This window comes from Herbaspirillum hiltneri N3, assembly GCF_001267925.1.
In the GTDB taxonomy this organism is placed as follows: domain Bacteria; phylum Pseudomonadota; class Gammaproteobacteria; order Burkholderiales; family Burkholderiaceae_D; genus Herbaspirillum; species Herbaspirillum hiltneri.
This window is the reverse complement of record NZ_CP011409.1, coordinates 2,692,977-2,923,662: the sequence shown is the minus strand read 5'-3', so window position 1 is coordinate 2,923,662 and position 230,686 is coordinate 2,692,977. Positions and strand designations below refer to the sequence as shown.

Below are 230,686 nucleotides of genomic sequence, written 5' to 3'. Positions count from 1 at the left end.
GCCAGCACGACGCCGCCCAATGCCAGGTGGTGCCGCCGACCGTGCGCAGATAGCCTTGCTGGAACCCGTTGCCGTCCGGACCGGACAGCGCGATGTAGTCGTTCTTCGGGAAGTACAGCGGCGCCGGTGCGTTGGGCGCTTGCGGATAGAGGCCCTGATAGTCGGAACCGACACGGTTTTCGAACGGCATGTTGCGCCAGTTCTCGACCGCTTGTGCACGTTCGATGCGCAAGCCGGCTTCCAGCATCAGTACCGAATAGCCCTGGGTCACGAGCTGATCGGCGATCATTGCGCCGACCACGCCGGATCCGACGATGACGACATCGGCCGTGGCGTCGCCATCGGCAGTAAATAGTGGTTGTTTCATGTTTTTGCTTTGGGTTCGGGAGTGCCGGTAGTGGCGGGGGCCGGGGCAGCGGAGGGCGCAACGGGGGCGGAGACGCGGATCGCCGGCGGCGCCTTGGTCCACCACAGCGGGCCGTAGTTGCAATAGGTCGGCACGGTCTGGCCGTCCGACACCGGCTGGTACATCAGCGCTTCGGCGTACGACACCACCACGGCTTGCTTGCCTTTGCCGACGGTGCCGGTGTACCACGCGGCGACGATGGCCAGCGCCAGGTCCCGCAGCCCGGCCTCGGTGGCGGCAGCCAGCAAGGCCTTCGGTTCCTGGCCGTCTTGCAGCAGCGCGCCGAGGCGGGACGACTGCGCCGCGAAATCGGGATAAGTCTTGCGCATCGCTGCTTCGATCCTGACGCTGGTCCCGGTCTTCAGGTCGGCGTGGCCGGTGATGCGTCTGGAAAAATTCAGGAAGGCGATCGCCTCAGGACTCGGTGGCGGCGGTGCTGCAGCGGGAGCGGCGGGCGTCTGCGCATTGCTGAACAGCGGGTTGCTCCAGAAGCCGGCTTCGGCCACCAGCGCCGCAAGTCCGATCAGGATATGGCGCCGGCTGATGCCGCCGGTCAGTTTGACTTTGCCGACGGTCGCGGAGGATTTGTCGGGAGCCGGCGAAGGTGAAGAAGTAGGCTTCATGAAGCGGCTCTTTTGCTGGGTGGTGTGACCTGGCGCATGGGAATTCCTGCGATTTCTTGTTGGCGGGGATGCGGCAATGATATCAATGTTAGCGCTAACATGCTTGAGGCATCCAAGAACATGTCTTTATTGCAAACTATGCGATTGGCCGGAACCGGGCGCAGCAGTGGAAAACAAGCGTCGCTACGCCTGCTGACAACTTAGCAGGAATATTGATGACGGGGGCGGAAAACGTGGAGCAGCTGCAACAAGCTCAGCCGTCACTCTGCGGTGCGTCGCCGTCGAAAACGCGGAAGGCTTCGTCTTCATGCGCCGGTGGCGCAGCCGGAGCGGTACCCTTGACGGGACGCGCCTGCGGCGTCTTGCCGGGATGATCGTCTTCCAGTTCGGCATGCCGTTGAGCGCGGCGCGCCTGTTCGTGCAATTGATGGGAGGTATGGGACATGGCTGCTCCTGTTGGGCTGGCTATCAGATATGGATCAGCTGGACATCAGATCGGACTGATACCGGAAAAAGCAATGGCGGCCGTTGAGGCCGCCATCGTCATTGTTCTCAAGGCATGACTGGTTTCGATACCGGCATCGATGCTGCCGATGGGAATCAGGAGGCCGGGCCTGCTTCTGCCTCCTCGGCCACGTCGGCAAAGCCGTCAACGCCTTCGATGCCGGCAATCCGCAAGGCGGTGCGATGGCGGACCTGTTCCTGCTTGAGGTCGCCGTCGCCGCCGTCATTCCTGGCGGCGGTCTGCTGGACATCCTTGGCGTCCGGAGCGGTTTTGTTCGGTTGGGATTTCAACATGGCGGTTCTCCTCAAAGGGGACAGTGAAAGCGGGGACAGCGGCGCATGGAACGCAATTCGCGACCCCAATGCTGCCAGCTTCTGATTAGCCCCAAGTTTAGTTTTGCCGCCTTCGCATCACCATCGGCGTGCGCCGCATCCCGCTGTAAGACGACCGGCAGCGACAGCTTCTCCTACAAGTCTTTCAGGCGAGCGCTTATAGGCCTGCCGCCTCCATCCGTCCAACACTCATTCCTGATCGGCTTCCTTCCATCTGTCTCAGGAGATTCCATGAACACGTCCGCCGCCGCAGGAAACCATAGCTACAAAGTCGTCGAAGTCGTCGGCAGTTCGGACAAGGGCAGCGACGAGGCCGTGCGCAACGCCATCGCCGATGCGTCCGACTCCTTGCATCACCTGGCGTGGTTCGAGGTAGTCAGCCAGCGCGGCCATATCGAGGACGGCAAGGTGGCGCATTTCCAGGTCACGCTCAAGATCGGTTTTCGCATCGGAAAGTAGGGCCGGCGCAATCAGTTTGCCGCGTTGCGCATCCAATGGCGACACGACGGTAGGACGCCTCCTACAGTGATATGCGCTGCTGTCCGATGGTTCACTGCAACATGATTGGCTTAAGGTAAGAACCATGCCGGGACTCAGAAGTGCGAGGAGTGCGAAGAGTGCGCGTCCGAACCAACAAGAAAAAGAAGAAGGTCGACGCACCTCGCCATCCCGAGCTTTCCGATGCAGCGTTTTCCGGTTGCATCTTCCGGTCCAAATTTTCTCCATGCCTTTGCCATGAACGGGGTGATCAATTGCAAGCTCGCGTCCTTTTAGTCAGTTCCGAAGCCGTACCGCTCGTCAAGACCGGCGGCCTCGCAGATGTCATTACCGCGCTGGCCGTCAGCCTGCGCAAACTCAACATTGATGCCAGCATCCTCATGCCTGGCTACGGCGTCGCCATCGACCATGCACGTGCCGCGGCCGGCGACGCCGGGGATAGTACCGATAGCGCTGCAGCCTCATTGCAACCGCTGGCCTTGCCGCGCGATCTGCCGGGCGGTCCGGCGCGCCTGTTGCGTGGCGTGATGCCGGGTACCGACGTGCCGGTTCTGCTGCTCGATACCGAGCGGTTCCGCCGGCGCAGCGCCAATCCCTACATCGACCAGAGCGGCAACGAGTTCTGCGACAACGCCGTCTGCTTCGCCGATCTGGCGCACGCCGCCGTGGCGATCTGTGCCGGCGAAACCGCCGTGCCGGCGCCCCACGTGGTGCACGCCAACGACTGGCATGCCGGACTGATTCCGTTCCTGCTCAAGACCGCCGGCCTGAATCATGTCGCCTCCATGCTGACCATCCACAACCTGGCCTTCCAGGGCAACTACGACTGGACGCTGGCCGGACAACTGGGCCTCGCCCACGATGCGCAAGCCATGAGCAGCCTCGAATACTGGGGCAAGATCAGCTTTCTCAAGGCCGGTCTGCAACACGCCGACTGCATCACCACCGTCAGCAAGACCTACGCGGAAGAAATCCTCACGCCGCGTTTCGGCTATGGCATGGAGGGCGTGCTCAACGAACGCCGCGCCGCCTTGCGGGCGATCCCCAACGGCATCGACAGCGCGGTCTGGAATCCTGAACACGATCCGCTGCTGCGCCACTCCTTCAGCGTCGACGACATGCGCGGCAAGACGCTGTCCAAGTGCGACCTGCAAGACATGTTCGGCCTGCTGCCGGTCGACCCGTTCGCACCCATCATCGGCATCGGCAGCCGCATGTCGCATCAGAAGATGGCCGACGTCGTGTTGCAGACATTGCCGCAGGTCCTCGATCGCCGCGAGCGCATGCAAGTGGTGGTGCTCGGCTGCGGTGACCGCAGCTACGAAGAAGGCTTCCTCGATCTGGCGCACCGCTATCCCGGCCGCGTCGGTGTTCATATCGGCTACGACGAGGAGCGCGCGCACGCCTTGCACGCCGGCTGCGACATGCTGCTGCATCCCAGCCGCTTCGAACCGTTCGGCCTGACGCCGCTGTACGCCATGCGTTACGGCACCATCCCGATCGCTTCGCGGGTCGGCGGCCTGACCGACACCATCGCTGACGTCGGCATGCACGGACCGGCTGCGGCCGGCGCCAGCGGCGTGCTGTTTGACGGCGAAACCGCCCGGGACATGGAAGCCGCCATCGAGCGCGCCTTCGCGCTTCACCAGGATGCGGGCGCCTGGCGCGCCATGCAGCGCAACGCCATGCACACCGACTTCGACTGGCAAACGGCTGCGGCCGCCTATGTCGACGCGTACGCCGCGATTGCCGCGACGGAAGCGAAACCGCTGTTTGCACGCAAGGCGCCTGATGCACGGGTCGCTCTGGAGCAAGCGGCATAAGAAGCGAGATCAAGCATTGGAAAACCATGCCGCTGAGGCCTTTTCACCGCGTATTTACTGCATCGATCCCACGCTGGTTGGCGACGGAGGATGGAGCGATCTGTTCGCGCGCAGCACCGGCATGGGATTCGATCATGTCCTGCTGTGCGGCGACGGGCTGATTGCCGGCCTGTTTGCCGGGGAAGACGGCAACGCCGGAAACCCCGTCGCCGGAAACAGCCTGGGCAGCCTGGACCGGCTGGAAGAACTCGCGCATCTGGCGACGGAACATCACCTGCGCCTGCTGCTCGATCTTGCCGTTACCAGCGTCCACGGCAGCGACCAGTTGCTGCACAGCCATCCCGACTGGTTTGCCGTCGCCGATGCCTCGCCGATGACCGGCGACCATCTTCCGGATCCACGCCGCCGCGACAGTGGGAGTGATGCCGATCGCCTGACTCCGCAACCGCGCTTCAACGCGCCCGAGGTGGCCGAAGCCTTGCTCGAATGCTGGCACATGCGCCTGGCGATGCTGATTGACGCCGGCGTGGCCGGTTTCGTTTGCCACGATCCGGCCGGTTTGCCCGGCGACTTCTGGTGCCGGCTGGTGGAGCGCACGCGGGAGCAGCGCTCGTGCTGCCACTTCCTGGCATGGACGCCGGGCTGTTCGCATCAACAGCTGGAGCGCCTGGCCGATTGCGGCTTCGACGCCGTCTTTTCTTCGGGCGCGTGGTGGGATTTTCGCGCCCCGTGGTATTTCCGCGAACACGAAAAACTGGCCGCCATCGCGCCCGTACTCGGCTTTCCGGAAGATCCCTTCGGCCCGCGCGCCGCCCGCGTGCATGGCTGGCACGACAAGGACACGCGCCGCCTCGGCGCCCTCCGTGCCTTGCGTTTCGCCGCATTGAGCGGTAGCGGCTGGCTGATGCCCATGGGCTTTGAATTCGGCTTGACCGAACCGTTGAGCATTGCGCGCAACGCCGCCGCATCCACCCGCATGACCACGCCGCAGCAATTCGCGCAAGCCTGCGCCGAATCCGATTTCAACCTCGACGCTGACGTGCGCGCCGCCAATCAGGCCATGTCGGCCGGCAGCTTCCGCCTGCGCACCGTCAGTGCTCCCGAAGCGCCGGTGCTGCTGCTGGCGCGCGAGGTGGGAGTGCATCAGCTGATCGCCATCAATCCTCGCCTCGGCCAGGTAGCGCACCTCGATGACGGCGACTGGCAGCAGCGACTGGACGGCCGCATCCTGGACTGGCCGCCGGAGCGCGAGTTCGTGCTGCAACCGGGTGAAGTCACACTGATCGAATTGCAAACGCCGCCGGCAATCGCCCCCGATCCCAACCGCCGCAAGAAGCCGGTGGCAGAAAAAGTCCGCACCGGCCGCATCGCCATCGAGCAGGTGGCGCCGACCGTCGACGCCGGCCGTTTCGCCGCCAAGCGTACCGTGGGGCAGAGCTTCACCGTCAGCGCCGACATCTTCATGGACGGTCACGACCATCTCGCCGCTGCCGTGCTGGTGCGTGCTGCCGATGAAAAACAATGGCAGCGCGTGCCGCTGCAACACGTTGGCAACGATCGCTGGCAAGCCAGCCTGTCGCTGCCGCGGCTCGGTCGACATTACTTTTGCATCGAAGCCTGGAGCGACGTCTACGAGACGTTCCGCGACGGCCTGAAAAAGAAATCGGCGGCCGGTCTCAACGTCGACCTGGAACTGGAAGAAGGGCGCCTGCTGGTGGCCAATCTGGCGGAACAGGCATTGGAGAACGGCGTCGATGGCGCTGTACTGGAAAGCAGCGCCGCCTTGCTCAAATCGCTGTCCGGAAAGAACGGCAATCGACTGGCCCTGCTGCTGTCCGACGACACCGCGCGGCAGGTCGACCGCCTGTCCGAACTGGCCGGCGCACGCGCTTTCCTGGTGCGCAGCGCGATCGAATATCCGCTCGAGACCGAGCGCCCGGCGGCAACGTTTTCCAGCTGGTACGAACTGTTCCCCCGTTCGCAGAGCGGCGATGCTGCCAGGCACGGCAGCTTCGACGACGTGGTCGCGCGTTTGCCGGCGATCCGCGCAATGGGTTTCGACACGCTGTATTTTCCGCCCATCCATCCGATCGGGAAAAAGAACCGCAAAGGCAAGAACAACAGCCTCACTCCCGGCGACGATGATCCCGGCAGTCCCTACGCCATCGGCAGCGAGGAGGGCGGCCACGACGCCATCCATCCCGAACTCGGCACTCTGGACGATTTCCTGCGCCTGCGCGACGCGGCTGCGGCGCATGGCTTGGAGCTGGCGCTCGATTTCGCGATCCAGTGCGCACCGGACCATCCCTGGCTGAAGGAGCATCCCGGCTGGTTCGCCCGGCGTCCCGACGGCTCGATGCGCTATGCGGAGAATCCTCCCAAGAAATACCAGGACATCGTCAACGTCGATTTCTACGCCGAGGACGCCATCCCCGATCTCTGGATTGCCCTGCGCGACGTCGTGCTGTACTGGGTGCAGCAGGGCGTCAACGTGTTTCGCGTCGACAATCCGCACACCAAGCCGTTTCCGTTCTGGGAATGGATGATCGCCGCCGTGCGCAGCCGTTATCCGCAAGTGATTTTCCTGTCGGAAGCATTTACGCGTCCGAAGCCGATGTATCGCCTGGCCAAAGTCGGCTTCTCGCAGTCCTATACCTATTTCACCTGGCGTCATGGCAAGCAGGAGTTCATCGATTACCTCGAAGAGCTCACCGGATCGCCCGACGGCGACAACCGCCCGCGCGATTATTTCCGGCCGCATTTCTTCGTCAACACGCCGGACATCAATCCCTATTTCCTGCAAAGCTCCGGCCGCGCCGGTTTCGTGATCCGCGCGGCGCTGGCGGCGACGCTGTCGGGCTTGTGGGGCGTCTACAGCGGCTTCGAACTATGCGAAGCGCAGGCCGTGCCGGGCAAGGAAGAATATCTCGACTCCGAGAAATACGAGGTGCGCGCCTGGGACTGGCAGCGTCCCGGCAACATCATCGAGGACATCACGCGCCTCAATCGCATCCGCCGCGAGAACCCGGCTTTGCAGACCCATCTCGGCGTGCATTTCCTGCGCTCATCCAACGACCGGGTGCTGTATTTCGTCAAGTCGACCACGCCGGCTTACAGCCCCGATAGCAACGACGAACGCCTGCGCTTCGGCGACAACGTGATCCTGGTGGCAATCAATCTCGATCCATTCAACGAGCAGCATGGCGACATCGACATTCCCTTGCACGGCTTCGGCCTTGGCGACGACAGTCGCGTGCAGGCCGAGGATCTGCTGACCGACCGGCGTTTCAGCTGGACCGGCCGCAGCCAGCCGCTCAGCCTGAACCCCGATAAAAACCCATACGGCATCTGGCGCATACGCGCCATGGAGACATGAAATGGAAATCCCGACAGACAGCACGATGTTGCGCAGCCGTGAACCGCCTGCCGACAGCAAGGGCGCAAAGGGTGCAAAGAGCGCCAGGAAGAACGCCAAAGGCGGCCATCAGGACAAGGCCAGCCGGGCCAGGGCGCGCGCCGGCAAAGACGGCATGCCGTTCACTGACGATCCGCTGTGGTACAAGGACGCCGTCATTTACCAGATCCACGTCAAATCGTATTTTGACGCCAACGACGACGGCATCGGCGATTTCGCCGGCCTGATCAGGAAGCTCGATTACATCGCCGGGCTGGGCGTCAACACGATCTGGCTACAGCCGTTCTATCCATCGCCGCGGCGCGATGACGGCTACGACATTTCAGAATATAAAAACGTCCATCCGGATTACGGCAACATGAGCGATGTGCGGCGCTTCATCGCCGCCGCCCATGAGCACGGCCTGCGCGTGATCACCGAGCTGGTGATCAATCACACCTCGGATCAGCATCCCTGGTTCCAGCGTGCGCGCCATGCCCGCGCCGGTTCGGTGGCGCGCAACTTCTACGTCTGGTCCGACGACGACAAGAGCTATGCCGGCACCCGCATCATCTTCCTCGACAGCGAAAAATCCAACTGGACCTGGGACCCGGTCGCCAAAGCCTACTTCTGGCATCGTTTCTATTCGCATCAGCCGGACCTGAATTTCGACAACCCGCAAGTGCTCAAGGCGGTGTTCAATGTCATGTCATTCTGGCTCGACCTGGGTATCGATGGCCTGCGCCTCGACGCCGTGCCGTACCTGATCGAGCGCGAAGGCACCACCAACGAAAACCTGCCCGAGACGCACGCCATCCTCAAACGCATCCGCGCCGAGATGGACCGTAAATATCCCGACCGCATGCTGCTGGCCGAAGCCAACATGTGGCCGGAAGACGTGCAGCAATATTTCGGCGACAACGACGAATGCCATATGGCATTCCATTTCCCGCTGATGCCGCGCATGTACATGGCGCTGGCCAGCCAGGACCGCTTTCCGATCACCGACATCCTGCGCCAGACGCCCGAAATTCCGGCCGATTGCCAATGGGCGATCTTCCTGCGCAACCACGACGAGCTGACGCTGGAAATGGTTACCGACGCCGAGCGCGACTACCTGTGGAATTTCTACGCGCCGGATCGCCGCGCGCGCCTCAACCTCGGCATCCGTCGCCGGCTGGCGCCGCTGGTGGAGCGCGATGCGCGCCGCATCCAACTGCTCAACAGTTTCCTGCTGTCCATGCCCGGTACGCCCGTGATCTATTACGGCGATGAAATCGGCATGGGCGACAACATCCACCTGGGCGACCGCGACGGCGTGCGTACGCCGATGCAGTGGACGCTGGACCGCAACGGCGGCTTCTCGCGCGCCGATCCGGCGCGGCTGGTGTTGCCGCCGCTGATGGATCCGCAATACGGTTACCAGACCATCAATGTCGAGGCCCAGAACGACGACCGGCATTCGATGCTCAACTGGATGCGCCGGCTGCTCAGTGTGCGCAAGCAGCACCAGGCCTTCGGCCGCGGCACGCTCAAGCTGATTTACCCGAGCAACCGCAAGATACTGGCGTACCTGCGTGAATACAGCGACCCCACGCACGACGGCGCCACCGAGACCATCCTGTGCGTGGCCAACCTGTCGCAGTCGGCGCAGGCGGTGGAACTGGAATTGTCGGCCTTCGCCGACCGCATCCCGATCGAGATGATGGGCGGCACCGCTTTCCCTCCGATCGGCAAGCTGAACTACCTGCTGACGCTGCCGCCGTTCGGCTTTTACTGGTTCCTGCTGGCCAACGAAGCAACCATGCCGTCGTGGTACGCCGCCAGCCCCGAACCGCTGCCTGAATACGTCACGCTGGTGCTGCGCCACGGCGTCGAGGAAATCATGGAAGAGCCGGCGCGCGGCACGCTAGAACGCGAAGTGCTGCCGCACTATCTGCTCAAGCGCCGCTGGTACGCGGCCAAGCAGAAGCAGCTCGGGCGTGTCGACATGGTCACCGCCACCGAGCTGCCGATGTCGAAGAACGTGCCCGGCAATCTGCCCATCCTGATGAGCGAAGTCGTCGCGCACTACGACGGCGAAGAGGAGCAACGCTATCTGTTGCCGCTTGGTTTCATCCGCGAGGAAGACACGATCTCGGCGCTGCCGCATCAATTGGCCTTGTCGCGCGTACGGCGCAACCGCCACGTGGGCTTCCTGACCGATGCGTTCGCGCTCGACTCGTTCATCATGACGGTGCTGGAATTGCTGGCGGAAGACGCCGACGTGCCGGCCGGTGACGGCCACATGCGCTTCGTGCCGACCGCCGCCTTCGACAAGGCCATCCTGCATGCGCCGCTGCAATTGCGCCGCGTCGCGCAGGAGCAGTCCAACAGTTCCGTCGTGATCAACGACGCCGTGGTCATGAAGGTGCTGCGCATGGTCAAGCCGGGCGTGCATCCGGAAATCGAAATGGGCCGCTACCTGACCAGCCACGGTTTCCCGAATGTCCCGGCCACGCTGGGCGAGGTCACGCGCCATGGCGCCGACGGCACGCCCTATGCGCTGATCGTGCTGCAGCGATACGTCGACAACCAGGGCGACGCCTGGCGCTGGACCATGGACAGGCTGGAACGTGCAATCCTGGACGATCCCTTGCCCGATCCGTCGCATGGCGAACCTGCCCGCAGCGGCAATGCCAGCCTGGCCGAGCTGGCTGCGTTCGCGCGCCTGCTCGGCCAGCGCCTCGGCGAGATGCACACCTTGCTCGGCAAGCCCGGCGACGATCCCGCGTTCTCGCCCGAGATCGTGCACACCGCGATTTGCCAGCGCTGGGCCAAGTCCGCATCGGACCAGCTCAATGCTGCCTGCGAGATCCTGCGCAAGAAGAACGATTGGGTCGATGTCGAACAGGCGCGCCAGGTGGCGCGCCTGCTGGCCCAGCGCGAAGCGCTGCACAAGCGCATCGAGCAACTGGCCCTGGCGGGTAACGGTTCGATGTCGATGCGGCTGCATGGCGACCTGCATCTGGGCCAGGTGCTGATCGCCTTCAAGGATGTCTTCATCATCGACTTCGAGGGCGAGCCGGCGCGCACGCTGGAAGAGCGTCGCGCCAAGGGTAGCCCGTTGCGTGACGTCGCCGGCCTGATGCGCTCGTTCGAGTACGCCGCCGCCTTCGGCTACAACATGGGGCCGGGCGATCTCGACGAGGCCGCGCGCGCCGGCAAGGAGCAGGTATTCAAACGCTTCGCACCGGAATGCCAGGCGGCTTTCCTGGAAGGCTACCGCGTCGGCAACCCGGCGCTGGCGCACAGCCTTCCGCCGGCGGCGCAGAACGACTTGCTCGACCTGTTCTCGCTGGAGAAGGCGGCTTACGAAATCTGCTATGAAGCCGCCAACCGGCCGGCCTGGCTGCATGTGCCGCTGAACGGCATCCATGCCATTGCGGCGCGGGTGCTGGGCGCGAAGTAGCTCACGGATGCGGCCGGAACACCAACATGCAAGAACAAGACCAAGAGGAATCAAGATGGCCTTATCTCTACACAATGACGCGCACCGCGACGGCAACGGAATTGATCGCGCGCTCCCCGACCTGCAGCTGGCCGGCAGTTTGCAGCAGGGCAGGCTGGGCGATCCGTTTGCGCTGCTTGGTCCGCGCTACGCCGATCTGAAGACCGGCGGGAAAAGCCTGCGCCTGTGCTGCTACTACCCGGGCGCGATGGCGGTGCAGGTGTTTTCGCGGCCGGCCGACGAGTCCGATCCGCATGGCGTGCTGTTGGGCAATCTGACCCAGCTTGGCGCGGCGGAAGGCGGCGCCAACGGTATCTTCTACGGTGAAGTGAACCTGCCGGCACAGGCGCATCACGAGATTCCGTACGTGCTGCACGTGGCATGGCCGGGCAAGAACGGCAAGCTGGAAGAGGTGGAGGTCACTGAAGATCCGTATGCCTTCGGTTTGCTGATTTCCGACTTCGATCTGCACCTGTTCCGCGAAGGGCGGCATCGCCAGTTGGCGCGCTGCCTCGGCTCGCAAGTCATGCAGGTCGACGGCGTCGACGGCGTGCGCTTTGCGGTATGGGCGCCCAATGCGCAGCGCGTCTCGGTGATCGGCGACTTCAACCAGTGGGACGGTCGCCGCCATCCGATGCGCTTGCGCCAGAGCGCCGGCGTGTGGGAGCTGTTCGTTCCGCGGTTGCGCGACGGTGCGCTCTACAAATATGAAATCGTGGGACCGGACGGCCGTGTGCAGCCGTCCAAGGCCGACCCGATGGCGCGCGCCACCGAGTTGCCGCCGGCCACCGCCTCACGCGTGATCGATGACCGCGACGCCTGGCGCTGGCGCGACGGCGAATGGATGAAGCAGCGCGCGCAAAAGCAATCGTTGCAGGCGCCGGTCTCGATCTATGAAGTGCATGCCGCTTCCTGGATGCGCATCCTCGAAGAAGAAGGGCGCAGCCTCAACTGGAACGAACTGGCGGAGCGGCTGATCCCGTATGCCAAGGGCATGGGCTTTACCCATCTGGAATTGCTGCCGGTGATGGAACATCCCTTCGGCGGCTCATGGGGCTACCAGCCGCTATCGCAATTTGCACCGAGCGCACGCTTCGGTTCGGCGGCGGATTTTGCCGGCTTCGTCGACAGTTGTCATCGCGAAGGCCTGGGCGTCATCCTCGATTGGGTGCCGGCGCATTTTCCGTCGGACGGCCACGGGCTGGCGTATTTCGACGGCACGCCGCTGTACGAACACAGTGATCCGCGCGAAGGTTTCCACCAGGATTGGAACACGCTGATCTACAACCTCGGCCGCAACGAGGTGCGCGGCTTCATGATCGCCAGCGCGCTCGAATGGCTGGAGCATTACCACGTCGACGGCCTGCGCGTCGATGCGGTGGCGTCGATGCTGTACCGCGACTACAGCCGCGCAGCGGGCGAATGGGTGCCCAACATCCACGGTGGGCGCGAGAACCTGGAATCGGTCGATTTCCTGCGCGAACTCAACCAGACCGTGGCCGAACGCTGTCCCGGCGCGCTGATGATCGCGGAAGAATCCACTTCCTGGCCCGGCGTCACGGCGCCGGTGAAAGAGGGCGGCCTGGGCTTCTCGTACAAGTGGAACATGGGCTGGATGCACGACACCCTGAGCTATGTGGAAGAAGACAGTATCTATCGCCGCTACCACCATCACAATTTCACCTTCGGCATGATCTACGCCTATTCGGAAGCCTTCGTGCTGCCGATTTCGCATGACGAAGTGGTGCACGGCAAGCGCTCCCTGCTGGAAAAAATGCCGGGCGACTACTGGCAGAAACTGGCCAACCTGCGTGCCTATCTCGGCTTCATGTGGACCCATCCGGGCAAGAAGCTGCTGTTCATGGGCTGCGAATTCGGCCAGTACCAGGAGTTCGACCACGACAAGTCGCCGCAATGGGATCTGCTCGACGATCCGCGTCATCGCAGCATCCAGCGCCTGGTGCGCGACCTCAACAGGCTGTACGCCAGCTTGCCGCCGCTGCATCTGAACGATAGCCGCGCCGAGGGTTTCTCGTGGGTGGTCGGCAATGACAGCGTCAATAGCGTGTTCGCCTATTTCCGTCACGGCAGTGAAGAGGATGAGCCTCTGCTGGTGGCGGTCAACATGACTCCGGTGCCGCGCCACAACTACCGCATCGGCGTACCGGCCGGCGCCGCCCATGAACTGCAATGGACCGAGATCCTCAACACCGACGCCGACATCTACGGCGGCAGCAATCTCGGCAACAGCGGCAGCGTCACCGCGCAACAGCAGGAGTGGCACGGCCATCCCGTTTCGTTGCAGCTGACCTTGCCGCCGCTTTCCACCATCATCCTGCGCCGGGGAAAGAAGGAACTCGTCTCATGAATAATCCTGAGATGCCTTTCTCCGGAACACCCCTCGGGAACGTCCTGTCCGGCGTAGTGCCGCAGCTTGCACTACCACCCGGCAGGATCGTTCTTCCCTGTAATCCGCACTTGCAATCCGTACTTCCAATCATTCATGAGATGAGTTCCATATGACTTTAGTAACACCGCGCCATCTGCAAGCAGGATCGCCTTATCCGTTGGGAGCCCATTTTGACGGACTGGGCATCAACTTCGCTGTCTTCTCCGGCAACGCCACCAAGATCGAGCTGTGCATCTTCGACGCCACCGGCCGGCGTGAAGTCGAGCGCCTGACCTTGCCGGAATGCACCGATGAGGTGTGGCACGGCTATCTGCCCGACACCTCCCCGGGACTGGTCTACGGCTATCGCGCCTACGGTCCGTATGAGCCGCAGAAAGGTCATCGTTTCAATCCCAACAAATTGCTGCTCGATCCCTATGCACGCCAGCTGGTCGGCCAGGTGCGCTGGACCGATGCATTATTCGGCTATCGCATGCACTCGGCCAAGGGCGACCTCAGCTTCGACCGCCGCGACAGCGCCGCCGCCATGCCCAAGGCGGTGGTCAACGAGGATATGCCGGTCGGGAAGAAATTCCCGCGGCCGCGCGTGCCGTGGTCCAAGACGGTCATCTACGAAGCGCACGTGCGCGGTATTTCCATGATGCGCGACGGCGTCATGCCGCATGAACGCGGCACTTTTGCTGCGCTTGGCCATCCCGATTTCATCGCCCATTTGCAAAAGCTGGGCGTGACCACGGTGGAACTGATGCCGGTGCATGCTTTCCTGCAAGAGAACTTCCTGCTGCAGCGCGACCTGCGCAATTACTGGGGCTACAGCACGCTTGGCTTCTTTGCGCCGGAACCGAACTACCTGTCCACCGGCGATCTCAACGAGCTGCGCATGGCGGTGCGCCATTTCCACGCAGCCGGTATCGAGGTGATCCTCGACGTGGTCTACAACCACACTTGCTCGGGCAGCGAACTTGGGCCGACGCTGAGCATGCGCGGTCTCGACAACGCTAATTATTACCGTCTCTTGCCTGGCGAGGAGCGGTATTACATCAACGACACCGGCTGCGGCAACACCGTCAACATGTCGCACCCGCGCGTGATCCAGCTGGTGCTGGATTCGCTGCGCTATTGGGCCGAGGCCTTCGATATCGACGGCTTCCGTTTTGACCTGTGCACGACGCTGGGCCGAGAGCCGACCGGCTTCGATCCGGGCAGCGGCTTCTTCGACGCGCTGATGCAGGATCCGGTGCTGTCGCAGCTGAAGCTGATCGCCGAACCGTGGGATATCGGTCCGGGTGGCTATCAGCTCGGCAACCATCCGCCTCGCTTCGCCGAATGGAACGACAAATTCCGCGACGCCGTGCGTCACTTCTGGGCAGGGGGCGAGGGCCTGCGCGGCGAGTTCGCCGGACGCATGCTGGGTTCGTCGGACCTGTTCGATCATCATCACCGCAAGCCCTGGTCCTCGGTCAACTTCATCGCTTCGCACGACGGCTTCACCCTGCGCGATCTGGTCAGCTATGAGACCAAGCACAACGAAGCCAACGGCGAAAACGGCAATGACGGCCACAACGAGAATTACAGCGCCAACTGGGGCGTGGAGGGACCGACCGATGATCCGGAAATCCTGCAGCTGCGCGCCACCGTCCAGCGCTCCATGCTGACCTGCGTGTTTCTGGGACAGGGGACGCCGATGCTGCTGGCGGGCGATGAATTCCATCGCACCCAGCGCGGCAACAACAACGCCTATTGCCAGGATAACGAGATTTCCTGGGTCAACTGGAAGGATGCCGCTACCCAAGAAGGCCAGGCGCTGATCAGCTATGTCGCACGGCTGACGGCGATCCGCCGTGATTTCCCGGTGCTGCAGGGCGATCGCTTCCTGCACGGCAACACGGAGATCGAACCCGGTCTCAAGGATGTCGCCTGGTTCGACGAACGCGCCACACCGATCTCGGTCGAGGACTGGCAAAACCCGGTGGCGCGCGCGCTGACGCTGCAATGCGCCGGCGCGGGCAATGTGGATGCGGCGGGGAACGAGGCCGGGGGCCCGGACATCGTGCTGATGTTCTTCAACGCGGGACATGAGCCGATCGAGTTCAGTTTTCCGCGCGCCGAGGATGCGCACTACCTGCTCATCGACAGCAACATCTCCGACGGCGCCGTTTCCAGGGAAGCCTGTACCACCGCCAGCGTTGAAGTCGCGGCGCATAGCGTGCAGGTTTTCGCCAATCGTCCATGCCGGGAACAATCATGAACAGTCCAGTGCAACTCCATCCGAACAACGTTCGCTTCCACTACCGCCTGCCGTTCGGCGCCGAGTATCTGGGCAACGGCCGCACCAGTTTCCGGCTGTGGGCGCCGCTGGCCAAGACCGCTTCGGTGCTGATCGACGGCCAGCGCAAAGTGCCGATGTCGCCGGCCGGCGAGGGCTGGTTCGAAGTCGAGACCGAGTGCGAAGCGCGCAGCCAGTATCGCTACGTACTGATGTCGCAGACCGACGGCGAGATCAGCGTGCCTGATCCTGCTTCGCGCAGCCAGGCCGGCGACGTGCATGCCGACAGCGTGGTGATCGACGCCTCCGCCTATGAATGGCAGACGCTGGACTGGCGCGGCCGGCCCTGGCACGAGACCGTGCTGTACGAATTGCACGTCGGCGCGCTGGGCGGTTTTGCCGGCGTGCTGCAACGCCTGCCGGAACTGGCCGAGCTCGGCATCACGGCGGTCGAGCTGATGCCGGTGGCGGAATTCCCCGGCGCCTATAACTGGGGATATGACGGCGTGTTGCCCTATGCGCCGGACGCCAGCTATGGCACGCCGGAACAGTTGAAGCAACTGATCGATACCGCCCACGGGCTGGGCATGATGGTGTTCCTCGATGTGGTGTACAACCATTTTGGCCCCGACGGCAATTATCTCAACAGCTATGCGTCGCCGTTCTTTCGGACGGATACCACCACGCCGTGGGGCGAGACCATCGATTTTCGCCGTCCCGAAGTAGCCGACTTCTTCGCTCAGAACGCCTTGTACTGGCTGCAGGAATACCGCTTCGATGGTCTGCGCCTGGACGCCGTCCATGCCATCCGCGAACAGGGCTGGCTGCACGATCTGGCGCGCAAGGTGCGGCGCGCGATCGAGCAGGAGGATGCGGACATCGGCCTGTCGCGCCGCCATGTACACCTGGTGCTGGAGCATGACGACAACGCCGCTTCGCTGCTCGACGGCGGTCAAGGCAAGCCGGGCGAGGGCGACAAATACGACGCCCAATGGAATGACGACGGCCATCATGTGCTGCACGTGCTGCTGACCGGCGAGACCGGCGGCTACTACAGCGACTACGCGGTGCAGCCGGCCGAAAAACTGGCGCGCTGCCTGCGCGAAGGTTTTATCTATCAAGGCGAGCCATCGCCGTATCGCAACAACGAAGTGCGCGGCGAACCCAGCGCCGAATTGCCGCCGACGGCCTTCGTGCTGTTCTTGCAAAATCACGATCAGATCGGCAATCGCGCCCAGGGCGAGCGCCTGACCACGCTGGCGCATCCGGACGCCTTGCGTGCGGCACAGGCCTTGCTGCTGTTGTCGCCGCAGATCCCGATGCTGTTCATGGGCGAAGAATACGGCGCGCCGCAGCCGTTCTATTACTTCACCAGCCACGCCGACGAGAAACTGGCCGACGCGGTGCGCAGCGGCCGCCGCAAGGAGTTCTCGCGCTTTCCCGAGTTTTCCGATCCGAAGGCGCTCGACGCCTTGCCGGATCCGAACAGTTTTTCCACCTTCATGGCGTCGATTCCCGAACCGGTCTCGCCTGAAGAGGACAAGAGCGCCGGCCAATGGATGGGCTGGTGCTACCGTCTGCTGCTGATCCGGCGCGAAGCGATCACACCATATTTGCCCGGCGCGGTTGCGCTCGATGCGCAGGCAATCGGTTTGAAAGCCGTCTATGCGCGCTGGCGCCTGAACAACGGTACGGTGCTCAATATCTGCGTCAATCTGGGTGAGCAGCCGCTGCGCGAATCGCTGGAGACGCTGGTCGTACCGGCCGGCGCCGATGTCCTGTTCGACAGCGGCGGCGTGCTTGACGCATTGGCCGCCGGCACGCTGCCGGCGCATTCCATCCTGGTCATACGCGAGGCTGCAAGATGACTTCCGCCACATCACTTCCCGTTGAGGAAAATCCGCCCAGCGACTACGACCAGGCGGTCTTTACGCTGGCGGCGCTGGCCGGCATTTCGGTCGATTGGATCGACGCCTACAACCAGCCGCAACGCGTGACGCCGGCGTCGCTGCGCACCATCCTGGCGGCCTTGAACCTGCCGTGCGACAGCCATCGCCAGGCGCTCGACAGCATGGCGCAGCTGCAGCGCGGCAACCAGGCGCGCGACTTGCCGCCGCTGATCACGGCCGAGATCGGCCAGCCGGTTTCCTTGCCGGAACATTGCGGCCTGCATGGACGCGCCTGCCTGGTCACGCTGGAGTCCGGCCGCAAGATCGAGCGCCGCGTATCGTCCGACGAGAGTCGCACGCCGATGCTGGAAGCGATCGACGAATACGGCTACCACCGCCTGCAGGCCGGCGACGCCGAGGTCACGCTGGCGGTGGCGCCGCGCCGCTGCTACAGCGTCGCCGACGCCTTCGACGCGACTCCGCATCGACACTTCAAGGCGCACGCCGATCGCGGCTGGGGCCTGGCCTTGCAACTGTACGGGCTGCGCAGCCAGGGCGACGGCGGCATCGGCAACTTCACCGGCCTGGCCGAGCTGGCTGCGCGAGCCGGTGCAGAGGGCGCTTCGGCGCTGGCGATCTCGCCGGTACATGCGATGTTCGCGGCCGATCCGCATCGTTTCAGTCCCTATTCGCCGTCGAGCCGCCTGTTCCTCAATGTGTTGCACATCGACCCCGCTGCCGTTCTCGGCGCCGACGCGGTGGCGCAGGTGCTCAATGAAGGCGGCCCCGAGATGCAGGCCCGCCATCAACGGCTGGAACAGACCGGCCTGGTCAACTGGCCCGAAGCCGGTGCCCATCGCATGACCTTGCTGCGCCATCTGTACGCGTTGTTCCGCATGCAGGATCGTCCTTCGGCCGAACTGGCGGCGTTCCGGCTGCAAGGCGGACAGGCGCTGGCGGACCACGCACTGTTCGAGACGCTGCATTATTGGCAGCAGACCAAAAACATCGACGTCGCCAGCGACTGGCGACGCTGGCCGGAGCGTTACCACCGCCCCGGCAGCGCCGAGCTGAAACGTTTCGCGGAAGAGCAGAGCGGGGAAGTCGATTTCCATATCTTTTTGCAATGGCAGGCCTCGCGCTGGATGCAGGCCGCGCAAGAATCGGCGCGGGCGGCGGGCATGGCGGTGGGACTGATCGCCGATCTCGCGGTCGGCGCCGACAACGGCGGCAGCCAGTCGTGGAGTCACAGTTCGGAGATGATCGCGGGCTTGTCCGCCGGCGCACCGCCCGACTTGCTCAATACCCGCGGCCAGAACTGGGGCATCGGTGCGTTTTCGCCGCTGGCGCTGCGTGAACAGGGATTCAGGTCGTATATCGCGATGCTGCGTTCGGCCTTCGCCCACGCCGGCGGCGTGCGTATCGACCACGTGATGGGCCTGACCCGGCTATGGCTGGCGCCCGAGGGCGGCGACGCCAACGAAGGCGCCTACCTGCGCTATCCGGCACGCGACCTGTTGCGGCTGATCGCGCTGGAGTCCTGGCGTCATCGCGCGATCGTCATCGGTGAAGACTTGGGCACCGTGCCCGAAGGGTTCGACACCGAGCTCAAGGAAGCCGGCTTGCTCGGCATCGGCGTGCTGTGGTTCCAGCGCGATGCGCGCGCGAATTTCCTGCCGCCGCAACAATGGCCGGGGCATGCCATCGCCACCACCTCGACGCACGACCTGCCGACCGTTGCGGGCTGGTGGCAGGGCAGCGACATCGCCTGGCGCACCAGGCTTGATCTGCTGATGCCGGGCGCCACCGACGCCCAGACCCGCGCCGATCGCGGCGAAGACCGCAGCTTGCTGTGGCAGGCCTTGCTCGATGCCGATTGCGTGGCCGGCGACCAGCCGTCCGACGATGCGCCGCAGGACGTGATCGACGGCGCCGCCGCCTTCATCGCACAGACGCCGGCGCCGCTGGCCTTGTTGCCGATCGAGGATCTGCTCGGCCTGGAGGATCAGCCGAATCTGCCCGGCACCGTCGATACCCATCCCAACTGGCAACGCCGGTTGCCGGCCACGGCGGAGACGCTGCTGGACCACGTCGATTGCCGCCGGCGCATGCGGCTGTTGCAACGCACCGTTCGTGCAAAAGACACTGACAAGACAGGCAGGAAACCTTGAACTCTCCCGCATCTCCTCGGGCATTGATACCGCGCGCTACGCTGCGCCTGCAATTCCATCGCGACTTCACCTTTGACGATGCCCTGGCGCAGGCCGATTATTTCGCGGCGCTCGGCGTGAGCCATTTGTACGCGTCGCCGATCTTCACGGCACGCAGCGGGTCAACGCACGGCTACGACGTCGTCGATCCCGCCCGCGTCAATCCAGAACTGGGCGGCGAAGACGGGCTGCGCCGCCTGGTGCAGGCCTTGCATGAACGGCACATGGGACTGATCGTCGACATCGTCCCGAATCACATGGCGCTCGGCGACCAGAATCCGTGGTGGCGCGATGTGCTGTTGTGGGGCCGGCACAGCCATTACGCAAGCTGGTTCGACATCGAATGGCTGGGCGCCGATCCGGCGCTGCACGGCAAGGTATTGCTGCCGGTGCTCGGCAAGCCCTACGGCGGGTTGCTGCTCGCCGGCGAAATCAAGCTGGAAAGGGAGGCCGGCCGCCTATACGTCGCCTGTCCCGGCAATCGCCTGCCGTTGGCTCCGGAAGACTATGTCGACGTACTCGGCGCAGCCGGTTCGCCGCGGCTGGCTGAAGCCGTAGCGGCATTCCGGCGGGTGCAGGAAGCGGCCGTGCAGGAAGAGCGCCAGGCCTGCGCCGCACAGGCGTGGCGGGTGCTTGAGCAGGCTGTCGAAGACCCGGCTGTGCGCGGCGCCATCGACGCCTGCCTGGCCCGATACTGCGCACTGACGCCGGACGGCGCGGCCGCGTTGCATGAATTGCTGGAGCGCCAGCATTACCGCCTGTGCGACTGGCGCAATGCCGGCGACGAGATCAACTGGCGCCGCTTCTTTGAGATCGGCGACCTCATCGGCATGCGCGTGGAGCAGGATGACGTCTTCGAAGCCATGCATGCCTTGCTGTTCCGCCTGGTCGGCGAAGGCCTGATCGACGGCGTGCGGCTCGACCACATCGACGGCCTGGCAGAGCCTGCTGCCTACGTGCAACGTCTGCGTCAGCGGCTGGAGGCGCTGACGCAGGGGCAGCCGGTCTACATCGTCGCCGAGAAGATCCTCGGCGCGGAAGAAAGCCTGCCGACCGACTGGGGCATCGACGGCACCACCGGTTACGACTTCATGGACCAGGCCGCAGCCATATTGCATGACGAGAGGGGCGCCGCCGTGCTGGATGCGATCTGGAAGGAATACCGTACCGATCCCGACGGCTTCGGGCATCTGGTGCACAGCACGCGGCGGCGTTTGCTGGAGCGCAATTTCGCCAGCGAATTCAATGCGCTGACGGCGGCGCTGCACACCTTGGCGCGTTCCGCCGTGGCCACGCGCGATCTGTCGCTGATGGCGATCCGGCGCTGCGTGCGGGAGTTGCTGGTGTATTTTCCGGTGTATCGCACCTACGGCGTTCGCGCCGGCTGCGGCAGTCGCGACGCCTCCGTGATTCGCGCCACCGCCGCACGCGTGCGCGACCTGCTGGCGAAATCGGACCAGGCGGCGCTGGAGGCGATCGTCGGCCTTCTCGCCGATCCGCCGCAACCCGGGATTCAGGATGAACGCCACGCGCAATTGCACTGGCGCGCGCTGACGCGTTTCCAGCAACTGACGCCGCCATTGACCGCGAAGTCGACTGAAGACACGGCGTTCTATCGTTACGGCCGCTTGCTGTCGCGCAATGAAGTCGGTTCCGAACCGGCGCAGCTGGCGTTGGGAATCGAGGATTTTCATCGCCATGTCGCACGCCGCCAGCGCGATTTTCCGGCGGCGATGCTGGCCACGGCCACCCACGATCACAAGCGCGGCGAAGACGCGCGCATGCGGCTGGCGGTACTCAGCGAAATCCCGGCACACTGGCAAAGCACCCTGCAGCGCTGGCGTGCGCTTAACCAGGCCGCGCGCACGCAGATGCCGATCGACGCGGTCGATGAGCTGATGCTGTACCAGACGCTGATCGGCGTCTGGCCGCTGGAGCAATCCGGCCACGCGGAGTTGCTGGAGCGTGTGGCGGCCTGGCAGCGCAAGGCCCTGCGCGAAGCCAAGCGCCGCTCCGACTGGAATGCGCCCGACCTCGATTACGAGGCGCAGTGCGAGGGCTTCCTCCGGCGCATCCTGCGCGCCGAAGCCGACAATGCCTTCCTGCCGGCCTTGCACCATTTCGTCCAGGAAGTGGCCGCCGCCGGCGCGCTCAACAGCCTGGGACAGACCATGTTGCGACTGACCGTACCCGGCGTGCCGGATCTGTATCAGGGATGCGACCTGTGGGATTTCAGCCTGGTCGACCCGGATAACCGGCGGCCTGTGGATTACGCCTTGCGGCAACAGCTGATGCAAGCCGGGCTGACCGCGCCGCTGACGCTGGAAGACTGGCGCAACGGCGCCTGCAAGCAGCAACTGATCCGCACGCTGCTGCATTTCCGGCGCGGCAGGGAAAGCCTGTTCACCATCGGCGACTACGTGCCGCTGACGGTCACGGGCGAGCTGGCGGACAAACTTGTCGCCTTCGCGCGCCGTTGCGACGGACTGACGATTGTCGTGCTGGTCAGCCGCCATGCCGCGCGCCTGGTCGTCAGCGGCCATACCGCGCAAACGCTGCACGCGGCGACGCCGCTGATCCCGCCGCAACGCTGGGGCGATACGGCGGTGCAGTTGCCGGCGGACAGTCCTGCCGGCGAATGGCAAAGCGTCCTGTCGGGTGCTGAAGGAGCGGTGCGCGAGCAGCGGATTGTCGTGGCGGACGTGCTGCGGGTACTTCCGGTGGATGTCCTGGTGCTTTCGGACTGAGGCCGCAGGAATTCCTACAGGCAAATGCGGAGCTCGCCTATCGTGATGCACTGCCGAGCCGACTAGTATCGGGAAGGCAGGGCAACGAAGTTGGCCGACTTACATTGCAAGGAGATTCAAATGTCATCGATCATCGTAGGCAGATTTCAACTGGTGGATGAGACCGAATACGCGGTGGACGAGCTGGTGCAGGCCGGCTATCCCCGCGAGATGATCACCACCTTCTATCTCAATCCCGCCGGCCAGCACGATACCTATCTCGTCGGAGGCGACCGCGACGAATCGCCCGGGGCGAAAGACACTCCGGCAGGTGTTGCGGCGGGAGCCGCTACCGGCGTAGTGGTCGGCGCTACGGCAGGGTCGGCGACTGCTCCCGTGACCGGCCCTGTCGGACCGGTGCTGGGCGGATTGGTCGGCGCGCATCTGGGCTCGCTGGTGGGCTCGCTCAACGCAACCGACGACACCGATGAGGGCGGTCGCCATACGCAGGAAAAGGAAGTGCGCAAGGCCGGCATGCGCGTGGCCGTTGCGGTGGAAGGCACGCCGCAGGAAAACGAAGCCATCGCCTTGCTGCATTCGCTCAAGGCGGCCGACATCGAGCGCAGCGAAGGCCATATCGTACATGGCGACTGGGACGATTTCGACCCGCTGGCGCCGCCGCGTTATGTCGATCTGCAGGGCAATCGCTCTTACACAGGCCGGATTTGATCAGGCTCAAGGCCAGGGCATCGGCGTGACGTCTTCATACGGGGCATCGGCGGGGCGCTGATCCGGGCGCTGGCCGGCGTTCAGGCGTGCGCCAAGCAGCAATTGCAACTCGCGGTCAGTGGCGATGAAGTCGGATGCCTGGAGCGGCTGCGTGGTGTTGGGCCAGTTTTCCACGGCCCAGCGGCGCAGCTCGCGATAACGGCGCCTCAGTTCATCGGCATATTGTTCGCGGGCTTGCGGTTCGTCGGGATGGGCATTCATGGATCACTCCTTGCGGGTTGGCACGTGATGACGGCATGTCATGAGCAAGCCTAATGCCTGTGGCGCCGGACCGGCATCGGACTGTGCCTGATTGCATTGTAGGACGCGCAGACGCAAACACAATCGAAGAAAGAAGGCCGCGATGATGGATCTCGTAGGATGGATCAGCGCCTTGCTGCTGTTGCTGACGGTATCCGCCCAGGTCTTCACGCAATGGCGTAGCGGTAGCACTAAAGGAGTATCGCACTGGATGTTTGTCGGCCAACTGGCGACCTCGACCGGCTTTGTGATTTATAGCGCCAGCGTCGGCAACTGGGTGTTCGTAGCGTCCAACGCCGCGACCTTGTGCGCGGCGCTGGTGGGGCAAGTGGTGTACCTGCGCAATCGCCGGCGTGCGCCCCAGGGGACAAAGGACGGCGGATGACTGCTTCCTCCCGGCAAATACATAGCCGCCTGCAGCAACCCGCCGCATCGTCGCGGCTGGTGATTTACGCCGCACTCGCAGGCAACTTCCTCGTCGCGCTCACCAAGCTGTGGGCGGCGGTATGGACGGGCAGTTCGGCCATGCTGAGCGAAAGCATCCATTCGCTGGTCGACATGGGCAACGAACTCCTGCTGCTGTACGGCTTGCGCCGCGCCAATCAGCGGCCCGATCACGACCATCCGCTCGGCTACGGCCGCGAAGTCTATTTCTGGAGTTTCGTGGTGGCGGTGCTGATCTTCACGCTCGGCGCGGGGCTGTCGATCTACGAAGGCATCCATCACATCATGGATCCCGAACCGGTGGAAAACGTCCTCGCCAGCTATCTGGTGCTGCTGGCAGCGGCGATCTTCGAAGGCTGTTCCTGGCTGTTGACGCTGCACAAGTTCAAGGGCCCGAAGCGCATTGCCGACCTGCCCGAAGAGGTCCGGCACAGCAAGGATCCGCCGACTTTCATCGTGTTGCTCGAAGACACCGCCGCGATGCTGGGCATCGCCGCCGCCTTCATCGGCATCTGGCTGTCGCAGCATTTCAATGTGCCGGCCTGGGACGGCGTCGCTTCCATCGTGATCGGCGTCATCCTGGCTGCGACCGCGGCCGTGCTGGGGCAGGAAACCAAGGGCTTGCTGATCGGTGAACGTGCGCGGCAGGAGGTGCTGGATTCCATCCTGGCCGAAGCGACCTCGCTGGATGGCGTGGTCGGCGCCAACGGCGTCTTGACCGTGCATCTGGCGCCGCATCAGATTCTGGCGGCCTTAAGCGTGGAATTTGAAGACGACCTCAACACGCCGCAGATCGAAGTGCTGGTGATTGAAATGGAGACGCGATTGCATGCGCTGCACCCGGAGATCGTGGCGCTGTTCATCAAGCCGCAGACGGCGGGGCGCTTTCAGTATGCATTGCACAAGCAGCGCCACGAAGATCCGACCAGGATTTAGCGCTGCACACGCGCCGCTAAACGGATCGGAGTCCCTGAGCAGCTCTCAGTCTTGCGCATCGGCATCGGCGAAGCCGAGGCGCTGGTGCCATTCCAGCAGCGACTCCCGGGGAAATTGCGCGAACTGCTTATCTTTGCGTCCGGCCTTGAGCTCGACCCACGGCGCCTTGTAATCCAGCAGCAAGTGCGTGTACTCGGGCGGCGTCGGCAAGGGCGTATCGATGGCGGACGCGAAGGGATGCACGAGGTCCGGCCAGGTCGGATCGTACAGCCACAGCGCGCTGCCGCAACGGCGGCAAAAATGGCGCTGGCCGGTGCTGGTGTGGACGCGCTTTTCGCCTTTGCGTTTCAAGCGGGCATGATAGACGCTGACATCGTCGGCGCCCTTGACCTTGAGGCTGAGGAAGTCGCCGCCCAGATTGACTGCATAACCGCCGCCGCCCTGGGTCTTGCGGCAGATCGAGCAGTAACAGCGCTGGTAAGGATAGGGCGTGTCGCTGTTGAGCGTGAAGCTGACGGCGCCGCAGTGGCAGGATCCCTTGAGTTTCATGTCTTCCTCGTCTGGATAGTCGCGGGCATGCTCAACCGCCGCCCATTGAAATCATCGCTTCCTTGACCTTGGCCATGCCGAAATGCCAGATCTGGTCGAGCTTGATGTGGGGCATGATGGGCAATTCGGACGGATCGATGAATACGTTCAGGATAGCCGGTCCGGGCGCGGCGAGGAAAGGTCCCAGCGCTTCTTCCAGCTGCGCCGGCGTCTTCGCGGTGAAACCCTGGGCTCCGCAAGCGCCGGCGAACAGCGCGAAATCGAGATTGGGAAACTCCGACCCCTGGAAGGCGGGCAGGCCGGCTTCTTCCATTTCCAGATGCACCAGTCCCCATTCGCGGTTGTTGAACACCACCACCTTGACCGGCAGCTTGTGTTCCACCGCTGTCATGAATTCACCCAGCAGCATCGTGAAGCCGCCGTCGCCTGCCGCCACGATCACCTGGCGGTTGCGGTCCAGCGCCTGGATGCCGTTGCCCTGGCCCAACGAAGTACCGACGGCGGCGTTGTTGAAGGAGGCGAGCAGACGCTGGCGGCCGCTTTGTCGGATCCAGTTGCCGCACCACAGCGTCACCACGCCGGTATCGACGACGAACACGGCGTCCTCCGCAGCGCGGTCGCTCAGACGGCGCGCAAGATATTGCGGCTTGATCGGTCCCTTGTCCGGATCAGGCGGCGCTATGGCGTGCTTTTCGAGCGTCTTGTTCCATTGCTTGCGATGTTCGCCGACCTTGCGCAGGAAGGTGGTGTCGGTTTTTCCTTGCACCTGTTGCAGCAGTTGCGTCACTGCCGGGCCGACCGAGCCGGTGATGCCGAGGTCGACCGGCATGCGGCGACCGAGGACGAATCCGCGTTCGTCGATCTGCACGGTCTGGGTGCGCGTGGGCAGGAATTCGGAATAGGGATAGTCGGTGCCGAGCATCAGCAGCAGCTCGGCGTCGCGCATGGCGTCCATGCCGGGAGCGCCGCCGATGAGGCCGACACCGCCGATCCAGTGCGGATGATCGTAGGGCAGCATGTCCTTGGCGCGGAAGGTATGGAGGATAGGCGCCTGCAGCTTTTCGGCCAGCACGGCAATGTCGCCGATAGCGGAGCGGGCGCCGTTGCCGACGAAGATCGCGACCGATGCGGCGGCGTCGATGCGTTGTGCCGCCTGGGTGATTTCGCTCTCGGGCGGCGCCACTTCCGGTTGCGGACGCAACGCATTGAGGCTGGCCACGGCGGCAGGGCCGGGCAGCTTGGCGCCGATGACGTCGGCCGGGATGCTGATGTGGGCGACGCCGCGCTGGTGGTAGGCCTGGGCGATGGCTTGACGGACGACTTGCACTGTCTGCGCCGGATCGATGATGGTCTGTGTGTAAGAGGCGACGTCGCGGAACAGGAGGTCGGGATTGTTTTCCTGCAGGTAGTCGATGCCGCGCCGGCTGGCCGGTACGCCGCCGGAAATCGCCAGCACCGGTGCGTGGTCCTTGCGTGCTTCATACAGTCCCGCGACCAGGTGATTGGCGCCGGGCCCGGTAGTGCCGCAGCAGACCGCCAGTTTGCCGGTGAGCTTGGCCTGCCCGGCGGCGGCCAGGGCGGCGCCTTCTTCGTGGCGCACGCCTATCCATTCGATGCGCTTGTCCTTGCGTACGGCTTCGGTGAAGGGATTGAGCGCATCGCCGACGACGCCGAATATCTGGCGCACGCCGATGGTGTGGAGCGTCTCAACGAGCATTTCAGCGACGGTGGTGGACATGGTTTCCTCGGCAGGGTGGAGTAGTAGCTGTCCAGCATAGGCCTGCCTTGGCGACGTCAGTATCGGCAACTGCGGTAAATCGATGTAGGAATTCCAAACTGTGCGCCCGGACTCCTGAATTCTTACAAGCAGCAGAGATGCTGTCCGATTTGACGGAGCCCCGCGGTGCACTACATTGGCACCATGTTGCAGCGGCAGGGTCCGCAGCCAGTCAGTCATCAAATTCAAGGAGAAACACCATGTCGACGAGTTTCCGTCCGCAGTTCCGCATGTTTACACCACGCCGCTCCGGCACGCTGATCAAGGTATTGGGCGTGACCGCCGTAAGCGTCGCCGGCCTGGCGCTGATGATCGGCCATGCACGCGCCGATGAATTACCGCGCGCCGACAAGAGCTTCCTCAACAGCGCCGCCGAAGCCGGCAACGCCGAGGTCAAGGCCAGCAAGATCGCGCTGGAAAAGACTACCAATCCGGATGTGAAAAGCTTCGCCACGCTGATGGTCGACGAGCACACCACGGTCGGCGACAACCTGAAGAAGCTGGCCGCGACCAAGAATGTTGAACCTCCGACCGAACCGAGCATGGCCCAGCGCGCCAAGATCGCGGTGCTGGAAAAGCTTGACGGCGCGACGTTCGACAAACAATACGTGAGCATGATCGGCGTCTCGGCGCACAAGGATGCGGTCAAGCTGTTCAGCAAGAATGCCGCCGAGGCCAAGGATCCGGATGTCAAGGATTTCGCCGCCAAGACGCTGCCTAACCTGCAGCATCACCTGGACATGGCGAACGCACTAAAGGAAAAACTGGACGCAAAAAAATAAGCTGCAAAAATAAGCTGCATCTGCACATAGTCACCACATAGTTACCACGTAGCCACCCGCAGACTGCCGTATCCCCGAGTTGCCCCCCCCGCCTGCCGCCAGGCCCACATGTTCCACTGCATGAACCTGGCGGCAGTTTTTTTGCCCGGATTTCCGGGTTACCCCGTCTTACTCAATCTCTTTATTCAATCTCTTCCAGCACCAATTCAAAGCAGATCAGCACCGGATTGCATCCGCGCGCCAGCACGCCTTCGCAGACGTGGCCGCGCGGATCGATCAGGGCGATGTCGAGCTGCGCCCGCACACCGTCGTGGCCCCGGCTTACGCGGCCGGAGCGCACCAGGATTTCGGTGGCGCGATCCTCGATCACGCGGCCGTCCTCGAATTCCGCGCCGATGATGCTGCCGACGCTGCCGCGTACGACGGCGTTCCTGATGCCGTGGGTGCGGCAGACTTCCTCGATGGCCATGGTCAGATCTTCATCGGGACGGATCCGCGCCAGCAAGATGCGACGGCCGCCGTCCACGGTCTCCGCAGCCACCACGGCAGGGTGGAACAAGGTGAAATTGGTTTCCGGATCGAAGCGCGTCTCCATGGTGGCGTTGTGCACGCCCCAGGCTTGCGCCGGCGCGGTCTCGGCGACGATGCTCTGGTCCATCAGCATGTGGCCGCCACGGCGATGGCCCTGCTCGTCAGTCCATATCGCATGGCAATGCACGAACGGCGCGCCGTCGCGACGGCCGAAGGTGGCGCAGGCCAGCTCGATCGTGACGCCGCCCGCGACCTCGTGCGGATCGCTGTAAAAGGCGGCGTGCTTGCCATCGTGCGACAAGGCCGGCATGAGGTAGTGGTGGGGCGAGACCTTGAGGTTCTCGATGCGCACCGTGCCGCCGGCAATGCCTGCGGCTGCCAGCGGAATCGCGATCGCATCGCGCAGGTTGCGGCCGGCTTCGAGTGCAATCGTCACCGCCATGGCCGGACCTGCCAGGCTGACGATGCGCACCGGGTCGGGCGGGCCGGGATGGCGGGCTGTGCGTGCGAAGGTGCGGGCGGTGGCTTGTTCGAGTGTCTGCATGTGGTCTCCTGGTGTCCTCGTTGCCGCGATGCGTGCCGCGGCTTGTCGTCGGTGTGGGTGGCGGATCGGCCAAGTGGACATGGTATCCGGCTTTCGGATTTGCGTCTTCGGACCAGCGAACGACCGCGGCCGACGCTGTTTCGCGCACGTCCGGATGAGCGTTCTCTTTTTGTCGCTGCCGCTTGGCGTCAAAGTTAATTGATGTACGGCAATACTTGTTCTGTTTCCCTGTTTGGCCCGTGTTGTCATGGAGTAGTAATACTTGAATGCAACAATGCGGCCATCACAAAAAAGCGGCGCGTGCGACCTCCACCGGTCCCCAACTTGTGCCGCTTGCCAGTCTCTCCAGGGAAAAGACAAATGACTATCCGTCTGCGCATTACCTTGCTCGTCATTCTCACGTTCATCGCCATTTCGGCCATCGGCGGTTACGCCGTGTTCCAGTCGCGCAGCAGCGCAGTGGAGGTGAAGTCGGTGACCGAAGGCGTGGTGCCGAGCGTGCTGGCTTCGTCGGACCTGGTGGGACAGCTCAAGGACGTACAGCTGGCAGCCATGGTGATGGTGGCCGAGACCGACGCACAACTGGTGGTCCAGGAAAATGAAAAGCTCGCCGCCAAGAAGGCCACGCTCGAAAAAGCGCTGGAGTTCCAGGCCGGGCAGGCCGTAAGCCAGGCGCAGAAAGGTTTGATCGAGCAGGCCAAGGAAGGCCTCGACAACTATTTCGGCGCCATCGACAGCACCGCCAAATTCAAGCTGGCCGGCAAGGATGCACTGGCGCAGGCGTCCTTCTTCGGCAACGTGGTGCAATACCAGGCCGAGCTGGAAGGCGTGGTCGACACGCTGCGCATCGAGAAGAACCGCAGCAAGGACAGCGCCATCGCTGCGCTGAACCAGAACCTGGCGTCGACCACCACCACGATTTCCGCCGTCACCGCCGTGGCGGTGATCGCGCTGGCGCTGATCGGCTTCCTGCTATACCGCCAGATCACCGGTCCGATCAGCCGCATGCAGACCATGATGACCGAGATCGCTTCCAGCCAGGACTTCACGCGCCGCCTGCCGGTTGATCGCATGGATGAAGTGGGCCACTCCATCGTCGCCTTCAACGGCATGGTCGAGAAGATCGAAGAAGCGTCGGCGCTGGTGAAGCAAAAGACTGCCGACATGCAAGCGATGCTGCAGAACATCCCGCAGGGCATCCTGACCGTGGTCGACGGCAACAAGGTCCATCCGGAATATTCCGCCTTCCTCGAAACCGTGTTCGAGACCACCGACATCGCCGGCCGCGACCTGATGGGGCTGGTGTTCGCCGGCACGTCGCTGGGCGCCGACACCTTGTCGCAGATCGAGGCCATCGGCGGCGCCTGCATCGGCGAAGACGTCATGAACTTCGAGTTCAACGAACACCTGATGGTCGGCGAAGTTGAGAAGAAGATGGCCGACGGCCGTGTCAAGATCCTCGACCTGAGCTGGTCGCCGATCACCGACGACGCCGACACCGTGATCCGCCTGATGCTGTGCGTGCGCGACGTCACCGAGCTGCGCAAGCTGGCGGCGGAAGCCAACGAGCAGAAACATGAACTGGAAATGATCGGCGAAATCCTCGCCGTCGCGGCGCCGAAATTCGAAGACTTCATCGCCACATCGCGCCGTTTCCTTGACGAGAACGAGCAGATCGTCCATCAGAATCCGGAAGCCACGGCGTTCGCCATCGCCAAGCTGTTCCGCAACATGCACACCATCAAGGGCAACGGCCGCACCTACGGCCTGCTGCACCTGAGCAACGTGGTGCATGACGTCGAAGAGCACTACGACGACCTGCGCCATCCGGAAACCGGCGCCGTCTGGGATCAGGAACGCCTGCTGCAGGATCTGGCCCGTGTACGCGTCGCCATTGATCGCTACGCCCGCATCAACGAAGTCACGCTGGGCCGCCAGGCAGCCCCGGAACAGGCTGCGGCGGTGGAGCGCCACATCCTGACCATCGACCGCAAGCATATCCAGGAAAGCCTGCATCGCCTCGAGACCGTCAACACCTCCAACCTGCATGAACTGGTCGCCGTCCGCAATGCCGTGCGCAAGACGCTGCGCCTGCTCGGCACAGAGCCGGTGGCCGACGTCCTCGCCAGCGTCACCGACTCGCTGCCGGCGCTGGCAAGCGAACTCGGCAAGGCCGCACCGGCCGTCGTGATCGAAGACAACGGCTATGTCATCCACACCCACGCCTCGTCGCTGCTCAAGAATGTCTTCATGCACCTGATCCGCAACGCCATGGATCACGGCCTGGAAACACCGGACGAGCGCCAGGCCAAGGGCAAGAATGAAACCGGCACGATCCGCCTGCAACTCGGCGTGATGGACAACATGCTGCACATGGCGCTGTCCGACGATGGCCGCGGCCTGGCGCTGGCGCATATCCGCCGCACCGCGGTCGAGAAGGAACTGATCGCCGCCGACGCCGTGCTCAGCGACGCCGAGCTGGCGCGCCTGATCATGCGCGCCGGCTTCTCGACGCGCAGCGAAGTGACCGACGTGTCCGGCCGCGGCGTCGGCATGGACGCAGTGCTGGACTTCGTGACGCAGGAACACGGCCGCATCGAGATCGAGTTCCTCGACCACGCCGAGGGAGCCGATTTCCGCGCCTTCCAGATCAATGTCCTGCTGCCGGAAAACGTCGCCGTGGAAGTCGACGGCATCGACGTCCCTTATCCGCTGCCGGACAGCGACCAGGCGGCGCCGGTGAGTATTCTCGCCGCGGGCGATCCGCAGGTGGCCTGAACGGGCAGAGCAGGGCAGCACTATTGTCGTAACGGATTTATCGCGAGGAAGGTTTCATGTTGAACCAGATTCTTTTTGTCGTGCTGGGCGCGCTGCTGTCCGGCGTGCCGCTGGCCCTGCTGCTGAGAAGGCAGAAGATGCGCATGCGACGCATGGTCGATGTCGACCAGGTCGACGCGCTCAAGCGCAACGTTCAGCTGACGCTGGACGAACATCAGGCGAACATCGACGCGCACCGGCAGGAACTGGAGGCGCAACGCCGCGACAACGACGTGCGCCTGGAGCAGACGCGGCGCGACACCGAGAAAGTGGTGGCGCAACTCAGTTCGCAGAATTCCCGGAGTATTGCGCGTGTCCTGGTGAACTGCGACGCCTCGCAGGAGACCATCGTCAACCTGCTCGGCCTGATGCGCACCTTCGAACGCTGGCATGACGACATGAACGTGCTGATCACTCACAACCGCGAGATGCATCGCAAGAACGACGAGTTCGCACTGATCGTCAACCAGGTCATCATCGTGGCGCTCAACGCCTCGATCGAAGCAGCGCGCGCCGGCACTTACGGTCGCGGCTTCGCCGTGGTGGCGTCGGAAGTACGCGACCTCGCGCAGCGCGCCGAGAAGCTGTCCAAGAGCTACCGCGCCAACCTGTACCAGAACGATCTGATCACGACCACCACGTTCCAGGATCTGCAGGCGGGCGGCAAGATGATCATCGGCGCCGTCATCGGCCTCGACCTGATCAACAAGAAAACCAAAGAAGCGCTGGCCGCCTGAAGATGAAGACAATGAGGACGCGCACATGCTGACCCAATCCGCCAAAGACGGCTTCGACACGCTGCTCATGCAATCGCTGAAAACCGGCATGGCGCCGTCCGGCACACCGGTTGAGGTGTCGGTGCTGGCCGACGACGCCGGGATCCCCGAGAAGAAGATGGTGGTGCTGACGGTCTCGTCCTATCTGTTCCGCCTGATGGCGATGTTCTATTTCACGCCAGACGCCGCCACGCGCGCCCATTTCGCACGCATCAACAACATCGCTGAAGCCGAGATGAGCGAGCAGACCTTCATGGACGCCATCGCCGAAAGCGGCAACCTCTGCTGCGGCATCCTGAACCGCGACCTCGGCAATTTCTTCCCGCACATCGGCATGTCCACGCCCAATGTCATCGACAGCAACTGCGCCGCCTACCTGCAAACCCTCAATTGCCAGCACGTGCGCCATTTCGCGGTCGACATGGATGGCTCGCCGCGCTTCCACGTCACGCTGAGCGTCTCGGCCTATGCCGATATCGACTTTGCCGTATCGGCAGAAGAGCTGGGCAGCGATACCGGCGAACTCGAACTGTTTTAACTTCATTCCTCCAACGTAGAGAATCATAAAAACCATGGCACAAATCCTCGTAGTCGACGACTCCAGCACGGTCCGGGCCGAAGTAGGCGATTTCCTCAAGAAGAACGGCCTCGACGTGACCCTGGCCGTGGACGGTCGCGACGGCCTCGTCAAACTCAAGGGCGATCCGTCGATCAAGCTGGTGGTATCCGACGTCAACATGCCCAACATGGACGGTCTGACCATGGCTGAAAAGATCCGCAGCGAACTCGGCAACAGCGCCGTCAACATCATCATGCTGACCACGGAGAATTCCCCGATCATGAAAGAGCGCGGCAAGGCCGCCGGCATCAAGGGCTGGATCGTCAAGCCATTCAAGGGCGACGCCGTACTGGCGACGTTCAAGAAGCTGGTCGGCGCCTGAGCCTATTCAGGCAGCGGTGCGCAGGGCGCTGGACGGCGACTCGCCGAAGAGTTTCTTGTAGTCGCAGGAAAACTGGCTGAAATTGCTGAATCCCCAGGCGGCGGCAACGTCGCCGATGCGGACCGCATGCGATGCGCCGGCGGCGGCACCCTGCATCAGCTGGCGTCGTACGCCGTTCAGGCGCAACGAGCGCAGGTAGGTCATCGGGCTGATGCCCATCACATCTTCAAAACAATATTGCAGCGTGCGACGGCTCACGTGCAGCTGTTCGCACAGCATGGAAATCGTGATCGGCTCATCCTTGTTGCCCATCGCGTAGTCGCGCGCATCGCCGACGATGCGCCGACGCCGCAGCAGGCTGGTGCAGGCTTCGCTCTCGACTTCGCTGGCGTCGAGCATCGCCAGCAGTGTCGTGACGACCTGGTCCTGCTGCATGGCGTGCGCGCCGTGCGGCGTTGCCGGATCGAGCAAGGTCTGGATGTGCTGCGCACAGGTGTCCAATGCGACTTGGCCGACATGCAGCAATTCCGCCGAGGCCAGCCTGGACCATTCGATCCGGCAGCCCAGGCGATCGGCGGCGGCGAGCAGGGTATTGCGCTGGATCACGATGCCGAGGATGGCATGATCGTCCGGCGTCATCAGCTCGAATTCGCGATGGCCCGGCTGCGTCATGATCATGCCGGCGCCGACATGACGGCCGTTGATGCGCATGCCGCCCGCCTGTGGCTCGATGCCGAACCAGAACGCATCCGGCCAGACGCAGCAGGACTGCAGCACGGCGCGGCTGCTGCGCTCGCGGAAGATTTGCAAGCCGTGCGCTTGCCATTCATTCAATTCCCCGCAAAAACGACCGTGCGTAATCTGGTCGTAGCGTTGTTCCCAGTTGGTCAGATTGTGGGCGTGCTCATCGACGTCGTGCGCGACAACGGTGCGCAGCACCTCGCCGATGTGCACCGGCGGTGCACCCGGACGGGCGGGCGAGGATGAGTGATGGAACATTGACAAGAGCTTTATCCCGATCAAGTGAGCATGATGATTTCCCGGATGGTGCAAGGAGCGCAACTTTGCCGATTTTCGATAACGCCGGTTTTTCCCGGTTGTTATATTCAATGCCGGTGGCGATGAAAACGTTTGCAAGCAAACGTTATGCCCGCAGTGGCCGTTGCCCCGTCAGGTTGATCTCCGATCAACCGTATCCGCCATCGCACAGGAGCATTGATATGGATTTAGCGACATCCAGCCGGCATGCGGGTCTCAAGCCGGTGCTGAGCACGTTGCAGCTGTGGGGCATCGCCGTCGGGCTGGTGATTTCCGGCGAATATTTCGGCTGGAGTTATGGCTGGGCATCGGCCGGCACGCTCGGTTTCACGGTCACCGCGCTGTTCATCGCGGCGATGTACACCACCTTCATTTTCAGCTTTACCGAACTGACCACCTCGATCCCGCATGCGGGCGGTCCGTTCGCTTACAGCAAGCGCGCGTTCGGTCCCACCGGCGGTTACCTTGCCGGCGCTGCGACGCTGATCGAGTTCGTGTTCGCCCCGCCCGCGATTGCGCTGGCCATCGGCGCGTATCTGAACGTGCAGTTCCCGACGGTCGATCCCAAGCTTGCCGCGCTGGGCGCCTACCTCGTGTTCATGACGCTCAACATCGTCGGCGTGCAGATCGCCGCGACCTTCGAACTCTGTGTGACGCTGCTGGCGATCTTCGAATTGCTGGTGTTCATGGGCGTGGTGTCGCCGGGCTTTTCGCTCGCCAATTTCACCAAGGGCGGCTGGTCCGGCAGCGACAGTTTCAGCCTGGCCTCGATCCCCGGCATGTTCGCAGCGATCCCGTTCGCGATCTGGTTTTTCCTGGCGATCGAAGGCGTCGCCATGGCGGCGGAGGAAGCCAAGGATCCACGGCGCTCCATCCCGATCGCCTACATCACCGGCATCTTGACGCTGGTGGTGCTGGCCATCGGCGTGATGCTGTTCGCTGGCGGAGCAGGGGACTGGAGCAAGCTGTCGAACATCAATGATCCGCTGCCGCAGGCGATGAAGCTGATCGTCGGCGCCAACAGCAACTGGCTGCACATGCTGGTGTGGCTGGGCTTGTTCGGCCTGGTGGCGTCGTTCCACGGCATCATCCTGGGTTACTCGCGGCAGATCTTCGCCTTGTCGCGGGAGGCCTACCTGCCGGCCTATTTCGCCAAGGTGCATCCGCGCTTCAAGACACCACATCGCGCCATCCTGGCCGGCGGTGCAGTCGGCATCGCAGCGATCTACAGCGACGAACTGATCACCATCGGCGGCCAGACGCTGACGGCCAACATCGTCACGATGTCGGTGTTCGGTGCCATCCTGATGTACATCCTGAGCATGCTGAGCCTGTTCAAGCTGCGTCGTAGCGAAGCGGGCTTGACGCGACCGTTCCGGGCGCCGCTGTATCCGATCTTCCCGGCGTTCGCGTTGTTCGGTGCGCTGGTCTGCATGGCGACCATGATCTATTACAACCTGCTTATTTTCGTGATTTTCCTGGCGTTTCTGGCGCTCGGCTACGGTTATTTCCTGATGACAGGCGGTCAGCGCGCCGCGGTCGGGGTCGCCGCCTCGCCTGAAGCCAACGGCTGATTTTTGCAATGCGTTTCATCCACCTTTGAGTCACCAAAAGTTACCAACAAGAGAGTCCATTACATGAAAAATAATCAACAGGGAAACGCGCCGATGACAGTGGCAATCGCGCGACGGGGATTTCTGGGACGCGCGCTGGCTTCTGCCGCCGGCGTCGCCATGGTCGGCGCGCCGCTGGCCGCGCAAGCAAAATCAGCCAAGGCGCCGATCGGCCTGGATCGCGCCAAATGGGCGCCACGCAATCGTGACATGATGGAGCAGATGATTGCCGCGTATGGCAATACGTCGCGCAGCTACAAGAGCGGCAAGAAGCCCTACGCCGTGTTCGACTGGGACAACACCAGCATCATGAACGATTGCGAAGAAGCGCTGCTGATGCACCAGATCAACACCTTGTCGTTCAAGCTCACGCCGGCTGAATTCAGCGCGATCATCCGCCAGAACGTCCCGCCAGGGCCTTTCACGGCGGATTTCAAGAATGCCGCAGGCAAGGTGGTGGATCTCGATTCCATCTGCGCCGACCTGGATGCCGATTACGCTTTCCTGCATGCGAACTACAAAGGCTTCACCGGCGGCAAGTCGCTCGAAGAAATCAGCGCGACCAGCGAATTCCTCGACTTCCGCGCCAAGCTGTATTACCTGTATGAAGCCGTCAACGATACCCACGGCGTCAATGTCGGCTATCCGTGGGTGATTTATTTCTTCGCCAACATGACCGTAGCTGAAGTGTCGGCGCTGGCGGAGGCATCCAACGATGCGGCCCTGGGCGCGGCGCTCAGCAAGGTCAAATACACCAGCCCCGCCGACCGTCCCGGCAAGGCCGGCGTGGTCAGCGTCGGCCATTTCCATGGCATCCGCCTCTGTACCGAGATCGGCGGCATGATGGATACGTTTCGCGATCACGGCATCGACATCTACGTGTGCACCGCCTCGCTCGAGGACGTGGTGGCGGTGTTCGCGACCAATCCGAAATACGGTTACAACGTGGCCCGCGAAAACATCATCGGCCTGCGCCTCGAACGCGACGGCAGCAATTACAAGAATGCTTACCTGAAGAACTGGCCGCTGACCTGGGGCCCGGGCAAGACGGTGGCGATCAAAAGCGAACTGGTCGCAGCCAAAGGCTACGGGCCGATTTTCGTGGCGGGCGACAGCGATGGCGATTACGATATGCTGAGGGACTTCGCCGACACGCGCTACGGCCTGATCGTCAACCGCATGAAGAACGGCAAGATCGGCGAGTTGTCGAAACTGGCGGCGGCGCAGATTTCCGCAAGTCAGCCGCGCTTCCTGTTGCAAGGCAGGCAAGAGTCGACCGGCAACTGGCTGCCCGTGGAAACCAGCATCAAGTACGGCAAGACGACGCCCTCGTTGACTGTTTGACCGCCTGACAGAACTTGGTTGGGATCATCTGAGGAAAAGGAAACGTGCCGTCCTATCAGTTCAGCCATACCGTCGGCGCCATCACGCACCAGTTCCGCGATCTCAAGGACCTGATGGCCAAGGCGACGCCACTGCGTTCCGGCGACATGCTGGCGGGCGTCGGCGCCGCCAGCGCGGAGCAACGCGTGGTGGCGCAGATGGCCCTGGCGGAACTGCCGTTGCGCACTTTCCTCAACGAGGCGCTCGTGCCTTATGAGGCCGACGAAATAACGCGCCTGATCATCGACGGACATGATGACGCCGCCTTCGCCGCGATCAGCCACCTGACGGTGGGCGATTTCCGCAACTGGCTGCTGGGCGACGACGTCGACAGCGCGACGCTCAGCGCAGTAGCGCCCGGCATCACGCCGGAAATGGCCGCTGCGGTGAGCAAGATCATGCGCAATCAGGACCTGATTCTGGTGGCGAAGAAGTGCCGCGTCGTCACCGCCTTCCGCAACACCATCGGCCTGGCCGGACGTTTGTCGACGCGCCTGCAGCCCAATCATCCGACCGACGACGCCACCGGCATCGCAGCCAGCCTGCTGGACGGCCTGCTGTACGGTAGCGGCGACGCCGTATTCGGCATCAATCCCGCCACTGACAACGTGCCGCAAGTGGTCAACCTGGTCACGATGATGGCAGAGATCATCGCGCGTTACGAGATTCCGACGCAGTCCTGCGTGTTGACCCACGTGACCAACACCATTGCCGCCATCGAACGCGGCGCGCCGGTCGACCTGGTGTTCCAGTCGATCGCCGGTACCGAGGCCGCCAATCGCAGCTTCGGCATCGACCTGGCCTTGCTGGAGGAGGCGCGCGGCGCGGCGCTGTCGCTGGGGCGCGGTACGGTCGGCGACAACGTCATGTATTTTGAAACCGGGCAAGGTAGCGCGCTGTCGGCGGGCGCTCACCACGGCATGGATCAGCAGACCTGCGAAGCGCGTGCCTACGCGGTGGCGCGCAAGTTCAAGCCGCTGTTGGTCAACACCGTGGTCGGCTTCATCGGTCCCGAGTACCTCTACGACGGCAAGCAGATCATCCGCGCCGGACTGGAAGACCATTTCTGCGCCAAACTGCTCGGCCTGCCGATGGGGTGCGACGTCTGCTATACCAACCACGCCGAAGCGGATCAAAACGACATGGACAACCTGTTGACTTTGCTGGCGACGGCGGGGTGCAACTTCGTCATGGGCATTCCCGGGTCCGACGACATCATGCTCAACTATCAGACCACTTCATTCCACGACGCCCTGTATGTGCGGCGGGTGCTCGGACTGGCGCCGGCGCCCGAATTCGAGGCATGGCTGCAGCGCATGCAGATCTTCAGCAGCGAGCCGCAGTTTCGCCTCAACGATGGCTTGCCGCCCACCTTTCGCGACGCCTTGCGGCGTCTGTCGTGAGGTCGGAGCAGCGGCGATGCCTGACAACAAATCTCCCGTCATCGACAACCCATGGCAAGCGCTGCGGCAGTTCACGGCCGCCCGTATTGCCCTGGGCCGCGCTGGCGTCAGCCTGCCGACCGCGCCGCAACTGGCCTTCCAACTGGCGCATGCGCAGGCGCGCGACGCCGTGCACCTGGCCTTGGATGCCGACACCCTGCGCACGCAATTGCTGCAAGCCGGCATCCCCGGCGCCGAAGCGTGTCAGGTGCTCGACAGCGCCGCCGTCGACCGCCTGACCTATCTGCAGCGTCCGGATCTCGGCAGACGCCTGAGCGACGCGTCGCGCGCGCTGCTTAGCAGTGCCGTGGGGGTTGCGCAAGCGCAGGAAGACAGGATTTACGATCTTGCCTTCGTGATTGCCGACGGCTTGTCGTCGCTGGCCATCGCCAGAAATGCCGTACCGTTTCTGCAGGCAGTCCAGCAACGCATCGCACCGCGCAGCTGGACGCAGGCACCGCCGACCATCGTGCGCCAGGGCCGCGTCGCCATCGGTGACGAAATCGGCAGCCTGTTGCGGACCAGGCTGGTGGTGGTCATGATCGGCGAACGACCAGGCCTCAGTTCGCCCGACAGCATGGGCTTGTACCTGAGCTGGATGCCGCGCACGGGCATGACCGACGCCGAGCGCAATTGCATCTCCAACGTCCGGCCCGAAGGCATGCGCTATGACGAGGCCGCCGGCAAACTCGATTATCTGCTGGCGGAAGCGCACAGGCGCGGATTGACCGGCGTCGGGCTCAAGGACGAGAGTGCGGGAGACCCGCAGGTGCTGGCGCCGCCGGGGATGAACTTCCTGTTGGTTGACGATCCGGAGCCCTGACATTCCACGCGTTCTGCGCGGCAACGGAAAAGCAGTTTTTCGTTATACTTGCGGCGACCGTCTCACAATAATCAATATCGGTAGCCATTCAGCGGGAGAGAAAATGTTAAGAGTAGCCAGTCAGGACGAGCTGTCCTTGTTCGCCAGCGCCAAAGGGCGGTCCCCAACCATCACCAACGCGCCATTCAGCGGCGTCTTGTTGAGCGCGCAAGCCAAGGCCTCGGAAACCCAGGCTGTCGCTCCAAGCCCTGACGCTGCCGCCGTTGCCGCCCTGAGCGCCGCGCTGTCCCAGTTCGGCATTTCGGTGCCGCCGGCCCTGCGCATCACCACCGGCGCCAATGGCCTCGAGCTGTCCGGCGACAACCGCAACGCCAAGTTCCAGGCCATGCTGCAAGCCAATCCGGCGCTGGAAACCACGCTCAACGGCATGATCGGCCAGCAGGACATGGCGCGTAAAAATGCGTTGAAGGACGTGGTTCGCGACTTCCTTGGCAAATCCTCCAGCCCCGGCATGGAAGCCTTCGCCGCAGATTTTCTGGACGAGGAGGCCAACGACACCTACAGCCTCAGTTTCAACGGCGCCGCCATCGGTGTTGACGAAATGGGCGCCAAGGGATGGCAACCGGTCAAGGACACCAAGGACTTCCGCGCAGACCTGTTGGCGGCATATACCAAATATCAGGTCACGCACGCAGTCACTGTCGAGAAGCGGAAAGATGACGACGACAATCGGGATCTGGGTCTCAAGTCCAGGCTGGCAGAGGCGCTGAAGAAGGACGATGGCGCGGTGTAACGATACTTCTGAAGAGAAAGATCGAAGGGTTTTGAGTTATCTCAAGCCATCGAACCTTGCCAAGGAGCATAGTAGACAGCGTACAGTTGCTCTGCCCTTCCTTGCGAGGCTGCCATGTCAGAAAAAGAGTTTTCATCCCGGCGACAGGAGCATGTTCCCTCGGTTTCGACGCCGTTGCTTCCGGTTGCCTTGCTAGTCAGCATTCCAGCCTTCTATCTTGTTTTGAACGGGGATTTGTCCCCGTACCGGGATACGGGACGATGGCTTTATGCAGTCGTTGCGCTGCTGATTTTCCTGGAGTTGTGCACGCGTTATCGAAAAAAGCCGTCGGCCCCGAAGTTCAAAAGCCTGGTTGCGATAGATTTATTGATATTTTTCGGCGCCGTTGCCAGCACAGTGACTTACGCGCCGTCATGGAATTTTATCGAGTGGCTATTGCGCCTGACCTACTGCGTAATTGTCTTTTTGCGGCTGTCCACTTTGCTGGCGAGATACGTCGCTCCGCATCGGCTTTTACAGATCGGCGCCTTCTCTCTCTTTCTGCTCGCGATTGCCGGAGAGGGATTTCTACTGCTTGAGCCAAAAATCCACACCTACGCCGACGGCGTATGGCTGGCGTTTTTGACCGGCGCCACATTGGGCTATGGTGATCTCGTCCCGTCCACTCCGGCTTCCAGGATATTCGCCGTATTTATCGTTTTGTTAGGCTACGCCTTGTTTTCGGTATTCACTGCGAGTATTTCTGCGATTCTTGTGGGAGAGGATGAGAAACGCCTGCGTCACGAATTGCACGTCGACACACGCATGCTGCGATCCGAAATTGCCGCTTTGCGCAAGGAATTGCGTGACGGCCTTTCGGGACGGCCTTCGCAGGGCGAGTCGCGGCAAGAAGAGGCGTAAGGAGCCGAAGAAACGCCTGCGGCTCCTTATGATGGCGGAATCAATGCGACATCAGGACCGGCAGCGTCATCGTATCGAGGATCGTCGAGGTTACGCCACCTAACAGCACTTCTTGGAATCTGGAATGCCCGTACCCGCCCATGACGAGCAGATCAGCCCCCTTGTCCGCTGCCAGTGAGAGCAAGGCATTGCCGACATCGATCTCGGTGCGTTCCTCCACCACATCGATTTTCACGCCATGCCTGGCCAGATAGAGAGCGATGTCGGCGCCGGGCTGTTCGCCGTGAACGTCGAATTGACGCGCTGCATTAAACAAGGCAATGGTGACATTGTGTGCTTTCTTCAGCATGGGCATTGCATTTGTGATCGCATGCGTTGCCTCCATGCTGCCGTCCCATGCGATCAATGCGTTGCGACCGACATTTTCGAACGTCCCCGCATAGGGAATCGTGAGCACGGGGCGTGACGAATTCAGCATGACGTACTCGGGCAAATCAGAGATGTCGGCTCCGTCTCGTTCATTGAGGTCTATTTGACTCACCACGATCAGGTCGCTGTAACGAGCCTGCTGTGCGAGCGCACCTTGAGCGTCGTCTTCGCTGATACGGCTCTCGTAGGAATTTACACCAATCCGTTTTACCGTTTCCTCAAACCGATCGAGACTGCGCTGAGCACGTTCACGCAAGCCGTCGATCACTGAAGTGACAAAAACCATGCCGTCCGGATAGATGAAACGCGAGATGCCGGTGACCGCGACGCCGACCAGATGCGCGTCATGTGCAATGGCAATTTCAGCAGCAATTTTAATGCGGCCGGCGCAATGGCTGGATTGATCGATGTAGACGAGGATGGTTTTATAGGACATGGGATCACCTTTGGTTTTGGAGATGGTTTGCGTGGCGGAAAAAACACTGCAAATTCACCTTCAAAATAGCATCGGGTACGCTGTCGTGGATTGACGTACATCAAATGCCGCAAGCGTTTCAGGCGGCCAAGCTGTTTCTTCCTGTCTTTCCAAAAACATGCCGGCAGAGCTCATTGAATGGATCGTATCGGACCAGGAAATCTGATTCTTTTGACGTGGATCAAAAAGAAGAAACGGTGATGTACTACAGTCAATCGAAGTAGGGCGTACGCCGTCAAATCTTGTCGAGGATTGCATAAAATGAATGCCAAAGTCGCATTGGTAACGGGTGGCACCCGAGGGCTGGGAGCCGCGATTGCTATTGCTTTGCGCGACGCAGGATATCGCGTCGCGGCAGTACATCGCAGCAATGCGGACGCAGCGCGGGCATTCAAGGAAAAAACATCCATTCCGGTATTTTGCTGGGATGTCAGCAATTTTTCTGCGTGCGCTGACGGCGTTCGGCAAGTTGAAAATGAAATCGGGCCGATTGATGTGCTGATAAACAATGCCGGCATCACGAGGGATGCCGTGTTGCACCGCATGTCGCCGGAGCAATGGGGAGACGTCATCGGCACCAATCTTGGCTCCGTGTTCAACATGTCGCGCAATGTCATCGAAGGCATGCGTGAACGCGGTTTCGGCCGGATCGTCAACATCAGCTCCGTCAATGGCGAGCGTGGCCAGATAGGGCAGGCAAACTATGCCGCCGCCAAAGCCGGGATCCTGGGTTTTACCAAATCGCTCGCCCAGGAAAGCGCCCGGAAGAACATCACCGTCAACGCAATCGCCCCGGGATATTGCGATACGGACATGGTGGCTGCTGTTCCCAAGGATGTGCTGGAGAAAATCGTTGCCACTATTCCAGTCGGACGTCTTGGGAATGGCGGCGATATTGCGCGACTGGTCGTATTTCTGGCTGATGATGCAGCAGGATTCATTACGGGGGCAACGCTGGATATTAACGGCGGTCAGTTCATGGCGTGACGTCGGACGCTCTATATTAAGAATTGATTCACGCAGGAGTCGAAAATGGAAGCACTGACCTGGTCACCACAGATGTCTCTTGGCATCGTCGAGATGGACAACGCACACAAGGCGTTGATTCAGGAACTTACCGAAATCATGATGGCCCCCGATCATGAATTTACTGCACGTCTGCAGCACATCGTGGCCCTGCTGGAGACCGATTTTCGGGAAGAAGAAACATTGATGGAACGCATGAACTATCCCGAGTTGCGCGCACATCGGCAAGAGCATGCCGATCTGCTGAGTACATTGCACCACGTGACGCCTAAAGCGATGAGTGGCGATTATGTGCTGCCGCGGCAAGTGCTCAACATGCTTCCGCAATGGTTTTTGAATCATCTTGTCAGAATGGATGCGGCACTGGTCAAGGCGCTCAACAGCGCTGGCACCGGGGGCGCAAGCCATGCCGTGGCCACAGCGCTGTAGCGGCCGATTGGAACGCATCGAAGCAATTTGCAGATTCACTGATTCATGCCTTCTGACGAAGGCCAAAGAACGAGGAGTTTCCCATGTTTCCCTTTTCCCCTCCCCAGAACCAGGACGATATTCGCCGTTTGTTCAACGAAGAACTGCGCTTTCTTAATGCGGTTGCTGCGAATGCACTGGATATGGCGTTTCGTTTTGCGGACTTGAACCTCTGCGCGCTGAAACAAACTGCTGCCAGCTGGACTTCCAAGTCCAGCGCACTCAGCCAGACTCAGGGCAATGCCGTCCCGGAATGGCTGGACTCGGCCCATCTCGGCAAGGAGTTTGAAAATATGACGGCCTATGGGCAGCAGATCGCGAAGATCATGCTGGACATGCAGGCGGCAGTGCTTGACGTCGCCCAGCAGCGCGCTGCGCATGCCGCAAACATGGCGGCCATGCGCGGTTCGGCGATCGATGTTCCCGCCGCCAATGCGCAGTCCCTCGCATTCATTCAGGACATGCTCGCACAAGCAAGTAAGGGTTATGCCCAATGGGCCGGCAGCGTCGCGAGCGCGAAGGATACGGATTTGACGCACCCCGTAAGCGAAAAGAATGGCGGCTCAGCTGCCAGGACGCGAACCCGGAAATAAATTGCTTCCGGGCCTGTTAACGGGCCCTGATGCGTCAGGACGGTCATGCGGCATCATCGGCAATTCTTGCCGATGATGCCGTTTCTCATTCACGTCGCCGCACGGGCTGACGCATTTTCGTTCCCTCTGACCAGCAGTACCGGAACGGGCGAGGTTCGCGCAACTTGCTCGGCGTCACTTCCCATCAGGAATCGGCGCACTCCGCGTCGGCCGTGTGTGCCGATGACGATGATGTCTGATTTCCAGGCTATTGCACGCTCGATGATCGCGTCGGCAATGTGCGCCCCCATCGATTCCTTGATTTCGCAATCCACATCAATCCCCGATTTCTCAAGAACCGCGCGAGTACGAGCCAGCATTTCTTCCGCTTCCTTGAGTGCGAGGGGCCTGGTTGTACTGATATAGACATCCGGATCCTCAAAACCGTTACTGATCGTCGCCATGTCCAGTACATGTAACAGGTGCACGTGTGCCTGGCATAAGCTCGCGAGCCGGGACGCCTCTTTGACGGCGGATTCAGCGGTAGAGCTGCCGTCAATAGGTACAAGAATGGTTTTGTACATGAAGTTCTCCTGAAAAGTGTTGAAAGCGAGTCATACAACGTTGCAATACAACGACGTCATTGGCAGCAGCGGCTGTGACAGACTTGCCGCCATCCATTCCTCATTGGTCGGTTCCACCGCTACGGCGACGCGGCTTCGCGATGAGGAAATTAATGCGGCATGACCCTGATTGGTTCGATTGGCCTGGTCGTGGAGGGTCAGTCCGAGGAATTGCAGGGCGTCGCAGATTCGGCGCCGGAGCTCGTCGTTATGCTCACCGATGCCGGCGGTAAATACCAACATGTCGAGGCCGCCCAGCACTGCTGCCAGCGCACCGATTTCCCGAACAATGCGCCGCACATACAAAGCAAGGGCGTCGAAAGCCCGTGGGTTGTCATGTTCGACCGCGATGAGTGCGCGCGGATCGGCCGATATGCCGGAGACGCCATACAGGCCGGACTCGTGGTACAGCACATGTCCAAGTTGCTGCGGAGACAATTCTTCGGTCTCCATCATATAGAGCAGCACACCTGGATCGAGCGACCCGCAGCGGGTTCCCATCATCAGCCCGTCCAGCGCAGAAAATCCCATCGTCGTGGCCATGCTGCGCAAACCTCGCATGGCGCAAAGGCTGGCGCCGCTACCGAGGTGGGCAACGATAGTGTTGCCCCGGGCAAGGTCGCCGTAGCGCTCCGGTAGCACAACTGACATGTATTCGTATGACAAGCCATGGAAGCCGTAACGCTGTACACCTCGCTCCCAGGCGGGATAGGGAATGGGCAACATTTTCTCCACCCGCGGCAAGGTGTGGTGAAAGGCCGTGTCGAAGCAGACGATCTGCGTCAAGCCCGGCTGAGCATGCAGCAAGCTCTCGATGGCATCCAGCGCAAACGGCTGATGCAGCGGCGCCAGTGGAATGTAGCTGCGCAAGTCGGCTAGCACCTGATGGTCGACCTGTACCGGGGCAGAGTATTTGGCGCCGCCGTGCACCACGCGGTGTGCTACCGCGACAAGGCGATTGTTGCCTAGCCTGTTGACGGTATAGTCGCGGATGCGCACGAGCGCCTCATGATACGGAGCGTCGGTCTCAAACGACAGGTTCTCCGTGGCTTGTCCTGATACGGAAAAGGTCGGGGCAGATCCCGTAATGCCATCGGCCTTGCCACTCCACAGCGGCGTACGCTGATGCGGCAGCGGCGTATTGAACAAGGCAAATTTGATGCTTGATGAGCCGCAGTTCAGGACCAGAATGCAATCGTTCATGGCTCCTCCTGCTCGCGCTTGGCCAGTAACAGTGCAATGGCGCAGGAGGCGATGCGGGATTCGCGCGAATCGGCACGGCTGGTCAGGACGATCGGTATCCGCGCGCCGAGCACGATGCCGGCACTGGCGGCGCCGCCAAGATATTCAAGCTGTTTGGCCAGCATGTTGCCGCTCTCCAGATCCGGTACGACGAGAATATCGGCGCGTCCAGCCACATCGGAAACGATGCCTTTGATGCGCGCTGCCGCCATGGATACGGCATTGTCGAACGCCAGCGGTCCATCCAGTACTGCACCGCGAATCTGGCCGCGATCCGCCATCTTGCAGAGCGCGGCCGCGTCCAAGGTGGCGGTCATGCGAGGATTGACGGTTTCGACCGCAGCCAGAATGGCGACGCGCGGCTGCTGTACGCCAATGGCTTGGGCAAGTCCGATGGCGTTGCGGATGATGTCGGCTTTTTCGTCCAGGTCCGGAGCGATGTTGATGGCGGCATCGGTAATGATGAAGGGACGCGGATAGCTCGGTGTCTGCATCAGGAAGCAGTGGCTCAGGCGCCGTCCGGTCCGCAGAGCGGGGCAGGCCAGCACAGCCGACATCAGTTCATCGGTGTGCAGGCTTCCTTTCATGAGTGCTGCAACCTCGCCGCTGGCCGCAAGCTCAACGGCACGAGCCGCCGCTGCATGGCTGTGAGGAACATCTTCAATACGCAGTGTCGAAATATCCAGTTTGTTGCTGTCGGCAACGGCTTGTAGTTTTGCGCGGGGAGCGACCAACACAGGTACGATCAACCCGGCTGCCTGCGCATCAAGTGCTGCCGACAGGCTCAGTTCATCGCAAGGATGCACTACCGCGGTGACCACCGCACCCATGGGGCGAACATGTTCGAGCAAGCGCAGCAAGCCGTTCTCTCCGCTGAGCAGCCGCACCTCGGGCAAGGTGGTGCGCGGCATTGATATGCGTTCTGTGGGGGCAATGACGTCGGCCTGGCCCTCGATGACGGTGATCCCGTTTTGATTGATGCAGGAACAGGCGAGTTTGAGTCGTTTGCCCACTTCGTGCCGTTCCGTCACGCATACGCTGATGGTGAGTGTGTCGCCAATGCGTGCCGGCGCCTTGAAACTCAGCGTTTGCCCGAGATAGATCGTGCCCGGCCCCGGCAGCCGGGTGCCAAGCACCGCGGAGATCAGTGCACCTCCCAGCATGCCGTGCGCAATAACGCCATGGAAGCGGGTTGATGAAGCGAATTCAGCGTCCAGATGCTGAGGATTGACGTCGCCGGAGAGCACGGCAAACAACTGGATGTCTTGCGCTGTCAGTGTCCGCTCTATGGATGCAGCGTCGCCGACCATGATTTCATCGAAAATGCGGTTCCGGACTATACACAGATCGTCGTTGCTCATGAGGCCTCCGAATGGAAAATTGCTTGCGTGTGTTCGTTAGTGGGATTCATAGGGATATTCAGGCCATTTGACCCAGAGTCTTTCGAAATCTGGTCAGCGAGGCAAAGAACAACACGGCCCCGATTCCAACGATGGCCAGCATCTGCGGCCAGATCACGCTCAAACCTGCACCCCGGTAAAGAATTGCCTGTCCGGCGGAGACGAAATGCGTGGTCGGCGCTGCCAGCATCAGGTCTTGCACCAATACCGGCATGCTTTCGCGTGGGGTTGATCCTCCCGACAACAGCTGCAGGGGCAGCAGCACCAGTACCAGCAGCATGCCAAACTGCGGCATGGAGCGCGCCAGCATCGCCATGAACATGCCCATCGACGTCGTCGCGAACAGGTGTAACGCGGCCACAAGCAGAAACAGAAGGATGGAACCCTGAATTGGCACCCGCAATGCGCCTTGGACGATGAACACCAGCGCCGCCGCAGCCGCCAGCAACACCACAAGGCCCATGGACCACACCTTGGCCAGCATGATCTCGAGTGGTGTGACAGGCATCACCAGCAAGTGCTCGATGGTGCCGTGTTCACGCTCCCGAATGAGCGCCGCGCCGGTGAGGATGATGGATAGCATGGTGACGTTGTTGATGATTTCCATGAGTGCACCGAACCAGGCACGCTCCAGATTGGGATTGAAGCGAGCGTGTAGCACCAGTTCCACCGGTGAGGCGGCGAGGCCGCGATATCGCTGCAGGAACTCTGTCACTTCGGCGTTAATGATCTCAAGAATATAGGCGTTGCCGGTAAATGCCTGGCTCATGCGCGTGGCGTCCACATTCAGCTGCATCGCAGGAGACCGGCCGGCCAGCACATCACGCTGGAAATCAGGAGGAATGTCCAGTACGAAGGTGTAGTTGCCGCTGTCCATGCCAACGTCCATCTGATCGGAAGAAATCATGTCCGGCAGTTTGAAGTAGGGCGGATAGAAACTGGCGGCGATCTGTGCGGATAAAGGTGAGCCGTCTTCATCGACGATGGCGATGGCGGCGTTATGCAAACTGTCCGGCATGGCCGTTGCGGCGACGTAGATGGAGACGCTGAAGGTGTAGACAATCAGCACCAGCATTGTCGGATCACGCGCCAGGCTCCATAATTCCTTGACGCCAAGGCGAAGGATATTGGCGGCAGAACGCAGGGAGAGATGGCGAGCCATATCAGCGCTCCTGCTTTCTGAGCAGCAGAACGGATGCGCCCAGAATGACAGGGACAGCCGCCAGCAGCGACCAGAAGGAGGGCATCAGTCCGGATAAATCGAGCGCCTTGTTGAAGATTCCGCGGCTGATGGTGAGGAAATGTGAGGCCGGATACAGGCGTCCGATCAAAGCCCCTGCGCCTTCCAGTGACGATACCGGATTGAGCAGGCCGGCAAACTGCACGCAGGGAATGATTGTGCCGATCATCGTGACAAAGATCGCTGCAATCTGGCTGTTGGTGAAGGTGGACGCCAGCAAGCCCAATCCGGTAGAACAGACGATAAAGATGAACGCCGCCAGCGATAGCGAGGCGAAGTCGCCCTTGATGGGGACGCCGAATACGGTGACCGCGAGCAATGCCAGCAACAGGAAGTTGATCATTCCCAGCAATATGTACGGAACTTGCTTGCCGAGCAAAAATTCAGCACGGGAAATCGGTGTGACGTAGAGATTGATGATTGATCCTAGCTCTTTCTCCCGCACGACGGACAACGCTGTCAGCATCGCTGGAATCATCATCAGTAGCATCGGAATGACTGCCGGCACCATGGCAGGAAGGCTCTTGACGTCGGGATTGTAACGATAGCGTGTTTCGATTGAACTGGCTGCGACAGGATGCATGCCCAGCCGGCGCGTAGCCATGTCGACGAGCCACATCTGATGCATCGCCTGTACGTAGCCACGGATGGTCTCGGCGCGCATGGGCATGGCGCCGTCGATCCAGGCTCCGATTTGCGCTGGTGCGCCGCGTTCAATGTTGCGCGCGAATCCGGATGGTATTTCTATTACCAGCGACAACTCTCCATCACGCATGCGACGGTCCAGTTCCGGGTAGTTGGATAACGGCGCCTTCTCGATGAAATAGCGAGAGCCGGAGAGATTGAGTGCATAGCTTTGGCTCAGCGAAGTCTGGTCGCTGTCAAGTACCGCATAGGACAGGTTTTCGACGTCGAGACTGATGCCGTAGCCGATGATGAACAGCAAAATAGCCGTCCCCAGCAAGGCGAGCGTCGCTCTTACCGGATCGCGCCGCAATTCCAAGGTTTCTCGCAGCGCATAGCTATAGGCGCGTCCGAACCGGAAGCCTCGGTTTTGCCGGCGTGGTGAAACGGACGGCAGCGCGGCTGTTTCTGCCGCGTTCTGCGACGTCAGCGCAGGCGACGACGTCATATTCTGCTCGCCGGCCGCTTCTTTGAGATAGCCGATGAACGCCTCCTCAAGTGTCGCCGCACCGCTTTGCCGGACCAGCTCTGCCGGACTCGCGCTGATCAGCACGCGGCCTGCGTGCATCAACGAGATGCGGTCGCAGCGTTCGGCCTCATTCATGAAATGCGTGGAGATGAAGATCGTGACATGATCGTTGCGCGCCAAATCGATCATCAGTTGCCAGAACATGTCGCGTGCGATCGGATCAACGCCGGAAGTCGGCTCGTCAAGGATCAACAGTTCCGGACGATGGACCATGGCGACGGCCAGCGACAATCGCTGACGTACGCCCAGCGGCAATCCTTCCGGCAACTCATCGAGAACTTGGTGGAGATCGAAGCGCCTGGCCATTTCATCGATTCTTGATGCGATATCGTTCTCGGGCACCTGGAACAGGCGCGCGTGCAGCACCAGGTTTTGCCGGACGCTCAATTCGCTGTAAAGAGAAAATGCTTGTGACATATAGCCGACGCGGCTACGCGTGGCGATATCACTGCCGTCGACTTCATGGCCGAACAGCCAGGCTTGCCCTTCGCTGGCAGGGATCAGGCCGGTCAGCATTTTCATGGTGGTCGATTTGCCGCAGCCATTGGAGCCGAGAAAGCCGAATATCTCGCCGCGCCTGATTCTGAAATCGACATGATCGACAGCGATGAAATCGCCGAAGCGCATCGTCAGCCCTTTGGCTTCGATGGCGATTTCATCGCCATCCGTGGTTTGCAGAGGCGTGACGACTACGGCGCGATGCCTGCTGCGCCGGGCCTCCGGGAGCAGTGCAATGAACGCCGCTTCCAGTGAGGCGGCGCCGACTTGCTCTCGTAGTTCCGCTGGCGTCCCGGTTGCCAGGATATTGCCGGCATCCATGGCGACCAGCCAGTCAAAGCGTTCGGCTTCTTCCATATAAGCGGTTGCGACAATCACGCTCATGCCTTCGCGCTCGTCGCGGATCCTTGCAATCAAATCCCAGAATTGGGCGCGCGACAGCGGGTCCACGCCGGTGGTAGGCTCGTCAAGAATCAGCAAATCGGGATCGTGGATCAATGCGCAGCACAGGCCCAATTTCTGTTTCATGCCACCGGACAGTTTGCCGGCGGGACGTGACAGGAAAGGCTGCAGTCCGGTGCTTTGTGTCAGTTCATCAATCCGGCGCCGACGGGATATTGCGTCGTGTCCGAACAGGCGCCCGAAGAACTGCAGATTTTCTTCCACCGACAGCGTGGGGTAGAGATTTTTACCCAAGCCTTGCGGCATATAGGCAATACGTGGGCAGGTCTTGCTGCGATGGCGGCTGTCAGCCATGCTGCCGCCCAGCACGTCAATCTGGCCTTGCTGTATCTGGCGGGCGCCTGCCAGCAGGGACAGCAAGCTTGATTTGCCAACACCGTCCGGTCCGATGAGGCCGATCATCCGTTTGGCCGAAAGCACAAGATTGATGTCGGTGAGCGCCTGTGTCTTGCCAAGCTGCAGGCTGACGCCGGATAGTCGCGCGACGATATCCGGCGGATCGCTGGAGGGAAGGCCGCTCACTGCGGCACTTTCACAGCCAGATCAGCAGGCCAGTCCGTCTGTGCCGCCAGCTTGACCCAGGCGACGCCGGGCAAGCCGGTTTTGACCAGTTGCAGATGTTTTAACAGAAGCTCCCGGTCAATCCGCGCCTTGACGCGAAACATCAGTTTTTGCCGTTCGCTGGCGGTCTCGACCGTCTTCGGCGTGAACTGCGCCGTGCTGGCGACGTAGGACACCTTGGCGGGGATCACGTATTTAGGGGCGGCATCGAGAATCAGGCGCACATCGCTGCCGATCGCCAGTTTCCCGGCTACCGCCTCGGGGACGAAGAAGGTCATGTAGACATCGCTCAGATCTACCAGGTTGAGCACTTTTCCGCCGCTTCCGAGCACTTCGCCGGGTTGCGCCACGCGATATTGCACTCTCCCGCTGCGGGGCGCCGTCAGCGCGCTGTCATTGATGTCGGCTTCAATGCGGGATACCGTTGCCGCCATTGCGGTCACGGTGGCGGAAGCTCCTGATACCTGGGTTCTCGCAGCGCTGATTGCCGCCGATGCCGCCTTTGTCTGCGCAGTCGCAGCAGTCAGTGCAGCCTGTGTCGTGCGAACCCGGGTGCGATCGTCGTCGACCTCCTGGATTGACGAGGCGCCTTCCTGCACCAGCGTCTCGGAACGAATCAGGCGTCGTTGTGCCGCTTCCAGCTCACTTTCCCGTTGCACGACCAGCGCTTGTGCAGCTTGAAAATCGCTTTCACGTACAACAACCTGAGCCTCTGCACTGGAGACCGTGGCAATGGCTTGTTGTTTCTGGGCAGAGGCCTCGGCGTGTTGCGCCTGCAATACCTGCGTTTGCATATGCGCCAGAGGTTGGCCGGCCGCGACGAAGTCGCCTTCGCTGACGAGGATGTCGCCGATGCGGCCTGGCAGCTTTGCTGCAACGTCGATTTCGGTCGCTTCGATACGGCCGTTACCGCTTGCGAAATCGGCACCAGGGCCGGTATGGCGAAGCTGCTTCCATGCATACCAGGCGATAGCCAATGCAGCGAAGGCGAGCAGTAGGAGGTACAGAGTGCGGCGCGAAGGAGTGTTCATGGTCAATTGTCTGGATCGGTCGTGGAGACGGTCTTGCCATCAGCGGCGGGGACTTCATCGGTGGCGCCGCCCAACGCGGCATAGAGGCTGACGTTGCTGGTCGACAGGGCGCGTTGCAACTGGACGAGCTGTTGTTGTGCAGTCAAAAGGTCGCGCTGGGCGTCCAGCACGTCCAGAAACGAAGCCGAGCCGTTGTCATAGCGTAGCGTCGACAAGCGTGCACGTTCGAGCTGGACGGCGAGAGAGGTAGAAGCGATGTCCACCTGGTAGTCCAGCCACATGCGGGCGGACAAGGCATCGGAGACGTCGCGAAATGCATTCTGGATGCTTTTTTCGTAATTGAGTACGGCGATATGATGGCGCGCTGTCGTCAAGTTCAGATTGCTGTTGCGAAGGCCGCCGTCGAACAGCGGCAAGGAAATGACCGGCGAGAACGTCCACGCGCGGCTACCGTTACCGAACAAGCCGCCGAGTTCGGCGCTCGCCGTACCGGCAGAAGCTGTCAGGGCAATGCGGGGAAAGAACGCAGCGCGCGCTGCGCCGATATTGGCGTTGGCGGCCTTGAGCTGATGCTCTGCCGCAATGATGTCTGGCCGATTGATCAACAACTCGGATGGTGCGCCGGCCCGCAAACGGCGTGGCGCGTCGACATCCGAAAGGCGTTTGCGCAGCGTCGTTTCATCCATTTCGGTGCCGGCCAGCAAGGTAAGGCGATGCACCTGTGCCGCACGTTCCTGCTCCAGTTGCGCCACCAGGCTTTGAGCCTGTGTCAGCAGTACCGCCACCTGTGTCAGATTAAGCCGTGACGTGGAGCCCACCTCGACGCGCCGCGAGAATATGCGATAGCTTTCGGCACGACTGGCCAGCGTTTGCTCGGCAAGGAACAGGCGCTCGTTGAGTTCGGACAAGATCAGATAGCTGGTTGCCACTTGTGCAATCAGGTCGATGCGTACGGCGCGTTGCGCTGCCTCTGAGGCGAGATAATTCTCCAGCGCGGCGTCCTTGAGACTGCGTATATGTCCCCAGAAGTCCAGCTCCCAGCTGGCCATTCCCAATCCCACCTGATATTGGTTTGCCACCAGTGGTTTCCCGGTGAGATTGAGATCGCCCGGCACCCGCGAACGCTCAAGTTCCGCCTGGGCTCCGATGGATGGAAATTGTGCGGAACGCTCAATGCCATAGGCGGCGCGTGCCTCATCCACGCGAGCGAGGGCGATCCCGAGATCCCGGTTGTTTTGCAAGGCGAGCGCAATGAGCGATTGGAGCTGCGGATCCTGAAAGTAGCTGCGCCACCCAACGATGTCGGCAGGCGCGTGCGAAGCGCCCGTAACGCTGTCGTAGTGAGAAGGAACCGGCGACGCGGGACGTACGTAGTCAGGGGCGAGCGAGACACAGCCGGCTAATTGCGCAACGAAGACCGCAGCCACGAAGCACCTGCTCGCCAGATAATTTCTGTGTATTGATGTTTCTTTTAAAACCACGTTGACTCCCGCACCGATCGATACCATGCGAAGCAGTCTACGGGCCGTGCGCCTCCAACATCTTGATGTCAATCAAATGTCTGCAAAGGAACAATTGCAGCTGGTCATTTAAGGCCGAAGCGCGAGATAAGCCAGGATTTGAGCAGTTGCGTCAGCAGCAGGTAGGCGAAAACGATGGCCAGAATGGCCACATTCAGACCAAACGGCAACGCTGTCAGGCCAAGCGCATGAGCAAACGGTGAGGCCGGTAGCCAGAAGGCCAAAAGACAGATGATGGCCGTCGTTGCGAGTAACGGCAGGCTGGGCTTGCTCTGAATGAAAGGAATTTTTCCTGTCCGGATGACATGCACCACCAGAGTCTGCGACAGTAGCGATTCGACAAACCAGCCGGATTGAAACAGCAAGGACTGGTTCCCCGCGCCGAAGAGATACCACAAGACGCCAAACGTCAGGTAGTCGAAGAGTGAACTCACCGGACCCAGCACCATCATGAATCGACCGATGTCGAGTATTTCCCAACGCCGTGGCTCCTTGAGATACTCCGCATCGACATGATCGGTCGCAATGGTGGTCTGCGAAAAATCGTAAAGCAGATTATTCAGCAGTATCTGGACCGGCGCCATGGGCAGGAATGGCAGTATGGCGCTCGCGCCAAGTACGCTCAGCATGTTGCCGAAAGCGGAGCTGGAACTCATTTTGATGTACTTCGTAATGTTGCCAAAGACCTTGCGGCCTTCCAGCACGCCGTCTTTCAGGACTACCAGGCTCTTGCGCATAAGAATGATGTCGGCCGATTCCTTCGCGATGTCCACCGCGCTATCGACTGAAATGCCGACGTCTGCAGTTTTTAGCGCAGCGCCGTCGTTAATGCCGTCACCGAGATAGCCAACTACATGATGTCGTTGTTGAAGACAGCGGATGATTCTGGCTTTTTGCTGTGGATTGAGCTTGGCGAAAATATGGATTCGTTCGGCCAATTCTCCAACCGCCTCATCGCTGAGCGCGTCGATATCGCTGCCGAGAACGGCCTGTTCTCCCGGCAAGCCAACGTGGCGGCACACATTGCGCACGACCGCACCGTTGTCGCCGCTAAGTACTTTCACTGTCACGCCATAGGCATGAAGACTGGCGATGGCTTCGGCAGCACTGTCTTTCGGCGGATCCAGAAAAGCGATATAGCCGACCAATGTCAGCCCGGATTCATCGTTGTTGGAGAATTCATTCGTCGCTGTTGCGCCATTTTCCGGCAGCTCTTTGCAGGCAACGGCAATGACGCGAAAACCATCGTCGTTCAGATCATCGACCGTCTTGCTCAACTCCGCACCATGATGCGGGGCAAGCGGCACCGCTTTGCCGTTGTGTTCGGCATCGGTGCAGATACTCAGGATCTCTTCAGGAGCGCCTTTGCAGATGAGTAATCGGGTATGGTTGGCTTGCTCCACGATGACCGACATGCGGCGCCGTTCGAAATCGAAAGGCAGCTCATCAATTTTGTGAAAGTGGCGGTCGGGCTCGACTTTTTCTTGCATGCCGGGATAGCTCAGGATCGCCATGTCCAGCAAGTTCTTGAGGCCGGTCTGAAAGAAACTGTTCAGATAGGCGTACTCCACTACTTTCTGTGAATCGACGCCATCGATGTCGACGTGTTTTTCGAGGATGATCCGGTCTTGGGTCAGCGTGCCTGTTTTGTCCGTGCAGAGGATGTTCATTGCACCGAAATTCTGAATCGCATTAAGCCGTTTGACGATGACCTTCTTCTCGGACATTGCCAATGCACCCTTGGCCAGGTTGATCGTGATGATCATGGGAAGCATCTCCGGCGCCAGTCCTACGGCGATAGCGACGGCGAACAGCAACGCCTCCAGCCAGTCTCCCTTGGTTATTCCATTGAGAAGGAACACCAGAGGCACCATCACCAGCATGATGCGCATGAGCAGATGAACATACTTGTCAATGCCACGATCAAAACTGGTCAACTCCCGCGCTTTGATCAGATCGACGGCAATATGTCCAAAAGCAGTACGCTCGGCGGTGGCGACGACGAGCGCGGTTCCGGTGCCGCTGACGACATTGGTGCCCATAAACGCCAAATTGGGAATATCCGTCAGGTTCTCGCCCGAGGTCGCCATCGATGGCATCGATGCTATTGAGGTCTTCTCAACAGGAAGAGATTCGCCTGTAAGCGCCGCCTGGCTGATAAACAGCATTTTGGCCGACAAGATGCGCACATCGGCAGGAGCGATATCCCCAGCTGACAAAAAAATGATGTCTCCGGGTACCAGCTCTGCAAGCGGGATCTCGAGCTTGCCTTGGTCAGCCCGCTGGACGGTGGCGGTGGTGGCCACCATCGATCGAAGCTGTTGTGCGGCTTTGTCTGCGCGATGTTCCTGCAAGAACGACAGCAAGGTGGACAGAATCACCATGATGCCGATCATCACGCCGCCCCAAGTCTCTCCGATGACAAGATTGACGCAAGTCAGCAGCAGCAACAGCAGCGACAACGGACTGGCCAGCAGTGTCAGAAACCGGCGCCATCCTTGCAAGCTACTCCTCGATGCAATGGCGTTGACTCCATATTTTTTCCGGCGTTCTTCTGCTTCCGCTATGGTCAGGCCCTGCAAGGAAGACGCTTGCTGCTCCAGCGCCGCGTCTGGCGTCAGTGCAGCGACGCTTCGCAACACCGCTTCGGCTGCTTGTGCCGGAGAGTGGGAAGCGCGACGGAGGGCATCCGGATGTCTCGCAAGGAAGGCATTGGAAGATGAAGAAGCGGTGTTGCTCGGACCAGGCATGTTCTATCCTACGGCTGCATGACATATTTCCCAGGCGCGGCGAGTCCATGCGTCGGCATGGGCGGCGGTGCAACGCGTTTTCCTGAGCGTTTGCGCAGCCATGCCTCCCAGGCGGGCCACCATGAACCTTCGTGACGTTCGACGCCGGCCTGCCATGCACTTGCATCCACCATGCTTTGTTTGTCAGTGTGAGTCGCTATCTGATAACTGCGATGCGGATGACCGGGCGGCGATACCACACCTGCGTTGTGACCGCCGGACGTGAGCACGAAGGTGACGTCGGTGTCGGTCAGCCGATGAATTTTAAAGACGGATCTCCAGGGAGCGACATGGTCGGTAACGGTCCCCACGGCGAAAACAGGAAGACGGATATCGGTCAGGCTGATGGGCCTGCCGTCGGTGAGATAACGTCCTTCCGCCAAGTCATTTTTCAGGAACAGCTGGCGCAGATACTCGGAATGCATGCGATAGGGCATGCGCGTCGCGTCGGCGTTCCACGCCATCAGATCACTTTTTTGTTCAGGCAAACCAAGGAGGTACTGATGGAGCCGACGGGACCATATCAAATCGTTCGAACGCAGCAACTGAAACGCACCCGCCATCTGCTTGGTGTCGAGATATCCCTGATCCCACATGACGGCTTCCAGAAAGCTGACCTGGCTTTCATCGATGAACAATGACAGCTCGCCAGGTTCTTCAAAATCGACCTGAGATGCAAACAGACTCATGCTTGCCAGGCGGTTGTCGCCATCACGCGCCATGCTCGCTGCGGCGATCGATAGCAGGGTCCCGCCCAGGCAGTAGCCGACGGCATTGATCTGTTTGGAGCCGGTCTGCGCAACGATGGTGTCGATTGCCGCCATAACGCCCAGCCGACGATAGTCATCCATCGATAACTCGCGGTCTTCCGCCACCGGGTTTTTCCAGGAAATCATGTAGACCGTATAGCCAAGATCGACCAGATACTTGACCAGAGAATTTTGCGGAGACAGGTCCAGAATATAGTATTTCATGATCCACGCAGGGACAAAAAGCAAGGGGACCGCATGCACAGTCTTGCTTGCCGGTGCGTACTGAATCAGTTCGATGAGCTTGTTGTGAAAAACGACCTTTCCGGGCGTGACGGCAACCTCTTTGCCGACTCTGAAATCAGAGTTTTCATTGTCATGCTGTCCCGGCACGCTTTTACGCCAGTCGCTCATGGCATTGAGTGCCCCTTGGACGAGATTGCTTCCACCCGAATTGACAGTCGCTTGCTGTACTACCGGATTGGTTGCAAAAAAATTGGACGGCGCAAGCATATCCAGGACTTGACGCACGGTAAACGTCACTACGTCTTCGTGATGCTGGGATAAGCCGCGAACCCCGGTTGTGGCGCGGTGCCACCACTGTTGCTGAAGCAAGAAGCCTTGGGAGATGGCATTGAACGGCCATTGCTGCCAGGCCGGGTCGCTGAAGCGACGATCCTGCGGAAGTGGCTCTATGCAGGCTGGCGAGCTTGTATTCTCGCTGTCATTGCAACATGCCCGGTTGTAGACACTCCAGCGCTCCCAGTTTTGCCACGCCTTTTGCAGCAGCGCAACGCGCTTGGTCGGTGACAAGGCGAGGTGGGTTATCCAGTCTGTATATGCGTTGAACATCGCGGCCGGTGAAATGTTGCCGCTCATTTTTCCTAGCCAGGCATTGCTCATCAGATCCAGGCGAGCCGAATCATTGTCACTTTCAGGATAGTCGTAACGCAACGGCGCCAGCCAAGCGCTGGCCAACCGTTCAACGACCGCGGGAGGAAGGTATTTCTTGTCCATGGCAGGGAGCCTTTCGGGAAACAGTGACGCCAGCCTAACAAGGCCGCTCTCAAGAGACTTGATGCAGATCAAGTTAGTGGATTTCCGTGTACAGACACACCAGCGGCCAGCAAGCAATGCCGCCATTGAGTCAAACGACGGAGTCAATGTTGGCGTAGTGACAATGTCAACGTGAAAGCAGCAGAGATGTTGATGATTCGGCTATGACAACTCCCGTTGTGCCTCCCAGCAGGGTTTCACGCCAACGCGGATGCGCTACGCATCCCATGACGATGAGATCCGCGTCGAGCTCGTCGGCGAGTGCGAGCAGCGCGTGTCCGGTATCTGGAGTTTCGGTACGATGAATGACATTGACGGGCTTGGGAATGGTGGAAAGACACTGGCGCAGGGCATCCTCCGAGGCGATGGCATGCGTACTAGGATCGATGCCGTCACCGAAAATGACCGCGCTGACGAGGTCGACTTTTTCCAGTATCGGCAGCGCGTTGCGCGCGGCGCGGGCGGCCACGCTGCTGCCGTTCCAGGCGACCAGCGCATGTCTCCATGAAAATGGTTTTTCATTGACTGTGAATACAGGTGCAGTGGTATTCAGAGTGACGAATTCAACGAGATCGCTTTCTTCGCGTCTTGCAGGGTGTTGCAGATCGTTCTTTCCGAGAATAATCAAATCTGCGGCGCTGCCGTGAGCACTTAGTGCACTTGCTGCATCGTCATCGACATGCAGCTGCTGAACGCTTGCAATTCCATATTGCTGAGCAAGCGTCGCAAATCGCGCCAATGACCTCGTCATCTCCAGGTGACGTTTTCCGCGATGGGCGAGTTCGTCCGCCGGGAATGCTTGATCCGAAGATATCCCGCTTGCGATCTGGTCTGCCGGCGAAAGAAATCGTGACATGAATTTCGTGTTCCCGGATATGGCGAGGCCGACGACGGTCGTCCGATCCGCAGACGCCAGGCGCGCAGCAAGCTTTACCCGTTGTTCAAGATCCGTCGTGTTGCCGACGTGAATCAAGATGGATCTATAGCTCATGAATTGACTCCCGTTAAGCTGATGCGTCCTCGTGCTACCGACATGGTAGAGGTGATTGCAGAAGCTGGATTGACCTACATCAAGGAAGCACTGCAGGCCGCCGTGGGAGCAAATAAATTTTCTCGTTTGGTCCGTTTTGATCCAAGTCAAATCCATCGCCAGGGGCGAGGCATAGGATGGCCTTCATCGTGTTTATCTTCAATGAGGTCACAATGTTAAAGAAAATATTGCTGGCAACTGACGGATCGGAATTGTCCAAGAAAGCGGTGGCTGCTGCGGTTGAATTTGCAGCATCTTACGGCAGCAAGATTGTTGGGCTCGCTGTATCCGAAATTTTTCAGACTCTGATCATGCCGGAACTTGGCGCAGGTTACGACCTGAAGGGTATTGAAGATGAGATTTTTCAACAGTCGAAGCTAAACGCCGACTTCATCGCCGATTGTGCAAAGAAGGCTGGCGCGGCTTGTGAAATCCATACCGTTAAAGGTGTGCATCCGCATGAAGAGATTCTGCGTTTTGCTACCGAATACGGGTGCGATTCCATCTTTATGGCGTCGCATGGCCGTAAGGGATTGGATAAATTGTTACCCGGTAGCGAGACACAGAAGGTGCTCACTTACAGCAAGATTCCAGTGCTGGTGTTCAAGTAGCCACTGTCGCAATACATCACGTGAAAGGGATCATATGAAAACCGACCATCAAATCAAGCAAGATGTCGTCGAGGAGCTGGCTTGGGAGTCTGCTGTCGACGACAACGTCATTGGCGTCGAAGTCTGCGATGGCGTCGTGACCTTGTCCGGCAATCTGGATAGCTACGCCGAGAAGTATGCTGCAGAGAAAGCCGTGCAACGGGTCTCCGGCGTGAGAGGACTTGCCGTGGAAATTGATGTCGTTCTGCCCGGGTCCAGCAAACGCACGGATGCCGACATCGCACGCGTTGCCGCCCAGGGATTGGATTGGAACGCCTTGCTTCCGAAGGATAAGGTCAAGGTGATGGTGGAGGACGGCTGGATCACCTTAAGTGGCGAAGTTGAACACCAGTATCAGCGGATGGCGGCAGAGAGCACACTGCGAAGTCTGTTGGGTGTCGTCGGCATTAGCAATCAGATTGCCGTGAAGCATGTCGCACGACCGGCGGATATCAAAACTCATATCGAAGCCGCTCTGCAGCGCCGCGCACACTCGACGGCCAAGGCAATCGACGTCGTTGTCAACGGCGAACAGATTACCCTCAGCGGTTCCGTGGCATCGTTGGCCGAACGGCATGAAGCATTCAACGCTGCTGTAAAAACCCCGGGGGTAACGAAAGTAGTCGACAAGTTGTCAGTCACTTTCTGACTGCGCACCGTGAAGTCCCAGGAACATTTGTCGCAATTTGATCTTTTGAAAGCTGAGTACGCATGAAAACTACGATGAAGGCCGCAGTGGTGGAGAAATTCGGTCAGCCGCTTGCGCTACGAGATATTCCCTTGCCATCGCCGGGACCCGGGCAAATCTTAGTCAAAACGGAAGCGTGCGGTGTCTGTCATACCGACTTGCATGCAGCGCACGGCGACTGGCCTGTAAAACCTGCATTGCCGTTTGTTCCGGGACACGAAGGTATCGGTATTGTGGTCTCCATGGGCCCAGGCGTGAGCGAAGTCAACATCGGAGACCGCGTTGGCGTGCCGTGGCTTTACTCGGCGTGTGGGCATTGCGAGTATTGTCTGGCGGCATGGGAGACGGTATGCGCTGAGGCGGAATACGGCGGGTATACAAAGAATGGCGGTTTCGCCGAGTATATTCTGGCTGACCCGAAATATGTTGCGCATATCCCCGAGGGGCTGGCTGCCACTGCGGCAGCACCCATCATCTGCGCCGGCGTGACCTCGTACAAGGGGATCAAGGAGTGTGACGTCAAGCCTGGCGAGTGGTTGGCCGTCTCTGGTATTGGCGGACTCGGCCATTTGGCTGTTCAGTACGGGAAGGCCATGGGCTTGCGCGTCTGCGCAATCGATGTCGATGACGAAAAACTGGCGCATGCACAACGTCTTGGCGCCGAAGTACTGATCAATGTCCGCGCTGGCGATCCGGTAGCACAATTGAGAAAATTGACGGATGGCGGCGCCCATGGTGTTCTTATCACCGCGCCATCCCTTGAAGCGTTCCATCAGGGAGTTGCGATGACTCGCAAACTCGGTACTTGTGTGCTGGTAGGTTTGCCTCCTGGCGAGTTCCCGACACCGTTGTTTGATGTGGTTGCCAACTGCATTACGATCCGGGGTTCGTTCGTAGGAACCCGAAAGGATATGGCTGAAGCACTTGCTTTTGCAGCCGCGGGAAAGGTGAGGGCGGATATCGAGTTGCAGCCGTTGTCGGCGATCAACAGTGTCTTTGAACGTCTGCAGCGCGGTGAAGTGCCATCCCGGGTGGTGCTCGATTTCTCTTAGTCTGCTATGTCTTTGCGCCGGGAGAAAGCGGGAAAACAACGCTCATCAGCCAATGCAGACACATGCCTGCAATCATCGCGGCGACGAAGATCCAGGCTTGGGCATGTCCCGCAGCCGCGCTCACCAGAGCCGGTCCCGGACAAAATCCGGTGAGTCCCCATCCGGCGCCGAAGACCAGGCTACCCAGCACCAGTCGAATGTCGATGTCTTTGCGCGTCGGCAATTGCATCGGTGCGCCGAGCAAGCTGCGAGACCTGCTTCGCGCCCACGCAAAAGCGGGAGTGGCGATCAGGACGGCGCCGCCCATGACGATCAATAGCGTCGGATTCCAATTGCCGGCCAGGTCCAGGAAATCGAGGATTCTGGCCGGATCGGTCATCCCGGAAAGCAGCAATCCAACGCCGAAAAGCAGGCCGATAAACAAGGCGAGGATATTCTGCATGGTCAGGATCCAGGGAAAAAGAAGACGTGACGCGCAAGGTAGGTCACGATAAAACCGGCCATCATGAACGCCGCGGTCGCGACAAAAGAGCGTACCGAACCTCGGGATATCCCGCATACCCCATGCCCGCTGGTGCAGCCGCCTGCATATCGGGTGCCGACTCCCACCAGTACCCCGCCAACGATCAGCAACGGAGTTGTCGCCGTAATGGTCGCATCAGGAAGCGCCCCCATGAGACGCCATAGCGGCGCCGCCAGCAGCAGACCGGCCAGGAACATGCCGCGCCAGAGCTTTTCGCCCTTGTTTGCGCGTCCTATCAATCCGCCCAGGATGCCGCTGATACCCGCGATGCGGCCGTTGAACAGGATAAGCATTGCCGCCGCCAGGCCGATCAGCGCTCCGCCGGCCAGCGAGCGCCAGATAACCATATTTGTCCATTCGATCATCATTTGGCGCGACTCTGGCGGGATGAGGCGGATGCCCTAGGCACGGATCCGCAGAAACTTGCATACAGCGCTTGCATCACCGCCAGGACTTCATCCTTGGCCAGGCGATAGTAAATGTACTTGCCGTCACGACGGGTATCGACCAGTCCTTCATCACGCAATACGCCCAACTGCTGCGAGAGCGTGGGTTGCGCGATATCGGTGTTTTGCTGTAATTCACTGACATTACGCTCGCCTTCCGCCAACTGGCACAGAAGCAGGAGGCGGTCTTCGTTCGCCATGGCTTTCAGCAAGGCGCAAGCCCTGCCTGCGGAAGTACGCAATTGCGCCATGGCCTCGGGCGTTGGCGCGAATCCAGGCGACGACGAGGAAGAGCTGACAGTTTTCATGCAGAACATTATATTGAAAAACATATTATATTCCAATAGAATGTTTCAATCGATACGTATTATCCGGAGTCGTTCATGAATTCACCCGATGTAGCGCAGTCCGTCGTCGTCCACCCGTTCTTTGATGAAGAGACTTCCACGATTACTTATGTGGTGTTCGGGCAGGGGGACAGTAAATGCGCCGTGATTGATCCGGTCCTCAACTACGATCCCAGGTCCGGGCGGACCTCAACCGCATCCGCCGACAAGGTGATCGATTTCGTGCGAACCCGGAAGCTCTCCGTGCAATGGCTGCTGGAGACGCACGCGCATGCAGACCATCTTTCCGCGGCACCTTATCTGAAACAGCATTTGGGCGGCACCATCGCCATCGGCGAGGCAATCCGGGTGGTTCAGCGCACGTTCAGGGATGTGTTCAATCTCGACTCGACATTTCACCTCGATGGTTCCCAGTTTGACCACCTGTTCCATGCCGACCAGGCGTTTCAGGTGGGCAGTCTGCGAATGCGCGCGCTGCATGTTCCTGGGCACACGCCGGCGGATATGGCCTACATGATCGAAGACGCCGACGGTACGCCACAGGCGGTTTTCGTCGGCGACACGTTGTTCATGCCGGACGTGGGAAGCGCCCGCTGCGATTTTCCCGGCGGAGATGCACGCGCGCTGTATCGTTCGGTGCGCAAGCTGCTGTCTTTCCCGGCGACGACCCGGCTGTTCATGTGCCACGACTACCCACCCGAAGGACGAGCGCCGAAATGGGAGACCACCGTCGCCGAACAGCGTGCTGCAAACATCCATCTGCACGACGGCGTTGACGAGAGCGATTTCGTTGCCATGCGCCAAAGCCGCGATGGGACATTGGTCATGCCGACGCTCATTCTGCCTGCGATTCAGGTCAACATCTGCGCGGGCCAGTTGCCGGCGCCGGAAAGCAATGGCGTGGCTTATCTGAAGATCCCTGTGAATGCGTTGTGACCCTTGCTGAGCAAGCCGGAGCCCATTCCGGAGCAACGCATCAAATTCCCAGGCGGTAGATCGCTGGATACCAACGCAGAAGTGCTGCTGACTCAGCCGCTGATGGTTGTGATTGGCGACAAGCCGGGAGGCTTCGGCGCCTACCGCGACGGCTGGGAGATCTACAGCCGCGCCGCCACGGCAAACAAGCACATCGTCGTGGCCGAAGGGTGGTCGCACTATGATCTGTACGACAAGCCGGAGCCGGTGGCCGTCGCCATGGCCAAGGTAGTGCCGTTCTTCAAAGACAATCTTTGATCTGCATGTGGGCGGGCCGGTTTGTTCCGGGCTTGCCGCTCTCATATACTACTTTACGAGTCCTCAATGTCATATGTTCATGTTTCTCTAAGCAGTTGATTCGCAAAGGTGAATTTTAGAAGTGGGCGCAATTTGTTCACGGAATAATGTTCACGGCGGTAGACAGTTCAACGATTTGCGGTAAAACATAGCGACGGTTTTTGTCACCCGTGCCCACTCTACCGGCAATCTTTTAGCCATGGTCCACATCTACGCATACCTGGGTGCTGGAAGAACCTAATCGGTACTGCTCACATCATCGAACGGTATTCACTTATTCTGAATAGACTGGGGGTCTATAGATGGCTAGGCCTTGAAATTGTTGTCAGATTTACATACTATTTTTGGTTTTTTTGTTCGGCAACTCCTAATCCCAGCGCCTGACTTGGAAATATTCGTGGACTGCAATGGACTACGAAGGTAGAACAAAATTTCTTGCAAATCAACCTCTTGCACATTTTTTCGCACCACTTATCCACAAGCCTGTCCACAGAATCTGGGGATAAGTACTTATTGGTCGCTCCTAGCAAATTGCGAAGGAGGGGCATACTGCGGTAAAGACTCTTAGGGATCCCTAACTCTGTAACCCTAACAAATAAATTGGTTTACCGAAGCCTTCCACGGTACCTCCAAGAAGTTCTGCGTCGGGGCCTTGATGTCGCAGCTCTTGCGGTATTCACCGTGTTGCGCGCTGATCTCGAGGAGGCGTTGTCGTTGTTCTTCACAAACTCATATCGCCGGCAGGGTTGTAATGCGCCTCCGGCGCGGCGCACTTTACTAGGTTTTTTGCTGATCGGCCCCGACGCGTCTTTCGGCGTCAGGTGGGTAGGCTGGTCTGGTGCCCGTTTAATGGCCAAGCGGCGACTGGAATTTGTTCTCCCTCCCGGCCCACTTGATGACAGCCGATTCTATGAGCGAGAGTCGTGTACCGCATCCTTCCAGAATTCGAAACCTCGCTTGTAATAATTTGAGAGTGCGACAGGGTGATCCAACGTACATGTGTGTAGCCAAATACGTGCGCTACCGAGTTCTCGGCAACGAGCAAGGACCAGCTTGAGCGCAGCGCCTCCCATTCCTCGGCCGACATGCTCGGGACACAATCCAAAGTAGAGAATTTCTATTGAATTGTCCGAGTGTGAATTTAACTCGCAGTAGCCCAAAAGTTCCCTTGATTCAGATTTTATGACAGAGATATCTACGTTATCGCGTTCAAAGTAACTTTCCCAATCCGAATTAGTCCAGTTCTGACGGTCTGCATCCCAGCAGTATTGATTGCCGACCAGATGATAAAGCCAGGCACATTGGGTGGCTGATTCAGCTGGTTGTAAGAACATATTCCAAGGTGGTTCCTCACAAAAAATCCGTGCCGGGCTCGTTATTTGCAAATATGTCGTTTTCACCATTAAGGTCCTCAGATTTCTATTTCTATCTGAGTGGAATGACCTCCTTGCTAGGTTCCAGAATGAGGGAGCGCCTCATTAGAGCGCACAGTTTGAAGTACAGCATTTTGCGCGAAGAGCTCGCACTTGCATGCTATCGCGACAGGAACTCGGCATACTACTGCGAAATGCATTGTATGGCGATTAGTTGTGCGATCGCGCGGCACTACGCCCCAAAGATGGGCAAGGAATGCGAACATGAGCAGCATTTCGATCATTTGCTCGGATCGCGGTTATTTGCTCGGATAGGCAAGCGGCAATTTCGCCTGGAAAATGTTGAATTTTTTTGCCACTTACAAACACATTTCTAGATTCGGCAAAAGGAGCATGATGAACATTTGCGACGGAGAACATAGGTATAGTAGACTGCATTTGAGTCTAGGATTCACACGAGATTTGATGTCTCTCTCAGGATAAAGTGTTTAGGAATTAGGTGCTGAATGTCACATGACCATTTTCTCGTTCGTGATCTCCAAAAAGAATTGCTCGGTTTGGTCAATTCTTCGCGGATATTCTCGGACATTCATGTCGAGCAAAATCAACCCCTCATGCTGAAGACTCCCCGAGGCTGGCAGCCAGTTGATGATATGCCGGTCTCCATCGAAAATTTAGTACCTTTCTTAAGCACGATCGACGAAGATTGGGAAGATAAAATAATCGATGGCGCAATCGATTGTTCTTATGTTCTTGAACAATGGCGTCTGCGCTGCAATATCTATCGCATGGCAGGCGGCAGCAAAGTGGGGGTTTCCATTCGTCGCTTTCCCGTCGAGCCGCTCACACTTGAGCGCACCGGATTGCCCGGTTATGTGAAAACGATGCTGGAAGCCTCCAAAGGCATCATCTTGGTGACCGGCCCCACCGGGGCAGGTAAAACGACGAGCATTGCGTCGATGCTCGACTACATCAATACAACTCGCCAAGGGCACATAGTAACGATCGAAGAGCCCATTGAATATGAATTACATCGCAAGCAGTCGATGATTTCTCAAAGAGAAGTGCCGACTGATACGCCGAGTTTTTCTGTCGGTCTGCGAGAGGCTCTGCGCCAAAAGCCGGATGTGTTGATGGTGGGGGAAATCCGGGACTTCGATACCGCTGATACCGTGCTGCATGCGGGCGAGTCAGGTCATCTTGTTTTGGCAACGCTCCATACCAGTAGCGCAGTGAGGGCAATTACCAAGTTGCTTAGTTTTTTTCCGCAAGATCAGCGTATTCAACGTGCGGCTACTTTGGCCGAGAGCTTGGTTGGGGTAGTATTTCAAAGCTTGATTCCGTCCGAGGATGGGCAGCATCAGATTATGGCGAGTGAAATGGTGTTTAACAACAATCAGCAGATTGCTCCATTTATCACCGATCCGTCCAAACTTCACATGATCGGCGATTTCATGAGGCGCAAGGAGGATAATATGTCGCGGACCCTGAATGAGGTTTTGCTGCAATTAGTGGTGAAAAAAAGTATTTCATCACGCGATGCATTGCGAGTGGCGTACAACCGTTTGGAGTTGCATGAGATGATCAATGGGGCCAAGCGCTAAACTTCACCACCGAACAAGAGGGAAGATGCATTAGGGATGTTTGTGCGACGGGCTCTCGACAAGAAGCCGCATCAACAAAAAAAGCGACCACTGGTCGCTTTTTTTGTTGGGGCCATCTGCATCCCACCGACTTCCAACACTCAACCTTGCATCCGAAAGTGCCGCCCGTGGAGGGAAGAGAAAATACTCCTGCGTCCTAATTGCCAGTGGCTTCTTGCGGTTCTTGGAAAGCAGTATCGACGAGATCGGTGTCTACAGGATCCAATCGATATCCTTGGCTATAGGCCGTTCGGATAGTTACAAGAGGGCGACCGTCCACAGTTAATTTTTTTCGGAGTTTGTATACGTGTTGTTCTGCGCGTAACCGCCGCTGCCGGTCATGGTGACCATGTTGGCGATGATGCCGCCGGTCGACGCACCGTAGTTGACGGTATCGGAACCACCGCTGCCGCCATTGAAATTGACGCTGTCGATGCCGGCGATGAAGACGTCATCGAAGGCGCTGCCGATCACGTTCTGAATGTGGCTGTAGGTGTCGCCTTCGGCATCGCCGCCGACACCGCGTCCGCTGACGAAATTGACCGACACACCGGCTGCCGAGTTGGCGTAGCTGACCGTGTCCTGGCCGCCGCTGCCGCCGTCGAAATTGTTGACGTCGATATTGCCGACGAAGGTGTCGGCGAAGGCGCTGCCGATGACATTCTGGATATGGACATAGGTGTCGCCCTGCGCCGAACCGCCGGTGCCGACGCCGGTGCTCAGGTTGACCGTCACGCCGGCCGCCGAGCTGGCGTACGAAACCGTGTCGGAACCGCCGCTGCCGCCGTTGAAGCTATTGGCCTGAGTGTTGGCGATGAACATGTCGCCGGACGCGCTGCCGATCACATTCTGGATATGAACGTAGGTATCGCCTTCGGCGTCGCCGTTGCTGCCCAGACCGGTGATCAGGTTGACCGTCACGCCGGCCGTCGAATGCGCGTAGGACACCGTATCGGAGCCTCCCGTGCCGCCATCGAGACGATTGACCTTGCCGTTGGCAACGAAGGTGTCGCTGGAAGCACTGCCGATCAGGTTCTGGATGTTGCTCAGCACGTCGCCCTGGGCGTCGCCGCCGGTGCCCACGCCGGTGACGAGATCGATCGTCACGCCCGCAGCGGAATTCTTGTAACCGGCCGTATTGATGCCCTGCGTACCGCCAGTCAGCACGTCGGCGCCGGCGCCGCCTTCGAAATAGGTGTTGCCGCTGCCGCCGATAATGGTGTCCACGCCCACGCCGCCATAGAGCAGGTCGTTGGCGTTGCTGCCGTAGATCGTGACACCGCCGTCGCCGGCATGGATTTCATGCGGCACGCCCTGCGCCGGCAACACCCATACGCTCTTGCCGGTGGCCGGATCGAGATAGGTCAGGTCGGTGTAGGAACTGGCATCCTTGATCACCACGACGCGCGAATCTAGCAGGTGCGTAAGACCATCGCTGGTCAGCACCGACACGTCGAAATTGATGGTCGCCGTCGGCGCCGTCGGCCGGGTCGGATCGGCCGCCGTGGTGGTGTATTGCACTTGCAGGTCGAAGGTCTTTTCACCGGCAGCCGGCGTGATCTGATAGTTGCCGCCACCCAGATTGACCGCGTTCAAAATCGTCATGGTTGACGGCACGCCGCTGATCAGCACGGATTTCACGGTACCGTCGCCGGTGACGTTGACCTTGAATATCTTGATGAAATCGCTCTGCGTGTTGCTGCTGGTGGCGTAGATGGTATGGACATCGTTGCCGGCGTTGATCACCTGCGGCGCAAACTGCACCGAGTTGGAACCGTCGATGGCCGAGGCGACCGAGCCGCCGCTGCCGTGCAGCACGCTGCCGACCTGGGTCTGGGTTGTCAGGTTGAGCAGGTTGAGCGTCATCGCCGGCGTTTGCGGGCCCACCACGATCGGTGTCAGCACCGAACCCGGACGCTCCGATATCTCCGGGGATACTTGTTTGATCAGCGAATCGGCGCCGGTCGTCACCGGCGGCGCAGGCGGCACCGGGATCGACGGCAGCACCAGATTTTGCAGGCCGTTGCTGGTCAGCGAACCGGCGTTGTCCTGGATGATCTTGGCCAACTGGCTGGTGGCGGCTGGATTGACCTGGGCCGAATTGTTGTTGGAGGTGAAGTGGTTTTCCGGCACACCGTGGCTATCGGAATTATTGGCACGGTCCTGAGTATTCACCGGATCGGAATTGAGTATCAGCGACTGGTCATTGTTGCGCAGCGGGATCTTGCCGACCAGGTCGAGCAAGCGGCCGGTGTCCTGCGAGGCATCGGCGAAAACAATCTTCGACTTCTCGTCCATGGCGCCCATCGCGCCGCCGGCCAGGACGACCTTGCTGCCGTCTTCAAGCTGCAGGACCATGTCGACGTCCACCACCTGCACGTGCTTGACCGCACCGCGCGGCACGTTGAGATGGAAGCTGCCGTTCTGATCGGGCATGGTCACGCGCGCGGAGCCGGTGACGGCCTGCGCGGCATTGGCTGCGTTTGCCGAATTGGCCGGATTTGCCGAACTTGCTTTCGATGAAGCTGCTGTCGCCATGTCAAACCTCGCTGAGGAAGTCAATCACATAATCATGGCAGCGCACGATGGCTTCGCCGCACTGCCCTTTTTCCGTTCGATGCCGCTGTTGCTGCTGTTGCTGCTGTTGCTGCTGTTGCTGCTGTTGCTGCTGTTGCTGCTGTTGCTGCTGTTGCTGCTGTTGCTGCTGTTGCTGCTGTTGCTGCTGTTGCCGCTGTTGCTGCTGTTGCTGCTGTTGCCGCTGTTGCTGCTGTTGCCGCTGTTGCTGCTATTGTTGCTGTTACCGTTACTACTGCTGCAAGATCGCCGCGCTCGGTCCGTCGGCGACGATCTTGCCGTCGTTGAGCACGATGATGCGATCCATGCACCTGAGCAGAGCGGTGCTATGTGTCGCCACCACCAGAGTGCGTTGCGCCGAATACGCCATGAGTTTCTGGATGATCCTGGTTTCCGTCGACAGGTCGATGCCGGTAGTCGGTTCATCCAGCAGCATCACGGTCGGCATGCCCGCTACCGCACGCGCCAGCGCTACCATCTGGCGCTGACCGCCGGACAGGTTGCCGGGCGCCTTGAGCATCTGGTCCAGACGCAGCTCACCGCGCGCAATCAGGTCGTCCACGCCGGATACCGCTAGCGCCGCTTCATATTCGTCGCTGCCGATGCGGTCGCCCACGAAGATGTTGGCCGCCAGGCTGCCGTCGAACAGGAACGGCTCCTGCGGCTTGTAGCCGATACAGCGCATGCGCACCGGCGCGGATGTCGTGCTGGATCACGATGGTGACCATATCGGGTTGCGGCTTGCTGTCCATGGTGTGTGCTTTCAAGGCTGAGTGGGCGTATCTGAGTGGGCGTATTCTAGGGGAAACCTTGCCGATGCATGCGAAAAAGCCCGGGTTTGCCGGGCTTCTTTTTTTCCGCGAAATTTCCACAGGAAAAGTTTTCCCGATTGCTGCCGTTAACCCTCATGCACCATGCCCTCTCGCTGCGAATTCAATGCGGCGGCTGATTTGCGATTAAAATTTCGAAGGTCGGCAGCGTCATGCATGTCGATCCGACAACACGCCAGGGCTCCAGGGAAACACTATGAAAAAACTCAATCTCAACCTCAAAGATGAAGTCTACGATTCGCTCGACCGCGACTACAAGAACTTCAATCGCCTCTCGCTGAAGTGCGATTCGGGATTTGTCTCGCCGACCTTCGAGAGCTTCATGCTGGCGAAACTCTCCGACAACACCACCTTCCTGACCGAAGCCGCCGTGCAGCACCTGATGCTGTCGGGCCAGTACGCATGGGCCAAGCGCGCGCTCGACAAGGACTTTCCCGACGTGGTCGCGATCCTGATCTCGCAAGCCTCCAATTACGGTTTCCATATCGCCGTGCGGCATGACTGGAGCATCGATGAACTGACCGCCGCGTCGAAGGCCTGGGCGACATCCATCGTCAAGCAAGCCAAGGGCGACGAATCGCAGATCGACGTCCTCGCCGCGCAAATCAAGTCGGCGGCGATCAGCATCGCCAAGGCCGAAGAGGCGCTGAAGACCCCGGCATGGCGTCTGGCGCGTTCGTGGGCGCAGCAACTGCACGACGCCAAGATCGCGGTCGAACATGCACGCGGCGCCGTCGCCAGGGAAAAACTCGGCTCGCTGCGCACGCTGCTCACACTCGGCATCGCCTACGGCACGGTCAAGGAAAAGGAAGAAAAGGAAATCCTCGATCGCCTGCGCGACAAGAAACCGTATCTGTTTGAAGAAGAAGCCGACGGCTTCCTCGGCCGCGCCCTCGCTTGGTATCGCAGCGTGTTTGCCTGAATCCGAATCGCCCCGATCCAAGGCCCGTTGTGCTTCATGCGCAACGGGCCTTGTTCTTTTCCGCGCCGAAAAACCTCCGAACCTTTCAGCCGAATCCGATCCAAAAGATTATCTGCGGGAGACATCGTGATTGCCGCAGCGCTTCTCAACGGACAGGAGTTATCAATGCTGCAACTCAAAGATCCTTCCCTGCTGCGTCAGCAGGGCTACATCAACGGCGCCTGGTGCAATGCCGACGACGGCGGTACGCGCGCCGTCACCAATCCGGCCACCGGCGACAAGCTCGGCACGGTACCCGACATGGGCACGGATGAAACCCGGCGCGCGATCGAGGCCGCGCAGGCGGCATGGCCGGCCTGGCGCAAGAAAACCGCCAGGGAGCGCGCCGCCGTCCTGCGTAAATGGAACGATCTGATGCTCGCCAACGCCGACGACCTGGCCCTGATCATGACGGCCGAGCAAGGCAAACCGCTGGCCGAATCCAAGGGCGAAATCGCTTACGCCGCCTCGTTCATCGAATGGTTCGGCGAAGAAGCCAAACGTACTTATGGCGACACCATTCCCTCGCCGGCGCCCGACAACCGCATCGTCGTCATCAAGGAACCGATCGGCGTCTGTGCGGCCATCACGCCATGGAATTTCCCGGCGGCGATGATTACGCGCAAGGCCGGTCCTGCGCTCGCGGCGGGCTGTCCGATGGTGCTCAAGCCGGCCGAGGCGACGCCGTTTTCCGCATTGGCGCTGGCGGTGCTGGCCGAACGTGCAGGCGTGCCGGCCGGCGTATTGAACGTCGTCACCGGTTCATCCAAGGTGATCGGCGCCGAGATGACGGGCAACCCCATCGTGCGCAAGCTGAGCTTCACCGGCTCGACCGCAGTCGGTAAGCTGCTGATGGAGCAATGCGCGGCGACCATCAAGAAGATATCGCTGGAACTGGGCGGCAATGCGCCCTTCATCGTGTTCGACGATGCCGATCTCGACGCGGCGGTAGAAGGCGCGATCGCCTCCAAGTTCCGCAATACCGGACAAACCTGCGTCTGCGCCAATCGCATCTACGTACAAGACGGCGTCTACAACCAGTTTGCCGACAAGCTGGTCGCCGCCGTGGCGAAGCTGAAGGTCGGCAACGGTCTCGATAGCGGCGTCACACAAGGTCCGCTGATCGACGAGAAAGCAGTACAGAAAGTCGAACAGCACGTCGCCGACGCCCTCGCCAAGGGTGGGCGCGTGCTGTTGGGCGGCAAGCGCCATGCGCTGGGACACGGGTTCTTCGAGCCGACCGTGATTGCCGACGTCACCGCCGACATGAAGATCGCGCGCGAAGAAACCTTCGGTCCGATGGCGCCGCTGTTCCGTTTCAAGACGGATGATGAAGTGCTGGCGCAGGCCAACGATACCGAGTTCGGACTGGCCAGCTATTTCTATTCGCGTGATATCGGCCGCATCTGGCGTGTTGCCGAAGCACTGGAAAGCGGCATCGTCGGCATCAATACCGGCCTGATCTCCAACGAAGTCGCCCCGTTCGGCGGCGTCAAGCAATCGGGCATGGGACGCGAGGGATCGCACTACGGCATCGACGACTACCTGGTCATCAAGTACTTGTGCATGGGGGGAATCTGATTCAACCCGGTCGCCGGAACGTCTTGCGCTCTGCTTCCACCGTCTTGCGGCAGGCGCAGCCGGTCAGGTGGTCATTGACCAGACCCATCGCCTGCATGAAGGCATAAATCGTGGTCGGGCCGACGAAGGTCCAGCCGCGTTTCTTGAGTGCTTTCGACAACGCCACCGAGGCTTCCGAGGTGGGATTGGCCTGCCAATAGTCGAGCGTGAGGATCTTGGGCCGGTCTTTTGCGGCGGGTTCGAATTGCCAGAACCAGGCCGCCAGCGAACCGGCTTCGTCGACCAGTTCGATGGCGCGGCGGGCGTTGTTGATGGCGGAGACGATCTTGGCGCGGTTGCGAATAATGCCGGCGTCGCCGAGCAGGCGTTCCACGTCTTGCTCCGTGTAGCGCGCCACGCGATGGAAATCGAAACCGTCGAACGCGGCGCGGAAATTCTCGCGCTTGCGCAGGATGGTGATCCACGCCAGCCCGGACTGGAATCCCTCCAGGCAAATCTTCTCGAACAGCCGCACGTCATCGGCCACCGGCCTGCCCCATTCGCCGCCATGGTATTCGGGCATGGCCACATGCCAGGCGCAATACACCTTGCCGTCCTCCGCCGTGATCAGTCCTGGTACGTCGTTGCTGGTTGTTGTTGTCATGTCGATAAGTGGAATGCCGCGCGCAAGCCGCCATGATGAGGCAAAGCGAGCGGGCGCGCACGGCGCTTCTTGCTATTTGACAGTCAAGCCGCGATGGCTTCTTGCAGCAACTGCAAAACCGCCGGCGCAGCGCTCTGTCCATGCCGGCCCGGGTCGGCGATCGCATACACCGTGCGGATCGCCGGTCCGTCCATCGCGAAGCTGAGCGCGAGAACAATTTTTCCGTGCTGCAAAAATGTCGCGCCCCATCCGCCGTTGATGCCGGCGCATTCGATCCGCATGCCCGGCATGCTCATTGACATGAGGGCGCCGACAAAACCGCTCGCCGCCTGCGTACCGATCCCGCCAATACCACCATTGCCCACCACCACGGCATCCGGCGCCAGCAATTGCAGCAGGGCCTGCTTGTCCTGGCGACAGATCGCCGCCACGAACTCTTGCGCCGTCTCGCGGCACACCTGTTCGTCCGCAATCCGGCGTACCCGGTCCGACTGCACGCGCTCCTTCGCCCTGCGCACCAGTTGCCGGCAATGCACCGCCGTCTTGTCCAGCGTGCGTGCGATCTCCTCGTACTGGCAATCGAACACTTCGTGCAGCAGCAAGGCCGCCCGCTCATCCGGACTCAGGCGTTCCAGCATCAGCAGCACGCCATACGACAGGTCCGACAGCATCGACACCGCGTCTTCGGCCGACGGCGCGCACGCGTCCATCCACGGCTCAGGCAGCCAGGGCACGGCGGTGGCGGCGCGCTCATGCTGCAGATGCCGCAGGCGGTCTATCGCCAGCCGCGTGGCGACGGTGGTCAGCCAGGCCACCGGTGTTTTGAGCGGCAGGTCCTGCGCTTCGTGCCAACGAATCCAGGTTTCCTGGACGACGTCTTCCGCCTCGGCCACGCTACCGAGCATGCGGTAGGCGATCGACAGCAGCCGCCGCCGTGCGGCTTCGAACGTGGCGGTGGCGCTGATCGGGTTTCTTGTCATGTGATTTCTCCATATGGGCAGCGCCGGGCGACTGCTCTTCGTTGACGTCCGGGCCGGCCAAAACGTGACAGCGTGCGAAAAATATTTTCATGCCGTCACGCAAGGCCGGCGGCAACCGTCATGTCCTTACATCAACATTTCACGAAAAAGGACACGCCATGCCTGCATTTTCCCCTCGCGCCCTGGACCTGGTCCCCACCGTCGTCGAGCAATCGGGGCGTTCGGAACGCGCCTACGACATCTACTCGAGGCTGCTGCGCGAGCGCATCATCTTCCTGGTCGGGCCGGTCACCGATCAGTCGGCAAACCTGATCGTGGCGCAGTTGCTGTTCCTCGAGTCGGAAGATCCCGACAAGGACATCTCGCTTTATATCAATTCACCGGGCGGCGTGGTTTATGCCGGGCTGGCGATCTACGACACCATGCAGTTCATCCGGCCGCAGGTCTCGACCCTGTGCACCGGCTTCGCGGCCAGCATGGGCGCCATCCTGCTGGCGGCCGGCGCACCCGGCAAGCGGCTGGCCTTGCCTAACGCCCGCATCATGGTGCACCAGCCGTCCGGCGGTTCGCAGGGAAGCGCAACCGACGTCGAAATCCAGGCGCGCGAAATCCTCTACCTGCGTGAACGCCTCAACGGCATCCTGGCCCATCACACCCGCCAGCCGATAGAGCGCATCGCCGGCGACCTCGAACGCGACAACTTCATGTCATCCGAACGCGCCAGGGAATACGGCCTGATCGACGAAGTCGTGTCGCACAAGACGCGCCCGGACTGAGCGCCTGTTCACTCGGCAAAGCCGTCGGTGGCGCGGATCAGCTGGTCAAGGATGCCCGGCTCGTTGTACGCGTGGCCGGCGCTGCCGACCAGGTGCAAGGTTGCATCCGGCCAGGCCTTGTGCAGGTCCCATGCCGACTTCGCCGGCGTGACGATGTCATAGCGGCCCTGCACGATCACGCCCGGAATGCCCTTGAGACGCCCCGCATTGGCCAGCAGCTGGCCTTCTTCCATGAAGCCGTGGTGAACGAAGTAATGGTTCTCGATGCGCGCGAACGCCAGCGCAAAGTGCGGGTCGCTGAAGCCCGCGATCATGCCTTCATCCGGCACCAGCGTCACGGTGCTGGCTTCCCAGCGGCTCCAGGTGCGCGCCGCTTCCAGCCTGGCGGCTTCGTCGTCGCCGACCAGCCGTTTGCGGTAGGCGCTCATGAGATCGCCGCGCTCGGCTTCCGGAATCGGCGCCAGGAACTCGTCCCAGCGGTCCGGCGCCAGCCATGAGGCGCCTTCCTGGTAATACCACTCCAGCTCGGCTTGCCGCAGCAGGAAGATGCCGCGCAGCACCAGCTCGCTGACGCGCTCGGGATGCGTCTCGGCGTAGGCCAGCGCCAAGGTGCTGCCCCATGAACCGCCGAACACCTGCCACTTGTCGACGCCCAGCAGCACGCGCAGGCGTTCGATATCGGCCACCAGGTCCCAGGTGGTGTTGGCGTCCAGATTGGCATGCGGCAGCGAACGGCCGCAACCGCGCTGATCGAACAGCACGATGCGATATTTCTCGGGATTGAAGAGTTGCCGGTGCGAAGGACCGCAACCGCCGCCCGGACCGCCGTGCAGGAACACCACCGGCTTGCCTTTGGGATTGCCGCAGGTTTCCCAATACACGCTATGGCCGTCGCCGACGTCGAGCATGCCGCTCTCATACGGCGCGATGGGCGGGTACAGCGTGCGCAATGCGATGTTGTCGGTATTGTCGGTATTGTCGGTATTGCCGGCGTTGCTGCTGCTGCTGATATTGCCGATATTGCTCATTGTGTGGATTTCCTTGAGGTCGGATGGAAAGCGGGAAGAGTTTCAGGTCGCGGCAAAATAGCCCGACAGTTTGGCCAGGTCGACATTGCCGCCGCTGACGATGACGCCGATGCGTTTGCCCTTGAGCTGCGCCTTCATCTTGCGCACGGCGGCGAAGCTGAGGCAGCCGGTCGGCTCGACGATCATCTTCATGCGCTCCGCATAGAAACGCATGCATGCCACCAGCTCGTTGTCGCTGACGGTCAGGATGTCGGTCACATCACGGCGGATGATCTCGAACGTGTAATGACCGAGATGCTGGGTCTGGGCGCCGTCGGCGATGGTCTTCGGCGTGTCGATGTGGATGATCTTGCCGGCACGCAAGGATTGCAGCGCGTCGTCGCCGGCTTCCGGCTCGACGCCATACGTCTGGCAATCGGGCGACAAGGCCTTGGCAGCCAGCAAGGAGCCCGACAGCAGCCCGCCGCCGCCGAGGCAGACGAACAGCGCATCCAGCGGTCCGGTTTCCTCGATCAGTTCCTTGACGGCGGTGCCCTGTCCGCTGATCACGTCGGGATGGTCGTAGGGCGGAATCATGGTCAGGCCGTGCTTCTCCGCCAGCGCGGCGCAAATCTCTTCGCGGTTTTCGGTATAGCGGTTGAAACGTACCACCTTGCCGCCGTATCCGCGCGTGGCGGCCACCTTGGCTTCGGGCGCGTCTTCCGGCATCACGATGGTGGCCGGCATGCCGAGCTGGTGCGCCGCCAGCGCAATTGCCTGTGCATGGTTGCCCGATGAAAACGTCACCACGCCGTCGTTGCGCTGCTCCGGCGTGAAGCGCATCAGCGCATTCATGGCGCCGCGGAACTTGAACGCGCCCATGCGCTGGAAATTTTCACACTTGAAGAAAACCTGCCCGCCGATCTCGGCATCGGCCGTACGCGAAGTCAGCACCGGCGTCTTGTTAGCATGGCCGGCGATGCGGCCGGTGGCGGCGACTACGTCGCTGTAATCGGGAAGCTCAGGCATGTTCTCTCCATCAGTGGCTGGGCGGGTACGGGATTTGTTGCTCTTCAGATAGTAAAACATTTTCAGCAACGCGACCGCGCCCTGCTCCGCGCCGCGTCAGCGTCCGTTCAGGAAAATCCCGATACAAGCATGGCGCAGCCCCGCGTACCATCCGCTCACAGTCTCGCTACATCCCCGTTTGTCCGCCTTGCAAAGCAAAGGATTGCGTCCATGAAAACCCGTCAATGCGAAAGCGTTTCCGCTGCCCGCAGCAACGGCGGCATGCAGCACCGGCGGCCGCCCAAACTGCGGCTCAAACCGATATCGGTCCCGGTCGGCAAACGCCTCGGCGACGATCGCTTCCAGGCCATCGTTCGATCTTCGGGCGATGCCATCATCGGCAAGACCCTCAACGGCATCGTCACCAGCTGGAATGAAGGCGCCGAACGCCTCTTCGGCTATACCGAAAAGGAAATGCTTGGCCTCCAGATGCTGCGCCTGTTCCCGATCGAGCGCCTGGACGAAGAGTATTACATCCTCGAACGCATCCTCAACGGCGAGCAGGTCGCGCCGTTTGAAACCATACGCATTCACAAGGACGGCTCGAAAGTGCCTGTGTCGGTATCCATTTCGCCGGTGTGCGACGAAGACGGCAATGTCGTCGGCACCTCCAAGATCGCCCGCAACATCAGCAACCAGCTCAGGCTGGAAGGCGCTGCGGAACAGTTCCGCGCACTGGTCGACAGTTCCGACGATGCCATCATCTCGAAAACCATGCACGGCCGCATCAGCAGCTGGAACCGCGCCGCCGAGACCATCTTCGGCTACACCGAGGCAGAAATGCTGGGCCAACCCATGCTGCGCCTGTTCCCGGCAGAACGCCTCGAGGAAGAGGCGTTCATTCTCAACAAGATCCTGGCCGGAGAAAAGGTCGAACACTTTGAAACCGTGCGCATCCACAAAAACGGCAAACGCATCCATGTGTCGGCGACCATCTCGCCGATCCGCGATCGGGAAGGCAATATCGTCGGCGCGTCCAGTATTGCGCGCGACATCACCATGCTGCGCCGCCAGCAGGAAGAACTCGAACACCTGGCGCATTTCGATGCGCTCACCGACCTGCCCAACCGGCTGCTGCTGTCGGACCGTCTGCGGCAGGCCATCGCGCTCAGCAAACGCAGCGGCAAGCCGCTCGCCGTGCTGTATCTGGACCTCGACGGTTTCAAGCTGATCAACGACCTGCATGGCCATGACGTCGGCGACGCGCTGCTGGTGGCGATATCCGAACGCATCGTCGGCACCTTGCGCGACACCGACACGCTGGCCCGGATCGGCGGCGACGAGTTCGTCGCGGTGCTGGTCGACATCGACAGCAATGCCAAGCTCAAACGCTTGCTCGAACGCATTCTCAAGGCCTGCGCCATCCCGGTCCAGATCGGCGACAAGCATCTGGAAGTGACGGCCAGCATCGGCGTGACGACCTATCCCTATGACGACGTCAGCGAAGACCAGCTGATGCGCCACGCCGACCTCGCCATGTACGAGGCCAAACAGGCCGGCAAGAATCGCTACCATCTGTTCGACGCTCCCCGCGAGGCCGAAGGCAAGAGCCGTCATGTCTACGTCCGGCGCCTGGCCGAAGCGCTGGAGAACGACGAACTGGTGCTGCACTACCAGCCCAAGGTGAACATGAAAACCCGCACCGTGGTCGGCGTCGAAGCACTGCTGCGCTGGCAGCATCCGGAGCGCGGCCTGCTGGCGCCAGCGCTGTTCCTGCCGCTGATCGAAGGACATCATCTCAACGAAGACATCGGCATCTGGGTGGCCTCCAATGCGTTGGCGCAGATGGAGCAATGGCGGCAAGCCGGCATCCGCATGCCGGTCAGCATCAACCTGGCGCCGAACCAGTTGCAGGACACGCGCTTTCCGGCTGTGATGCAGGAATTGCTGGCGCGTTATCCGCACATCGCGCCCTGCGACCTGGAGCTCGAGATCCTCGAAACCAGCGCCATGCATGACATCGAAGCGGTGTCGCGCGTGATGCAATCATGCCGCGAGCTCGGCGTGCAGTTTTCGATCGACGACTTCGGCACCGGCTATTCGTCGCTGACCTATCTCAAGCGCCTGCCGGCCTGCACGCTGAAGATCGACCAGAGCTTCGTGCGCGACATGCTGAGCGATCATGAAGATCTCGCCATCGTGCGCGGCGTGATCGGCCTGGCCAAGGCGTTCGGACGCAAGGTCATCGCCGAAGGCGTCGAGAGCGAGCAGCACGCCGTCAAGCTCCTCAAGATGGGTTGCGAACTGGCGCAAGGCTACGGCATTGCGCGACCGATGCACGCCGACGCATTTTCCGGATGGCTGGGTGAATGGGAGGCCACGGCAAAGCGTGGCTGAAATACCAATTCCCGGCGTAGGACAAACACTGAATCCCCGGTAAGAAAGTTTGCTGCGCTCGCCGCAAACGCCCCTTTTTTCCCATTTCTTCGTAACATAGCAAGCGAAGATATCCCTCTGCCGCTTGCACCTTTCCATACACGTGTTCGCCGGAGACCGATTCCTCGGGTCGGAAGATTCACCAGAACGCATTTCATCAACAGGCGTGAGATGCGTTCTTCCCAAATCCAAAAAAAGCACTTCACCATGGTGAATACAGAGGCTGCACATGAAGCTTGACGCCGCATTGACGCAGTACAGTTTTCTCCAGGGTCCGGGGACCATGGGACGACTGATACTGGAACATGACTGGTCCGCCACCCCGCTCGGGCCCATTGGCAACTGGCCGCAAAGCCTGAAGACCTCCATCAGCCTGATGATCAATTCGCGACAGCCCATGTGGCTGGGCTGGGGCGAAGACATCACCTTTTTCTACAACGACGCCTACATCGCCGTACTCAGCGAATCCAAGCATCCTTCAGCGCTGGGGCGCCCCGCCGCCGAAGTCTGGGCGGAAATCTGGGATATCTGCGGCCCGCTGGCGGACAAGGTGTTCCATCACGCCGAAGCGACCCTGGTGGACGATATCCGGCTGTTCATGAATCGCGAATACGGCCTGGAGGAAAACTACTTTTCCTTTTCCTACAGTCCGATCCGCGACGAGTCCGGCAAAGTCGGGGGCCTGTTCTGCACCAACGCGGAAATGACCTCCAAGCACCTCAACGCCCGTCGCCTGCGCACGCTGTCCGACCTGGCGCGGGGGGCGCTGGTCGAGCGGACCACCGCAGGCGCTTGCGCCGCCGCCGCCGCAATCCTGGCCGACAATCCCGACGATATCCCGTTCGCCCTGTTGTATCTGGCCGATTGCAGCCGTCGCCAGGTGCTGCTGGAACAGCGCGTGCGCGTCGCAGCGCTCGACCCGGTTGCTCCCGCGGGCGTGGTTGTCGGCGCCGCTGATGCTGATGCTGATGCCGGCACAGCGACCTCCTTCTGGCCGTTCGAACAAGCGCTCGGCGCCAGCGGCAAAATCCTGATCGACATCAGCGCGGTCGATACGCTACCGCCCGGTCTGGCCGACCAGCATCTGCAGCAGGCGGTGATGCTGCCGCTGCAGACGCCGGGACAAGAACACCCGATCGGCGTACTGATCTGCGGCGTCAATCCGACTCGCCAGCTGGATGAGGACTACCAGACCTTCTTCGATTTGCTGGCGGGCCAGATCGGCATCGCCATCCAGAACGCGCGCTCCGCCGAAGCGGAAAAACAGCGCGCCGACCTGCTGGCCGAACTGGACCAGGCCAAGACCACTTTCTTCAGCAACGTCAGCCACGAATTCCGCACGCCGCTTACGCTGATGCTGGGGCCGCTGAACGACATGCTGGCCGACAAGGAACACAGCCTGCCTGCAGCGCAGCAGGAGCGCGCCGAAATGCTCCGCCGCAATGCCCTGCGCTTGCAACGGCTGGTGAATACCCTGCTCGATTTTTCGCGCACCCAGGCCGGCCGCACGCAGGCCTCGTATGTGCAGATCGACCTGGCGGCATTTACGGCCGACCTCGCCAGCACCTTCCGCTCGACCATCGAAGGCGCGGGACTGAGATTCGAGGTGGATTGCCCGCCCTTGAGCGAAGCGACCTGGGTCGATCCGGGCATGTGGGAAAAAATCGTCCTCAACCTGCTCTCCAACGCCTTCAAGTTCACCTTCGCCGGCAAGATCGGCATCCGCCTGCGCGGTCACGGCGACCACGTCAGCCTGACCGTCAGCGACACCGGCGTCGGCATCGCCCGTGAACAGTTGCCGCTGGTGTTCAAGCGTTTCCATCGCGTCGAAGGTTCGCAATCGCGCACCCATGAAGGCTCCGGCATCGGCCTGGCACTGGTGCGCGATCTCGTCACGCTGCAGGGCGGCGCCATCGGTGTCGACAGCGATCTGGACCAGGGATCGTCGTTCACGCTGACGATCCCGGCCGGACGCGATCATCTGCCGGCCGAGCGCGTGGTCGACTCCGCCGACCCGGTCAGCCTGAGTCCGCTGGCGGATGCCTACGCCGCCGAAGCGGATCGCTGGAGCGGTGCGAAAACAAGTACTGCCATCGAAGCCGAAGAGACGATCGGCGCCGACCGCATCCGCACCAATCCCCTGCCGTCGGCCGGCGCCCGCATCCTGGTCGCCGACGACAACGCCGACATGCGCGAATACCTGTGCAACCTGCTGCAATCGCACTGGCGCGTCGAGGCTGTCGGCAACGGCGCCGAGGCGCTGGAGTCGGTGCGCGCCAATCCGCCCGACCTGATCCTGTCCGACGTCATGATGCCGCAGCTCGACGGCTTCGGACTGCTGAATGCGCTGCGCAGCGAAGACGCCAGCAAGGATATTCCCTTTCTCCTGCTGTCGGCGCGTGCCGGCGAAGAGGCGCGGCTGGAAGGTATCGCCGCGGGTGCAGACGATTATCTGGTCAAGCCGTTTTCCAGCCGCGAGCTGATTACCAGGATCGAATCCATGCTGCTGCGTTCGCAGATCCGCGCCATGGAGAAACGCCATGCCGACCGCATGGCCACGATTTTCGCCCAGGCGCCGGTGGCCATCGCCATCACGCGCGGCCCCAATCACGTCTTCGAACTGGCCAATACGCCCTATCAGGAGCTGGTCGGCAACCGCCCCATCATCGGTCGCACCGTGCGCGAATCGCTGCCTGAACTGGAAGGCCAGGTGGTGCTCGAGCTGCTCGACAAAGTGTATCGTTCTGCCGAGCCCTACATCGGCCGGTCCCTGGGAGTGATGCTGCGGCGCAGCCCGGGGGCGGCGGAAGAACGCTTCTTCGATTTCGTCTATCAGCCGATGCTCAAGACCGACGGCAGCATTGAAGGCATTGCGGTAGTGGCCTTCGAAGTCACCGAGCTGACGCGCGCGCGCCAGGCGGCGGAAGTCGCCAACCGCACCAAGGATGAATTCCTCGCCATGCTCGGCCATGAACTGCGCAATCCCCTCACGCCGATTCTCACGGCGGTGCACCTGATGCGCCTGCGCGGCGGAGGCGGGATGGAAAAGGAATGCAGCGTGATCGAACGCCAGGCGCGCCACCTGGTGCGGCTGGTAGACGACTTGCTGGACGTCTCGCGGGTGGCGCAGGGCAAGATCAACCTGCAGAAAAAGAAACTCGAAATCGCCGACATCATCTCCAAGGCCGTCGAGACCGCCAGTCCGCTGCTGGAAGAGCGTCAGCACCGCCTCACCCTCAACGTACCGGCACAAGGCCTGCACGTGCACGCCGACCCGGAGCGTCTGACCCAGGTGCTCGCCAACCTGCTGACCAATGCCTGCAAGTACACCGAAAACCGCGGCCACATCAGCGTCGACGCCAGGCTCGACAACAACCAGATCGTGGTGGACGTACGTGACAACGGCATCGGCATTCGCCCGAATATGCTGCCGCACGTATTCGAAATGTTCGCCCAGGAAACCCAGGCGATCGATCGCGCCGGCGGCGGCCTCGGACTCGGCCTGGCGATCGTGCGCAGCCTGACGGAATTGCATGGAGGTTCAGTGCATGTATTTAGCGCCGGTCCGGGCGCGGGCAGCGTGTTCACGATCAAGCTGCCGGCCGTCCTCAGCGACGCCACGCCGATATTGCTGCCCTTGACTCCCGACAGCCTGCACGACCTGCAACCGGCGGAAAAAGGCTGCGCCATCCTGATCGTCGACGACAACCTGGACGCCGCGCAAATCCTCGGCGAACTCCTGACCATGCAAGGACATGAAATCCGCATCGCCTATGACGGACCGTCGGCGCTGGACATCGTCAAGGATTTCACACCGCGCATCGCCTTGCTGGACATCGGCCTGCCCATCATGGACGGCTACGAAGTCGCCGGCCATCTGCGCGCCATGCCGCAACTGGACGGCATCCGGCTGATCGCGCTGACCGGATACGGCCAGGCAAGCGACAAGCTGCGCTCGCTGCAGGCCGGCTTCGATCATCACCTGGTCAAGCCGGTCGATATCGATGTCGTGGAAGAACTGATCCGCAGCACGCTGGCTGCCTCCGCGGCTGCGTCCGAGGTCTCTGCCGGCGTGCTTGGCAATCTGATTGCCGGCGCCGCACCGGATGCTGAACCGGCCTGAACCGGCAGCGCAGGATCAGTCACGGCGCTGTTTAGCGTTTTCGGCAGCTTGCATGGCGATGAATTCCTGGGCGTCGCTGATCGCGGCCAGCTCGGTCGCCCGGATTTCCAGGCAACTGTAGCTGGGCTGGTAGCCGCCATCCACGAGCACGATGCCCCGGTATTGCGAGGGCCCCAGACGCGCGATGCCGGCTTGCAGGGATGGGCTGGTAAGCTCCGGCAGGAATTCGCCGCCGGGCAGGTCGACAGGGATGCTCATGCTGACTCCTCTTCAGTAGGGAACAACGACAAAATCTTCTTGGTTAGGCGCTGTTTCGTACCGGCATAGTCATGCCAGGGATCGCGCTTGAGCGAGGCCAGCCGTTTCGGCACGGTGGCGACATTGAAGCTGTCTGCCTTTGTCCTGGCGCTCAATTCATCCCAGGTCAGCGGTACCGACACCGGTGCTCCCGGCCGCGCTCGCGGCGAATACGCGGCGACGGTGGTGGCTCCTATCCCGTTGCGCAGGTAATCGATGTAGATCTTGCCGTTGCGCGCCACCTTCGCCATCTTTGCAGTGAAGTAATCCGGCAGTACTTCCGCCATGTGCGTGGCGAGGCTACGCGACCATTCCTTGACAACATCCCAGTCCTGTTCCGGCACGATCGGTACGACCACGTGCAAGCCCTTGCCGCCCGAGGTCTTGACGAAACTGCGCAAGCCGATTTCTTCCAGCAAGCCGTGCACCAGCCGGGCGCCGTCAACCACCTTGCCCCACGGGACGTCCGGCGCCGGATCGAGATCGAAGACGACCCGGTCCGGTTGCGTCAGCTTGCCCTCGCGCGAGCCCCAGGTATGCAGTTCCAATACGCCCATCTGGACGGTAGCGACCAGTCCGGCAACATCGTTGACCATCATGTAGTCGGCGCTGCCCTTGCCTTCCGGGACCTCGATCTTCTCCACGGCGTCAGGCGCTCCCTGGCCCAGATGGCGCTGGAAGAAGCACTTGCCGGCACTGCCGTCGGGACAGCGCACCATGGTCATCGGGCGTCGCTGCACGTGTGGCAGCAGCCAGTCGGCGATGCTGGCGTAGTATTCGGCGAGATCGCGTTTGCTCAGGTGCGGATCAGTGAACAGCAACTTGTCGGGATGGGTGAGGCGCACGCCTGCGATAACGCCGCCTGCAGATCCGGCCTTCGCGGATTTGCAGGATTTTCCTGACGCTGCCGTCGCATCAGGAGCATCAGGAACATCAGGCGTAGCGTCCTTCCTCTCGCGCACGATGTCGCCGGCCTTCTTGTCCTCGCGCAACGCCACGAACGCGCCGTGACGCAGGATGCCGGATTTGGTCCACTGCGCGAACTTCACCTCCGCCACCAGCTTCGGCGCCAGCCAGTGCACGCCATGCGCCAGCCGGCCGCGCGGCGGATCGACGAAGGCCGGCTGATCGCGCTCCAGGGTTTTGAAGCGCTTGAGCAGTTGCGCCAGATTGCGGTCGTCGAAGCCGGTTCCGACGCGTCCGGCGTAGTGCAACTCTCCGGTTGCTGCATCATGCACGCCCACCAGCAAAGCGCCGAAGCCGACTCGGCTGCCGGCCGGATCGGTATAGCCGGCGATGACGAATTCCTGGCGCAGCGCGCACTTGAGCTTGAGCCAGCTGCGGTCGCGCCGCCCCGCATAGGCGGCATCGATGCGCTTGACCACGGTACCCTCCATGCCGTGCAGGCAGGCGTGGCGATAGACTTCGGCGGCGTCGCCGACGATATGTTCGCTGAAACGGATCAGCCCGCTGCCGTCCACCCCCGGCACCACTTCGCGCAGCCGGCGCTTGCGCTCCAGCAGCGGCGTGTCGCGCAAGTCCTCGCCGTTGAGCCACAGCAGGTCGAACACGTACAGGGCCAACGTTACTCCGCCATAGCCGGCCTGGTCCTGCAAGGCTTCGAAACTGATGCTGCCGCCCTCCAGCAATGCCACCACTTCCCCGTCGATCCAGGCTTCATCGACGTCAAGCGCGGCCAGCGCCTGGGTCAGTTGCGGCCAGCGCTTGCTCCAGTCGAGATGCTCGCGCGTAAAGATGCGCGCCTCGCCGCCCTCGATGCGGCACAACCCGCGATAGCCGTCGAACTTCATTTCGCTGAGCCATTCGTCGCCGTCGGGTGCGTGTTCGGCCAGCGTCGCCAGCTGGACGTCGAGCTTGGCCGGCATGGCGGCGCGATGTGCGTTCCGGCGGTTTTTCGGCGTTGTTTCAGCCGCCTTGGCTGCAGGTTTTACGGCCTTGGGAGGCAGTGCATCCGCTACGCTTTCCGGCCGCAAGCCGGTGATGTCGGCCTGTTTGCCTTCGCGTGCGGCGTCGTCCTTTTCCTTGATCAACAGCCAGTTTTCCTTGCTCTTGCTGTCTTTTTCTGCGGGCTTGCCCATGCGCACCAGGTTCCAGCGCCCGTTCAGTTTGACGCCGCGCAGCTCGAATTCCAGGTGTCCTTTTTTCAAGCCGGCCACCGGATCGCCGATCGGCAGCCATTCCCCGCGATCCCACAGGACCACTTCGCCGGCGCCGTACTGGTGCTCGGGAATGCGGCCTTCAAAACTGCCGTAGTCGTAGGGATGGTCTTCCACGTGCACCGCCAGGCGCTTGTCGTGCGGGTCCAGGCTGGGACCTTTCGGCACCGCCCAGCTTTTGAGCACGCCGCCCACTTCGAGGCGGAAGTCGTAGTGCAAAGCGCGGGCGTGATGGCGCTGAATGAAGTAGCTGAGCATCTTGCCGGACCGGCGCGTGGCCGGCGGCGGCTCGGGCGTGATCCTGAAATCACGCTTGGCGCGATAGCGGGCCAGGCTCATGCGCGCGCCCGCGTTGCCGATGCGGCCCTTGCCCGGGTCTTGGCGGCAGGCCTGGCGCCAACCTTGCTGCGGCTTTTGGCGGCGGACGCAGCCGGCTTCTTGCCCTTGCCATCGATGCTCTGCTTGAGCAAGGCCATCAGATCGATGACCTTAGCGCTGCTGCGCGGCTTGCTGTCGTCATCGGCTTCCGGCTCGGCGATCTCGTGGGTCTGGCGGCTCCTGATCTTCTTTTGCACCATCGCCAGGATGTCGTCGCGGTAGGTGTCGCGCAGCGATTCCGGGTCCCACTCGCCCGACATGCTTTCCACCAGCGACTGCGCCATCTCGACTTCCTTCGCGCTGAGGCCGGCTTTCTTCGGATTGGCGTCGGGCACCGGCAAGTCGTCCGGCGCCCGCAGTTCGGCCGGGTAGCGCAAGGTGATCAGGTTGATGATGTCGTCGAACGGGGTCAGCGCGGCGATGTGCTGGCGCGTACGGATGACGATGCGCGCCAGCGCCACCTTGCCGCTCTTGCGCAGCGTCTCGCGCAGCAAGGCGTAGGCCTTGGCGCCGCTTTTCAGGGGCGCCAGGTAATACGGCTGTTCGTAGTAAGTGATCGGGATCTGCACTGCATCGACGAAGGATTCGATGTCGATGGTCTGGGTGGCTTCGACGTTGGCGCGCCGCAAGTCTTCATCCGACAGCAACACGTATTTGCCGTCTTCGTATTCGTAGCCTTTGACGATGTTGTCCCAGACCACTTCCTTGCCGGTTTTCTTGCTGATGCGCTTGTAGCCGACGGGGGACAGGTCGCGCTTGTCCAGCATGGTGAAGTCGAGCTCGTCATGCTTCTCGGCCGTGAACAGCTCGACCGGTATGTTGATCAGCCCGAAACTGATCGCGCCCTTCCATAGTGCTCGCCGCATGATGGATTCTCCCAATAGTGGGAAAAGTATCGCGCAAACCGGCTGCCGTTTCAGTCAGCAATCGGCTCAATGCCTTGTCAGACGGCCGCCGACGCGAACTTCAAATTGCACGCCTCCTGCTATTCCGGCGTCCCGATCAGCGCCAGCAACTGGTCGATCGGGGCCGGCTTGACCAGGTGATGGTCGAATCCGGCCTGCGCCGACCGCTCGCGATCGCCGGCCGAACCGTAACCGGTCAAGGCGATCAGCGTAGCGCCGTGAAAGCGTGGGTCGCGCCGCAGGATGCGCGCGATCGTATAGCCGTCCGTGCCGGGCAAACCGATGTCGAGCAGGATCGCATCCGGCACGAATTCGTTGGCGATGCGCAGCGCCGACTCGGCATCGACGGCCGTCTGCACCTTGTGGCCGTAGGATGACAGCAGCATGGCCATCATCTCGGCCGCATCCGGATTGTCGTCGACGATCAATACCTTGCGCACCGAAGCACCTGCTCCGTCGCCGGCGCCGGCAGCTTCGTCCTCCGGAACACGGTCCTGCCGCCCCGGCTTTTCTTGTTGCGGAAACGATGCTGCGCTATCGATTTGTATCCCCTTCCCCTTGATGGATCGCCCGTATTCTGGTGCCGCAGCACTATTTTTCGACGTAGTCCAGTTGGCGCCGCTGATTGCAAACGCAAGCAGCGAGTATCCTCATCGCCCACTTGTTTGAGGAGGTGCGCCAACACCCATTCTCTTGTAGGACAAACGGAAGTTCTCCTATGGCGCGGCCCTCGCCACTGCCGACAGGGTATCGCCGAAACCGCCGCGTGCGTGGCTGCTGATACGGCTGCTCGTCGTCACGCGGGGCGCGGCGCTCCAGGATATCCGCGCGCCGCAGGCAAGCAGCGCCTGCACCAGCGCCACGTCCTCGCCGCACGTCAGCGCCGCAAAGCCGCCCGCCAGCCGGTATGCCGTCGCTGACACGCCCAGGTTGGCGCCGTGGATATGGCGATGCTGGTCCTGATCGAAATAGGTCGCCTGGAAGTGCCGCAGCAGAAACGGGGCGCGCTCGCCATGCACCGACCAGTCGTCCACCGCGATGGTGCCGCATACTGCATCGGCCGCGTCCTGTGCAGCAAGGGCAAGCTGGGTCGCCAGCCAGGCCGGCGCCACCACGCTGTCGGCGTCGGTAAACGCCAGCCAGCGCGCCCCCGCCTGCAGCAAAGCGGCTGCTCCTGCTGCCCGCGCCAGGCCGACATTGCGCGCGTCGATACTGATGGATTCGACGTCCAGTCCCCGCGCGATGTCGCCCGAGCCGTCGCTGCAGGCGTCCAGCACCGCCAGCACGCGCACCTCCTCGGCCGGCAGGCCCGGATGCGCAACCGCCAGCTGTATCGAGGCCAGGCAGGCGCGCAGATAGTCTTCTTCGTTATGCACGGGGATCACGACGCCGATCATGCCCGCTCCTCCAACTGTGCCACCGAGCGCGACTCCCGGCTCCAGACATCGAGCAGGAAATCGGCGTCTTCGTAGTGCGCACAGCGATGCAATCCCTTCAGCTTGTCAAAGCCGGCATGTACCTGCGCGGTGTCATGCAGGCGCTCCGCAAAGTCGTGCTTCCAGTGACAGGCCAGCAGCACGCCGTCCGCCGCCAGCGAAGCATCGGCCAGCGCAGGCAAGACGTCCAATACGCCCTGGTCGAGGTAGTAGCCGAATTCGCTCAACACGATCAGATCGAAGGCCGGGCCCAGTTGTTCCGGCCACTCGTCCGGCAACGCCATGCAGACGAAGCGCGCATCGCAAGTCGTTCCGTGCGCATCCGCGTCCGCGTACCTCCAGCGTTTTTGCGCGATCTCGACTGCCGTCGCGGAAAAGTCGCTGCACAGGAGCCGATCGCAGCGCCGACCCAGTTCCAGCGTCAGTTCACCGCTGCCGCAGGCCGGCTCGAACGCATGGCGAAAGCGCGGGCGCGGCAGCACGGCCGTGACCAATCCGCGCTTGCGCTGCTCGTACCAGTTGCCGGCGATGCGCCAGGGATCATCGCTCCGGTGATAGAGCGCGTCGAAATAATCTTGTGAAGTGGCGCGCATGGCGTGGTATCCGTTCAGACAAAGTAAATCTCGAAATCCCGATGGAAGTGTGCGAGCACTTCGGGCGGCAGGATGGCGGGATTGCCGGTCGAGTGATCCGGTTCCAGCTGGCTGCGGTAACACTCCAGCGCGGCTTTCTTGCGCGCCTGCATGTCGTCGTCCAGCGTCAGCTTACGTGCCCGCTGCCAAGGGATATCGGGATGGTCGGGAGTGCGCCAGTGCCACATCCAGATCGGGATTTCGATCAGGCGGCATCCGGTGGCGCGCGCCGCATCGCGGCTCGCCATCCCGACCGCTTCATGGTCGGGATGGCCGTCGCGATGCCAACTGGCGAAGACGGTGTCGCCGCGCTGCAGATAAGCGCCGAGCAAGTCCTGCAACTTGCGCTGATGCTCGCCGACGCGACTGTCCGGAAGTTCGGCGCGCATGATCGAGATATCGGCAATCCCGAGCGCATGCAACGCCGCGCTGGTTTCGGCCGGACGCAGCTGCGACAGCAAGCCGCTGCTGAACGACGACTCGCTGCCATGGCTGCGCTCGCCGTCGGACACCGCAATCAGCAATATCCGGTGGCCGCTGCGCGCCAGATGCATCAGCAAGCCGGCGCAGCCGAGTACTTCGTCGTCGGGATGCGGGGCGACAATGACCGCCCGGGAATCGGGCGAGACCAGCGTTTCAGGATGGACTTGCGGCACCTTGGCCAGGTGCGGGTCGTCGCGCCAGCGCGCTTCGTCGGTGGCCGGATTGTCAACCGCGCCATGATTTTCTTCCGTCACAGTCGCCATTCCTCTTCTCCCGCATCGTCGTCTTCACCGTGCCGCAGCGTCGATTGCGCGAGCGCAGCCAGGTCGCGTTCGGCGTGACTCTGGCGCAGGAACACCGGCAAGTCCGCCATCATGCGCGCAACCCACGGATCGCGGCAGATCGGCGCGGCGCCGAGCGCGCGGCCCAACGCCTGCATGACCTCGACGGCAGCCTGCTCGGTCGCCAGCCGCACACGCATGGCCAGCCGATAACTATCCGCCGTCGGCGCCGCGTCGACGGCTTGTGCGGCAGCGCGCAATCCCGCCGCCGAGGCGCTCAGGGCCACATCGGCTCGCCCCAGGTGAGCCAATGCATGCGGGTCATCGCGCCCTGCCAGCTTGCCGCGCAAGTAACTTGCCAGCTGCGCAGCAGCGCCATGCCAGCATGCCGCGATTCCGGCGCCGCCCTGCCAGAAACCGGGCCGGTCGGTATAGAAATCGGGGCCGCCGACGGCGATGCCGCGTGCATTGTCAAAATGGACGTCGACGCTCATGGTCTCGGCCATGCCGACTGCGTGCCAGCCTTCGTCGGTGACCGTTACGCCGGCCTGATCGAGATCGACTGCCGCGAGGCAAGGATGACCGTCGGGATTCCAGCCGCTGACGATGGCGTGGCTCAGCGCGTTGGCGCCGGAGCACCAGGCCTTGACGCCGTCGACGACGACGCGGCCCGGTTCTTCGGCGGAAACGGCGTGGATGTCGAGTCGCGCCTTGGGCGGTTCGGCGCACCACACGCCCCAGACGCTGAGCGGCGGCGCGATGTCGGCGCCGGCTTCGGCGAGGATGGCAAGCGCGTCGGTGTGGGCTTCATACAGTTTCGCCAGGTTGAGGTCATAGGCGGCCACGGCCGCCAGCGCGCGCCAGCGTTGCAGCGTTTGTCCCGACCCAGGCGTGCTGAGCCGGTCCAGCCCGGCATCGACCATCTCGCACAGCAGCCGGCCGGCGTCGGGACGCTCCGGCAATTCCGCTAGAAAACTGCGAATCGCCTCGACGTTGTCTTTGACGAATGTGTTCATCAAACCACCGGCGGATCGGTTTCGCGATCCAGTTCGCGCGGGCCGCCGACGGCCTGGATAAATTGCGCCAGCCCCTCGTCGAGTTGATCGGCCGACACGTTGATCAGCGAGAAGTCCGCGTCTCCGGTCGGCAGCACCGCCGGCAATCCCGCGCGGTCCAGCAAATCGGCGCCGGTGTCGATGACCAGAATCGGCTTGCAATGGCGATATTGGTCTTTGACGAACTCGACCGCCAGACCGTTTTCGCACAGGCTGGTGGTCGATGCTTCTCCCGGCGCAATGATCAGGGCGTCGTACAGCGCCGACGGCGCCGCTTCGATCGTGATGTCGGCCTGCCAGCCGCCGGCGGGCTTACCCCCTGCGCCCTTGACGGCGCCAAGCGTAGGCGCCAGTACCCGCGGGACGGCGCCTTGCTGCAGCAAGACATCGCAGATCCTGGACAGCGCGGCGACATCAACGCCGTCCGTCGTCAAAATGGCGATGCGGCGGGTGCGAATGCTGCCGTCGCCCGGATACGCAGTCAGCGACAGCGCCGGCGACGGCGCATACACCGGCCGCACCACCGGGCCGATCTCCGGCGCCGGATCCGGCACCGCGAAACCGAGACCTTCGGCCACGCTCCCGGCCAGAAATTCGTCGACATTGGCCAGCAGCGACACCACGCGCTCGCGGATTGCCGGCGTCTGCACGCGCGTCAGTTCGAACCGGAACGCCTTGATGATGTGGCGCTGCTCAGCGGTGGACTGGCTGTTCCAGAACATCCTGGCCTGGGCGTAGTGTTCGGCGAATTTCTCCGGCTTGGCGCGTACCTTGTCGCCTTCCACCGGCTGAGGAAAACTGGTGAAGCCGGCGGAACCGGCCTGGAACGGACAGCCGCCGCCCAGTGAATTGGGCTCATAGGACACGCGGCCGCGATGCACGGCCTGGCGATGCATGCCGTCGCGCTGATTATTGTGCACCGGCGCCAGCGGCGCATTGATCGGCAGCTCGTGGAAGTTGACTCCGCCGAGCCGGCTGATCTGGGTGTCGAGATAGGAATGGATGCGCCCTTGCAGCAACGGATCGTTGCTGAAGTCGATGCCCGGCACGATATGCGCGGTGCAGAAAGCGATCTGTTCGGTCTCGGCGAAGAAATTGTCGGGGTTGCGGTTGAGCACCATCTTGCCGACCGGCGTGAGCGGCACCAGCTCTTCCGGCACCAGCTTGGTCGGGTCGAGCACGTCGAAGTCGAAACCCTCGGCCTGTTCTTCCGAGAATACCTGCAGGCTCAACTCCCATTCGGGCGCATGGCCGGACTCGATCGCCTCCCACAGATCGCGGCGATGAAAATCGGGGTCGGCGCCGCCGATCTTGACCGCCTCATCCCACGCCAGCGCATGCGTTCCGGCGAGCGGCGTCCAGTGGAATTTGCAAAACGCCGACTCGCCGGCGGCGTTGACCAGGCGGAAGGTATGCACGCCGAAGCCCTGCATCATGCGATAGCTGCGCGGAATGGCGCGGTCCGACATCTGCCAGAGCAGCATGTGCGTCGACTCCGGCATCAGCGAGACGAAATCCCAGAAAGTGTCATGCGCACTGGACGCTTGCGGCATGCCGAAATGCGGCTCCGGCTTGAGCGCGTGCACCAGGTCGGGAAACTTCATCGCATCCTGGATGAAGAACACCGGGATGTTGTTGCCGACCAGATCCCAGTTACCTTCATCGGTGTAGAACTTGACGGCGAAGCCGCGTACGTCCCGTACGGTATCGGCCGAACCGGCGCCGCCGGCCACCGTCGAGAAACGCGCGAACACCGGCGTGCGTTTGCCGTCGCCGGCGAACGGCGCGGCGCGGGTCAGCGCGCTGAGGTCCTTGTAGCATTCGAAATAACCATGCGCGCCGGAACCGCGTGCATGCACCACCCGCTCGGGAATGCGCTCGTGGTCGAAGTGGGTGATCTTTTCGCGCAGGATGAAATCTTCCAGCGCGGTCGGTCCGCGCACGCCGGCTTTCAGCGAATTCTGGTTGTCGGCAACGGCGACGCCCTGGTTGGTGGTCAGGGCCTGCCTGCCGGAGTCGACGCGGACGCGGTCGAGATTGCCGCCCACGGCGTTGTAGCCGGGCGTGGCGGCGCCGCCGGTCTTGTCCGAAACGATGGCTTCGCTGACGGTGCCTGCGGTGGCCTGGGGTGAAGCGGGCGCGGCGATCGTGCCGGCATCGGGGATATGCGGCGTGTCGTCGCCGGGACGAAGGAATTCGTCCGGCTTGGAAGCGTTATGCGTGACGGCGGCAGCCAGCTCGGCGCCTCCGACGATTTTTTTCAACAAGTCCGCCGGCAACACTTTCTTGCCGCTGTCGGGACCGACGACGGCTGCGCCCGACATGGTGCCGAGCACCGATCCTGCCGCTTCATTGCCGCTGTTGCTTGCGTTGCCTGATTTCTTTCCTGCCATGATGAAAACCTCTTTCTCTGTTTACGTATGCAGCCGAACCACAGCGCATGCACACCATAAAGACGCGCCACTACGCCAACCAAGGACGAGCCTAGCGAGAAAGCAATGCGGGCGACATAAGCGGACGTCTTGTTCGGGCGTCAGATTTGTTGAAGGCGGCGGAGGGAAATGGAGAAATGGAGAAATAGGGAAACGGTACGGCAGGCAGAAACTCCGGACAAACTCAGAACAGCACGCCCTGGCGCTCATCTGCATGGGCGCTGCGGGGAGATTTCTTTCCGGCCGGCTTGCGCGGAGGACGCGGCGTTTCGAGTGGGGCTTTCTGGTCTTGCAGCCAGCGCGCCAACATATCGATGACGTGTTGCGTCTGCAGCGTCGTGAGGGCTGCACCCATGCCGATGCCGTGCCATTTCTCCAGACAGGAGCGGCAACAGGTCGCGGTTGCATGCTGCGCCACGAACACCGGATGGCCGCGAAACGGCGTCTGCTTGCCATCCTTGTCGGGATGCGCCGGCGCCAGGCGCGTGGCGATGAAGCTCTCGGCATGCTGCAATACTTCTTCCAGCCCATGTTCCTGCAGGTAGCGGTACTCGGGCGGCTTCAGCGTGAAGCGCCTGCGGAAGGCGGAGTGCTGCAGGCGGTCGACAATCAGGTCTGGTGGAAACATGGCGTCGGGATGGAGTGGGCGACACTTGATCGTAACGCACTGGCTTGCTGCAATACAGCAGCGGAATGCCGATTGCGTTGTGGGACGATGCCTACCTGCCCTGCTTGCCGGGCTGCATGCACGGCTTCCTACGCAACAACAAGCCGCACGCCGACATTCTCCCGGCAGCCGGATTGTTACGCTGTCGTCGGCATCATTCCCGTCTCGACATCATGACATCACGACATCCGGCCGGCACGATACGACAATGACAATGACAAAATCCAAATCCACCCCCACCACCTGGCTCAAGCGGCTCGGTCCCGGCCTCATTACCGGCGCGGCGGACGACGATCCCAGCGGCATCGCAACCTATTCGCAGGCCGGTGCGCAATTCGGTTTCAATACCCTGTGGACGGTGCTGCTGACTTATCCGCTGATGGTCGGCATCCAGATCGTCAGCGCCCGCATCGGCGCTTTCAGCGGCCATGGACTGGCGACCAACATCGGCCGCCACTTCCCGCGCTGGATGCTGCACGGCATCGTGATCTTGCTGCTGCTGGCCAACGTCATCAACATCGCCGCCGACCTGGTGGCCATGGGCGACGCCGTTACCTTGGTGATCGGCGGGCCGCATCATCTCTATGCGCTGGCATTGGGGATGACGTCCCTGGTGCTGCAGGTGTGGATCCCCTATCAGCGCTACGTCAACGTGCTGAAGTGGCTCACGCTGACACTGTTCGCGTATGTCGGCACGGTATTTGCGCTGCATATCGACTGGAGCGAAGTCTGGAGCCGTACGTTTTTCCCGCACATCACCCTGAGTCGCGACTACGTGACGATGATCGTCGCCATCTTCGGCACCACCATCAGTCCTTATCTGTTCTTCTGGCAAGCCTCGCAGGAAGTCGAGGAACAGCGCCGCGCTCCCGCAGGGGAAGCGCTCAAGCGCCGTCCCGAAGACGCCGCGGCGGGCCTGGCGCGCATGAAGTTCGACACCTGCGTGGGCATGGGCGTATCGAATGCGGTGGCTTTCTTCATCATGCTGACCACCGCCATCACGCTGCACCAGCACGGCGTGCATGATATCGAAAGCAGCACCCGCGCAGCGTCGGCGTTGAAACCGGTGGCCGGCGAACTGGCGTTCATCCTGTTCAGCCTCGGCATCATCGGCAGCGGCATGCTGGCCATCCCGGTGCTGGCGGGATCCGCAGCCTACGCCATGGCCGGCACGTTCAGGTGGAGCAACAGCCTGGAAGACAAGCCGGGGATGGCCAAGCGCTTCTACGGCGTGATTGCGCTGGCGACCATCATCGGCGCGGCGTTGGCCTTCGCTTCGGTCAACACCATCCAGGCGCTGTTCTGGAGCGCCGTCATCAACGGCGTCATTGCGGTGCCGGTGATGGTCATCATGATGCTGCTGGCGGTCAACGCCAAGGTCATGGGGCGCTTCATCCTCGGGCTGAAGATGCGCATCCTCGGCTGGTGCGCCACCTTCGCCATGGCTGCCGCAGTAGTCGCCATGCTGGCGGCGATGATCTGATTGCCCCAGCTGCTTCGGAGTCTCTCGGGTGCGGCGTCTTTTGAGAGTTTTCCTATGGTTGCCGGCCACCCCGCCGCCTACACTGCCTGCACTCCAGGCTTTCTTTCGCTTCGTCTTTTTGTTTCATCGTCTCTGATGCGTGAGCGCCTTCTTCTTTTTACCGTTGATCAGGCCGCTCATGTCCGTTTTTTCACGTCTGTTGTTGCTGTTGCCCTTGCTGTATCTGGGCGCCTCCCATGCCCGCGCCGGTGAAATGCCGCCCTCCTCCGCGCGCTTCGCAGCCAGCGCCGTCAACAGCCTCGCCAGCGGCATCCGCTATAAGTTCGGCGGCACCGATCCCGACAGTGGCCTCGACTGCAGCGCCTTCATTGCGCTGCTGTACAAGGATGCCGGCGGCGGCGATCTGCCGCGCACGGCGCGCGAAATCAGCGAGGTAGGCGCCCGCATCGACGTCGGCGCGCTGCGGCCGGGCGATCTGGTGTTCTTCCGCAATGCGCAGAGGGGCATTGCGCATGTGGGAATCTATGTTGGCGATGAGAACTTCGTGCACGCCTCGCGCAAGCATGGCGTGATTTACCAGTCGCGTCTCAGCGAGCCGTACTGGAAGAGCCGTTTCGAGGGCGCCCGCCGGTTGCCGCAATCCTGATCGCTCATCCCTGAATGAAACAAAGCCGCTCCGAGGAGCGGCTTTCAGTTCGTCCCCGCCGATGCGGGAACGACAAGGTACAGCTGTTTTTATCGTTTATTCCGTGATTACTGCTTGGCGACGGCTGCCGGCAGATGACGGCCGTGGAATTTCACATAGATCGCATCCAGCTTGCCGTTGCGGTGATTGGTCAGGACCCAGTTGTTGATCCATTCCTTCAGGCGCGGCTGGTTCTGGTTGAAAGCGATGCCCAGGTCGAAGTCCTTTTGCGCGAATTTCAGCTCCAGGTTCTTGCCCGGCGCGCGCTTGATCATTTCGCCCAGGTTGGACGGCGTGCTGGAGAAGATTTCGACCTGGCCGGTCACCATCGAGGTGATCAGCGTGGCGTCATCTTCATAGCGCACGATTTCGGCGCCCTTGGCTTGCGCCGTGGTCAGCGTGTCGTTGACGGTGGCGCGGGTCAGGCCGATGCGCTTGCCGGCGAGGTCGTTGTAGTCCTTGATCTGGATGTTCTTCGGACCGCCGACGATGATGGTGATGACGGCGTAAGGCACGGAGAAGTCCACCACCTTGGCGCGCTCGGGCGTGATCGACAGGTCGGCGATGACGACGTCGGCGCGGTTGGCTTGCAATGTCGGGATGCGTGCGGCGTTGGTGACCGGCACGATTTCCAGCTTGACGCCCAGGTCCTTGGCGAACTGCTCGGCGGTTTCGACATCGGAACCGGCCGGCTGCAGGTTGGCGTCGGCGAAGCTGAACAGCGGCGTGCCCATGGCGATCGCCACGCGGACCTTGCCGGCCTTCTTGATGTCGTCGAGCTGGTCGGCCATGGCCGCGTGAGCCAGGCCGGCGGTCAGCAAGGCTGCGACGCTGGTGCGGGCGATGGTACGGACTAAGCGGTGATTCAGTTTCATGCAGGTCTCCTTGGTTTGATTGTGATGCAATGAAAAACGCGAGAACTCATTTCGTGCCGGTCCTGGCATGAAACGAGTTCAGTGAACTACAGGCCGTTGTTCAGGAAGGCATGCAATTCCGGTGTCTTGGGGTTGTCCAGCATCTCGCCCGGGCCGACTTCCCATACGGTGCCCTGGTGCATGTAGATGATGCGGTCGGCCACGCGCTTGGCGAAGGCCATTTCGTGGGTCACCAGCAGCATGGTCATGCCGCCGGCGGCGAGGTCTTCCATCACGCGCAGCACTTCGCCGGTCAGTTGCGGATCGAGCGCCGAGGTGACTTCGTCGAACAGCATGACCTTCGGCGCCATCGCCAGCGAACGGGCAATCGCCACGCGCTGTTGCTGGCCGCCCGACAGCTGCTCGGGATAGGCGTCGGCTTTGTTGCCCAGGCCGACTTGCTCCAGCGCGGCCAGCGACACGCTGAGGGCCTGCGCCTTGGGCTGCTGCTTGACGTGGCGCAGCGCCAGCATGATGTTTTCCTGCACGGTGAGGTGCGGAAACAGGTTGTAGCTCTGGAATACGATACCGACTTCCTGGCGCAGCTTGTGCAGGTCGACGGCCGGGTCGTCGACCCGCATGCCGCAGACTTCGATGGTGCCGGAATCGATTTTCTCGAGACGGTCGATACAGCGCAATGCAGTGCTCTTGCCGGAACCGCTGGCGCCGATGATGGCGATCATCTCGCCCTTTTGCACTTCAAAGGAAACGCCCTTCAGTACTTGGTTGGAGCCGAAGCTCTTGTAAATCTGATCTAGTTTAACGATTGCTGACATTGAGCTTGTTCTCCATCGATTCACTCCAGCGCGAGAGCGGGTAGCACAGTACAAAATAGAACGCCCCTACCAGACTGAAAATCAGGAAAGGCTGAAAAATTGAGTTGTTGATGATCTGACCGGCGCGGGTCAGTTCGATAAAGCCGATCACGGACGCCAGCGAGGTCATCTTGATGACCTGCACCAGGAAGCCTACGGTAGGCGGCAGCGACAGGCGGAAGGCTTGCGGAATGATCACCAGGCGCAGCGTCTGCCAGCGCGTCAGCGACAGGCATTCCGCCGCTTCCCATTGCGGACGCGGCATCGCTTCGACGCAACCGCGCCAGATGTCGCCCAGGTAGGCGCTGGTGTAGACCATCATCGCCAGACCGGCGGCCACCAGCGCCGGCAAGGCGAAGCCGTATACCGACAGGCCGAAATAGACGATGAACAGCAGGATCAGCAACGGGATGCCCTGGATGCACTCGATGTACACCAGCGTCGGCATCCACAGCCAGCGGCGCGGCGAAATGCGCGCCAGCATCACGCCGAAACCGCCGATGCTGCCGAGAATGAACGCCAGGCCGGACAACACCAGAGTCCACCAGATCGACTGCACCAGATACAGGAAATGTCCCCAGGAGAAACTGCCGATCATGATGCGCTCCCGGTGGTGGTGGTGGTGTTGGCAGCTGTGGCTGCAGTAGCGGCGACAGGCTTGAACGGCGGAATCGCGGGCGGACGGCGGCGGGCGGCTTCCAGCGCGGCGCGGCGGATGATGCGGCGGCGCTTGAACAGGTATTCGCCGAAGCCCCAGGCCAGCAGCTTGACCAGGATCGACAGCGCCAGATACATGAAGGCGACGACTATATAGGTTTCCAGCGAGCGGAAAGTGTCGGATTGCACGGTGTTGGCGATCGCGGTCAATTCTTCGGCCGAGATCTGCGAGGCCATGGCCGAGGCTTGCATCATCAGCAGGAACTGGCTGGTCAGCGCCGGATAGACGCGCTCGATCGACGGTTGCAGCATGACATGCCATGCAATGCGCCAGCGCGACAGGCCGAGGCATTCCGCCGCTTCGATCTGACCCTTGGGTACGGATTCCAGGCCGGCGCGGATGATTTCGGCGGCGTAGGCGGCGATGTTGATGATCATCGCGAGCACGGCCGCGGCAAACGTCGGCATGTGGATGCCGAGACTGGCCAGACCGAAGTACAGCAAGAAGATCTGCACCAGGAAAGGCGTATTGCGCACCGCCTCGATGTAGGCGGAACAGGCTTTGGAAACGGCGCGATTGCTGCCGCGCTTGAGGAACGCGATCAGCGTACCGATCGAAACGCCGACCACAATGGCCACCGTCGTCATCTTCAGCGTCAGCCAGGCGCCGGTCAGGAAGACCGGCCAGTATGGCGCGAGAGGAGCGAAATTAAGTGAAAAACCCATGCCGATAATGCCCTTTATACGTGGCGTTCTACGTTGTTCGGCATGTAATGACAGTGGAGGACACGAGGAGCCGGCCGACAACCGGGCGATCCACCGTGGAACGAAACTAATCGATTTTCCCTGAGCTTGCGGCGTCATCAGCGAGGTCCGTGCTCGACCTCCGCGATAGCGCCGCTTCCTGCGGTGTGTGCGTTATTGTTCTTGCTTACTGTCGCTCACCGTCACTACTACCGTCTCCCTTCACCTTGTCCGATGCCGGCGCGTTGCGCTGTCTCCGCCGGGTTGCCGGACAAGGCGGCTGTAGCGTTACCAGCCTTTACTACTGCTATTGCTTGTTGCCTGTTATTACCGTGCTGACTGATATCGTTATCTGGTATTGCCGTTATCCGATGGTGCGGCCTGTATTCGCCAGCCGGTTTTAAAGCCGGCTTCTTGAAGAAGCCGGCAGCGCTGCGAGTTCAGGCGGCAGCAAAGATAACATGGATGTACGATAACATACAATCAAGAATGTGAAACCGGGCGTGATAACTTTTTTTGCCTTTTTGGATTAGCTTGCCGTAATCCGGATATCTGTCACACCGGATCGAACGGACCGGTCGCCGTGAAGATCCCGCCCTGATAGACCCGTACCGGGTCATCGGCCGGCGGCAGCGGCTGCGCCTCGATCCTGGTGCGGAAGATCTCGGACGTATCGCGCGCCTTGAAACCGAGGTGGGCGGCATAGCGGTTGTCCCACCAGGTCGACGGATTATCAGACATCCCATATACGACGGTGTGGCCGACGTCCGGCGTAAAGAGACAGCAGCGCATCAGCTCAGTCAGGTCGTCGTAGCTCAGCCAGCTTGCCAGCGAACGGCGGTCCCTGGGTTCCGGGAACGACCAGCCGATGCGGATGCTGACGGTTTCGATGCCATACCGGTCATAGTTGAATTGCGCCATGTCTTCGCCGTAGGACTTCGACAGGCCGTAATAGCCATCCGGGCGGCGCAAGTCGCGCACGTCGATGCGCTCGTCCTGGCGATAAAAGCCGGTGACATGGTTCGAACTGGCGAACACCACCCGCTTCACGCCGTGGCGGCGCGCCGCCTCATAGACGTGGAACACGCCCTTGATATTGGCTTCCAGGATTTCTTCAAACGGACGCTCGACCGACACGCCGCCCAGATGGACGATGGCGTCGCAGCCTGCGATCAGCTTGTCCATGGCGTCGCGGTCGGCCAGGTTGCAGGCCACCACTTCTTCGTGCGACGCGGCCTCGTTGCCCAGTGCGGCGCCCAGATCGGAGACGCGCAGCACGTCGGCAAATGCCGCCAGGCGCGGACGCAATACCTTGCCAAGGCCGCCGGCGGCGCCGGTCAGCAACAGGCGGCCGAATCTGGGTTGGTTCTTGTCTTGAGCAGCTGCTGCCCCTGTTACCTCTGTTGCTTGGTCGGCCATGTCCACATTTCCAATCAATAAGTCTCCGGCAGCGTCTTGCATCGGAGGATGCGATGCTGCGCTGCGTGATACGTTGTCTTATAACGCGAGCAAGGATTATCGGCTTCGCCTCGTTTCCTTGTCAAACGAAGTCGACAGGAGCGCTCAATGTATTCAGTTTCGCAACGCAGCAATAAGACGCCCGACGACACCGTTTCAACGATGCCGGCATGAGAAATTACATTAACTCTTAAAAAATATAATTACCTTTTAAATACAATAAGTTAAAAATTATATTTAAAGCTTTGAATCATATTTCATTCTACCGCGTACGAAACATCTGTCGCGTCGCACAAGACCTCCCCTTCCCTCGTCCAGCCCGCTCCAGGCCGTCAAAAATAGTTGCAAGTAGTCATTGGCAAATGAAGAATCCACATTGTATGATGACTGATAACGAATTATATAAAAACAAACAATATCAAACGCCTTCCGAGACTTCTTCAGCCAACTTCACGCCATCATGACGCCACAAGAACTTAAAACCATCATGGGCTCCGGCCTGCTTTCGTTTCCCCTGACCGACTTCGACGCCAACGGCGACTTCAATGCGCGCGGCTATGCCGAACGCCTGGAATGGCTGGCTCCCTACGGCGCCAGCGCACTGTTCGCCGCCGGCGGCACCGGTGAGTTCTTCTCGCTGACCGGCCATGAATATCCGGCCATCATCAAGACCGCCGTGGATACCTGCCGCGGCAAGGTGCCGATCATCGCCGGCGCCGGCGGCCCGACCCGCTACGCCATCGAATGCGCCCAGGCCGCGGAAAAAGCCGGCGCCCACGGCGTCCTGCTGCTGCCCCACTACCTTACCGAAGCCGGCCAGGACGGCTTGGCCGCGCATGTCGAAGCAGTCTGCAAGAGCGTCAGGTTCGGCGTCATCGTCTACAACCGCGGCCAGTGCCGCCTGACGCCCGCCACGCTGGCGCGTCTGGCCGAGCGTTGCCCCAACCTGGTCGGTTTCAAGGATGGCATCGGCGACATCGAACTGATGTCCTCGATCTACATGAAGATGGGCGACCGCTTCGCCTACCTCGGCGGCCTGCCGACGGCCGAAGTCTACGCCGCAGCCTACAAGGCGCTGGGCACGCCGGTGTACTCGTCGGCGGTGTTCAACTTCATCCCGAAGACGGCAATGGAGTTCTACCATGCCGTCGCCAGGGACGACCTCGCCACCCAGCATCACCTGCTGCGCGAATTCTTCATGCCTTATCTGGAAATCCGCAACCGGATGCAGGGATACGCCGTCAGCATCGTCAAGGCCGGCGCCCGCCTGGTCGGTCATGATGCCGGTCCGGTGCGTGCGCCGCTGACCGACCTCAACGCCGCCGAATGCGACGCCCTCGGTGCGCTGATCGCCAAGCTCGGCCCGCAATGAACATCAAATGAACATTGGCATGACAACGAAAACAACAATGCAGCAACGCATGACCCGTTTCACCCAACCACAACTCAAGGAGACAAGATGTTCAGGAAATGGATGTATCTGGCCAGCGCCATGGTGTGCTCCATGGTGATCGCCCAGGGTGTCGCGGCGGCCCCTGGCGCCGACGAACAGGCAGTGGCGACCGCAGTCGAAAAACTGCGCGTGGCGATGACCTCGCAGATCGACCGCGGCGCACTGGATGCGCTGACCGACGACCAGTTGAGCTACGGCCACTCCAGTGGCGTGGTGCAGACCAAGGCTGAATTCATCGGCCAACTGGTCAGCGGCGAATCGACTTTCGTCAAGATCGACCTGACGGCGCAAACCGTCAACGTCCAGGAAAACGTCGCCGTGGTCCGCCATACGCTGACGGCAGTGACCAACGACTCCGGCAAGCCCGGCAACGTCGCGCTGAAGATCCTGATGGTCTGGAAAAAGACCGGCGGCCAATGGCGCCTGCTGGCTCGCCAGGCGGTGCGTTTCGCGGCGCCGGCCTGATTCCCGACTGCGATGGCAAAATGAAAAACCGAAGCTGCGGCTTCGGTTTTTTTATGGGCGAAGAGATTTTCCCCGCCAGCTTACCCGACCACGAACTGGTAATCGAACCAGAATTTTCCCGTTCGCATCGAGCTGCAAGACTTCGAACCCGGTGGCCAGCACCTCGCCGGTCTGCGGCCGGATCATTTCCCAATGAAACGTCACCACGTCGCGCAACCGCTGGGCGTCAGCTACGGCGCGGAAACGGAAGCCGTTGCCCAGCACATTCTTTTCATATGAGCCGGCCACACGCACGTAGAGCTGTTCATAGCCGCGCACTTCGCGTTCCCTGACGTAGTGCTCGCCGTTCTCCGTCCACAGGGCGCGGATCTCGGCTGCGCGTGCCGTGGCGTCGGGTTGATTCCACGCGGCCGTGTAACGGTCCGCCAGTGCTTGTGCCTGAAGCGTCATCTTGATGTCCTGAAATGAATGCCGACGAGACCGGAGAACTTCCGGCTCCTTGATCGATGCATCATCCTAAATGGCGGCAACAAGACGAGCCATGCCTGACAGGGTATATTTATTGTCCGTTCGTCCAAATCCCGCCGCCATGGATCCACTCGATGAAGTCTTCGCCGCCATGCGCGTCGAACAAGCCCTGCACGCCCGCCTCGAAGCGACCGCCCCGTGGGGTCTGCATACGCGGCGCATCGACGGCACTACCCGTTTCGGCCTGATGCTGCGCGGGCGCGCGTGGCTGAGCATGGGCGACGCAGCACTGGTGCAGCCTGTACGGCTGGAGCAAGGCGATTGCTTCTTCATCCCGCGCGGCGCGGCCTACACGCTGCAGGATGACATCGGCTCACCCACCATCAATTGCGTCGACGCCGTGCGCAATAGCGTGGACGGCGTGGTCGTGATCGGCGGCAAGGACGAAGGAGAACAGGCGACCGTGCTCAGCGGCTGGTTCCATGTCGATCCGCATGGCGCCGGAGCGCTGTCCGAACTGCCGCCGCTGCTGCACGTACGCATGGACGACGCGCGCACGCGCATGCTGCAGTCTTCGCTGCAGCTGCTGGCGCTGGAAACCACCCGGCCCGGTCTCGGTTCCGGACTGATCGTCAGCCGCCTAGCCGACATCCTGTTCGTGCAGGCAGTGCGCGCCCATGTGCAATCGCTGGCGGCGGATGGCGCCACAGGCTGGCTGGCCGCGCTGGCGGACCACAAGATCGGCGCCACGCTGCGGCTGATGCATCGCGAGCTCGCGGCAGGCTGGACGGTTGAATCGCTGGCCGTGGCCGCCGGAATGTCGCGCTCGGCTTTTGCCCAGCGCTTCCGCGATAAGGTCGGCCGGCCGCCGCTGGACTACCTGGCGCATTGGCGCATGTTCCGCGCGCAAGGCATGCTGCGCCACTCGGAACAGGCGCTGGCGGCGATCGCTGCCGTCGTCGGCTACGACTCCGAGGCGGCCTTCAACAAGGCATTCAAGCGCCGCACCGGCGTCAGTCCCGGACTGTATCGGCGCCAGGCGAAACAAACCGCCGCCGAAGCGTCTTGAAGCGAATGTCGCCAATTTCACGAATCGCATAGAATCCCAGCATGACCAGGGCGAGCCGGACTATAAAAAAGCCGCCGCACTTTCACCGATCGGAGACCCATGAAAAAACTCATCAACGACGTTTCGCAAGTAGTGCCCGACATGCTCAACGGCCTGGTCGCACTCAATCCCCATCTGGCGCTGTTGCAAGGCAAGACCATCGTCGTGCGCGCCGATGCGGCGCAGGCGGCGGCGCGCGGTGAAGTTGCATTGATCTCGGGCGGCGGCGCCGGCCATGAACCGGCGCACGGCGGCTATGTCGGCGCCGGCATGCTCAGCGCCGCCGTCGCCGGCGAAGTCTTCACCTCGCCCTCGACCGACGCCGTGCTTGACGCCATCCGCGCGGTGGCCGGTCCTGCGGGCGTGCTGCTGATCGTCAAGAACTACACCGGCGACCGCCTCAACTTCGGCCTCGCCGCCGAAATCGCGCGCGCCGAAGGCATCCCGATCGAGATGGTCGTGGTCGCCGACGACGTCGCCCTGTCCGCCCACGGCGAGCATGCAGGACGACGCGGCCTGGCCGGCACGGTGCTGGTGCACAAGATCGCCGGCGCCGCCGCAGCGCAAGGCGCGCCGCTGGCTGAAGTGGCCCAGGTCGCGCGCGATGCCATCGCCGCGCTCGCGACCATGGGGGTGGCGCTGACGCCATGTACCGTACCTGCAGCAGGCAAGCCCGGCTTCTCGCTGGCCGACAACGAAATCGAATGGGGATTGGGCATCCACGGCGAAGCCGGCATCGAACGCGGCGCACTCGTGCCGGTCGACGCCATCGCGGCGCGCCTGCTGAAACAGATCGCCGACGACCTCAAACTCCGGCGCGGCGACCGTGTTGCGCTGCTGGTCAACAACCTCGGCGGCACCCCCGCCAGTGAACTCGACATCGTCACCGACGCCGCCTTGCGCGATCTTCATGCGCGCGGTGTCGAAGTCGAACGCGCCTGGGCCGGCACCTTCCTGAGCGCGCTCGACATGGCCGGCATATCGCTGACCGTCTTGCGCGTGGATGACCGCCGTCTCGGCCTGCTCGACGCGCCCGCACGCACCAGCGCCTGGCCGGCGCTGGGCGGACATCTGGCAAGAACGCCGGTCAAAACGGCTCCGGTGGCGCCACCCGCGCATGCAAAACGCAGCGACCGCATGGCCGCTGATGCCCGCCTGCGCCGCGTGATCGAGGCCGTCTGCATCTGCCTGACCGGCGCCGAAGCCGTGTTGACCGACATGGACCAGCGCGTCGGCGACGGCGACCTGGGCATCAGCATGGCGCGCGCGGCGCAAGGCATCCGCGACGAAATCGACGAATGGCCGGCGGAAACCGACCCGGCCGCGGTGCTGCGCGCCATGTCCGCAACCATCCGCCGGGTGGTCGGCGGCACCTCGGGTCCGCTCTACGCCATCCTGCTGATGCGCGCCGCTGCGACCCTCGATGCTGCAAAAGAAAACGGCGTACGCGCCTGGAGCGCCGCCTTCAGCGCGGCGGTGGAAGGCGTTTCGGAACTCGGCGGTGCACGTCCGGGCGACCGTACCATGATCGACGCACTGCACCCTGCGGCACAGGCGCTGCAGGCCGCGCTCGATGGCGGAAAGAATCAGGAAGCAGCGCTCGCCGCCGCCGTGGAAGCGGCCGTCCAGGGCGCGGCGCAAACCGCATCGATGAAACCCAGGCGCGGCCGCTCCAGCTATCTCGGCGACCGTGCGCTCGGCTTCGCCGATCCGGGCGCCCATGCCGTGGCCTTGTGGCTGGCGGCGGTGCGCGACGCGCTGGCGACTCCCCGCTGACCTACATTGATTCGCCCATGCAGAAAAAGACCTATCGCACGACCACTTACTGGCAGCAGTACCAACGCTTCTTTCCGCCGCACGCCCGCGTCGACGCCGTCAACGCGCCCGATGAAGAATGGCTGCACTGGCGCGGGGCCGACGTCCACCTGGATCGCTATCGCTGCGACGACGCCTCGCTGACCGTGATCCTGGCGCACGGCGGCGGCGGCTACGGTCGCCTGTTCGCGCCGCTGGCCCTGCTGCTACACCAGGCAGGCCATGAAGTGATTGCCCCCGACCTGCCCGGCTACGGACTCAGCGCGGCGCCGGCCGACCTGATCCGCTACGACGCCTGGGTCGATCTGCTGGCCGACATCGCCGCCGCCGAACGGCAACGCAACGGCCGCCGCATCGTGTTGTTCGGCGGCAGCCTGGGCGGCTATCTGGCATATTTGTGCGCGGCCAAGATGCCGCGCGGCGCGATTGCCGGCGTGATCGCCACCACGCTGGCCGACCCGCGTCTGGCGCTGACAAAAAAACAGTTCGCGCGCAATGCGCTGGTCGAATACGGATTGATGCCGCTGATGCCCGTGTTCGCCGCATTGGCGGGACGGCTCAGGTTGCCGGTCAAGTGGTTCACCAAGATGCACGCCATGTCCAATGACCGGACCCTGGCGGCGCTGGTGACGGCCGACCCTTGCGGCGGTGGTGCGCGCGTCCCGGTGGGATTCATGGCGTCGATTTTTACCGTACGGCCGGATGTCGAGCCGGAACACTTCGATGCATGCCCCCTGTTGCTGGCGCATCCTGCCGCCGATCAATGGACTGCCGTCGCTTCCAGCCGGCCATTCTTCGATCGCATCAAAGGCCGCAAGGAACTGGTCCTGCTCGACCGGTGCGGCCACTTCCCCATCGAACAGCCCGGCATCGCACAGCTGGAACAAGCCGCCGTCGCCTTCCTGCAAGGTATCGCCGCCGATGCGGACTAGCGCACGTTGCGCAGCGCCAGCGGATCAGGTTGCAGGTAGACCAGGTTATTGATGGTCGCCAGCGCCTGATTCAGCCTGGAGATATCGGCGGCGCCGGTGGCGCCCTCTTTCTTTTGCAGCGGCTTGAGCAGGTCGAGGAAGTCGCGCGACAGTGTGGCGTTCTGCGGCGTGGTCTGATCGCTGACCAGCTCTCCCATCATGTACTTCTGCACGCGCGTCGACTGGCTGGCCGATTGCTCCAGCGTGGCCCTGACCAGCACGCCCTTGTCGTAGGCGATCGAGGCCTTGCTGCTGGCGTCGTCCTTGATCTGGTGATACGTGTAGTTCTGCGAATTCTTGTCGGTGGTCAGCCTCAGAGGCAGGTCCGCCTGCAGCGACTCGTGGTAACTCGCGCTCAGATGCGATTCCTGCTGTTGCGTGATGGCGCGGTTGAGCTGGCCATTGCCGCTGACGTTGCTGCTCTGCGAAGTCTGGTACGAGAAGGTGTCGTGTTCGCTCTGGCGCGCCGGATTGGGCGACGTCACTTCCTGCGTCATCGAGGCGCTGAAATCCGCCAGTCCGGTCGTCATGCTCTGGTCGGTCTTGTTGAGCCAGATCGCCGCCGGCGACTGCTCGCGCGCCTGTTGCGCGGCGTTGGTGACGTTGCTGTTCATTTCCTTGAAGGCATCCTTGAACATCGCCACCAGCGAAGCGTCGCCGTGACCGCGGCTCTGGGCGTCGTCGAACTGCTTCAGATAGCGCTTGATGGCCTCCGCCTGCTGCTTGGCGGTGCCGACGATGGCCAGGTTGCCGAGATCGACGCTGACCTTGAGCGTACCTGCAGGCCCGGCGGCACTCACGCTGCGCTGCTTGCTGTCGGCATGGAAGTCGATGGTTTGCGCCTGGCCGCCGACCTGGACGCTCGCGTGCAGGTCCACCGACGCCAACAGGCTGGTATCGAACTGCGTCAGTCCATCCAGCTTCAGGCCGGGCGGATTGGCGGAAATGCCGTCGATGGCGCTCTGGAATCCGTCCGACAGTTTTTGCAGCGCGCCGCGTTCGGCATCGCTGAGCTTGCCCTTGCTGACCTGCAGCTGCACCGACAGGCCGTCTTCCTGATTGGCCAGCGTCAGGTCGACCTGCGCACCGGAAGCCGTCACGATGGTCAGCGAAATCTTGTTGTCGGTCTGGGCGCCGGTCTGCGCCCGCAAGGTCGTCTCCAGCGCTGAGCCCTTCGGCGTGCCGGCCGGAAGCGCCACCACCGATTGCGAAAAATTGCCGCTGTCGCTGTCGAAGCGATTCAACAGCGCCGCGCCGAGTCCCTTGAAACGCGCGCCGAGCGACGAGGCGGAAAAATTCCCCGCCATCATGGTGCTGACGGCGTCGTTGGATTTTGCCTGCCACGAAACGATCTTGTCCGATGCGGGCGCCGCACCGGATATCGAATACAGCTGCGCGCTTGCCGCGGCGTTGCTGCCGCCCAGCGTGACGGAGGTATACGATTGTGCGGGAGTCTTGTTCGGCGCAGCGCTCGAAGCCGAGGCGGTCCGTGCCGTCGTGGCGGACGCCGGTTGCACCGGCGACGAGGTGCTCACTGCGGATAGGCTTGTCATGGCAATAAAAGAATAAGTACCTGCAAAGCAGTAAATGGACATCCGGATCAGGACATCCGCTAGCTGCTTTACGGTTGATGCTGCAGGAACTTTATGCCGGCAATTTCAGATGGCGCCCTGATTGACGCGCCTGCTCAGCATCTCGGCGCTCTCCCTCCGCTCGCTGTAACGATTTGCGAGCGTTGGCGAGACGTCGCGTGTCAGCAAAGTAAATTTCATCAATTCTTCCATCACATCGACCACGCGATCGTAGTACGCGGAAGGATGCATGCGGCCGGCCTCGTCGAATTGCTCAAATGCCTTGGCGACCGATGATTGATTCGGGATGGTCAGCATGCGCATCCAGCGTCCCAGGATGCGCATCTGGTTGACGGCATTGAACGACTGCGAGCCGCCGGATACTTCCATCACCGCCAGCGTCTTTCCCTGCGTCGGCCGGATGGCGCCTGACGATAGTGGGATCCAGTCGATCTGCGCTTTCATGATGCCGGTCATGGCGCCGTGCCGCTCCGGCGAACACCACACCATGCCTTCGGACCATTGCGCCAGTTCGCGCAATTCCTGCACCTTGGGATGCGTGTCCGGCGCGCCGTCCGGCAGCGGTAAGCCATGCGGATCGAAAATCCTCGTTTCGCCGCCCATGGCCTGCAACAGCCGCGCCGCTTCCATCGTCAGCAAGCGGCTGTAGGAACGCTCGCGCAGCGAGCCGTACAGCAGCAGAAACCGGGGTGCATGGGTGGCGCGGCCGACTGCGGCGAAGTCGCTCGCCTGCGGCGCATGGAACAGCTCGCCGTCAATGTTCGGCAAATCAGGAAGTTGCGGCACGGCGTCCCTCCGCATCGATGACGACTTCGCCATCCTCCTTGGTGAACGGACCTTGCTGCGGATTGGGGAGGATATCCAGCACCAGCTCCGAAGGACGGCACAGGCGCACGCCTTTTGGCGTGACCACGAAGGGACGGTTGATCAGCACCGGATGTGCGAGCATCGCATCGAACAGCAAGTCGTCGCTCAGTTGCGGATTGTCGAGGCCGAGTTCGGCGTACGGTGTGCCTTTCTGGCGGATTGCTTCACGCACCGCAAGGCCGGCGCTGCCGATCAGGCCGATCAGCGTGTCGCGCGTGGGCGGATGTTGCAGGTACTCGATGATCTCGGGCTCCTCCCCTGAATTGCGTATCAGGGCCAGCGTATTGCGCGAGGTGCCGCAGGCGGGGTTGTGATAAATCCGGATGGTCATGATGGCTCCTTGAATCGATGATGTTCAGTGCAATGAGGTCAAATAAAAATCAGCGGTCGGCCGCTTCAACACTGGTGCTGGTGCTAGCGCTGGTGCCGGCACCGGCCTCATACCAGCCCCGCGTCCGGTTGACGGCGCCGACCACCAGCAGCATCAGCGGCACTTCGATCAGCACGCCGACGACGGTCGCCAGCGCCGCGCCCGACTCAAAGCCGAACAGGCTGACGGCGGTGGCGACGGCCAGTTCGAAGAAGTTGGAAGCGCCGATCAGCGCCGAAGGACACGCCACTGCATGCTTTTCGCCAACCGCACGGTTGAGCCAATACGCGAGAAAGGAATTGAACAGGACCTGGATCAGGATGGGCACCGCCAGCAAGGCGATCACCAGCGGCTGCTTCATCACGGCGTCGCCCTGGAAAGCGAACAGCAACACTAGCATCGCCAGCAATGCCGCCATCGACCACGGCTGCCTGCGCGCGATCACCCTGTCGAACCGCGCTTGCGTTTGTCCTTGTCCTTGCCCTCGTCCTTGCTGGCCATGCAGCAGCCACCGGCGCCAGACTTGCGCGATGACGACGGGCACGACGATGTAGAGACCGACCGAAGTCAGCAGCGTCGCCCACGGCACGGCAATACTGGAGACGCCCAGCAGCAGGCCGACCAGCGGTGCGAAGGCGAACACCATGATCAGGTCGTTCATCGCCACCTGCGACAAGGTGAAGTATGGATCGCCGCCGGTCAGGCGGCTCCAGACAAACACCATCGCCGTACACGGCGCCGCCGCCAGCAACACCAGCCCGGCGATGTAGGAGTCCAGCTGCGCGGCAGGGAGATACGGCGCGAACCAGTGCCGGATGAACAGCCATCCGAGCAAGGCCATCGAGAACGGCTTGACGGCCCAGTTGACGAACAGCGTCACGGCAATGCCGCGGCCGTGTCCGGCGATCTGGCGCCAGGCGCTGAAGTCGACCTTGAGCAGCATCGGGATGATCATCACCCAGATCAGGGCGCCGACCGGCAAGTTCACGCGGGCCACTTCCATGCCGCCGATGATCCTGAAGATCGACGGAAACGCCTGCCCCAGCAGGACGCCGAGGACGATGCACAGCGCCACCCAGATTGTCAGATAGCGCTCGAACAGATTCAGCGGGGCGACGATAGTCTTCTCGGAGACGGCGAGTTCAGGTTGGATGTTCATGGCATGCCCGCGCTTATTTCTCGTCCACGCCGGGACAGCACTCCTGCACCGGCGAACACACGTTGCCGCCGCAGCAGTTCTCGGTGAGGAAGCCGAGCAGGCCGTTCATCCTGTCGAAATTCGCCGAATAGATGACGAAGCGCCCTTCGCTGCGCGCCGTGACCAGGCCGGCGTGCGACAGCTCTTTCATGTGGAAGGACAAGGCCGACGGCGCCACTTCCAGTTGTTCGGCAATCTTGCTGGCGGCAAGGCCTCCCGGGCCGACCTGCACCAACAGGCGGAATGCCGCCAGACGCGATTCCTGGGCGAGCGCGGCAAGTGCGGTAATAGCGGTTTTGTTGTCCATGACGGCTCCAGTGAATCCGATTAATCCAATAATTCAATTATTATTGAAATATAGAATTGATGCAAGCGCCAGAATTATCCTGCTCACGTACACCTATCGATCCCCCCGATTAACGACAACTCCCTTGATCCAGATCAAGGAGTCTCCAGAAACCCCGCCGTACGCTGTCTTCCGGCCGTCGCCCTGCGCTATATTGAGTAAAACAACGACCAGGCGTCCACACGTCCACTGCCATGAGCGAGCTTCTCCAGATCCAGCGGCCCCTGCCGCCATCCCTCCACGCGATGAAAACCAGTTGCGTCAATTGCAGCATGCACCAGCTGTGCCTGCCGATGGGGCTGGATGACTCCGACATGAACCGGCTCGACCAGATCATCGGCCGCCGCCGCCGGGTGGCCCGCGGCGAGAGTCTGTATCGCATGGATGATCCGTTCAGGAACCTCTATGCCATCCGGCTCGGGCACTTCAAGACTTACCAGTTCAACGCCGGCGGCGAACAGCAGATCACCGGTTTCCAGATGGCCGGAGAATTGATGGGCATGGACGCCATCAGCACCGACAAGCATCATTGCGACGTTGCCGCGCTGGAAGACAGCGAAGTGTGCGAGATCCCGTTCCAGCGGCTGGAAGAGTTGTTCGGCATGATCCCGATGCTGCTGCGCCACTTCCACCGCATCATGAGCCAGGAAATCACGCGCGAGCAAAACGCCATGCTCCTGCTCGGCAACATGCGCGCGGAACAGCGCTTCGCCGCTTTCCTGATCAACCTGTCGTCGCGCTATGCGGCACGCGGCTACTCCTCGACCAGCTTCCAGTTGCGCATGTCGCGTGAAGACATCGGCAACTACCTCGGACTGACTATCGAAAGTATCAGCCGGTTGGTCTCCAAGTTCCGCAAGCTGGGCTGGCTCGGTGTCGACAAACGCGAGATCCAGCTGCTCGATCCGGTCCGGATCAAGGCGCTTGCCGCCGGGACCGAGACTTGTCCGATGGCCTGACAAGATATTCTCTCTGTCCGGGCAGGTTCAGTAGAAACGCCAACCCGCCCGACAGTGCACAGAACAGCCACAGGAAAAAGAATCCCACGGTGTACGCCGCCAGCCGGTCGCGCTGGCTGACGAGATTCAACAGCTCGTCCGGATCGAACCAGGCGAAGAAGCAACCCTCTGCCGCAATTGCCGCCAGGAACGAGGCCCACAGGATATTCGGCACGATGCGTTGCATGGCAATCTCCTCTTTGAATTCCACTTCTCAACTATCCGCCGGCTGATCCGCAATCAGGTCCAGCATGCGCTGCTGCGGCCAATGCCAGACGCCGGCCACGCGCCAGTCGCGCGCCTCGTTCTCCAGCAGCACCTGCCAGCGCGCCAGTTCCAGCATCGGCAGGCCGACGCTGAAATCGCCGTGGGCATCGGTTTCGAGCGGCAGGCGCAGGTCTTTTTCAGGCCGGGTCGGATGCGCCAGGTGCAGTTGCAGCTTGCCCTGCAGCGGGCCGGCGTGGGTCTGCACGTTGCCCAGCAGTTTTCCCGACGCGGCGTCATAGCCGAGATGCAGCGCCACGCCCAGTGAGGTCGCGGCGCGATCGCGCCGCAGGTCCTGGTTGATGGCGCGGCCTTCCTTGTAATAGTCGCCCACCACCATGGCGTCCTCGCGCGTCACCGCCAGCCAGATCGTGAACGAACCGGCCGCGATCACCAGCGCCGGACCGAGCATCAGCAGCCACGGCCAGCGATGGGTGTACCAGGGACGTAAGGTCGGAGTCGCTTGCATGTTCATTTCCTTTGAAGGTCAGCGCGGTACAAAGAAGACGGCCTTCTCCTGCACCTGCAATCGTGGATCGTCGACGGCGCTCAGCTCGAACGCCACCTTGTTGGAGCCGTGTTCGCCCTTGCCGTGCGGCACCCTGACGCGTACCGGGACGGCGCGCGTGGTGGCGGCGTCGATCTCGACTTCCGCCGGCGTCGCCAGTCTGATGCCGTCGATGCCGGACACGTCGATATGGAAGCGATGCGCGGTCTCGCCGGTGTTCATGATCTGCAGCCGGTATACGTTCTCGATCATGCCGTCCTCGACCTCGCGCGCCATCACACCGCGATCGCGGATGATGTCGAGCTTGAGCGGCGTGCGCAGCGCCAGTGCCGTGCAGAATGCGGCCACGATCAGCACCAGCAGCGCCGTGTAGGCCAGCACGCGCGGACGCAAGACACGCCGGCGCATCTCCGGCAGCGACAGCTGCGTCGTCATGGCCCGTTCGGTCGAATAACGGATCAAGCCCGGCGGCAATGCGACCTTGGCCATGACGCCGTTGCAGGCGTCGATGCAGGCTGCGCAGCCGATGCATTCATATTGCAGGCCGTCGCGGATGTCGATGCCGGTCGGACAGACCTGCACGCACATCGAGCAATCGATGCAGTCACCGCTCTTTTTCGCGGCTTTGGTCTTCGCGCCGCGCGGTTCGCCGCGCGCGCGGTCGTAGGTGATGATCAGCGTATCCTTGTCGATCATCGCGCTCTGGAAGCGCGCATAGGGACACATGTATTTGCACACTTGTTCGCGCATCCAGCCGGCATTGCCGTAGGTGGCGAAGCTGTAGAACGTGATCCAGAAGGCTTCCCAAGGTCCCGGCGACATGGCGGCGACGGTAGCCATCAATTCATGGATGGGTGTGAAGTAGCCGACGAAACTGAATCCGGTCCACAGCGACAACGCGCCCCAGACGATGTGCTTGGCGCCCTTCTTCGCGAGTTTCTGCAAGCCCCACGGCTGGCGGTCCAGGCGCATGCGCGCACTGCGCGAGCCTTCGATGCGCCGCTCTATCCACAGGAAGATTTCCGTGTAGACCGTCTGCGGACACGAGAAGCCGCACCACACCCGCCCCGCCACCGCCGTGAACAGGAACAGCGCGTAGGCGCAAATGATCAGCAGCGCCGCCAGGTAGATGAAGTCCTGCGGCCACAGCACGATGCCGAAGATGTAGAACTTGCGCGCGCCAAGGTCGAACAGTACCGCCTGGCGGCCATTCCATTGCAGCCACGGCAAACCGTAGAACACCAGCTGGGTCAACCACAGGCAGACCCAGCGCAAACTGGCGTAGCGGCCCTTGATTTCGCGCGGATAGATATCCTCGCGGGCGCTGTACATGTTGACGACGGCAATGTCCGGCGGCGGCTTGTCCATTATCGAATCTCTCTACTTCTGTTCGGCGTTGGACCGCGCGTTCGACAGGCTCCAGACGTAAGCTGCCAGCACCTGCACCTTGGCTTCGCCGAGGAAGGACTGGAACGCCGGCATGGTGTTGTTGCGGCCCTTGCGAATGGTTTCCATGACGGTTTCGACACCGCCGCCATAGAGCCAGATCTTGTCGCTCAGGTTGGGTGCGCCCAGCGCCTGGTTGCCGGTGCCGCCGGCGCCGTGACAGCCGGCGCAGACCGCGAACTTGGACTTGCCAAACACCGCCTTGATCGGATCATGCGTCGAGTCCGACAAGCTGAGCACATAGTGCGCGACGTTTTCGACGTCCTTGTCCGAACCGAGCGCCGCCGCCATCGACGGCATCTGGCCGTTGCGGCCGTGCAGGATGGTTGTCTTGATCACTTCCGGATCGCCGCCGTACAGCCAGTCCTTGTCGGTCAGGTTCGGAAATCCCTTGCTGCCGCGTGCATCGGAACCATGGCATTGCGCGCAATAGGTCAGGAACAGGCGTTCGCCGATCACGTGCGCCTGCGGATCGGCGGCGACGGTCTTGATATCCTGCTGCAGGTATTTTTCGAACAGCGGACCGTAGTCGGCGTCGGCTTTGCTCAACTCGCTCTGATACGCTTCGCTCGATTTCCAGCCGAGCTTCCCGGCATAGCTGCCCAGGCCCGGATACAGGAACAGATAAGCCAGCGCGAACACGATGGTCAGGTAGAACAGCCACATCCACCAGCGCGGCATAGGCGTGTTCAGCTCGGTCAGGTCAACGTCCCAGACATGTCCCGTGGTGCCGACCGTTGCAGGATCCTGGCCCGGCTTTTTTTCGACCTTGACCTTGGACTGCAACCACAGCAGCAGGCCGCAGCCGATGATGCTGATGATGGTGAGACCTGCGATGTAGATGTTCCAGAATCCACTTGTGAAATCAGACATGGCGGTTCTCCGCGGATTCTGCCGGCGGCGCATCCATGAAGTCGTCGGCGAACGGAATCCGTTCGGCCTCGGCGAAGTCGTAGCTGCGACGTGCGCTGAATGACCACCACAGGATGCCGATGAAGGTGCTCAGACTGATCACCGTCATCACGCTGCTGGCCTGGATCGTGAAATTGTCGATACCCATGTGTTTCCCCTAGTTTCTTGTCTTGATTTGCGTGCCGAGGCCTTGCAGGTACGCGATCAGAGCGTCTTCCTCGGTCTTGTCGGCCAGTTCATCCGGCGCCGCCTTGATCTCTTCATCCGTGTATGGCACCCCCAGGCGATGCAGGGCGCGCATCTTGGGTGCGATGCTCTTCGGATCCAGCTTGGTCTTGGCCAGCCACGGATAACCGGGCATGTTGGATTCGGGTACCACATCGCGCGGATTGTTCAGATGGATGCGATGCCATTCATCGCTGTAACGGGCCCCCACGCGCGCCAGGTCCGGACCGGTGCGCTTGGAGCCCCACTGGAACGGATGGTCGTAGACAAACTCGCCCGCCACCGAGTAGTGGCCGTAGCGCTCGGTCTCGGCGCGGAACGGCCGGATCATCTGCGAGTGGCAGTTGTAGCAGCCTTCGCGGATGTAGACGTCGCGGCCGGCGAGACGCAGCGGCGAATAAGGTTTCAAGCCCGCGACCGGTTCGGTGGTCGAGCGCTGGAAGAACAGCGGCACGATTTCCACCAGCCCGCCGACGCTGACCACCAGCACCACCAGCGCGATGAGAAGCCAGGGATTCTTTTCGATCCATTCATGGGAAAATTTCATTCGATGCTCCTGCTCATGCGTGGGTGGTTGCCAATACAGGGATGCGCGCTTCAACCGGCTGCCCGTCCCGCATGGTCCTGAAGGTGTTGTAAGCCATCATCACCATGCCGGCCAGGTACAGCAGGCCGCCGGTGAAGCGGATCACGTAGTAGGGATAGGTCGCCTTGACGCCTTCCGCAAAGGTATAGGTCAGCGTGCCGTCGGCATTGACCGCGCGCCACATCAGGCCCTGCATCACGCCGGCGATCCACATCGAGGCGATGTACAGCACCACGCCGATGGTGGCCACCCAGAAATGCAGGTCGACCAGGCGCACGCTCCACATCTCGCGTTTGCCGGACATGCGCGGAATCAGGTAATAGATCGAACCCATGGTGATGAACCCGACCCAGCCCAGCGCACCCGAGTGGACGTGGGCAATGCCCCAGTCGGTGTAGTGCGACAAGGCGTTGACGGTCTTGATCGACATCATCGGGCCTTCAAACGTCGCCATGCCGTAGAAAGACAGCGACACGATCATGAACTTCAGCAGCGGATCGGAACGCAGTTTGTGCCACGCACCCGACAGCGTCATGATGCCGTTGATCATGCCGCCCCACGACGGCGCCAGCAGAATCAGCGAGAACACCATGCCGATCGACTGCGTCCAGTCCGGCAACGCGGTGTAATGCAGATGGTGCGGACCGGCCCACATGTAAGTGAAAATCAGCGCCCAGAAGTGCACGATGGACAGCCGGTACGAATACACCGGACGTTCAGCCTGCTTGGGGATGAAGTAGTAGACCATGCCGAGATAGCCGGCGGTCAGGATGAAGCCGACCGCGTTATGGCCGTACCACCACTGGATCATGGCGTCCTGTACGCCGGCGTAGGCCGAGTACGACTTCCACATCGACACCGGCATGCTGGCGCCGTTGACGACGTGCAGCAGCGCCACCGCGATGATGTAGGCGCCGAAGAACCAGTTGGCGACATAGATGTGCCTGACCTTGCGCTTGATGAGCGTGCCGAAGAACACCACGGCATACGTCACCCAGACCACGGTGATCAGCAAGGCGATGGGCCATTCCAGCTCGGCATACTCCTTGCCGCGCGTGAAGCCCATCGGCAAGGTAATCGCGGCTGAAACCAGGACGAGTTGCCAGCCCCAGAACGTGAATTCTGCCAGCTTGTCCGAAAACAGCCGGACCTGGCAGGTACGTTGCACGACGTAGTACGAAGTCGCGAACAGGCCGCAGATGCCAAACGCGAAGATCACCGCATTGGTGTGCAGCGGCCGCAGGCGACCGTAGGTCAGCCACGGAATATCGAAGTTGAGCGCCGGCCACGCCAGCTGCGCTGCAATGAAGACGCCGGCAAGCATGCCGATGACGCCCCACACCACGGTGGCGATCGTGAACTGCTTCACGATCCTGTAGTTGTAATTGAGTTCTCTGTCCACACCCTCTCCCGGAATTGTGCCGTGCCTGCTGTGCGCGCACGACCTTGATGATGGGAGAGTAGTTTTATGGAGCGCGGTTGTCCTTGATGTGCATCAAAAGGCAGGCGATCAGTCTGGTACTGTTCCGGTATCGGCGGGATTTTCACTGGCCGCAGCACGATCGTCATCCTGCAAAATCCGCCAGCCCGGGCTCACCAGGTCATCGAACTGGCCGTCGTCGGACATGCGGAAGAACAGCCAGATCGCCGCGAACACGATGGCGATGCTGAGCGGCACCAGCAGATAGAGCGCTTCCATGCTCAGCCTCCCTTCCCGGTCCGGCGCAGGCGCACTGCGTTGAGCACCACCACCACCGAACTCAGCGACATGCCCACGCCCGACAGCCACGGATTGATCCAGCCCAGCGCCGCCGCCGGAATCGCCACCGCGTTGTAGAGCGTGGCCCAGGCCAGATTCTGGCGAATCACCGCCAGCGTCTTCGCGGCGACGCGGTCGGATTCGCACAATGCCGACAGTTGCCCCGACAGCAGCACGCAATCGGCGTTAGTCTGCGCCAGCGCGGCGCCGCTACCCATCGCGAAGGACACATCGGCGGCGCGCAGTACGGCGGCGTCGTTGACGCCGTCGCCCACCATTGCAACAATCGCACCGCCCCGCTGCAATCCTTGCACGAAGGACAACTTGCTCTCCGGCAGGCAATCGCCGAGCGCAGTCGGAATCCCCAGCCGGTCGGCCACGCGTTGCGCCACATCGTGGCGGTCGCCGCTGAGCAGCACCAGGCTCTTGCCCAGCCGCTGGAAATGCGCGACCACCGCTTGCGCTTCCGGCCGCAAGGCGTCGGCGATGTCGAAGCGCGCCAGCCAGCCTTTGCCCGACGCCAGGAACACATAGCTGGCTTCGGCCTGCTCATCGGCATCGGCGGCCGGCATGGTCGAGGCCGTCGGAATCAGTGCATGCACGAAGGCGAAATTGCCGAGCCGGTACGTCACCCCGTCCACCGTCGCTTCGACTCCCTGGCCGGCGGCGTGGCGCAGCGCGCTTGTCTCTGGAATGCCGTGCAGTTGCTGGTCGGCGGCTGCCTGCACGATGGTCAGCGCCAGCGGATGCGTACTGGAGCGCTCCATCGCGGCGGCGATGCGCAGGCAATCGTCCGGCGGCAACGTCCCCAGCGTCACGAGGTCCTGCAGCGTCGGCTTGCCTGCGGTCAGCGTGCCGGTCTTGTCGAAAACGATATGCGTGGCGCGATGCAATGTCTCCAGCACGTGCGGCTGCACCGCCAGGATGCCTTGCCGCAGCAGGCGGTCGGTCGCCGCCGCCAGCGCCGTGGGCGTCGCCAGCGACAAGGCGCAGGGACAGGACACCACCAGCACGGCAATCGCCACCGGCCACGCGCGGGCCGGATCGACCGCGTACCACGCACAAAACACCGCGACCGCAAACAACAGCAGCGCCGCCACGAACCATGCGGCCACGCGATCTGCCCACAGCGCCAGTTTCGGCTTGGCCTGGCCGGCCCGGTTGACCAGCCCGACCAGTACCGACAGCGTGCTATCGCCGGCGGTGCGCACGACTTTGGCGGTCAGGGCTTGCGCGATGTTGACGGCGCCGCCGGGAACGAAGTCGCCGACGCCTTTGTGTACGGGACGGCTTTCACCGGTCAGCAGGGACAAGTCCACCGAGGACACGCCGTCGAGCACGATGCAATCGGCCGCCAGCGCCTCGCCCGGCCGCACCAGGATGACATCGCCTGCGCACAGTTGCGCCGCGGCCACGAGTTGGGTGCCGGCATGCGGATAAGCGTCCATGCGCAGCGCCGACGCCGGCAGCGACTGCTGCAGCTTGTCCAGCGCCGACGCCGCCTTGCGCCGCGCCGCCAGCTCCAGGTAACGGCTGCACAGCAGCAGAAAGATGAACATCGTCACCGAGTCGAAATACACGTCGCCTTCGCCGCGCCATGTCGCCAGCGCACTCCCGCCAAACGCAGCGGCAATGCCCAGCGCCACCGGCACATCCATGCCCGGCGCGCAGTTGCGGATATCGCGCCAGGCGCCGCGGAAGAACGGTTGCGCCGAATACACCAGCGCCGGCAGGGTCAGTAACAACCCGGCCCAGCGCATCAGGCCGGCCATGTCGGCATCCATGCCGCCCTCGCCCGCCAGGTAGGCCGGCACGGCGTACATCATGACCTGCATCATCGACAGCCCGGCGATGAAGAGTTGCCGGAACAAGGTCTTGCGCGAACGTTCGAGCTGTTCGCCGTGCTGCACCGGATCGTAGGGATAAGCGGCGTAGCCGATGGCCCGCAACGCCGCGAGAATGTCGCTGGTCTTGCAGATCCGCGCATCGCGGCGCACCTGCAGGCGTTCGCTGACGGCATTGACCTGGGCGCTGTACACGCCCGGCAGACGCGCCAGGCGGCGTTCGATCAGCCAGATGCAGGCGGCGCAGCGGATGTTGGAGACGGTGTAGTCGGTCTCGCTGATGTCAGTATCGGCATTGGTATCGGCACCGGCACTAGCACCGGCGTCGTGATCCGGCGGCTCGCTGTCATAGAACTGCAACTCCGGCGGCACCAGATCCTGCGCTGCAGCGGTCGCCGCAAAACCCTCGCGCGTGCCGTAGTAGTCCGAAAAACCGTTGTCGACGATACTCTGCGCCACCGCTTCACAGCCGGGACAGCACATCGCGCGCTCGACGCCGGCGATGGTCACGCGCCAGCTGGAAGCCGGCGCCACCGGCAAGCCGCAATGAAAGCAGGCCGCATCCACCACGCCGCGTTCGACCGCAATCATGGCCGTCCCACTGCGAATTCAGCGGCCGGGTGGGCCAAGCTTGCCGGCGTAACGCACAAGGCTGCCAGCCAGTCCGGCGTGAGGCCGTGATTGGCTCGCAGCAGGCCAAGGACGCCGAACAGCAACACCACCATGCCGCTTGCCACACGCACGCTGCGCCGCTGCAGCACGCTGCGCAATTGCGCGCCAAACATGCCGGCAGCCAGCAACACCGGCAAGGTGCCGAGACCAAACGCCAGCATCACCACCGCGCCGGACGCCGCCGAACCGCTCAGCATCGCCGTCAGCAGCACGCTATACACCATGCCGCACGGCAACCACCCCCACAGCGCGCCGGCCAGCACCAGCTTGAACGGGCTGTCCAGCGGCAGCAGCAAACCGGTCAGCGGCTGCAGGCGTTTCCACAGAAGATGGCCGAATTTTTCCATCCTGGCGAGGCCGCGCCAGGCATCCATCAGGTACAGGCCCAGCGCGACCAGCATCAGTTGCGCCAGCACGTAGACTCCGGTTTGCCAGGCGAGCATATCGGCCATCAAGTGCGCACCGCCGGCGAGACTGCCTGCCAGCGCGCCGGCGACGGCATAGCTGCCGATGCGGCCGACATTGTAGGACAGCGTACGCAACAAGACCGCACCGCTCGCCTCGCTGCGCATGACGTTGACCGCCACTGCTACCGGGAACGGTTTCGCCCGGACCGTCGCGGGCGCCATCGAAAACGCGCCGACGATGCCGCCGCACATGCCGATGCAATGCACGCTGCCGAGCAGGCCGATCATGAAAATCGGGATCAGCGCAAAAATCAGATCAAGACTCAGCTCAAGACTCAGGCCCAGGGCGCTCATGCTTGTTCAGATGGTGCGCGAATAGCGCTGCTCTGCCGGACGCGATTGCAGGTAGCGGTCGAACACCATGCAGATGTTGCGGATCAGCAGGCGCCCTTTCATCGTCACCGAGATCCATTCATCGTCGATCACCACCAGGCCATCCTGCTCAAGACGGTGCAAGCCTTCCAGCTCGGCCTCGAAATAGGACGCAAAGGTAATCGGATAAGCGGTTTCAATGGAAGCAATCGACAGCTCGAAGTTGCACATCAGGCGCTGGATGATCAGGCGCCGCAAGACATCGTCCATGTTCATGCGCAGGCCGCGCACGATCGGCAATTCGTTTTTGTCGATGGCGTCGTAATAGGCATCCAGCGTCTTGACGTTCTGGCTGTAGGTCGAAGCCACCGCGCTGATGGCCGATACCCCGCAGGACACCATGTCCGACTCGGCATGCGTCGAATAACCCTGGAAATTGCGATGCAGCCGGCCCTGCTGCTGGGCGATCGCCAGATCGTCGGTCGGCAGCGCGAAATGGTCCATGCCGATGTAGACGTAGCCGGCATCGGTCAGCCGGCGGATCGCCAGCGCCAGCATGTCGAGCTTGGCTTCCGCCCCCGGCAGTTGCGCCTCGAGGATGCGGCGCTGAGGCTTGAACAGGTGCGGCAGATGGGCGTAGTTGTACAGCGAAATGCGGTCTGGTCCGGCCTGGATCACCTTGGCCAGCGTCTGCGCCATGCTGATCACGTTCTGCCCCGGCAGGCCGTAGATCAGGTCGATGCTGACCGAGCGATAACGCTGGGCGCGAGCGGCCTTGATGATGTCCAGCGTCAGGTGCTCGGGTTGCGCGCGGTTGACCGCGCGCTGCACCAGCGGATCGAAATCCTGCACGCCCAGGCTGAGGCGGTTGAAACCCTGCGTGCGCAGGCTGGCGACGCGTTCGGCGGAGACCGTGCGCGGATCGACTTCGATCGAATATTCGCCGACCTCGTCTCCCGCGAAACGGAACCAGCGCTGCAGATGCGTCATCAGGTCAGCCATCTGCGCGTCTGAAATATAGGTCGGCGTGCCGCCGCCGAGGTGCAGTTGCTCGATCTGGTTCATGCCGTCGAACAGCTTGCCCTGCATCTCGATCTCATGCTTCAGGTAACTGAGATAGATGCCGGCCTTGTCGCGATTCTTGGTGACGATCTTGTTGCAGGCGCAGTAGTAACAGATGTTTTCGCAGAACGGGATATGCACGTAGAGCGACAAGGGATTGCGGCTGCCGCGCGTGCGTAGCCCCGCCACCGCCTGCAGATAGTCGCGGTAGCCGAAGGTATCGCTGAAGCGATCCGCCGTCGGGTACGACGTGTAGCGCGGGCCGGACTGGCTCAGCTTGCGGATCAGCTGAGCGTCGAATTCGACCGATGGTTCGGCGACCATCGTCATTGCGGATACCACCATGTTGTTAGCTCCAGAGGCGGGTCGCAGCAAGAAATCGAGACGAGCGAGAAGAAGTAGGACGGATTGCGACCCTGGCGAAGCAAGTCTAAGGAGTTGCGCCAAACCACTCCTTGACCTACATCAAAATGGGTGAAAACGGGTGCAAACGCAGATGAATCAGCGCATTGCCGCCGATCTGCCCGTAGCTGCAAGACGCTGACTTTTCTCTTTTTGATCGACATCAAATCCTGCCTCCGTCATCCCGCGTACATTTCGCTGCGTCGCAACTTCATTCACAACAATGCGCTTTCGCCGAGAAAAGTCGAGAGAAGGCGCGAGGAAATCCATCATGAAAAAAATCGCAGTGCTGTTGACTTCCATCGCCACCCTGTGCATCGCAACACCCTTTGCCGCAGCGCAGGAAAGCCCCTGGCTGGTGCGGGTACGCGCCGTCAATATCAGCCCGGACAACAAGTCCGATCCGGTCGGCGGCGTCGGTGCGTCGGATCGCCTGACGGTCAGCTCCAAGACCATCCCGGAAGTCGACATCAGCTATTTCTTCACGCCCAACTGGGCTGCCGAACTGGTCCTGACCTACCCGCAAAAGCACGACGTGCGCCTCGACGGCCAGAACATCGGCAGCTTCAAGCACCTGCCGCCGACCCTGCTGGCGCAATACCACTTCACGCCCGCCTCGACCTTCAGCCCCTATGTCGGCGCCGGCATCAACTACACGCGCATCTCCGACGTCAACCTGCTCAACGGCGGCGCACGACTGGAAAACCACAGCATCGGCGGCGCACTGCAAGCCGGCTTCGACGTCAAGCTGGATCGCCATTGGCTGATCAACTTCGACGTCAAAAAAGTACAGATCCGCAGCGATGTGATGGCTGCCAACGGCGCCAAGCTGAGCACGGTGAAGATCGATCCGTGGCTGATCGGCGTCGGTGTCGGTTATCGCTTTTGAGGCAACGCGCCCGCCCGGTAAAAACGCCATCACCATGTCTTGAGGTTTCATCCCATGTCGCATCCTGCTTCACATACTGATTCGCTTGCTGATTCAACACTGACGCCCGTCGATCCGCATCGACCCATGCCGCATCGCAAAGTCATCCGCTCCTGGCTGGCGCCCATCGTCGCGCGCAGCACGCCGCTGGCGATGGCGCTGGTGGTGCTGGACTTGGTCCTGTTCGGCCTGGCGCTGGCGGCGACGATCGCGGCCGGCAACATCGTCGCCAAAGTCTTGCTGGGCATGCTGACGGGCTTCATCATCGGCCGCCTGTTCATCCTCGGCCATGATGCCTGCCACCAGAGTTTCACCGCCAACCGCCGCCTCAACACCTGGCTCGGCCGGCTGGTGTTCATGCCGTCGCTGACGCCTTACAGCCTGTGGGCGGTCGGGCATAACGTGGTGCATCACGGCTATACCAACCTGAAAGGCTTCGACTTCGTCTGGCAGCCGCATTCGCTGCAGGAGTTCCGGGCGCTGCCGCGCTGGCGCCAGAAGCTCGAGCGCCTGTACCGCAGCGGCTGGGCGCCATGGCTGTATTACATGGTGGACATGTGGTGGAAGAAGATGTACTTCCCGTCGCGCAAGCAAATGCCGACGCGCCGCGCGGAGTTCATCTGGGACGGTGTGCTGGTCAGCGTCGCCGCCGCACTCTGGATCGGCGGACTGGCATGGGCCGCACAGGCCGGCGGGCAATCGTTCTGGACGCTGCTGCTGACGGCGTTCGTGGTGCCGGTGCTGTTCTGGAAGGCGATGATCGGCTTCGTGGTCTACGTGCATCACACCCACGTCGGCGTGGCCTGGTACCAGGACAAGTCGGAATGGTCGGCGGCGCAGCCGTTCGTCTCGACCACGGTGCACCTGACCTTCCGTCACGGCATCGGCGCGGCGCTGCACCACATCATGGAACACACCGCCCATCACGTCGACATGAGCGTGCCGCTGTATCGCCTGAAGAAGGCGCAAAAGCTGCTGGAGACGATGCTGCCCGGCCGCATCGTGATCCAGAAATTTTCGTGGCGCTGGTATTTCGATACCGCACGGCGCTGCAAATTGTATGACTTCGACCGCTTGTGCTGGACGGACTTCAAGGGCCGTCCGACCAGCGCACCGTTAAGGGCAGTCGTGGAAAGAGCAGTTGTGGAAGCGGCTTAGAAATTTTCGAAGGCTCTAAGCCGCCTTTGCTGTCGCCTTGCCCTTGGCTGTTTTGGGCTTGGCGGCAGCTTTTTTTACTTTGGTTGCGGGCTTTGCTGCCACAGGCTTTGCCGCCGCTTTCCTGGCAATCGGCTTCCTGGCCGCCACCGGCTTGGCCTCCGGCTTCTCCAGCGCATCCGTCAACTTGCGCGCCAAACCGATCACGCGTTGCGGATCGACGCCCAGGGTGCCGATCAGGAACTCGATGATCTCGGAGCGTGGATTGGCCAGCGTCGGCTCGATCATCATCACCGCCGCCGAAACCGCCAGCGCACGCTCGCGCGTAGCCGTATCGGGCAGCAGCTGCTCCAGCGCGTTCAGCGCCTCCACCGGCGCCACGGCCGTCAGCCGCGCCTGGTCCTTCAGCAATTGCACCCAGTTGGTTTTGGGCGAAACGCTCGCATGCATCGGCAATTGCGCCAGCAACCGCGCCAGTCGCAGGCTACGCCGCTCGAAGGCGCCGATAGAAATCATCCCCGCCACCACGATGCGGCACACCGCTTCGGCAAAACCGCCTTCGGCAATGTGCGCCAGGGCCTTTTCACGATAGACGTCGAGCTCGCGCAGCGCGCGCTCGTGTGCGACGACGGCATCGGGTTCGTGCGGCTTGAGCCATGCACCCAGCCCCTTGGGACCGAACATCTGGCGCGTCATCCTGACGGTGCGCTCGTCGCGACGGTCGCGGTACAGGTTGAGCTCGTCGGTGATCTGCTGCGCCATCTTTTTTTCAAACTGCTTCAGCGGATGGTCGTCGGCGACCGCGGCCCGCTGCGCGCGCGCTTCAGCTGCCTTCTGGCGGATAAACGGCGCCATGAAGAAGCTGTCCGAGAACAGTTGGCGCTGCATGCGCAAGGGGTTCAGCTTGACCATGGTGTTGGCGATGTCGCGCGTGGCGCTCATCTTCACCCACGGCCGCACATAGGTCTTGTAGAGATTGGCGTTGAATTCCGACCATTGCGCGATGGTAGAGAACATTTCCTCTTCTTCGCGCCCTTCCGGATTGAGCTTGCGGATATCGTCCATCGTGCGGTGCTGGTAATGCACGGTGTAGTCGCCCGGCTCCAGCTGGTCCCAGCGTTGTTCGTCTTTTCCTGCCTTGGCTTCGAGCTTCATCTCGTACAGGCCGGCAGGCAGGCTTTCGATGACGTCCAGCGAGGTCACCAGCTGATCGTGTTCCTTGAGCGCAATCGAACCGCCGACGAAGATGCCGAGGTGGCCCACGCTTTCATGCAGCACATAGATGATGGTGCGGCCCGCCGCGGCAATCGCGCGCTCGTCGCCCCAGGTGTCGATGATCCAATTGAGCGCCTGCGGCGGCGGCGTGATGTTGTCGCCCCAGGAAGCGAACACCACGACCGGCGACGTGATGTTGCGCAGGTCGATGGCCTTGTCGCCGGCCATCATCGCGCCGCGCGCCAGTTTGTTGCCGACGAACAGGTTTTCGACGATGGATTCGATCTCGCTGCCGGTCATGCGGAAATAGCCGCCCCACCAGCGCTCGAACTCAAGGAAGCGCTCGGCCTCGGTATCGACGCCGGCCCAGAGGTTGTAGTACTTGTTCCACAGCGTGTTGGCGGGATTGAGCTTCTCGAAGTTCTCCACCAGATAGGCGCCGTCGAAACGGTCCGCGCCAAGGTCGCTGGTCATCGACGCCAGCCAGGACCCGCCCAGCTGCGCACCGCTGTACCGCATCGGGTTGAGGGTCGAACTGCCGGCCCAGTAGGACACCGGCGCGCCGACGATCATGAGCGGGCCGAACAATTCCGGCCGCCGTGCGTTCAGCGCCATCATCGCCCAGCCGGCCTGGCAGTTGCCGATCACCACCGGCTTGGCCGGGCATTGCGGGTGGCGCCTGATGACTTCTTCGATAAACAAGGCTTCGGTATCCATCACGGTCAACAGCGTCTGGCCGTCTTCCGGCTCGGGCCGGAACGTGACGAAATACACGGTATGGCCGGCGCGCATGGCCATGCCGACTTCGGAATCGAACTTGAAGCCGCCGATGCCGGGGCCGTGTCCGGCGCGCGGATCGACCACGACGACCGGGCGCGCCTCGGGCTTGACCGGCATCGAGGCCGGCGGCTGCAGCCGCAGCAAGGCGTAATTGCAGGGATTGGGCAGATCATGGCCGTCCATCACCACCTCATGCTCGAACTTCAGCAACGGCGGCGTGCCCTGATCCAGATGCTCCAGATAGTTGTTGCCGCGGTCGAGCAAGGTGTCGAGGAACAGGAAGGTGCGCTGCATGGCGTCGGTCAGGTAGGCATTGACGTCACCGAGCTGAGGAATTCCCAATGCAGGGGCGGCTTGCGGCGTCGCTGCTTCATCTTTTCGCGTTGCTGCCGGGGTCTTGCGCGTGGCCATGAGTCCGCTCCTGGGTGATGAGATATACAACGTTATCGAACATCATACCGAGAAAGACGTGATGACAATCTCTGATCTCTGCGACAATAAAACCGCAATTCGTCGTATTGAAGTATAGATCGTGCTTTGTTTCATGAGGATGAAATCTGCCGCAGACACACTGATGAAAACTGCACCGCCGCTGCACGCAGGGCTACTATCGATAGCCAGTATTGACACAAGGGAACAACGCATGGAACTCAAGAGCCTCGTCGACCAGCCCAACAAGCTGCCCACCGTCCCCAAGGTCGTCCAGCAACTGATCGAAAGCTTCAACTCCGAAGACATCTCCGCGACCGAGATCGCGCACCTGATTGCGAGCGATCCGGCGCTCTCGGCCAAGCTGCTGCGCCTGGCCAACTCCGCCTACTTCCACGTCTCGCGCACGGTCGGCACGGTTGACGATGCGCTGCGCATGCTCGGCTTCGTGATGGTGCGCAACCTGGTGCTCGGCAACGGCATGGTCGCGGCATTCAAGAACACCAAGGGCATGGAGCTGCAGCAGTTCTGGCGCTACAGCCTCTACACCGCCTGCACCGCACGCTGGCTGGCGCATCAGGGCGGCGACAACGGCGACGCCGCCTTCACCTTGGGCATGATGCACGGCATCGGCCAATTGCAGCTGCATGCCGTCGCGGCAGCCGAAGTGGCCCTGCTGGACAAGCAACTCAACGTACTCGACGCCGGCCGCGCCGAACTTGAAAATGAAAAGCTGGGCTTCCATTTTGCCGACGTCTCGGCCGAACTGGCGAAGATCTGGAATTTCCCGGAAGCCCTGTCCGGCGTACTCAAGGACATCCCCGCGCCGCTGGCCGCCACGCCTTTCGACAGGATGGCCGGATGGGTCCACCTGGGTGCCTGGCGCGCACGTGCAGAAGTGTGGGACCAGAGCGATGAAGACCAGACCGCCAGTTATCCGGCTGCCGTCGCCAAGCGACTGGGCGTTGATGCCGGATGGGCGCTGGCAAGCGCAAAGGATCACGCCGACAAAGCGATGCCGCCCCTGAAGGAATTGACGGCGGGGTTGGATGCGATGCTGGAGTGAAAGATATCTCGTATAAATTCAAACCTGCTCGACTGGTGACCGTGTAACCGTGATAACCGCGCAAACCAGTTTGAGAGTTTTCCCATATCTCGCCGCGCTGAAGTTGCAGACAATAGCTTTTTTAAAATTTGCAACGAGGCGCTTGTGTTGAAATTCACTTTGTATCCGGCTGCGCCGTATCGCAGCTCAGTTCAGCTTGGCTCAGCCGTCGCGGACACAGCGACATCAGCCGGCCTGCCTAAGACCTTGCCGCAAGGCATCGGCATGCGCCATTTTGTTAAATGGTGTCTGCTCTGCGTTCTTGTTTTTTGTTCAGGATCGGTTTTTGCGGCCACTTGCTCCTACCCTCACGGAGGTGGGGATTATGTCGCAGAGATAGGGACGGTACGTATTGATACAAATGCCCCTATCGGTTCAATCGTGATATCCGAGAAAGCTCCATCAGGTGCCGCATACGCAATACGGTGTTACGGTGAATATAGTTATGGTGGGGGGGATCGAAACGTCATTTTCACCTTGGGCATCACTGTTCATCCCGTCGACGGCTATACCAATGTCTATCCGACCAATTTGGCGGGCCTAGGGGTGCGCTACAAGGTGACTACGAATACAAGTTCTGATGACGGCTGTAGCATTCCATCCAATCAATATATCGAAAATTCCAGCTATACCTTCAGATGTTTCATGCCGGGGACTAGTACCGGCCGTACTTGGCAATGGAATTTCTCCACGGAATTTGTCAAAACCGGGCCGATCACTGTTGGAGCATTAAGATTGATACAGGCAGTTAGTCTTATAGTCGAATTTGAATCTCAGTCCAATCGCTACTCTACCAAAAGTGTATACAGCGGCACCGCTACGGGCACTGTGGCCAAGGGTACCTGCAAGACACCCGACGTCGTCATCCCGATGGGCAATACCAACTTTGCCACTTTTAATAGGACAGGCGCCGTGAATGACAGGTGGAACAACGCCACGCTCAATGTCAACGATTGCCCGGTCGGCCTCACTCAGGTCACGATCAAGTTCAATACGCCGCTAGCCGGTTGGCTGGATCAAGCCAATAGTGTGTTCAATCTCAACAATCCGAGCGACCCTACGACCGCGAAAGGTATCGGCATCCAGATGAGCTTTGGCGACAATAACACCCCCGTCGCCTACAACACTGCCCAGACCCTGAGCGGCTACAGCACAGTCAGGAACGATGGCGACAGCTTTTCGGTACCCATCGGCGCGCGCTACGTCAAGCCGGCGTCCACGACCAGGCTCGTCGCCGGTCAGGCAAACGGGGCGGTGGTCTTTGTCATGAGCTATGAATGAAGCCATACCGCAGCGCTTAGCGCTGCGGGCAACATCGCTAAGCGCAAAGGATCACGCCGACAAGGCGATGCCGCCCTTGAAGGAATTGACGGCGGGGTTGGATGCAATGCTGGAGCGAAACAAATTTCGTATAAGTTCAAGCCTCCACACCGAATTCCATCGATATTTTTGAGAGTTTTCTCATATTAATCATCGATCTCAAATCCTAAAATTCAGGCATCGCATCAGAAACATCACGAATCGTTAAATTCATCCGGAGGCCTGACATCTTCCGGCGCGTGATTCTGCGCGATGGTACGACCCGGCAACGATGAAGTAGTTTATCTGTCGCCAAAGTCCACCATTTTTCAACATTCACCCAGCAACCTACCAAAACGTATGTTTTAGGGAATTGCCCGATATCCATCCTGTACGAGCGTGCCAAAATGGACTCATCAACACCGGGCAAGCGCGACACATCGGCTGCGGGCCGTGTCGTCCTTGCCGGGTGTCGATGAACCCGGTGAACAGGTTGGGTTCTTATTTTGTGAAGGCGATGAGCATGCAAGGCTTACAACAATCCGACATTCTTTTGGTGGACGACAGTTCTGAAGTGGCGGAACTGGCCCGCTTCGCCATCCTGCGCATGAAACTCACCGAAAAATGGACCTGGTTCAACGATCCTGAAAAGGCCTCGGATTTCCTGTTCCGTCACGAATACACTGCGCGCCGTGACCTGCACCCTTTTCTGATCCTGCTGGACCTGAACATGCCGCGCCTGAGCGGCCACGATCTGCTGCGCATGCTCAAGGGCAACAAGGCGACCTCGCATATCCCGGTGGTGATGTTCTCGACCTCAACCGACCGTGAAGACATCAACAAGAGCTACGAGCTCGGCGCCAACGGCTATCTTCACAAGGCCACCGATGCGGACCAGATGATGGATACCGTGGTCGACGCCGTATCGTACTGGACCACGCGCAACCTGCCGGCACGATAAACATGAAGCGGCAAGGATAAGAGCCGCTCAGCCATGGCCCCGGTCGTCGCGGCCCTTGGCTCCTTGGTTATCTCTTGTTCAAACTATGGCAAGGAAGCGCTTTCGCGGCCGCCCGGCTGCGGCGAGGCGGAGCCTGATTGCTCCCACACCTTGCGTTTCTGCACCACGCGAGCCTTGCGCTTGCGCATCCAGATCACCACCCCGGTCACCGACAACATCGCCACCAGCGCGCCCATGAAGGAAATGAAGATGCGGCCCGGCAAGCCGAGGATGCGTCCTGAATGCAGTGGAAATTGCGCCTGGATGAACAAGTCGCCGGCGCTGCCGGTCCCCGGGATGCGCGTGCCGGCCGGTGCGCCGGTGGCGGCATCGAAGTACAGCCAGGCGTTGCCGAGGCCGACGTCGCCATGATCGTTGCCTGCTTCGAAGAACCCGACGCCATACAACCCAAACATCGATGAATAGAACACGCCGCCGGCCGGCGCCTCGAAGCCGCGACGCTTGCCTTCCTCGATCGCAAGCCGGGTAACCTGCTCGCGCGACATCCGGGGCTCCGCCACCTTGTCCGGCGCGACCGGCGTGCGGGTGTCAAAGGCGGTCGGTGTCACCGTCGAGAAGACCTTGATGATCGGCGTCATGACCTGGTTGTTGAGATTCATGGACACCGAGGTCACCGCCAGGATCAGAAGCAAGCCCCATACCCACACGCCACCTGAGCGATGCAGATCGAAGTTGAGTTTGTGGCCGCCCTCTTTCCAGCGGAAGGCAAACGACTTGCGCCAGCTCTTCGGGTTGGGGAAGGACAGCCACAGCGCAATGAAGCAATCCAATGCCCAGACGATGCCGATAATGCCCATGAGCCAGATGCCGAGCTCGATGCCGCCGACTTCGGGAAGATGCATCGTGTAGTGCAGCTTGTAGAGGAACGGCAGCAGGTTTTCGCGGCTCAGCGAAATCGCGCCCCACATGCGCTTGCCCTGGATTTCAGCGGTGACCGGGTCAACGGCGATCTGGTTGTAGCCCAGTTCATACGGCTTGCCGGTGGCCGGATCAAGGCGCGGCTCGATCATCATGTTGCTGGTGTGGCCCGGCTCGCTCTCGTTCATCACGTAAGTGACGCGCAGCTTCGGCTCGCGCGCTTCGACGATGTTGGCCAGTTCCAGGCCTGGTTTGGGCGTGCCGGCTACGCCGCCCGAGTTGGCGCTATTGGCGCTGTTGGCGTGGAACAAGGTCGGATTGAGCGCGGCGTCGAGCTCGTGATCCCAGGAAATGATCGCACCGGTAGCGCCGGAAATAAACAGGAACACCGCCACGCCGAGACCGAACCAGCGATGAAGGAGGACGAGAACAGCACGCATAGAGTCGCTTCAAGAAAATGCCGAAGCGGTCTTGCCCCGTTGTCGGAGCATGACCATCGGCTGGTTAATACCATCACCCAGGCTGCCGGCGGCCCGGAAGTCCGCGTTGGCAACAAGGCCGAAACTTGGCGGATCCAAGGCTTGAACGTCCGGTAACAGGACAGCCTCTGCCCCGGAAAGCTCAGACAATAATAAGAATGCTTCTCATTTTAATCCATGCTGGGGCCGAGCCACAATCCTTGGCCTGCGGGCGTAGACGATCACCGAACCGGGACTCACGACGACACGGAATCTTTTGCGAGTATTTAGCGAAAGTTTTTCGATGGTTTTGAGAGTTTTCTCATATCAACGAGAAGTCTCAACTCTTAAGATTCAGACATCTCATCAGAAAAGACAGATTAATTTTTGATGGCACGGTCCAGGTAAAAAACGATGGACGGATGGAAATGAAGCGATGTGCCGAGATCTCGACCATTGCAGCAGCCGTTCCGAACGCGGTATCAATTCACCGAATTTCAAGGAAATGATCATGAACAAACAAGTCACCCTGCTTTGCACCCTTGCTGCTTCCTTGTTGTTTTCTTTCTCTGCCCAAGCTGCCGAGACCGCGGAAATGAAGGTCAAAGGCTCGATTCTGCCTCCTGCCTGTACTCCAACATTTGCTGGTGGCAACACAGTCGATTATGAAACCATTCCGGCCAAAAGCCTGAAGTCACGTGAATACGCTAAATTGGAGACTCGCTCCATTCCGTTCACAGTAACTTGCAATGCCAAGATGCGGATAGGCATCGCTGTAACTGACAACCGTGCGACCTCCCGTATTGATAGTGGATCTTTTTCTAGCGCTCACAGTTTCGGCCTTGGCAGCGTTGACGGCAAGAACGTCGGCAACTATGTCTTGGCCCTCGGGCCAGATGTGAAAGTGGACGGCAATAATTCGCAACTCGTTTTTTTTGACACGCAAGGCACAGGGGTGAGCAATTTTGGGTCCCTGATCATGTCTGTCCACAACACGGCCAGGTTTATCTACACGGCTCTGACCGCAGGCCAAGTCTGGACCTTTGACATGAATTTGACTGCCTATCTGAACAAAAGAGAAAATCTCAATCTGACAGGCAGCATTCCCCTGGATGGTTCGGCAACGATCGAAGTCAAATATCTGTAACCAATCCCCGGTTTGCCCCTACGCCAAACAAATGCAGCTGGGCGTATTGCAACAGCATGATGGTCTTGCCGTCGGCGATCTCGCCTTCGGCAATCATCATCAGCGCTTGCTGGATCGGCACCTCCATCACTTCGATATCCTCCCCTTCGGCGACATTGCCGCCGCCCTCGCCTGCGCGCGCATCCGCGGTGTATTCGCCGACGAAGAAATGCAATTTCTCGGTCACCGAGCCGGGGCTCATGAACACCTCGAACACCTTGCGCACGTCGCCGACGCGATAGCCGGTTTCTTCCTCCGCCTCTGCGCGGATACGCTGTTCCGGGCTGGCGTTGTCGAGCAGTCCGGCCGGCGTTTCGACCAGGAAGCCGTCGTGACCGTCGCGATAGGTCGGAAAACGGAATTGCCGGATCAGGATCACGCTGCGCCGCTCCAGGTTGTACAGCAGGATGGTGGCGCCGTTGCCGCGATCGTAGGTCTCGCGGTTGAGCGTCTGCCAGACGCCATCGGCGCGACGATAGTCGAAGGTGGTTTTCTTGAGCAGGTACCAATCGTCGGACAAGACCTCGACATTGCGGATGCGGACGCGCTCGTTTTCCATCGTTTTACTCCTGTGCAGTGAATTCATAAGGCCACAAAGTCGGCAGTCCTCCTTGCCGGTATTTGCACGCTTTGTTTAAAATATCATGCAGCGTCAAGAAAAATCAAGAATATTCGTGCAACAATCCACGCAATACTTACGTGAAGCTGCACGAATTTGCGCATTTTCTTGTACACTGCCTGACCTCACCCATCCCCGAACCGGAGCACGACCGCATGCTGACCAGCCAACGAAAGAAACACCTGCTCGACCTGCTCAGCCGCGACGGCCGCATCGTCGCCAAGCCGGTGAGCGAACAACTGGAGGTATCCGAAGACACGATCAGGCGCGATCTGCGTGAACTGGCGAAGGAAGGATTGCTGCGGCGCGTACATGGCGGCGCGTTGCCCTTGATTGGCACCCCGCCGATGGTGATGTTCGCCAACCGCCAGCACATCGAGCCCGGCGCCAAGGCCGACATCGGCCGCGCGGCGGCGGCGCTGGTGCTGCCCGGCCAGGTGGTATTCATCGACGGCGGCACCACCTGCGTCCAGATGGCGCGCCACCTGGCGCCCGACCTGAAGGCAACCGTCGTCACGCACAGCCCGTCGATCGCGGTCGAGCTGTCCGGTCATGCGCATATCGACGTCATCATCATCGGCGGCAAACTGTTCAAGCACTCCGTGGTGGCGATGGGCGGCGGCACCATCGAAGAGATCGGGCGCATACGCGCCGACCAGTATTTCATGGGCGTCTGCAGCCTGCATCCGCACACTGGCATCACTTCGCTCGATTTCGAGGAAGCCGGCATCAAGCGCGCTTTCAGCCGCTCGGCAGCCGACACCGTGGTGCTGGCCTCGCCGGACAAGCTCGACACCACCTCGCCGTTCGAGATCGTGCCCTTGGCCGAAGTCGGTCGCCTCGTGGTCAATCGCGACACCGCCGCCGAACTGATCGCGCCTTATCAGGCGCAAGGCATCGCCATCACCCTGGCGTGAGGAGCCGTTTAGTCCCTCCCTTCCGCCTCAGCGTTCGAGAAACGTTTCTGCAACACCTCCAGCTTGTTGTCAGCACCTGCATATCTCCCGTGGATTGCAAGAAGAAAAATTATCAAGAAATACACAAATAACAACTGCCTTTATTTGAACAAAATTATCTTTCATGCAATTCTGTGCGTAACTGCCCGCTGCTGCGAGCGGGAACCGAAGCGCCGCGAAACCAGTGCGCCGACTCACAAAAAGCGGGGGAGAAAGATAATGAAATGGTTCTACAACTTGAAGATCGCCACCAAGCTGATCGCCGCGTTTTTAGCCGTGATCGTACTGGCTGCAGGCCTGGGCATTTTCGCCATCAACCAGATCGACAAGGTCAACCGCGCCTCTACCGAGATAGCGACCAACTGGCTGCCGACCATTCGTACGCTGGCTCGCCTGAAATTCACGACCTCGCGCATCCGCAGCTTTGAACTGCAGCATATCGTCGCCTCCGACCCCAAGGAGTTCGACGAAATGGAGCAGAGCGCCAACCAGCAGCTGCAGGTCCTTACGGCGGCACGCAAGCGGTACGAGAGCCAGATTACCGAACCGGAAGAGCGCGCCATCTATCCGGAAGTCGGCAAAATGCTGGACGTTATCGTCGCCGAACATCCCAAGATCATCGCCCTTTCGCGCGAGGGCAAGAGCGCTGAAGCACGCACGCTCATGAAAGGCGAGTCGACCAGGAACTATCTCAAAGCCATCGAGCTTCTCGACCAGCTGACCGCCGTCAACGAGCGCGGCTCGGACATCTCGAACAAGCTCGCCGACGATACCTACGCCAGTGCGCGGCTGTGGATCATCGGCATGCTGGTCCTGTGCATCGTCGCGGCCATGACGCTGGCGGTGATGGTCGCGCGCATCATTTCACGGCCGCTCACGGAAGCAGTCAAGGTCGCCCGCCAGGTGGCCGACGGCGACCTGACCGCGGACATCAGGCAAAGCAGCGAAGATGAGACCGGCCAGCTGCTCGGCGCACTCAGGCAAATGAACGACAACTTGCTGCACATCGTCGGCAGCGTCCGCGTCGGCACCGACACCATCGCCACCGCATCCAGTGAAATCGCATCGGGCAACCTCGACCTGTCCTCGCGTACCGAAGAACAAGCCGGGTCCCTGGAAGAAACCGCGTCGGCGATGGAAGAACTGACCTCGACCGTGAAGCAGAACGCCGACAATGCCCGCCAGGCCAACCAGCTGGCGACGACCGCATCGGAAGTCGCCGTCCAGGGCGGCACGGTGGTCGGCAAGGTGGTCGACACCATGGGCTCGATCAATGAATCCTCGCGCAAGATCGTCGACATCATCAGCGTCATCGACGGCATTGCCTTCCAGACCAATATCCTGGCGCTGAACGCGGCGGTGGAAGCGGCCCGGGCCGGCGAACAAGGCCGGGGTTTTGCCGTCGTGGCGTCGGAAGTGCGCAGCCTGGCGCAGCGCTCATCGGCCGCCGCGAAGGAAATCAAGGCCCTGATTGACGACTCGGTCGCCAAGGTCGACGTCGGCAGCAAACTGGTGGAAGAAGCCGGCTCGACCATGGATGAGGTAGTCAGCAGCGTCAAGCGCGTGACCGATATCGTGGGAGAAATCTCGTCCGCCACCCAGGAGCAAAGCACCGGCCTGGAGCAGATCAACCGGGCTATCGCGCAGATGGATGAAGTCACCCAGCAGAATGCCGCGCTGGTGGAAGAAGCCGCGGCGGCGGCCCAGGCGCTGCAAGAACAGGCCGGCAAGCTGGCGGAGACCGTCAGCGTCTTCAAGCTGGACGGCAATGCGGCCGCGCCGTCCGCCGGCGTCAAGGCGATGCCGAAACGCCCCGTAGCCGTTGCTGCAAAAACCTCCACCAAGCCGGCTCTGCGCGTCGCGGCGGCGTCCAACGGCAAAGCCGTTACCGGCCCGGCACTTGCGCAGGAGGAAGGCGCCTGGGAACAGTTTTAAGGCGGCGAGGTTTTACCTGAGGCCAAGCCGTTTTGCCATGCGGTTCAGGTTGGCGCGGTCCACCCCCAGTTCGCGCGCAGCGGAGGCCACATTGCCGCCGTTGCGCGCCAGGCAGGCGCTGACCAATCTGCGCTCGTAGGCACTCACGGCGTCGCGCAGGCCGCTGCCGTTCTGCAGGTCCAGCTCGGACTGGACCTGTTCTTCATGCGCTGACAACGCCACCGCCTTCTCATTGGAAAGATCGAAATCCTCGGCCGCCAGCGTCAGGATGCGCGGCCGCTCGGGATGCTTGCCGAGCGTCTTGAGCGCGGTGCGGGCGATCACGTGTTCCAGCTCGCGCACGTTGCCCGGCCAGCGGTAATTGAGCAGCACTTCCTGCGCATCGGTCGCCAGCCGCAGGCTCAGCAAACCCAGCCGGAAACGGTTTTCTTCCAGGAAAAACCCGCTGATCAGCAAGATGTCGTGGCCCCGCTCGCGCAACGGCGGCACCGCCAGCGGATACACGCTGAGGCGATGGTAGAAGTCGGCGCGATAGCGGCCCAGCCGCACTTCTTCCTCCAGGTCGCGGTTGGTGGCGGCGATCACGCGCACGTCAACCTTGTGTTCCTCGTCCGACCCGACCCGCTGGATCTGCCCGCTTTGCAGCGCACGCAGCAACTTGGCCTGCACCGTCAGCGACAACTCCCCCACTTCATCAAGGAACAAGGTGCCGCCGTCGGCCAGCTCGAACTTGCCGCGCCGGTCGCCGACCGCGCCGGAAAACGCCCCGCGCACGTGGCCGAACAGCTCGCTCTCGACCAGGGTTTCCGGCAACGCGGCGCAATTGAGGCTGATGATGGGTTTGCGTGCACGCGGCGAGGCGGCGTGGATGGCGTTGGCGACCAGCTCCTTGCCGGTGCCGGTTTCGCCGGTGATCAGCACGGTCATGTTGCTCGGACCGGCCAGCCGCACCTCTTTCATCATCCGCTTGTGCGCCGGACTCTGGCCGATCAGCTCGCGCCGGCTCTGGTTGGCGGCGAGCCGGTAGGCTTCGGCGCGCTGGCGCTCCTGTTCGCTGGTCTCGGCAAGATCATGGATGCGTTCGGCAACATTGACGGTCGCCGCCGCCAGACTCGCGAAGGCCTGCAGCGAGGCCGTATCGACCGAATCGAAGCGGCCCGGCCCGAGCGCGTCCAGCGTCAGCAAACCCCAGGGACGGCCGTTCATGGTGATCTGGCATCCCATGCAATCGTGGACGTGGAGTTCGCCGGAATGCGCTTCGACCAGGCCGTCGTAAGGATCCGGCAAGGACGAGTTGGCCGGAAAACGCGTCGGCGGCAGGTTCGACAACAACACGCGAAAGCGCGGATGTTCGCTCACGCGGAAGCGCCGGCCCAGCGTGTCGCTGCTCAGGCCGTTGATCGCCAGCGGCACCAGCACCTCGCCGTCGAGCCGCAACAAGGCGGCGGCGTCGCAGGGAAACAGCATGCGCAGCGTATCCAGCAGGCGGCGGTAGCGCTCGCTGTCATGCAGCTCACGCGACAAGTCGGCCACCAGCGGAATCAACGCGTCCAGCATGAGCTTTGGAGTCATTTTTACCCTTTTCGAGTCAATATGACTCGGGTCGATTTGACTCGGTCATTTTTTAAGTGACTGATTATAAAAGATTTTTACTCTGGCATGGAGTTTGATTAAGAAGGGGCAGGAAACGAGGATTCCCGACCTCCCGTCTGCTTGTTCAACCCTGAAAGGTACCGCCATGCTCTCCGACGCCCACCGCGCCATCGTCAAATCCACCGTTCCCCTGCTCGAAAGCGGCGGCGAAGCGCTGACCACGCATTTCTACAAGATGCTCATGCGCGACTACCCGCAAGTCATCCCCTTGTTCAACAAGGCCCACCAAGGCAGCGGCGACCAGCAGCGCGCATTGGCCAACGGCGTGCTGATGTACGCGCGCCATATCGACCAGCTCGAACAACTGGGCGGCCTGGTCACCACCATCATCAACAAGCACGTCGCGCTGCAGATCCAGCCGGAACATTATCCGATGGTCGGCGACTGCCTGCTGCGCGCCATCCGCGAAGTGCTGGGCGCGGAAATCGCCACCGACCAGGTCATCGAAGCCTGGGCCGCCGCCTACGGCCAGCTGGCCGACATCCTGATCGGCGCAGAGGAAAACATCTACCAGGCCACCGAAAAAGCCGACGGCGGCTGGCGCGGCCTGCGCAAGTTCGTGGTGGTGCGCCGCGTCGACGAGAGCGAGGAAATCACCTCCTTCTACTTCGCGCCTGAAGACGGCAAGGCCATCATGGAATACCACCCGGGCCAATACATCGGCCTGTGCGTCACCGTCGACGGCGAGGAAATGCGCCGCCAGTACTCGCTGTCGGCCGCGCCGAACGACAAGATGTACCGCATCAGCGTCAAGCGCGAGCCAAACGGCAAGGTCTCGAACTTCCTGCACGACCACATGACGGTCGGCAAGCAGATCGACCTGATGCCGCCATCGGGAGAGTTCACGCTGACCCCGGGTGAACGCCCGCTGGTGCTGATCAGTGGCGGCGTCGGCATCACGCCGATGCTGGCGATGCTGGACGCAGCGCTGCCGAGCAAGCGCCCGGTCGTGTTCATCCACGCAGCGCGGCATGGCGGCGTACACGCCTTCGGCAAGAAAATCGCCGACCTGGCGCAGGAACATCCGCAGTTGCAGCATTACTTCTGCTACGAGCAACCGCGCGAACAGGACCAGGCGCCACATGCGACCGGCTACATCGATCGCGACAAATTGGCCGGCTGGCTGCCGGAGTCGATGGACGTGGACGCCTATTTTGTCGGTCCCAAGTCCTTCATGAAGGCAATCAAGCGCCACCTGCACGAGCTGGGTGTACCGGCGGCGCAGAGCCGTTACGAGTTCTTTGGCCCGGCTGCTTCGCTGGATTAAGCACCGCGCGCCGGGCTGAAGGCAGTCCGGCGCCGTTTCAGACCTGACGAGAATGAGATACCGATAGAAACTCCATGGACATCGACAAATACAAACACCAGCACACGGTCATCTTCGACAACATCCGCAAGCTCAAGGAGTTTTCCCATCTGGGCATCGCCGAGCACGCCGCCGACATCGCCGCACAAGTGATCAAGATGAGCTCCGTCATCAAACTGCACCTGTCGATCGAGGACAAATTCCTTTATCCCGCCTTGCAGGAAGCCAACAATCCTCGCCTGGCCACGATGGGCAAGCAATACCAGCATGAAATGACCCACATCGCCGAAGCCTATGGCGAATTTGCACGCAAATGGAATGATGCCGGCCACGTGGCGGCTGATCCCGACGGCTTCCGCAACGCCGCCAACAAGGTGCTGAAAGTCCTGTTCGACCGCATGCAGCGCGAAGACCGCGATTTCTATCCGATGATCGAGAACGCCTGAAAAGCCGTTGTTGCCCGCTTAGCTGCTTAGTTGCTTACTTAGCTGCTTAGCCGCTGAGCTCTTCCAGGATCGTCCTCACGCGTCCCAGCGCCGTCTCGATGTCGAGCGACTCGATGGCGCCATAGCCGAAGAACAGCGCCGGCTCCGGCTTGACCCGGTAGTAGAACTCGTCCAGCGTGTACAGCGCGACGTCGACCCGGCGCGCCAGCCGCAGCAATTGCGCCATGTCGACTTCGGCCGTCATCTGTGCCGCCAGGTGGAAACCGGCAGTCGTCGGCACCGCGCGCATCCAGGGTTTGAGCGCACCGTTGAGCGCGGCATGCAGCTTTTCGCGGCGTGCGACATAGATGCCGTGGCAGCGGCGGATGTGCTTTTGCAGGTAGCCCTCGTCAATGAACCTCGCCATCGCCCACTGGGTCAGGGTCGGCGTATGCCAGTCCGACAAGCCCTTGACCACGCTCATGGCGCGCAAGATCGACGGCGGCGCAATCACGTAGCCGACGCGCAACTCCGGGTTCATCGACTTGGAAAACGTGCCCACGAACGCCACCAGCCCGTCCTGGTCCATGCTTTGCAGCGAATCCATGGGCCGCCCCTCGTAACGGAACTCGCTGTCGTAATCGTCCTCGATGACGATGGCCCGCAATTCACGCGCGCGCGCCAGCAAGGCCGTGCGCCGCGCCGGGCTCATCGGCATGCCGAGCGGAAACTGATGCGCCGGCGTCGCATAGATCAGGCGTGTTCCATCCGGAATCAGATCGACCCGCATCCCTTCGTCGTCCACCGGCACGCTCTCCACCCTGGCGCCTTGCGCCGAGAACAGCATGCGCGCGGGCGGATAGCCGGGATCTTCCACCGCCACCACGCTGCCCGGCTCCACCAGCACCCGCGTAATCAGGTCCAGCGCCTGCTGCGCGCCGTTGGTCACTAGTACATCGGCAGCCGTGCATTGCACCCCTCGCGAGAACGACACATGGCGCGCGATCGCCTCGCGCAAGGCCGGCACGCCTTCGGTCTCGGCGTAGAAGCCGCGCGCCTCATTGACCTGGCGCAACCCGTACAGCACGCACTGGCGCCACTCTTCCTGCGGAAATTGCCTGCGCACCGGGATGCCGCCCATGAAATCGTATTGCGAGCGCGTTTCCGGGCCGACGTGCCGCATCAGCAGCGGGAACGACTGATCGAGCCAATGCGCGATCAGTTTGCCGGCGGCGAGGTCGCTGCTTTCGAAGCGTTTCGGCTTGGCTTTCGGCTCGGCCGGCGCATTGACGAAGGTGCCGCTGCCGGCCCGGCCCACCAGCAGCTTGTCCAGCGTCAGCCGCCCATAGGCTTCCGAGACGGTCTTGCGCGACAGGCCCAGCTGCGTGGCCAGCAGGCGCGACGGCGGCACCTGTTCCCCCGGCGCCAGGCGGCCGCTCTGAATGGCGTCGCGCAGCTGGCGATACACCTGCCCGGCCAGATCCTTGTTGCCCTCAATGACGATGTGCAATTCCATGCGTCGCCCGCTCCCTTGTATTCGTGTTTTTTGCCGGTGGTCGGCTTGTGGTTGGCTTGTAGTTCGCTGTCCGCGATTCTAGCCGTGCCACCGGAAGTGGTCTCCTGTTTTTTCGAGAAATTGGTTATCCGCGACGACGAGTGGTCTCCTTATGATGACGTCACTGGCTCAGCAAACAAGCGATACAGCCAAGACCAATTTAACGATTCACTCAACTTGCCAAGGAGCATCACCATGGAACAACGCGTCGATTTCTACAAAGCCTCCCCTGAAGTCCTGAAGGGCATGATCGCCCTCGAAAACGTGGTCGGCAAGCTCGGCCTGGAAACATCCCTGCTGGAACTGGTCCGCCTGCGCGTGTCGCTCATCAACGGCTGCGCCTTCTGCGTCGACATGCACACCGCCGACGCCCGCAAGGCCGGCGAAACCGAACGCCGCCTGTACGCCGTGCCGGTCTGGCGCGAAACCCCGTTCTTCACCGACCGCGAACGCGCCGCCCTGGCCTGGAGCGAATCGCTGACCCTGATCTCGCAAACCGGTGCTCCCGATGAAGACTACGCCCTGGCGCGCGCCCAGTTCACCGACGCAGAACTGGTCAACCTGACCCTGGCCATCAACACCATCAACGCCTGGAACCGTTTCGCCATCGGCTTCCGCAAGATGCCGGTCGCCTGAAACGGCGACGGCCACGGACAAGGAGCCTGACATGCGATTCCTCCCCTCTGCAAAAAGCGCACTGCTCGCCGCCTTGTTGGCCCTGGCGGCCGGCGCCGATGCCCACGACGGCAAACATGGCGATGAAGTCGTCACGCCTTTGCAGCATCAGGCCCTGTCCGATGCCCCCGGCAAAAGCGGCGTCATGGCGATAGTCGCTTACGGCCCCGGCCAAAGCTCGGTGCCGCATCGCCATCCCGGCTCCATCTTTGCCTACGTGCTGGAAGGCGAAGTGGTCTCCCAGCTGCAGGGCGGCGCCCCGGTGACCTATAAAGCGGGCGAGTCCTGGTACGAAGCGCCCGACACGCCGCACCTGGTGTCGCGCAACGCCAGCACTACCAAACCGGCAAGGCTGCTGGTCTGGTCGCTGGTGCAGGATGGCAGGCCGTTGACGGTACCGCTGGAAAAGTGACTCATCCGGCGCATGCTCCCGCTTCCGCAATCCGGAAAGCGGGATTTTCAGCTTTTCCTTTCGGAAATTTCAGCTTAAGTTTCAGCGCAGGTCCCGGCTTCCTGTAAACTTGCGGGATGCGCTTATTTTTACTTGACTGGTTCGGCTGGTCGTTCTTGTGGATGCTGCCCCTGCTGGGCAGAGTATTACTGTCCTTGTTGTCCGGAAAAGGCCTCGGCGGACGCGGCTCCATCCGTATCTGGCTCGGCACCCTGGCCATCCTGTGCGCCAGTAGCGCCCTCGAGGCCATGCTCCGTTCGCAAGGCGATACTGCACTGGAAACCGACCTCCTCGGCCAGGCGCTCGCACGCAACGTCACCCTCGCCTTCGGTAAGCTGGTCGCCGTCCTTGTCTTGATGGCAACAGGAATGATCGGCCTGTTCTGGCTGTTCGGCCGCCGCAAGGCCAGGATGGACCTCGATGCCGACATCGGCTCCCTGCCGCTGCAGGCTTCGGTGCCGCGCCGCACCCAGGCCAATATCGCTCCCACCATCCGCAACATGCCGGCAGCGCAGTCGCACCGGACTCCTCCGGCGCAACCGAAACCGCCAGCCGCGCCCGCCTTCGGCAACCTGACCCGCAAGCGCGATCCCTGGCCGCTGCCCAATGAATTGCCGCGCGCCGCCCATCCTGCGCATACCGCCGCCGGCAACTGGCCCGGCGCTGCGCTGCAAAAGGCCGAACCGCCCAAACGCCCGGCGCGTCCCGCTTCCGAATGGGCCGCATTCGAATCGCTGCGGCCGACCCAGGCGATGCTGGCCCGTTCGGCTTCCGGTCAGCAGCCGGAAGCGCCGGCGCATACCGCGGCGCTCAAGCCATCGCTGGCCACCAGCATCATCAGCAAACCGAAGATCACGCCCATCGCCGGCAGCAGCACCAAGGTCCGCATCAGCACCGCCAGCGACCGCAGCCAGGCGATTCCGACGTCGCTGAGCGCTGCGCTGCGGGCGCGCGAGCCTGCTCCGCCTCCGGTTACCGCGCCGATTCTAGAGCCGGTGCTGCAGCAGAGTGCGCCCCAGACCGCCGCCTTCCATGCGACCGAGCCGGAACCGGAAGTCATCACCGCCTCCGAGCCATTCAATATCATCGACACCCGCATCGAACCGGTTGCCGCAGCCATTCCCGAGCCGACCCACGCTGCACCTGCACCTGCATCGGCCCCGTCGTTGCTATTTGAGGAACCGGTCCAGGAACCTCCGGTTGCAGCCGCCGCCCCCATGCAGATCCGCACCTGGACGCAAGCGCCTGCTGCTCCTGCTCCTGCTCCTGCTCCTGCTGCCCCCGTGGTGACAGCCGCGCCGGTGCGGCCTTATCGCCCCACCGAAGTTCCCCTGCCCGGCATCGAGTTGCTCGACCAGGGCAGCGACGCGCCGGTCGAGATGGACGAAACCCAGCTGCTGGAAATCGGCCAACTCATTGAGCAGCGCCTCAAGGAGTTCAAGGTCCCGGTCACCGTACTGGGCGCCTACGCCGGTCCGGTCATCACGCGCTTTGAAATCGAACCCGCGCTGGGCGTGCGCGGCGCCCAGATCGTCAATCTCATGAAAGACCTGGCGCGCGCGCTCGGCCTGACCTCGATCCGCGTGGTCGAAACCATCCCCGGCAAGACCTGCATGGGCCTGGAGTTGCCCAATCCCAAGCGCCAGATGATCCGCCTGGCCGAGATCATCCGGTCCGAAGCCTACGCCCGCTCGGCCTCGCACCTGACGCTGGCGATGGGCAAGGACATCACCGGCGTCCCGGTCGCCACCGACCTGGCGCGCGCGCCGCACATGCTGGTAGCCGGCACCACCGGCTCCGGCAAATCGGTGGCGATCAACGCCATGATCCTGTCGCTGCTGTACAAGGCCACGCCCGACGATGTGCGCCTGATCATGATCGATCCGAAGATGCTGGAGCTGTCGGTCTACGACGGCATCCCACACCTGCTGGCGCCGGTCGTGACCGACATGAAGCTGGCCGCGCATGCGCTGTCGTGGTGTGTCGGCGAGATGGACAAGCGCTATCGCCTGATGTCGGCGCTGGGAGTGCGCGGCCTGGCCGGCTATAACCAGAAGATCGCCGACGGCATCGCCGCCGAGAAGCGCGTCAAGAACCCGTTCTCGCTCACGCCCGATGCCCCCGAACCGCTCGATCCGCTGCCGATGATCGTGGTCGTGATCGACGAACTGGCCGACCTGATGATGGTGGCAGGCAAGAAGATTGAAGAACTGATCGCCCGTCTGGCGCAAAAAGCCCGCGCCGCCGGCATCCACCTGATCCTCGCGACGCAGCGTCCGTCGGTGGACGTCATCACCGGCCTGATCAAGGCCAACATCCCGACGCGCGTGGCCTTCCAGGTGTCGTCCAAGATCGACTCGCGCACCGTGCTCGACCAGATGGGCGCGGAAACGCTGCTCGGCCACGGCGACATGCTGTTCCTGCCGCCGGGCTCGGGTTATCCGCAGCGCGTGCATGGCGCGTTCGTCTCGGATGAAGAAGTCCACCGCGTGGTCGAACACCTGAAAGCCCACGGCGAACCGCAGTACGAAGAAGCAATCCTGGCCGGTCCGGCCTCGGAAGAACCGCAGCAAGGCGACATGTTCGGCGAACCCGGCGATGAAGCCGACCCGCTCTACGACGAGGCCGTGGCCTACGTCACGCGCAGCCGGCGCGCCTCGATCTCGTCGGTGCAGCGCCAGTTCCGCATCGGCTACAACCGCGCGGCCCGCCTGGTGGAACAGATGGAAGCCGCCGGCATCCTGTCATCGATGTCCAAGAGCGGCAGCCGCGACGTGCTGGCGCCGCCGCCACCGGAGTTGTAGGAACCGGTTCACGATCCAGGACGCACTGCTGGTGCTGCGCCCCTCTGTTTGGCAGGGACCGCGCCAACAAGGAAAACGCCGCCGTTTCGATGCAGATCGGGACGGCGGCGTTGTTGTTTGCGGCGTTGAGCGATAAATGACGTGGCGTAGCGTCGGGCGCGTAAACTGCGCAGACCAGTTTGAGAGTTTTCTCATATAAATCGAATTTTCAAATTGTCATAATTGCGCAACAGATTTAGCAAACAACATATTTCAATTCGAATTTATTTCGAGTTCAACAGTTATTTGTAAGGCGCCAATCATGAACAAACAAGTCGTTCTGCTCTCCGCCCTCCTAGCTTCCTCGCTGGTCTCTTTCGCCGCTCGGGCCGTCGACACGACTGAACTCCAGGTCAAGGGTTCGATTCGTCCTTCGGCGTGCATTCCGAGTTTTACCAATGGCGGCGAGGTCGATTTTGGCACCATCCGCGCTGCTGATTTAAAGGCAGGCAAATATACCGCGCTTCCGGTGAAACAAATTAACTTCAATGTGTCATGCGATCAGTCTCGAACGATTGAACTGCTCGTGCACGACAACCGTGCTGCTTCGTACGTCAGAGGTAGCTACACCGGAATTTACGGCGGAGAAGACGATGCCGTACAGGTTTTCGGACTCGGCTCAGTTGACGGCAAGAAGGTCGGTGGCTACAGGCTGGTCATGTCTGACATCACTGTCGACGGCACCCCGGCGACGTCGGGTTACATGGCTCGCCCTTTATACGGGAAGGGATACGCTCCCGGCGGCGTGCTGGCCAATAACACAGGCTATTACTTCGTGTTTATTGTTACCTGGCCCTATGCGGCAGCATCGAAGTTCCTGAACGTCAAAATCAACGTTGAGGCACTCCTCAATAAACCGGAAAATCTGAATCTGACAGGCGATATCCCGCTGGACGGTTCTGCGACGTTCGAGATCAGATATCGATAACGTCGTCCAGCAACCAGAAAGGCACGCCGACCGGACAAGAACTATTGACTCCGCTCAGGCAACCGGATCGATGGTCTTTGTCATGAGCTGCGAGTAACCGCCATCAGTGACGCGATGCAGTCGCCGACCGCGTTAATCGTGCGAACCAGTTTGAGAGTTTTCCCATATCTCGCCGCGCCGAAGTTACAGACAATGGCTTTTTTCTAACTCTGCAACGAGGCGCTTATGTTGAAATTTAATTTGTATCCCGCTGTGCCGTACGGCGCGTCGCGGGTCAGGTCAGCGGCTACGGATAAGGTGCCATTGGTCGGCATGCGTCATTTTGTTAAATGGTGTTTGGCCTGCATTCTTGTTCTTTGCTCGGGATCGGCTCTCGCGCAACAATATGGCTGTACAACCATTGCTGGAGGGAATTATGTCGTAAGCATCGGGACGGCAAGTATTCCTTTAAATGCCGCCATCGGTTCGACCGTGATACCCAAGTCGCCTCAACCGGGAGCCTCCTATCGCATAAGCTGTAGTAATTCAGGGGGGCGTATCACCGCCTATTACAAATTTAGTGTCACTGGTGCGCCCGTCAGCGGTTACACCGACGTCTATCCGACAAATTTGGCTGGCCTCGGCGTGCGCTACCTTTTCTCGCAAACGATTGGCAACAACTGCGGCATGAACGACGATCAGACTATCGAGAATTCCAGCTATACAGCCAATTGCTGGGTGTCAGCGTATAGTCCCAATCTAAACTGGTCATGGCAGGCCTCCACGGAATTTGTCAAAACTGGAACTATCGCTGCTGGAACACTAACGTCGATACCGGCAATTAATATCACAGTCACGTCAAGTATTGATCAGGTGACTGTTTGGCAGCAAACGCCCATGTACACGGGCGGCGCAACAGGTAATGTGACCGTGCCCACCTGCGCGACACCCGACGTCGTCATCCCGATGGGCAATACAAATTTTTCCACTTTTAATGGCACCGGCACGATGAATGACAGGTGGAATAACACTACATTCAACGTCAACAATTGCCCGGTCGGCCTCACTCAGGTCTCGATCAAGTTTAATACGCCGCTAGCCGGTTGGCTGGATCAGGACAATGGCGTGTTCAAGCTCAACAATCCGACCAGCAGTACGACCGCACAAGGTATCGGCATCCAGATGAGCTTTGGCGCCAATAACACCCCCGTCGTCTACAACACCGCCCAGCCCCTGAGTGGCTACGAGGCGATCAAGACCACCGGCGGCAGTTTTTCAGTGCCGATCGGTGCGCGCTACGTCAAGCCGGCGTCCACAACCCGGCTTGTTGCCGGTCAGGCAAACGGGGCGGTAGTCTTTGTCATGAGCTACGAGTAAATCCCGGCGCTCCCGCCACTTATTTCCCCACCCTCGCCGTCTTGCCAATGAACATAAAAATCATCAGCGTCGCCATCAGCTCCACGATGGCGATGGTGGTCAGGCCCTTGCCGTACTGGCCGGTGGTGGTTTTGAGATAGCCCAGCAGCTGCGGTGAAAAATACCCGGCCAGATTGGCCACCGAATTGATCACCGCCAGGCCCACCACGATCGCAGAACCGGACAAGAAGCGTCCGGGTAATTGCCAGAACACCGGAATCGCGCCCATCGTGCCGGCCGACGACAGCGCCAGCGCGAACACCACGCCGGCGGCGCTCTTCTCTCCCAGGAAATACGCTGCCAGCAATAGGCCCAGCGCGCCGATGGCGGCGGCCACTGCGGTATGGATGCGCACTTCCTTGTTGCGGTCCGACAGGTAGCCGTTGAGCAGCATGCCCAGCCAGCCGCAGCAATAAATCCCGCCCATCACCCAGCCCAGCGTCTTGATGTCGGTAAAGCCAACCTCCTTGACCAGGCTCGGGCCGTAGTACACCAGCGTGGCGTTGCCGGCGATGATGCAGAAGAACACCATGATCAGCGCCCACATGCGCGCGCTGCGCAGCGATGCGAAGAAGCTGTGCTCGCGCGGACCCAGCGCCTGGTCCTCGGCGGCCAGTTCGGTCTCGACGTGTTCTTTTTCGCGCGGGCTGAGCCAGTGCGCGTCGCGCGGACGGTCCGTCAGCAGGAAATACGCTGCCGCGCCGGCCACGATCGACGGAATCCCTTCGATCACGAACAGCCATTGCCAGCCCTTGAAGCCGCCCAGGCCCTGCGACAACTCCATGATGTAGGCCGCCAGCGGACTGCCGACCACCAGCGAGACCGCCGACGCCGAAACGAAAATCCCCAGCGCCTTGCCGCGCCGGTGCGTCGGCAGCCAGTAGGTCAGATACAGGATCACGCCGGGTTGCAGGCCGGCTTCGAACGCCCCCATCAGGAAGCGCAGGACGTAGAACTGCGTTGCGGTCTGCACCCAGGCCATCAGTACACAGGTGATGCCCCACCCGATGGTGATGCGCATGATGGTCTTGCGCGCGCCGAACTTTTGCAGCGCCAGGTTGCTCGGCACCTCGAAGATGAAATAGCCGATGAAGAAAATCCCGGCGCCGGCGCCGTACACCGCGTCCGACCATTGCAGATCGCTCATCATGGTCAGCTTGGCGAAGCCGACGTTGACGCGGTCGACCCAGGCCAGGAACCAGATCAGCGTGACGAACGGGACAATGCGCCAGATGACGCGGCGGAAGGTGATGTCGCGCTCTTCCACGGCGGTGTGGGCAGGCGCGGCTGCGGCGATGGTGGTCATGGGCTCCCCTGTCTTGGATGAATCGAATATTGAATTCGGGACGGCAGACGTTGATTTGCACCACGACTGTGCGCACCAATCAAGTTTGCCGCCCTCTTCCCGGCAAGCAGCATCCATGCCACTGCCGGAACGGGACCTCATCCGAATGTCGGGGAAAATTGTCGGGGAAAAATGTTGTTGGCCGGGACGGCCCCGCCGTTACAACGAACTATCGGCGCCCTGCAAATCCCTGCCGCGCAGGGCAAAACCGCGCTGGGCCTTGCTGACATTGCTCGGCGTCAGCGGAATCGCCTGCCGCAGCGCCTGCGCAAACGCCAGCAGCTCGCCGGTGTCGCCGGACTTCAGTTCCAGCTCGATCTCGCAGATCGGCTGGGTTTGCCCGCCTGCCTCGACCACGCCTTCGTCCAGCGCGACTTCGACCTCGGTGCCCTGCGGCAGGCGCAACTGCCAGGCGGTGCGGCGAAAGCTGGTGGTGAAGACTGCCTCCAATTGCTGCGACAATCCGGGCAACTCCAGCGCGGTGCGCGCGGTCGGGTTGTCGACCAGCGGCAGCAGCTTGTCCAACTCGATGCGCGGGCCGGCGACTTCGCATTCCCACTCGTGGCGCTGATGCAGGCCCGCCGCGACGCTGCCGCCGCCCTTGTAGGTCTGGATCCACAGCGCGCCGGCCTTGCGCACGCGCAGCGCCGAGCGGTGCTGTTTCAGGTGTAATGCCGGCGTGTCGAAATAGGTGCTGAACAGGTCCTGCGATTCCGGCGCCGCGACGGCGTGCTCGCTGAGCAAGGGCAAGGCGCGAAAAGCGTCAACGCTGTCCGCGGCAATCAGTAATTTGAGTTCGATTTCCATGGCGGGGAGTTTACCTGCAAACCTGCCGTAACCTGTCGTATCATGGCGAACTTTGCTTCATTGAGCCTCTCATGTCCGACCTCGCGCCAGAATCCCCCGATACCGAAGAACCCGCCACCGATATTTCCGATGTGATCCAGGAAGCGCGCCTGTGGCGCGATGAAGGCTGGACTGCGCGCATCATCAAGAATGACGACGATGACGGCTGGGCGGTGGAGATGACGCGTGAAGGCGAACGCGAACCGACGCTGATCGGTCCGTGGACCATGGGCCGCGACAAGAAGAACCCGAAACCGATGGACAAGAATGCCTTCAACACGCTGGTGAAGACGGCTTCGGAATTCCGCCGCCGCAGCGAACAGCAACTGCACGCGCAATTGCACAAGCACGTGAGCGTTGACGGTCCGGACGGCAGCATCAAGGTGACGCTGGATATCGTTCCCGACGACGACTTCCCGTATGCCGACCTGAAGGCCTGGGACGACATGGGCGAAATGGTGGCCAAGGTGCAGGTGGCGCCCAACTTCAAGCTGAGCGCCGCCAGCGCCGAACGCTGGGTCGAAGGCGGTTACCGCAAGCCGACTTCGGGTTGAGAACACCTTAGGGCCTGCCACATTCGAGCCAATAGAAAACGGCAGACGCGAGGTCCGCCGTTTGAGTTTTTGCGCTTGCGCGCTTGTTAAGCTTGTTTATCCTGTCAGACGCGGTAGATCTTTTCTCCGGTCTGGACAATCTTGAATTTGGCGTCCGACAAGGGATCGAGCGCACGGCCGTCAGCCAGCTTGTAGGTCTTGAGTCCGGGCGGGGCCGCCTTGTCTGCTTCTTCCAGCGCCGTCTGGTACACCTCGACGTGATAAGCGCCTCCTGTCTTGCCTTTGGCGTCGAATTTTTCAACCAAATCCATATGTGTCTCCTCGTGGTTTCAGGTCAGTGCCGTTTTCGGGTCGGTGCCGTTATAAAGATAGCAGATTTATTTTTTTGCGCGACAGAGATTTGAAGATATTTACGCCGCATTCCCACCGCATCGTGAAAACATGAAAAACTAGCGTTCCGCCGTCCCTCCTATCCAGCCCACATGCCTTTCCTGACGCACAACAAACAACCACGAATTCACTACGACATCATCGACGGCGACCCCGCAAAACCCTGGCTGGTGTTCCTCCACGAAGGTTTGGGTTGCACTGCAATGTGGAAGGATTTTCCGCAGCGTTTGTGTGCGGCGACGGGCTGTCGCGGGCTGCTGTACGATCGTCTCGGTTACGGCCTTTCCGATGCACTGCAGCAAACGCGTGCGCCCGATTATCTGCACCGCTATGCGCTGGATGAACTGCCCTCCATTCTCGTGGCCTTGTTGCCGCAGCAAGCCTATATCCTGATCGGCCACTCCGACGGCGGCAGCATTGCCTTGTTGCATGCGGCACAGCGTGCGCCCCTGCTGCGGGCAATTGTCACCGAGGCGGCGCACGTTTTTGTCGAACCAGTGACGCTGGACGGTATCCGGGCAGCCGACCGCGCCTATGCCGACGGCAAGCTGAAAGGGTTGCAAAAATATCATGGCGACAAGACCGGACAGATCTTCAAGGCCTGGTCCGAGACCTGGCTTGCCCCCGCCTTCGCCGACTGGAACATCGAGGCCGATTTGCCGCGCATCGCCTGTCCGGCGCTGGTGATGCAAGGGGTTGACGATCAGTACGGGACGCCGGCGCAGGTGGACGCCATCGTTGCTGGCATCGCAGGAAGCGCGGGCGGACACCTTGGGACGGCGCGCCCGGCCATGCTCGCCGGTTGCGGCCACAGTCCGCATCAGGAGCAGCCGCAGGCGGTGCTCGAACTGATGCGCGACTTCGTCCTGGAACAGGTCGCCGCGACGGCAGCCTGAACACCTAGAGCGTCGCCACCTGCTCCAGGAACGACGCCACCAGGCGGCTGTCCTTGCGGTCGGCCAGGCAATAGATGTAGGTGTGCGTGCTGACGGGGTTTCCTTCAATCCGCAGCAGTTTCAATCGCGGGTCCGGCACGAACTCCGCCTCCGATACGGCCCCCAGTCCGATGCCCCGCGCCACCGCCTCGCGCAGCGCTTCGCGGCTGCCGATCTCCATCACTACGCGCGGCATGACGTCGGCTTCCTTCAGCACCTTCTCCAGTGCCAGCCGGGTGGTTGAACCCTGCTCGCGCATCACCATCGGCTGGCCGTGCAAGTCCTGCAAGGCGATGGAATCGCGCTTCGCAAACGGATGGTCGACATGGGCGAACACCACGATGGCGTGGTCGGCGTACGGCACCGCCACAAAGCGCGGATCGTCGTTGAAGCTGGCCAGCACGGCGACGTCGGTGACGTAGTTTTCCAGGTCGGCCATGGTTTCGGCGGAGTTGCCCATGCGGATCGACAGCTCGACATTGGGAAACTTGCGGCGATAGGCGTCGACCATTTCGATCACGTGGAACGGCCCCACCGCCCCCAGCTTCAGGTGGCCGATATTGAGCACGCCGGAGTTGTACAGCAGGTTGTAGGCGTCGAGTTCGAGTTCGGCGATCTTTTGTGCGATCGGCAACAGGCGCTGGCCGGTGTCGGTCAGGTCGAGCCGACGGCCGCGGCGATAGAACAGTTCGACGTTGTGCTGGCGCTCCAGCGCCTGCACCTGCGACGTCAGCGTCGGCTGGCTGACGCCGAGCGTGCGGGCGGCGGCGCTGAAACCGCGATTGCGGGCGACGGCGAGGAAAGCGCGGAGTTGTGAAGGCGTCATCTATAGATTCCATCAATAGGTAATCGTCAATCTCCTGATTATATCGATAATAAAGGCGTCACAAAAGCGCCTTAATCTTGCGGTCATGAATCCAAAACCCGCATGGACACGCTGTCCCGGCGGGCCACCTCTGCATCCGATCACTACCGCCAGGAGCATCATGAAAACCCTTTCCGCCTTGTTACGTCCTTTGGCCTTGTGCCTCAGCCTGGTTTCGGCCTCGGCTTCGGTCTCTTTCGCCGCCCAGCCGCAACAACTGACCGTCGGCCTGATCCCTGCCGAAGACTCCCAGGCCATGCTGGAGAACAGCAAGAAAGTCATCGACAGCTTGCAGGAACAGCTGGGCATGCCGGTCAAGCCTTTCATCGCCACCGACTACAACGGCATCATCGAAGCGCTGCGTTCGAAGAAGCTCGACGTCGCCTACCTCGGCCCGTTCTCGTACGTGCTGGCCAGCTCGATCGCCAACGTCGAAGCCTTCTCCGTCGCCGAAACCAAGAAGACCGGCAAGAGCGCCTACAAGAGCCTGATCATCGTGCGCAAGGACAGCGGCATCGATAGCGTCGCCGCGCTCAAAGGCCACACCATGGCCTTCGTCGATCCGTCGTCGGCCTCGGGCCATCTGTTCCCGACCGCGGGCCTGCAAAAGCAAGGCGTCGAGCCGAACAAGTATTTTTCGCGCGTGATCTTCTCCGGTTCGCATGACGCCAGCATCCTCGCCGTCGCCAACAAGAAGGTCGACGCCGCCGCCGTGGCCGACCGCATCCTGGCCGCCGCCATCGCCAAGGGTGTAGTCAAGCAAAGCGACTTCAACATCGTCTGGACCTCGCCGGACATTCCCGAGTCGCCGATGGTCTGGCGCAAGGACCTCGATCCCGAACTGAAGAAGAAGATCGCGGCCGCCTTCGGCAACATCAAGAACGTCGAATGGGGCGACCAGGGCGTGCTCAACGGCTTCGTACCGACCAATGACGCCGCCTACAACGTCGTGCGCGACACCGCCCGGATCCTCAATCTCGACCTCAAGGCAATGAAATGATCAGGATCCGTTCGCTCACCAAGCAATACGGCAGCAATGCCGTGCTGCGCGGCATCGACCTCGATGTCGCTCCCGGAGAATTCCTGGTCGTGCTGGGACCGTCCGGCGCCGGCAAGTCGACCTTGCTGCGCTGTATCAACGGCCTGGCGACGCCGACTTCCGGTGAACTGGTGGCGGCCGGATTCGATGCCACCGATGCGCGCAACGGCAACATCCGCAAGTTGCGCCAGCAAGTGGCCATGATCTTCCAGCATCACAACGTCGTGCCGCGCCTGTCGGTGCTGAAAAACGTGCTGACCGGCCGGCTCGGCCAGACCGCGACGCTGAGCTCGGTGCTGCAATTGTTCAGCCGCCAGGATGTGGCGCTGGCAATGGATTGCCTGCGCCGCGTCGAACTGGAACACAAGGCCGGGCAACGCACCGATGCACTCTCCGGCGGCCAGCGCCAGCGCGTCGGCATCGCCCGTGCCTTAGCGCAGCGCCCGCAAGTCATCCTGGCCGACGAACCGGTCGCCAGCCTCGATCCGAAAACCTCGCGCCTGGTGCTGCAGTACCTGCGCGCCGCCTGCCGCGAACTCGGCATCACCGTGGTCTGCAACCTGCATCAGGTCGATTACGCGCGCGAGTTCGGCGACCGCATCGTCGGCCTGGCCAGCGGCAAGCTGGTGTTCGACGGCCGCGGCGATGAACTGCGCGAGTCGCACCTCAACCTCATTTATTCCGGCCTGGACCAGGTCAAGGCGCAGGACGAGACATACGCCGCGCGACAACCGTCGGAAATGATCCTCGAAGGAGCCCTGTCATGAACACGCCTTTGTCCTCGCCCTCCCGGATTGACGGCGCAAGCTATCACGACTACGTCTGGACCGGAGCCCGTCCGCTGACCCTGCGCTCCTGGCTGCTGTCGGTCGCCGCCGTGGCCGCAGTCGCCTTTATCCTCGCCTGGAGCGCGCAAGGCACGCAACTGAGCTGGGGAGAACTGGCCGACGGCCTGCCGCAGATCGGCGACTTCCTGAGCCGCTCCTTCCCGCCCAACTGGAAGATCCTCGGCAACCTGGTCGGCCCCGCCGTGGAAACCGTCCAGATCGCCATCTGGGGCACGCTGCTGGGCGTGATCGGCGCGATCCCTGTGTCCTTCCTGGCGGCGCGCAATCTCAACCGCAACCGCGTGGTGTACCAGTCGGTGCGCCAGCTGCTCAACGTCACGCGCAGCATCAACGAGCTGATCCTGGCGCTGGTGTTCGTCTCCGCCGTCGGCCTCGGTCCTTTCCCGGGTGTATTGGCGCTGGCGTTGCACGGCGTCGGCATGGTCGGCAAGTTCTTCGCCGAGAGCATCGAGGAAATCGACGACGGCCCGCTGGAAGCCCTGCGCGCCACCGGCGCGCGTCCGCTGCAGGTGATCGTGTTTGGCGTGCTGCCGCAGGTCATCACCGCCTGGATCGCCACCGTGCTGTATCGCTTTGAAGTCAACCTGCGCCAGGCCACCGTGCTCGGCATGGTCGGCGCCGGCGGTCTCGGCTTCGAACTGGTGAGCAGCCTGAAGCTGTTCAAGTACCAGGACACCGCCACCTGCATCGTGGTCGTCACGCTGATGGTGGTGGTCGCCGACACGATCTCCAGCCGCCTGCGCCAGATGATCCAGGACGGCAAGGTCCATTAAGAGCCGCTAATAAAACACCGTTGGCGGCGTTGCTTCTCCTTGCCGTACCTTCGTACTGTCTGCGTCGGCGCGCCTTGCCACCGGCGTTTTATTAGCGGCTCTAATTTTGTCCTACTTTTAGCAAAGAACCCCATGTGGAATTATCACAACCCGGTCGCCATCCAGGCCGGCAGCGGCAGCCTGGCGCAATTGCCGGCGCTGCTCAACGGCAGGTGCGCCCTGCTGGTCACCTTCCCCGAAGCCTCCGCGCTGGGACTGGAAGCACGCATCGCGCAATTGCTCGGCCCGCAGCTGGCCGGCATTGAAAACACAGTGCAGCCGAATCCCGACGTCAGCTGGCTGGCGCCGATGTATGAGCGCGTATGGCGCGAACATGCCGGCGTCGATTGCATCGTCGCCTTCGGCGGCGGCAGCGTGATCGACTGCGCCAAGGCCATGCTGACGCGCACGCCTTCGGGCCGCTTCGGCGAATTGCTCGCCCATTTGCGCGATGGCGCGCCGTTGTCCGGCGAAGGCGCAAAGACGCTGGTCGCCATTCCCACCACCGCCGGCACCGGCAGCGAAGTAACCCCCTGGGCCACGATCTGGGACGCCGACGCCGGCAGCAAGTATTCGCTGCACCAGGCCTGGACCTGGCCGGCGGCGGCCATCATCGATCCGCAACTGATGCTGAGCCTGCCGCAGGGCATCACGCTGGCCAGCGGCCTGGATGCGCTGTCGCACGCGCTGGAATCGATCTGGAACGTCAACCGCAATCCGGTCTCCTCCGCCCTGGCCGCCGCCGCTGCCCGCAGCATCATGGCAACGCTGCCCGGCCTCATGGCGCAGCCGCGCGAGCTGGCGTTGCGCGAACGCATGGCCACCGCTGCGCTGCAAGCCGGCCTGGCGTTCTCGAACACCAAGACCGCGCTGGCGCATTCGCTGTCCTACGACATCACGCTGCACCACGGCGTCGCCCACGGCATCGCCTGCTCGTTCTCGCTGCCGCACGTGATGGCGCTGGCCTTCGGCAACGATGCCGCCGTCGATGCGGATATTCTGGCCGGTGATGTAGGCCGCGGCGTCGGACGCCAGGTGCGAGGCCAGCGCCGCGACTTCGCTCACTTTGCCGTAACGCGCCATCGGGATCATTTCCTTGATGCCGGGCTTTTCCGGCAGGCTGTCGATGAAGCCCGGCAGGATATTGTTCATGCGGATGTTTTCCGGTGCGTATTTGTCGGCGAACAGCTTGGTGTAGGCCGACAGGCCCGCGCGAAACACGCTCGAGGTCGGGAACGACTGCGACGGTTCGACCGCCGAGAAGCTCGAGATATTGATGATGGCGCCACCGCCCTGCTGTTGCATCAGCGGCGTCACCAGGCGCGCACTGCGCACCACGTTCATCAGGTAGATCTCCATGCCGAGCAGCCATTCTTCATCGCTGAGTTCGAGCACCTTGCCCTTGGGACCGTGGCCGGCGCTGTTGACCAGCACGTCGATGCGACCCCAGCGCGCGAGGCAGGCATCGACTGCTTTCTGCAGGTCCGCGACGGAGCGGTTGGAGCCGGTGACGCCGACGCCGCCCAGGCTGTTGCCGAGCGACTCGCCTTTTCCGGAAGAGGAAAGAATGCCGACGCCGAAGCCGTCGGCCGCCAGTTTTTGCGCCACGCCGGCGCCCATGCCGCTACCGCCGCCGATGACGAGGGCTACTTTGCTTGTGCTCATTTGCTGCTCCGTATGGATGAGATGCGATCAGAACGCGAAAGCGTACACGATCACCCGGATATTTGCCGGGCGCCATCATTTCCCGGAGCAACCTCCCATTTCAGCTAACCGCAATTGACATCGTGGCGCAGGGCGTCTTTGTTGACAATTTGCAACGATTCGAGCGGGGGCAGGCCGGTATTGGCTTTGAATATTTTGTCGGGATGCATGTTTGGTTTGATTCCGAAAATCTAAATGGTTATGATTCTCATCCATTACAAATGCTGACATTTTCCTTGCACCGTATCCGGCAGCGTTGGCCGGGGAATCGCCAACACCGCACGACGCGCTTTTTCATCTTTCAGAAATCACCATGACATTGCTTCCGCTTCCTCGCGCCATTGCAGCGCAAACCCGCTGTGCCGCCGCCATCGCCGCTGCGCTGATGACACTGTCCGGCGCCGCTTATGCCCAACAGGCAGCCACACCGGCTGAAACGCCGAATACGCTCGAGACCATTCAGGTCAGCGGCGACTGGCTTGGCACCGGCCTGCAAAACAGCGTGAAGACCTATCCGGGCGCGCGCACCGTGGTGAAGAAGGAGGAGATTCAAAGCACAGGCGCCGTTACCATCGGCGACGTCATGCGCCGCATTCCCGGTGTGCAGGTCACCGACAACTCCGGCACCGCCGGCGGCGCCATGTCGCTCAACATCGGCGTGCGCGGCCTGACCGGTCGTTACTCACCGCGCTCGACCATCCTGCTGGACGGGGTACCGATGGCTTCCGCCCCTTACGGCCAACCACAAATCTCGTTCGCGCCGGTCAGCCTGAACAATATCGAAGCGATCGACGTCGTACGCGGCGGCGGCGCCGTACGCTACGGTCCGCAAAACGTGGGCGGCATCATCAACTTCCGCACCCGCGCTATCCCGACGACACCTGGCGTGAGCGGCGACGCCAGCGTGCGCTACAACAGCTACGGCGAGGGCGGTTCCAGCACCCAATACACCGCATTCGCCGGCTCCACACTCGACAACGGCCTCGGCCTCGCAATGCTGTATTCCGGCACCGACGGCTCCGGCTGGCGCGCCAACAGCAACGAACGCATCAACGACTTTGCGCTGAAATTCCGCTACGAAATCAGCTCCAGCTCCGAAATCTACGGCAAGATTTCCTACTACGACGTCATGTCGCACACACCCGGCGGTCTGACCCCGGCACAATACAACGCCGACCCATTCCAGAACACGCGTACGCGCGACTACTGGAAAGGCAATCGCCGCGGCATCGACCTGGGCTATCTGAACACCATTTCCGATACACAGGAATTTGAAATTCGCACCTATTACAACGAGAGCTATCGCGAAAGCGCGCTGATCGGCGCCTCCACGACGCAATTGACGCATCAGCCGCGCTTCTATGAAACCATTGGCATCGAACCGCGCTTCACTCAGCGCCTCACTTCCGGCAGCGTCACCAATGACATCACCGTAGGCTATCGCTACATCGGCGAACGCGGTCACGACGACAACTTTGCCGAAACGATCGCAACCGGCGCCTATGGCGCGGCAACCAAGAACAAGAATCGCACCGATGCACACGCCGGTTATATCGATGACAAGATCTCCGTCGGCGCATGGCGCATCACCCCTGGTGTACGCTTTGAACACATCCAGACGACTCGTCAGAACGTAGCGTCAACAACCAAGTTCGAAGTCACCAACAACAAGCCGCTGCCGTCGCTCAACATCGCCTACCTTCTCACGCCAGAGCTCACGCTGTTCACCAACTACAATACCTCCTTCGGCGTGGTCCAGAATACGCAGTTGAGCGCGGCATCCGCACCAAACAACTTGCAACCGGAGCTGGCCAAGACGGCAGAACTCGGCGCACGGTGGAAGGGTGGCAACCTGTCCGCTGAAGCAACATATTTCAACATTCGCTTCGACAATCAAATCACGTTGATCGCCTCGCCGGACACTTATCAGAATCTCGGCAAGACCCAGCATGATGGTCTCGAAACTGCCATCGACTATGCATTCGACAAAGACGGTCTGTTCCGCGGCTTGAGTGTCTACGCCAACTACACCTATACACGCGCAGTACTCAAATCCGGCCTGAACTCGGGCAAGGACGTGCCGTTCTATTCACGCACCACCGATACTATCGGCGGGCGCTATCAGGCCGGTCCGTGGGGTTTCAATCTGTCGACCACGCATCAGAGCCGTCAATTCTCTGATGAAAGCAATAGCCAGATCGAAACCACTGATGGCAAGAATGGTCCGATTCCCGGCTATCGCGTCTGGAATGCACAAGTGGATTGGAAGGTACCCAACACCAGGGGCTTTGACGTAGTGGCAGGCGTCAACAATCTGACTGATCGCCGTTACTATTCACGCACCACCGACGGCAACCAAGGCCGCATCGTCGGCGCACCGCGCACCATCTACGTACAAGGCCGCTACGCGTTCTAAGCTTTCGCTCCCGGCAACGCAAAATCGCCCCGCATTCCGGTCATGCAGTCGACCGGAATGCGGGGCGATTTATTTTGCTGCGGACGCCGCCGAATCAACTCAGCGCCAGCCGCGATGCCAGCCATATTGCGGATGGCGCCAGCCCCAGCCGTAGTGCGCGTGGTACTCCCACACATAGCCCGGTCCGGGCGATGCATAGGCCGGTTGCACGTACACCACGCCCGGTGGCGGGGCGTAAGCCGGCTCGACATAAGCCGGGCGCACCGACGGCGGCGTCACCACGCAACCGCTGACGGCGACGACAACTGCCGCGACCGACCGATTGGGGAGATCTGACCAAGTCCGTTTATTTCGGCCATGTCGCGCTCAGTTCTCCGTCCTGGTCGGGTACGACGCATTTGATGGTGGAAGCAATCCTGCAAAGTTCCGGTTGGGACCGTGGGTGGTCGCGACTGCTCCAGATCGCCGCCAATTCGGCAGCCATTACGGAGCGCTCGTTTGGCGTTCCGGAAGGCGTCAATACCGGCCGTTACGGTATCGGCATGGTGATCGACTTCTTCGCCTTCGTCGGCAAGCGCAACGGTTTCCCGGTGGACTTCACCTATCCGGCAGTCACCAACTTCGTGCCGGCCAGCATCGGCTTGATCAACGGCGCCAGGAATCCCGTCGATGCGCGCAAGTTCATCGCATTCACGTTGTCCAATGATGGCCAGAAGCTGCTTCTCGATCCGCGTATCTCACGCATGCCGGTGGTGCCGTATGAACTGCTGCAAGGAAAGGTCGCGGCAGGATATCCGAAGCTTCCCGACGGCGCTGCCAAAAGCTCCTTGCATTTCAATGCCGGTCTGGCACAGGAACGCATTCGCCTAGTGACGACAATGTTTGATCAGAGCATCACGTTTCCGATCAAGGAGCTGCGCGCCGCAGCGCGGGAAATCTTCGCTGCCGAAAGCAAGCTGGCGGGACGCGACGACGCGGACGCCGCAGCATTGATTGTTCAGGCCCGTCAGCTTGCTTTCAGCCCGGTGGTGAGCAGCGAGGAATTGCAAGATCCAGCGCTGCAAAAGATTTTTTTTGGTCGCGTCGAGGAAAACAACATGACAGAAGCACAGCGGCACGACATCATGCTATTGGAGCGGCGCTGGAATTCCCGCGCCCGTGCCGGCTATGCCGAGGCGAGAATGCTGGCGCACCGTGCCGTCCTGCGATTGGGACCATGATGAACTCACTTCTTGGCATTGCGCCGAATGTGAAAAGCGCGGGATTGCCTGCCGCGCGGCGTCTCCGCCGTTCGACCGATTTTTCGCAGCCGCGCCTGCGCGGCCATTCCGACTCGCTCCATGTAAACATCCGCCGTCCACGCAACTGATCCTCCTATGACTTTTCGTTTCCGAACTGCGGACTTCTCATTGATGACGCTTCTGGTCGCGATGCCGGTCTGCATCTTTCTCCTGTTGTTTTTGGTGCTGCCGGTCCTCAGTGTTGTACTAGCTGCGTTCGGCATCGGATCGCAGAGTGCGACGCTGGTTTACATCGTTTTGTTTTTCCAGCAGGAGCTCTATCGCGAAGCCTTCTCCAACAGTCTGCAGGTGGCATTTCTGTCGATGCTGTTCGCATCGCTGATCGCTGTACCGCTGGCCTGGATAGCGACCAGGATGCGGTTCCGCGGCTGGTTGCTGGTGCAGGTGCTTGGCGTGCTGCCTTTGGTCATGCCGCCCTTCGTGGCGGCGTTCGCGCTGCAGCCTTTCTTGGGTGCGAACGGGGCAGTCAACCTGTTGTTGCAGCGCTGGTTCGGTTTCACGCTGCCGTTCATGGAGGGCATGAACGGGGTGGTGCTGGTCGAGAGCATTCATTATTTTCCGTTCGTCCTGCTCAACCTGATCACAAGCCTGCGCCGTATCGACCTGTCTATGGAGGAAAGCGCCGTCACTCTGGGATCGACACGTTGGCGTCGCTTCCGACGCATCGTTCTGCCGCTGGCGCTGCCGGGTTATGTCGCCGGCGCCGCCATCGTATTCATGCGAGCGTTCGAAGATCTCGGCACGCCGCTGATTCTGGGGGTAACCAACATGCTGGCACCGTTGACGTACCTGCGCGTGATGTCGGTCGGTGTGGATGATCCGCTCAGCTATGTCATCGCCATGATCATGTTAGCGTTCTCCGCCTTGACCTTGTACCTGGCAGGCTATTTCCTGCGCGACAAGGATAACGCCTATATGCCGTACCTGGGCGGAGGGGTCATGTTGCCGGTGCCTGCACGGCCCGTGCTCGGCCGCTGGCCGACAGTATTCAGCTATGGTTGGGTTGTGGTGACGTTGCTGTTCGTGCTGTTGCCTCATTTGGGCCTGTTATCGTTGTCGCTGGCGGACATCTGGAGTTTTTCGATCCTGCCAGACTCATGGACGACGCGCAATTACGACACTATTGCCACGGATTCGGGCGCGGCGCTGATCAATACCTTCCTGTACTGCGGTCTGGCGGCGGGCATCGACGTGACGCTTGGCGGCGTCATTGCCTATGTCGTCCTGCGCACGCGTTTGGCGGGACGCAATGTGCTTGCTCGCTTGGCCGGTGTCTCGCTGGCCGTACCCGGCATGGTGCTGGCACTGGGCTACCTGCGCTTCTTTCGTGACATCAACGTTCCGTTATCGGAGGCGCCGTTCTCCTCTACCTGGGGAATGATCGCGCTCGCCTACGCGGTGCAGCAACTGCCCTATGTCGTCAAGGTCTGTATGACCGCCTTACAGGCCATCGATCCGAATCTGGAAGCGGCCGCCGAGAATTTGGGATCGACACGCACACGCGTGCTGCAGAGAATCGTGATTCCATTAATGGCGGGAGGCTTGTTGCTTGGGTTCGTGGTCAGTTTCATGGCGGCGGCGACCGAGCTGCCCATAACCATGTTGTTGAGCAACAACGAAGCGCAAGCCCCGATGAGCTATGAAATTTATTTGTACATGCAGAGCGTATCGGGGCGCGGGCCAGGTGCGGCGTTAGCGATCGTGGCCATCGCGGTCGTCGCGATATGTGCCAGCATTATCCATATCTTGTTGCGGCGCCGGTTGCGCAGCACCACCGCAATGCCCTCATGAAGGAGACCATTGACCGATGATTCCTAACCGGATCTCCATTGAATGCAGGCATGTGCGACTGAGTCACGAGCACGGCGGGAAGCCGGTGCTGCGCGACATCAATTTACGCATCGAGCCAGGCGAATTTTTCGTCTTGCTGGGTGCGTCCAGTTCCGGCAAGTCGAGCTTGCTGCGCATCATCGCGGGACTGAACCAGGACTTCAGCGGGGCATTGCTGCTGGACGGCAAGGACGCCGCTGGCATTGCGCCGCATCTGCGCAATATCGGCATGGTGTTCCAGGATTACGCCCTCTGGCCGCATATGAGTGTGCGCGACAACATCGCGTATGGATTGGTGGAGCGCCGTCTGCCCAAGCCGGAGATCCAAGAGCGGGTAGGCAAGGTGCTGGAGCGGGTCGGACTGACGGAATTCGCCGCGCGCTACCCGAATCAACTGTCCGGGGGGCAGCAACAACGGACGGCATTGGCACGCGCCATCGTCATTGAGCCGCGCGTCCTGTTGCTGGACGAGCCGTTCTCCAATCTTGACCATGGCCTGCGAGGCCAGTTGCGGCAAGAATTGCGCGCATTGCAGCGCAGTCTCGGCATCACCACGGTCTTCGTGACGCACGATCAGGAAGAAGCCATGGCGATGGCCGATCGCATGGCGGTGATCGACAACGGCGTGGTGCAGCAGATTGGCACGCCGGCGGCGCTGTATGACTACCCTGGCAACAGTTTCATGGCCGGCTTCGTCGGCGACGCCAACCTGCTGAGCGGCGTCATCGAACGCGTCAACGGCGACATGCTGCGTTTTCATTCATCGCGGCTGGAGGATCTATATCTGCCGAACCATCGGGACGCGCACTTGGGCAACTGCATGATCGGCTTCCGTCCGCACGCCATTCGCATCAACGTCGGCGACGCGCAGCGCGATGGAGCCCTGGTCTGGCTGAAAGGAGCGGTGGAAAACAGCGAATTTTTCGGCGCGATGACGCGTTACAGGGTTCGTGTGGGAGAAGTTCTCATCGTCGCCGACCAGATGCACTATGCAGGACTGGCTCCGTTCCCTGTCGGGACGACCGTCAGTCTCGGCATCGCGCCGTCGCAGATTCGCTATCTGCCTTTGTGACGCGCCGGTCATCATGGAAATCTATCAACTCCGCACCTTCGCGATCGTTGCCCGGCTAGGCCATATCACCCGGGCAGCGGAAGTGCTGCATGTAACCCAGCCTGCCGTCACCGCCCATATCAAGGCGCTGGAGCAAGAACTTGGCATTGCCTTGTTCGATCGCAGCCACGGACGCATCACGCTGACGAAGGGCGGCGAATTGTTGTTGCCGGAAGTCGAAAAGACCCTCGCGGTATTCAATTCGGTCCTCAGCAAGGCAAAGGAAATGAAGGGCGAGGTGAGCGGCAAGGCCGTGATCGGCACGCTGGGCGATCCAGACTTCCTGCGACTTGGCAGTTTCCTCAACGGCTTGCATGCCGCGCTGCCCCTGCTCGAGATCAAGACGCGCTCTAGTCCATCCGGTCTGATGCTTGACGAAATCGTGCGCGGCGACCTGAGTGCAGGGTTTTACCTGGGAAGAGTGAATGACCGCAACCTCGCCACGTTGCCCCTGCGCGGCGTGCTCTATCGCATCGTCGCCCCGATGTCCTACAATGATCGCCTGCCGGGTTACGGCTGGCGCGAAATCGCGGCGTTGCCGTGGATAGGCGCACCGTCGCTAAGCCACATGCACGAGCTCCTGGTGACGCTGTTCAGCGGGCAGGGCGTGACGCCGAACGTGATCATTGAAACAGATGAGCTGAGTTCGCTTGACAGTCTCGTGCGCGCGGGTGTCGGCCTGTCATTGATGCGTGAAGACCTCGCGTTGGCGGCGGCGGAAAGAAGCGAGCTGGCCATCTGGAGCCATGGCGCCGTCGACAGCCAGCTCTCTTTCGTTTACCTCGCGGCGGCCGAATCCGAACCCATCCTGGTGGGCATGCTATCGGTGATCCGCGAGGTCTGGCGCATCATGGCATGAGCGGCTCCGCCGCGAGCAACGCGGGTGAGGGTGGGCGGGGCAGCGGCGTCTGTGCCGATGTCTGCGGCTGAAGGCGGATCCGGGCGACATTCGCGGGGAGCGAGAAGGCGCTCACTGCCACCTTCAGATGGTGCGCCTGGGCCCGCATCTGTTCCGCGGCGGCGGCAGATTGCTCGGCCAAGGCTGCATTTTGCTGGGTCATCTGTTCGGTATCGGAGATGGCTGCGCCGATCGCCTGGATCCCGGTGCTCTGCTGCTGGCCCGCATCGGCAATGTTGCGCATGATCGTGCTGACCTGGTCCACGCTGCCGAGAATTTCCTCCATCGTCGCACCGGCTTCCGCCACGAACCGGCTGCCGTCTTCGATGCGGTCGACCGAATCTGCGATCAGCGCCTTGATTTCACGCGCCGCGCTGGCGCTGCGTTGCGCCAGGTTACGCACCTCTGCTGCCACCACCGCGAAGCCACGCCCCTGTTCGCCGGCGCGGGCCGCTTCCACCGCGGCATTGAGCGCAAGGATATTGGTCTGGAAGGCGATGCCGTCAATGACCCCCGTGATGGTGCCGATCTTTCCTGAGCTATCCTTGATCGCCGCCATCGTCGACACCACGCGCCCGACGACATCCGCTCCTTTTCTGGCAACCTCGGAGGTGACATCCACCAGCTGGCTGGCCAGCTGCGCATTGCCGGCGTTTTCATCGACCGTGGCGATCAGTTCCTCCATAGCGCAGGCGGCTTCTTCCAGTGTCGCAACCTGAGCCTCGGTCCGGCTGGACAACTCGGCATTGCCGCCGGCGATGTGCGTGGAACCCAGGGCGATGGATTCACCCGACTGGCGGACCTCAAGCACCAATGACGCGAGTTGCCGGGTCATGTCCTGCAGCGCGTCCACCAGTTGACCGGTCTCGTCCTGCCGTTCCGCTTCGATTTGCGAACTCAGATTGCCGGTCGCGACATCGCGCGCCAGTTGGACCGCCTTGGCCAGCGGCCGGGTAATCGAACGGCTGAGCCGCCACGCAAAGAGCAGGCAACCGATGCTTACCAACACGCCTAGCGTCACCAATAGCTTGAAACTGGAGCGATAGGAGGCATTGATCAGGTCGCTGTTGTGGTCGATTTCACCGCGCTGCAGCGCCAGCAGGTCCCCGAGCTTCTCCAGATAGGCGCGCGCGGCCGGTATGAACTGCTCTTGCAACACGCGCTCGGCATCCTCCTGTCGACCTTCTTTCTTGAGCTCGCCGATAGCGTCGCGATGCTTGTTGAAATTGTCCCGCACCACGCCGATTTGCTCATAGATCCGTTTTTCTTCTGGCGTACTGAGGCGGTTTTCCACCGCCGTTTTCAACTCCAGTGAGCGCTTGCTGGCCTGCTTGGCGTCATCCGCAAAAAAGACAGCGAGGCTCGCATCGCTGCTTTTGGCGATGGCGATGGTGCGCTTGATGCCGGCAAATATGTTGCCATGCCAGTCGCTCACCAGGCGCTCCTTCGCAAGTGACCGGCGCATCATCGTGTCGGTAGCTTCGGCTACTTCGCTGAGGCTGGTCAACCCAGCCACGATGGACACGAGAGACAGCAGCAGGATGACAGCGAAGCCGGTAGCCAGTCGTTGTCCGATCGACAGGTGCGAGATGGTTTTCATGATCCTCACCGCGCGGTGTTGATGGCGGACCGGGACGATGCTCCGGCAGTCGTCGGCGCATTCGTCGCCATGCCGGCTTCATCCGGCCAGATGATGCGCAACAGATTGGCGCTTCCCGTTACGCCGACCGGCGTGCCCGCCACCAGCAAGATCGGCTTGCCCTGCTGCTGGAAGTCCTGTTCAGCCGCCACCAACGCCGCGCGCTGGATCATATCGTCGACATCCTGCGGCTGCTGCGAACAGATGGAATGCACGCCCCAAGCCAACGTTAGCATGCGCGCCACCTGCATATCCGGCGTCAGGCTCAGGACAGGCGTCCAGGAGCGCTCATGCGCCACGCGCAGGGTGGTCGAACCGGAGGTCGTATAGGCCACCGTTGCGGCCAGCGGCAAAACCTGCGCCATCGCGTGGATCGCTGCACACAACGCATCGGTGGCGTCGCCGCTGCGATGAGAAACCGGAGCCAGCGGGCGGGTCAGCGAGGCGACGCGTTGCAATCTTCCGAGTCCCTGCCCTTGCTGCAAATCGCGTTCGCTGGCGGCGATGATGCGGTTCATCATCTGCACCGCTTCGACCGGATAAGCGCCCGAGGCGGATTCTGCGGATAACATCACCGCGTCGGCGCCGTCGTAGACCGCCGTTGCCACATCGCTCGTCTCGGCACGGGTAGGCGTCGGCGACGAGATCATTGACTCCAGCATCTGCGTCGCCACCACCACCGGCTTGCCGGCCTGGCGGCAAGCGTGCACGATGCTCTTCTGCAAGCCCGGCACGTCTTCCGGCGGCATCTCCACGCCAAGGTCGCCGCGCGCCACCATCAGGCCGTCGGAGGCATCGAGGATTTCCTGCAGCAGCGGGATCGCCTCGGCGCGTTCGATCTTGGCGATCATCAGCGGCTTGTGGCCGAACGGTTCGCCGGCGACGTTGCCGAGCTGGCGCGCCATTTCCATGTCGGTCGCGTTCTTGGGGAACGATACGGCGACGTAATCGGCCTGGAAGCTCATCGCCGTCCTGATGTCGTCCATGTCCTTGGCGGTCAGCGCCGGCGCCGACAAACCGCCACCCTGGCGGTTGATGCCCTTGTTGTTGGACAGTTCGCCGCCGATCTTGACGACGGTGTGGATCTCGTTACCCAGCACGCGCTCGACCACCAGCACGATCAGGCCGTCGTTGAGCAGCAGCACGTCGTCGCCCTTGAGGTCGCGCGGCAGTGCCTTGTAATCGAGACCGACGCGCTCCTGGTTGCCCATGGTGCAGTCGGCGTCGAGGATGAACTTGTCGCCGTTTTCGAGATTGATCTTGCCGTTTTCAAACTTGCCGACGCGGATCTTCGGACCTTGCAGGTCGGCCATGATCGCGACCTTCACGCCACAGGCATCGGCCACTTCGCGTACCAGTGTGGCGCGATCAATATGATCCTGTGCCTTGCCGTGAGAGAAATTCAGGCGCACCACGTTGACGCCCGCTTTGATCATGCGCGTCAGCGTGTCTCGATCGCTGGAAGCGGGGCCGATGGTGGCAACAATCTTGGTGGCTCTTTGCATGAAAATCTTTCTCTGACGTGGTGGTAAAGCTGTTGTTTTTTTACTGGGCGCGCTGCATCAGGATTTCCACGGCCGGCAAGGTCTTGCCTTCAAGGAACTCTAGGAAAGCGCCGCCGCCGGTCGAAATGTAGCCGACCTTGTCGGTAATGCCGTATTTGGCGATCGCCGCCAGCGTGTCGCCGCCGCCCGCAATCGAGAAGCCGTCGGAGTCTGCAATCGCCTGCGCCAGCGCCTTGGTGCCGCCGCCGAACTGGTCGAACTCGAACACGCCGACCGGGCCGTTCCATACGATGGTGCCGGCCTTGGCCAACTGCGCCGCCAGGGTCGCCGCGGTCTTCGGACCGATATCGAAAATCATGTCATCGTCGGCCACATCCTTGGCGTCCTTGACGGTCGCCGCTGCGGTCGGCGAAAACTCCTTGCCGCACACCACGTCCACCGGAATCGGCACCGAGGCGCCGCGCTTGGCCATCATGTCGATGATGGCCTTGGCTTCGTCGACCAGATCGGCTTCGACCAGCGACTTGCCGATCTTCAGACCGGAGGCCAGCATGAAGGTGTTGGCGATGCCGCCGCCGACGATCAGATTGTCGACCTTGTCGGCCAGCGCTTTCAGGATAGTCAATTTGCTGGAGACTTTCGAGCCGGCGACGATTGCCACCAACGGACGCGCCGGCTGGTTCAGGGCCTTGCCCAGCGCATCGAGTTCGGCTGCCAGCAGCGGACCGGCGCAGGCGACCGGCGCGAACCTGGCGATGCCGTAAGTGGTGGCTTCAGCACGGTGTGCAGTGCCGAAAGCGTCGTTGACGTAGATGTCGCACAGCTTGGCGATCTTTTGCGCCAGCTCGTCGCTGTTTTTCTTTTCGCCCTTGTTGAGGCGGCAGTTTTCCAGCAGCACGACCTGGCCGGGCGCAACGTCGACGCCTTCGATCCAGTCCGACACCAATTTGACCTCTGCGCCGAGCAGTTCCGACAGGCGTTTGGCGACCGGCGCCAGCGAGTCTTCCGGCTTGAATTCGCCCTCGACCGGACGGCCCAGGTGCGAGGTCACCATCACTGCGGCACCGGCGTCACGCGCCTGGCGGATTGCCGGCACCGAAGCGCGGATGCGCGTATCTTCGGTAATATTGCCGGCATCGTCCTGCGGCACGTTCAGATCGGCGCGGATGAAGACGCGCTTGCCTTGCAGTTGGTTGGCGGAGATGAGATCGCTGAGTCGGTTGAATTTCATTTTTCGCAGAATCTAAGGTGGGGCAAAAAGGCGTTATTTTACTCTACCCGCCCTGCTCCCAGCATGGTTTTCAGACAGGAATGCAGCATTCGGGCGTATTCGATGCAGCACTCCCGCAGCAACAGGCCCGACGAGCGCGCGCAGCCTTCCGGGAAAGGGCTACAGCGCCAGCCGCAGCGCCGTAAACAGTGCCATTCCGGCAACAATCGTTCCCAAAAGATGTCGTGTTATCAAGAAAAACACCCCGCCGCCGATGCCGGCCAGCAATTTTGGATTGGCCCAATTGATGTCAATTGCGCCACCCGTCGTCACCAGGTCCGGCAAGATGATTGCCGCCATCGCCGCGGCCGGCGCATAACCCAGTGCATGCTGCAGCTTGGGCGGCAACCTGACCGCATGGCCGAACAGGAAAAAACCGCTGCGCGTAACCAGCGTCGAGACGACCAACAACACTATAGAAACCCAAACGTCGAAGGCGTTCATTCTTTTTCCTTGTCGATGAATTTGTCGGCCACCATCGCTGCCGCCATGCCGATCACGACCGCCAGCAGCAGGCCCAGCCGGTAGGGCAGGCTGATCGCCGCCACCGCCACCGCGCCGGAGACCACCACGCCCGCCAGCGCCGCCCGGTTGATGATCATCGGGATGGTGATGGCGATCAGCGCCAGCGTGCCGGCGAAACCGATGTTCCAGCTTTCCGGGATCTGGCTGGCCAGCAGGATGCCGACAATCGCGCCGATCTGCCAGGCAAACCAGCCCGGATAGCAGATCGCCTCGAAAAAGCCGATCTTGCCGGCCGGCTGGTGCACCGTGTGGGCAGGGAAACGCCGCGGGAAGAATCCCATCGAGATGTCGCCGTTGAAGTAGCCGTACCAGACCCGCCGGTACCACGGCAGATGGGCGAAATGCGGCGCCACGGCGGCGGAGAAGATGACGAAACGGAGGTTGACGATCATGGCCGTCAGGAAAATCACGATCAGCGGCGTATGCGCCGCCAGCAAGGGCAGCACCGCGAACTGGGCGGAGCCGGCGTAGACCGTCAGCGTCATCGCCAGCGATTGCCAGAGCGTCATGCCGGACTTGACCATCGCCATCCCCGAGACCACTCCCCAGGCGGCCACGGCCGGAATCGTCGACGCGCTCGCGCGCCAGCCTTCCTGAAACGCTTCCTTTTCGATGCGCCGCGCCGCGAGTGCGGCGGCAGCCGATGCTTCATTGACTGCCGGGTCAGGTCGACTGTCCCCGGCGTCTGTCTCCTTATTCATTCTTGCCCTGGTCCGCTTTTATTGAACGCGATGAACTTGCAATACGGCATTTTTACGCAGTCCGGACATTTTACAGATGAAACTTTTTACGCGCTTGTTCCGTTAAAATGTGGTCTTTGCCACTTGAACCCCATCGGAGACTTCCCATGTCCATGGACGACCGCGACGGAAAAATCTGGAAAGACGGCGCACTGATCGACTGGCGCGATGCGACCATCCACGTGCTGACCCATACGCTGCACTATGGCATGGGCGTGTTCGAAGGCGTGCGGGCGTACAAGACGCCGCAGGGAACAGCGATTTTCCGGCTGAAGGAGCACACGCAGCGCCTGTTCAATTCGGCCAAGATTTTCCAGATGGCAGTGCCGTTCGACCAGGCCACGATCCTCGAAGCGCAACGCCAGGTGGTGCGCGAAAATCAACTCGAATCCTGCTACATCCGCCCCCTGATCTGGATCGGCTCGGAGAAGCTCGGCGTTTCGGCCAAGGGCAACAAGATCCACGTCGCCATCGCCGCCTGGCCGTGGGGCGCCTACCTCGGCGAAGACGGCATCAACAAGGGCATCCGCGTCAAGACTTCGTCGTTCAGCCGCCACCACGTCAACGTCTCGCTGGTGCGCGCCAAGGCCTCCGGCTATTACATCAACTCGATTCTGGCCAATCAGGAAGCGCTGGCCGACGGCTACGATGAAGCGCTGCTGCTCGATACCGACGGCTACGTCTCGGAGGGCTCGGGAGAAAACGTCTTCATCATCAAGAACGGGAAACTCTATACCCCCGATCTCGCCTCCTGCCTCGACGGCATCACGCGCGACGCGGTGCTGACGATGGCGCGCGACCTTGGCATCGAGGTCATCGAAAAGCGCATCACGCGCGACGAAATGTATTGCTGCGACGAAGCTTTCTTCACCGGCACCGCCGCAGAAATCACCCCCATCCGCGAACTAGACAACCGCACCATCGGCAACGGCGGCCGCGGTCCGATCACGGAAAGACTGCAAACCTTGTTCTTCGACGTCGTGTCGGGCAAGGCTCCCCAATATCAGCATTGGCTGACACTGGTTTAATTTCAATTAAGCACCATATCGCAACGGAGAAACACAATGAGCCAAGTTCAACAAACCCAGCCAGTTCAACTCGACGGCAAAGACCTGCCGGCGCACTGCCCCAACCCGAACATGCCGCACTGGTCGTCGCATCCGCGCGTGTTCCTGGAGCTCGACGACCACGGCGCCGCCAAGTGTCCGTATTGCGGCACGCAATATCAGCTCAAGCCGGGCGCCGTCGTCAAGGCGCACTGAGATCGGAAGATCCACCGCACCAGCAACACCGATAAAGAGGACCACCAGGAAACAATTGGTCCTCTTTGCTTTTTCCTCCTGGAGAAAACATGCCGCGCGCCAAACTGTTACACGGTTCACCCGATGAGATCGAAGCCGCCTACTACGATGCGCTGTCCCGCGCCGACCTCGAAGCGCTGATGGCGCTGTGGGCCGACGACGAAGAAATCGTCTGCATCCATCCGGGCGCAGCGCGCCTGGTCGGCCACGTCGCCATCCGCAACAGTTGGGAAGAAATCCTCGCGCGCGGGGGCCTGCACATCCAGCCGCGCCAGCTGCATGCGGCGCACACCATCACAACTGCCGTGCACAACGTGATCGAAGACATCCATCATCCCGACAACAGCCAGCCGGACGTGCATGTCATCGCCACCAATGTCTACATGAAGACCACACAAGGTTGGCGCATCGTCACGCACCACGCCTCGGTTGCACCGGGACCGGCGCCATCGGAGCCGATTGCCGAAACCATGCTGCACTGATTTCCTTCCAGCGTCGCCGGCATCGATCCTTCATGTGCGGCGGCGCATCCACGGCCCTTCATCCATGCATTACATCGCGCCTCGCTGGCTTCCCGGCGGCAACCTCCAAACGATCTATCCGTCGACCTTCATCGCCAAGCCGTCGGTGCGCTTCCGGCGTGAACGCTGGGACACGCCCGACGACGATTTCATCGATGTCGATTTCGTCGACGGCCAGCCCGGACAACCGCTGGTGGTGCTGTTCCACGGCCTCGAGGGATCATCCGACAGCCATTATTGCCGCGCCCTGATGGCCGCAGTGGCCGCGCGCGGCTGGACCGGCGTGGTGCCGCATTTCCGTGGCTGCTCGGGTGAAATCAACCTGGCGCCGCGTTTCTATCATTCCGGCGACAGCGGCGAGCTCGACTGGATCTTGCGTCGGCTGGTCACCCATCGCGCAGCCATCGGCGCCGGCAAGTTCTACGCCACCGGCGTCTCGCTCGGCGCCAACGCCTTGCTGCGCTGGCTAGGCGAATCGCAGCACCAGGCCGAATTCGTCGACGCCGCGTGCGCAGTGTCGGCGCCGCTCGACCTGGCCGGCGGCGGCCATCATCGATCCGCAACTGATGCTGAGCCTGCCGCAGGGCATCACGCTGGCCAGCGGCCTGGATGCGCTGTCGCACGCGCTGGAATCGATCTGGAACGTCAACCGCAATCCGGTCTCCTCCGCCCTGGCCGCCGCCGCTGCCCGCAGCATCATGGCAACGCTGCCCGGCCTCATGGCGCAGCCGCGCGAGCTGGCGTTGCGCGAACGCATGGCCACCGCTGCGCTGCAAGCCGGCCTGGCGTTCTCGAACACCAAGACCGCGCTGGCGCATTCGCTGTCCTACGACATCACGCTGCACCACGGCGTCGCCCACGGCATCGCCTGCTCGTTCTCGCTGCCGCACGTGATGGCGCTGGCCTTCGGCAACGATGCCGCCGTCGATGCCCTGCTGCTGGACATCTTCGACGCTGCCGATGCGCAGCAAGCCGTCGCCACGCTGTCCGCGTTCCTGGAACGTCTCGGCGTCAGCACCGATCCCGCCCACTACGGCGTCGCCGAAGCCTGGGACGCGCTGGTGCAACGCGCACTGCAAGGTCCGCGCGGACGCAACTTCATCGCCGCCCTCCGCTCTTGATCGCATTTTCGATCGCATTTTTGACTGCAAAGGAATCCCCATGACACGTCCCCTCCACGCTCCCATCGACCTGCAAGCGGTGATCTTCGACTGGGCCGGCACGCTGGTCGATTTCGGCTCCCTGGCGCCGACGCAGATTTTCGTCGATGCCTTCAAGAGCTTCGACATGAACATCTCGCTGAAACAGGCGCGCGGTCCGATGGGCCTGTCCAAGTGGCAGCACATCCGGACCCTGCTCGACAATCCAGACATCGCCCGCCAATGGAAGGAGCGCCACGGCAAGCTTCCGGGCGACGCCGACGTCGACGCCATCTATGCGCGCTTCATGCCGATGCAGATCGCCAAGGTCGGGGAATATTCCCAGGCCATCGACGGCGCCGCCGGCATGATCGCCTGGCTGCGCGGCAAAGGCCTGAAAGTCGGCTCCTGCTCCGGCTATCCGCGCCAGGTCCTCGACGTGCTGCTGCCGCTGGCGGCGGCTGAAGGCATCGCGCCGGATCACGTCATCGCCGGCGACGAATTGCCGGCCGGCGGCCGCCCCGGTCCGTACATGGCGCTGGCCAACATGCTGGCGCTGAAGATCGGCGACGTCGCCGCCTGCATCAAGGTCGACGACACCGTACCCGGCATCGAAGAAGGCATCCACGCCGGCATGTGGACCGTGGGCGTGTCCCTGTCGGGCAATGAAGTCGGTTGCACCAAGGCCGAACTGGCGCAGCTGTCGCCGGAGCAGATCAAGGCGCTCAAGGCGCTGGCCGAAATGCGCCTGCGCGAAGCCGGCGCGCATTACGTGATCGATTCGGTGGCGGATCTGCCGGCGGTGGTCGACCAGATCGCGGCACGGCTCAAGGCAGGCGAACGCCCGTAATCCCTGCCAGGGCCGCCACCGGGGTGCTGCGCGGCGGCGTACAATATCGCCGCGTCACTCCAATAACAAATCTTTCCGGGACACCCCGTGGCAGCTTATATCTTCGTCCTGAGCGTCGGCCTGATCGCCGGCATGGTCAGCGGCATCATCGGCACCGGCTCTTCCATCATGCTGTTGCCGGTGCTGGTCTACAACTTCGGTCCCAAGCAGGCGGTGCCGATCATGGCGGTGGCTGCCGTGATGGCCAACCTGTCACGCGTGCTGGCGTGGTGGCGCGTGGTCGACTGGCGCGCCTTCCTGGCGTATTCCATCCCCGGCGTGCCGGCGGCGGCGCTCGGCGCGCGCACCTTGCTGGAATTGCCGCCGCACTTGATCGACATCAGCCTCGGCCTGTTCTTCATCGTCATGATCCCGTTCCGCCACTGGGTCAGAAAACGCAACTTCAGCATCCGTCTCTGGCAACTGGCGCTGGCCGGCGCCTTCATCGGCTACCTGACCGGCATCGTGCTGTCGACCGGGCCGCTCAGCGTACCCGTGTTCACCGCCTACGGACTGAGCAAAGGCGCGTTCCTCTCGACCGAGGCGGCCAGTTCGTTGCTGCTGTACGTGAGCAAGGTGCTGACTTTCCGCGAACTGGGCGCGATGCCCTTGTCGGTGTTCCTGCAGGGCTTGCTGGTGGGCGCGTCGCTGATGGCCGGCACCTTTGTCGGCAAGGTCTTCGTGATGAAGATGAGCGAAGCCAATTTCCAGCGCCTGCTGGATCTGTTGCTGCTGGCGTCGGGGTTGTCGCTGCTGTGGGCGGCGCTGCACTAAGAACGTGTTTGCGATCTTACTGCGCGACCCTGATATGCTTGCAAGACCATCCGGATAACACCCTGTACTACAACGAAACAAGGAAATCATCATGCCAAAGAAAGAAAAGCTCGATCCGGAAACCGAAGCGCTGATCCAGTGGTGCACCGAAGTCGAAAAATTTCTCGTCAAAGGCGGCGCCACGCTGGAGCAGGCGCAAGAACACATCGAGGAAGAGGTCGAATGGTTCACCGACCTGTTTTATGACGGCCTGACGCCGGAAGAAGCCGCCAAGGAAGCGTTGAATTAAGCCGTCCCGCCCCGATTCCCCAAAGCAACAAGAATCCTCTTAACCCTGCAATCCCGCTCCCGGACTGGCTCCGGGAGTCCTCCCCCAGTTTTTCCACATTTCTGCAACACCGATTTTTTGAGAGTTTTCTCATATAAATCCGATCTTCAAATCGTCAGAATGGCTTCACTGCTTAAGCAAACACAAGGCGCTGAAGCAAAACGATTTCAACCGAATTCAACCCATTCTGACTCTTCGAGGAAACGATCATGACCAAGCAAATCACTCTCTTCTCCGCCCTGGCTGCTTCCCTGCTGGTGTCTTTCGCCGCCCAGGCTGCCGATACCGCCGAACTGAAGGTCAAAGGTGTCATTCGTCCTTCGGCCTGTACTCCGAGCTTCACCGGCACCAACGTAGTCGACTACGGCACCATCTCCGCCAAGGGCCTGAGCACCACGGCAGCGAACGTACTGGCGGAAAAGACCATCGCCTTCACCGTCACTTGCGATGCAGCAACCAAAGTCGCTGTCCGCGCCATCGACAACAAGGCCTCGACTGTGGTCACCGGCCTGATGACGGCAATCGAATCGCGTCTGACCGACAAGTATGCCTACGGCCTGGGCGCAGCAGGCGGCAAGAACATCGGTGCCTACAGCGTTCGCGTCATCCCCAATTCGTTCAGCGCGGACGGCGCCACGCCTGACGTCATCTACGACGAAGCCAACAACGGCACCTGGATCAAATCGGGGGATGGCCGCTTCCACGCCGACGGCGCCGGCCGCAAGTCCTTCGCCGCCACCGGCACGACCACACCCGGCTCCTACAAGACCATGTCCGGCAACCTTGGCGTGACCGCCGTGCTGGACAAGGGCGCCAACCTGCCGCTGACACAGAACATCGACCTCGACGGCTCGGCCACGATTGAAGTGCAGTACCTGTAATTTCCTTCCTGCATCATCCGGCCCGCTTATCTCTTTAAGCGGGCTTTTTTGCGCCCGCAAACGTACGACGCCGGGACAAGGGTGAACACGCCCTAGAACAATTCCTGTTGCCCGCCGACCAGCGTGCCGAAATCATCCTGCAAAAATGGCAGGATGGCGTCGGCCACCGGCTGCAGCTGGCGCGTGACGTAGTGGTCGTAGTCGATGGCGGCGCGGCGCGTTTCCAGCGGCTCCGGACCGGCGGTGGTCATGACGTAGCTGATCCAGCCGCCGTCCTGGTATTGCAGCGGCCGGCCTTGTTCGCGGTTGAACTCGTCGGCCATGCGCGCGGCGCGCACGTGCGGCGGCACGTTGCGCTCGTAGGCGTCGAGCGGCCGGCGCAGGCGCTTGCGATACACCAGCGCGTCGTCGAGCGCGCCGCTGAGGGTGCGTTCGACGTAGTCGCGCACATAGTCCTGATACGGCTCGCGGCGGAATATGCGTTGGTACAGTTCCTGCTGGAACTGCTGCGCCAGCGGCGTCCAGTCGGTTCGCACCGATTCCAGTCCCTTGTAGACCATTTCTTCGCGGCCGTCCGGCTTGACGACCATGCCGGCATAGCGTTTCTTGCTGCCGAAGTCGGCGCCGCGCACGTTGGGCATGAGGAAGCGCCGGTAGTGGGTTTCGTATTCCAGCTCGAGCGCATTGTCGAGGCCGTAGGTTTCCTTCAGATGCGCCGCCCACCAGTCGTTGACGTGCCGCACCAGCGCGTTGCCGATGGCGTCGGCTTCCGCTTCGTCACGCGCCTTGCGCAGCCAGACGAAGGTGGAGTCGGTGTCGCCGTAGATGACTTCGTAGCCTTGCGCTTCGATCAGCTCGCGCGTACGGTGCATGATTTCGTGCCCGCGCATCGTGATCGACGATGCCAGGCGCGCATCGAAGAAGCGGCAACCGGTCGAGCCGAGCACGCCGTAGAGCGAATTCATGATGATCTTGAGCGCTTGCGACAAGGGCTTGTTCTGCTGGCGCTTGGCGATTTCGCGGCCTTGCCAGATTTTTTCCACGATGGCCGGCAGGCTGTGCTTGCTGCGCGAGAAGCGCGCGCCGCGAAAACCCGGCACCGAGTCGGCATCGTCCGGATGCGCCAGCCCTTCGATCAGACCGACCGGATCGATCAGAAAAGTGCGGATGATGGACGGATACAGGCTCTTGTAGTCGAGTACCAGCACCGAGTCGAACAGGCCGCTTTGCGAATCCATCACGAAGCCGCCCGGGCTCGGTTCACCCGGCGTATCGCCCAGGTTCGGCGCGACGAATCCGAGGCGATGCATGTGCGGCATGTAGAGATGGCCGAAGGCGGCCACCGAGCCGCCGTTGCGGTCGGCCGGCAGGCCCGTCACCGAGGCCCGTTCGAGCAGGAAGCTCAGCAATTCGGTCTTGGCGAAGATGCGCGTGACGAGTTCGCAATCCTTCAGGTTGTAGGTCGCCAGCGCCGGCTTGTCCTCGGCGAAACGGCGGTCGATTTCATCCATGCGCTGGTAGGCGTTGTCGATCGCCTTGCCTTCTCCGAGCAGGGTCTGCGACACCGACTCCAGGCTGAACGACGGAAAACTCCAGGTCGCCGAACGCAGCGCCTCGATACCGTCGATGATCAGCCGCCCCGCCGCCGAGGCGAAATAATGATTCTGCTGGAAACCGTGTTCGCGCCATTCCAGCTCGCTGCCGTCGCGGCCGAAACGCAGCGGGATGCCGAAGCGCGCGGCGTGCTCGCGCAACACGCGCAAGTCGAACTGCACCACGTTCCAGCCGATGATGGCGTCGGGGTCGTGCTGCGCCATCCATTGATTCAGCTTCTCCAGCATCTGCGCGCGGCTATCGCAATATTCCATGTCGAAATCGAGTCCGCCGGCGTCGCCGTTGGGCGGGCCCAGCATATAGACCTGGCGCTGGCCGCAGCCTTCCAGCGCGATCGAATACAGGTCGCCGCCCATGGTGGTTTCGATATCGAGCGACACCAGCCTCAGTTGCGGGCGATAGTCGGGTGCGGGCTTGAGCTGGGTATTGAGCAGCGGTCCCGCGCCGTTGGCGTCGCCGCTGAACAGCACCGGCGCCGTGATGAAGCGCTCCATCAGATAGCGCTCCGGCGGGCGGATGTCGGCCTCGTAGATGGCCAGGCCGTACTCCCGAAACTGCTTCTCGATCTTGATCAGCTGGCGATGCTGGCGGCAATACAGGCCCAGTACCGGACGGTGCGAAAAGTCGGTCAGCTGCAACGCGCGCAGTTCCACTTCGCGTTCGTTGCGCAGCAGCGCCTCGGCCTGTTGGCGTTGTTCCTCGGGGATGAACGCGACGGAATGCTGCGGCGGCAGGCGCACCAGTTGCGGTCCGTCATCGGTCGCCAGCCAGAACTCGACTTCGGTCCCGGCCGGCGTGTCGCGCCAGTGCCTGGTGAGGAGAAAACCTGCTCGTTGTTGCGTCACGTTGCTGCTGCCTATTTCTGGAATCGCGCAAGTATAGGCGATTCCGGCAGGGTCAGCCCGGTTCAGCCCTGTTCAGCCCTGTTCAGCGCTGCATCGGCGCGCCATCGATTATCTTGTCCTGCGCCTCGGCATCCGCCGGCGTGGATGACGCCGGCGCGACCAGATCCAGCGACGACCGCAGACGCGGCAAGGCTTCCGGATGGTGTTCGGCAATGAAGGCGATCATCGATTCCCGGATCGCGCAGCGCAGGTCGAAGGCGCTGCCCGAATTCTGCGCGCTGACCAGCATGCGTATCTGCATCGCGCGCTCGTTGGAGTCGGTCACCTGCAGCCCGCAGACGCGCCCGTCCCATTGCGGCGCCGCCTTGCAGAGGCGTTCGAACTCGGTCCTCAGCGCCGCCACCGGCACGTTGAAATCCAGCCACAGGAACACCGTGCCGAGGATGGTCGACGAGGTGTGCGTCCAGTTCTCGAAGGGATTCTCGATGAACCATTGCAGCGGCACGATCATGCGCCGCTCATCCCAGATGCGCACCACCACGAAGGTGCCCGTGATTTCTTCCACACGCCCCCATTGGCCGTCGACGATCAGCACGTCGTCGATGCGGATCGGCTGCGAAAACGCAATCTGCAAACCGGCAATAAAGTTGCCCAGCACCGGCCGCGCCGCGATACCGGCGACCAGCCCGGCCACGCCTGCCGAGGCCAGCAGGCTGGCGCCGAACTGGCGCGCGCCCGGCAAGGTCAGCAGCACGAAGGCCAGCCCCAGCAAACCGACGATGAAATACGCGCTGCGCGTGAGCACGCGCGTCTGCGTCAGGATGCGGCGCGCCTTGAGGTTGTCGGCGACGTCATACGGATTGAGTTGGGTGATGGTCGTGCTGATCGACTCGATGCATTTCATCACGCACCAGGTGAGCGCCACGATCAGCGCCACGGTTGACACGTAGGACAGCGAACGCAATCCGGGCGTGTCGTCGGGGGCCGCCGTCAGCACCAGGCGCACGGCAAACAGGACCACGCACACCTGGCTGGCGCGAAATGCGATATGCGTGGCATTAGTGGTGAAGGGCCGGTTGCGCACCAGGCGCCGCAACAGCACGATGCCGATGCGATGCACGATCATCGCCAGCAGGATCGCCAACACGGCGGCGACCACCACGATCAGTCCTGACTGCAGCGGTCCCGGCTGGAGATTGTTGAGATAGGGTATTTCCATAGGCGGCTCCTGTTCATGGTTCTGAAAGGAGATCGCCGGGACGGGAGGTCAGTTCCCCGTTTATGGTGACGGATACTAACGCAACTAATGCGACTACTGCGACGATTGACTGTCTGCCAACATCACCGAACCCTGCTTGCTGACCAGATAAGCCCCCGCCCCGGCCCTGCCCGCGACCACGCGCACCGGTTTGCCGTCGATGAAATGCAAGGCTGCGCCATCGTCGACCGCCACGCCGGCCGGCAGTTTTTCGTCGCGGACGAACGCCTCGAACGCCGGCCGGCGTTCCGGTTCGTGGGAATAATGCGGACAACAGGTACCCCGCAGGAAGCCGAGGCCGTCGAGCGGCGCCAGCACACCGGCGTTGGAGTCGGTGACGCCGTGCTCGAACCAGCACATCGCGCCGGCGCTCACGCCGGCCAGCACGGTGCCGCTCTGCAGCGCTTCCTTGAGGATTGCCGGAAAACCGTATTCACGCCACACAGCCAGCATGCTCTTGGTGTTGCCGCCGCCGACGAAGATCACATCCTGCGCCATCGCCCATTCGCGCAGGTCCGGTGTGCGATCGAAGAAGGGCAAATGCGTCGGCATGCAATCGAGCGCCGCGAAACGTGCATAGAATTTGAGGAGATAAGCCGGCGCATCGCCGCTGGCGGTCGGCACGAAGCCGATGCGAGGATGTGCGGTGCGGGCTTGCCTGAGGATGTATTCGTCGAGAGATGGATCGCTCTCCGTCGAAAAACCGCCGCCGCCGAGTGTGATGATTTGCTGTTTCATATTGTTGTGGCTACTGCATGTAATACGAAATAATACGAAATAATACGAAATTTGGAACGATCGTAATAATGCCATGCAAAAAGCCTCATATATTGCGCTGCAACCTTAAAAATGCAAAAAAGCCGGAAGTTCTCACTTCCGGCTTTTCCCTTGTTTGCAAAACATCAACTCCACGCGTCAGGCGTTCTTCCATTCCGCGCTGCGCTTCTGCAGGAAGGCATTGACGCCCTCTTTCTGGTCTTCGGTGCTGAACAGATCGAGGAACAGTTCGCGCTCCACCGGCAGGTTGGCCATCGGCGGCTGGTGACGCGCGCCCTGGATCAGCTTCTTGCTGGCGGCCACGCTGGACGGGCTTTGCTTGTCGACCAGCTTCGCCAGCGCCAGCGCACGCTGCCTGGCTTGTCCCTTCTCCACCACTTCTTCCACCAGGCCGATGCGCAGAGCCGTCTCGGCGGTGACGCGTTCGCCGCACAGGATCATGCGCTTGGCCCAGCCTTCGCCGACCAGCAGGGGCAGCAACTGCGTGCCGCCGGCGCAGGGCAATAGCCCCACCGCCGCTTCCGGCAAGGCCATCTGCGCCTGCGTCTCGGCGATGCGGATGTCGCAGGCCAGCGCACATTCGAGACCGCCACCCATCGCGTAGCCGTTGATGGCGGCAATCGAGACGCCGCGGAACTGGCTCAGCGTCTCGAACGCTTCGCCGAAACGGCGCGCCATTTCACGCGCCAACGCCTTGTCGCCGTCGGCAAACAGTTTCAGGTCGGCGCCGGCGGAAAAGAACTTCTCACCCTCGCCCGTCACCACCAGGCTGTAGATGTCGCGGTCTTCGTTGAGATCCGTCACGAGGCGCTTGAGATCGACCAGCCCTTCGCGCGTCCAGGTGTTGGCGGGCGGGTTGGCGAGCGTGACGATGGCGGTGTGGCCGTCTTTTTCGAGGCGCAGGTTGGCGTAGCTGGTGGAACCGGTCATCGGATGTCCTCGTTGGATTCGTTGTTGAGCAGATGGCGCGCGATGATCACGCGCATGATTTCATTGGTGCCTTCCAGGATCTGGTGCACGCGCACGTCGCGGAAATAGCGTTCCAGCGGATATTCGCGGATGTAGCCGTAGCCGCCGTGGATCTGCAGTGCTTCATTGCAGATCTTGAAGCCGAGATCGGTGGCGAAGCGTTTGGCCATGGCGCAATACGTGGTGGCGTTGGGCGATTTGGAGTCGAGCTTGACGGCAGCCAGGCGCACCATCTGGCGCGCAGCGACCAGCTCGGTCTGCATGTCGGCCAGCTTGAATTGCAGCGCCTGGAAGTCGGCGAGCGGACGGCCGAACTGCTTGCGTTCCTTCATGTAGGCGTGCGCTGCATCGAGCGCCGCCTGCGCCGCGCCGACCGAACAGGTGGCGATGTTGATGCGGCCGCCGTCGAGTCCCTTCATGGCGAACTTGAAGCCCTCGCCTTCGGCGCCGAGCAGATGATTGGCCGGCACCTTGACATTGTCGAAACTGATGGTGCGCGTCGGCTGGCTGTTCCAGCCCATCTTGACTTCCTTCTTGCCGTAGCTGATGCCGGGCGTATTGGCCGGCACCACGATGGCGGAGACGCCCTTGGCGCCGTCGCCGCCGGTGCGCGCCATGAGCACCAGCACATCGGTCGCGCCCGCGCCTGAGATGAACGCCTTGGAACCGTTGATGATGTAATGGCCATCGACCAGTTTGGCAGTGGTCTTCAGCGAAGCGGCGTCGGACCCGGAACCGGGTTCGGTGAGGCAGTAGGAGCCGATCTTCTTGCCCGCGGCGAGGTCGCCGCACCAGGCGGCCTTGACTTCCGGCGTGGCCCACGAGGCGATCATCCAGCTCACCATGTTGTGAATGGTCAGGAATGCCGCCGTCGAGGGACAGGCATGCGCCAGTTCCTCGAACACCACGGTGGCGTCGAGACGCGAGAGTCCCATGCCGCCGACTTCTTCCGGCGTATACAGCGCGCAGAAACCGAGTTCCCCGGCCTTGGCGATGACGTCGACGGGGAAATGCGATTCCTCGTCCCAGCGGGCCGCATGCGGCGCCATCTCGCCGGCGGCGAAATCGCGCGCGCTGGCCTGGAAGGCCAACTGGTCTTCGTTCAGTTCAAAATCCATGCTTGTCTCCTGTGAGCTATCTTGTCTTGTTTGGCAAAAGACTAACGCAAAAGCGGCGCCGATGATGTCGCCTGGGCGACATTGGGGCCGGGCTGTCCATGGCAGTCATTGTGCACGAAATGGGGATAAGGGCTGGATGTCCGGTGCGGGGCGCGCGGTGTGCAGCAATCCCAAACTGCTTTGCATCTCTGCACACCGTGCATCCTGCCGGATCAGGCCGCCGCGATGGTCGCGACGTTGATCTTTTGCACTAGGCCGGAAACCGGCGTTGCAGCGACAGCGGCATACTGCGCCAGCAATTCATCCTGCTTGCCGCGCACCTGCACCAGCGCCTTGTCCTTGACGTGACCGTAGCCGCGGATCTGCTCCGGTAACTGCGCAATCTCGACGGCCAGCGCCAGCTTGTCGGCGTTCAGGCCATCGAGCAGCGTGCTTACCGTGGCCCGGTATTCCGCGATCAGGCTGCGCTCGGTCTTGCGCTCCGCGGTGTAGCCGAAGACATCGAAAGCGCCGCCGCGCAGTCCCTTGAACTTCGCCAGCAATTTGAACGCCGACATCATCCAGGAACCATACTTCGCCTTGACCAGGCGGCCTTGCGCATCTTTTTTGGAGAACAGCGGCGGCGCCAGGTTGAAGCTCAGCGAGAAGTCACCTTCGAACTGCTGCTTCAGTTGTTCCACGAAGCGGCCGTCGGTGTACAGGCGGGCGACTTCGTATTCGTCCTTGTAGGCCATCAGCTTGGACAAATTGCGCGCCACCGCCATGGTGAGCTTGTCGCCGAGATTCAAGGCGGCTTCCTTCGCGCGCACCTGCTCGACGAAACCGGCGAAAGATTCCGCGTAAGCCGCATCCTGATAGTCGGTCAGGAAAGCCACGCGGCGCTTGATCAGCTTGTCCAGCGTTTCCGGCATGCGGATCACCACCGGTTGCGCCGGCACCGCAATGCGTTCCACGCGCGCCAGGTCGACGGCGGCGCGGCGGCCCCACAGGAAGCTGGTCTTGTTGGACTCGACGGCGACGCCGTTCATCTCGATGGCGCGCAGCAAGGCGGCTTCTGTCAGCGGCAATTCGCCACGCTGGTAGGCGTAGCCCAGCATGAACAGGTTGGTCGCGATCGAGTCGCCCATCAGCGCCGTCGCCAGGCGCGTGGCGTCGATGAAGTCGGCCTGCTGGTCGACCGACTCGCCGATCAGCGCCTTGACGTCTTCAAACGGAAATTGCCAGTCGGGATTCTTGGCGAACTGCCCCGGCGGTTGCTGATGCACGTTGACGACGGCGCGGGTGCGGCCCGGACGCATCTTGGAAATCGCATCGTGCGAACCGGCGGTCAGCATGTCGCAGCCGAGGATCAGGTCGGCTTCGCCGGTGGCGATGCGCTGGGCGCGGATCGCCTGCGGCGTGCGCGCGATGCGTACGTGCGAAGTCACAGAACCGTTCTTTTGCGACATGCCGGTCATGTCCAGCACCGACGCGCCCTTGCCTTCCAGGTGCGCCGCCATGCCCATCAGGGCGCCGATGGTGATGACGCCGGTGCCGCCGATGCCGTTGATGAGGATGTTGAACGGCGTGTCGCAGGATGGGATGGCCGGTTCCGGCAGCAAGCCAAAGTCGTCCGCGCCGTCCTTCTTGATAACGCCAGTCTTGGACTTCTTGAGCTTGCCGCCGCTGACGGTGACGAAGCTCGGGCAAAATCCCTTGACGCAGGAATAGTCCTTGTTGCACGAGGACTGGTCGATGGCGCGCTTGCGGCCGAACTCGGTTTCCAGCGGCAGGATCGAGGTGCAGTTCGATTGCACGCCGCAGTCGCCGCAGCCTTCGCAGACGGCTTCGTTGATGAACAGGCGCTGATCCGGGTCGGGATATTCGCCTTTTTTACGGCGGCGACGCTTCTCGGCAGCGCAGGTCTGGTCGTAGATGATCACGGTCACGCCCGGCAACTCGCGCATCTCCCGTTGCACCGCCTCCATGTCCTTGCGGTCGTGGATGGTGACCAGATCCGGCAAATTGGAGCGATCGCTGTAGCGGCTGATGTCTTCGCTCACCAGCGCGATGCGCCGGATGCCTTCGGCCGCCATCTGCTGCGCGATCATCGGCACCGAGGTGGTGCCGTCGACCGGCTGGCCGCCGGTCATCGCCACCGCATCGTTGTAGAGGATCTTGTAGGTCATGTTGACGTTGGCGGCGACTGCCGCGCGAATCGCCAGGTAACCCGAATGGAAATAGGTGCCGTCGCCAAGGTTGGCGAACACGTGCGGCACTTGCGAAAACGGCGCCTGGCCGATCCAGGGGCCGCCCTCGCCGCCCATGTGCGTGGTCAGCTTGTTGAACTCGGGATAGATGGCGGTGGCCATCACGTGGCAACCGATGCCGGCCAGCGCGAAGCTGCCTTCCGGCACCTTGGTCGAGGTGTTGTGCGGGCAGCCCGAGCAGTAATAGGCCGGCCGCGGCGGCGTGCTGACCGCCTTGTTCAGCACCGCATCCTTGGCGTCGAGGAAAGCCAGGCGCGCCTTGATCAGGTCGCTGGTGTGGAAACGGGCGATGCGCGCGGCGATCACGCGCGCGATCTGCGCCACCGAGAAATCGGCCTTGGAGGTCAGCAGCCATTCGCCGCGCGGCGCTACCCACTCGCCCTTTTCGTCGAACTTGCCGATCACGCGCGGCCGCACATCGTCGCGCCAATTGTAGAGCTGTTCCTTGAGCTGGTATTCGACCATCTGGCGCTTCTCTTCCACCACCAGGATTTCATCGAGGCCTTGGGCGAATTCGCGCACGCCTTCCGGCTCCAGCGGCCACGGCATCGACACCTTGAACAGGCGCAGGCCGATCTCGGCGGCGAAGTCTTCATCGATACCGAGTTCGCTCAGCGCTTCGAGCACGTCGAGGTAGGACTTGCCCGAGGCAATGATGCCCAGCCGCGCCTTGGGGCTGTCGATCATCACACGGTTGAGCTTGTTCGCGCGCGCGTAGGCGAGCGCGGCATAGATCTTGTAATCCTGCATCAGCGCTTCCTGCTTGCGCGCCTGCACGCCCAGCGTGTCGGTCGACAAGCGGGCGTTGAGGCCGCCTTCGGGCATGGCGAAGTCGGCCGGATAGGTAATCTCGACGCGGAACGGATCGGCATCCACCGAGGCGCTCGACTCGACGGTGTCGGCCAGCGCCTTGAAGCCCACCGTACAGCCGGAGAAACGCGACATGGCCCAGCCGTGCAGGCCGAGGTCGAGATATTCCTGCACGTTGCAGGGATACAGCATCGGAATCATCGATGCCGAGAAAATATGGTCGGACTGGTGCGGCAACGTCGACGAATACGCGCCGTGGTCATCCCCCGCCACCAGCAGGACGCCGCCTTTGGCCGAGGTGCCGGCATGGTTCATGTGCTTGAGCACGTCGCCGCAGCGATCCACGCCGGGGCCCTTGCCGTACCACATGGCGAACACGCCGTCGACCTTGGCCGGGCCGATCAGGTCGACCTGCTGCGTGCCCCAGACGGCGGTGGCCGCCATGTCTTCATTGGTGCCGGGCTGGAACCTGATCTTGTGCGCGTCGAGATGCGGCTGCGCCTTCCAGAGGGCTTCGTCGAGTCCGCCCAGCGGCGAGCCGCGATAGCCGGAAATGAAGCCCGCGGTGTTGAGCCCGGCTTTCTGGTCGCGCAGATACTGCAGCAGCGGCAAGCGCACCAGCGCCTGGATGCCGGACAAAAAGATCGAACCCGAAGTTGCGGTGTATTTGTCGTCGAGACTGACCGTCGCGAGCGGTGCAGCCCCCGAGACGGGAGTGGATGCTGAAGTTGCTGCTGAATTTTCTGCTGTGGTTGCTACCTTTTGCACTGCCCGCCCCGACCGGTCAGGGGCTGACAATTCAACAGGCTCGGCTGCCGAACGGTATTCCATGTACGTCTCCAAAATGGTTATTCAGATATCGCCTGCCGTTACTGCACCGGGTACGATGCGTTACTGCCAGACAAAGCGGCCGTGGTAGCGGCCTTCACAACAATCCGTCCTCCGAAACTGCTGTGACTGAAGTCTATTCTCTTAAGACAAGATCAAGGAAATACGGATTGTCGATAGGGGTATAAGTTTTAAATATGCCCCTGCCCGCACCTGTCTGCGCTTGTCCGCTTGGGGAAGCCCGGGCTGCCATTGCCGTCAATCAATGATAGGATCTCAACGTCGCCGTCGCTGAACCGGCGGGCATCTTCATCAACATCAACAAGATCAAGTCATGAAACGAGTCATCACCTGCATCCTCATCGGCGTCGTCCTCTACTTCCTGCTGCCGGTCATCACCAAGTTCATCCCGCAATATCGCCTGGCCGTCTGGTCGATCACGGCCGCGCTGGTGTCCTTCATCGTGACCGCGGGCATGGACCGGGTTTAAGACCGGGACTTTCTTGGAAGACCATCTCTTCGCGGACGTGGACGCGCTGGCCGCGTTCATCGCGCCGCATCGCCGTGTACTGGTCCTGAGCGGCGCCGGCATCAGCACGGCCTCCGGCATTCCCGATTATCGCGACGCCAACGGCGTGCGGCGCGGCAAGGCGCCGATGGAAGGTCCGGCCTTCCGCAGTTCGGAAGCGATGCGCCGGCGTTATTGGGCGCGCAGCATGATCGGCTGGCCCAAGCTGGCGGGAACAACGCCAAACGCCGGCCACCGCGCATTGGCGGCGCTGGAAATTGCAGGCAAGATCTCCACCATCCTCACGCAAAACGTCGACGGCCTGCACCAGCAGGCCGGCAGCAGCGACGTCATCGAATTGCACGGCAACATCCATCGCGTGGTCTGCCTCGATTGCGGCGCCACGCATACGCGCCGCAGCGTGCAGGACTTGCTGGAACTCGCCAATCCCGAACTGGCCGCCAGCGATGCGGCGGCCCTGCCCGACGGCGATGCAGATCTGGAAACGGCCGCCCTGGCCGGCTTCCATGTGCCGCCTTGCCCGGTGTGCGGCGGCATGCTGCAACCCGACGTGGTGTTTTTCGGCGACGGCGTGCCGCGTGCGCGCAGCGAAGCGGCCGAGCGCGCGGTGGCGGCGGCCGATGCGGTGCTGGTGGTGGGGTCGTCGCTGGTGGTGTTTTCGGGATACCGTTTTTGCCGCATGGCTGCAGAAGCCGGAAAACCGATCGCCGCCATCAACCGCGGCGTCACGCGCGCCGATCCTTTGCTGGCGATCAAATCCGAGGAGGCAGCGGAGTTGCTGCTGCCTTTGCTGGCGGATCGCCTGGGGTCAGCACAGGCTTAGGACCTCAGATGCGCTCGCGCCGATAACCGCCCATCACGCCCTTCTTCGACAACACCCACTGCCACAGCTGGATGTCGCGTGCGCGGAATGCCCCGGCGCAGGACAGCAGGTAATAACGCCACATGCGGCGGAAACGCGCCCCCAGTTGCGCCTCGAAACGCGGCCACGCCGCTTCGAAATTGCTGTGCCAGGCCATCAGCGTCTTGTCGTAGTCGGCGCCGAAGTTGTGCAGATCCTCCACCACGAACAGATGATCGAAGGCGTCGCCCATCTGACCGATGGACGGCAGATCGCCATTGGGGAAAATGTATTTGTCGATCCATGGATCGGGCGAGGACTTGCGCTGGTTCTTGCCGATGGTGTGCAGCAGGAACAGGCCGTCGTCGGCCAGGCAGCGATGCGCGACTTCCATGTAGGTGCGGTAGTTGCGACGGCCCACATGTTCGAACATGCCGATGCTGACGATGGCGTCGAAGCGTTCGTTGAGTTCGCGGTAGTCCTGCAGGCGGAAGTCGAGCGGCAGGTGCCCGTGACGCTCTTTCGCCAGCGCGATCTGTTCCTTGGAAATGCTCACTCCCACCGCTTCAATGCCGTAGCGCTCGGCGGCAAAAGCCATGAAGCTGCCCCAGCCGCAGCCGATATCGAGCACGCGCATGCCGGGCTTCAGTTTCAGCTTGCGGCAAATCAGGTCGAGCTTGGCTTCCTGCGCTTCTTCCAGCGTGGTTGCGGTGTTCCAGTAGCCACAGGTGTAGGTCATGCGCGAATCGAGCATCGCCGCGTAGAAATCGTTGCCGAGGTCATAGTGCATTTCGCCGACCATGCGCGAGCGTTTGAGGTTCTGGCGATTCATGAATTTCGCGGCCAGCACGTGACCTACCAGCCGCAGGGGCTTGATGTTGTCGGTCAGTCGCGTGCGCAACAGCCGCGAGAAAAATTCGTCCAGCTGTTCGGCGTCCCAGTCGCCATCCATGTATGCCTCACCGAGGCCGAGGTTGGCTTGCGCAAAGGCGCGTTCGGGCACGCCGGCGCGATGCAGCTGGATATCCCAGGGATTATTGCCGTTGATGCGGATACCGCCGTGGCCGAGCATCTCGGCGAGTGCGCGAAAAATTGCTGAGTCTTGTTGTGGTGCGGCGGGCGAGCTGATGGTGGAGGCATTCGAAGACATGTGCTGCGTTCCTGTTTGATGAGTTGAGGGGCGAGTGCGCTGCTCGGGCAACGTCGAATCTTTCTGCAAGTCATGTCCTGAAAGATAAATCAGACGAAAGTCTTTTGCACAATTGATTAAATGTTTTAAATCAATTGACGATTGCTATCACTTTTCAACAAGCATGAAACCGCCCTCAACTCCGCGCCCTGCGGGCCTCGGCGCACGGGCCACCGAACCTGCCGATCATTTTTCAACGCGTTTTCATGCGTCCCCCGACACCCCGGGTTATTCTTACGACAATTTCCTTTCCGCCAACGGCGGGCCGGATCACACCCCGGCTCGTCACGCCCAACTCACCCCGACGTCCACATGACCAGACAAGCACCAAAGCAAATGGAACCCGACAGCGCCGTCTACAAAACCCTCCTTGAATCGACCAAGGCAATCCCCTGGAAAATCGACTGGGCCACCATGAAGTTTGCCTACGTCGGTCCGCAGATCGAAGCGCTGCTGGGCTGGGCCCCTGAGAGCTGGGTGTCGGTGGAAGACTGGGCCATGCGCATCCATGCAGAAGATCGTGAAGGCGTGGTGAATTTTTGCGTGGCGCAGTCGAAGGCCGGCGTCGACCACGAAGCCGACTACCGCGCCATCACGCGGGACGGCGAACATGTCTGGATTCGCGACGTGGTGCACGTGGTGCGCAAACCGGACGGCGAAGTGGAAGCGCTGATCGGCTTCATGTTCGACATCACCGAGCGCAAGAAGAACGAAGCGCGCCTGGCGGAGCTGCAGAAAGAACTGGAAGCGCTGTCCTACCGCGACGGCCTCACCAACGTCGCCAACCGCCGCATGTTCGATTCGGCGCTGGAAGTGGAATGGGCCAACGCCGTCAGGAACCGCACACCGCTGTCGGTGATCATGCTCGACATCGATTACTTCAAGCAGTACAACGACCATTACGGCCACATCCGCGGCGACGCCTGCCTCAAGCAGATCGCCGGCGCGCTTGGTGCGGCCGCCACGCGCACGCGCGACTTCTTCGCGCGCTACGGCGGTGAAGAGTTCGTGCTGATCTTGCCAGAGACCGATCGCGCCTCCGGCCTGAAAGTGGCGCAGCGCTGCCGCAAGCTGGTGCTGAAAGAAAAAATCCCGCACGAAAAATCGCAGGTCGACAGCGTCGTCACCATCAGCCTGGGCATGGCGACCATCGTGCCGTCGCGCCAGGACCAGCACATCGATTTCATGGAAACCGTCGACAAGCGCCTGTACATGGCCAAGCAGCGCGGACGCAATTGCATCGTCGCCGAAGACTGATTCTTCCTCGACGGCCCTCCTTCGGCTTGCATGGCATGGCCGTCTTGTTCACGGTGCGCCGCCGGGCTTACACCGCCGACGGCGTGCCGATCAGGATATCTTCGTAGAAGGCGCCGACCGCCTCGGTCGGGTGGCGCAGCTGGATTTCCAGCACCCAGACGGCGTCGCCCGGCACGATTTCCATCTCGGCCAGCTTGGCCGGACCGAATAGCGCATGGGGGAAGTCGGACACCCGATGTCCCGCCAGGTTGCGTTCCAGCAGCCAGCCGCCGCGCGCTGCCGCAGCCTCGGCAAAATCGTACAGCTCGCGTCCTGTGAGGCCGGTGCGCCAGGCATCGCGGGTCTCGCTGAAGACATCGCGCGCCGCCTGCGCGCAAGCGCGATGCAGGCCATCGTCGCCGAACACGATGGTGTCGCCGAAATCGCCTTCATAGCCATCCCACACCGGACCGAGATCGACCACCGCGATGTCGGCGGCGCGCAGCCTGCGTTCCTTGTCCACGCCCTCGCGCGGCGTCCTGACCGTGTCGTCGCCGAAGCGGATATAGGTCGGATGCCAGGTATGCGACGAACCCATCGCGCGAAGATGATCGTTCGCCATCGTCACGGCCTCAGCGGTGGTCATGCCCACGCGCAGCTTGCCGACGATCTGCGCCAGCGCGCGGATGGATTGTTCGCGCGCCGCCAGCATGCCATCGAGCGAATACCTGGGGCCGACGCGTTCCCACACCGGATCGAAACCGCCGCGCGCCATCGGCGCCGTGCTGGCGCCAGACGGCACGAACGCTTCCGCAATAAAGTGATGCCCCGCCACGCCCAGCGCCAGGCAGCGTTCGCGCACGGCCGCCACCATTGCCGGATTGCCGCAGGCGTAGGCGCGCACGCCCGGCCAGGCGTGATCGCCGGCAGCAGCGACGTCCTGCACATAACCTTGCTGCACGCCTGCTTCGATGTGTTCCGCCTGCGGGATGACGCCGGTCCAGGTGAAGCGGGCGTCGCTCCCGGCAAGCCGGTCGAGGAATTCCCGGTCATAGAAATCATCGGCGCGGGCGCCGCCCCAATACAAATTCACGGGCGACATATCCCCTCTCGCCGTCGCCTCGGCGAGCGCCGCCAGCAGAATCGGCTTGATCCCGGCATAGCCGGTACCGGTCGCGAACAGCAGCAAGGCCGAACGTTCGCCGGTTTGCCAGGTGCAGGCGCCGAAGCCGCCTTCCACGCTGAGCACATCGCCGACGGCAAGGCGGTCGAGCATGCTTTCCGAAAAACGTCCCCCGGCCACGCGCCGGATATGGAAGACCAGCTTGCCGCCATCGTCGGCGGGAATGTTGGCGACCGAAAAGCAGCGGCTGCTGCCGTCGTCGAGATAGACCTTCACATATTGCCCGGCGCGGATCGGCATCGCCGCTGCGCCCTGCAGCACCAGCCGCACCACGTTCGGCGTCAGCAACCGCTTTTCCAGCACCTGTGCTTCAAAGCGCGACGCCTGCGCCTCCGGTGACCAGCCCGGAATGTCGATGCGCATGTCGCTGCAGGCGCGGTTGCGGCACAACAGCATCTCGTCGTGCGCCAGCGGATACGGGGTACCCAGGGCCACGTACGGCTCGGTCTCGTGACGGCCGACCAGCACCCTGACCTTGCACGATCCGCATTCGCCGCGACGGCAGGAAAAGGGAATGGACACGCCCTGCGCCAGCGCCGCATCGAGCAACAGTTCGTCGCCCGCGGCGAAGGTCTTGCCGGATGGGTCCAGCGTGATGGTGTGCTTGCCGTGCTTGCCGTACATTTTGTCCTCGTTGCCTGTCGGATTGAAATGGGTCGATGACGAGGATTGTGGCGTTAGAATAGGACCATTGAAACCTCCAGATTTGAACGATTCACATGGTCCAGATGAGAAAATGGCGTCCCCTGCTCGATCTCGACGCCGACGGTTCCGCGCAAAAAGCCTCCTATCGCAAGATCGTCGACGGACTTGCCAACGCCATCCGCAGCGGCCACCTGGAGCCCGGCGCGGCCTTGCCCGGTACGCGCGAGCTGGCTGATATCCTCGACGTCAATCGCAAGACCGTGATCCTGGCCTACGAAGAAGCGATCATCAAAGGCTGGCTGGTCAGCGAACCGCGCCGCGGCACCTTCGTCAATGCGCTGTTCGCCGACCAGGCCATGACGCCCGCCAGGACATTGCAATCGAAACGCGCCGCCAATGCCGGCGACATGTTTGCGCCCGATTTCATGGCGCCTGCACTGCCGCCGTATTTCGACGATCTCTACGTCCCCGCCGTGCGTGCCGGCCGCACGCGCGACACCATGTATTTCGACAACGGCGCACCCGATCACCGGCTGCTGCCGCAAGCCGTGCTGCATCGCTATTACCGCAACGCCATGAAGACCGCCTTCAGATCCAGCTGGGTCAAATACGGCAACCTCGAATCGGCGGCGCAGCTGCGCACGGCATTGGCCGAGATGCTGCGCGCCACGCGCGGACTGACCGCCGGCCCGGCCAACATCTGTCTCACGCAAGGCACGCAGATGGCGCTGCACCTGGCTGCCGGTGCATTGATCCGTCCCGGCGACGTGGTGCTGGTGGAGCGGCTCAGCTATCCGCCGGCCTGGGCCATCTTCCGTGCGCTGGGTGCGCAGATCGAAGTCATCGACGTCGACTGCGACGGTTGCCGCGTGGACCAGATCGAGGCGCTATGTTCGAAGAAAACTGTGCGGCTGATCTACCTGACGCCGCATCATCAGTTCCCGACCACGGTCAGCCTGCGCGCCGATCGCCGCCAGAAACTGCTGGCGCTGGCGCGGCAGCATCGCTTTACCATCATCGAGGAAGACTACGACCACGAATACCACTTCGAAGGCCGCCCTTACCTGCCGCTGGCCAGCGACGCCGGCCAGCGCAGCGTCATCTACATCGGCTCCCTGTCCAAGCTGCTGGGGTCGTCGTTCCGCTGCGGCTTCATCGTCGCGCCGGAAAACCTGATCGAGGCGCTGGGCAAGAATCAGCTGCTGATTTCCACCCACGGCGACGCCGTCATGCAAAAGATGCTGGCCGACCTGATCGCCGACGGCGAATTGCGCAAGCATCTGCGCCGCGCCGCCAAGCTGTATCGCGCGCGCAAGGACGCGTTGATGGAGTCCTTGCAGGATCGTTTCGGCGAACGCGTCACGCTGCGCAATCCCGAGGGCGGACTTGCGCTGTGGGTGACCTTCCGCGAGGATATCGACGTCGACGCCATGGTGCGGCATGCCGCCGGCGTGCAACTGTTCGTTCGCAGCGGCCGCCAGTTCTCGCCGCTGGACCAGCCGGTCAACGGCCTGCGATTGGGATTTGCGTCGATGACGCCGGATGAGCTGGCGCTGGCGGTGGGACGCCTGCACGAAGCTTCGCTCAGGAAATCCTAGTCCAGCAGCCCCGGCAATTCCGCCAGGAAGGCGTCGCGGGCACGCACGCCGGCGCTGATCTTTTCTTCTTTCTCTTCCTGGGCCAGGCGCACGATCACGCGCGTCTTCGCGTCCTTGGTGACCCAACCGATGAACCAGCCGTAGAAATGCGCCTTGTCGTAACCGCCGTCAGGCGTACGCGGCATGGCGGCGCCGGTCTTGCCGTGGAGCTCCCAGCCGTCCGCCAGCGGCGGCATCAGCGTGATGCGCGAGGTCATCTCCATCGCGTGGACGCTGACCGGCAAGCTGCGGTTGACCAGCTTACTCAAGAATTGCGCCTGTTCGTCCGGAGAAATCCGGATCGACGAACTGATCCAGGCGCGGTCCAGCGCATTGTTCTTGTCCTTGTCGCCGTGCACGTCACGGTTGCCGTAGCTGAACTTGTCGACATAGGCCTTGAACTTCGCCGCGCCGAGCGCATGCGTGACCTGCTGCGAGTACCACACCACCGAATACTTTATCCACGCCGCCGGATCGATGGTGTCGCGCCAGGCCGGATTGCCCCAATAGGTGTAGCCCTCGCGGAACGGGATGGCCGGCGCATGCTCGTCCTTGAGGAAACCGGCGTCGTAGCCCATCAGCGCAATCGGAATCTTGAAGGTCGAAGCCGGCGTCACGCGCGTGGCGCAATCGCCCTCGCGCACCAACGCCTTGCCGCTCGCCGGATCGACGATGAGCGTGCACAGCGTGCGCGCCTCGGTCTCGGACACGAACAGCGAAGCGCCTATCGCAAACAAGGCGGCGATCAGATACATCATGGGATTTCCTTCATGGACGAGTTCTTGCGCGGCAAGTGTAATGATTCCGCGCAACGAGAACAAACCAGCTTTCGTGAAGGCTGGCATCAGCTTTTCTGATGCCATTGAAGGAGATGATGCAGGCGTGCGCTATTCGTTCTTCTGCGGCTGCGCGATGGTGCGCAGCTGGAAACGGCCGTTGTTGTTGAACAGCCAGGTCTCCGACAATTCCACCCGGCCGCCGCTCAGCAAGGCCGCCGGCGGTTTGGGGAACGGCGCAGTGCTGCGCAAGGTGGCCAGCGCAGTGGCTTCGCTGGCCTTGTCCTTGTTGGTGCGCACCACTTCGCTGCGCACCAGGTTGCCATCCTTGTCGACCACGTACTTGATCACGATGACGGAGCGCAGCAGGGCTTGCGGGCGTTCGACGTGGACCTTGAGCGAGTTGACCTGGGAAATGCGGCGCGCCAGATCTTCCTTGTAGGCGTCCAGCGAGTCGGCCGTGGAGGTGCCGTCGGGCGTGGTTTTCACCTGCTCGATGATTTCCTTGGCGGTGGCGTCGCGGTTGGCCTGGGTATCGGGCTTTTGCGCCGAACAGCCGGCCAGCAGCGCGGTGCCGACGCTTACCAGTGCAGCGGCGGCTTTCATCGATGACTTGTTCAAGGAGTAATCCATGGCAAAGGGAAGATGGGAAGCGTCATGAAGGGTCGTCTCAGAAAACGGAATTAGCCAAGCATGCCATGCGATTGAGGTGTTCTATCTGCCCAGCTACCGCCCCGAACTCAACCCCGAAGATACGGTCAACGCCGACATCAAGCAAGTGGAGAATGAAGATCGTGCTAGCGCCGGGCAAGTGAACAATGTGAACACTGACTGACAAACTGTGAAGTAGTCGTTCCCGTTGTTGCTGGAACGACTACACATGGGACATCGGATGGATAGCATGTCAGACACATTTCTACGGCAAAAATACAGCACGCGGCATCAGATACCCGCCGCCTTCGCGCAAGGTACCGGACTGTGTAGCAACATAGCCACTGCACAATACACCTGCATCCTCATCCTTTTGCACTGGAAAGAGTGGCTGACCATGAGCGTCTCGCGTCAACAGAGCAGCTTCGTCGTCAGTAAAGGCGCCACGCCGCTGTAACGACTCCATTTCCTCCAAGCCACTATTGAACCGCGCATTCTCCGCCTGCTGGGCCAACGCAGCCTTGTCGTCCAGAATTGTCTGCAGCGCAGGATTTTTTTCCTTGGCTTTCTGGAAGTTCTGCCAGACCTGATAGTTGTAGTGGTCATTCTTCGACGGCGGCTTGGTTTGCCAAGTGCGCAGCTTTTCGGCCTTCTCTTCCGCGCTGACGTAGCCGCCCAGATAGAACCCTGCCAGCGCATCGTGCACCTGCTCTTCCAGCAAACCGATGCCGTCGTCTCTCAACAGTCCGCGTCGTTCTTCGAATACCGCCAACGCCAGGGCTTCAGTGGCGTCGGGCTCTTGGCGCATATCTGCGCGCAGTAACTGTTCTCGGTTGGCGATGTGTTCGTTACCCGGCTCAAAAAATTTTATTTCATCGCCGTTGGCCCTGTACATCCGTGGACGTCCACCCTTGGCGCGTTCGCGCAGCAGTGCCATGTCGCTCTGGAGCAGTGCATCGTAGCTGACCATGTCTTGCTGTTCTTGCGGCGTGGCGCGTTGACAGGCCGGTAGTTGCGCCATGCGGCCCAGCCAGCGAGAACGAAAACGGTAGTACAGGCGCAGATGTTCGCGCACCTTGCTTTCATAGGTACCGGCGAAATCCCCTCCCGCCATGTAGGCGTTCCAGTTGGCCGCCAGTTCGGGGCTGAGGGCGTAGTCATTTTGCAGACGCGCATCCATCTGGTGATAAGACACCAGAGGAACACCCGCCAGGCGCGCGATCTTCTGCATATGCAGCAGCGGCACCTGCGACACCATCTGTCCGACCGTCATGCCACGGCCTTGCTCCCTGGGGCAGTAGCCGCCGCCGACATCGGCATGCACGCCGGGATACAGCACCTCCTCTACGTTGTTACCCTGGACGCGCGTGACGGGGAAGTTCATGCGCTGCTCATGCGCGGCAATGTAGTGCACGGTTTGCTTGACCAGCGCGGGCAGCGGCGTCAAGGTCTCCGCCGCCCAGCTGAAGTGGCCATCGATGAAGCGGAACGGCGTAGTTTGCGCCACCGAATGCGGCAGCCCGACCGAGGCGACGGAGTCGAACAGGCCGAGGAAGTTGATCTGGATGGGCATGCCGGCCAGGGTGGACTTGCCTTCCAGCGTGGCATCGAGCCAGTAGCAGAAGCTGCGGGCTTCAATCGCCCCGCGCGAAAACCCGAACACGGCCACACGTATCATAGGAATGCGCGGCCGGATGATGATGTCGCGCCGGGCTTGCAGCCTGTCGTTCAATTCGTCGCGCAGTTGCGTAAACCAGCGTCTGCGGCGTTCGTGCTGGGGGTACTCCTTGTCGTAGTTGTTGTCGACGTCGCGGACGTAGCTTTTTAGTTTGGCGGTGAGCTCGCTGTCAGTGAACAATCGAGTACCGTCATTAAATGCCTGATACACCGCATTATAAACTTGCAAAATTCCAAACAGAATCCGTGCCTGCCCACCTTTGCCCATGGCCTTACCTTCCTGGGTCTCTTTCCATTCCTGATTCTCGGGAAAGCGTGTGCCGACGCCCGGGATATAGAAGCGGAAGCAGCTGGAATCCTTGAGATAACCGTCGCCTTTTATATCCTTGTGGGCATTGAACAGTTTGACGATGTTGGTATGCGTCTGATTCGGTTCATCCCTGTATTTGTTGTTGCTGGTGCCGTCGAAGAACAGGCCGATCCTGACCATCTTTTGGCAAGGCGGCAGAGGGTTGCCGCTTGGTGTGTATTCTTTCGGCGCTCTGAGTAAATCCTTCAGGGCGATTTCTTGCGCTTCCGTTACCGTCATTTCTGTTTCGGGATCTGCGGCAATCTCTAGTGGCGCGGCGTAGATTGGGGCACTCATGGTTATTGCTCCTCCGGTGGGGGAATAAGGGCATCTTCTGGAATGGGATGTTTCGGGCTTTCCGGTGCATATCTCGCAGACGACACTACCCTCACTTGATCATTTGAAAAAAAATGTACCGTTATCGTCCCAGCTTCGCCATACCGCATGATATTGGTCGTCTTTTCATGCCAGCTATCCACACCTTTGATCGGACGATTCCACCGCACTTTGACTTTCATCCCCGGAAACCAGGTCTTGGGCAAAGCGTAGCCGGCGGCGATGATACCGCCACAACTGGCGCCGCCTGCCATCCGGCCGCCTATCGGGCCGCTATGCACTGGCTCTTCGATGGCAAAAGAATGGATGTAGCCCGTGCCATGTGTGACGCAGGAGATCGACACGTATTCTTCGGGTATGTAGACGTATGGTTTTGTTTCTTTTTTAGTCTCCACTATCGGCACAGTCGCAGTGCAAGCCGCTAAAACAGCCATGCCAATAAGTAGCGTTAATCTTTTAATCATCATCTCGTTTCCTTTGTGAATTCGCTCATTCACGCCATCGCGGCCGCTATTCCTTGCGTTTTATACACGTCAAGCATGATCGTCATTTCATTGATATTTCGCACAGTTAAGCTACGCCGGGCAAGAGCTCTACGATCCTGCGCGTCTTTAATATGACGTTGATCCATCTGCGCGAGTGCAGTTTTTATTTTTGCAAATAGCGTGGATATTTTTTCGTGTTGATACAATTTCGTCGCTCTGTCGACCACTTCAGCCAGAATTTCATCCGATTCAGCGCTATCGACCAATGCAACAAACTGCACTTCGGTGAAGGGTATGCAATCAACGTCGCCATAGTCCGGTGTCGCGTACAGCGCAGCGTCGCGGCAGGCACCGGTGATGGTGGTGACGCCTCCTTGACGGTCGATGGTGTGCCATGCAGTAACGCCACTCAATATGGCTGCACGCTGGTCCGCGTCGAACACCTCCAGAATGTCCGGCAAACCGACGCTGTCGGCAAACCTAAGAGGCAACACCAGCGTATCCGGCGTCTCTATCTGGCTAAAACGCACCAGGTGTTTTTGCAAGGCGAACAAATCTAGCGGACTTTGGATGAACGTGATCATAGGCTTGCCGCCGGTTCTGGCAAGCAGGTTTTCGAACAGGCGCATACGGTTGTCATGCTCAACGATCACTAAAAACGGCGCACACTCTTCCAGCGCTTCGAGACGAGACTCTGTATAGATCGAGCGCACGTAATGCACCTTGACGGCCTGACTTTGTTGCCATAGCAACGCACTGCCCCAGGCATCGTCAAACGCGCCGTCAATCCGGGCGTAGGTATGGAGTGGTGTATCGACCTGTTGCCGGTGCGCTTGTTCGGTTGCATGCAGTGCCGCATCCAGCAGCGCTGGCAGATTGTCTTGGTGAGGGTCAACGCCGAAGAACATGGTGCTTCCTTTCGATGAAATTAGTCGCGTCTCAAATATTAGGAGCCGACGTTTTCGCACGTGCGTGTAAAGCGGCCTTCATGCACTCCTTACACACACTCTTAGGCACTGCGGCAAGGTCGAAGGCAAGGTATGGTGTTGTTTACTTCGTCGCTTCTGTGACCGCGATACTCGCATTGCAGGAGGCTAGCGCAGCGATACTGGCCAGAAGCAGTAGTTTTACAATCGTCATATTTTGCTCAGGAATGGTCACCACATGCAGCCTGTCAATGTCTGCGAAGATGCGGGAGCTGTAAATATGCGAGGGACCAGAAGACGAAAAAATCGTGGAAAGTCGTTAAATACGGAAGAGGAATTTTCATCTTCTATCAGATGAATTCGCCGCTTGTCTCGCCTTGCAGCGAATTACTTGCCAAAAACACTACATCCATAACTTTAATCTATGGATTAAATCCATTCCATATATAGCGTCGCAACTGTCATCCAGCGGTCATATTAGCTACGTAATATCCGCTCACTTTCTGGCCGAACCCGGCATAGTCCTGATGAAAGAGCGCGATGCCCTCTCCGTTGTCCGTCACTGCCCCTGCATCCACAGCCGCCGCTGAGGCGATCTCTCCGACCTCCGCGACTTTTCTGTCGATCCGCAATATCAGCAAACGCTTCGGCGCCTTTACCGCGCTCGACAATGTCTCGCTCGACGTGCGCCAGGGTGAAATGGTCTGCCTGCTGGGACCGTCCGGCTGCGGCAAGACTACCCTGCTGCGCACCATCGCCGGTCTCGAGAAACAGGACGACGGCGCCATCCATGCCCACGGCGCGGACATCTCGCACCTGCCGCCGCAATCGCGCGACTACGGCATCCTGTTCCAGTCGTATGCGCTGTTCCCCAATCTGACGGTGGCGCAAAACGTCGCCTACGGCCTCAATGCGCGCCGCCTGTCGCGCCCGCAGATGCAGCAGCGCGTGGCCGAGATGCTGGACATGATCGGCCTGTCCGGCAGCGACAGGAAGTATCCCGGCCAGCTGTCGGGCGGCCAGCAGCAGCGCGTGGCGCTGGCGCGCGCACTGGCGCCCTCGCCTTCGCTGCTGCTGCTCGACGAGCCGCTGTCGGCGCTCGATGCGCAGGTGCGCGAACACCTGCAACTGGAAATCCGCCGCCTGCAAAAGCAGTTCAACATCACCACGCTGATGGTCACGCATGATCAGGAAGAAGCGATGGTCATGTCGGACCGCATCGCCATCATGCAGCACGGCCGCATCGAACAATTCGACACGCCGGACCGCATCTACCGCCACCCGGCCACACCTTTCGTCGCCGACTTCATCGGCCAGGCCAATTGGCTGCCGTTCCGGCGCCTGTCGCCGCATCAGGTCAGCGTCGGCGCGCTCACGCTGACGGTCGACGAGGCGCCGCGTCAGCACATGGGCAACAACGACAACGGTCGTCTGTTCTGCCGTCCGGAAGCGGTCGACATGCTGCCGGCCGCCGACGCGTCGAACCGGTTTTCGGCGCGTGTGGTCGATCAGATTTATCTCGGCGACCGCTACCGCATGATGCTGGAGCTCGACGAACTGCCGGGCCAGCGCCTGATGGCCGACGTCACCAACGACGTGCGCGCACGCTTGCCGGAGGTCTCCGCCCAGCGCATGTGGATCTCCTTGCCGCAACACTCGCTGCATCTGTTTGCCTGAGTCCGGCATGAACACTTCCGTCCAGGCGCCACCGCTCGCTGTCTCACCGGCTTCCGTCTCCAGGCCGGCGTCGACCTTCAATCGCGACACGGCGACCGCGAACGGCTTGAAATACTTCCTGCTGCTCCTGCTGGTGCTGGCCTTGGCCTTGCCGCTGGCGGCCGTGCTCGGCCAGGCGCTGCTCGACCGCAATGGCGCGTGGGCCGGCCTGGCGCCGTGGAGCAAGCTGATCTCCAATCCGAACTTCTTCTCCATGGTCGCGCGCAGCGTCGGCGTGTCGGCTGCGACCGCTTTGCTGGTGGTGCCGCTGGCCTACCTGTTCGCCTACGGGTTGCAACGCACGCTGGCGCCGTTCAAGGGCCTGTGGCGCGCGATCGCGCTGCTGCCGCTGCTGGCGCCGTCGCTGCTGCCGGGCATTGCGCTGATCTACCTGTTCGGCAACCAGGGACTGTTCAAGGAATGGATGAACGGCAGCATCTACGGCTTCTGGGGCATCTTGCTGGGCGAGGCCTTTTATACCTTCCCGCATGCGCTGATGATCCTGCTGTCGGCGCTGTCGCTGGCCGATGCGCGCCTGTACGACGCTGCGTCGGCGATGGGCGCGGGCAGCTGGAAAACCTTCCGCACCGTGACGCTGCCCGCCACGCGCTACGGCATCTTCGGCGCATTCTGCCTGGTGTTCACGCTGGCGATCACCGACTTCGGCGTGCCGAAGATCGTCGGCGGCGCTTTCAGCGTGCTGGCCGTGGAGGCCTACAAGGCAGTGGTCGGGCAGCAGCAATTTGACCGCGGTGCGCTGATCGGCCTGCTGTTGCTGATCCCGGCATTGCTGAGTTTCTGCATCGACGGCTGGCTGCAAAAACGCCAGCGCGCCCAGATGAGCAGCCGCGCCGAAGTGCTGACGCCGCGCCGCCGGTGGCGCCGGGATACGGTCTATACCGTGCTCCTGCTGGCCATCAGCGCGGCCTTGCTGCTGATGATCGCGGTGGCCGTCGGCGCTTCACTGGTCAAGCTGTGGCCGTACAACCTCAAACTCACGCTGATGCACTACGACTTCGACAACATGGACGGCGGCGGCTGGCTGGCCTATTGGAACAGCCTGCGCCTGGCCATCGGCACCAGCATCGCCGGCACGATCGTGATCTTCACCGGCGCCTGGCTGATGGAGAAGACGCGCGGCAATCGCCTGCTCGACAATGCGCTGCGCTTCCTGAGCTTCCTGCCGATGGCGGTGCCGGGTCTGGTGCTGGGGCTGGGCTTCGTGTTCTTCTTCAATCATCCGGCCAACCCGCTGAACTTCCTGTACAGCAGCATGGCGATCCTGATCCTGTGTTCGGTGATGCATTTCTACACCACCGGCCACCTCACCGCCGTCACCGCGCTCAAGCAGATCGATCCCGAATTCGAAGCCGCCTCGGCTTCGCTCAAGGTGCCGCTGCTGCGCACCTACCTGCGCATTACCGTGCCGCTGTGCCTGCCGGCCGTGCTGGAGATTTTCCGCTACCTGTTCGTGTCGTCGATGACGACGGTGTCGGCGGTGATCTTCCTCTATAGCCCCAACACCGTGCTGGCCGCGATCGCCGTGCTGAACATGGACGACGCCGGCGATGTCGGCCCGGCCGCGGCGATGTCCACGCTGATCCTGCTGACCTCGATTGCGGTATCGCTGCTGATGCACTGGGGCCTGGGCTACTGGGTGCGTCGCGCCCAGGCCTGGCGCAGCGCCGGTAAAAAACACTGATTTGCATTGATTCCCTGTTCGTCGTTTTACTTTTCCATCACAAGAAAGCAACCATGAAACCTACAACCATTCTGAAACTGCTTGCTTCCGTACTGGGTGCAGGCGCCCTGCTGTCGGCACACGCGGCGACCACGCTGACCGTCTACACCGCGCTTGAGGCGGACCAGATCAAGGCTTATCAGGCCGAGTTCGAAAAGAGCAATCCGGACATCGAAATCAAATGGGTGCGCGATTCCACCGGCATCGTCACCGCCAAGCTGCTGGCTGAAAAAGCCAATCCGAAGGCCGACGTGATCTGGGGCCTGGCTGCATCCAGCCTGGCGATCCTCGACAAGGAAGGCATGCTGACGCCTTACGCGCCGAAGAATCTGTCGAACATCGAAGCCAAGTACCGCAGCCCGGCCAATCCGCCGGCATGGGTCGGCATGGACGTGTGGGGTTCGGCGATCTGCTTCAACACCGTCGAAGCACAAAAGCAAGGTCTGCCGAAGCCGACTTCGTGGGCCGACCTGACCAAGCCGATCTACGCCGGCAAGATCGTCATGCCGCATCCGGCTTCCTCCGGCACCGGCTACCTCGATGTCACGGCCTGGATCCAGATGATGGGCGAAGACAAGGCATGGGCTTACATGGACGCGCTGCACAAAAACATCGGCCAGTACACCCACTCCGGCTCCAAGCCATGCAAGTCGGCTGCTACCGGCGAATTCCCGATCGGCATCGCGTTTGAATATCGCGCCGTGAAGACCAAGAAGGAAGGCGCGCCGATCGACATCATCCTGCCGTCGGAAGGCCTGGGCTGGGATCTGGAAGCGACCGCCATCGTCAAGGGCACCAAGAACCTCGACGCCGCCAAGCGCCTGGCTGATTTCTCCGCCAGCAAGGACGCCATGATGCAGTACGAAAAGAACTTTGCCGTGCTGGCCGTGCCGGGCATCGCCAAGCCTGATCCGCTGCTGCCTGCCGACTACGAAAAACGCCTGACCAAGAACGACTTTGCCTGGACCAGCAGCAACCGCGACCGCATCCTGACCGAGTGGAGCAAGCGTTACGAAAGCAAGGCTGAGAAGAAACAATAAGCAGCGATCGCAGCAATAGCAGCACTAGCAAATAGCAGCAGCAAGCAACAACATGCAGACCTGCCGCCCGCCCCATCCAGGGTGCGGGCGGTACTGAACAGAAGAACGCGGAGCATCAGATGGGCAACATCAACACCAATACGAACAAGGATCACATCGACGTCGCCGTCGTCGGCGCCGGCATACTCGGCCTGGCGCACGCCTTTGCGGCGGTCAAGCGCGGTTTGCGCGTGGTGGTGTTTGAACGCAGCTCGACGCCGATCGGCGCGTCGATCCGCAATTTCGGCATGGGCCTGGTTACCGGCCAGCCGCCGGGCGTCATGCTCGGCCTCGCCAAACAAAGCCGCGCACTGTGGCTGCACCTGGCGCAACGCGCCAACTTCAGCGCCCGCGAAGCCGGTACCCTGCTGTTCGCCCGCACCGCGGCCGAACATGCGGTGCTTGAAGAATTCATGATTGTCCGGGCGCGCCAGCACGGCTACGACGCCTCGCTGCTGGAAGGCACGCAGCTCGAGACGCTGTACGGCGGCCGTTTCCGCCACCACCGTTCAGCCCTGCACGGCACCCAGGACTTGCAACTGTATTCGCGCGAAGCGGTCCCGGCGCTGGTGTGCTACCTGCAATCGCAGGGCGTGCAGTTCCATTTCAACACGCTGGTCAGGGAAGCGCGCGACGGCCATCTGTCGACCACCGCCGGCGAGTTCCGCGCCGAGCGCACCATCGTGTGTTCCGGCCACGATTACCAGACGCTGTTCGCCGACAAGCTCGGCGAGATGAATCTCAAGGTCTGCCGTCTGCAGATGCTGCGCGCGGCGCCGCAGGAGCGCTTGCCGCTGACGCACGCGGTCCTGACCGGCTTGTCGTGCACGCATTACGGCGCCTTCTCCGACCTGCCGAGCGCGGCCGGCGTGCATGCCGAAATCGAAGCCAAGGCGCCGGCCCTGAATCGCCACGGCATCCACCTGCTGGTCAGCCCGACGCCGTACCAGGAACTGATCATCGGCGACTCGCATTACTACGGTGTCGACGCGCCGCCGTTCAACAACGAAGAAATCGATCAGCTCATGATCGGCCTGGCGGAAGATACGCTGGGTGTGAAACTGAACGTGCTGGAGCGCTGGCAAGGTGTCTACGGCAGCAAGGGACCGGGACCGTTCTCGGCCACGCCGATCGACGACAGGACCACGGTCGTGCTGATGCATACCGGCATCGGCATGAGCGTAGGCCTGGCCTTGGGTGAACGTGTGATCGGCGCCTTGCTGGATGGCGCGAGACTGCCGGATCCGGCGGTCGACAAAAACTGAACAAGCACTGAAAAAGCCGCCCCTGGCCGCCGCCCTGGCGGCGACGACCCGGTGCGAATGAGTCAGCGACTCTTCATTCGATGAAGGGATCCGTCACCAGACGCTTGCCCAGCATGAAGGCATCGGCGACATGGCGCAGAGGAGACAGGTCGACATCGGAAGCGCCCGCGGCGATCAGGTCGCGGAAGTGGCGGTAAAGGGATGGATACTCGCCCTCCTCCGGCAAGGCGCACGCCGCACCGTCGATCTGCAGCGTACTTCCGCCTTTGCTGAGACGGACCGACGAATTGCCGGTCTTCACCAGGATATCCCAGGTCTGCTCGCCGGTCTGCCGCCAGTCGAATTCCGCGTTGACCTTGATGCCGGCGGCATTCTCGAAATGCAGGTTTGCCGCAATCGGACTATGCCGATTGGCGGGGAATTCCAATGTGGCGCTGCGCAGGAAAATATCCCACGGCAATATCTCGGTCACGATCGACAACGCGTTGATGCCCGGATCGAACACGCCGAGCCCTCCCGCTTCCCAGATCCATTCCTGTCCCGGATGCCAATGGCGCACGTCTTCTTTCCAGATGACCGTCATCTCTTTTGGCGCATCTTTCGCGAGATGGGACTTGAGCGTTTGCACGGCCGGCGCGTGGCGCGAATGCCAGCTTGCGAACAGCGTCAGGCCGCGCGACGCAGCCAGCGACTTCAGCGACTCGACCTCGGAGAGCGTTGCTCCCGGCGGCTTTTCAAGGAATACATGTTTTCCCGCCGACAGCGCTGCATGCGCGGCCTTGTAACGGTATTGCGGCGGCATGCAGAGCGACACCGCCTCGATGTCCGGACGCGCGGCGAACATGTCGTCGATGCTCGCATAGCTCGGCACGCCGGGGATGGAATGATTTCTGCTGGCGGTGGCGACCAGTTCATAGCCTGGGTTATGCGTGATGGCCGGCACGTGCTGGTCGTAGACAATCTTGCCGACGCCGACGATGGCGAGTTTGACAGGCTTCATAGGGGTCTCCTTAAAATTGATATAAGTAATTGAAACAGGTACGCAAGATTATCGGCAAATCGCGCTCCTTGCATTCTCGTCGGGAGCTGAAGTGTTCAGCAGCTCTCGTTTCGGACTAGCAGGCTATTCGCGCGCCAGCCCCTCTGCGTGCAGCCACTTGCCGCTGCGGCACAAGTCATCCGTCACATCCAGCACCAGCCGCTCCACCGCCGCCGCCGCATTGGTCAGCGGGATGTTCTTCGATGCGCACAAGGCCAGCGTGCGCGCCATGCGCTCACCGCTGATCGGCAGCGCGACCATGTCGCCGCGTTCGATTTCCGACAGCAAAGGCGCCACCGGCAGGATGGTCGCGCCGATGTCGGCGAGGATCGCCGACTTCAGGATCGCCACGGAATTGATCTCGATCACGTTGTCGAGCGACATGCCGTGCGAACGCACGATGTTCTCGATGCGCGGCCGCACGCCGTGCTGCAGGCCCGGCAGGATCAGCGGCGCCTTGATGGCCTGGGCCAGCGTGACCGTCTTCTTCTTGACGGCGCCGTACTGTGAATTTGCGCGCGTGATGTACATCATCTCTTCTTCCACCATCGGCGTGCTGGCAAACGGCGACAACTGCCCGTCATCGAACAGCACCGCCAGGTTGATGCGGCCCGACTTGAGCTGGACGATCAGGTTGCCGGTCAGCTCTTCGGTGAGCAGCAAGGTGATTTCCGGATAGGTGGCGCGGATGGCGGTCAGCAGCGGCAAGGCCAGCGCTCCCGAGACGCTTTGCGGAATGCCCAGCGCCACGGTGCCGGACGGCTTGTCGTTGGACTGCGCCACCGCCGATTTGGCGTCGGTGACCTGCTTGAGGATGGCCTGCGCGTGTTCATAGAAGGTTTTGCCGGCGTCGGTGGCGATCACGCCTTGCGCGGAGCGATGCAGCAATTGCGCTTCGAGCTCTTCTTCCAGCTGGCGCACCTGCTGCGTCAGCGCCGGCTGGGCGATGTGCAGCACACGCGCCGCACGCGACAGCGAGCCGTGATCGACAATGGCGACGAAATATCTGAGTTGGCGCAATTCCATGCAAGCTGGTCCGATTCAAGTTGTTATTTTCACTTACAAGCCGGGACGGCTATTGAACATGCGGCTGCGCGCGTTTTCGATATGTCCGCGCATGGCGCGCCGCGCGCCTTCCGCGTCCTGCTGCTTGATCAGTTCGAAGATGTTGCGATGCTCGTCCATCGCGTCCTGGGTGCGCTTCCACGGCTGGATGTGCATCAGGTGGCGCAGCATATTGACGGCGTGGCTGACGTCGTATTCCAGCGTCTTCAGCACCTGCACGAAACGCCGGTTGGCGGTCGCCGTCGCGATCGCTTCATGGAAGCCGAAATCGAAATGGTGGGCGATGCCGCCGACGGCGTTGGCTTCTTCAAACCCGGTCAGCAACTCGTCCATCCTGGCCAGGTCTGCCGTGCTGCGGCGCAGGGCCGCCATGTAGGCGCATTCCGGTTCGACCACCATACGCAATTCGAGGCCGTTCATGATGTGGCCGATGCGCTCGGACGGCTCCGCGCTGGCGGCTTTGCCGGCAACGCCGGGGCTGTCCATGACGTAAGTGCCGGAGCCGCGCCGGGATTCGACCAGTTGGTCTTCGCGCAGCCGGTCGAGCGCTTGCCGCACGATGGGGCGCGAGACGTCGAACAGCGTCGCGAGGTCGTTTTCCGATGGCAGGCGGCTGCCGACGGCGATCTTGCCTTCGACGATGGCGTGGAACAGGTTCTCGTAGACGCGCTCGGCAAAGCGCTCCTGGCGCACCGGACCGAGTCCGGCCGCGGCCAGCGCGAGCGCATCGGTGGACAGTTGCGTGCGGATGCTGACGACTTTGGCGTCGGGCTTTTCCTGCGGCTGGTCGGCTGGCGATTTCGGCATGGCTGAACTCCGGTGGCGAGTTTCTGAAGATTGCGCATGGTAGCGCATTTGGGCTGCGACCATAAGCCTGCCTTATGACCGCACGACTATCATCGCTCGAATAAGTAGTAATATCAATTGACATCTTTTGGCGATCAACTTACATTGAACCCAGACGAGGCAGCGGCGGCATCTTCCGACCGGTTGCCCATAGAACAAAAACGACAGGAGACAGACGGTCCGGCTCAATGGCTGCGACGGTGATATCTTTTGCCGTCCATTGTTTATCGAAGCCAATCATGAACCTGCCTTACCTCGAACAGTTTTCGCTCACGGGAAAGACCGTACTCGTCACCGGCGCAGCGCGCGACATCGGCCTGGAAATCGCCCGCGCCATGGCGGGCAGCGGCGCCCATGTGATTCTCAACGGCCGCAACGCCGGGACATTGGCAAGCGCGGTACAGGGCCTGACCGCCCAAGGCTTGTCGGCCAGCGCCCTCGCCTTCGACGTCACCGACAAAGCCGCCGTCAAGGACGCCTTCGCCCGCATCGCCGGAGAACATGCCGGACTCGATGTACTGGTCAACAATGCCGGCGTGCGCAACCGCAAGCCGCTGCTCGACTTCAGCGACGACGACATCGCCGCCATGCTGGAAACCAACCTGATCGCCGGCTACACCTTGTCGCGCGAAGCAGCGCGCCTGATGGTGCCGAACAAGCGCGGCCGCCTGATTACCGTGACGTCGATTGCCGGCCGGATCGCGCGCTCCGGCGATGCCGTCTACACCGGCGCCAAGGCCGGACTGACCGGCATGATGCGCGCACTGGCCGCGGAGTACGGGCCGCTGGGCATCACCAGCAACGCCATTGCACCGGGCGGCGTGGCCACCGAGGCCAATGCCGCAGCGATCGCCGATCCACGCGTCAACGCCCACTTTGCCACGCGCACGCCGCTGGGACGCTGGGCGCAGCCGGCTGAAATCGCCGGCGCCGCAGTTTTCCTCGCTTCCAACGCCGCCTCCTACGTCAACGGCCACGTCTTGTACGTGGATGGCGGCATGTCGATTGCCATGTAGCCACGCTTTGCGCTACTCCTTAAAGAAGGGATTTACCGAGCCATGAAACAGCACTTCATCAACAATCGCTGGACCGCGCCGTCATCCGGCGAGAGCATTCCCGTCCTTGATCCTTCCGACGGCGAAGTGTTCGAATCGCTGGCGCGCGGCAACGCCGCCGACATCGACCTCGCGGTACAAGCCGCGCGCAAGGCCTACAACAACGTCTGGAGCCGCACCAGCGCAGCCGACCGCAGCCGCCTGCTGATGAAGCTGTCGCAGAAGCTGGCCGAACACCAGGAGGAACTGGCGCAACTGGAAGCGCGCGACTGCGGCAAGCCGTTCAAGCAGGCGCGCGCCGATGCCGCCGCCATCGTGCGTTATTTCGAGTTCTATGCCGGCGCGGCCGACAAGCTGCACGGCGAGACGATTCCCTACCAGACCGGCTACACCGTGCTCACCTTGCGCGAGCCGCATGGCGTCACCGCGCACATCGTGCCGTGGAACTACCCGATGCAAATCTTCGGCCGCTGCGTCGGCGGTGCGCTCGCCGCCGGCAACACCTGCGTGGTCAAACCCGCTGAAGACGCCTGCCTGTCGCTGCTGCGCGTGGCCGAACTGGCTGCCGAGGCAGGCTTGCCCGAAGGCGTGCTCAACATCGTCACCGGCTACGGCCATGAAGCGGGAGATATGCTGGTCAAACATGCCGGCGTTGATCACGTGTCGTTCACCGGCTCTCCCAACGTCGGCAAGATCGTGGTGCGCGCCGCCGCAGAACATCACACCCCGGTCACGCTCGAGCTGGGCGGCAAATCGCCGCAGGTGGTGTTCGCCGACGCCGACTTCGACGCCATGTTGCCGGTGATCGTCAACGCCATCGTGCAGAACTCCGGACAGACCTGCTCCGCAGGCAGCCGCCTGCTGGTCCAGCGCAGCGCCTATGAACAGGTGCTGGAACGCGTCGGTGCGGCCTTCGGCAAACTGCGCGTGGGCTCGGCAGCTATGGACCTCGACTGCGGTCCGCTGATCCGCAAGACGCAACAGGACCGCGTGGCCGGTTTCCTGCGCGACGCCGCCGACAGCCGGATTCCGGTGGTGGCGCAAGGCCGCATCGCCGAGGGCGTACCGGCGGGCGGTTTCTACCAGGCGCCGACCTTGCTGCGCGACGTGCCGATTCAACACCGTCTGGCGCAGGAAGAGGTGTTCGGTCCGGTGTTGGCGGCGATGTCGTTTGAAGACGAAGCCGATGCCATTCGCCTCGCCAACGGTACCGATTTCGGGCTGGTCGCGAGCGTCTGGACGCGCGACGGCGGACGCCAGTTGCGCCTGGCGCGCGCGATCCGCAGCGGACAAGTCTTCATCAACAACTATGGCGCGGGCGGCGGCGTAGAGTTGCCGTTCGGCGGCGTCAAGGCCAGCGGCCACGGGCGTGAAAAAGGTTTCGAGGCGCTGTATGGCTTCACGGTCCTGAAGACCATCGCCATCAAGCACGATTGAACGAGATATCAACTAACAAACCACAAGGAGAAGACATGCGACTCAAAGACAAAGTAGCCATCGTGACCGGCGCCGGTTCGGGATTCGGCGAAGGCATCGCCAAGAGCTATGCGCGCGAAGGTGCGCGCGTGCTGGTGGCCGACATCAATGAAGCCGCCGGCAAACGCGTCACCGACGAGATCGTCGCTGCCGGCGGCCAGGCGCGCTTCATCAAGTCGGACGTATCAAAAAGCGCCGATACGGCAGCCATGCTGGCAGCTGCGCTGGACGCCTTCGGCGGCCTGCATATCGTGGTCAACAACGCCGGCACCACGCACCGCAACCGTCCGATGCTGGAAGTCGAAGAAGACGAGTTCGAGCGCCTGTACGCGATCAACGTCAAGAGCATCTTCCTGAGCGCGAAGACTTTCGTGCCCTACTTCCGCAAGGTCGGCGGCGGCGCCTTCATCAACATCGCCTCGACCGCCGGCATCCGTCCGCGTCCCGGCCTGACCTGGTACAACGGCAGCAAGGGCGCGGTCATCACCACCAGCAAATCGATGGCGGCGGAACTCGGCCCGGACAACATCCGCGTCAACTGCGTCAATCCGGTGATCTCGGCAACCGGCCTGCTGACTGAATTCATGGGCGTGCCCGACACCCCGGAAAATCGCAAGAAGTTCACGGCGACGATTCCGCTGGGCCGCTTCTCGACGCCGGACGACATCGCCAACGCCTGCCTGTACCTGGGTTCGGACGAGGCTTCGTTCATCACCGGCGCCTGCCTGGAAGTGGACGGCGGTCGCTGCGTGTAAAACCACGTGCGCGCGCAGCTGTAAGCGTTTTGTCAGTGACGGGACGCTTTACGTCGAATCGGCAAATTTTGTGTCTATAATCACGCTGCAATAAAAAAGAACCATAAACAGAACCACAGTAATCAGTACTTAATAAAGCCAGTCCACGAGACTGGCTTTTTATAACAACAAGACTGATCCATTTTTAATACGTATGGAGTGAGACATGTCGTATACCCCAGCACAAGGCGTCGCTGCGTCGCCCGGCACCGATGTATCGTTTGAAGAAGCGACTTTTTCCAAAGTCACATGGCGTCTGCTTCCGCTGCTTTTCCTCTGCTATGTTGCTTCTTACCTGGACCGCGTCAACGTCGGTTTCGCCAAGCTGCAAATGCTGCAGGACCTGAAGTTCAGCGAGACCGTGTACGGCCTCGGCGCCGGCATCTTCTTCATCGGTTATTTCATCTTTGAAGTCCCCAGCAACATCATCCTGCACAAGGTCGGCGCACGGCTCTGGATCGCGCGCATCATGATCACCTGGGGCATCATTTCGGGCGCCATGATTTTCGTGACGACGCCGGAAATGTTCTACGTCATGCGCTTCCTGCTGGGCGTGGCCGAAGCCGGCTTCTTCCCCGGCGTGATCCTGTACCTGACCTACTGGTATCCGTCGCATCGCCGCGGCAAGATCACCGCGCTGTTCATGACCGGCATCGCCATCTCGGGCGTCATCGGCGGCCCGCTGTCGGGCTGGATCATGCACGCCTTCCCCGGCGTGCACGGCCTGACCGGCTGGCAATGGATGTTCATCATCGAAGCAATCCCGTCGCTGGTGCTGGGCGTGGTCGTGATCTTCTATCTGAAGGACCGCATCCGCGACGCCCACTGGCTGAACGAAGATGAAAAGCGCCTGCTGGAATCGCAGATCGCACAGGAACAGGCCGACAAGACCGAAGTCTCGCTGGGCCAGATGTTCGCCGACGGCAAGGTGTGGCTGAGCGCGATCATCTACTTCTGCTTCGTGATGGGCCTGTACGGCGTGAGCTTCTGGCTGCCGACCATCATCAAGACCACCGGCGTCACCGACCCGCTCAACATCGGCCTGCTGACGGCGATTCCTTACGCCGTCGCCGCCATCGCCATGTTCATGATCGGCCGCAGCGCCGACCAGCATCGTGAGCGTCGCTGGCACGTCGCCATCCCGGCGTTCCTGGGTTGCGTCGGCCTGCTGTTCAGCACCGTGTACGACCACAACACGCTGCTGGCGATGGCGTCGCTGACATTGGCTGCGGTCGGCATCCTGACCACGCTGCCGCTGTTCTGGAGCCTGCCGACGGCCTTCCTGAGCGGCGCCGCGGCAGCTGCCGGCATCGCGCTGATCAACTCGCTGGGCAACCTGGCCGGTTTCGTCAGCCCTTACCTGGTCGGCTGGCTCAAGGACGCCACCCAAAGCACCAACACCGGCATGTACGTGCTGGCGGGGTCGCTGCTGCTGGGCGGACTGCTGACGCTGGCTGTGCCGGCCAAGCTGGTCAACAAGTAAGCGTTTTTTCCTGCGCCCGGCGTTCGTCGGGCGCAATTTCCCTCCCCGTCCTTCCCTCGCCGCTACCGTATCGCCGGTATGGCGTCCAGCCAGAAGCGCAGCTGCGCCGAACGGATTTCTCCCTTGTCGCCGAAATATTTGCTCTGCCATGCGTCGGGCGTCGTGCTGAGCATGGTGTCGGCCGCTTTCTGGCCGTTCTGCTGCACCATCCAGCGCCAGGAAAAGTGATCGTAGATATCCAGCACATGCGTCGCGTAGGCCTGCGCCAGCGCCCGCTGTCCCTTGAAGATGGCGAGGTTGTCGTCGTTGTCGTAGGAAGCCTTGTAGCCGAGGTTGTGACTGCCGGTCACCACCACGCAGTCGTCGGAGAACGGATCGATGACCACGATCTTGTCGTGCGTGACGGCAAAACCGGCCGAGAGGATTTCCTTTTGCCAGCCACTGGGAACGACAGCAGTCAGCGCCTTGGCCGATATCACCCGCGGATCCTGTTTGCCCGGCGCATCGCCCTTCTTGCGCTTGGGCGGCTCGACGCCTTGCAACTCGTACAGGAAGCCCGCCGCCGTGGAGGGGTTCGTCACACAGCCGCGCACGAACAGGGCCGCGTTGGCCTTCTGCGCTTCCGCCACCCAATTGACGATGCTCGGCGTGCCCGGATAAAACGCCAGGAACAGCACCGCATGCTGCGCGCCGGCGATCAATGCCGCCACTTCTTCCATGTCGGGCGGACGCACCTCGGTCGCGCGCGTGCGGCCGCGCGCTTTCGGTGTATTGGGAGAAAACCAGCTGGTCACGGTTGAACCGTCCGCTTGCTTGAGCAGCTTCGATTTAGCGTCCCAGGTCCGCAACCTGCTCCCTTGCAGGGACTTGGCCGTGTCGCCGGCCGCCTCGGTATCGGCGGCCAGCTGATTCCAGTAATCGAAATAGCGTTTCGCCAGCGCGGCATCATCGGAGACGAGGGTGTTGTTGGTTTGCGTGCAGAGTCCGGTGGACGTCCAGTTGGTGGAACCGAACAGGACCGCCTGCGGTTTGCCGCCGGCATCCACGTACACCAGGAATTTGTTGTGCACGATATGGTTGTTCGGCACCATGCGGTCGATCAGCTCGCCCGCGGTCGCACGCAGACGCTTGCGCGATGCATCGTTGCCGTCCGTGATGCCGCTGGCGCTTTGCTGGTCGCCGGCCTTGGGATTGGAGAGGATCAGGTGCAGCTTCTTGCCGGCTTTCTCCAGCGCTGAGATCAGCTCGTCGTCGCCCAGTTCGTACAAGGCGGCGTAAAGCCTGCCGCCCTTGCCTGCGCGCGCGACGAAATCCAGCAAGGCGGCGATCATGTCGCCGGCCAGGCTCTCGCGCATGGCGTTGCCGGGCTGGCTCACCATGGCCAGCAGGCTTTCCTTGTCCGGATGGCCATCCATGGTGCGCGACACCCGTTGCGTCGAGATCAGGCCGCGATTGAAGTAAGCCTGCAAATCCGGTCCGACCTGCGGGCTCAGCGTGACTTCATTGGAGATGGCGAAGGCGACGCGCATCGGCGTCAGCTTTCCCGGCTTGCCTTCCAGCGGCACGATCCGGTAACGGAAGGTCCGGTTGTTCTTGCCGGCGATCAGGCGCGCATACGGGTCCTTCCAGTAGAACTTCTGGATCGGGAATTGTTCGGTGGTCTGCGCCGGCAGGCGTTTGGTTCCGGGAAACACGGCCACCGAAGGCAGCGCCGTCTCGGTGCCGGCCGCGTCGATGCGGTACACCGCGAAGCCCATGCATCCGGGCAGCTTGCGGCCATAACTCCATGCAATCAGGACAACATCGTTGTCGGCAAACGCTACGGCATTTTGCATCCCTGTCTCCCATCCGGTTGGCGGCAATACCTGTGCTGCAAAGTAGCGCCGCGATGTGACCGGACAATGACGGGATGACTGGAGATTAATTCAGGAGATTGAATGCTAGCGCGCCAACCGGCGCCAGATCGCATCCAGTACGTTGTTCAGCTCGGCGCCCTGCGCCTGGATCGCGCCCATGCCGTACTCCTTGCGCCGTACGCCTGCGTCAAACAGTTCAAGCGCCCACACGGCATCCGTGGTGCGCTGAAGCGGCAAGGCATCGGGCAGGCTCCAGAGCGTATTCATCAGCGGCACGATGGCCGCCAGGTCGTCGTCGCTCAGTTGCACCGTGCGGCTTTGCACCAGCGCCGGTTTTTCGGCCGGGTTCTTCAGCTGGGTGATGAAGCGCGTCATGCTGCGCCGGTCGAGATCGACCGCCGACCAGTAGCCGACCGGCGTACCGAAGGCGCCCTGAGAAATGACCACGCCGCGCATCGGCGTCATCCCGGCCGGCACGGTGACCGGGCACTCGCCGCAGACATGCGCCTTGACCGGGGCATAGGCCGGGACTTCAGCGAAGGCACTGCCCGCCAGGCAGGCGAGCGACAGGACGTAACAGCGCAGACGGCGGGACAACAGGCTCATGATGGACGGCTCGCGGCGAAGGTTTGGCGGGATGGTCTCACATCCCCGGAAGAAATGCCTGCCGGAGTGCGGCCCGAACTGCGCCTCATCCGATGCCTTGTCCGCTTCTCTGTCAAAATGGCGGATTCTTTTGTGCTTGTCCCTGTTCATGAACGCCTCCGTCATCCCTTCCGGCTCCGATCACATCCCCGATCCCGTCGCGCTGCCGTTCGCCAATGCCTTCGCGGAATTGCCGCCGGCATTCTTCACGCGACTGCAACCGACGCCATTGCCGCAGCCTTACCTGGTGGGCATCAGCGCCGATGCCGCCGCGCTGGTCGGCATCGATCCGGCAACGGCCGGCAGCGAGAGTTTCATTGACGTCTTCACCGGCAACGTCATCGCGCAGCACTCCAAACCCTTGGCGGCCGTGTATTCCGGCCATCAGTTCGGCGTCTGGGCCGGCCAGCTCGGCGATGGCCGCGCGATCCTGCTGGGCGATCTGCCGGCGCGCGATGGCGGGCGCATGGAAATCCAGCTCAAGGGCGCCGGCCAGACGCCGTATTCGCGCATGGGCGACGGCCGTGCCGTGCTGCGTTCGTCGATCCGCGAATTCCTGTGTTCCGAAGCGATGGCCGGACTCGGCATCCCGACGACGCGCGCCTTGTGCGTCACCGGATCGGATCAGCAAGTCCGGCGCGAGACGCTGGAAACCACGGCGGTGGTGACGCGCATGTCGCCCAGTTTCATCCGCTTCGGATCGTTCGAGCACTGGTATTACAACAAGCGCCACGATGAGCTGAAGCTGCTGGCCGACAACGTCATCGCCAATTTTTATCCTGAATTGTCCGGCGCCGGCAATCCCTACCGCGCGCTGCTGACCGAAGTCACGCGCCGCACGGCGCACCTGATGGCGCACTGGCAGGCGGTCGGCTTCATGCACGGCGTGATGAACACCGACAACATGTCCATCCTCGGCCTGACGCTGGACTACGGCCCCTTCGGCTTCATGGAAGCATTCGATGCGCGCCACATCTGCAACCACACTGATCAGCAGGGACGCTATTCGTACCAGATGCAGCCGCGCATCGGCCAGTGGAATTGCTTCGCGCTCGGTCAGGCGCTGTTGCCACTTATCGACAGCGTGGAAGACACCGAGGCCGCGCTGGGGCAATACGAAGCCGAATTCGCCGCGAAGAACGATGAATTGCTGCACGCCAAACTCGGACTGGCGACACGCCAGGCCGATGACGACAAACTGTTCGAGTCGATGTTCGCCATCCTGCAGGCCGGCCATGTCGATTTCACCCTGTTCTTCCGCCGCCTGAGCGACTTGCACGCCGGGGACGACGGCGGCGATGAACCATTGCGCGATCTGTTCATCGAACGTGCTTCCTTCGATGCCTGGGCCGGACAATACCGCGCCCGCCTGCGCCAGGAAAACAGCGTCGATGCCGCCAGGAAACTTGCAATGGACGCAAGCAACCCCAAATACGTGCTACGGAATTATCTGGCGCAAGTCGCTATCGACAAGGCGCAGAACAAGGACTTCTCGGAAGTCGCGAAGCTGCAGGAAATCCTGCGCCGGCCTTTCGACGAGCAGCCGGAACACGACAAGTACGCCGACCTGCCGCCGGACTGGGCCAGTCACCTGGAAGTCAGCTGCTCCTCGTGATCGCGAACGTAAGATTGCCCGTCGCCGCACGACCAAACCATACAGAACTTGTTTATCACCCCTGCCAAGGAGCCACCCCATGACTGCCAAAGTTCAAAAAACCGATGCCGAATGGCGCGCCCAGCTGGACACCATGGAATACCAGGTCACCCGCCACGCCGCCACCGAGCGCGCTTTCACCGGCAAATTCTGGGACCATCACGAAGCCGGCATCTACACCTGCGTCTGCTGCAATACGCCCTTGTTCGCCTCGGACACGAAGTTCGACTCGGGCTGCGGCTGGCCCAGCTATTTCAAGGCGCTCGATCCGGCCAACGTGCGCGAGATCGTCGACAAGAGCCATGGCATGATCCGCACAGAAATCGTGTGCAACGTGTGCGACGCGCACTTGGGCCACGTATTCCCCGACGGTCCGCCGCCGACCGGCCTGCGCTACTGCATCAATTCAGCTTCGTTGCGCTTTGATCCGGCCACCTGATAAGCTGCGGGTCTGTGTCATCCTGCGGCATCCGCTCATCCACTTTTAAAAAGACTCACGCACATGAAGTTCTTGTTCGACCTCTTTCCCGTCATCCTCTTTTTTGGCGTATTCAAATGGGGGGAAGGTCATGCCGACGCGGCCCAGGGCCTGGTGTCGCAATACCTCTCGGGCGTGATGTCCGGCGGCGCGGTCACGGCCACGCTGGCGCCGATCCTGCTGGCCACGGCGGTCGCCATCGTCGCCTCGCTGGCGCAGATCGGCTATCTGCTGGCGCGCCGCAAGAAAGTCGACGGCATGCTGTGGGTCTCGCTGGCCATCATCGTGGTGTTCGGCGGCGCCACCATCTATTTCCGTGACGATACGTTCATCAAGTGGAAGCCGACCATTTTGTACTGGTGCTTTGCCGTCGCCTTGCTGGTCAGCCAACTTTTCTTCAAGAAAAATCTGATCCGCACGATGATGGAAAAACAAGTGTCCCTGCCCGAACCGGTGTGGGGCAAGCTGAACCTGGCGTGGTCGGCGTTCTTCGTTGCGATGGGCCTGCTCAACCTCTACGTGGCGTTCAACTACACGCTCGACGTCTGGGTCAATTTCAAGATGTTCGGCACCATGGGCCTGATGTTCGCTTTCATCATCGCGCAAAGCCTGTTCCTGTCGAAATACATGAAGGATGCAGAATGAGCGCACGGCCGGATGTCATCCGCGAAAAGCTGCTTGCCGCTTTCACTCCGAGCGAGTGCCTGGTGGAGGATGAATCGGCCCTGCATGCCGGCCATGCGGGCGCAGCGTCGGGCGGCGGGCACTACCGCGTACGCCTGATTTCAGCCGCTTTTGAGGGGAAAAATCGTTTAATTCGGCATCGGCTGGTGTATGATTGCCTGGCTGACATGATGCACAAGGATATACACGCACTGGCCATCACGGCTATCGCACCATCAGAAATAGCGAACTAACAAGACTATCCCCCCTCTTATATTTCACACTCCCGGCTTGTTAGCTATTAGTTACCCTATTACCTCCATTTTTTAGGATTCGATAATGACATTCAAACCTGCTCGTTTGCTGGTGCTGCTGTTCGCAGCCGCTGCTCTGCCAGTCATGGCGCAAAACCTGGCCGTCGTGAACGGCAAGTCCATTCCGTCGTCGCGCGCCGATGCCATGGTCAAGCAAATGACTGCACAAGGCCAGCCTGACAGCCCGCAACTGCGCGGCGCCGTCAAGGAAGAGCTGATCAACCGCGAAATCCTGATGCAGGAAGCCGACAAGCAAGGCCTGAGCAACAACGCCGACGTCAAGAACCAGCTCGAACTGGCGCGCCAGGGTATCGTCATCCGCGCCCTGATCGGTGACTACCTGAAGAAGCATCCGGTTGCAGACGCCGACATCAAGGCCGAGTACGACAAGTTCAAGGCACAAGCCGGCGACAAGGAATACCATGCCCGCCACATCCTGGTCGACAAGGAAGAAGACGCCAAGGCGATCATCGCCAAGCTCAAGGCCGGCACCAAGTTTGAAGACCTGGCCAAGCAATCGAAGGACACCGGTTCCGCAGCCAACGGCGGCGATCTGGACTGGGCCACGCCTGCTTCGTTCGTGAAGCCGTTCTCCGACGCCATGGTGGCGCTGAAAAAGGGCGACATCACCGAAACACCGGTCAAGACCCAATTCGGTTACCACGTGATCAAGCTGGAAGATACTCGTCCGGCCAAGGTCCCGACCCTGGAAGAAGTGAAGCCGCAAATCGCCGAAGCGCTGCAACAGAAGAAGCTGCAGGCTTATCAGGAAGAACTGCGCAAGAAAGCCAAGGTTCAGTAATTCTCAGTAATACCCCGTAGTACCGAGCATCATCTCGCGACGCGCGCAAGCGCTCCGCAAGTTCAAAGAACGCCCCTGCCGGAAACGGTTTGGGCGTTTTTTTAATTTTCAGGCCCTGCTTTTTGATTTGTACAAAAAATGATGCCTCATGCGTAAAAAACAAAAAGAAACGACCATGGGTGCGCGAAACACGCATTTTCGTCAATAAGGACGCGTAAATTATTTACGCATTTGCCGAAAAACGACAAAAAGCACTATCGTCTCTTAATTCGTTTCTCAGCCGAAAAACGTCCTGATATTCTTGCGCCTTGCCCCCTACCGGGGCGACGCCGCGCACCAACATTCAAAAGCAAGCGCGGCGATGAACGGCAGGGAGCGGGCCTTACACGATAGCGCTCACTTCCCTGCCATCCATAACACATGCAAGTTCAGGAGACATACATGAAAAAAACTTACCTGGCCCTGGCCGTCGCAGCTCTGGCCGGCACCAGTATCAGCGCCTTGGCCCAGTCCAATGTGACGATCTACGGCATCGTCGACACTAGCATCCGCTATGTCAGCAACGATAACGCCCAAGGCAACAGCAATCTGCGTATGGACAATGGCGCCATTTCTAACAGCCGTCTTGGCTTCAAGGGCGTCGAAGATCTGGGCGGCGGATTGAAGGCCGAATTCAGGCTCGAAAATGGTTTCAACAGCGACACCGGCGCCTTGGCCAACGGCGCTGGCGTCTTGTTCGGCCGTCAGTCCTGGGTTGGTTTGTCGGGTAGTTTCGGCAAGGTGAGCGTCGGCCGCCAGAACACGCCATTGTTCGACCTCATGGCTGACCATTTCGACCCGCTGACCGTAGGCAACTACGAATCCAACGCGTGGCTGCCAGCTGCAGCTACCCGCATTCGCAGCAACAACACCCTGCGCTATGACGGCCAGTTCGGCCCTGTAGCAGCATCGGTGAGCTATGCTTTCGGCGAACAAGCCGGATCCGCCCGTAGCGGAAGCCAGGTAAGCACTGCGCTGCGTTACAACGCCGGAGGCTTCGCGATCGGCGGCGGCTTCCAGCAAACCGTCGACACATTGGCGGCGAAGAACAAGGCGACCACCTACAACCTGTCCGCCTCTTATGACTTCGGCGTGGCTAAAGTGTTTGGCGGCTACTTCCGCCTGAAGGACGCGACCGGCCTGAACGCCGCATTCATGGCGACCACCAGCTATTCCACAGCCAATACCCTCGGCGGAAACGTCGCAGGCGTCGAACGCAAGGACGATGGCTATTTCGCCGGCGCTACGTTCAATGCGACCACCGCATTGGCGCTGACCGGTGCGTTCTACTACGACAAGAGCAAGAACGTGGCCTATACCGGCCTGGGCAATGTCGGCAACGGCAAGCGTTATGCAGTCGTGGGCGTGGCCGAGTATGCGTTGTCCAAGCGCACGCAGCTGTACACCACAGTCGACTACAACAAGGCCAAAGATGCGGCCGTCTATGAAATCACAAACTCCACTACCGGCAAGAACAGCCTGACTACTGTCGGCGTGGGCATTCGTCACATTTTCTAAGCTGTTTCATCGACGGAGAAGACCGACCGTGCGGCTTGACCGCTGCAGCCGGTTGGACATCAAACGCAGACGCCCGTCCGGGTCTGCGTTTTTTTTCGCTCGTATCTTAGCCGGACAGCCAGCCGACACCGTCATCACCGACAAAGCTTGCGATGCTCAGGAATGGCTCGCCGATCCATTCAGGCTAAAGAACCTGCCCCTTGAAGTCAAAAGCCGATTCAAATCCCTTGAAGATCAGGAAAGCCAATTCAAGGCTTTGCTTTCTTGGCTTTCTTGCCCTCGCTGTCCGGCTGATTTGTCAGGATGGCGCTCGTAATAACGCGAAAGACATGATCGGCCCGTGGCGCAAGCGAGGGTTGATCGCCAAGCCAGCCGAGCGCCGACATCAGGGCAAACAGGTCTTCCCCGGTCATATCGGTGCGGGCCGTTCCATCGGCCTGGGCACGAAGCAGTAGTCGTGCTCCCGTTGCATGTAATGCAGTGCTTGACGCGTGAAGTGCAGAATTCGGGTCTGCGTGAGCTTTCGCCATCAAGGCGCAAACGCCGTTATAAATGTGGACGAACGCTACCCCTTCACGAAACCACGACACGAGTGCTTCGTCAGGTGGCTTGGATGTTTCGAGGTCTGCTGCTTGCTGCACCAGTGCATTCACATTCATATGCAGCAATGCTTCAAACAAGGCCTCTCGGGTCGGAAAATGACGGAACAATGTGGCTAGACCGACATCGGCACGGCGAGCGATTTCTCGCATGGACGCCTCGGCGCCATGCTCGGCAACGACGTCATGAGCGACTGTAAGCAGATGGTCGTAATTTTTTCTAGCGTCAGCGCGCATAGGTTCCCCCTTGACAAACGGAACAGTGTTCCATATATTCGAATCAGTGATCCGAATAATATACTCGATCTCGGATCGGTGTTCCACAACATCTAGCGCATTCGCGCAAAAAGGAAAAGTCATGGGAAATCTGAATGGTAAGGTCGCAGTCATCACCGGTGGCAATAGCGGGATCGGCTTGGCCACGGCCAAGCGTTTCGCGGAAGAAGGCGCGCACGTCGTAATCACCGGCCGCCGGGAAAAAGAGCTGAAAGATGCCGCTGCCTTAATCGGAAATAATGTCACCACGGTTGCGGGAGACGTAACGCGCCTGGAGGACTTGGACCGGCTCTATGCCGTGGTGAAAGAGAAACACGGCCACATCGACGTACTCTTTGTGAATGCCGGCTGGGGCGAAGTCGCTCCGATCCAGGCGGCCACCGAAGCTCATTTCGACAAAACCTTCGACCTCAACGCAAAGGGGCAATTCTTTACGGTGCAGAAGGCCCTTCCTCTCTTCAAAGACGGAGGCTCAATCATCCTGACCTCTTCTGTCGCAAACGAAATGGGATTGCCGTTATTTGCCGTCTACGCCGCAGCCAAGGCGGCTGTGCGCAGCTTCGCGCGTTCCTGGGCCATGGAACTGAAAGACCGCAAAATCCGCGTGAATGCGGTAAGCCCGGGACCCATCGAGACTCCAGCCCTTGAAAAAGCGGGCCTTACTCCTGAGCAGGCCGAACAAGCGGCGGCCCAGTTCGTTACTCAGGTTCCCCTCGCTCGCAGAGGCAAGCCTGAGGAAATTGCAGCCGCCGTCCTGTTCCTCGCCTCCAACGAAGCTTCTTACATTACCGGCGTAGAGCTTGCCGTCGACGGAGGCATGGCGCAGGTCTGATGCGGAAGCGGCAGATCGTCCCCGGTGCTGTTAAAGCGCCGGGGACAAACTATCAACGCGGAACAGAGACAGACGCGATTGCTGTAACTGACGAATTCAATTGAAACTCATGAAAGGAAAACGATGAGCTATGCAATTATCGGCTTCGGCAAGATCGGCCAAGCGCTTGCCCACGCCTTCGCACGCAAAAACATTGACGTGACTGTCGCAAGCCGCCAGTCGCCCGAGGCTTTGGCGCCACTGGCTCGGACGATTGGCCCCAACGTCGTCGCCAAATCGCTGCAGGATGCGCTTGAAGCCGACACAATCATCCTGGCAGTCCCGTTCGGGGAGCATCGCGAAGTTGCGAAGGCTCTATCGAACTGGAAAGGCAAGACGGTCGTCGACGCGATGAACGCTTTAGTTCCCCTTGAGGAGCTGGACGGCCTCCCGTCCTCAGCCTTCGCTGCAAAATCGTTCGTTGGCGCCAAGTTCGTAAAGGGTTTCAATCACCTGATTGCGGCCACGCTGGCTACCGATCCGGTCGTCGATGGCGGTCACCGGGTCGTCTTCCTGTCGAGCGACGACGAGGATGCGCTTGCTCCCGTGGAGGACTTAGCCAGGCAATTGGGATTCGCGCCCATAAAGCTGGGAAAATTCAACGAGGGCGGCTGGCTGGTACATGCACGTGGACGCACTTGGGGCCAGTTGATCTTCCAGGATTTGTTCAAGAAGCAGCCGTAATGGATTGCGCATAACGGGTGTGCGATCGTCAAAGAATATTCAATCGATGACACGCCCTGGTGACGCAATCAAAGACTGCAGCAGCCATGAAAAAGGCACTCCGCGAAGTGCCTTTTTGTTTTTACTGCTGCAAGCCGGCGGCGGGTATTACCCCACCCACTTGCGCGCATTGCGGAACATGCGCATCCACGGCGAATCCTCGCCCCAGCCATCCGGATGCCAGGACTGGGTCACGCTGCGGAACACGCGTTCGGCATGCGGCATCAGTACGTTGAAACGGCCGTCCGGCGTGGTCACCGAGGTGATGCCTTGCGGCGAGCCGTTCGGATTGTACGGATAGGCTTCGGTCACCGCGCCCTTGTTGTCGACGAAACGCATCGCCACCAGCGCCTTGTTGACGTCGCCGGTCAACGAGAAGTCGGCAAAGCCTTCACCGTGCGCGACCGCGATCGGCGTCTGCGTGCCGGCCATGCCTTGCAAGAAGATCGACGGCGAGTCCTGTACCTCGACCATCGAGAAGCGCGCTTCGAATTGCTCCGACTTGTTGCGCGTGAACTTCGGCCAGTCTTGCGCGCCCGGGATGATGGACTTCAGGTTGCTCATCATCTGGCAACCGTTGCAGATACCCAGCGAGAACGTATCCTGGCGCTGGAAGAATTGCGAGAACTGCTCCGCCAGTTGCGCGTTGAACAGGATCGTCTTGGCCCAGCCCTCGCCGGCGCCGAGCACGTCGCCGTACGAGAAGCCGCCCACCGCGATCAGGCCCTTGAAGTCATCCAGCTTTGCACGGCCGGCAATCAGGTCGCTCATGTGTACGTCGACCGACTCGAAGCCGGACTTGTGCATCACGTAGGCCGTTTCGATATGCGAATTGACGCCCTGCTCGCGCAGGATCGCCACGCGCGGACGTGCGCCGATATTGAGGAACGGCGCCGCGATGTCTTCCTGCGGATCGAACGTCAGCTTCGGCGTGATGCCCGGATCGGCCAGGTCCAGCAGACGCTCGTATTCGGCATCGGCGCAGGCCGGGTTGTCGCGCAGGCGCGCAATGCGCCAGCTGGTTTCGCTCCACAGGCGATGCAGCGCGCTGCGCGGCTGGCTGTAGATGTTCTTGGCGTCGCGCATGAATTCAATCACGTCACGGTCGTTCGGCTTGCCGATGATGTGGCTGCAGGCGCCCAGGTTGTAGGTGCGCAGCACGTTCATGACTTCCGACTTCTGCTCGGCGCGCACCTGGATCACGGCGCCCAGCTCTTCGCTGAACAGCGCGCGCAGCGTCATTTCGTTACGGCGCTCGCCGACTTGCGATGTCCAGTTTTTCGAGTCGCCCCAGTCGGAAGCGTGCTCGCCTTCCATGGTCAGAATATCGAGGTTGATCGACAGGCCGCTGCGGCCGGCGAAGGCCATTTCCGCCAGCGTGGCGAACAGGCCGCCGTCCGAACGGTCATGGTACGCCAGCAACTGGCCTTCCTTGTTCAGTTGCTGGATCGCGGCGAAGAAGCCCTTCAGGTCTTCGGCGCTGTCGACGTCCGGCGTTTCATTGCCGATCTGCTGCATGACTTGCGTCAGCGCGGATGCACCCATGCGGTTCTTGCCGCGGCCGAGGTCGATGGCGATCAGCACGGTATCGCCCAGGTCCTTGCGGATCTGCGGCGTGAGCGTGCGGCGCACGTCCTGCACCGGTGCGAACGAGGACACGATCAGCGACACCGGCGACATCACGGACTTGGCCTCGCCGTCATCTTTCCATGTCGTACGCATCGACAGCGAGTCCTTGCCGACCGGGATCGATACCCCCAGCGCCGGGCACAATTCCATGCCGATGGCCTTGACTGTGTCGAACAGCGCGGCATCTTGGCCGGGCTGGCCGCAGGCCGCCATCCAGTTGGCCGACAGCTTGATGTCGGAAATCTTGTCAATCGCCGCGGCGGCGATATTGGTGATCGCCTCGCCCACCGCCATGCGGCCCGACGCAGCGGCGTTGATCACGGCCAGCGGCGTGCGCTCGCCCATCGCCATCGCTTCGCCGAGATAGCCTTCCAGGCTCATCGCGGTGACGGCGCAATCGGCCACCGGAACCTGCCACGGACCGACCATCTGGTCGCGCACGGTCATCGCGCCGACACTGCGGTCACCGATGGTGATCAGGAAGGACTTGTCGGCGACGGTCGGCAGGCGCAGCACGCGGTGCGAGACTTCGACCAGGTCCATGCCGGTCAGGTCGACCGGCGGCAGTTCCACGGCGACGTGCTGAACATCGCGGTGCATCTTGGGCGGTTTGCCCAGCAGCACATCCATCGGCATGTCGACCGGATTGTTGTTCTGCTCGGCGTCGACCAGCTTGAGCTGACGCTCTTCCGTCGCCGTGCCGACCACCGCAAACAGGCAGCGCTCGCGCTCGCACAGGTAGCGGAACAGCGGCAAATGCTCCGGCGCGATCGCCAGGACATAGCGCTCCTGCGATTCGTTGCTCCAGATTTCCTTGGGCGCCAGGCCGCTTTCTTCCAGCGGGATCTTGCGCAGGTCGAAAATCGCGCCGCGCTTGGCATCGTTGGTGATCTCCGGGAATGCGTTCGACAGGCCGCCGGCGCCGACGTCGTGGATCGACAGAATCGGGTTGTCGTCGCCCATGGTCCAGCAGGCGTTGATGACCTCTTGCGCGCGGCGTTCCATTTCAGGATTGCCGCGTTGCACGGAGTCGAAGTCCAGGTCGGCGGTATTGGCGCCGGTTGCCATCGACGAGGCGGCGCTGCCGCCCATGCCGATACGCATGCCGGGACCGCCCAATTGGATCAGCAGGCTGCCGACCGGCAAGTCGTTCTTTTTGGTGTGCTTGGCGTTGATGCTGCCGATGCCGCCGGCGATCATGATGGGCTTGTGATAGCCCTGCACGTTGCCGCCGACGTTTTGTTCGTAGGTGCGGAAATACCCGCCCAGGTTGGGACGACCGAATTCGTTGTTGAACGCTGCGCCGCCAAGCGGCCCGTCGATCATGATCTGCAGCGGCGAAGCGATGCGGTCAGGCTTGCCGTAAATGCCGCCCTGCGCCAACGCATCGCGCCGTGCCGGCGCTTGCGCGACGTCGCGGGCGTTTTCCCACGGTTGCACGGCGTGCGTAACCATCAGGTTGGAGACGGTGAAGCCGGTCAAACCCGCCTTCGGCTTGGCGCCGCGACCGGTTGCGCCTTCATCGCGGATTTCGCCGCCGGCGCCGGTGGAGGCGCCCGGGAATGGCGAGATCGCGGTCGGATGGTTGTGCGTCTCGACCTTCATCAGGATATGGGTCAGTTCGTCCGAAGCCTCGTAGACGTTGCCCTTGGCCGCGCCGCGCTGGTAGAAACGCGAGATGTTGGCACCTTCGATGACGGAGGAGTTGTCGCTGTAGGCCACCACGGTGCCTTCAGGATGCAGTTCATGCGTGTTGCGGATCATGCCGAACAGCGACTTGCTTTGCTTCTCGCCGTCGATGGTCCAGTCGGCATTGAAAATCTTGTGGCGGCAGTGTTCGCTGTTGGCCTGCGCGAACATCATCAGTTCGACGTCGGTCGGATTGCGCTGCGCGCGGGTGAAGGCCCCGACCAGATAATCGATCTCGTCGTCGGACAAGGCCAGGCCGAGTTCGGTGTTGGCGTTTTCCAGCGCCGCCTTGCCGCCGGCCAGCAGGTCGATGAATTCCAGCGGCTTGGCTTGCAGCTCGCTGAACAGGCCCGCCGCTTCCTGCGGCGTGCGCAGAACCATGTCGGTCATGCGGTCGTGCAGCAGCGCAGCGACCGCCGCGATGCTGGCTTCGCTCAGTTTCTTGGCGCCGCCCAGCAGGCCGCTCTTGACCTGCACGTGGTAGGCGATGCCGCGTTCAATGCGATGGATGTTCGCCATGCCGCAGTTGCGCGCGATGTCGGTGGCCTTGCTGGCCCACGGCGAAATGGTCCCGAAGCGCGGGATCACCACGAATTCGTCACCCTCCGCCGCGCCGCTGAACGGCTCGCCGTAGGTCAGCAAACCGTCGAGACGGGCCTGGTCTTCCTGCGTTACCTCACCGACGGCGTCGATGAAATGGATGAAGCGTCCGGTCACGCCCGTGATGGCGGCGTCGACAGCTTGCAGTTGGGACAGGAGACGTTGGGTGCGGAAGGCGGAAAGGGCATTGGAGCCCGGCAGAATCAGCATGGCAGGAAGTCAGGATTTGGCGGTGGAATCGAGTCGTATCGGATCCGTAGCGCAGCATTTGCGTCGGAAAATACGAAAACCCGAATTATACCTTGCCCACCCTGTTCCAGCCCACGAAAACCGCCATTCCGGCAGGAAAGCAATCCGGAATGGCAGCAGTAGCACCACGTACTTAAAAATCCTTCAACACGATCTTGCCGATCACCCGGCCGCCTTCCAGGTCGGCATGGGCCTGGCGCAGGTTGGCGGCATTGATCGGCGACAACACTTTGCTGAGCGTGGTGCGGATCACGCCCTGGTCGATCAGGGCGGCGATTTCATTGAGCAGCTTGCCCTGCTCGCCCATGTCCGGGGTCTGGAACATCGACCGCGTGAACATGAATTCCCACACGAAACCGGCGCTCTTGGCTTTCAGCAGCGACACGTCCAGCGGCCCGCTGTTCTCGACGATGGTGGCGATCGTGCCCTGCGGCGCGATGGCATCCGCCGCCGCCGGGAAATGCTTGTCGGTGTCGTTCAGGATCAGCACGTAGTCGACTTGCCCGAAGCCGATTTCCTTGAGCTGGGCCGGGATGTCGTCGAAATGGTCGATCACCTGCTGCGCACCCAGTTCGCGCACCCATTTTTCCGACTCCGGACGCGAGGCCGTGGCGATCACGTTCAGGCCGACCACCTTGGCCGCGAGCTGGATCGCGATCGAACCGACGCCGCCGGCGCCGCCGATGATGAGAATGCTGGGCGCCTTGCCGGAAGCGGCTTTGCGCGGCACACGCAGGCGCTCGAACAAGGCTTCCCAGGCAGTGATGGCGGTCAATGGCAAGGCCGCGGCCTGCTCCACCGACAGCGAGGCCGGCGCATGGCCGACGATGCGTTCGTCGACCAGCTGGAATTCGCTGTTGCTGCCCGGACGCGTGATGTCTCCGGCGTAGAACACCCGGTCGCCGACCTTGAAGCCGGTAACGTCGGCGCCGATCGCTTCGACCACGCCGACGGCATCCCAGCCGAGCACGCGCGGGGTGTCTTCGATCTTGTCCTTGGGCGCGCGCACCTTGGTGTCGACCGGATTGACGGCAATCGCCTTGACCGCCACCAGCAGGTCGCGGCCTTGCGGCGTTGGGCGGGGCAAGTCGACGTCGAGCAGGGATTCGGGGTTGGCGATGGGCAGGTAACGCTTCAGGGCGACGGCTTTCATGGTGTTTCTCCTTTATCAAGCACCCGGCAACGTCCGGGAGATGAGCCATTATCACGGCATCGTAAAAACAGATAAATAGACTTAAAATTGAATTACTTACAAATTTAATTTGAAAATTGACATGTACGCGACGACCGACCTGCAATTGCTGATCCATACCGCCGACACCGGCAGCCTGTCGCAGGCCGCGCGCATCCTCGGCGTCCTGCCGGCCACCGCCAGCGCCAGCCTGAAACGCATCGAACAGCGCCTCAATACGCGCCT

Annotated in this window: 196 protein-coding genes and 5 pseudogenes (2 of these 201 only partly in view); 102 read left to right on the top strand and 99 right to left on the bottom strand. The window is 61.5% G+C overall.

The features are described from left to right. From F506_RS13235 to F506_RS13220, 4 genes are all read right to left on the bottom strand, one after another. Positions 1–367, bottom strand: partial view of a GMC family oxidoreductase gene (locus F506_RS13235; RefSeq protein WP_053198127.1) — the start only. Its footprint begins 1,286 nt before the window's first position; only the first 367 of its 1,653 coding nucleotides appear in the window; it begins with the start codon at positions 365–367; its stop codon lies off the left edge, out of view. Continuing rightward, positions 364–1,029, bottom strand: a complete 666-nt coding sequence (locus F506_RS13230; protein ID WP_053198126.1) for a sugar dehydrogenase complex small subunit — start codon at positions 1,027–1,029, stop codon at positions 364–366. The genes F506_RS13235 and F506_RS13230 overlap by 4 nt, the downstream gene beginning before the upstream one ends. 253 nt (positions 1,030–1,282) lie before the next feature. Then, complete coding sequence (locus F506_RS23655; RefSeq protein WP_053198124.1) at positions 1,283–1,474, bottom strand: hypothetical protein; 192 nt, start codon at positions 1,472–1,474, stop codon at positions 1,283–1,285. Positions 1,475–1,629: 155 nt separating this feature from the next. Further along, positions 1,630–1,827, bottom strand: coding sequence for a hypothetical protein (locus F506_RS13220; RefSeq protein WP_053198122.1), 198 nt, complete (start codon positions 1,825–1,827; stop codon positions 1,630–1,632). A gap of 270 nt (positions 1,828–2,097) precedes the next feature. On the opposite strand from F506_RS13220, the gene F506_RS13215 reads away from it, so the two are divergent. The 10 genes from F506_RS13215 (at position 2,098) to F506_RS13170 (ending at position 23,301) form a co-directional block, all read left to right on the top strand. Beyond that, the gene (locus tag F506_RS13215; protein WP_053198121.1) at positions 2,098–2,325 is read left to right on the top strand and encodes a dodecin; all 228 of its coding nucleotides are present in this window, start codon (positions 2,098–2,100) and stop codon (positions 2,323–2,325) included. Positions 2,326–2,618: 293 nt separating this feature from the next. Beyond that, positions 2,619–4,187, top strand: coding sequence for a glycogen synthase GlgA (gene glgA, locus F506_RS13210; RefSeq protein WP_053198119.1), 1,569 nt, complete (start codon positions 2,619–2,621; stop codon positions 4,185–4,187). Between the two features lie 16 nt (positions 4,188–4,203). Then, positions 4,204–7,563, top strand: coding sequence for a maltotransferase domain-containing protein (locus F506_RS13205; RefSeq protein ID WP_053198116.1), 3,360 nt, complete (start codon positions 4,204–4,206; stop codon positions 7,561–7,563). Between the two features lies 1 nt (position 7,564). Next, positions 7,565–11,032, top strand: coding sequence for a maltose alpha-D-glucosyltransferase (gene treS, locus F506_RS13200; protein WP_083457862.1), 3,468 nt, complete (start codon positions 7,565–7,567; stop codon positions 11,030–11,032). A gap of 55 nt (positions 11,033–11,087) precedes the next feature. Next, positions 11,088–13,439: a 1,4-alpha-glucan branching protein GlgB gene (gene glgB, locus F506_RS13195; protein WP_083457860.1), complete on the top strand. Its 2,352-nt coding sequence runs from the start codon at positions 11,088–11,090 to the stop codon at positions 13,437–13,439. Between the two features lie 151 nt (positions 13,440–13,590). Next, positions 13,591–15,729 carry a glycogen debranching protein GlgX gene (gene glgX / locus F506_RS13190; protein WP_053198114.1) on the top strand — a complete coding sequence of 713 codons (2,139 nt, stop codon included), beginning with the start codon at positions 13,591–13,593 and terminating at the stop codon, positions 15,727–15,729. Then, positions 15,726–17,615 carry a malto-oligosyltrehalose trehalohydrolase gene (treZ, locus tag F506_RS13185; RefSeq protein ID WP_053198112.1) on the top strand — a complete coding sequence of 630 codons (1,890 nt, stop codon included), beginning with the start codon at positions 15,726–15,728 and terminating at the stop codon, positions 17,613–17,615. The genes glgX and treZ overlap by 4 nt, the downstream gene beginning before the upstream one ends. Then, complete coding sequence (gene malQ / locus F506_RS13180) at positions 17,612–19,807, top strand: 4-alpha-glucanotransferase (protein ID WP_053198110.1); 2,196 nt, start codon at positions 17,612–17,614, stop codon at positions 19,805–19,807. The genes treZ and malQ overlap by 4 nt, the downstream gene beginning before the upstream one ends. Beyond that, positions 19,804–22,593 (top strand): malto-oligosyltrehalose synthase, encoded by a 2,790-nt coding sequence (gene treY / locus F506_RS13175; protein WP_053198109.1) that lies wholly within the window; start codon positions 19,804–19,806, stop codon positions 22,591–22,593. Before malQ ends, treY begins: the two co-directional genes overlap by 4 nt. Positions 22,594–22,713: 120 nt before the next feature. Next, positions 22,714–23,301, top strand: coding sequence for a hypothetical protein (locus F506_RS13170; protein WP_053198107.1), 588 nt, complete (start codon positions 22,714–22,716; stop codon positions 23,299–23,301). Between the two features lie 6 nt (positions 23,302–23,307). Here the strand turns inward: F506_RS13170 and F506_RS13165 are convergent, their stop codons facing one another. After that, a complete protein-coding gene (locus F506_RS13165) occupies positions 23,308–23,562 on the bottom strand; it encodes a hypothetical protein (protein ID WP_053198105.1) in 255 nt (84 codons plus the stop codon). Between the two features lie 142 nt (positions 23,563–23,704). Between F506_RS13165 and F506_RS13160 the strand changes: the two genes are divergently transcribed. Continuing rightward, positions 23,705–23,986, top strand: coding sequence for a PQ-loop repeat-containing protein (locus tag F506_RS13160; protein ID WP_053198102.1), 282 nt, complete (start codon positions 23,705–23,707; stop codon positions 23,984–23,986). Next, complete coding sequence (locus tag F506_RS13155) at positions 23,983–24,981, top strand: cation diffusion facilitator family transporter (protein ID WP_053198100.1); 999 nt, start codon at positions 23,983–23,985, stop codon at positions 24,979–24,981. The genes F506_RS13160 and F506_RS13155 overlap by 4 nt, the downstream gene beginning before the upstream one ends. Positions 24,982–25,026: 45 nt before the next feature. Here the strand turns inward: F506_RS13155 and F506_RS13150 are convergent, their stop codons facing one another. Then, complete coding sequence (locus F506_RS13150) at positions 25,027–25,530, bottom strand: GFA family protein (RefSeq protein ID WP_053198098.1); 504 nt, start codon at positions 25,528–25,530, stop codon at positions 25,027–25,029. 31 nt (positions 25,531–25,561) lie between these two features. Beyond that, entirely contained in the window at positions 25,562–27,268 is a 1,707-nt protein-coding gene (locus tag F506_RS13145) for a thiamine pyrophosphate-binding protein (protein WP_053198096.1), read from the bottom strand. Positions 27,269–27,507: 239 nt separating this feature from the next. Between F506_RS13145 and F506_RS13140 the strand changes: the two genes are divergently transcribed. Beyond that, on the top strand, positions 27,508–28,089 hold the full coding sequence (locus F506_RS13140; protein WP_053198094.1) for a DUF4142 domain-containing protein: 582 nt from the start codon (positions 27,508–27,510) through the stop codon (positions 28,087–28,089). Positions 28,090–28,270: 181 nt separating this feature from the next. Here F506_RS13140 and F506_RS13135 read toward each other — a convergent pair whose 3' ends face one another. Further along, positions 28,271–29,164, bottom strand: coding sequence for a PCC domain-containing protein (locus F506_RS13135; protein WP_053198093.1), 894 nt, complete (start codon positions 29,162–29,164; stop codon positions 28,271–28,273). A gap of 360 nt (positions 29,165–29,524) precedes the next feature. Between F506_RS13135 and F506_RS13130 the strand changes: the two genes are divergently transcribed. Genes F506_RS13130 through F506_RS13115 form a run of 4 tightly spaced genes read left to right on the top strand, consistent with a single transcriptional unit; the run spans position 29,525 to position 33,698 of the window. Then, positions 29,525–31,942 carry an ATP-binding protein gene (locus F506_RS13130; RefSeq protein ID WP_053198090.1) on the top strand — a complete coding sequence of 806 codons (2,418 nt, stop codon included), beginning with the start codon at positions 29,525–29,527 and terminating at the stop codon, positions 31,940–31,942. Between the two features lie 56 nt (positions 31,943–31,998). Then, positions 31,999–32,718, top strand: coding sequence for a methyl-accepting chemotaxis protein (locus tag F506_RS13125; protein WP_053198089.1), 720 nt, complete (start codon positions 31,999–32,001; stop codon positions 32,716–32,718). A gap of 25 nt (positions 32,719–32,743) precedes the next feature. Beyond that, on the top strand, positions 32,744–33,295 hold the full coding sequence (locus tag F506_RS13120; RefSeq protein WP_053198087.1) for a hypothetical protein: 552 nt from the start codon (positions 32,744–32,746) through the stop codon (positions 33,293–33,295). 34 nt (positions 33,296–33,329) lie between these two features. Next, the gene (locus F506_RS13115) at positions 33,330–33,698 is read left to right on the top strand and encodes a response regulator (RefSeq protein WP_053198083.1); all 369 of its coding nucleotides are present in this window, start codon (positions 33,330–33,332) and stop codon (positions 33,696–33,698) included. A gap of 6 nt (positions 33,699–33,704) precedes the next feature. On the opposite strand, the gene F506_RS13110 is transcribed toward F506_RS13115, so the two are convergent. Next, entirely contained in the window at positions 33,705–34,697 is a 993-nt protein-coding gene (locus F506_RS13110; RefSeq protein WP_083457857.1) for a helix-turn-helix domain-containing protein, read from the bottom strand. A 221-nt stretch (positions 34,698–34,918) separates the two neighbouring features. Here F506_RS13110 and eat point away from each other — a divergent pair, with 221 nt between their 5' ends. From eat to F506_RS13080, 6 genes are all read left to right on the top strand, one after another. Then, positions 34,919–36,310 (top strand): ethanolamine permease, encoded by a 1,392-nt coding sequence (eat, locus tag F506_RS13105; RefSeq protein ID WP_053198082.1) that lies wholly within the window; start codon positions 34,919–34,921, stop codon positions 36,308–36,310. A 63-nt stretch (positions 36,311–36,373) separates the two neighbouring features. After that, entirely contained in the window at positions 36,374–37,693 is a 1,320-nt protein-coding gene (locus F506_RS13100; protein ID WP_053198080.1) for an HAD family hydrolase, read from the top strand. Between the two features lie 44 nt (positions 37,694–37,737). Continuing rightward, on the top strand, positions 37,738–39,135 hold the full coding sequence (locus tag F506_RS13095; protein WP_053198079.1) for an ethanolamine ammonia-lyase subunit EutB: 1,398 nt from the start codon (positions 37,738–37,740) through the stop codon (positions 39,133–39,135). 16 nt (positions 39,136–39,151) lie between these two features. Then, positions 39,152–39,997, top strand: coding sequence for an ethanolamine ammonia-lyase subunit EutC (eutC, locus tag F506_RS13090; RefSeq protein ID WP_053198077.1), 846 nt, complete (start codon positions 39,152–39,154; stop codon positions 39,995–39,997). A 103-nt stretch (positions 39,998–40,100) separates the two neighbouring features. Beyond that, positions 40,101–40,790 (top strand): hypothetical protein, encoded by a 690-nt coding sequence (locus F506_RS13085; protein ID WP_144424053.1) that lies wholly within the window; start codon positions 40,101–40,103, stop codon positions 40,788–40,790. Between the two features lie 114 nt (positions 40,791–40,904). Further along, complete coding sequence (locus F506_RS13080; RefSeq protein ID WP_083457854.1) at positions 40,905–41,690, top strand: potassium channel family protein; 786 nt, start codon at positions 40,905–40,907, stop codon at positions 41,688–41,690. Positions 41,691–41,730: 40 nt separating this feature from the next. On the opposite strand, the gene F506_RS13075 is transcribed toward F506_RS13080, so the two are convergent. Further along, the gene (locus F506_RS13075) at positions 41,731–42,555 is read right to left on the bottom strand and encodes a universal stress protein (RefSeq protein WP_053198070.1); all 825 of its coding nucleotides are present in this window, start codon (positions 42,553–42,555) and stop codon (positions 41,731–41,733) included. A gap of 300 nt (positions 42,556–42,855) precedes the next feature. On the opposite strand from F506_RS13075, the gene phbB reads away from it, so the two are divergent. The 3 genes from phbB to F506_RS13060 all read left to right on the top strand — a co-directional run bounded on the left by phbB (position 42,856) and on the right by F506_RS13060 (position 44,681). Beyond that, positions 42,856–43,581, top strand: a complete 726-nt coding sequence (phbB, locus tag F506_RS13070) for an acetoacetyl-CoA reductase (RefSeq protein WP_053198068.1) — start codon at positions 42,856–42,858, stop codon at positions 43,579–43,581. 45 nt (positions 43,582–43,626) lie between these two features. Next, positions 43,627–44,049, top strand: coding sequence for a bacteriohemerythrin (locus tag F506_RS13065; RefSeq protein ID WP_053198066.1), 423 nt, complete (start codon positions 43,627–43,629; stop codon positions 44,047–44,049). Positions 44,050–44,132: 83 nt separating this feature from the next. Beyond that, positions 44,133–44,681, top strand: a complete 549-nt coding sequence (locus F506_RS13060) for a hypothetical protein (protein ID WP_053198065.1) — start codon at positions 44,133–44,135, stop codon at positions 44,679–44,681. A gap of 89 nt (positions 44,682–44,770) precedes the next feature. Here F506_RS13060 and F506_RS13055 read toward each other — a convergent pair whose 3' ends face one another. From F506_RS13055 to F506_RS13010, 10 genes are all read right to left on the bottom strand, one after another. Further along, positions 44,771–45,244 carry a universal stress protein gene (locus F506_RS13055; RefSeq protein ID WP_053198062.1) on the bottom strand — a complete coding sequence of 158 codons (474 nt, stop codon included), beginning with the start codon at positions 45,242–45,244 and terminating at the stop codon, positions 44,771–44,773. A 30-nt stretch (positions 45,245–45,274) separates the two neighbouring features. After that, complete coding sequence (locus F506_RS13050; protein WP_053198060.1) at positions 45,275–46,486, bottom strand: acetate/propionate family kinase; 1,212 nt, start codon at positions 46,484–46,486, stop codon at positions 45,275–45,277. Next, on the bottom strand, positions 46,483–47,886 hold the full coding sequence (locus F506_RS13045; protein ID WP_053198057.1) for a bifunctional enoyl-CoA hydratase/phosphate acetyltransferase: 1,404 nt from the start codon (positions 47,884–47,886) through the stop codon (positions 46,483–46,485). The genes F506_RS13050 and F506_RS13045 overlap by 4 nt, the downstream gene beginning before the upstream one ends. A 58-nt stretch (positions 47,887–47,944) precedes the next feature. Further along, positions 47,945–49,087, bottom strand: a complete 1,143-nt coding sequence (locus F506_RS13040; protein ID WP_053198055.1) for an ABC transporter permease — start codon at positions 49,085–49,087, stop codon at positions 47,945–47,947. 1 nt (position 49,088) lies between these two features. Then, entirely contained in the window at positions 49,089–51,860 is a 2,772-nt protein-coding gene (gene rbbA / locus F506_RS13035; RefSeq protein ID WP_053198054.1) for a ribosome-associated ATPase/putative transporter RbbA, read from the bottom strand. Continuing rightward, positions 51,857–52,930, bottom strand: a complete 1,074-nt coding sequence (locus F506_RS13030) for an HlyD family secretion protein (protein ID WP_053198052.1) — start codon at positions 52,928–52,930, stop codon at positions 51,857–51,859. The genes rbbA and F506_RS13030 overlap by 4 nt, the downstream gene beginning before the upstream one ends. Positions 52,931–52,932: 2 nt before the next feature. Further along, a complete protein-coding gene (locus F506_RS13025) occupies positions 52,933–54,438 on the bottom strand; it encodes an efflux transporter outer membrane subunit (RefSeq protein WP_083457851.1) in 1,506 nt (501 codons plus the stop codon). Positions 54,439–54,515: 77 nt separating this feature from the next. After that, on the bottom strand, positions 54,516–57,200 hold the full coding sequence (gene mgtA / locus F506_RS13020) for a magnesium-translocating P-type ATPase (RefSeq protein ID WP_083457848.1): 2,685 nt from the start codon (positions 57,198–57,200) through the stop codon (positions 54,516–54,518). Positions 57,201–57,208: 8 nt separating this feature from the next. Further along, positions 57,209–59,005 carry a PHA/PHB synthase family protein gene (locus tag F506_RS13015; protein ID WP_053201571.1) on the bottom strand — a complete coding sequence of 599 codons (1,797 nt, stop codon included), beginning with the start codon at positions 59,003–59,005 and terminating at the stop codon, positions 57,209–57,211. 166 nt (positions 59,006–59,171) lie between these two features. Next, positions 59,172–60,035, bottom strand: a complete 864-nt coding sequence (locus F506_RS13010; protein ID WP_158443131.1) for a universal stress protein — start codon at positions 60,033–60,035, stop codon at positions 59,172–59,174. A 212-nt stretch (positions 60,036–60,247) separates the two neighbouring features. Here F506_RS13010 and F506_RS13005 point away from each other — a divergent pair, with 212 nt between their 5' ends. The 3 genes from F506_RS13005 to F506_RS12995 all read left to right on the top strand — a co-directional run bounded on the left by F506_RS13005 (position 60,248) and on the right by F506_RS12995 (position 62,464). Next, positions 60,248–60,685, top strand: a complete 438-nt coding sequence (locus F506_RS13005) for a universal stress protein (protein WP_053201568.1) — start codon at positions 60,248–60,250, stop codon at positions 60,683–60,685. A gap of 34 nt (positions 60,686–60,719) precedes the next feature. Beyond that, positions 60,720–61,373 carry a BON domain-containing protein gene (locus F506_RS13000; RefSeq protein ID WP_053198046.1) on the top strand — a complete coding sequence of 218 codons (654 nt, stop codon included), beginning with the start codon at positions 60,720–60,722 and terminating at the stop codon, positions 61,371–61,373. A gap of 62 nt (positions 61,374–61,435) precedes the next feature. Beyond that, positions 61,436–62,464: a zinc-dependent alcohol dehydrogenase gene (locus F506_RS12995; RefSeq protein WP_053198044.1), complete on the top strand. Its 1,029-nt coding sequence runs from the start codon at positions 61,436–61,438 to the stop codon at positions 62,462–62,464. A gap of 4 nt (positions 62,465–62,468) precedes the next feature. Here the strand turns inward: F506_RS12995 and F506_RS12990 are convergent, their stop codons facing one another. Genes F506_RS12990 through F506_RS12980 form a run of 3 tightly spaced genes read right to left on the bottom strand, consistent with a single transcriptional unit; the run spans position 62,469 to position 63,684 of the window. Continuing rightward, entirely contained in the window at positions 62,469–62,906 is a 438-nt protein-coding gene (locus tag F506_RS12990; protein ID WP_053198043.1) for a YeeE/YedE family protein, read from the bottom strand. Between the two features lie 2 nt (positions 62,907–62,908). Then, positions 62,909–63,355, bottom strand: coding sequence for a YeeE/YedE family protein (locus tag F506_RS12985; protein WP_053198042.1), 447 nt, complete (start codon positions 63,353–63,355; stop codon positions 62,909–62,911). Then, positions 63,352–63,684, bottom strand: coding sequence for an ArsR/SmtB family transcription factor (locus tag F506_RS12980; protein WP_053201566.1), 333 nt, complete (start codon positions 63,682–63,684; stop codon positions 63,352–63,354). Before F506_RS12980 ends, F506_RS12985 begins: the two co-directional genes overlap by 4 nt. A 132-nt stretch (positions 63,685–63,816) precedes the next feature. On the opposite strand from F506_RS12980, the gene F506_RS12975 reads away from it, so the two are divergent. Together F506_RS12975 and F506_RS12970 are read left to right on the top strand one after the other, a co-directional pair. Then, the gene (locus tag F506_RS12975) at positions 63,817–64,716 is read left to right on the top strand and encodes an MBL fold metallo-hydrolase (protein ID WP_053198040.1); all 900 of its coding nucleotides are present in this window, start codon (positions 63,817–63,819) and stop codon (positions 64,714–64,716) included. Positions 64,717–64,797: 81 nt separating this feature from the next. Next, a complete protein-coding gene (locus tag F506_RS12970) occupies positions 64,798–65,013 on the top strand; it encodes an alpha/beta hydrolase family protein (RefSeq protein ID WP_200907673.1) in 216 nt (71 codons plus the stop codon). A gap of 947 nt (positions 65,014–65,960) precedes the next feature. On the opposite strand, the gene F506_RS23850 is transcribed toward F506_RS12970, so the two are convergent. Next, complete coding sequence (locus F506_RS23850; RefSeq protein ID WP_407638241.1) at positions 65,961–66,386, bottom strand: GNAT family N-acetyltransferase; 426 nt, start codon at positions 66,384–66,386, stop codon at positions 65,961–65,963. Positions 66,387–66,931: 545 nt separating this feature from the next. Between F506_RS23850 and F506_RS12960 the strand changes: the two genes are divergently transcribed. Then, positions 66,932–68,029: a type IV pilus twitching motility protein PilT gene (locus F506_RS12960; RefSeq protein ID WP_053198037.1), complete on the top strand. Its 1,098-nt coding sequence runs from the start codon at positions 66,932–66,934 to the stop codon at positions 68,027–68,029. A 321-nt stretch (positions 68,030–68,350) separates the two neighbouring features. On the opposite strand, the gene F506_RS12955 is transcribed toward F506_RS12960, so the two are convergent. Both F506_RS12955 and F506_RS22705 read right to left on the bottom strand, forming a co-directional pair. Beyond that, entirely contained in the window at positions 68,351–70,606 is a 2,256-nt protein-coding gene (locus tag F506_RS12955; RefSeq protein WP_144424052.1) for a beta strand repeat-containing protein, read from the bottom strand. Between the two features lie 268 nt (positions 70,607–70,874). After that, positions 70,875–71,327 (bottom strand): ATP-binding cassette domain-containing protein, encoded by a 453-nt coding sequence (locus tag F506_RS22705; RefSeq protein ID WP_235471146.1) that lies wholly within the window; start codon positions 71,325–71,327, stop codon positions 70,875–70,877. Positions 71,328–71,668: 341 nt separating this feature from the next. Between F506_RS22705 and F506_RS12945 the strand changes: the two genes are divergently transcribed. Then, on the top strand, positions 71,669–72,394 hold the full coding sequence (locus F506_RS12945) for a DUF4088 family protein (RefSeq protein WP_053198035.1): 726 nt from the start codon (positions 71,669–71,671) through the stop codon (positions 72,392–72,394). A 165-nt stretch (positions 72,395–72,559) separates the two neighbouring features. Continuing rightward, the gene (gene gabD / locus F506_RS12940; protein ID WP_053198033.1) at positions 72,560–74,014 is read left to right on the top strand and encodes an NADP-dependent succinate-semialdehyde dehydrogenase; all 1,455 of its coding nucleotides are present in this window, start codon (positions 72,560–72,562) and stop codon (positions 74,012–74,014) included. Position 74,015: 1 nt separating this feature from the next. Here gabD and F506_RS12935 read toward each other — a convergent pair whose 3' ends face one another. After that, positions 74,016–74,657 carry a DNA-3-methyladenine glycosylase I gene (locus tag F506_RS12935; protein WP_053198031.1) on the bottom strand — a complete coding sequence of 214 codons (642 nt, stop codon included), beginning with the start codon at positions 74,655–74,657 and terminating at the stop codon, positions 74,016–74,018. 83 nt (positions 74,658–74,740) lie between these two features. Continuing rightward, positions 74,741–75,637: a sigma-70 family RNA polymerase sigma factor gene (locus F506_RS12930; RefSeq protein WP_053198029.1), complete on the bottom strand. Its 897-nt coding sequence runs from the start codon at positions 75,635–75,637 to the stop codon at positions 74,741–74,743. A gap of 158 nt (positions 75,638–75,795) precedes the next feature. Between F506_RS12930 and clpP the strand changes: the two genes are divergently transcribed. Next, complete coding sequence (gene clpP, locus F506_RS12925) at positions 75,796–76,413, top strand: ATP-dependent Clp endopeptidase proteolytic subunit ClpP (protein ID WP_053198027.1); 618 nt, start codon at positions 75,796–75,798, stop codon at positions 76,411–76,413. 8 nt (positions 76,414–76,421) lie between these two features. On the opposite strand, the gene pip is transcribed toward clpP, so the two are convergent. Both pip and F506_RS12915 read right to left on the bottom strand, forming a co-directional pair. Next, on the bottom strand, positions 76,422–77,354 hold the full coding sequence (gene pip, locus F506_RS12920) for a prolyl aminopeptidase (protein WP_053201564.1): 933 nt from the start codon (positions 77,352–77,354) through the stop codon (positions 76,422–76,424). Between the two features lie 129 nt (positions 77,355–77,483). Continuing rightward, entirely contained in the window at positions 77,484–78,449 is a 966-nt protein-coding gene (locus F506_RS12915; RefSeq protein ID WP_053198025.1) for a threo-3-hydroxy-L-aspartate ammonia-lyase, read from the bottom strand. Between the two features lie 210 nt (positions 78,450–78,659). On the opposite strand from F506_RS12915, the gene F506_RS12910 reads away from it, so the two are divergent. Together F506_RS12910 and F506_RS12905 are read left to right on the top strand one after the other, a co-directional pair. Then, positions 78,660–80,825: an EAL domain-containing protein gene (locus tag F506_RS12910; RefSeq protein ID WP_235471145.1), complete on the top strand. Its 2,166-nt coding sequence runs from the start codon at positions 78,660–78,662 to the stop codon at positions 80,823–80,825. 268 nt (positions 80,826–81,093) lie between these two features. Next, positions 81,094–84,987, top strand: a complete 3,894-nt coding sequence (locus F506_RS12905; protein WP_083457838.1) for an ATP-binding protein — start codon at positions 81,094–81,096, stop codon at positions 84,985–84,987. A gap of 15 nt (positions 84,988–85,002) precedes the next feature. Here the strand turns inward: F506_RS12905 and F506_RS12900 are convergent, their stop codons facing one another. From F506_RS12900 to F506_RS12855, 10 genes are all read right to left on the bottom strand, one after another. Continuing rightward, positions 85,003–85,245 carry a phospholipase D-like domain-containing protein gene (locus F506_RS12900; RefSeq protein WP_053198023.1) on the bottom strand — a complete coding sequence of 81 codons (243 nt, stop codon included), beginning with the start codon at positions 85,243–85,245 and terminating at the stop codon, positions 85,003–85,005. Further along, positions 85,242–87,800 carry a DNA ligase D gene (gene ligD, locus F506_RS12895; protein ID WP_053198021.1) on the bottom strand — a complete coding sequence of 853 codons (2,559 nt, stop codon included), beginning with the start codon at positions 87,798–87,800 and terminating at the stop codon, positions 85,242–85,244. Before ligD ends, F506_RS12900 begins: the two co-directional genes overlap by 4 nt. Next, entirely contained in the window at positions 87,797–88,705 is a 909-nt protein-coding gene (ku, locus tag F506_RS12890; protein WP_053201560.1) for a non-homologous end joining protein Ku, read from the bottom strand. The genes ligD and ku overlap by 4 nt, the downstream gene beginning before the upstream one ends. 119 nt (positions 88,706–88,824) lie before the next feature. After that, the gene (locus F506_RS12885; protein ID WP_053198019.1) at positions 88,825–89,184 is read right to left on the bottom strand and encodes a response regulator; all 360 of its coding nucleotides are present in this window, start codon (positions 89,182–89,184) and stop codon (positions 88,825–88,827) included. Between the two features lie 276 nt (positions 89,185–89,460). Further along, positions 89,461–90,141, bottom strand: coding sequence for a glycosyltransferase (locus F506_RS12880; protein WP_053198016.1), 681 nt, complete (start codon positions 90,139–90,141; stop codon positions 89,461–89,463). Then, positions 90,138–90,773, bottom strand: a complete 636-nt coding sequence (locus F506_RS12875) for an SAM-dependent methyltransferase (RefSeq protein ID WP_053198013.1) — start codon at positions 90,771–90,773, stop codon at positions 90,138–90,140. Before F506_RS12875 ends, F506_RS12880 begins: the two co-directional genes overlap by 4 nt. A 14-nt stretch (positions 90,774–90,787) precedes the next feature. Then, positions 90,788–91,558, bottom strand: coding sequence for a PIG-L deacetylase family protein (locus tag F506_RS12870; RefSeq protein WP_083457835.1), 771 nt, complete (start codon positions 91,556–91,558; stop codon positions 90,788–90,790). Continuing rightward, positions 91,546–92,592: an acyl-CoA dehydrogenase family protein gene (locus F506_RS12865; RefSeq protein WP_053198010.1), complete on the bottom strand. Its 1,047-nt coding sequence runs from the start codon at positions 92,590–92,592 to the stop codon at positions 91,546–91,548. The genes F506_RS12870 and F506_RS12865 overlap by 13 nt, the downstream gene beginning before the upstream one ends. Beyond that, positions 92,592–95,024: a catalase gene (locus F506_RS12860; RefSeq protein WP_053198009.1), complete on the bottom strand. Its 2,433-nt coding sequence runs from the start codon at positions 95,022–95,024 to the stop codon at positions 92,592–92,594. The genes F506_RS12865 and F506_RS12860 overlap by 1 nt, the downstream gene beginning before the upstream one ends. 223 nt (positions 95,025–95,247) lie before the next feature. Further along, positions 95,248–95,691: a DUF4186 domain-containing protein gene (locus F506_RS12855; RefSeq protein WP_053198008.1), complete on the bottom strand. Its 444-nt coding sequence runs from the start codon at positions 95,689–95,691 to the stop codon at positions 95,248–95,250. A gap of 253 nt (positions 95,692–95,944) precedes the next feature. Here F506_RS12855 and F506_RS12850 point away from each other — a divergent pair, with 253 nt between their 5' ends. Together F506_RS12850 and F506_RS12845 are read left to right on the top strand one after the other, a co-directional pair. Then, positions 95,945–97,213 carry an NRAMP family divalent metal transporter gene (locus F506_RS12850; RefSeq protein ID WP_144424051.1) on the top strand — a complete coding sequence of 423 codons (1,269 nt, stop codon included), beginning with the start codon at positions 95,945–95,947 and terminating at the stop codon, positions 97,211–97,213. 178 nt (positions 97,214–97,391) lie between these two features. Beyond that, the gene (locus F506_RS12845) at positions 97,392–97,859 is read left to right on the top strand and encodes a C40 family peptidase (RefSeq protein WP_053198005.1); all 468 of its coding nucleotides are present in this window, start codon (positions 97,392–97,394) and stop codon (positions 97,857–97,859) included. Between the two features lie 107 nt (positions 97,860–97,966). Here F506_RS12845 and F506_RS12840 read toward each other — a convergent pair whose 3' ends face one another. The 5 genes from F506_RS12840 to F506_RS12820 all read right to left on the bottom strand — a co-directional run bounded on the left by F506_RS12840 (position 97,967) and on the right by F506_RS12820 (position 102,447). Then, entirely contained in the window at positions 97,967–98,773 is an 807-nt protein-coding gene (locus F506_RS12840) for a transporter substrate-binding domain-containing protein (RefSeq protein ID WP_053198003.1), read from the bottom strand. 86 nt (positions 98,774–98,859) lie between these two features. After that, the gene (locus F506_RS12835) at positions 98,860–99,588 is read right to left on the bottom strand and encodes an amino acid ABC transporter ATP-binding protein (protein WP_053198001.1); all 729 of its coding nucleotides are present in this window, start codon (positions 99,586–99,588) and stop codon (positions 98,860–98,862) included. Next, positions 99,572–100,225: an amino acid ABC transporter permease gene (locus F506_RS12830; RefSeq protein WP_016832476.1), complete on the bottom strand. Its 654-nt coding sequence runs from the start codon at positions 100,223–100,225 to the stop codon at positions 99,572–99,574. Before F506_RS12830 ends, F506_RS12835 begins: the two co-directional genes overlap by 17 nt. Next, entirely contained in the window at positions 100,222–101,010 is a 789-nt protein-coding gene (locus F506_RS12825) for an amino acid ABC transporter permease (protein WP_053197999.1), read from the bottom strand. The genes F506_RS12830 and F506_RS12825 overlap by 4 nt, the downstream gene beginning before the upstream one ends. Positions 101,011–101,583: 573 nt before the next feature. After that, positions 101,584–102,447, bottom strand: a complete 864-nt coding sequence (locus F506_RS12820; RefSeq protein ID WP_053197997.1) for an NAD-dependent epimerase/dehydratase family protein — start codon at positions 102,445–102,447, stop codon at positions 101,584–101,586. Positions 102,448–102,946: 499 nt separating this feature from the next. Here F506_RS12820 and kdgD point away from each other — a divergent pair, with 499 nt between their 5' ends. Both kdgD and F506_RS12810 read left to right on the top strand, forming a co-directional pair. Further along, a complete protein-coding gene (gene kdgD / locus F506_RS12815) occupies positions 102,947–103,858 on the top strand; it encodes a 5-dehydro-4-deoxyglucarate dehydratase (protein WP_053197996.1) in 912 nt (303 codons plus the stop codon). 87 nt (positions 103,859–103,945) lie between these two features. Further along, positions 103,946–104,404: a nuclear transport factor 2 family protein gene (locus tag F506_RS12810; RefSeq protein ID WP_053197994.1), complete on the top strand. Its 459-nt coding sequence runs from the start codon at positions 103,946–103,948 to the stop codon at positions 104,402–104,404. Between the two features lie 51 nt (positions 104,405–104,455). On the opposite strand, the gene F506_RS12805 is transcribed toward F506_RS12810, so the two are convergent. Continuing rightward, the gene (locus tag F506_RS12805) at positions 104,456–104,854 is read right to left on the bottom strand and encodes a hypothetical protein (protein WP_053197992.1); all 399 of its coding nucleotides are present in this window, start codon (positions 104,852–104,854) and stop codon (positions 104,456–104,458) included. 139 nt (positions 104,855–104,993) lie between these two features. Between F506_RS12805 and F506_RS12800 the strand changes: the two genes are divergently transcribed. The 3 genes from F506_RS12800 (at position 104,994) to F506_RS12790 (ending at position 108,727) form a co-directional block, all read left to right on the top strand. Beyond that, positions 104,994–105,941 carry an AraC family transcriptional regulator gene (locus tag F506_RS12800; protein WP_053197990.1) on the top strand — a complete coding sequence of 316 codons (948 nt, stop codon included), beginning with the start codon at positions 104,994–104,996 and terminating at the stop codon, positions 105,939–105,941. A 99-nt stretch (positions 105,942–106,040) separates the two neighbouring features. Continuing rightward, on the top strand, positions 106,041–107,756 hold the full coding sequence (dhaK, locus tag F506_RS12795; RefSeq protein WP_053197988.1) for a dihydroxyacetone kinase subunit DhaK: 1,716 nt from the start codon (positions 106,041–106,043) through the stop codon (positions 107,754–107,756). Between the two features lie 17 nt (positions 107,757–107,773). After that, entirely contained in the window at positions 107,774–108,727 is a 954-nt protein-coding gene (locus F506_RS12790; RefSeq protein WP_053201556.1) for an alpha/beta hydrolase, read from the top strand. On the opposite strand, the gene F506_RS12785 is transcribed toward F506_RS12790, so the two are convergent. The 5 genes from F506_RS12785 to F506_RS12760 form a co-directional block, all read right to left on the bottom strand. Next, complete coding sequence (locus F506_RS12785) at positions 108,724–110,319, bottom strand: hypothetical protein (protein ID WP_235471144.1); 1,596 nt, start codon at positions 110,317–110,319, stop codon at positions 108,724–108,726. The genes F506_RS12790 and F506_RS12785 overlap by 4 nt on opposite strands. Before the next feature lie 105 nt (positions 110,320–110,424). Next, positions 110,425–111,159: an arsenical resistance protein ArsH gene (gene arsH / locus F506_RS12775; protein ID WP_053197985.1), complete on the bottom strand. Its 735-nt coding sequence runs from the start codon at positions 111,157–111,159 to the stop codon at positions 110,425–110,427. After that, entirely contained in the window at positions 111,128–111,556 is a 429-nt protein-coding gene (gene arsC / locus F506_RS12770; RefSeq protein WP_053197983.1) for an arsenate reductase (glutaredoxin), read from the bottom strand. Before arsC ends, arsH begins: the two co-directional genes overlap by 32 nt. A 49-nt stretch (positions 111,557–111,605) precedes the next feature. Beyond that, positions 111,606–112,754 (bottom strand): ACR3 family arsenite efflux transporter, encoded by a 1,149-nt coding sequence (arsB, locus tag F506_RS12765; RefSeq protein ID WP_053197982.1) that lies wholly within the window; start codon positions 112,752–112,754, stop codon positions 111,606–111,608. Between the two features lie 13 nt (positions 112,755–112,767). Further along, a complete protein-coding gene (locus F506_RS12760) occupies positions 112,768–113,100 on the bottom strand; it encodes an ArsR/SmtB family transcription factor (protein ID WP_053197980.1) in 333 nt (110 codons plus the stop codon). Positions 113,101–113,333: 233 nt separating this feature from the next. On the opposite strand from F506_RS12760, the gene fnr reads away from it, so the two are divergent. Then, positions 113,334–114,098: a fumarate/nitrate reduction transcriptional regulator Fnr gene (gene fnr, locus F506_RS12755; RefSeq protein ID WP_053197978.1), complete on the top strand. Its 765-nt coding sequence runs from the start codon at positions 113,334–113,336 to the stop codon at positions 114,096–114,098. Here fnr and F506_RS12750 read toward each other — a convergent pair. From F506_RS12750 to hemN, 11 genes are all read right to left on the bottom strand, one after another. Further along, a complete protein-coding gene (locus F506_RS12750) occupies positions 114,055–114,324 on the bottom strand; it encodes a hypothetical protein (RefSeq protein WP_083457832.1) in 270 nt (89 codons plus the stop codon). The genes fnr and F506_RS12750 overlap by 44 nt on opposite strands. A 27-nt stretch (positions 114,325–114,351) precedes the next feature. Continuing rightward, on the bottom strand, positions 114,352–114,870 hold the full coding sequence (locus F506_RS12745; protein WP_053201552.1) for a FixH family protein: 519 nt from the start codon (positions 114,868–114,870) through the stop codon (positions 114,352–114,354). Positions 114,871–114,888: 18 nt separating this feature from the next. Next, positions 114,889–116,277, bottom strand: a complete 1,389-nt coding sequence (gene ccoG / locus F506_RS12740; protein WP_053197977.1) for a cytochrome c oxidase accessory protein CcoG — start codon at positions 116,275–116,277, stop codon at positions 114,889–114,891. A 12-nt stretch (positions 116,278–116,289) separates the two neighbouring features. Continuing rightward, entirely contained in the window at positions 116,290–117,228 is a 939-nt protein-coding gene (gene ccoP / locus F506_RS12735) for a cytochrome-c oxidase, cbb3-type subunit III (RefSeq protein WP_053197974.1), read from the bottom strand. Beyond that, on the bottom strand, positions 117,221–117,415 hold the full coding sequence (locus F506_RS12730) for a cbb3-type cytochrome oxidase subunit 3 (RefSeq protein ID WP_053197973.1): 195 nt from the start codon (positions 117,413–117,415) through the stop codon (positions 117,221–117,223). Before F506_RS12730 ends, ccoP begins: the two co-directional genes overlap by 8 nt. A 9-nt stretch (positions 117,416–117,424) precedes the next feature. Then, the gene (gene ccoO, locus F506_RS12725; RefSeq protein WP_053197971.1) at positions 117,425–118,039 is read right to left on the bottom strand and encodes a cytochrome-c oxidase, cbb3-type subunit II; all 615 of its coding nucleotides are present in this window, start codon (positions 118,037–118,039) and stop codon (positions 117,425–117,427) included. 13 nt (positions 118,040–118,052) lie between these two features. Beyond that, positions 118,053–119,480, bottom strand: coding sequence for a cytochrome-c oxidase, cbb3-type subunit I (ccoN, locus tag F506_RS12720; RefSeq protein ID WP_053197968.1), 1,428 nt, complete (start codon positions 119,478–119,480; stop codon positions 118,053–118,055). 108 nt (positions 119,481–119,588) lie between these two features. After that, entirely contained in the window at positions 119,589–119,777 is a 189-nt protein-coding gene (gene ccoS, locus F506_RS12715; RefSeq protein ID WP_053197966.1) for a cbb3-type cytochrome oxidase assembly protein CcoS, read from the bottom strand. A gap of 2 nt (positions 119,778–119,779) precedes the next feature. After that, positions 119,780–122,272 (bottom strand): heavy metal translocating P-type ATPase, encoded by a 2,493-nt coding sequence (locus tag F506_RS12710; protein ID WP_053197964.1) that lies wholly within the window; start codon positions 122,270–122,272, stop codon positions 119,780–119,782. Next, positions 122,269–123,114 carry a sulfite exporter TauE/SafE family protein gene (locus F506_RS12705; protein WP_235471143.1) on the bottom strand — a complete coding sequence of 282 codons (846 nt, stop codon included), beginning with the start codon at positions 123,112–123,114 and terminating at the stop codon, positions 122,269–122,271. Before F506_RS12705 ends, F506_RS12710 begins: the two co-directional genes overlap by 4 nt. Positions 123,115–123,120: 6 nt before the next feature. Further along, entirely contained in the window at positions 123,121–124,539 is a 1,419-nt protein-coding gene (gene hemN / locus F506_RS12700; protein WP_053197962.1) for an oxygen-independent coproporphyrinogen III oxidase, read from the bottom strand. Between the two features lie 328 nt (positions 124,540–124,867). Between hemN and F506_RS12695 the strand changes: the two genes are divergently transcribed. Together F506_RS12695 and F506_RS12690 are read left to right on the top strand one after the other, a co-directional pair. Beyond that, positions 124,868–125,485 (top strand): OmpW/AlkL family protein, encoded by a 618-nt coding sequence (locus tag F506_RS12695; RefSeq protein ID WP_053197960.1) that lies wholly within the window; start codon positions 124,868–124,870, stop codon positions 125,483–125,485. A 126-nt stretch (positions 125,486–125,611) separates the two neighbouring features. Further along, the gene (locus F506_RS12690) at positions 125,612–126,682 is read left to right on the top strand and encodes a fatty acid desaturase (protein ID WP_053197958.1); all 1,071 of its coding nucleotides are present in this window, start codon (positions 125,612–125,614) and stop codon (positions 126,680–126,682) included. Between the two features lie 15 nt (positions 126,683–126,697). Here F506_RS12690 and F506_RS12685 read toward each other — a convergent pair whose 3' ends face one another. Further along, positions 126,698–129,085 carry a DUF3141 domain-containing protein gene (locus F506_RS12685; RefSeq protein WP_053197956.1) on the bottom strand — a complete coding sequence of 796 codons (2,388 nt, stop codon included), beginning with the start codon at positions 129,083–129,085 and terminating at the stop codon, positions 126,698–126,700. A 232-nt stretch (positions 129,086–129,317) separates the two neighbouring features. Between F506_RS12685 and F506_RS12680 the strand changes: the two genes are divergently transcribed. From F506_RS12680 to F506_RS12670, 3 genes are all read left to right on the top strand, one after another. Continuing rightward, the gene (locus F506_RS12680; protein WP_053197954.1) at positions 129,318–130,169 is read left to right on the top strand and encodes an HDOD domain-containing protein; all 852 of its coding nucleotides are present in this window, start codon (positions 129,318–129,320) and stop codon (positions 130,167–130,169) included. A 147-nt stretch (positions 130,170–130,316) separates the two neighbouring features. Then, complete coding sequence (locus tag F506_RS23135) at positions 130,317–131,489, top strand: fimbrial protein (RefSeq protein ID WP_158443130.1); 1,173 nt, start codon at positions 130,317–130,319, stop codon at positions 131,487–131,489. 541 nt (positions 131,490–132,030) lie between these two features. Next, the gene (locus F506_RS12670) at positions 132,031–132,468 is read left to right on the top strand and encodes a response regulator (protein ID WP_053197948.1); all 438 of its coding nucleotides are present in this window, start codon (positions 132,031–132,033) and stop codon (positions 132,466–132,468) included. Between the two features lie 83 nt (positions 132,469–132,551). Here the strand turns inward: F506_RS12670 and F506_RS12665 are convergent, their stop codons facing one another. Continuing rightward, positions 132,552–133,826, bottom strand: coding sequence for a PepSY-associated TM helix domain-containing protein (locus F506_RS12665; protein WP_053197947.1), 1,275 nt, complete (start codon positions 133,824–133,826; stop codon positions 132,552–132,554). Between the two features lie 529 nt (positions 133,827–134,355). Here F506_RS12665 and F506_RS12655 point away from each other — a divergent pair. Further along, on the top strand, positions 134,356–134,991 hold the full coding sequence (locus F506_RS12655; protein WP_053197943.1) for a DUF1120 domain-containing protein: 636 nt from the start codon (positions 134,356–134,358) through the stop codon (positions 134,989–134,991). On the opposite strand, the gene F506_RS12650 is transcribed toward F506_RS12655, so the two are convergent. Continuing rightward, positions 134,978–135,589: an NUDIX domain-containing protein gene (locus tag F506_RS12650; RefSeq protein ID WP_083457827.1), complete on the bottom strand. Its 612-nt coding sequence runs from the start codon at positions 135,587–135,589 to the stop codon at positions 134,978–134,980. The two genes, F506_RS12655 and F506_RS12650, sit on opposite strands and share 14 nt — an antisense overlap. A gap of 215 nt (positions 135,590–135,804) precedes the next feature. Between F506_RS12650 and F506_RS12645 the strand changes: the two genes are divergently transcribed. Continuing rightward, entirely contained in the window at positions 135,805–136,566 is a 762-nt protein-coding gene (locus tag F506_RS12645; RefSeq protein ID WP_053201549.1) for a DeoR/GlpR family DNA-binding transcription regulator, read from the top strand. Between the two features lie 258 nt (positions 136,567–136,824). Further along, entirely contained in the window at positions 136,825–138,540 is a 1,716-nt protein-coding gene (locus F506_RS12640; protein ID WP_053197940.1) for a methyl-accepting chemotaxis protein, read from the top strand. A gap of 12 nt (positions 138,541–138,552) precedes the next feature. On the opposite strand, the gene norR is transcribed toward F506_RS12640, so the two are convergent. Then, the gene (gene norR, locus F506_RS12635) at positions 138,553–140,112 is read right to left on the bottom strand and encodes a nitric oxide reductase transcriptional regulator NorR (protein WP_053197938.1); all 1,560 of its coding nucleotides are present in this window, start codon (positions 140,110–140,112) and stop codon (positions 138,553–138,555) included. Between the two features lie 166 nt (positions 140,113–140,278). On the opposite strand from norR, the gene hmpA reads away from it, so the two are divergent. Beyond that, a complete protein-coding gene (hmpA, locus tag F506_RS12630) occupies positions 140,279–141,460 on the top strand; it encodes an NO-inducible flavohemoprotein (RefSeq protein WP_053197936.1) in 1,182 nt (393 codons plus the stop codon). Positions 141,461–141,534: 74 nt separating this feature from the next. After that, positions 141,535–141,945, top strand: a complete 411-nt coding sequence (locus F506_RS12625; protein WP_053197934.1) for a hemerythrin domain-containing protein — start codon at positions 141,535–141,537, stop codon at positions 141,943–141,945. A gap of 46 nt (positions 141,946–141,991) precedes the next feature. Here the strand turns inward: F506_RS12625 and pdxR (F506_RS12620) are convergent, their stop codons facing one another. Next, positions 141,992–143,440 carry a MocR-like pyridoxine biosynthesis transcription factor PdxR gene (gene pdxR / locus F506_RS12620; protein WP_053197932.1) on the bottom strand — a complete coding sequence of 483 codons (1,449 nt, stop codon included), beginning with the start codon at positions 143,438–143,440 and terminating at the stop codon, positions 141,992–141,994. A 234-nt stretch (positions 143,441–143,674) separates the two neighbouring features. Here pdxR (F506_RS12620) and F506_RS12615 point away from each other — a divergent pair, with 234 nt between their 5' ends. The 5 genes from F506_RS12615 to F506_RS23125 all read left to right on the top strand — a co-directional run bounded on the left by F506_RS12615 (position 143,675) and on the right by F506_RS23125 (position 149,732). Further along, positions 143,675–144,115: a carboxymuconolactone decarboxylase family protein gene (locus F506_RS12615; RefSeq protein WP_053197930.1), complete on the top strand. Its 441-nt coding sequence runs from the start codon at positions 143,675–143,677 to the stop codon at positions 144,113–144,115. 31 nt (positions 144,116–144,146) lie between these two features. Further along, the gene (locus F506_RS12610; protein ID WP_053197928.1) at positions 144,147–144,566 is read left to right on the top strand and encodes a cupin domain-containing protein; all 420 of its coding nucleotides are present in this window, start codon (positions 144,147–144,149) and stop codon (positions 144,564–144,566) included. A 116-nt stretch (positions 144,567–144,682) separates the two neighbouring features. After that, entirely contained in the window at positions 144,683–147,409 is a 2,727-nt protein-coding gene (locus F506_RS12605) for an FtsK/SpoIIIE family DNA translocase (protein WP_053197926.1), read from the top strand. Positions 147,410–147,710: 301 nt separating this feature from the next. After that, positions 147,711–148,376, top strand: coding sequence for a DUF1120 domain-containing protein (locus F506_RS12600; protein WP_053197924.1), 666 nt, complete (start codon positions 147,711–147,713; stop codon positions 148,374–148,376). A 225-nt stretch (positions 148,377–148,601) separates the two neighbouring features. Then, complete coding sequence (locus tag F506_RS23125) at positions 148,602–149,732, top strand: fimbrial protein (protein WP_144424048.1); 1,131 nt, start codon at positions 148,602–148,604, stop codon at positions 149,730–149,732. A 19-nt stretch (positions 149,733–149,751) separates the two neighbouring features. Here the strand turns inward: F506_RS23125 and F506_RS12590 are convergent, their stop codons facing one another. Continuing rightward, the gene (locus F506_RS12590; protein ID WP_053197920.1) at positions 149,752–151,077 is read right to left on the bottom strand and encodes an MFS transporter; all 1,326 of its coding nucleotides are present in this window, start codon (positions 151,075–151,077) and stop codon (positions 149,752–149,754) included. A gap of 198 nt (positions 151,078–151,275) precedes the next feature. Further along, entirely contained in the window at positions 151,276–151,923 is a 648-nt protein-coding gene (locus tag F506_RS12585; protein WP_053197918.1) for a CYTH domain-containing protein, read from the bottom strand. 71 nt (positions 151,924–151,994) lie between these two features. Between F506_RS12585 and F506_RS12580 the strand changes: the two genes are divergently transcribed. Beyond that, positions 151,995–152,516, top strand: a complete 522-nt coding sequence (locus F506_RS12580; RefSeq protein WP_053197916.1) for a hypothetical protein — start codon at positions 151,995–151,997, stop codon at positions 152,514–152,516. Positions 152,517–152,620: 104 nt separating this feature from the next. On the opposite strand, the gene F506_RS12575 is transcribed toward F506_RS12580, so the two are convergent. Further along, positions 152,621–152,827 (bottom strand): hypothetical protein, encoded by a 207-nt coding sequence (locus F506_RS12575; protein WP_053197915.1) that lies wholly within the window; start codon positions 152,825–152,827, stop codon positions 152,621–152,623. Positions 152,828–152,998: 171 nt separating this feature from the next. On the opposite strand from F506_RS12575, the gene F506_RS12570 reads away from it, so the two are divergent. Further along, complete coding sequence (locus tag F506_RS12570) at positions 152,999–153,802, top strand: alpha/beta fold hydrolase (RefSeq protein WP_053197912.1); 804 nt, start codon at positions 152,999–153,001, stop codon at positions 153,800–153,802. A gap of 4 nt (positions 153,803–153,806) precedes the next feature. On the opposite strand, the gene F506_RS12565 is transcribed toward F506_RS12570, so the two are convergent. Next, on the bottom strand, positions 153,807–154,667 hold the full coding sequence (locus tag F506_RS12565; protein ID WP_053197910.1) for a LysR substrate-binding domain-containing protein: 861 nt from the start codon (positions 154,665–154,667) through the stop codon (positions 153,807–153,809). Between the two features lie 160 nt (positions 154,668–154,827). Between F506_RS12565 and phnD the strand changes: the two genes are divergently transcribed. The 4 genes and pseudogenes from phnD to F506_RS12545 all read left to right on the top strand — a co-directional run. Beyond that, positions 154,828–155,706 (top strand): phosphonate ABC transporter substrate-binding protein, encoded by an 879-nt coding sequence (gene phnD, locus F506_RS12560; RefSeq protein WP_053197908.1) that lies wholly within the window; start codon positions 154,828–154,830, stop codon positions 155,704–155,706. Then, the gene (gene phnC / locus F506_RS12555) at positions 155,703–156,512 is read left to right on the top strand and encodes a phosphonate ABC transporter ATP-binding protein (protein WP_053197906.1); all 810 of its coding nucleotides are present in this window, start codon (positions 155,703–155,705) and stop codon (positions 156,510–156,512) included. Before phnD ends, phnC begins: the two co-directional genes overlap by 4 nt. Next, positions 156,509–157,366, top strand: a complete 858-nt coding sequence (phnE, locus tag F506_RS12550; protein ID WP_053197904.1) for a phosphonate ABC transporter, permease protein PhnE — start codon at positions 156,509–156,511, stop codon at positions 157,364–157,366. The genes phnC and phnE overlap by 4 nt, the downstream gene beginning before the upstream one ends. A 132-nt stretch (positions 157,367–157,498) precedes the next feature. Further along, positions 157,499–158,410: pseudogene (locus F506_RS12545) on the top strand (iron-containing alcohol dehydrogenase); the annotation flags it as partial. Here the strand turns inward: F506_RS12545 and F506_RS22700 are convergent. Beyond that, positions 158,381–159,070: pseudogene (locus F506_RS22700) on the bottom strand (SDR family oxidoreductase); the annotation flags it as partial. The pseudogenes F506_RS12545 and F506_RS22700 sit on opposite strands and share 30 nt — an antisense overlap. Positions 159,071–159,192: 122 nt before the next feature. On the opposite strand from F506_RS22700, the gene F506_RS23120 reads away from it, so the two are divergent. Both F506_RS23120 and F506_RS12540 read left to right on the top strand, forming a co-directional pair. Then, the gene (locus F506_RS23120; protein WP_144423963.1) at positions 159,193–159,426 is read left to right on the top strand and encodes a hypothetical protein; all 234 of its coding nucleotides are present in this window, start codon (positions 159,193–159,195) and stop codon (positions 159,424–159,426) included. Further along, entirely contained in the window at positions 159,423–161,525 is a 2,103-nt protein-coding gene (locus F506_RS12540) for a TonB-dependent receptor family protein (RefSeq protein WP_053195581.1), read from the top strand. The genes F506_RS23120 and F506_RS12540 overlap by 4 nt, the downstream gene beginning before the upstream one ends. Before the next feature lie 99 nt (positions 161,526–161,624). On the opposite strand, the gene F506_RS12535 is transcribed toward F506_RS12540, so the two are convergent. After that, positions 161,625–161,807, bottom strand: a complete 183-nt coding sequence (locus F506_RS12535; protein ID WP_053197902.1) for a hypothetical protein — start codon at positions 161,805–161,807, stop codon at positions 161,625–161,627. A gap of 23 nt (positions 161,808–161,830) precedes the next feature. On the opposite strand from F506_RS12535, the gene F506_RS12530 reads away from it, so the two are divergent. From F506_RS12530 to F506_RS12515, 4 genes are all read left to right on the top strand, one after another. Then, the gene (locus F506_RS12530) at positions 161,831–162,745 is read left to right on the top strand and encodes an ABC transporter substrate-binding protein (protein WP_083457824.1); all 915 of its coding nucleotides are present in this window, start codon (positions 161,831–161,833) and stop codon (positions 162,743–162,745) included. Between the two features lie 192 nt (positions 162,746–162,937). Then, the gene (locus tag F506_RS12525; RefSeq protein WP_144424047.1) at positions 162,938–164,617 is read left to right on the top strand and encodes an ABC transporter permease; all 1,680 of its coding nucleotides are present in this window, start codon (positions 162,938–162,940) and stop codon (positions 164,615–164,617) included. Between the two features lie 16 nt (positions 164,618–164,633). Then, a complete protein-coding gene (locus F506_RS12520) occupies positions 164,634–165,728 on the top strand; it encodes an ABC transporter ATP-binding protein (RefSeq protein ID WP_053197896.1) in 1,095 nt (364 codons plus the stop codon). A gap of 13 nt (positions 165,729–165,741) precedes the next feature. Further along, entirely contained in the window at positions 165,742–166,626 is an 885-nt protein-coding gene (locus F506_RS12515) for a LysR family transcriptional regulator (RefSeq protein WP_053197895.1), read from the top strand. On the opposite strand, the gene F506_RS12510 is transcribed toward F506_RS12515, so the two are convergent. The 5 genes and pseudogenes from F506_RS12510 to F506_RS12490 form a co-directional block, all read right to left on the bottom strand. After that, entirely contained in the window at positions 166,616–168,265 is a 1,650-nt protein-coding gene (locus F506_RS12510) for a methyl-accepting chemotaxis protein (protein WP_083457821.1), read from the bottom strand. The two genes, F506_RS12515 and F506_RS12510, sit on opposite strands and share 11 nt — an antisense overlap. Before the next feature lie 92 nt (positions 168,266–168,357). Then, positions 168,358–169,809, bottom strand: a pseudogene (gene pyk, locus F506_RS12505) (pyruvate kinase); the annotation flags it as partial. 40 nt (positions 169,810–169,849) lie between these two features. Next, positions 169,850–171,040 carry a phosphoglycerate kinase gene (locus tag F506_RS12500; protein WP_053195960.1) on the bottom strand — a complete coding sequence of 397 codons (1,191 nt, stop codon included), beginning with the start codon at positions 171,038–171,040 and terminating at the stop codon, positions 169,850–169,852. A gap of 159 nt (positions 171,041–171,199) precedes the next feature. Next, complete coding sequence (locus F506_RS12495; RefSeq protein WP_053195958.1) at positions 171,200–171,523, bottom strand: AzlD domain-containing protein; 324 nt, start codon at positions 171,521–171,523, stop codon at positions 171,200–171,202. Next, a complete protein-coding gene (locus F506_RS12490) occupies positions 171,520–172,305 on the bottom strand; it encodes an AzlC family ABC transporter permease (RefSeq protein WP_053195956.1) in 786 nt (261 codons plus the stop codon). The genes F506_RS12495 and F506_RS12490 overlap by 4 nt, the downstream gene beginning before the upstream one ends. Positions 172,306–172,451: 146 nt before the next feature. Here F506_RS12490 and F506_RS12485 point away from each other — a divergent pair, with 146 nt between their 5' ends. From F506_RS12485 to F506_RS12450, 9 genes and pseudogenes are all read left to right on the top strand, one after another. Continuing rightward, positions 172,452–173,372, top strand: a complete 921-nt coding sequence (locus F506_RS12485) for a branched-chain amino acid transaminase (protein ID WP_053195954.1) — start codon at positions 172,452–172,454, stop codon at positions 173,370–173,372. A gap of 36 nt (positions 173,373–173,408) precedes the next feature. Continuing rightward, on the top strand, positions 173,409–173,606 hold the full coding sequence (locus F506_RS12480) for a zinc-finger domain-containing protein (protein ID WP_016832182.1): 198 nt from the start codon (positions 173,409–173,411) through the stop codon (positions 173,604–173,606). A gap of 89 nt (positions 173,607–173,695) precedes the next feature. After that, the gene (locus tag F506_RS12475; protein ID WP_053195952.1) at positions 173,696–174,127 is read left to right on the top strand and encodes a YybH family protein; all 432 of its coding nucleotides are present in this window, start codon (positions 173,696–173,698) and stop codon (positions 174,125–174,127) included. Positions 174,128–174,191: 64 nt separating this feature from the next. Next, positions 174,192–174,713 (top strand): annotated as a pseudogene (locus tag F506_RS22695) (YheT family hydrolase); the annotation flags it as partial. After that, positions 174,697–175,287 (top strand): annotated as a pseudogene (locus F506_RS12470) (iron-containing alcohol dehydrogenase PsrA); the annotation flags it as partial. The pseudogenes F506_RS22695 and F506_RS12470, both read left to right, overlap by 17 nt. Positions 175,288–175,327: 40 nt before the next feature. Continuing rightward, positions 175,328–176,155, top strand: a complete 828-nt coding sequence (gene phnX, locus F506_RS12465) for a phosphonoacetaldehyde hydrolase (RefSeq protein ID WP_053197893.1) — start codon at positions 175,328–175,330, stop codon at positions 176,153–176,155. An 87-nt stretch (positions 176,156–176,242) separates the two neighbouring features. Then, on the top strand, positions 176,243–176,968 hold the full coding sequence (locus tag F506_RS12460) for a sulfite exporter TauE/SafE family protein (protein ID WP_083457816.1): 726 nt from the start codon (positions 176,243–176,245) through the stop codon (positions 176,966–176,968). Between the two features lie 91 nt (positions 176,969–177,059). Beyond that, positions 177,060–177,257 (top strand): hypothetical protein, encoded by a 198-nt coding sequence (locus F506_RS12455; protein WP_029363050.1) that lies wholly within the window; start codon positions 177,060–177,062, stop codon positions 177,255–177,257. A 248-nt stretch (positions 177,258–177,505) separates the two neighbouring features. Then, on the top strand, positions 177,506–178,177 hold the full coding sequence (locus tag F506_RS12450) for a DUF1120 domain-containing protein (RefSeq protein WP_053195226.1): 672 nt from the start codon (positions 177,506–177,508) through the stop codon (positions 178,175–178,177). Positions 178,178–178,269: 92 nt separating this feature from the next. Here F506_RS12450 and F506_RS12445 read toward each other — a convergent pair whose 3' ends face one another. The 6 genes from F506_RS12445 to F506_RS12420 all read right to left on the bottom strand — a co-directional run bounded on the left by F506_RS12445 (position 178,270) and on the right by F506_RS12420 (position 188,648). Beyond that, on the bottom strand, positions 178,270–180,636 hold the full coding sequence (locus F506_RS12445) for a DNA polymerase II (protein WP_053197891.1): 2,367 nt from the start codon (positions 180,634–180,636) through the stop codon (positions 178,270–178,272). A gap of 82 nt (positions 180,637–180,718) precedes the next feature. Next, positions 180,719–181,855, bottom strand: coding sequence for a mechanosensitive ion channel family protein (locus F506_RS12440; RefSeq protein WP_053197890.1), 1,137 nt, complete (start codon positions 181,853–181,855; stop codon positions 180,719–180,721). 93 nt (positions 181,856–181,948) lie between these two features. Beyond that, complete coding sequence (locus F506_RS12435) at positions 181,949–182,632, bottom strand: Type 1 glutamine amidotransferase-like domain-containing protein (RefSeq protein ID WP_053197888.1); 684 nt, start codon at positions 182,630–182,632, stop codon at positions 181,949–181,951. A 177-nt stretch (positions 182,633–182,809) separates the two neighbouring features. Then, positions 182,810–183,601 (bottom strand): enoyl-CoA hydratase, encoded by a 792-nt coding sequence (locus F506_RS12430; RefSeq protein ID WP_053197886.1) that lies wholly within the window; start codon positions 183,599–183,601, stop codon positions 182,810–182,812. Further along, entirely contained in the window at positions 183,598–184,758 is a 1,161-nt protein-coding gene (locus tag F506_RS12425) for an acyl-CoA dehydrogenase family protein (protein ID WP_053197884.1), read from the bottom strand. Before F506_RS12425 ends, F506_RS12430 begins: the two co-directional genes overlap by 4 nt. Positions 184,759–184,970: 212 nt before the next feature. Next, positions 184,971–188,648, bottom strand: coding sequence for an indolepyruvate ferredoxin oxidoreductase family protein (locus F506_RS12420; protein WP_053197882.1), 3,678 nt, complete (start codon positions 188,646–188,648; stop codon positions 184,971–184,973). 331 nt (positions 188,649–188,979) lie between these two features. Here F506_RS12420 and F506_RS23490 point away from each other — a divergent pair, with 331 nt between their 5' ends. Both F506_RS23490 and F506_RS12415 read left to right on the top strand, forming a co-directional pair. Further along, positions 188,980–189,135 (top strand): hypothetical protein, encoded by a 156-nt coding sequence (locus F506_RS23490; protein ID WP_167552701.1) that lies wholly within the window; start codon positions 188,980–188,982, stop codon positions 189,133–189,135. Positions 189,136–189,148: 13 nt separating this feature from the next. Then, a complete protein-coding gene (locus F506_RS12415) occupies positions 189,149–189,997 on the top strand; it encodes an NAD-dependent protein deacetylase (protein ID WP_053196781.1) in 849 nt (282 codons plus the stop codon). Positions 189,998–190,001: 4 nt separating this feature from the next. Here F506_RS12415 and cfa read toward each other — a convergent pair whose 3' ends face one another. Then, on the bottom strand, positions 190,002–191,165 hold the full coding sequence (gene cfa / locus F506_RS12410) for a cyclopropane fatty acyl phospholipid synthase (protein ID WP_053196779.1): 1,164 nt from the start codon (positions 191,163–191,165) through the stop codon (positions 190,002–190,004). Between the two features lie 375 nt (positions 191,166–191,540). On the opposite strand from cfa, the gene F506_RS12405 reads away from it, so the two are divergent. Beyond that, positions 191,541–192,461 (top strand): GGDEF domain-containing protein, encoded by a 921-nt coding sequence (locus F506_RS12405; RefSeq protein WP_144424046.1) that lies wholly within the window; start codon positions 191,541–191,543, stop codon positions 192,459–192,461. A gap of 67 nt (positions 192,462–192,528) precedes the next feature. Here F506_RS12405 and F506_RS12400 read toward each other — a convergent pair whose 3' ends face one another. Next, positions 192,529–194,247 (bottom strand): NAD(P)H dependent flavin oxidoreductase family protein, encoded by a 1,719-nt coding sequence (locus F506_RS12400; protein ID WP_053197878.1) that lies wholly within the window; start codon positions 194,245–194,247, stop codon positions 192,529–192,531. Positions 194,248–194,342: 95 nt separating this feature from the next. Between F506_RS12400 and pdxR (F506_RS12395) the strand changes: the two genes are divergently transcribed. Then, positions 194,343–195,866 (top strand): MocR-like pyridoxine biosynthesis transcription factor PdxR, encoded by a 1,524-nt coding sequence (pdxR, locus tag F506_RS12395; RefSeq protein ID WP_053197876.1) that lies wholly within the window; start codon positions 194,343–194,345, stop codon positions 195,864–195,866. Here pdxR (F506_RS12395) and blaOXA read toward each other — a convergent pair. From blaOXA to F506_RS12370, 5 genes are all read right to left on the bottom strand, one after another. Next, a complete protein-coding gene (blaOXA, locus tag F506_RS12390) occupies positions 195,863–196,663 on the bottom strand; it encodes a class D beta-lactamase (RefSeq protein WP_053197873.1) in 801 nt (266 codons plus the stop codon). The genes pdxR (F506_RS12395) and blaOXA overlap by 4 nt on opposite strands. 129 nt (positions 196,664–196,792) lie before the next feature. Further along, complete coding sequence (locus F506_RS12385; RefSeq protein WP_053201545.1) at positions 196,793–197,287, bottom strand: energy transducer TonB family protein; 495 nt, start codon at positions 197,285–197,287, stop codon at positions 196,793–196,795. Between the two features lie 310 nt (positions 197,288–197,597). Continuing rightward, positions 197,598–199,655 carry a T6SS phospholipase effector Tle1-like catalytic domain-containing protein gene (locus tag F506_RS12380; protein ID WP_235471141.1) on the bottom strand — a complete coding sequence of 686 codons (2,058 nt, stop codon included), beginning with the start codon at positions 199,653–199,655 and terminating at the stop codon, positions 197,598–197,600. A 2-nt stretch (positions 199,656–199,657) separates the two neighbouring features. Continuing rightward, positions 199,658–200,161, bottom strand: a complete 504-nt coding sequence (locus F506_RS12375; protein ID WP_053197869.1) for a DUF3304 domain-containing protein — start codon at positions 200,159–200,161, stop codon at positions 199,658–199,660. Positions 200,162–200,187: 26 nt separating this feature from the next. After that, positions 200,188–201,087: a DUF4123 domain-containing protein gene (locus F506_RS12370; RefSeq protein ID WP_053197867.1), complete on the bottom strand. Its 900-nt coding sequence runs from the start codon at positions 201,085–201,087 to the stop codon at positions 200,188–200,190. Positions 201,088–201,645: 558 nt separating this feature from the next. Here F506_RS12370 and F506_RS12365 point away from each other — a divergent pair. The 4 genes from F506_RS12365 to F506_RS12350 all read left to right on the top strand — a co-directional run bounded on the left by F506_RS12365 (position 201,646) and on the right by F506_RS12350 (position 206,906). Beyond that, on the top strand, positions 201,646–202,782 hold the full coding sequence (locus tag F506_RS12365; protein ID WP_235471140.1) for a putative 2-aminoethylphosphonate ABC transporter ATP-binding protein: 1,137 nt from the start codon (positions 201,646–201,648) through the stop codon (positions 202,780–202,782). A gap of 7 nt (positions 202,783–202,789) precedes the next feature. After that, entirely contained in the window at positions 202,790–204,523 is a 1,734-nt protein-coding gene (locus F506_RS12360) for a putative 2-aminoethylphosphonate ABC transporter permease subunit (RefSeq protein WP_053197865.1), read from the top strand. Positions 204,524–204,576: 53 nt separating this feature from the next. After that, entirely contained in the window at positions 204,577–205,602 is a 1,026-nt protein-coding gene (locus F506_RS12355; protein ID WP_053197863.1) for a putative 2-aminoethylphosphonate ABC transporter substrate-binding protein, read from the top strand. Positions 205,603–205,721: 119 nt separating this feature from the next. After that, complete coding sequence (locus F506_RS12350) at positions 205,722–206,906, top strand: TIGR03364 family FAD-dependent oxidoreductase (protein WP_053197861.1); 1,185 nt, start codon at positions 205,722–205,724, stop codon at positions 206,904–206,906. Between the two features lie 73 nt (positions 206,907–206,979). On the opposite strand, the gene F506_RS12345 is transcribed toward F506_RS12350, so the two are convergent. The 3 genes from F506_RS12345 to F506_RS12335 form a co-directional block, all read right to left on the bottom strand. After that, positions 206,980–207,906 carry a Gfo/Idh/MocA family protein gene (locus tag F506_RS12345; protein ID WP_053197860.1) on the bottom strand — a complete coding sequence of 309 codons (927 nt, stop codon included), beginning with the start codon at positions 207,904–207,906 and terminating at the stop codon, positions 206,980–206,982. 123 nt (positions 207,907–208,029) lie between these two features. Further along, entirely contained in the window at positions 208,030–208,971 is a 942-nt protein-coding gene (locus F506_RS12340) for a LysR substrate-binding domain-containing protein (protein ID WP_053197858.1), read from the bottom strand. 33 nt (positions 208,972–209,004) lie between these two features. Next, positions 209,005–209,817: a FadR/GntR family transcriptional regulator gene (locus F506_RS12335; protein WP_235471139.1), complete on the bottom strand. Its 813-nt coding sequence runs from the start codon at positions 209,815–209,817 to the stop codon at positions 209,005–209,007. 275 nt (positions 209,818–210,092) lie between these two features. On the opposite strand from F506_RS12335, the gene F506_RS12330 reads away from it, so the two are divergent. From F506_RS12330 to F506_RS12315, 4 genes are all read left to right on the top strand, one after another. After that, positions 210,093–210,872, top strand: coding sequence for an SDR family oxidoreductase (locus tag F506_RS12330; protein ID WP_200907740.1), 780 nt, complete (start codon positions 210,093–210,095; stop codon positions 210,870–210,872). A gap of 42 nt (positions 210,873–210,914) precedes the next feature. Continuing rightward, the gene (locus F506_RS12325; RefSeq protein ID WP_053197854.1) at positions 210,915–212,348 is read left to right on the top strand and encodes an aldehyde dehydrogenase family protein; all 1,434 of its coding nucleotides are present in this window, start codon (positions 210,915–210,917) and stop codon (positions 212,346–212,348) included. 35 nt (positions 212,349–212,383) lie between these two features. Then, a complete protein-coding gene (locus tag F506_RS12320) occupies positions 212,384–213,142 on the top strand; it encodes an SDR family oxidoreductase (RefSeq protein ID WP_053197850.1) in 759 nt (252 codons plus the stop codon). A 205-nt stretch (positions 213,143–213,347) separates the two neighbouring features. Beyond that, the gene (locus tag F506_RS12315; protein ID WP_053197848.1) at positions 213,348–214,664 is read left to right on the top strand and encodes an MFS transporter; all 1,317 of its coding nucleotides are present in this window, start codon (positions 213,348–213,350) and stop codon (positions 214,662–214,664) included. Positions 214,665–214,726: 62 nt separating this feature from the next. On the opposite strand, the gene F506_RS12310 is transcribed toward F506_RS12315, so the two are convergent. Together F506_RS12310 and F506_RS12305 are read right to left on the bottom strand one after the other, a co-directional pair. Then, the gene (locus tag F506_RS12310) at positions 214,727–216,499 is read right to left on the bottom strand and encodes a phospholipase D-like domain-containing protein (RefSeq protein WP_053197846.1); all 1,773 of its coding nucleotides are present in this window, start codon (positions 216,497–216,499) and stop codon (positions 214,727–214,729) included. A gap of 105 nt (positions 216,500–216,604) precedes the next feature. Then, a complete protein-coding gene (locus tag F506_RS12305; protein WP_053197844.1) occupies positions 216,605–217,126 on the bottom strand; it encodes a hypothetical protein in 522 nt (173 codons plus the stop codon). 148 nt (positions 217,127–217,274) lie between these two features. On the opposite strand from F506_RS12305, the gene F506_RS12300 reads away from it, so the two are divergent. The 6 genes from F506_RS12300 to F506_RS12275 all read left to right on the top strand — a co-directional run bounded on the left by F506_RS12300 (position 217,275) and on the right by F506_RS12275 (position 222,633). Then, positions 217,275–218,780 carry a protein adenylyltransferase SelO gene (locus F506_RS12300; protein WP_144424045.1) on the top strand — a complete coding sequence of 502 codons (1,506 nt, stop codon included), beginning with the start codon at positions 217,275–217,277 and terminating at the stop codon, positions 218,778–218,780. Between the two features lie 79 nt (positions 218,781–218,859). Beyond that, positions 218,860–219,258 (top strand): peptide-methionine (R)-S-oxide reductase MsrB, encoded by a 399-nt coding sequence (msrB, locus tag F506_RS12295; RefSeq protein WP_053197842.1) that lies wholly within the window; start codon positions 218,860–218,862, stop codon positions 219,256–219,258. Positions 219,259–219,321: 63 nt separating this feature from the next. Next, the gene (locus tag F506_RS12290) at positions 219,322–219,942 is read left to right on the top strand and encodes a septation protein A (RefSeq protein WP_053197840.1); all 621 of its coding nucleotides are present in this window, start codon (positions 219,322–219,324) and stop codon (positions 219,940–219,942) included. After that, entirely contained in the window at positions 219,939–220,214 is a 276-nt protein-coding gene (locus F506_RS12285; protein ID WP_053197838.1) for a BolA family protein, read from the top strand. The genes F506_RS12290 and F506_RS12285 overlap by 4 nt, the downstream gene beginning before the upstream one ends. 85 nt (positions 220,215–220,299) lie before the next feature. Next, a complete protein-coding gene (locus F506_RS12280) occupies positions 220,300–221,076 on the top strand; it encodes a peptidylprolyl isomerase (protein WP_053197837.1) in 777 nt (258 codons plus the stop codon). Between the two features lie 441 nt (positions 221,077–221,517). Then, positions 221,518–222,633, top strand: coding sequence for a porin (locus F506_RS12275; RefSeq protein WP_053197836.1), 1,116 nt, complete (start codon positions 221,518–221,520; stop codon positions 222,631–222,633). A 248-nt stretch (positions 222,634–222,881) separates the two neighbouring features. Here the strand turns inward: F506_RS12275 and F506_RS12270 are convergent, their stop codons facing one another. Next, positions 222,882–223,469, bottom strand: coding sequence for a TetR/AcrR family transcriptional regulator (locus F506_RS12270; protein ID WP_053201538.1), 588 nt, complete (start codon positions 223,467–223,469; stop codon positions 222,882–222,884). Positions 223,470–223,590: 121 nt separating this feature from the next. Here F506_RS12270 and F506_RS12265 point away from each other — a divergent pair, with 121 nt between their 5' ends. Together F506_RS12265 and F506_RS12260 are read left to right on the top strand one after the other, a co-directional pair. Next, positions 223,591–224,340, top strand: a complete 750-nt coding sequence (locus F506_RS12265; RefSeq protein WP_053197834.1) for a glucose 1-dehydrogenase — start codon at positions 223,591–223,593, stop codon at positions 224,338–224,340. Positions 224,341–224,463: 123 nt separating this feature from the next. Then, complete coding sequence (locus F506_RS12260; RefSeq protein ID WP_053197832.1) at positions 224,464–225,063, top strand: NADPH-dependent F420 reductase; 600 nt, start codon at positions 224,464–224,466, stop codon at positions 225,061–225,063. A 147-nt stretch (positions 225,064–225,210) separates the two neighbouring features. On the opposite strand, the gene purL is transcribed toward F506_RS12260, so the two are convergent. Beyond that, positions 225,211–229,230 carry a phosphoribosylformylglycinamidine synthase gene (gene purL, locus F506_RS12255; protein WP_053197831.1) on the bottom strand — a complete coding sequence of 1,340 codons (4,020 nt, stop codon included), beginning with the start codon at positions 229,228–229,230 and terminating at the stop codon, positions 225,211–225,213. Positions 229,231–229,402: 172 nt separating this feature from the next. Further along, a complete protein-coding gene (locus F506_RS12250; protein ID WP_053197828.1) occupies positions 229,403–230,422 on the bottom strand; it encodes a zinc-binding alcohol dehydrogenase family protein in 1,020 nt (339 codons plus the stop codon). 121 nt (positions 230,423–230,543) lie between these two features. On the opposite strand from F506_RS12250, the gene F506_RS12245 reads away from it, so the two are divergent. Continuing rightward, positions 230,544–230,686, top strand: the beginning of a protein-coding gene (locus tag F506_RS12245) for a LysR family transcriptional regulator (RefSeq protein ID WP_053197826.1). It continues 784 nt past the right edge of the window; only the first 143 of its 927 coding nucleotides appear in the window; its start codon is at positions 230,544–230,546; the stop codon falls past the right edge of the window.

Excerpts from the sequence above, each read along its gene's own strand:
- F506_RS12440 (WP_053197890.1), bottom strand. The coding sequence starts at position 181,855 with ATGGAAATACCCTATCTCAACAATCTCCAGCCGGGACCGCTGCAGTCA.
- F506_RS13000 (WP_053198046.1), top strand. The coding sequence starts at position 60,720 with ATGAAAACCGACCATCAAATCAAGCAAGATGTCGTCGAGGAGCTGGCT.
- F506_RS12485 (WP_053195954.1), top strand. The coding sequence starts at position 172,452 with ATGTCCATGGACGACCGCGACGGAAAAATCTGGAAAGACGGCGCACTG.
- F506_RS12880 (WP_053198016.1), bottom strand. The coding sequence starts at position 90,141 with ATGATCGGCGTCGTGATCCCCGTGCATAACGAAGAAGACTATCTGCGC.
- glgX (WP_053198114.1), top strand. The coding sequence starts at position 13,591 with ATGACTTTAGTAACACCGCGCCATCTGCAAGCAGGATCGCCTTATCCG.
- treZ (WP_053198112.1), top strand. The coding sequence starts at position 15,726 with ATGAACAGTCCAGTGCAACTCCATCCGAACAACGTTCGCTTCCACTAC.
- F506_RS12645 (WP_053201549.1), top strand. The coding sequence starts at position 135,805 with ATGCTGACCAGCCAACGAAAGAAACACCTGCTCGACCTGCTCAGCCGC.
- F506_RS13160 (WP_053198102.1), top strand. The coding sequence starts at position 23,705 with ATGATGGATCTCGTAGGATGGATCAGCGCCTTGCTGCTGTTGCTGACG.
- F506_RS13100 (WP_053198080.1), top strand. The coding sequence starts at position 36,374 with ATGAAAAATAATCAACAGGGAAACGCGCCGATGACAGTGGCAATCGCG.
- F506_RS12915 (WP_053198025.1), bottom strand. The coding sequence starts at position 78,449 with ATGCCTGAGCTTCCCGATTACAGCGACGTAGTCGCCGCCACCGGCCGC.
- F506_RS12800 (WP_053197990.1), top strand. The coding sequence starts at position 104,994 with ATGGATCCACTCGATGAAGTCTTCGCCGCCATGCGCGTCGAACAAGCC.
- F506_RS12380 (WP_235471141.1), bottom strand. The coding sequence starts at position 199,655 with ATGAGTGCCCCAATCTACGCCGCGCCACTAGAGATTGCCGCAGATCCC.
- F506_RS12825 (WP_053197999.1), bottom strand. The coding sequence starts at position 101,010 with ATGGGTTTTTCACTTAATTTCGCTCCTCTCGCGCCATACTGGCCGGTC.
- F506_RS13170 (WP_053198107.1), top strand. The coding sequence starts at position 22,714 with ATGTCATCGATCATCGTAGGCAGATTTCAACTGGTGGATGAGACCGAA.
- F506_RS12745 (WP_053201552.1), bottom strand. The coding sequence starts at position 114,870 with ATGCAAGCGACTCCGACCTTACGTCCCTGGTACACCCATCGCTGGCCG.
- F506_RS12575 (WP_053197915.1), bottom strand. The coding sequence starts at position 152,827 with ATGGATTTGGTTGAAAAATTCGACGCCAAAGGCAAGACAGGAGGCGCT.
- F506_RS13065 (WP_053198066.1), top strand. The coding sequence starts at position 43,627 with ATGGAAGCACTGACCTGGTCACCACAGATGTCTCTTGGCATCGTCGAG.
- F506_RS12385 (WP_053201545.1), bottom strand. The coding sequence starts at position 197,287 with ATGAAAGCCGCCGCTGCACTGGTAAGCGTCGGCACCGCGCTGCTGGCC.
- F506_RS12610 (WP_053197928.1), top strand. The coding sequence starts at position 144,147 with ATGCGATTCCTCCCCTCTGCAAAAAGCGCACTGCTCGCCGCCTTGTTG.
- F506_RS12820 (WP_053197997.1), bottom strand. The coding sequence starts at position 102,447 with ATGGCCGACCAAGCAACAGAGGTAACAGGGGCAGCAGCTGCTCAAGAC.
- treS (WP_083457862.1), top strand. The coding sequence starts at position 7,565 with ATGGAAATCCCGACAGACAGCACGATGTTGCGCAGCCGTGAACCGCCT.
- F506_RS12810 (WP_053197994.1), top strand. The coding sequence starts at position 103,946 with ATGTTCAGGAAATGGATGTATCTGGCCAGCGCCATGGTGTGCTCCATG.
- F506_RS12855 (WP_053198008.1), bottom strand. The coding sequence starts at position 95,691 with ATGTTTCCACCAGACCTGATTGTCGACCGCCTGCAGCACTCCGCCTTC.
- F506_RS12580 (WP_053197916.1), top strand. The coding sequence starts at position 151,995 with ATGTCCGACCTCGCGCCAGAATCCCCCGATACCGAAGAACCCGCCACC.
- F506_RS12270 (WP_053201538.1), bottom strand. The coding sequence starts at position 223,469 with ATGCGCGCTGACGCTAGAAAAAATTACGACCATCTGCTTACAGTCGCT.
- F506_RS12350 (WP_053197861.1), top strand. The coding sequence starts at position 205,722 with ATGGGCAACATCAACACCAATACGAACAAGGATCACATCGACGTCGCC.
- F506_RS12845 (WP_053198005.1), top strand. The coding sequence starts at position 97,392 with ATGTCCGTTTTTTCACGTCTGTTGTTGCTGTTGCCCTTGCTGTATCTG.
- arsB (WP_053197982.1), bottom strand. The coding sequence starts at position 112,754 with ATGAACATCCAACCTGAACTCGCCGTCTCCGAGAAGACTATCGTCGCC.
- F506_RS12840 (WP_053198003.1), bottom strand. The coding sequence starts at position 98,773 with ATGAAACTGAATCACCGCTTAGTCCGTACCATCGCCCGCACCAGCGTC.
- F506_RS23490 (WP_167552701.1), top strand. The coding sequence starts at position 188,980 with ATGAAACGAGTCATCACCTGCATCCTCATCGGCGTCGTCCTCTACTTC.
- F506_RS12935 (WP_053198031.1), bottom strand. The coding sequence starts at position 74,657 with ATGACAACAACAACCAGCAACGACGTACCAGGACTGATCACGGCGGAG.
- F506_RS13060 (WP_053198065.1), top strand. The coding sequence starts at position 44,133 with ATGTTTCCCTTTTCCCCTCCCCAGAACCAGGACGATATTCGCCGTTTG.
- ku (WP_053201560.1), bottom strand. The coding sequence starts at position 88,705 with ATGCGGCGAGCACTATGGAAGGGCGCGATCAGTTTCGGGCTGATCAAC.
- F506_RS12400 (WP_053197878.1), bottom strand. The coding sequence starts at position 194,247 with ATGTACGGCAAGCACGGCAAGCACACCATCACGCTGGACCCATCCGGC.
- F506_RS12585 (WP_053197918.1), bottom strand. The coding sequence starts at position 151,923 with ATGGAAATCGAACTCAAATTACTGATTGCCGCGGACAGCGTTGACGCT.
- F506_RS12290 (WP_053197840.1), top strand. The coding sequence starts at position 219,322 with ATGAAGTTCTTGTTCGACCTCTTTCCCGTCATCCTCTTTTTTGGCGTA.
- F506_RS12570 (WP_053197912.1), top strand. The coding sequence starts at position 152,999 with ATGCCTTTCCTGACGCACAACAAACAACCACGAATTCACTACGACATC.
- F506_RS13010 (WP_158443131.1), bottom strand. The coding sequence starts at position 60,035 with ATGAGCTATAGATCCATCTTGATTCACGTCGGCAACACGACGGATCTT.
- blaOXA (WP_053197873.1), bottom strand. The coding sequence starts at position 196,663 with ATGATGTATCTGATCGCCGCCTTGTTTGCGATAGGCGCTTCGCTGTTC.
- F506_RS12705 (WP_235471143.1), bottom strand. The coding sequence starts at position 123,114 with ATGAGCGCCCTGGGCCTGAGTCTTGAGCTGAGTCTTGATCTGATTTTT.
- pdxR (WP_053197932.1), bottom strand. The coding sequence starts at position 143,440 with ATGGAATTGCACATCGTCATTGAGGGCAACAAGGATCTGGCCGGGCAG.
- F506_RS12375 (WP_053197869.1), bottom strand. The coding sequence starts at position 200,161 with ATGATGATTAAAAGATTAACGCTACTTATTGGCATGGCTGTTTTAGCG.
- F506_RS13145 (WP_053198096.1), bottom strand. The coding sequence starts at position 27,268 with ATGTCCACCACCGTCGCTGAAATGCTCGTTGAGACGCTCCACACCATC.
- mgtA (WP_083457848.1), bottom strand. The coding sequence starts at position 57,200 with ATGCCTGGTCCGAGCAACACCGCTTCTTCATCTTCCAATGCCTTCCTT.
- cfa (WP_053196779.1), bottom strand. The coding sequence starts at position 191,165 with ATGTCTTCGAATGCCTCCACCATCAGCTCGCCCGCCGCACCACAACAA.
- F506_RS12280 (WP_053197837.1), top strand. The coding sequence starts at position 220,300 with ATGACATTCAAACCTGCTCGTTTGCTGGTGCTGCTGTTCGCAGCCGCT.
- F506_RS12985 (WP_053198042.1), bottom strand. The coding sequence starts at position 63,355 with ATGATGATCGAATGGACAAATATGGTTATCTGGCGCTCGCTGGCCGGC.
- malQ (WP_053198110.1), top strand. The coding sequence starts at position 17,612 with ATGACTTCCGCCACATCACTTCCCGTTGAGGAAAATCCGCCCAGCGAC.
- F506_RS12750 (WP_083457832.1), bottom strand. The coding sequence starts at position 114,324 with ATGCAACGCATCGTGCCGAATATCCTGTGGGCCTCGTTCCTGGCGGCA.
- F506_RS13005 (WP_053201568.1), top strand. The coding sequence starts at position 60,248 with ATGTTAAAGAAAATATTGCTGGCAACTGACGGATCGGAATTGTCCAAG.
- phnD (WP_053197908.1), top strand. The coding sequence starts at position 154,828 with ATGAAAACCCTTTCCGCCTTGTTACGTCCTTTGGCCTTGTGCCTCAGC.
- F506_RS12540 (WP_053195581.1), top strand. The coding sequence starts at position 159,423 with ATGACATTGCTTCCGCTTCCTCGCGCCATTGCAGCGCAAACCCGCTGT.
- F506_RS12300 (WP_144424045.1), top strand. The coding sequence starts at position 217,275 with ATGAACGCCTCCGTCATCCCTTCCGGCTCCGATCACATCCCCGATCCC.
- F506_RS12860 (WP_053198009.1), bottom strand. The coding sequence starts at position 95,024 with ATGGCAGGAAAGAAATCAGGCAACGCAAGCAACAGCGGCAATGAAGCG.
- fnr (WP_053197978.1), top strand. The coding sequence starts at position 113,334 with ATGAGCGAGCTTCTCCAGATCCAGCGGCCCCTGCCGCCATCCCTCCAC.
- F506_RS12995 (WP_053198044.1), top strand. The coding sequence starts at position 61,436 with ATGAAAACTACGATGAAGGCCGCAGTGGTGGAGAAATTCGGTCAGCCG.
- F506_RS12450 (WP_053195226.1), top strand. The coding sequence starts at position 177,506 with ATGACCAAGCAAATCACTCTCTTCTCCGCCCTGGCTGCTTCCCTGCTG.
- F506_RS13165 (WP_053198105.1), bottom strand. The coding sequence starts at position 23,562 with ATGAATGCCCATCCCGACGAACCGCAAGCCCGCGAACAATATGCCGAT.
- F506_RS13055 (WP_053198062.1), bottom strand. The coding sequence starts at position 45,244 with ATGTACAAAACCATTCTTGTACCTATTGACGGCAGCTCTACCGCTGAA.
- ligD (WP_053198021.1), bottom strand. The coding sequence starts at position 87,800 with ATGAGCCTGGCCCGCTATCGCGCCAAGCGTGATTTCAGGATCACGCCC.
- F506_RS12370 (WP_053197867.1), bottom strand. The coding sequence starts at position 201,087 with ATGTTCTTCGGCGTTGACCCTCACCAAGACAATCTGCCAGCGCTGCTG.
- F506_RS12365 (WP_235471140.1), top strand. The coding sequence starts at position 201,646 with ATGCCCTCTCCGTTGTCCGTCACTGCCCCTGCATCCACAGCCGCCGCT.
- F506_RS13130 (WP_053198090.1), top strand. The coding sequence starts at position 29,525 with ATGACTATCCGTCTGCGCATTACCTTGCTCGTCATTCTCACGTTCATC.
- F506_RS12990 (WP_053198043.1), bottom strand. The coding sequence starts at position 62,906 with ATGCAGAATATCCTCGCCTTGTTTATCGGCCTGCTTTTCGGCGTTGGA.
- glgB (WP_083457860.1), top strand. The coding sequence starts at position 11,088 with ATGGCCTTATCTCTACACAATGACGCGCACCGCGACGGCAACGGAATT.
- F506_RS12615 (WP_053197930.1), top strand. The coding sequence starts at position 143,675 with ATGGAACAACGCGTCGATTTCTACAAAGCCTCCCCTGAAGTCCTGAAG.
- purL (WP_053197831.1), bottom strand. The coding sequence starts at position 229,230 with ATGCTGATTCTGCCGGGCTCCAATGCCCTTTCCGCCTTCCGCACCCAA.
- F506_RS12785 (WP_235471144.1), bottom strand. The coding sequence starts at position 110,319 with ATGACAAGCCTATCCGCAGTGAGCACCTCGTCGCCGGTGCAACCGGCG.
- phnC (WP_053197906.1), top strand. The coding sequence starts at position 155,703 with ATGATCAGGATCCGTTCGCTCACCAAGCAATACGGCAGCAATGCCGTG.
- F506_RS13080 (WP_083457854.1), top strand. The coding sequence starts at position 40,905 with ATGTCAGAAAAAGAGTTTTCATCCCGGCGACAGGAGCATGTTCCCTCG.
- hmpA (WP_053197936.1), top strand. The coding sequence starts at position 140,279 with ATGCTCTCCGACGCCCACCGCGCCATCGTCAAATCCACCGTTCCCCTG.
- F506_RS13120 (WP_053198087.1), top strand. The coding sequence starts at position 32,744 with ATGCTGACCCAATCCGCCAAAGACGGCTTCGACACGCTGCTCATGCAA.
- F506_RS13150 (WP_053198098.1), bottom strand. The coding sequence starts at position 25,530 with ATGAAACTCAAGGGATCCTGCCACTGCGGCGCCGTCAGCTTCACGCTC.
- F506_RS12475 (WP_053195952.1), top strand. The coding sequence starts at position 173,696 with ATGCCGCGCGCCAAACTGTTACACGGTTCACCCGATGAGATCGAAGCC.
- F506_RS12790 (WP_053201556.1), top strand. The coding sequence starts at position 107,774 with ATGCAGAAAAAGACCTATCGCACGACCACTTACTGGCAGCAGTACCAA.
- F506_RS12625 (WP_053197934.1), top strand. The coding sequence starts at position 141,535 with ATGGACATCGACAAATACAAACACCAGCACACGGTCATCTTCGACAAC.
- F506_RS12850 (WP_144424051.1), top strand. The coding sequence starts at position 95,945 with ATGACAAAATCCAAATCCACCCCCACCACCTGGCTCAAGCGGCTCGGT.
- F506_RS12305 (WP_053197844.1), bottom strand. The coding sequence starts at position 217,126 with ATGAGCCTGTTGTCCCGCCGTCTGCGCTGTTACGTCCTGTCGCTCGCC.
- F506_RS12590 (WP_053197920.1), bottom strand. The coding sequence starts at position 151,077 with ATGACCACCATCGCCGCAGCCGCGCCTGCCCACACCGCCGTGGAAGAG.
- F506_RS12830 (WP_016832476.1), bottom strand. The coding sequence starts at position 100,225 with ATGATCGGCAGTTTCTCCTGGGGACATTTCCTGTATCTGGTGCAGTCG.
- arsH (WP_053197985.1), bottom strand. The coding sequence starts at position 111,159 with ATGCGGAGGGACGCCGTGCCGCAACTTCCTGATTTGCCGAACATTGAC.
- F506_RS12500 (WP_053195960.1), bottom strand. The coding sequence starts at position 171,040 with ATGAAATTCAACCGACTCAGCGATCTCATCTCCGCCAACCAACTGCAA.
- F506_RS13135 (WP_053198093.1), bottom strand. The coding sequence starts at position 29,164 with ATGCAGACACTCGAACAAGCCACCGCCCGCACCTTCGCACGCACAGCC.
- F506_RS23850 (WP_407638241.1), bottom strand. The coding sequence starts at position 66,386 with ATGTTCTTACAACCAGCTGAATCAGCCACCCAATGTGCCTGGCTTTAT.
- F506_RS12490 (WP_053195956.1), bottom strand. The coding sequence starts at position 172,305 with ATGAATAAGGAGACAGACGCCGGGGACAGTCGACCTGACCCGGCAGTC.
- F506_RS13115 (WP_053198083.1), top strand. The coding sequence starts at position 33,330 with ATGGCACAAATCCTCGTAGTCGACGACTCCAGCACGGTCCGGGCCGAA.
- F506_RS12510 (WP_083457821.1), bottom strand. The coding sequence starts at position 168,265 with ATGAAAACCATCTCGCACCTGTCGATCGGACAACGACTGGCTACCGGC.
- F506_RS12670 (WP_053197948.1), top strand. The coding sequence starts at position 132,031 with ATGCAAGGCTTACAACAATCCGACATTCTTTTGGTGGACGACAGTTCT.
- F506_RS12835 (WP_053198001.1), bottom strand. The coding sequence starts at position 99,588 with ATGTCAGCAATCGTTAAACTAGATCAGATTTACAAGAGCTTCGGCTCC.
- F506_RS12870 (WP_083457835.1), bottom strand. The coding sequence starts at position 91,558 with ATGGCGACTGTGACGGAAGAAAATCATGGCGCGGTTGACAATCCGGCC.
- F506_RS23125 (WP_144424048.1), top strand. The coding sequence starts at position 148,602 with ATGTTGAAATTTAATTTGTATCCCGCTGTGCCGTACGGCGCGTCGCGG.
- F506_RS12975 (WP_053198040.1), top strand. The coding sequence starts at position 63,817 with ATGAATTCACCCGATGTAGCGCAGTCCGTCGTCGTCCACCCGTTCTTT.
- dhaK (WP_053197988.1), top strand. The coding sequence starts at position 106,041 with ATGAAAAAACTCATCAACGACGTTTCGCAAGTAGTGCCCGACATGCTC.
- F506_RS12425 (WP_053197884.1), bottom strand. The coding sequence starts at position 184,758 with ATGGATTTTGAACTGAACGAAGACCAGTTGGCCTTCCAGGCCAGCGCG.
- F506_RS12875 (WP_053198013.1), bottom strand. The coding sequence starts at position 90,773 with ATGCGCGCCACTTCACAAGATTATTTCGACGCGCTCTATCACCGGAGC.
- ccoS (WP_053197966.1), bottom strand. The coding sequence starts at position 119,777 with ATGGAAGCGCTCTATCTGCTGGTGCCGCTCAGCATCGCCATCGTGTTC.
- F506_RS12960 (WP_053198037.1), top strand. The coding sequence starts at position 66,932 with ATGTCACATGACCATTTTCTCGTTCGTGATCTCCAAAAAGAATTGCTC.
- F506_RS12665 (WP_053197947.1), bottom strand. The coding sequence starts at position 133,826 with ATGCGTGCTGTTCTCGTCCTCCTTCATCGCTGGTTCGGTCTCGGCGTG.
- F506_RS12930 (WP_053198029.1), bottom strand. The coding sequence starts at position 75,637 with ATGACAAGAAACCCGATCAGCGCCACCGCCACGTTCGAAGCCGCACGG.
- F506_RS13075 (WP_053198070.1), bottom strand. The coding sequence starts at position 42,555 with ATGTCCTATAAAACCATCCTCGTCTACATCGATCAATCCAGCCATTGC.
- msrB (WP_053197842.1), top strand. The coding sequence starts at position 218,860 with ATGACTGCCAAAGTTCAAAAAACCGATGCCGAATGGCGCGCCCAGCTG.
- F506_RS12345 (WP_053197860.1), bottom strand. The coding sequence starts at position 207,906 with ATGAAGCCTGTCAAACTCGCCATCGTCGGCGTCGGCAAGATTGTCTAC.
- F506_RS12730 (WP_053197973.1), bottom strand. The coding sequence starts at position 117,415 with ATGGGTATCGACAATTTCACGATCCAGGCCAGCAGCGTGATGACGGTG.
- F506_RS12520 (WP_053197896.1), top strand. The coding sequence starts at position 164,634 with ATGATTCCTAACCGGATCTCCATTGAATGCAGGCATGTGCGACTGAGT.
- F506_RS12310 (WP_053197846.1), bottom strand. The coding sequence starts at position 216,499 with ATGCAAAATGCCGTAGCGTTTGCCGACAACGATGTTGTCCTGATTGCA.
- eat (WP_053198082.1), top strand. The coding sequence starts at position 34,919 with ATGGATTTAGCGACATCCAGCCGGCATGCGGGTCTCAAGCCGGTGCTG.
- F506_RS12605 (WP_053197926.1), top strand. The coding sequence starts at position 144,683 with ATGCGCTTATTTTTACTTGACTGGTTCGGCTGGTCGTTCTTGTGGATG.
- ccoP (WP_053197974.1), bottom strand. The coding sequence starts at position 117,228 with ATGTCTGATTTCACAAGTGGATTCTGGAACATCTACATCGCAGGTCTC.
- F506_RS12515 (WP_053197895.1), top strand. The coding sequence starts at position 165,742 with ATGGAAATCTATCAACTCCGCACCTTCGCGATCGTTGCCCGGCTAGGC.
- F506_RS13025 (WP_083457851.1), bottom strand. The coding sequence starts at position 54,438 with ATGGTATCGATCGGTGCGGGAGTCAACGTGGTTTTAAAAGAAACATCA.
- F506_RS13220 (WP_053198122.1), bottom strand. The coding sequence starts at position 1,827 with ATGTTGAAATCCCAACCGAACAAAACCGCTCCGGACGCCAAGGATGTC.
- F506_RS12685 (WP_053197956.1), bottom strand. The coding sequence starts at position 129,085 with ATGGCCACGCGCAAGACCCCGGCAGCAACGCGAAAAGATGAAGCAGCG.
- F506_RS12710 (WP_053197964.1), bottom strand. The coding sequence starts at position 122,272 with ATGATTGCGGTCGAACGCGGCGTGGTGGATGCGGCCTGCTTTCATTGC.
- phnE (WP_053197904.1), top strand. The coding sequence starts at position 156,509 with ATGAACACGCCTTTGTCCTCGCCCTCCCGGATTGACGGCGCAAGCTAT.
- F506_RS12905 (WP_083457838.1), top strand. The coding sequence starts at position 81,094 with ATGAAGCTTGACGCCGCATTGACGCAGTACAGTTTTCTCCAGGGTCCG.
- F506_RS13015 (WP_053201571.1), bottom strand. The coding sequence starts at position 59,005 with ATGGACAAGAAATACCTTCCTCCCGCGGTCGTTGAACGGTTGGCCAGC.
- F506_RS13125 (WP_053198089.1), top strand. The coding sequence starts at position 31,999 with ATGTTGAACCAGATTCTTTTTGTCGTGCTGGGCGCGCTGCTGTCCGGC.
- F506_RS12695 (WP_053197960.1), top strand. The coding sequence starts at position 124,868 with ATGAAAAAAATCGCAGTGCTGTTGACTTCCATCGCCACCCTGTGCATC.
- F506_RS13230 (WP_053198126.1), bottom strand. The coding sequence starts at position 1,029 with ATGAAGCCTACTTCTTCACCTTCGCCGGCTCCCGACAAATCCTCCGCG.
- F506_RS12640 (WP_053197940.1), top strand. The coding sequence starts at position 136,825 with ATGAAATGGTTCTACAACTTGAAGATCGCCACCAAGCTGATCGCCGCG.
- F506_RS12315 (WP_053197848.1), top strand. The coding sequence starts at position 213,348 with ATGTCGTATACCCCAGCACAAGGCGTCGCTGCGTCGCCCGGCACCGAT.
- phbB (WP_053198068.1), top strand. The coding sequence starts at position 42,856 with ATGAATGCCAAAGTCGCATTGGTAACGGGTGGCACCCGAGGGCTGGGA.
- F506_RS12690 (WP_053197958.1), top strand. The coding sequence starts at position 125,612 with ATGCCGCATCGCAAAGTCATCCGCTCCTGGCTGGCGCCCATCGTCGCG.
- hemN (WP_053197962.1), bottom strand. The coding sequence starts at position 124,539 with ATGGTGGTATCCGCAATGACGATGGTCGCCGAACCATCGGTCGAATTC.
- ccoO (WP_053197971.1), bottom strand. The coding sequence starts at position 118,039 with ATGAAATTTTCCCATGAATGGATCGAAAAGAATCCCTGGCTTCTCATC.
- F506_RS23655 (WP_053198124.1), bottom strand. The coding sequence starts at position 1,474 with ATGTCCCATACCTCCCATCAATTGCACGAACAGGCGCGCCGCGCTCAA.
- F506_RS12945 (WP_053198035.1), top strand. The coding sequence starts at position 71,669 with ATGAAAAAACTCAATCTCAACCTCAAAGATGAAGTCTACGATTCGCTC.
- F506_RS12455 (WP_029363050.1), top strand. The coding sequence starts at position 177,060 with ATGCCAAAGAAAGAAAAGCTCGATCCGGAAACCGAAGCGCTGATCCAG.
- F506_RS12265 (WP_053197834.1), top strand. The coding sequence starts at position 223,591 with ATGGGAAATCTGAATGGTAAGGTCGCAGTCATCACCGGTGGCAATAGC.
- F506_RS13085 (WP_144424053.1), top strand. The coding sequence starts at position 40,101 with ATGTTAAGAGTAGCCAGTCAGGACGAGCTGTCCTTGTTCGCCAGCGCC.
- F506_RS12250 (WP_053197828.1), bottom strand. The coding sequence starts at position 230,422 with ATGAAAGCCGTCGCCCTGAAGCGTTACCTGCCCATCGCCAACCCCGAA.
- F506_RS12760 (WP_053197980.1), bottom strand. The coding sequence starts at position 113,100 with ATGGACAACAAAACCGCTATTACCGCACTTGCCGCGCTCGCCCAGGAA.
- phnX (WP_053197893.1), top strand. The coding sequence starts at position 175,328 with ATGACACGTCCCCTCCACGCTCCCATCGACCTGCAAGCGGTGATCTTC.
- F506_RS12600 (WP_053197924.1), top strand. The coding sequence starts at position 147,711 with ATGAACAAACAAGTCGTTCTGCTCTCCGCCCTCCTAGCTTCCTCGCTG.
- F506_RS13045 (WP_053198057.1), bottom strand. The coding sequence starts at position 47,886 with ATGAGCAACGACGATCTGTGTATAGTCCGGAACCGCATTTTCGATGAA.
- F506_RS13040 (WP_053198055.1), bottom strand. The coding sequence starts at position 49,087 with ATGGCTCGCCATCTCTCCCTGCGTTCTGCCGCCAATATCCTTCGCCTT.
- F506_RS13140 (WP_053198094.1), top strand. The coding sequence starts at position 27,508 with ATGTCGACGAGTTTCCGTCCGCAGTTCCGCATGTTTACACCACGCCGC.
- F506_RS12565 (WP_053197910.1), bottom strand. The coding sequence starts at position 154,667 with ATGACGCCTTCACAACTCCGCGCTTTCCTCGCCGTCGCCCGCAATCGC.
- F506_RS12525 (WP_144424047.1), top strand. The coding sequence starts at position 162,938 with ATGACGCTTCTGGTCGCGATGCCGGTCTGCATCTTTCTCCTGTTGTTT.
- F506_RS12495 (WP_053195958.1), bottom strand. The coding sequence starts at position 171,523 with ATGAACGCCTTCGACGTTTGGGTTTCTATAGTGTTGTTGGTCGTCTCG.
- F506_RS12275 (WP_053197836.1), top strand. The coding sequence starts at position 221,518 with ATGAAAAAAACTTACCTGGCCCTGGCCGTCGCAGCTCTGGCCGGCACC.
- F506_RS12910 (WP_235471145.1), top strand. The coding sequence starts at position 78,660 with ATGAAAACCCGTCAATGCGAAAGCGTTTCCGCTGCCCGCAGCAACGGC.
- F506_RS22705 (WP_235471146.1), bottom strand. The coding sequence starts at position 71,327 with ATGCGCTGTATCGGCTACAAGCCGCAGGAGCCGTTCCTGTTCGACGGC.
- F506_RS12680 (WP_053197954.1), top strand. The coding sequence starts at position 129,318 with ATGGAACTCAAGAGCCTCGTCGACCAGCCCAACAAGCTGCCCACCGTC.
- F506_RS12355 (WP_053197863.1), top strand. The coding sequence starts at position 204,577 with ATGAAACCTACAACCATTCTGAAACTGCTTGCTTCCGTACTGGGTGCA.
- F506_RS12325 (WP_053197854.1), top strand. The coding sequence starts at position 210,915 with ATGAAACAGCACTTCATCAACAATCGCTGGACCGCGCCGTCATCCGGC.
- F506_RS12340 (WP_053197858.1), bottom strand. The coding sequence starts at position 208,971 with ATGGAATTGCGCCAACTCAGATATTTCGTCGCCATTGTCGATCACGGC.
- F506_RS13110 (WP_083457857.1), bottom strand. The coding sequence starts at position 34,697 with ATGTTCCATCACTCATCCTCGCCCGCCCGTCCGGGTGCACCGCCGGTG.
- F506_RS12285 (WP_053197838.1), top strand. The coding sequence starts at position 219,939 with ATGAGCGCACGGCCGGATGTCATCCGCGAAAAGCTGCTTGCCGCTTTC.
- F506_RS12650 (WP_083457827.1), bottom strand. The coding sequence starts at position 135,589 with ATGGAAAACGAGCGCGTCCGCATCCGCAATGTCGAGGTCTTGTCCGAC.
- F506_RS12430 (WP_053197886.1), bottom strand. The coding sequence starts at position 183,601 with ATGACCGGTTCCACCAGCTACGCCAACCTGCGCCTCGAAAAAGACGGC.
- F506_RS12420 (WP_053197882.1), bottom strand. The coding sequence starts at position 188,648 with ATGGAATACCGTTCGGCAGCCGAGCCTGTTGAATTGTCAGCCCCTGAC.
- F506_RS12260 (WP_053197832.1), top strand. The coding sequence starts at position 224,464 with ATGAGCTATGCAATTATCGGCTTCGGCAAGATCGGCCAAGCGCTTGCC.
- F506_RS12335 (WP_235471139.1), bottom strand. The coding sequence starts at position 209,817 with ATGCCGAAATCGCCAGCCGACCAGCCGCAGGAAAAGCCCGACGCCAAA.
- norR (WP_053197938.1), bottom strand. The coding sequence starts at position 140,112 with ATGACTCCAAAGCTCATGCTGGACGCGTTGATTCCGCTGGTGGCCGAC.
- eutC (WP_053198077.1), top strand. The coding sequence starts at position 39,152 with ATGCCTGACAACAAATCTCCCGTCATCGACAACCCATGGCAAGCGCTG.
- F506_RS12480 (WP_016832182.1), top strand. The coding sequence starts at position 173,409 with ATGAGCCAAGTTCAACAAACCCAGCCAGTTCAACTCGACGGCAAAGAC.
- F506_RS12805 (WP_053197992.1), bottom strand. The coding sequence starts at position 104,854 with ATGACGCTTCAGGCACAAGCACTGGCGGACCGTTACACGGCCGCGTGG.
- F506_RS13215 (WP_053198121.1), top strand. The coding sequence starts at position 2,098 with ATGAACACGTCCGCCGCCGCAGGAAACCATAGCTACAAAGTCGTCGAA.
- F506_RS12980 (WP_053201566.1), bottom strand. The coding sequence starts at position 63,684 with ATGGCGCAATTGCGTACTTCCGCAGGCAGGGCTTGCGCCTTGCTGAAA.
- pdxR (WP_053197876.1), top strand. The coding sequence starts at position 194,343 with ATGGTCCAGATGAGAAAATGGCGTCCCCTGCTCGATCTCGACGCCGAC.
- F506_RS12320 (WP_053197850.1), top strand. The coding sequence starts at position 212,384 with ATGCGACTCAAAGACAAAGTAGCCATCGTGACCGGCGCCGGTTCGGGA.
- F506_RS12405 (WP_144424046.1), top strand. The coding sequence starts at position 191,541 with ATGGAACCCGACAGCGCCGTCTACAAAACCCTCCTTGAATCGACCAAG.
- F506_RS12435 (WP_053197888.1), bottom strand. The coding sequence starts at position 182,632 with ATGAAACAGCAAATCATCACACTCGGCGGCGGCGGTTTTTCGACGGAG.
- F506_RS13050 (WP_053198060.1), bottom strand. The coding sequence starts at position 46,486 with ATGAACGATTGCATTCTGGTCCTGAACTGCGGCTCATCAAGCATCAAA.
- kdgD (WP_053197996.1), top strand. The coding sequence starts at position 102,947 with ATGACGCCACAAGAACTTAAAACCATCATGGGCTCCGGCCTGCTTTCG.
- F506_RS12360 (WP_053197865.1), top strand. The coding sequence starts at position 202,790 with ATGAACACTTCCGTCCAGGCGCCACCGCTCGCTGTCTCACCGGCTTCC.
- F506_RS12865 (WP_053198010.1), bottom strand. The coding sequence starts at position 92,592 with ATGAACACATTCGTCAAAGACAACGTCGAGGCGATTCGCAGTTTTCTA.
- arsC (WP_053197983.1), bottom strand. The coding sequence starts at position 111,556 with ATGACCATCCGGATTTATCACAACCCCGCCTGCGGCACCTCGCGCAAT.
- F506_RS12655 (WP_053197943.1), top strand. The coding sequence starts at position 134,356 with ATGAACAAACAAGTCACCCTGCTTTGCACCCTTGCTGCTTCCTTGTTG.
- F506_RS12900 (WP_053198023.1), bottom strand. The coding sequence starts at position 85,245 with ATGAGCATCCCTGTCGACCTGCCCGGCGGCGAATTCCTGCCGGAGCTT.
- F506_RS12955 (WP_144424052.1), bottom strand. The coding sequence starts at position 70,606 with ATGGCGACAGCAGCTTCATCGAAAGCAAGTTCGGCAAATCCGGCCAAT.
- clpP (WP_053198027.1), top strand. The coding sequence starts at position 75,796 with ATGCCTGCATTTTCCCCTCGCGCCCTGGACCTGGTCCCCACCGTCGTC.
- ccoG (WP_053197977.1), bottom strand. The coding sequence starts at position 116,277 with ATGGACAAGCCGCCGCCGGACATTGCCGTCGTCAACATGTACAGCGCC.
- gabD (WP_053198033.1), top strand. The coding sequence starts at position 72,560 with ATGCTGCAACTCAAAGATCCTTCCCTGCTGCGTCAGCAGGGCTACATC.
- F506_RS13155 (WP_053198100.1), top strand. The coding sequence starts at position 23,983 with ATGACTGCTTCCTCCCGGCAAATACATAGCCGCCTGCAGCAACCCGCC.
- F506_RS13030 (WP_053198052.1), bottom strand. The coding sequence starts at position 52,930 with ATGAACACTCCTTCGCGCCGCACTCTGTACCTCCTACTGCTCGCCTTC.